The 226,268-nt window shown below is 51.8% G+C and carries 232 protein-coding genes, 7 tRNA genes, 1 other RNA gene and 5 pseudogenes (2 of these 245 only partly in view); 152 read left to right on the top strand and 93 right to left on the bottom strand.

Going from position 1 to position 226,268, the window contains the following annotated elements:
* Positions 1-952, bottom strand: the 5' portion of a protein-coding gene (locus HV037_RS07460; RefSeq protein ID WP_016153936.1) for an anaerobic C4-dicarboxylate transporter family protein. Its footprint begins 365 nt before the window's first position; the window shows 952 of its 1,317 coding nt (coding positions 1-952); its start codon is at positions 950-952; its stop codon lies off the left edge, out of view.
* 144 nt (positions 953-1,096) lie between these two features.
* On the opposite strand from HV037_RS07460, the gene HV037_RS07465 reads away from it, so the two are divergent.
* The 7 genes from HV037_RS07465 to cysM all read left to right on the top strand — a co-directional run bounded on the left by HV037_RS07465 (position 1,097) and on the right by cysM (position 7,718).
* Positions 1,097-1,753, top strand: coding sequence for an FCD domain-containing protein (locus HV037_RS07465; protein WP_094761076.1), 657 nt, complete (start codon positions 1,097-1,099; stop codon positions 1,751-1,753).
* A 174-nt stretch (positions 1,754-1,927) separates the two neighbouring features.
* Positions 1,928-2,719, top strand: a complete 792-nt coding sequence (gene ucpA, locus HV037_RS07470; RefSeq protein WP_016153934.1) for an SDR family oxidoreductase UcpA — start codon at positions 1,928-1,930, stop codon at positions 2,717-2,719.
* A 156-nt stretch (positions 2,720-2,875) separates the two neighbouring features.
* Positions 2,876-3,892 (top strand): sulfate ABC transporter substrate-binding protein, encoded by a 1,017-nt coding sequence (locus HV037_RS07475; protein ID WP_016153933.1) that lies wholly within the window; start codon positions 2,876-2,878, stop codon positions 3,890-3,892.
* Complete coding sequence (gene cysT, locus HV037_RS07480) at positions 3,893-4,726, top strand: sulfate/thiosulfate ABC transporter permease CysT (RefSeq protein WP_003038061.1); 834 nt, start codon at positions 3,893-3,895, stop codon at positions 4,724-4,726. It begins immediately after the preceding gene.
* Positions 4,726-5,601: a sulfate/thiosulfate ABC transporter permease CysW gene (cysW, locus tag HV037_RS07485; RefSeq protein ID WP_016153932.1), complete on the top strand. Its 876-nt coding sequence runs from the start codon at positions 4,726-4,728 to the stop codon at positions 5,599-5,601. Before cysT ends, cysW begins: the two co-directional genes overlap by 1 nt.
* Complete coding sequence (gene cysA / locus HV037_RS07490; protein WP_049282272.1) at positions 5,591-6,688, top strand: sulfate/thiosulfate ABC transporter ATP-binding protein CysA; 1,098 nt, start codon at positions 5,591-5,593, stop codon at positions 6,686-6,688. Before cysW ends, cysA begins: the two co-directional genes overlap by 11 nt.
* Positions 6,689-6,806: 118 nt before the next feature.
* Entirely contained in the window at positions 6,807-7,718 is a 912-nt protein-coding gene (cysM, locus tag HV037_RS07495; protein ID WP_016153930.1) for a cysteine synthase CysM, read from the top strand.
* Positions 7,719-7,809: 91 nt separating this feature from the next.
* Here cysM and HV037_RS07500 read toward each other — a convergent pair whose 3' ends face one another.
* Together HV037_RS07500 and ptsJ are read right to left on the bottom strand one after the other, a co-directional pair.
* Positions 7,810-8,526 carry a GMP synthase gene (locus HV037_RS07500; protein ID WP_016157091.1) on the bottom strand — a complete coding sequence of 239 codons (717 nt, stop codon included), beginning with the start codon at positions 8,524-8,526 and terminating at the stop codon, positions 7,810-7,812.
* Positions 8,527-8,539: 13 nt separating this feature from the next.
* The gene (gene ptsJ, locus HV037_RS07505; RefSeq protein ID WP_103284095.1) at positions 8,540-9,832 is read right to left on the bottom strand and encodes a transcriptional regulator PtsJ; all 1,293 of its coding nucleotides are present in this window, start codon (positions 9,830-9,832) and stop codon (positions 8,540-8,542) included.
* Positions 9,833-9,914: 82 nt separating this feature from the next.
* Between ptsJ and pdxK the strand changes: the two genes are divergently transcribed.
* Positions 9,915-10,781 (top strand): pyridoxine/pyridoxal/pyridoxamine kinase, encoded by an 867-nt coding sequence (gene pdxK / locus HV037_RS07510; RefSeq protein WP_016153927.1) that lies wholly within the window; start codon positions 9,915-9,917, stop codon positions 10,779-10,781.
* A complete protein-coding gene (locus tag HV037_RS07515; protein WP_016153926.1) occupies positions 10,778-11,017 on the top strand; it encodes a hypothetical protein in 240 nt (79 codons plus the stop codon). The genes pdxK and HV037_RS07515 overlap by 4 nt, the downstream gene beginning before the upstream one ends.
* Positions 11,018-11,093: 76 nt before the next feature.
* On the opposite strand, the gene crr is transcribed toward HV037_RS07515, so the two are convergent.
* The 5 genes from crr to cysZ all read right to left on the bottom strand — a co-directional run bounded on the left by crr (position 11,094) and on the right by cysZ (position 15,954).
* Positions 11,094-11,603: a PTS glucose transporter subunit IIA gene (gene crr / locus HV037_RS07520; RefSeq protein ID WP_000522253.1), complete on the bottom strand. Its 510-nt coding sequence runs from the start codon at positions 11,601-11,603 to the stop codon at positions 11,094-11,096.
* 40 nt (positions 11,604-11,643) lie between these two features.
* Entirely contained in the window at positions 11,644-13,371 is a 1,728-nt protein-coding gene (ptsI, locus tag HV037_RS07525) for a phosphoenolpyruvate-protein phosphotransferase PtsI (RefSeq protein ID WP_016153925.1), read from the bottom strand.
* A gap of 45 nt (positions 13,372-13,416) precedes the next feature.
* Entirely contained in the window at positions 13,417-13,674 is a 258-nt protein-coding gene (gene ptsH / locus HV037_RS07530; RefSeq protein ID WP_002913505.1) for a phosphocarrier protein Hpr, read from the bottom strand.
* Between the two features lie 383 nt (positions 13,675-14,057).
* Positions 14,058-15,029, bottom strand: coding sequence for a cysteine synthase A (cysK, locus tag HV037_RS07535; protein ID WP_005121957.1), 972 nt, complete (start codon positions 15,027-15,029; stop codon positions 14,058-14,060).
* A gap of 163 nt (positions 15,030-15,192) precedes the next feature.
* Positions 15,193-15,954, bottom strand: coding sequence for a sulfate transporter CysZ (gene cysZ / locus HV037_RS07540; RefSeq protein WP_103284094.1), 762 nt, complete (start codon positions 15,952-15,954; stop codon positions 15,193-15,195).
* Between the two features lie 230 nt (positions 15,955-16,184).
* On the opposite strand from cysZ, the gene zipA reads away from it, so the two are divergent.
* The 3 genes from zipA to HV037_RS07555 all read left to right on the top strand — a co-directional run bounded on the left by zipA (position 16,185) and on the right by HV037_RS07555 (position 19,484).
* On the top strand, positions 16,185-17,177 hold the full coding sequence (gene zipA, locus HV037_RS07545; protein WP_016157088.1) for a cell division protein ZipA: 993 nt from the start codon (positions 16,185-16,187) through the stop codon (positions 17,175-17,177).
* A gap of 71 nt (positions 17,178-17,248) precedes the next feature.
* Complete coding sequence (ligA, locus tag HV037_RS07550; protein WP_019077345.1) at positions 17,249-19,264, top strand: NAD-dependent DNA ligase LigA; 2,016 nt, start codon at positions 17,249-17,251, stop codon at positions 19,262-19,264.
* Position 19,265: 1 nt separating this feature from the next.
* Positions 19,266-19,484, top strand: a complete 219-nt coding sequence (locus tag HV037_RS07555; protein ID WP_019077344.1) for a DUF3820 family protein — start codon at positions 19,266-19,268, stop codon at positions 19,482-19,484.
* On the opposite strand, the gene HV037_RS07560 is transcribed toward HV037_RS07555, so the two are convergent.
* Positions 19,481-20,479 (bottom strand): bile acid:sodium symporter family protein, encoded by a 999-nt coding sequence (locus tag HV037_RS07560; RefSeq protein WP_016153920.1) that lies wholly within the window; start codon positions 20,477-20,479, stop codon positions 19,481-19,483. The two genes, HV037_RS07555 and HV037_RS07560, sit on opposite strands and share 4 nt — an antisense overlap.
* Positions 20,480-20,568: 89 nt before the next feature.
* Between HV037_RS07560 and HV037_RS07565 the strand changes: the two genes are divergently transcribed.
* Positions 20,569-21,495, top strand: coding sequence for a LysR family transcriptional regulator (locus HV037_RS07565; RefSeq protein WP_016153919.1), 927 nt, complete (start codon positions 20,569-20,571; stop codon positions 21,493-21,495).
* An 80-nt stretch (positions 21,496-21,575) separates the two neighbouring features.
* On the opposite strand, the gene HV037_RS07570 is transcribed toward HV037_RS07565, so the two are convergent.
* The 5 genes from HV037_RS07570 to HV037_RS07590 form a co-directional block, all read right to left on the bottom strand.
* A non-coding RNA gene (locus HV037_RS07570) (RtT sRNA) lies at positions 21,576-21,700 on the bottom strand.
* A gap of 29 nt (positions 21,701-21,729) precedes the next feature.
* A tRNA-Lys gene (locus tag HV037_RS07575) sits at positions 21,730-21,805 on the bottom strand.
* A gap of 4 nt (positions 21,806-21,809) precedes the next feature.
* Positions 21,810-21,885, bottom strand: a tRNA-Val gene (locus HV037_RS07580).
* Positions 21,886-21,931: 46 nt separating this feature from the next.
* Positions 21,932-22,007, bottom strand: a tRNA-Val gene (locus HV037_RS07585).
* A 46-nt stretch (positions 22,008-22,053) separates the two neighbouring features.
* A tRNA-Val gene (locus HV037_RS07590) sits at positions 22,054-22,129 on the bottom strand.
* Positions 22,130-22,387: 258 nt separating this feature from the next.
* Between HV037_RS07590 and gltX the strand changes: the two genes are divergently transcribed.
* Positions 22,388-23,803 (top strand): glutamate--tRNA ligase, encoded by a 1,416-nt coding sequence (gene gltX, locus HV037_RS07595; protein ID WP_005130009.1) that lies wholly within the window; start codon positions 22,388-22,390, stop codon positions 23,801-23,803.
* Positions 23,804-23,858: 55 nt separating this feature from the next.
* Here gltX and HV037_RS07600 read toward each other — a convergent pair whose 3' ends face one another.
* Together HV037_RS07600 and HV037_RS07605 are read right to left on the bottom strand one after the other, a co-directional pair.
* Positions 23,859-24,251 carry a YfeC-like transcriptional regulator gene (locus HV037_RS07600; RefSeq protein WP_016153914.1) on the bottom strand — a complete coding sequence of 131 codons (393 nt, stop codon included), beginning with the start codon at positions 24,249-24,251 and terminating at the stop codon, positions 23,859-23,861.
* A gap of 1 nt (position 24,252) precedes the next feature.
* Positions 24,253-24,615 carry a YfeC-like transcriptional regulator gene (locus tag HV037_RS07605; RefSeq protein WP_103284093.1) on the bottom strand — a complete coding sequence of 121 codons (363 nt, stop codon included), beginning with the start codon at positions 24,613-24,615 and terminating at the stop codon, positions 24,253-24,255.
* A 221-nt stretch (positions 24,616-24,836) separates the two neighbouring features.
* Between HV037_RS07605 and HV037_RS07610 the strand changes: the two genes are divergently transcribed.
* Both HV037_RS07610 and HV037_RS07615 read left to right on the top strand, forming a co-directional pair.
* A tRNA-Ala gene (locus tag HV037_RS07610) sits at positions 24,837-24,912 on the top strand.
* A gap of 42 nt (positions 24,913-24,954) precedes the next feature.
* Positions 24,955-25,030: transfer RNA gene (locus tag HV037_RS07615), tRNA-Ala, on the top strand.
* 153 nt (positions 25,031-25,183) lie between these two features.
* On the opposite strand, the gene nupC is transcribed toward HV037_RS07615, so the two are convergent.
* Entirely contained in the window at positions 25,184-26,386 is a 1,203-nt protein-coding gene (nupC, locus tag HV037_RS07620) for a nucleoside permease NupC (protein WP_016153912.1), read from the bottom strand.
* Between the two features lie 344 nt (positions 26,387-26,730).
* Here nupC and HV037_RS07625 point away from each other — a divergent pair, with 344 nt between their 5' ends.
* The 3 genes from HV037_RS07625 to HV037_RS24530 all read left to right on the top strand — a co-directional run bounded on the left by HV037_RS07625 (position 26,731) and on the right by HV037_RS24530 (position 29,599).
* Entirely contained in the window at positions 26,731-27,969 is a 1,239-nt protein-coding gene (locus tag HV037_RS07625; RefSeq protein WP_103284092.1) for an Nramp family divalent metal transporter, read from the top strand.
* Positions 27,970-28,052: 83 nt separating this feature from the next.
* Positions 28,053-29,243 carry a hypothetical protein gene (locus HV037_RS07630; RefSeq protein WP_233896632.1) on the top strand — a complete coding sequence of 397 codons (1,191 nt, stop codon included), beginning with the start codon at positions 28,053-28,055 and terminating at the stop codon, positions 29,241-29,243.
* Positions 29,240-29,599 (top strand): hypothetical protein, encoded by a 360-nt coding sequence (locus HV037_RS24530; RefSeq protein ID WP_233896630.1) that lies wholly within the window; start codon positions 29,240-29,242, stop codon positions 29,597-29,599. The genes HV037_RS07630 and HV037_RS24530 overlap by 4 nt, the downstream gene beginning before the upstream one ends.
* On the opposite strand, the gene HV037_RS07635 is transcribed toward HV037_RS24530, so the two are convergent.
* The 5 genes from HV037_RS07635 to mgrA form a co-directional block, all read right to left on the bottom strand.
* The gene (locus tag HV037_RS07635) at positions 29,592-30,803 is read right to left on the bottom strand and encodes an amidohydrolase family protein (protein WP_103284091.1); all 1,212 of its coding nucleotides are present in this window, start codon (positions 30,801-30,803) and stop codon (positions 29,592-29,594) included. The genes HV037_RS24530 and HV037_RS07635 overlap by 8 nt on opposite strands.
* Positions 30,796-32,148 carry an adenylosuccinate lyase family protein gene (locus HV037_RS07640; protein ID WP_103284090.1) on the bottom strand — a complete coding sequence of 451 codons (1,353 nt, stop codon included), beginning with the start codon at positions 32,146-32,148 and terminating at the stop codon, positions 30,796-30,798. Before HV037_RS07640 ends, HV037_RS07635 begins: the two co-directional genes overlap by 8 nt.
* Positions 32,149-32,164: 16 nt before the next feature.
* Positions 32,165-33,724, bottom strand: coding sequence for a PTS transporter subunit EIIC (locus tag HV037_RS07645; RefSeq protein WP_103284089.1), 1,560 nt, complete (start codon positions 33,722-33,724; stop codon positions 32,165-32,167).
* A 402-nt stretch (positions 33,725-34,126) separates the two neighbouring features.
* Positions 34,127-34,456: a DUF2502 domain-containing protein YpeC gene (gene ypeC / locus HV037_RS07650; RefSeq protein WP_016153906.1), complete on the bottom strand. Its 330-nt coding sequence runs from the start codon at positions 34,454-34,456 to the stop codon at positions 34,127-34,129.
* 128 nt (positions 34,457-34,584) lie between these two features.
* A complete protein-coding gene (gene mgrA / locus HV037_RS07655) occupies positions 34,585-35,583 on the bottom strand; it encodes an L-glyceraldehyde 3-phosphate reductase (RefSeq protein WP_047416354.1) in 999 nt (332 codons plus the stop codon).
* A gap of 182 nt (positions 35,584-35,765) precedes the next feature.
* Between mgrA and HV037_RS07660 the strand changes: the two genes are divergently transcribed.
* The gene (locus tag HV037_RS07660) at positions 35,766-37,418 is read left to right on the top strand and encodes a thiamine pyrophosphate-binding protein (protein WP_103284088.1); all 1,653 of its coding nucleotides are present in this window, start codon (positions 35,766-35,768) and stop codon (positions 37,416-37,418) included.
* Here the strand turns inward: HV037_RS07660 and HV037_RS07665 are convergent, their stop codons facing one another.
* Complete coding sequence (locus HV037_RS07665; protein ID WP_103284087.1) at positions 37,419-38,654, bottom strand: ion channel protein; 1,236 nt, start codon at positions 38,652-38,654, stop codon at positions 37,419-37,421.
* A 49-nt stretch (positions 38,655-38,703) separates the two neighbouring features.
* Between HV037_RS07665 and HV037_RS07670 the strand changes: the two genes are divergently transcribed.
* The 7 genes from HV037_RS07670 to ptsP all read left to right on the top strand — a co-directional run bounded on the left by HV037_RS07670 (position 38,704) and on the right by ptsP (position 47,078).
* A protein-coding gene (locus HV037_RS07670; RefSeq protein WP_223274117.1) for an IS1 family transposase occupies positions 38,704-39,401 on the top strand; the annotation gives its coding sequence in 2 pieces (ribosomal slippage) (positions 38,704-38,953 and positions 38,953-39,401; 699 coding nt in all).
* Between the two features lie 233 nt (positions 39,402-39,634).
* Positions 39,635-40,600 (top strand): glucokinase, encoded by a 966-nt coding sequence (gene glk, locus HV037_RS07675; protein ID WP_016153902.1) that lies wholly within the window; start codon positions 39,635-39,637, stop codon positions 40,598-40,600.
* Positions 40,601-40,821: 221 nt separating this feature from the next.
* Positions 40,822-41,148 carry a fructose PTS transporter subunit IIB gene (locus tag HV037_RS07680; RefSeq protein WP_003028254.1) on the top strand — a complete coding sequence of 109 codons (327 nt, stop codon included), beginning with the start codon at positions 40,822-40,824 and terminating at the stop codon, positions 41,146-41,148.
* Positions 41,149-41,168: 20 nt separating this feature from the next.
* Positions 41,169-42,416, top strand: coding sequence for a PTS fructose transporter subunit IIC (locus tag HV037_RS07685; protein WP_016157076.1), 1,248 nt, complete (start codon positions 41,169-41,171; stop codon positions 42,414-42,416).
* 17 nt (positions 42,417-42,433) lie between these two features.
* A complete protein-coding gene (gene ypdF, locus HV037_RS07690) occupies positions 42,434-43,519 on the top strand; it encodes an aminopeptidase (RefSeq protein ID WP_103284086.1) in 1,086 nt (361 codons plus the stop codon).
* Positions 43,519-44,559, top strand: coding sequence for an aminopeptidase (gene ypdE, locus HV037_RS07695; RefSeq protein WP_103284085.1), 1,041 nt, complete (start codon positions 43,519-43,521; stop codon positions 44,557-44,559). The genes ypdF and ypdE overlap by 1 nt, the downstream gene beginning before the upstream one ends.
* A 23-nt stretch (positions 44,560-44,582) precedes the next feature.
* A complete protein-coding gene (gene ptsP, locus HV037_RS07700) occupies positions 44,583-47,078 on the top strand; it encodes a phosphoenolpyruvate--protein phosphotransferase (RefSeq protein ID WP_103284084.1) in 2,496 nt (831 codons plus the stop codon).
* A gap of 77 nt (positions 47,079-47,155) precedes the next feature.
* Here the strand turns inward: ptsP and HV037_RS07705 are convergent, their stop codons facing one another.
* The 4 genes from HV037_RS07705 to HV037_RS07720 form a co-directional block, all read right to left on the bottom strand.
* Positions 47,156-47,344 (bottom strand): hypothetical protein, encoded by a 189-nt coding sequence (locus tag HV037_RS07705; protein ID WP_032931709.1) that lies wholly within the window; start codon positions 47,342-47,344, stop codon positions 47,156-47,158.
* Between the two features lie 99 nt (positions 47,345-47,443).
* Entirely contained in the window at positions 47,444-48,307 is an 864-nt protein-coding gene (locus HV037_RS07710; RefSeq protein WP_103284083.1) for an AraC family transcriptional regulator, read from the bottom strand.
* A 15-nt stretch (positions 48,308-48,322) separates the two neighbouring features.
* Complete coding sequence (ypdB, locus tag HV037_RS07715) at positions 48,323-49,057, bottom strand: two-component system response regulator YpdB (protein ID WP_103284082.1); 735 nt, start codon at positions 49,055-49,057, stop codon at positions 48,323-48,325.
* Positions 49,058-49,071: 14 nt separating this feature from the next.
* Complete coding sequence (locus HV037_RS07720; protein ID WP_029139619.1) at positions 49,072-50,769, bottom strand: sensor histidine kinase; 1,698 nt, start codon at positions 50,767-50,769, stop codon at positions 49,072-49,074.
* A gap of 387 nt (positions 50,770-51,156) precedes the next feature.
* On the opposite strand from HV037_RS07720, the gene alaC reads away from it, so the two are divergent.
* A complete protein-coding gene (gene alaC / locus HV037_RS07725; protein WP_016153894.1) occupies positions 51,157-52,395 on the top strand; it encodes an alanine transaminase in 1,239 nt (412 codons plus the stop codon).
* A gap of 66 nt (positions 52,396-52,461) precedes the next feature.
* On the opposite strand, the gene ypdK is transcribed toward alaC, so the two are convergent.
* The gene (gene ypdK / locus HV037_RS07730) at positions 52,462-52,533 is read right to left on the bottom strand and encodes a membrane protein YpdK (RefSeq protein ID WP_010723117.1); all 72 of its coding nucleotides are present in this window, start codon (positions 52,531-52,533) and stop codon (positions 52,462-52,464) included.
* A gap of 343 nt (positions 52,534-52,876) precedes the next feature.
* Between ypdK and HV037_RS07735 the strand changes: the two genes are divergently transcribed.
* Positions 52,877-53,491, top strand: a complete 615-nt coding sequence (locus tag HV037_RS07735) for a lysozyme inhibitor LprI family protein (RefSeq protein ID WP_103284081.1) — start codon at positions 52,877-52,879, stop codon at positions 53,489-53,491.
* 41 nt (positions 53,492-53,532) lie between these two features.
* Here the strand turns inward: HV037_RS07735 and lpxP are convergent, their stop codons facing one another.
* Positions 53,533-54,453: a kdo(2)-lipid IV(A) palmitoleoyltransferase gene (gene lpxP / locus HV037_RS07740; RefSeq protein WP_016157070.1), complete on the bottom strand. Its 921-nt coding sequence runs from the start codon at positions 54,451-54,453 to the stop codon at positions 53,533-53,535.
* Positions 54,454-54,895: 442 nt separating this feature from the next.
* Here lpxP and HV037_RS07745 point away from each other — a divergent pair, with 442 nt between their 5' ends.
* Positions 54,896-55,138, top strand: a complete 243-nt coding sequence (locus HV037_RS07745) for a DUF2545 family protein (RefSeq protein WP_019077325.1) — start codon at positions 54,896-54,898, stop codon at positions 55,136-55,138.
* Between the two features lie 83 nt (positions 55,139-55,221).
* Here HV037_RS07745 and pgtP read toward each other — a convergent pair whose 3' ends face one another.
* Complete coding sequence (gene pgtP / locus HV037_RS07750) at positions 55,222-56,613, bottom strand: phosphoglycerate transporter PgtP (RefSeq protein ID WP_016153890.1); 1,392 nt, start codon at positions 56,611-56,613, stop codon at positions 55,222-55,224.
* Positions 56,614-57,028: 415 nt separating this feature from the next.
* On the opposite strand from pgtP, the gene pgtC reads away from it, so the two are divergent.
* From pgtC to pgtA, 3 genes are read left to right on the top strand one after another with little or no spacing between them, the layout of a single operon-like run.
* A complete protein-coding gene (gene pgtC / locus HV037_RS07755) occupies positions 57,029-58,228 on the top strand; it encodes a phosphoglycerate transport regulator PgtC (RefSeq protein WP_019077323.1) in 1,200 nt (399 codons plus the stop codon).
* Positions 58,229-58,239: 11 nt separating this feature from the next.
* Complete coding sequence (gene pgtB, locus HV037_RS07760) at positions 58,240-60,234, top strand: two-component system sensor histidine kinase PgtB (RefSeq protein WP_172452809.1); 1,995 nt, start codon at positions 58,240-58,242, stop codon at positions 60,232-60,234.
* The gene (gene pgtA, locus HV037_RS07765; protein WP_103284080.1) at positions 60,224-61,471 is read left to right on the top strand and encodes a two-component system response regulator PgtA; all 1,248 of its coding nucleotides are present in this window, start codon (positions 60,224-60,226) and stop codon (positions 61,469-61,471) included. The genes pgtB and pgtA overlap by 11 nt, the downstream gene beginning before the upstream one ends.
* A 104-nt stretch (positions 61,472-61,575) precedes the next feature.
* On the opposite strand, the gene HV037_RS07770 is transcribed toward pgtA, so the two are convergent.
* Positions 61,576-62,115 carry a DUF2058 domain-containing protein gene (locus tag HV037_RS07770; RefSeq protein ID WP_016157066.1) on the bottom strand — a complete coding sequence of 180 codons (540 nt, stop codon included), beginning with the start codon at positions 62,113-62,115 and terminating at the stop codon, positions 61,576-61,578.
* 374 nt (positions 62,116-62,489) lie between these two features.
* Here HV037_RS07770 and HV037_RS07775 point away from each other — a divergent pair, with 374 nt between their 5' ends.
* Positions 62,490-64,388 (top strand): methyl-accepting chemotaxis protein, encoded by a 1,899-nt coding sequence (locus HV037_RS07775; RefSeq protein WP_016153885.1) that lies wholly within the window; start codon positions 62,490-62,492, stop codon positions 64,386-64,388.
* A gap of 66 nt (positions 64,389-64,454) precedes the next feature.
* On the opposite strand, the gene HV037_RS07780 is transcribed toward HV037_RS07775, so the two are convergent.
* Positions 64,455-65,486, bottom strand: a complete 1,032-nt coding sequence (locus tag HV037_RS07780) for an isoaspartyl peptidase/L-asparaginase (protein WP_019077319.1) — start codon at positions 65,484-65,486, stop codon at positions 64,455-64,457.
* A 317-nt stretch (positions 65,487-65,803) separates the two neighbouring features.
* Here HV037_RS07780 and HV037_RS07785 point away from each other — a divergent pair, with 317 nt between their 5' ends.
* The gene (locus tag HV037_RS07785; protein ID WP_019077318.1) at positions 65,804-66,436 is read left to right on the top strand and encodes a DNA-binding protein; all 633 of its coding nucleotides are present in this window, start codon (positions 65,804-65,806) and stop codon (positions 66,434-66,436) included.
* A gap of 200 nt (positions 66,437-66,636) precedes the next feature.
* On the opposite strand, the gene HV037_RS07790 is transcribed toward HV037_RS07785, so the two are convergent.
* Positions 66,637-67,263 (bottom strand): recombinase family protein, encoded by a 627-nt coding sequence (locus HV037_RS07790; protein WP_103284079.1) that lies wholly within the window; start codon positions 67,261-67,263, stop codon positions 66,637-66,639.
* Positions 67,264-67,612: 349 nt separating this feature from the next.
* On the opposite strand from HV037_RS07790, the gene HV037_RS07795 reads away from it, so the two are divergent.
* The gene (locus HV037_RS07795; RefSeq protein WP_103284078.1) at positions 67,613-67,810 is read left to right on the top strand and encodes a hypothetical protein; all 198 of its coding nucleotides are present in this window, start codon (positions 67,613-67,615) and stop codon (positions 67,808-67,810) included.
* A gap of 332 nt (positions 67,811-68,142) precedes the next feature.
* On the opposite strand, the gene HV037_RS07800 is transcribed toward HV037_RS07795, so the two are convergent.
* From HV037_RS07800 to HV037_RS07840, 9 genes are all read right to left on the bottom strand, one after another.
* Positions 68,143-70,734 (bottom strand): DEAD/DEAH box helicase family protein, encoded by a 2,592-nt coding sequence (locus HV037_RS07800; protein ID WP_249414964.1) that lies wholly within the window; start codon positions 70,732-70,734, stop codon positions 68,143-68,145.
* A gap of 715 nt (positions 70,735-71,449) precedes the next feature.
* Positions 71,450-72,097 carry a replication protein gene (locus tag HV037_RS07805; protein ID WP_146053244.1) on the bottom strand — a complete coding sequence of 216 codons (648 nt, stop codon included), beginning with the start codon at positions 72,095-72,097 and terminating at the stop codon, positions 71,450-71,452.
* Between the two features lie 473 nt (positions 72,098-72,570).
* Entirely contained in the window at positions 72,571-72,957 is a 387-nt protein-coding gene (locus HV037_RS07810) for a hypothetical protein (protein WP_048337197.1), read from the bottom strand.
* Positions 72,954-73,148 carry a hypothetical protein gene (locus tag HV037_RS07815; RefSeq protein WP_000611586.1) on the bottom strand — a complete coding sequence of 65 codons (195 nt, stop codon included), beginning with the start codon at positions 73,146-73,148 and terminating at the stop codon, positions 72,954-72,956. The genes HV037_RS07810 and HV037_RS07815 overlap by 4 nt, the downstream gene beginning before the upstream one ends.
* Positions 73,149-73,229: 81 nt before the next feature.
* Complete coding sequence (locus HV037_RS07820) at positions 73,230-73,421, bottom strand: hypothetical protein (RefSeq protein WP_048337196.1); 192 nt, start codon at positions 73,419-73,421, stop codon at positions 73,230-73,232.
* A 48-nt stretch (positions 73,422-73,469) separates the two neighbouring features.
* Positions 73,470-73,661, bottom strand: a complete 192-nt coding sequence (locus HV037_RS07825; protein WP_181500214.1) for an AlpA family transcriptional regulator — start codon at positions 73,659-73,661, stop codon at positions 73,470-73,472.
* 155 nt (positions 73,662-73,816) lie between these two features.
* The gene (locus tag HV037_RS07830; RefSeq protein ID WP_103284077.1) at positions 73,817-74,557 is read right to left on the bottom strand and encodes a hypothetical protein; all 741 of its coding nucleotides are present in this window, start codon (positions 74,555-74,557) and stop codon (positions 73,817-73,819) included.
* On the bottom strand, positions 74,550-75,887 hold the full coding sequence (locus HV037_RS07835; RefSeq protein WP_077260487.1) for an integrase arm-type DNA-binding domain-containing protein: 1,338 nt from the start codon (positions 75,885-75,887) through the stop codon (positions 74,550-74,552). The genes HV037_RS07830 and HV037_RS07835 overlap by 8 nt, the downstream gene beginning before the upstream one ends.
* 113 nt (positions 75,888-76,000) lie before the next feature.
* Positions 76,001-76,075 (bottom strand) — tRNA-Arg (locus HV037_RS07840).
* A gap of 195 nt (positions 76,076-76,270) precedes the next feature.
* On the opposite strand from HV037_RS07840, the gene HV037_RS07845 reads away from it, so the two are divergent.
* From HV037_RS07845 to HV037_RS07860, 4 genes are all read left to right on the top strand, one after another.
* Complete coding sequence (locus tag HV037_RS07845; RefSeq protein WP_181624251.1) at positions 76,271-77,440, top strand: integrase family protein; 1,170 nt, start codon at positions 76,271-76,273, stop codon at positions 77,438-77,440.
* 91 nt (positions 77,441-77,531) lie between these two features.
* Complete coding sequence (locus tag HV037_RS07850; protein ID WP_181500216.1) at positions 77,532-78,407, top strand: hypothetical protein; 876 nt, start codon at positions 77,532-77,534, stop codon at positions 78,405-78,407.
* A 23-nt stretch (positions 78,408-78,430) separates the two neighbouring features.
* Positions 78,431-78,679, top strand: coding sequence for a hypothetical protein (locus HV037_RS07855; RefSeq protein ID WP_061353891.1), 249 nt, complete (start codon positions 78,431-78,433; stop codon positions 78,677-78,679).
* Entirely contained in the window at positions 78,672-79,187 is a 516-nt protein-coding gene (locus tag HV037_RS07860) for a hypothetical protein (RefSeq protein WP_249414965.1), read from the top strand. Before HV037_RS07855 ends, HV037_RS07860 begins: the two co-directional genes overlap by 8 nt.
* Positions 79,188-79,207: 20 nt before the next feature.
* Here HV037_RS07860 and HV037_RS07865 read toward each other — a convergent pair whose 3' ends face one another.
* From HV037_RS07865 to HV037_RS07915, 11 genes and pseudogenes are all read right to left on the bottom strand, one after another.
* Positions 79,208-79,393 carry a hypothetical protein gene (locus tag HV037_RS07865; protein ID WP_061353926.1) on the bottom strand — a complete coding sequence of 62 codons (186 nt, stop codon included), beginning with the start codon at positions 79,391-79,393 and terminating at the stop codon, positions 79,208-79,210.
* A gap of 117 nt (positions 79,394-79,510) precedes the next feature.
* A pseudogene (locus tag HV037_RS24535) lies at positions 79,511-79,795 on the bottom strand (DUF550 domain-containing protein); the annotation flags it as partial.
* Positions 79,796-80,172: 377 nt separating this feature from the next.
* Positions 80,173-80,679: an ead/Ea22-like family protein gene (locus HV037_RS07875; RefSeq protein ID WP_129610042.1), complete on the bottom strand. Its 507-nt coding sequence runs from the start codon at positions 80,677-80,679 to the stop codon at positions 80,173-80,175.
* Positions 80,680-80,886: 207 nt separating this feature from the next.
* On the bottom strand, positions 80,887-81,138 hold the full coding sequence (locus tag HV037_RS07880; protein ID WP_115643041.1) for a hypothetical protein: 252 nt from the start codon (positions 81,136-81,138) through the stop codon (positions 80,887-80,889).
* Positions 81,135-81,359 carry a hypothetical protein gene (locus HV037_RS07885; protein WP_088731857.1) on the bottom strand — a complete coding sequence of 75 codons (225 nt, stop codon included), beginning with the start codon at positions 81,357-81,359 and terminating at the stop codon, positions 81,135-81,137. Before HV037_RS07885 ends, HV037_RS07880 begins: the two co-directional genes overlap by 4 nt.
* A 118-nt stretch (positions 81,360-81,477) precedes the next feature.
* The gene (locus HV037_RS07890; RefSeq protein WP_181624253.1) at positions 81,478-82,287 is read right to left on the bottom strand and encodes a DNA-binding protein; all 810 of its coding nucleotides are present in this window, start codon (positions 82,285-82,287) and stop codon (positions 81,478-81,480) included.
* Between the two features lie 77 nt (positions 82,288-82,364).
* The gene (locus HV037_RS07895) at positions 82,365-83,177 is read right to left on the bottom strand and encodes a DUF2303 family protein (RefSeq protein ID WP_181624254.1); all 813 of its coding nucleotides are present in this window, start codon (positions 83,175-83,177) and stop codon (positions 82,365-82,367) included.
* Positions 83,178-83,220: 43 nt separating this feature from the next.
* Complete coding sequence (locus HV037_RS07900) at positions 83,221-83,580, bottom strand: hypothetical protein (RefSeq protein ID WP_096846331.1); 360 nt, start codon at positions 83,578-83,580, stop codon at positions 83,221-83,223.
* A 12-nt stretch (positions 83,581-83,592) separates the two neighbouring features.
* Positions 83,593-83,745, bottom strand: coding sequence for a hypothetical protein (locus HV037_RS07905; RefSeq protein WP_162875782.1), 153 nt, complete (start codon positions 83,743-83,745; stop codon positions 83,593-83,595).
* Between the two features lie 172 nt (positions 83,746-83,917).
* Positions 83,918-84,277 carry a hypothetical protein gene (locus tag HV037_RS07910; protein ID WP_103284073.1) on the bottom strand — a complete coding sequence of 120 codons (360 nt, stop codon included), beginning with the start codon at positions 84,275-84,277 and terminating at the stop codon, positions 83,918-83,920.
* 785 nt (positions 84,278-85,062) lie between these two features.
* Entirely contained in the window at positions 85,063-85,674 is a 612-nt protein-coding gene (locus HV037_RS07915; protein ID WP_181624255.1) for a ClpX C4-type zinc finger protein, read from the bottom strand.
* A gap of 253 nt (positions 85,675-85,927) precedes the next feature.
* On the opposite strand from HV037_RS07915, the gene HV037_RS07920 reads away from it, so the two are divergent.
* Positions 85,928-86,152, top strand: coding sequence for a hypothetical protein (locus HV037_RS07920; protein WP_249414966.1), 225 nt, complete (start codon positions 85,928-85,930; stop codon positions 86,150-86,152).
* Between the two features lie 21 nt (positions 86,153-86,173).
* On the opposite strand, the gene HV037_RS24540 is transcribed toward HV037_RS07920, so the two are convergent.
* From HV037_RS24540 to HV037_RS07935, 3 genes are read right to left on the bottom strand one after another with little or no spacing between them, the layout of a single operon-like run.
* Complete coding sequence (locus HV037_RS24540; RefSeq protein WP_181624280.1) at positions 86,174-86,542, bottom strand: hypothetical protein; 369 nt, start codon at positions 86,540-86,542, stop codon at positions 86,174-86,176.
* Positions 86,529-87,008, bottom strand: a complete 480-nt coding sequence (locus tag HV037_RS07930) for a hypothetical protein (protein ID WP_181624256.1) — start codon at positions 87,006-87,008, stop codon at positions 86,529-86,531. The genes HV037_RS24540 and HV037_RS07930 overlap by 14 nt, the downstream gene beginning before the upstream one ends.
* Positions 87,009-87,055: 47 nt before the next feature.
* Positions 87,056-87,760 carry a S24 family peptidase gene (locus tag HV037_RS07935; RefSeq protein WP_181624278.1) on the bottom strand — a complete coding sequence of 235 codons (705 nt, stop codon included), beginning with the start codon at positions 87,758-87,760 and terminating at the stop codon, positions 87,056-87,058.
* A 105-nt stretch (positions 87,761-87,865) separates the two neighbouring features.
* Here HV037_RS07935 and HV037_RS07940 point away from each other — a divergent pair, with 105 nt between their 5' ends.
* The 37 genes from HV037_RS07940 (at position 87,866) to HV037_RS08125 (ending at position 114,732) form a co-directional block, all read left to right on the top strand.
* On the top strand, positions 87,866-88,132 hold the full coding sequence (locus tag HV037_RS07940) for a YdaS family helix-turn-helix protein (RefSeq protein WP_181624257.1): 267 nt from the start codon (positions 87,866-87,868) through the stop codon (positions 88,130-88,132).
* Between the two features lie 22 nt (positions 88,133-88,154).
* Positions 88,155-88,658, top strand: coding sequence for a YmfL family putative regulatory protein (locus HV037_RS07945; RefSeq protein WP_181624258.1), 504 nt, complete (start codon positions 88,155-88,157; stop codon positions 88,656-88,658).
* Positions 88,659-89,137: 479 nt separating this feature from the next.
* Entirely contained in the window at positions 89,138-89,413 is a 276-nt protein-coding gene (locus HV037_RS07950) for an NUMOD4 domain-containing protein (protein ID WP_086550258.1), read from the top strand.
* Positions 89,406-90,935, top strand: coding sequence for a DEAD/DEAH box helicase (locus HV037_RS07955; RefSeq protein ID WP_181624259.1), 1,530 nt, complete (start codon positions 89,406-89,408; stop codon positions 90,933-90,935). Before HV037_RS07950 ends, HV037_RS07955 begins: the two co-directional genes overlap by 8 nt.
* Positions 90,932-91,903, top strand: a complete 972-nt coding sequence (locus tag HV037_RS07960; protein ID WP_181624260.1) for a toprim domain-containing protein — start codon at positions 90,932-90,934, stop codon at positions 91,901-91,903. Before HV037_RS07955 ends, HV037_RS07960 begins: the two co-directional genes overlap by 4 nt.
* The gene (locus HV037_RS07965) at positions 91,873-92,517 is read left to right on the top strand and encodes a recombination protein NinG (protein WP_181624261.1); all 645 of its coding nucleotides are present in this window, start codon (positions 91,873-91,875) and stop codon (positions 92,515-92,517) included. Before HV037_RS07960 ends, HV037_RS07965 begins: the two co-directional genes overlap by 31 nt.
* Positions 92,518-92,671: 154 nt before the next feature.
* Complete coding sequence (locus HV037_RS07970) at positions 92,672-93,316, top strand: MT-A70 family methyltransferase (protein ID WP_181624262.1); 645 nt, start codon at positions 92,672-92,674, stop codon at positions 93,314-93,316.
* The gene (locus HV037_RS07975) at positions 93,306-93,713 is read left to right on the top strand and encodes an antiterminator Q family protein (protein ID WP_181624263.1); all 408 of its coding nucleotides are present in this window, start codon (positions 93,306-93,308) and stop codon (positions 93,711-93,713) included. The genes HV037_RS07970 and HV037_RS07975 overlap by 11 nt, the downstream gene beginning before the upstream one ends.
* A gap of 265 nt (positions 93,714-93,978) precedes the next feature.
* Positions 93,979-94,854, top strand: coding sequence for a BRO family protein (locus HV037_RS07985; protein ID WP_181624264.1), 876 nt, complete (start codon positions 93,979-93,981; stop codon positions 94,852-94,854).
* Positions 94,855-95,037: 183 nt separating this feature from the next.
* Positions 95,038-95,349: a DUF4406 domain-containing protein gene (locus HV037_RS07990; protein WP_181624265.1), complete on the top strand. Its 312-nt coding sequence runs from the start codon at positions 95,038-95,040 to the stop codon at positions 95,347-95,349.
* A gap of 88 nt (positions 95,350-95,437) precedes the next feature.
* Complete coding sequence (locus HV037_RS07995; protein WP_181624266.1) at positions 95,438-95,824, top strand: phage holin family protein; 387 nt, start codon at positions 95,438-95,440, stop codon at positions 95,822-95,824.
* The gene (locus HV037_RS08000) at positions 95,811-96,092 is read left to right on the top strand and encodes a phage holin family protein (protein WP_008784468.1); all 282 of its coding nucleotides are present in this window, start codon (positions 95,811-95,813) and stop codon (positions 96,090-96,092) included. The genes HV037_RS07995 and HV037_RS08000 overlap by 14 nt, the downstream gene beginning before the upstream one ends.
* Positions 96,092-96,706: a glycoside hydrolase family 19 protein gene (locus HV037_RS08005; RefSeq protein WP_181624267.1), complete on the top strand. Its 615-nt coding sequence runs from the start codon at positions 96,092-96,094 to the stop codon at positions 96,704-96,706. The genes HV037_RS08000 and HV037_RS08005 overlap by 1 nt, the downstream gene beginning before the upstream one ends.
* Before the next feature lie 7 nt (positions 96,707-96,713).
* Positions 96,714-96,983: a hypothetical protein gene (locus tag HV037_RS08010; protein WP_181500233.1), complete on the top strand. Its 270-nt coding sequence runs from the start codon at positions 96,714-96,716 to the stop codon at positions 96,981-96,983.
* Entirely contained in the window at positions 96,940-97,137 is a 198-nt protein-coding gene (locus HV037_RS24545) for a hypothetical protein (protein ID WP_249414967.1), read from the top strand. Before HV037_RS08010 ends, HV037_RS24545 begins: the two co-directional genes overlap by 44 nt.
* 197 nt (positions 97,138-97,334) lie before the next feature.
* Positions 97,335-97,901, top strand: coding sequence for a phage antirepressor N-terminal domain-containing protein (locus HV037_RS08020; protein ID WP_181624279.1), 567 nt, complete (start codon positions 97,335-97,337; stop codon positions 97,899-97,901).
* Positions 97,902-98,011: 110 nt separating this feature from the next.
* Positions 98,012-98,686, top strand: coding sequence for a Fur-regulated protein (locus HV037_RS08025; RefSeq protein WP_181624268.1), 675 nt, complete (start codon positions 98,012-98,014; stop codon positions 98,684-98,686).
* A gap of 250 nt (positions 98,687-98,936) precedes the next feature.
* Complete coding sequence (locus tag HV037_RS08030) at positions 98,937-99,482, top strand: terminase small subunit (RefSeq protein ID WP_000453624.1); 546 nt, start codon at positions 98,937-98,939, stop codon at positions 99,480-99,482.
* Entirely contained in the window at positions 99,457-101,379 is a 1,923-nt protein-coding gene (locus tag HV037_RS08035) for a phage terminase large subunit family protein (protein WP_048231657.1), read from the top strand. The genes HV037_RS08030 and HV037_RS08035 overlap by 26 nt, the downstream gene beginning before the upstream one ends.
* Entirely contained in the window at positions 101,379-101,585 is a 207-nt protein-coding gene (locus HV037_RS08040; protein WP_003034782.1) for a gpW family protein, read from the top strand. The genes HV037_RS08035 and HV037_RS08040 overlap by 1 nt, the downstream gene beginning before the upstream one ends.
* Entirely contained in the window at positions 101,582-103,174 is a 1,593-nt protein-coding gene (locus HV037_RS08045; protein WP_003826190.1) for a phage portal protein, read from the top strand. Before HV037_RS08040 ends, HV037_RS08045 begins: the two co-directional genes overlap by 4 nt.
* Entirely contained in the window at positions 103,155-104,492 is a 1,338-nt protein-coding gene (locus HV037_RS08050; RefSeq protein WP_181624269.1) for a S49 family peptidase, read from the top strand. Before HV037_RS08045 ends, HV037_RS08050 begins: the two co-directional genes overlap by 20 nt.
* Positions 104,493-104,501: 9 nt before the next feature.
* Positions 104,502-104,834 (top strand): head decoration protein, encoded by a 333-nt coding sequence (locus HV037_RS08055; protein WP_003826193.1) that lies wholly within the window; start codon positions 104,502-104,504, stop codon positions 104,832-104,834.
* A gap of 67 nt (positions 104,835-104,901) precedes the next feature.
* Positions 104,902-105,927: a major capsid protein gene (locus HV037_RS08060; protein ID WP_103284335.1), complete on the top strand. Its 1,026-nt coding sequence runs from the start codon at positions 104,902-104,904 to the stop codon at positions 105,925-105,927.
* Between the two features lie 45 nt (positions 105,928-105,972).
* Positions 105,973-106,377: a DNA-packaging protein FI gene (gene gpFI / locus HV037_RS08065; protein ID WP_048231661.1), complete on the top strand. Its 405-nt coding sequence runs from the start codon at positions 105,973-105,975 to the stop codon at positions 106,375-106,377.
* A gap of 11 nt (positions 106,378-106,388) precedes the next feature.
* Complete coding sequence (locus tag HV037_RS08070; protein ID WP_048231663.1) at positions 106,389-106,742, top strand: head-tail joining protein; 354 nt, start codon at positions 106,389-106,391, stop codon at positions 106,740-106,742.
* A gap of 9 nt (positions 106,743-106,751) precedes the next feature.
* Positions 106,752-107,306 carry a phage tail protein gene (locus HV037_RS08075; RefSeq protein ID WP_048231665.1) on the top strand — a complete coding sequence of 185 codons (555 nt, stop codon included), beginning with the start codon at positions 106,752-106,754 and terminating at the stop codon, positions 107,304-107,306.
* Positions 107,303-107,701, top strand: coding sequence for a phage minor tail U family protein (locus HV037_RS08080; protein WP_003826202.1), 399 nt, complete (start codon positions 107,303-107,305; stop codon positions 107,699-107,701). Before HV037_RS08075 ends, HV037_RS08080 begins: the two co-directional genes overlap by 4 nt.
* Before the next feature lie 7 nt (positions 107,702-107,708).
* A complete protein-coding gene (locus HV037_RS08085) occupies positions 107,709-108,446 on the top strand; it encodes a phage tail tube protein (RefSeq protein ID WP_047722312.1) in 738 nt (245 codons plus the stop codon).
* Positions 108,447-108,482: 36 nt separating this feature from the next.
* Positions 108,483-108,890: a phage minor tail protein G gene (locus HV037_RS08090; protein WP_047722310.1), complete on the top strand. Its 408-nt coding sequence runs from the start codon at positions 108,483-108,485 to the stop codon at positions 108,888-108,890.
* Between the two features lie 50 nt (positions 108,891-108,940).
* Positions 108,941-109,219 (top strand): phage tail assembly protein T, encoded by a 279-nt coding sequence (locus HV037_RS08095; RefSeq protein ID WP_008322441.1) that lies wholly within the window; start codon positions 108,941-108,943, stop codon positions 109,217-109,219.
* Positions 109,197-111,713, top strand: coding sequence for a phage tail tape measure protein (locus tag HV037_RS08100; protein WP_181624270.1), 2,517 nt, complete (start codon positions 109,197-109,199; stop codon positions 111,711-111,713). Before HV037_RS08095 ends, HV037_RS08100 begins: the two co-directional genes overlap by 23 nt.
* A 3-nt stretch (positions 111,714-111,716) precedes the next feature.
* Entirely contained in the window at positions 111,717-112,064 is a 348-nt protein-coding gene (locus HV037_RS08105) for a phage tail protein (RefSeq protein WP_047722308.1), read from the top strand.
* Entirely contained in the window at positions 112,061-112,816 is a 756-nt protein-coding gene (locus HV037_RS08110) for a phage minor tail protein L (protein WP_047722307.1), read from the top strand. Before HV037_RS08105 ends, HV037_RS08110 begins: the two co-directional genes overlap by 4 nt.
* A 1-nt stretch (position 112,817) precedes the next feature.
* Positions 112,818-113,531 carry a C40 family peptidase gene (locus HV037_RS08115; RefSeq protein WP_103284330.1) on the top strand — a complete coding sequence of 238 codons (714 nt, stop codon included), beginning with the start codon at positions 112,818-112,820 and terminating at the stop codon, positions 113,529-113,531.
* 74 nt (positions 113,532-113,605) lie between these two features.
* Positions 113,606-114,046: a hypothetical protein gene (locus HV037_RS24550; protein ID WP_226999333.1), complete on the top strand. Its 441-nt coding sequence runs from the start codon at positions 113,606-113,608 to the stop codon at positions 114,044-114,046.
* 95 nt (positions 114,047-114,141) lie between these two features.
* Positions 114,142-114,732, top strand: coding sequence for a tail assembly protein (locus HV037_RS08125; RefSeq protein ID WP_103284329.1), 591 nt, complete (start codon positions 114,142-114,144; stop codon positions 114,730-114,732).
* Positions 114,733-114,815: 83 nt separating this feature from the next.
* Here the strand turns inward: HV037_RS08125 and HV037_RS08130 are convergent, their stop codons facing one another.
* Positions 114,816-115,448 carry a hypothetical protein gene (locus HV037_RS08130; protein ID WP_057064956.1) on the bottom strand — a complete coding sequence of 211 codons (633 nt, stop codon included), beginning with the start codon at positions 115,446-115,448 and terminating at the stop codon, positions 114,816-114,818.
* A gap of 162 nt (positions 115,449-115,610) precedes the next feature.
* Here HV037_RS08130 and HV037_RS08135 point away from each other — a divergent pair, with 162 nt between their 5' ends.
* From HV037_RS08135 to HV037_RS08150, 5 genes are all read left to right on the top strand, one after another.
* Positions 115,611-118,787, top strand: coding sequence for a host specificity protein J (locus tag HV037_RS08135; RefSeq protein WP_181624271.1), 3,177 nt, complete (start codon positions 115,611-115,613; stop codon positions 118,785-118,787).
* Positions 118,780-119,091: a hypothetical protein gene (locus HV037_RS08140; protein WP_104651396.1), complete on the top strand. Its 312-nt coding sequence runs from the start codon at positions 118,780-118,782 to the stop codon at positions 119,089-119,091. Before HV037_RS08135 ends, HV037_RS08140 begins: the two co-directional genes overlap by 8 nt.
* Positions 119,091-119,783 carry a hypothetical protein gene (locus tag HV037_RS08145; RefSeq protein WP_104651395.1) on the top strand — a complete coding sequence of 231 codons (693 nt, stop codon included), beginning with the start codon at positions 119,091-119,093 and terminating at the stop codon, positions 119,781-119,783. Before HV037_RS08140 ends, HV037_RS08145 begins: the two co-directional genes overlap by 1 nt.
* A gap of 115 nt (positions 119,784-119,898) precedes the next feature.
* Positions 119,899-120,132 carry a cor protein gene (locus HV037_RS24555; protein ID WP_249414968.1) on the top strand — a complete coding sequence of 78 codons (234 nt, stop codon included), beginning with the start codon at positions 119,899-119,901 and terminating at the stop codon, positions 120,130-120,132.
* Between the two features lie 59 nt (positions 120,133-120,191).
* Positions 120,192-121,448 carry a tail fiber domain-containing protein gene (locus HV037_RS08150; protein WP_181624272.1) on the top strand — a complete coding sequence of 419 codons (1,257 nt, stop codon included), beginning with the start codon at positions 120,192-120,194 and terminating at the stop codon, positions 121,446-121,448.
* A 186-nt stretch (positions 121,449-121,634) separates the two neighbouring features.
* On the opposite strand, the gene HV037_RS08155 is transcribed toward HV037_RS08150, so the two are convergent.
* Entirely contained in the window at positions 121,635-121,877 is a 243-nt protein-coding gene (locus HV037_RS08155) for a DinI family protein (protein ID WP_181624273.1), read from the bottom strand.
* A gap of 78 nt (positions 121,878-121,955) precedes the next feature.
* On the opposite strand from HV037_RS08155, the gene HV037_RS08160 reads away from it, so the two are divergent.
* The gene (locus tag HV037_RS08160; protein ID WP_181624274.1) at positions 121,956-122,336 is read left to right on the top strand and encodes a S24 family peptidase; all 381 of its coding nucleotides are present in this window, start codon (positions 121,956-121,958) and stop codon (positions 122,334-122,336) included.
* Between the two features lie 200 nt (positions 122,337-122,536).
* Here HV037_RS08160 and HV037_RS08165 read toward each other — a convergent pair whose 3' ends face one another.
* Positions 122,537-123,478, bottom strand: coding sequence for a formate/nitrite transporter family protein (locus tag HV037_RS08165; protein WP_047416338.1), 942 nt, complete (start codon positions 123,476-123,478; stop codon positions 122,537-122,539).
* Positions 123,479-123,766: 288 nt separating this feature from the next.
* Between HV037_RS08165 and mlaA the strand changes: the two genes are divergently transcribed.
* On the top strand, positions 123,767-124,522 hold the full coding sequence (mlaA, locus tag HV037_RS08170) for a phospholipid-binding lipoprotein MlaA (protein WP_003028190.1): 756 nt from the start codon (positions 123,767-123,769) through the stop codon (positions 124,520-124,522).
* Between the two features lie 59 nt (positions 124,523-124,581).
* On the opposite strand, the gene fadL is transcribed toward mlaA, so the two are convergent.
* A complete protein-coding gene (fadL, locus tag HV037_RS08175) occupies positions 124,582-125,862 on the bottom strand; it encodes a long-chain fatty acid transporter FadL (protein ID WP_016157062.1) in 1,281 nt (426 codons plus the stop codon).
* A gap of 371 nt (positions 125,863-126,233) precedes the next feature.
* Here fadL and HV037_RS08180 point away from each other — a divergent pair, with 371 nt between their 5' ends.
* The 4 genes from HV037_RS08180 (at position 126,234) to sixA (ending at position 130,845) form a co-directional block, all read left to right on the top strand.
* Positions 126,234-126,518, top strand: a complete 285-nt coding sequence (locus HV037_RS08180) for a YfcZ/YiiS family protein (protein ID WP_003834838.1) — start codon at positions 126,234-126,236, stop codon at positions 126,516-126,518.
* 175 nt (positions 126,519-126,693) lie between these two features.
* A complete protein-coding gene (fadI, locus tag HV037_RS08185) occupies positions 126,694-128,004 on the top strand; it encodes an acetyl-CoA C-acyltransferase FadI (protein ID WP_016153879.1) in 1,311 nt (436 codons plus the stop codon).
* The gene (gene fadJ, locus HV037_RS08190; RefSeq protein WP_103284050.1) at positions 128,004-130,151 is read left to right on the top strand and encodes a fatty acid oxidation complex subunit alpha FadJ; all 2,148 of its coding nucleotides are present in this window, start codon (positions 128,004-128,006) and stop codon (positions 130,149-130,151) included. Before fadI ends, fadJ begins: the two co-directional genes overlap by 1 nt.
* 208 nt (positions 130,152-130,359) lie before the next feature.
* Positions 130,360-130,845, top strand: coding sequence for a phosphohistidine phosphatase SixA (sixA, locus tag HV037_RS08195; RefSeq protein ID WP_103284049.1), 486 nt, complete (start codon positions 130,360-130,362; stop codon positions 130,843-130,845).
* Positions 130,846-130,925: 80 nt separating this feature from the next.
* Here the strand turns inward: sixA and smrB are convergent, their stop codons facing one another.
* Positions 130,926-131,477 (bottom strand): endonuclease SmrB, encoded by a 552-nt coding sequence (gene smrB / locus HV037_RS08200; RefSeq protein ID WP_016157059.1) that lies wholly within the window; start codon positions 131,475-131,477, stop codon positions 130,926-130,928.
* A 166-nt stretch (positions 131,478-131,643) separates the two neighbouring features.
* Here smrB and prmB point away from each other — a divergent pair, with 166 nt between their 5' ends.
* The 6 genes from prmB to HV037_RS08230 are packed head-to-tail and all read left to right on the top strand — an operon-like array spanning position 131,644 to position 136,197.
* On the top strand, positions 131,644-132,576 hold the full coding sequence (gene prmB / locus HV037_RS08205) for a 50S ribosomal protein L3 N(5)-glutamine methyltransferase (RefSeq protein ID WP_103284048.1): 933 nt from the start codon (positions 131,644-131,646) through the stop codon (positions 132,574-132,576).
* Positions 132,577-132,615: 39 nt separating this feature from the next.
* A complete protein-coding gene (gene aroC / locus HV037_RS08210) occupies positions 132,616-133,701 on the top strand; it encodes a chorismate synthase (protein WP_003028170.1) in 1,086 nt (361 codons plus the stop codon).
* A 3-nt stretch (positions 133,702-133,704) separates the two neighbouring features.
* The gene (gene mepA, locus HV037_RS08215) at positions 133,705-134,529 is read left to right on the top strand and encodes a penicillin-insensitive murein endopeptidase (RefSeq protein ID WP_016153875.1); all 825 of its coding nucleotides are present in this window, start codon (positions 133,705-133,707) and stop codon (positions 134,527-134,529) included.
* The gene (locus HV037_RS08220) at positions 134,529-135,338 is read left to right on the top strand and encodes a sulfite exporter TauE/SafE family protein (protein WP_016153874.1); all 810 of its coding nucleotides are present in this window, start codon (positions 134,529-134,531) and stop codon (positions 135,336-135,338) included. Before mepA ends, HV037_RS08220 begins: the two co-directional genes overlap by 1 nt.
* Positions 135,338-135,886 (top strand): elongation factor P hydroxylase, encoded by a 549-nt coding sequence (locus HV037_RS08225; RefSeq protein ID WP_016153873.1) that lies wholly within the window; start codon positions 135,338-135,340, stop codon positions 135,884-135,886. Before HV037_RS08220 ends, HV037_RS08225 begins: the two co-directional genes overlap by 1 nt.
* Positions 135,887-135,918: 32 nt before the next feature.
* Complete coding sequence (locus HV037_RS08230; RefSeq protein ID WP_103284047.1) at positions 135,919-136,197, top strand: YfcL family protein; 279 nt, start codon at positions 135,919-135,921, stop codon at positions 136,195-136,197.
* Positions 136,198-136,318: 121 nt separating this feature from the next.
* On the opposite strand, the gene mnmC is transcribed toward HV037_RS08230, so the two are convergent.
* Positions 136,319-138,319 carry a bifunctional tRNA (5-methylaminomethyl-2-thiouridine)(34)-methyltransferase MnmD/FAD-dependent 5-carboxymethylaminomethyl-2-thiouridine(34) oxidoreductase MnmC gene (mnmC, locus tag HV037_RS08235; protein WP_016157056.1) on the bottom strand — a complete coding sequence of 667 codons (2,001 nt, stop codon included), beginning with the start codon at positions 138,317-138,319 and terminating at the stop codon, positions 136,319-136,321.
* A gap of 159 nt (positions 138,320-138,478) precedes the next feature.
* Between mnmC and fabB the strand changes: the two genes are divergently transcribed.
* The gene (gene fabB / locus HV037_RS08240) at positions 138,479-139,699 is read left to right on the top strand and encodes a beta-ketoacyl-ACP synthase I (RefSeq protein WP_016157055.1); all 1,221 of its coding nucleotides are present in this window, start codon (positions 138,479-138,481) and stop codon (positions 139,697-139,699) included.
* A gap of 53 nt (positions 139,700-139,752) precedes the next feature.
* Here the strand turns inward: fabB and HV037_RS08245 are convergent, their stop codons facing one another.
* The 3 genes from HV037_RS08245 to HV037_RS08255 all read right to left on the bottom strand — a co-directional run bounded on the left by HV037_RS08245 (position 139,753) and on the right by HV037_RS08255 (position 141,052).
* Positions 139,753-140,277, bottom strand: coding sequence for a YbjP/YqhG family protein (locus HV037_RS08245; RefSeq protein ID WP_019077303.1), 525 nt, complete (start codon positions 140,275-140,277; stop codon positions 139,753-139,755).
* Complete coding sequence (locus HV037_RS08250) at positions 140,277-140,645, bottom strand: NlpC/P60 family protein (RefSeq protein WP_016153868.1); 369 nt, start codon at positions 140,643-140,645, stop codon at positions 140,277-140,279. Before HV037_RS08250 ends, HV037_RS08245 begins: the two co-directional genes overlap by 1 nt.
* Positions 140,646-140,800: 155 nt before the next feature.
* Positions 140,801-141,052 carry a helix-turn-helix domain-containing protein gene (locus HV037_RS08255; protein WP_016153867.1) on the bottom strand — a complete coding sequence of 84 codons (252 nt, stop codon included), beginning with the start codon at positions 141,050-141,052 and terminating at the stop codon, positions 140,801-140,803.
* A gap of 173 nt (positions 141,053-141,225) precedes the next feature.
* Here HV037_RS08255 and HV037_RS08260 point away from each other — a divergent pair, with 173 nt between their 5' ends.
* Both HV037_RS08260 and HV037_RS08265 read left to right on the top strand, forming a co-directional pair.
* Positions 141,226-141,603 (top strand): hypothetical protein, encoded by a 378-nt coding sequence (locus tag HV037_RS08260; protein ID WP_016157053.1) that lies wholly within the window; start codon positions 141,226-141,228, stop codon positions 141,601-141,603.
* 179 nt (positions 141,604-141,782) lie between these two features.
* Positions 141,783-142,961 carry an MFS transporter gene (locus tag HV037_RS08265; protein WP_088583049.1) on the top strand — a complete coding sequence of 393 codons (1,179 nt, stop codon included), beginning with the start codon at positions 141,783-141,785 and terminating at the stop codon, positions 142,959-142,961.
* On the opposite strand, the gene flk is transcribed toward HV037_RS08265, so the two are convergent.
* A complete protein-coding gene (gene flk / locus HV037_RS08270; RefSeq protein WP_016153864.1) occupies positions 142,958-143,959 on the bottom strand; it encodes a flagella biosynthesis regulator Flk in 1,002 nt (333 codons plus the stop codon). The genes HV037_RS08265 and flk overlap by 4 nt on opposite strands.
* Positions 143,960-144,067: 108 nt before the next feature.
* Between flk and pdxB the strand changes: the two genes are divergently transcribed.
* The 15 genes from pdxB (at position 144,068) to hisP (ending at position 158,349) form a co-directional block, all read left to right on the top strand.
* Positions 144,068-145,204: a 4-phosphoerythronate dehydrogenase PdxB gene (gene pdxB, locus HV037_RS08275; RefSeq protein ID WP_016153863.1), complete on the top strand. Its 1,137-nt coding sequence runs from the start codon at positions 144,068-144,070 to the stop codon at positions 145,202-145,204.
* A 67-nt stretch (positions 145,205-145,271) separates the two neighbouring features.
* Complete coding sequence (locus HV037_RS08280; RefSeq protein ID WP_016157051.1) at positions 145,272-146,285, top strand: aspartate-semialdehyde dehydrogenase; 1,014 nt, start codon at positions 145,272-145,274, stop codon at positions 146,283-146,285.
* The gene (truA, locus tag HV037_RS08285) at positions 146,285-147,097 is read left to right on the top strand and encodes a tRNA pseudouridine(38-40) synthase TruA (RefSeq protein ID WP_016157050.1); all 813 of its coding nucleotides are present in this window, start codon (positions 146,285-146,287) and stop codon (positions 147,095-147,097) included. Before HV037_RS08280 ends, truA begins: the two co-directional genes overlap by 1 nt.
* 24 nt (positions 147,098-147,121) lie before the next feature.
* The gene (locus HV037_RS08290; protein WP_016153860.1) at positions 147,122-147,781 is read left to right on the top strand and encodes a DedA family protein; all 660 of its coding nucleotides are present in this window, start codon (positions 147,122-147,124) and stop codon (positions 147,779-147,781) included.
* 149 nt (positions 147,782-147,930) lie between these two features.
* The gene (accD, locus tag HV037_RS08295; protein WP_016153859.1) at positions 147,931-148,845 is read left to right on the top strand and encodes an acetyl-CoA carboxylase, carboxyltransferase subunit beta; all 915 of its coding nucleotides are present in this window, start codon (positions 147,931-147,933) and stop codon (positions 148,843-148,845) included.
* Positions 148,846-149,037: 192 nt separating this feature from the next.
* Positions 149,038-150,306 carry a bifunctional tetrahydrofolate synthase/dihydrofolate synthase gene (gene folC / locus HV037_RS08300; RefSeq protein WP_103284046.1) on the top strand — a complete coding sequence of 423 codons (1,269 nt, stop codon included), beginning with the start codon at positions 149,038-149,040 and terminating at the stop codon, positions 150,304-150,306.
* The gene (gene dedD, locus HV037_RS08305; protein ID WP_016153857.1) at positions 150,296-150,958 is read left to right on the top strand and encodes a cell division protein DedD; all 663 of its coding nucleotides are present in this window, start codon (positions 150,296-150,298) and stop codon (positions 150,956-150,958) included. Before folC ends, dedD begins: the two co-directional genes overlap by 11 nt.
* Before the next feature lie 221 nt (positions 150,959-151,179).
* Positions 151,180-151,668: a colicin V production protein gene (gene cvpA / locus HV037_RS08310; protein WP_005129678.1), complete on the top strand. Its 489-nt coding sequence runs from the start codon at positions 151,180-151,182 to the stop codon at positions 151,666-151,668.
* 33 nt (positions 151,669-151,701) lie between these two features.
* A complete protein-coding gene (gene purF / locus HV037_RS08315) occupies positions 151,702-153,219 on the top strand; it encodes an amidophosphoribosyltransferase (RefSeq protein WP_005129677.1) in 1,518 nt (505 codons plus the stop codon).
* Between the two features lie 95 nt (positions 153,220-153,314).
* Positions 153,315-153,884 carry a UbiX family flavin prenyltransferase gene (locus tag HV037_RS08320; RefSeq protein ID WP_019077299.1) on the top strand — a complete coding sequence of 190 codons (570 nt, stop codon included), beginning with the start codon at positions 153,315-153,317 and terminating at the stop codon, positions 153,882-153,884.
* Positions 153,885-154,172: 288 nt separating this feature from the next.
* Positions 154,173-154,955 carry a lysine/arginine/ornithine ABC transporter substrate-binding protein ArgT gene (gene argT, locus HV037_RS08325; protein ID WP_006683634.1) on the top strand — a complete coding sequence of 261 codons (783 nt, stop codon included), beginning with the start codon at positions 154,173-154,175 and terminating at the stop codon, positions 154,953-154,955.
* A gap of 247 nt (positions 154,956-155,202) precedes the next feature.
* Complete coding sequence (hisJ, locus tag HV037_RS08330; protein WP_003028120.1) at positions 155,203-155,985, top strand: histidine ABC transporter substrate-binding protein HisJ; 783 nt, start codon at positions 155,203-155,205, stop codon at positions 155,983-155,985.
* 186 nt (positions 155,986-156,171) lie between these two features.
* On the top strand, positions 156,172-156,858 hold the full coding sequence (locus HV037_RS08335) for a histidine ABC transporter permease HisQ (protein WP_016153853.1): 687 nt from the start codon (positions 156,172-156,174) through the stop codon (positions 156,856-156,858).
* Positions 156,855-157,562 carry a histidine ABC transporter permease HisM gene (gene hisM, locus HV037_RS08340; protein WP_003028116.1) on the top strand — a complete coding sequence of 236 codons (708 nt, stop codon included), beginning with the start codon at positions 156,855-156,857 and terminating at the stop codon, positions 157,560-157,562. Before HV037_RS08335 ends, hisM begins: the two co-directional genes overlap by 4 nt.
* Before the next feature lie 13 nt (positions 157,563-157,575).
* On the top strand, positions 157,576-158,349 hold the full coding sequence (gene hisP, locus HV037_RS08345; RefSeq protein ID WP_016157047.1) for a histidine ABC transporter ATP-binding protein HisP: 774 nt from the start codon (positions 157,576-157,578) through the stop codon (positions 158,347-158,349).
* Between the two features lie 18 nt (positions 158,350-158,367).
* Here hisP and HV037_RS08350 read toward each other — a convergent pair whose 3' ends face one another.
* From HV037_RS08350 to yfcG, 4 genes are all read right to left on the bottom strand, one after another.
* Positions 158,368-158,898 carry a GNAT family N-acetyltransferase gene (locus tag HV037_RS08350; protein WP_016157046.1) on the bottom strand — a complete coding sequence of 177 codons (531 nt, stop codon included), beginning with the start codon at positions 158,896-158,898 and terminating at the stop codon, positions 158,368-158,370.
* Positions 158,899-158,969: 71 nt separating this feature from the next.
* Positions 158,970-159,863: a TIGR01777 family oxidoreductase gene (locus HV037_RS08355; RefSeq protein WP_016153850.1), complete on the bottom strand. Its 894-nt coding sequence runs from the start codon at positions 159,861-159,863 to the stop codon at positions 158,970-158,972.
* 20 nt (positions 159,864-159,883) lie between these two features.
* Positions 159,884-160,246 carry a dihydroneopterin triphosphate 2'-epimerase gene (gene folX / locus HV037_RS08360; protein ID WP_016157045.1) on the bottom strand — a complete coding sequence of 121 codons (363 nt, stop codon included), beginning with the start codon at positions 160,244-160,246 and terminating at the stop codon, positions 159,884-159,886.
* A 54-nt stretch (positions 160,247-160,300) separates the two neighbouring features.
* Complete coding sequence (yfcG, locus tag HV037_RS08365) at positions 160,301-160,936, bottom strand: GSH-dependent disulfide bond oxidoreductase (protein ID WP_016153848.1); 636 nt, start codon at positions 160,934-160,936, stop codon at positions 160,301-160,303.
* Positions 160,937-161,070: 134 nt separating this feature from the next.
* Here yfcG and yfcF point away from each other — a divergent pair, with 134 nt between their 5' ends.
* The 3 genes from yfcF to yfcD are packed head-to-tail and all read left to right on the top strand — an operon-like array spanning position 161,071 to position 162,933.
* Positions 161,071-161,715 carry a glutathione transferase gene (yfcF, locus tag HV037_RS08370; protein WP_016153847.1) on the top strand — a complete coding sequence of 215 codons (645 nt, stop codon included), beginning with the start codon at positions 161,071-161,073 and terminating at the stop codon, positions 161,713-161,715.
* A gap of 55 nt (positions 161,716-161,770) precedes the next feature.
* The gene (yfcE, locus tag HV037_RS08375; RefSeq protein ID WP_016153846.1) at positions 161,771-162,322 is read left to right on the top strand and encodes a phosphodiesterase; all 552 of its coding nucleotides are present in this window, start codon (positions 161,771-161,773) and stop codon (positions 162,320-162,322) included.
* A gap of 56 nt (positions 162,323-162,378) precedes the next feature.
* The gene (gene yfcD / locus HV037_RS08380; protein ID WP_006683645.1) at positions 162,379-162,933 is read left to right on the top strand and encodes an NUDIX hydrolase YfcD; all 555 of its coding nucleotides are present in this window, start codon (positions 162,379-162,381) and stop codon (positions 162,931-162,933) included.
* Positions 162,934-162,989: 56 nt separating this feature from the next.
* Here yfcD and yfcC read toward each other — a convergent pair whose 3' ends face one another.
* The 3 genes from yfcC to ackA form a co-directional block, all read right to left on the bottom strand.
* The gene (gene yfcC, locus HV037_RS08385) at positions 162,990-164,510 is read right to left on the bottom strand and encodes a putative basic amino acid antiporter YfcC (RefSeq protein ID WP_016157044.1); all 1,521 of its coding nucleotides are present in this window, start codon (positions 164,508-164,510) and stop codon (positions 162,990-162,992) included.
* Between the two features lie 200 nt (positions 164,511-164,710).
* Positions 164,711-166,855 (bottom strand): phosphate acetyltransferase, encoded by a 2,145-nt coding sequence (gene pta / locus HV037_RS08390; protein ID WP_016153844.1) that lies wholly within the window; start codon positions 166,853-166,855, stop codon positions 164,711-164,713.
* Positions 166,856-166,930: 75 nt separating this feature from the next.
* The gene (gene ackA / locus HV037_RS08395) at positions 166,931-168,133 is read right to left on the bottom strand and encodes an acetate kinase (protein ID WP_016153843.1); all 1,203 of its coding nucleotides are present in this window, start codon (positions 168,131-168,133) and stop codon (positions 166,931-166,933) included.
* A 339-nt stretch (positions 168,134-168,472) separates the two neighbouring features.
* Here ackA and yfbV point away from each other — a divergent pair, with 339 nt between their 5' ends.
* The 4 genes from yfbV (at position 168,473) to HV037_RS08415 (ending at position 172,086) form a co-directional block, all read left to right on the top strand.
* On the top strand, positions 168,473-168,928 hold the full coding sequence (gene yfbV / locus HV037_RS08400) for a terminus macrodomain insulation protein YfbV (RefSeq protein ID WP_016153842.1): 456 nt from the start codon (positions 168,473-168,475) through the stop codon (positions 168,926-168,928).
* 83 nt (positions 168,929-169,011) lie between these two features.
* A complete protein-coding gene (locus HV037_RS08405) occupies positions 169,012-169,506 on the top strand; it encodes a YfbU family protein (protein ID WP_016153841.1) in 495 nt (164 codons plus the stop codon).
* Positions 169,499-170,176 (top strand): sugar phosphatase, encoded by a 678-nt coding sequence (locus HV037_RS08410; protein ID WP_085951065.1) that lies wholly within the window; start codon positions 169,499-169,501, stop codon positions 170,174-170,176. The genes HV037_RS08405 and HV037_RS08410 overlap by 8 nt, the downstream gene beginning before the upstream one ends.
* Positions 170,177-170,253: 77 nt before the next feature.
* The gene (locus tag HV037_RS08415) at positions 170,254-172,086 is read left to right on the top strand and encodes an SLC13 family permease (protein WP_016157043.1); all 1,833 of its coding nucleotides are present in this window, start codon (positions 170,254-170,256) and stop codon (positions 172,084-172,086) included.
* A gap of 52 nt (positions 172,087-172,138) precedes the next feature.
* On the opposite strand, the gene yfbR is transcribed toward HV037_RS08415, so the two are convergent.
* Both yfbR and alaA read right to left on the bottom strand, forming a co-directional pair.
* Complete coding sequence (yfbR, locus tag HV037_RS08420; protein WP_003028083.1) at positions 172,139-172,738, bottom strand: 5'-deoxynucleotidase; 600 nt, start codon at positions 172,736-172,738, stop codon at positions 172,139-172,141.
* Between the two features lie 95 nt (positions 172,739-172,833).
* A complete protein-coding gene (gene alaA / locus HV037_RS08425; RefSeq protein WP_005129483.1) occupies positions 172,834-174,051 on the bottom strand; it encodes an alanine transaminase AlaA in 1,218 nt (405 codons plus the stop codon).
* Between the two features lie 928 nt (positions 174,052-174,979).
* Between alaA and lrhA the strand changes: the two genes are divergently transcribed.
* From lrhA to nuoN, 14 genes are all read left to right on the top strand, one after another.
* Complete coding sequence (gene lrhA / locus HV037_RS08430; protein WP_016153838.1) at positions 174,980-175,918, top strand: transcriptional regulator LrhA; 939 nt, start codon at positions 174,980-174,982, stop codon at positions 175,916-175,918.
* A gap of 627 nt (positions 175,919-176,545) precedes the next feature.
* Positions 176,546-176,989, top strand: a complete 444-nt coding sequence (nuoA, locus tag HV037_RS08435) for an NADH-quinone oxidoreductase subunit NuoA (protein WP_103284045.1) — start codon at positions 176,546-176,548, stop codon at positions 176,987-176,989.
* 15 nt (positions 176,990-177,004) lie between these two features.
* Entirely contained in the window at positions 177,005-177,667 is a 663-nt protein-coding gene (gene nuoB / locus HV037_RS08440; RefSeq protein ID WP_003028075.1) for an NADH-quinone oxidoreductase subunit NuoB, read from the top strand.
* Between the two features lie 85 nt (positions 177,668-177,752).
* Positions 177,753-179,555, top strand: a complete 1,803-nt coding sequence (nuoC, locus tag HV037_RS08445) for an NADH-quinone oxidoreductase subunit C/D (RefSeq protein ID WP_016153837.1) — start codon at positions 177,753-177,755, stop codon at positions 179,553-179,555.
* Positions 179,556-179,557: 2 nt separating this feature from the next.
* Entirely contained in the window at positions 179,558-180,058 is a 501-nt protein-coding gene (gene nuoE, locus HV037_RS08450; protein ID WP_103284044.1) for an NADH-quinone oxidoreductase subunit NuoE, read from the top strand.
* The gene (nuoF, locus tag HV037_RS08455; protein ID WP_016153836.1) at positions 180,055-181,392 is read left to right on the top strand and encodes an NADH-quinone oxidoreductase subunit NuoF; all 1,338 of its coding nucleotides are present in this window, start codon (positions 180,055-180,057) and stop codon (positions 181,390-181,392) included. The genes nuoE and nuoF overlap by 4 nt, the downstream gene beginning before the upstream one ends.
* An 80-nt stretch (positions 181,393-181,472) precedes the next feature.
* Positions 181,473-184,199 (top strand): NADH-quinone oxidoreductase subunit NuoG, encoded by a 2,727-nt coding sequence (nuoG, locus tag HV037_RS08460; RefSeq protein ID WP_103284465.1) that lies wholly within the window; start codon positions 181,473-181,475, stop codon positions 184,197-184,199.
* Positions 184,196-185,173, top strand: coding sequence for an NADH-quinone oxidoreductase subunit NuoH (nuoH, locus tag HV037_RS08465; protein WP_016153834.1), 978 nt, complete (start codon positions 184,196-184,198; stop codon positions 185,171-185,173). The genes nuoG and nuoH overlap by 4 nt, the downstream gene beginning before the upstream one ends.
* Positions 185,174-185,187: 14 nt before the next feature.
* Positions 185,188-185,730, top strand: a complete 543-nt coding sequence (gene nuoI, locus HV037_RS08470; RefSeq protein WP_005129470.1) for an NADH-quinone oxidoreductase subunit NuoI — start codon at positions 185,188-185,190, stop codon at positions 185,728-185,730.
* 11 nt (positions 185,731-185,741) lie between these two features.
* Positions 185,742-186,296 (top strand): NADH-quinone oxidoreductase subunit J, encoded by a 555-nt coding sequence (gene nuoJ / locus HV037_RS08475; RefSeq protein WP_016153833.1) that lies wholly within the window; start codon positions 185,742-185,744, stop codon positions 186,294-186,296.
* A complete protein-coding gene (nuoK, locus tag HV037_RS08480) occupies positions 186,293-186,595 on the top strand; it encodes an NADH-quinone oxidoreductase subunit NuoK (protein ID WP_006683663.1) in 303 nt (100 codons plus the stop codon). The genes nuoJ and nuoK overlap by 4 nt, the downstream gene beginning before the upstream one ends.
* Positions 186,592-188,433: an NADH-quinone oxidoreductase subunit L gene (nuoL, locus tag HV037_RS08485; RefSeq protein ID WP_016153832.1), complete on the top strand. Its 1,842-nt coding sequence runs from the start codon at positions 186,592-186,594 to the stop codon at positions 188,431-188,433. The genes nuoK and nuoL overlap by 4 nt, the downstream gene beginning before the upstream one ends.
* A gap of 76 nt (positions 188,434-188,509) precedes the next feature.
* The gene (gene nuoM / locus HV037_RS08490; protein ID WP_016153831.1) at positions 188,510-190,039 is read left to right on the top strand and encodes an NADH-quinone oxidoreductase subunit M; all 1,530 of its coding nucleotides are present in this window, start codon (positions 188,510-188,512) and stop codon (positions 190,037-190,039) included.
* A 6-nt stretch (positions 190,040-190,045) separates the two neighbouring features.
* Positions 190,046-191,503: an NADH-quinone oxidoreductase subunit NuoN gene (gene nuoN / locus HV037_RS08495; protein WP_016153830.1), complete on the top strand. Its 1,458-nt coding sequence runs from the start codon at positions 190,046-190,048 to the stop codon at positions 191,501-191,503.
* Between the two features lie 92 nt (positions 191,504-191,595).
* Here the strand turns inward: nuoN and HV037_RS08500 are convergent, their stop codons facing one another.
* Both HV037_RS08500 and rbn read right to left on the bottom strand, forming a co-directional pair.
* Positions 191,596-192,600, bottom strand: a complete 1,005-nt coding sequence (locus HV037_RS08500) for a chemotaxis protein (RefSeq protein ID WP_016157041.1) — start codon at positions 192,598-192,600, stop codon at positions 191,596-191,598.
* Between the two features lie 64 nt (positions 192,601-192,664).
* Positions 192,665-193,582, bottom strand: coding sequence for a ribonuclease BN (rbn, locus tag HV037_RS08505; protein ID WP_016157040.1), 918 nt, complete (start codon positions 193,580-193,582; stop codon positions 192,665-192,667).
* 67 nt (positions 193,583-193,649) lie between these two features.
* Here rbn and HV037_RS08510 point away from each other — a divergent pair, with 67 nt between their 5' ends.
* The 9 genes and pseudogenes from HV037_RS08510 to pmrD all read left to right on the top strand — a co-directional run.
* The gene (locus HV037_RS08510) at positions 193,650-194,111 is read left to right on the top strand and encodes a GNAT family N-acetyltransferase (protein WP_016153827.1); all 462 of its coding nucleotides are present in this window, start codon (positions 193,650-193,652) and stop codon (positions 194,109-194,111) included.
* Positions 194,112-194,174: 63 nt separating this feature from the next.
* The gene (gene elaB / locus HV037_RS08515; RefSeq protein WP_003027683.1) at positions 194,175-194,480 is read left to right on the top strand and encodes a stress response protein ElaB; all 306 of its coding nucleotides are present in this window, start codon (positions 194,175-194,177) and stop codon (positions 194,478-194,480) included.
* 104 nt (positions 194,481-194,584) lie between these two features.
* Positions 194,585-195,883 (top strand): isochorismate synthase MenF, encoded by a 1,299-nt coding sequence (gene menF / locus HV037_RS08520; RefSeq protein ID WP_103284043.1) that lies wholly within the window; start codon positions 194,585-194,587, stop codon positions 195,881-195,883.
* An 84-nt stretch (positions 195,884-195,967) separates the two neighbouring features.
* The gene (gene menD, locus HV037_RS08525) at positions 195,968-197,638 is read left to right on the top strand and encodes a 2-succinyl-5-enolpyruvyl-6-hydroxy-3-cyclohexene-1-carboxylic-acid synthase (RefSeq protein WP_103284042.1); all 1,671 of its coding nucleotides are present in this window, start codon (positions 195,968-195,970) and stop codon (positions 197,636-197,638) included.
* Positions 197,635-198,393: a 2-succinyl-6-hydroxy-2,4-cyclohexadiene-1-carboxylate synthase gene (menH, locus tag HV037_RS08530; protein ID WP_016157037.1), complete on the top strand. Its 759-nt coding sequence runs from the start codon at positions 197,635-197,637 to the stop codon at positions 198,391-198,393. Before menD ends, menH begins: the two co-directional genes overlap by 4 nt.
* Before the next feature lie 14 nt (positions 198,394-198,407).
* Positions 198,408-199,265, top strand: a complete 858-nt coding sequence (menB, locus tag HV037_RS08535; protein ID WP_103284041.1) for a 1,4-dihydroxy-2-naphthoyl-CoA synthase — start codon at positions 198,408-198,410, stop codon at positions 199,263-199,265.
* Positions 199,265-200,227: an o-succinylbenzoate synthase gene (gene menC / locus HV037_RS08540; RefSeq protein WP_016157036.1), complete on the top strand. Its 963-nt coding sequence runs from the start codon at positions 199,265-199,267 to the stop codon at positions 200,225-200,227. Before menB ends, menC begins: the two co-directional genes overlap by 1 nt.
* The gene (menE, locus tag HV037_RS08545) at positions 200,224-201,648 is read left to right on the top strand and encodes an o-succinylbenzoate--CoA ligase (protein WP_103284040.1); all 1,425 of its coding nucleotides are present in this window, start codon (positions 200,224-200,226) and stop codon (positions 201,646-201,648) included. Before menC ends, menE begins: the two co-directional genes overlap by 4 nt.
* 95 nt (positions 201,649-201,743) lie before the next feature.
* Positions 201,744-201,989, top strand: a pseudogene (gene pmrD, locus HV037_RS08550) (signal transduction protein PmrD); the annotation flags it as partial.
* Between the two features lie 20 nt (positions 201,990-202,009).
* On the opposite strand, the gene arnF reads toward pmrD, so the two are convergent.
* The 8 genes from arnF to nudI all read right to left on the bottom strand — a co-directional run bounded on the left by arnF (position 202,010) and on the right by nudI (position 210,103).
* Positions 202,010-202,396, bottom strand: a complete 387-nt coding sequence (gene arnF, locus HV037_RS08555) for a 4-amino-4-deoxy-L-arabinose-phosphoundecaprenol flippase subunit ArnF (protein ID WP_016153820.1) — start codon at positions 202,394-202,396, stop codon at positions 202,010-202,012.
* On the bottom strand, positions 202,396-202,731 hold the full coding sequence (gene arnE / locus HV037_RS08560; protein WP_016153819.1) for a 4-amino-4-deoxy-L-arabinose-phosphoundecaprenol flippase subunit ArnE: 336 nt from the start codon (positions 202,729-202,731) through the stop codon (positions 202,396-202,398). The genes arnF and arnE overlap by 1 nt, the downstream gene beginning before the upstream one ends.
* Entirely contained in the window at positions 202,728-204,386 is a 1,659-nt protein-coding gene (gene arnT / locus HV037_RS08565; protein ID WP_103284039.1) for a lipid IV(A) 4-amino-4-deoxy-L-arabinosyltransferase, read from the bottom strand. Before arnT ends, arnE begins: the two co-directional genes overlap by 4 nt.
* On the bottom strand, positions 204,383-205,285 hold the full coding sequence (arnD, locus tag HV037_RS08570) for a 4-deoxy-4-formamido-L-arabinose-phosphoundecaprenol deformylase (RefSeq protein WP_103284038.1): 903 nt from the start codon (positions 205,283-205,285) through the stop codon (positions 204,383-204,385). The genes arnT and arnD overlap by 4 nt, the downstream gene beginning before the upstream one ends.
* Positions 205,282-207,264 (bottom strand): bifunctional UDP-4-amino-4-deoxy-L-arabinose formyltransferase/UDP-glucuronic acid oxidase ArnA, encoded by a 1,983-nt coding sequence (gene arnA / locus HV037_RS08575; protein ID WP_103284037.1) that lies wholly within the window; start codon positions 207,262-207,264, stop codon positions 205,282-205,284. The genes arnD and arnA overlap by 4 nt, the downstream gene beginning before the upstream one ends.
* Entirely contained in the window at positions 207,261-208,244 is a 984-nt protein-coding gene (arnC, locus tag HV037_RS08580; protein WP_016157031.1) for an undecaprenyl-phosphate 4-deoxy-4-formamido-L-arabinose transferase, read from the bottom strand. Before arnC ends, arnA begins: the two co-directional genes overlap by 4 nt.
* Before the next feature lie 2 nt (positions 208,245-208,246).
* Entirely contained in the window at positions 208,247-209,386 is a 1,140-nt protein-coding gene (gene arnB / locus HV037_RS08585; protein ID WP_103284036.1) for a UDP-4-amino-4-deoxy-L-arabinose aminotransferase, read from the bottom strand.
* Positions 209,387-209,677: 291 nt separating this feature from the next.
* Complete coding sequence (gene nudI / locus HV037_RS08590; protein WP_016153813.1) at positions 209,678-210,103, bottom strand: nucleoside triphosphatase NudI; 426 nt, start codon at positions 210,101-210,103, stop codon at positions 209,678-209,680.
* 318 nt (positions 210,104-210,421) lie between these two features.
* Here nudI and HV037_RS08595 point away from each other — a divergent pair, with 318 nt between their 5' ends.
* From HV037_RS08595 to yfaU, 6 genes are all read left to right on the top strand, one after another.
* Positions 210,422-210,964 carry a YfaZ family outer membrane protein gene (locus HV037_RS08595; protein WP_016153812.1) on the top strand — a complete coding sequence of 181 codons (543 nt, stop codon included), beginning with the start codon at positions 210,422-210,424 and terminating at the stop codon, positions 210,962-210,964.
* A gap of 79 nt (positions 210,965-211,043) precedes the next feature.
* Positions 211,044-212,246: a nicotinamide mononucleotide deamidase-related protein YfaY gene (locus HV037_RS08600; RefSeq protein WP_019077276.1), complete on the top strand. Its 1,203-nt coding sequence runs from the start codon at positions 211,044-211,046 to the stop codon at positions 212,244-212,246.
* 218 nt (positions 212,247-212,464) lie between these two features.
* Entirely contained in the window at positions 212,465-213,247 is a 783-nt protein-coding gene (locus HV037_RS08605; RefSeq protein WP_016153810.1) for an IclR family transcriptional regulator, read from the top strand.
* A gap of 13 nt (positions 213,248-213,260) precedes the next feature.
* On the top strand, positions 213,261-214,466 hold the full coding sequence (gene rhmD, locus HV037_RS08610; protein ID WP_016153809.1) for an L-rhamnonate dehydratase: 1,206 nt from the start codon (positions 213,261-213,263) through the stop codon (positions 214,464-214,466).
* Positions 214,467-214,522: 56 nt separating this feature from the next.
* Positions 214,523-215,812, top strand: coding sequence for an MFS transporter (locus HV037_RS08615; protein WP_047359210.1), 1,290 nt, complete (start codon positions 214,523-214,525; stop codon positions 215,810-215,812).
* Positions 215,813-215,837: 25 nt separating this feature from the next.
* Complete coding sequence (gene yfaU / locus HV037_RS08620) at positions 215,838-216,641, top strand: 2-keto-3-deoxy-L-rhamnonate aldolase (RefSeq protein ID WP_075847742.1); 804 nt, start codon at positions 215,838-215,840, stop codon at positions 216,639-216,641.
* A 235-nt stretch (positions 216,642-216,876) separates the two neighbouring features.
* Here yfaU and HV037_RS08625 read toward each other — a convergent pair whose 3' ends face one another.
* The 5 genes from HV037_RS08625 to glpA form a co-directional block, all read right to left on the bottom strand.
* Positions 216,877-217,158 (bottom strand): helix-turn-helix transcriptional regulator, encoded by a 282-nt coding sequence (locus HV037_RS08625; protein WP_019077272.1) that lies wholly within the window; start codon positions 217,156-217,158, stop codon positions 216,877-216,879.
* A complete protein-coding gene (locus HV037_RS08630; RefSeq protein WP_019077271.1) occupies positions 217,139-217,468 on the bottom strand; it encodes a type II toxin-antitoxin system RelE/ParE family toxin in 330 nt (109 codons plus the stop codon). The genes HV037_RS08625 and HV037_RS08630 overlap by 20 nt, the downstream gene beginning before the upstream one ends.
* Before the next feature lie 394 nt (positions 217,469-217,862).
* Complete coding sequence (gene glpC / locus HV037_RS08635) at positions 217,863-219,053, bottom strand: anaerobic glycerol-3-phosphate dehydrogenase subunit GlpC (RefSeq protein ID WP_103284035.1); 1,191 nt, start codon at positions 219,051-219,053, stop codon at positions 217,863-217,865.
* A complete protein-coding gene (gene glpB, locus HV037_RS08640) occupies positions 219,050-220,309 on the bottom strand; it encodes a glycerol-3-phosphate dehydrogenase subunit GlpB (protein WP_103284034.1) in 1,260 nt (419 codons plus the stop codon). The genes glpC and glpB overlap by 4 nt, the downstream gene beginning before the upstream one ends.
* Positions 220,299-221,927 (bottom strand): anaerobic glycerol-3-phosphate dehydrogenase subunit A, encoded by a 1,629-nt coding sequence (gene glpA, locus HV037_RS08645; protein ID WP_016157025.1) that lies wholly within the window; start codon positions 221,925-221,927, stop codon positions 220,299-220,301. Before glpA ends, glpB begins: the two co-directional genes overlap by 11 nt.
* Before the next feature lie 270 nt (positions 221,928-222,197).
* Between glpA and glpT (HV037_RS08650) the strand changes: the two are divergent.
* Positions 222,198-223,175: pseudogene (gene glpT, locus HV037_RS08650) on the top strand (glycerol-3-phosphate transporter); the annotation flags it as partial.
* Positions 223,176-223,178: 3 nt separating this feature from the next.
* Here the strand turns inward: glpT (HV037_RS08650) and HV037_RS08655 are convergent.
* Together HV037_RS08655 and HV037_RS24560 are read right to left on the bottom strand one after the other, a co-directional pair.
* Positions 223,179-224,330 carry an IS30-like element IS30 family transposase gene (locus HV037_RS08655; RefSeq protein ID WP_103284033.1) on the bottom strand — a complete coding sequence of 384 codons (1,152 nt, stop codon included), beginning with the start codon at positions 224,328-224,330 and terminating at the stop codon, positions 223,179-223,181.
* Positions 224,327-224,413: pseudogene (locus HV037_RS24560) on the bottom strand (hypothetical protein); the annotation flags it as partial. The pseudogene HV037_RS24560 and the gene HV037_RS08655, both read right to left, overlap by 4 nt.
* On the opposite strand from HV037_RS24560, the pseudogene glpT (HV037_RS08660) reads away from it, so the two are divergent.
* Positions 224,387-224,779: pseudogene (gene glpT / locus HV037_RS08660) on the top strand (glycerol-3-phosphate transporter); the annotation flags it as partial. The pseudogenes HV037_RS24560 and glpT (HV037_RS08660) overlap by 27 nt on opposite strands.
* 3 nt (positions 224,780-224,782) lie before the next feature.
* The gene (gene glpQ, locus HV037_RS08665) at positions 224,783-225,850 is read left to right on the top strand and encodes a glycerophosphodiester phosphodiesterase (RefSeq protein ID WP_016153801.1); all 1,068 of its coding nucleotides are present in this window, start codon (positions 224,783-224,785) and stop codon (positions 225,848-225,850) included.
* 172 nt (positions 225,851-226,022) lie between these two features.
* On the opposite strand, the gene yfaE is transcribed toward glpQ, so the two are convergent.
* A protein-coding gene (yfaE, locus tag HV037_RS08670) for a ferredoxin-like diferric-tyrosyl radical cofactor maintenance protein YfaE (RefSeq protein ID WP_016153800.1) crosses the window boundary here: on the bottom strand, positions 226,023-226,268 show its 3' portion. It continues 9 nt past the right edge of the window; only the last 246 of its 255 coding nucleotides appear in the window; its start codon lies off the right edge, out of view; its stop codon occupies positions 226,023-226,025.

Genomic DNA, 226,268 nt, shown 5'->3' on the forward strand with positions numbered 1-226,268 from the left:
AGGAGTTCATCATCCATGACAGACCAAATATGGCGACAACACCTACAAGACCTGCTTTAAAGACAGAACCTGAATCGAGTTTTGACGGAGAAATTCGACATACCATCATAATAATACATGCTGTTGTCAGCATAACTATTTGCAGCGTGGTAGGGATACTCATACGCTCCATTCCGGTACCGTTATTCCACTCAGGACGTAATTCAGGAATTGAACCCATAAGTACGACCAGAATGATACCGGTAAGGAAAATCAGCAATCCTCTCTTCGCCTCTTTTGTCACTATATTGGCTGTTCGCTCTTCAGCTTTTACTGATTCAAACTCACCTTCAGCAACCCTGCGTTGGAATTCCGGATCATTTTTAAGCTCATGACCTCTTTTAAAGACGAACAGGCAGCCGACAACGCAGCCAAGGAACGTTCCGGGAACGGTGACTAACAAGATATCTAAAGCAGAGACATGTAATCCAGCAAGGACAGCAATTGTCCCTGTAACGACCGCACTGACCGGGCTGGCAATAAGCCCAAAATTGGCAGCGATTACTGACATCGACATGGCTCTCTCTGGCCGTACCCTGGCATCTGCTGCAATTTCAGCAATGACTGGATAAACCGAAAAGGCAACATATCCTGTTCCGCAGATAGCAGTAAAAAGGTAAGCGACTGCGGGGCCGAGGAAAGTGATAGCGCCCGGCCACTTTCTGAGGATCCGTTCTGCCATCGTAACGAATAAATCAAGCCCGCCAGCCGCCTGGAGGATTGTGATGCAAGTGATAACCGCAAGGATAATAGAAATAACAGTGAAAGGAGGTGAGTCGGGAGGGAGTCCAAAACCAAAAGTCAGGATAGCGAGTCCTAACCCGCCAGCAGCCCCCAGGCCAATCCCACCAAAACGCCCACCTATACCGATACATATAAGTACTATCGCAAACTGAGTTACGAATAACACCATAATTAATTCCTTTTTATTAACAAATGGCTTGGTATAATTTGAATAATAGGGGCTATAATCTTACCATAACAGTATATTAAGCAATCTAACTTATTAGATTATTTATACTCATCAGTTTTGCAGCACTTTAATCCGAGAGTGTTTATGGATAACAAAAACGAACTGTTTGAAAGTATTAAAAATTATCTGCTTGATGATGCTAACCGCAATGCTGATGGTCGCATTGAAACTGAAACTGAGCTTGCCGTTCGTTTTAATACATCAAGATATAAAGTTCGTCAGGCGCTCAGCACACTGGTACAGATGGGAATGTTGGAACGATCTCCTCGTCGTGGCAGCGTCTTGAAGAATTTGGAACAGCACAACATCAATCACCAGTTGTTAATGCAGTTTGATTTGTCTGGGTTTGATATCACGGAATTTACAGAGGCAAGGATCCTGATTGAGTGCGCGATTATCCCTCTGGCAACGCGTAGAATTTTTCCGGCGATGCTCTCCAAACTTGAAAATGAGCTAAGGCTTATTGAAGAGAATGCGGATAACCCCCAGGAGGCCGATCGTCACGATAGAGATTTTCATTTGCTCTTGCTACAGGCGAGTGGCAACCGGGTGCTGCAGGTTTTCTCTGATGTCCTCATTACTTATTTTGAGAAAACAAGGGAGTCGTTACCTGCGAACGATCGTCAGTATTTTCTTGATACGGCGGCAAAACAGAGGGAAATACTGCTTCATATTAAAAAAGGGGATGCGCAGATGGCATCGGAGTTGATGAGAGCACATTTGCTGGAAAAACGGCTGTAAGTCTTCTGTTAACCTGGTCAGAGCATGTTTACTATTGGGTCCCCGCAATGCCGGGGACTTTTTTTACCTGAGATTAACCTGATTTAGTGAGCTATTCCTCAGCACTTATTTGTTATTGCTGTATCTTCTGCGTGAATGAAGCGAATGCTTCATATTCAAAAGGAGAATATTGAAATGGGAAAACTCACGGGCAAAACAGCATTGATTACGGGCGCATCTCAGGGTATTGGCGAAGGGATCGCCAGAACATTTGCCCGCCATGGCGCGAACCTAATCCTGCTGGATATCTCCGATGAGATTGAAAAACTGGCGGATGAGTTGGCTGGGCGCGGGCACCGTTGCACCGCCGTACACGCTGACGTCAGAGATTTTGCGTCGGTCACGGAAGCGGTAAAACGCGCGAAGAAGATTGAAGGCAAAATCGATATTCTGGTCAACAATGCGGGCGTATGTCGCCTCGGCAACTTCCTTGATATGAGCGATGAAGATCGCGATTTCCACATTGATATCAACATTAAAGGTGTCTGGAACGTGACGAAAGCCGTTCTGCCGGAGATGATTGCGCGCAAAGACGGGCGCATCGTGATGATGTCATCTGTGACCGGCGATATGGTTGCCGATCCGGGCGAAACGGCCTACGCGTTGTCGAAAGCCGCAATCATCGGTTTGACCAAATCTCTGGCGGTGGAATACGCGCAGTCCGGCATTCGCGTTAATGCTATTTGCCCGGGCTACGTTCGTACGCCGATGGCGGAAAATATCGCTCGTCAGTCTAATCCGGAGGATCCTGAATCCGTATTAGTCGAAATGGCAAAAGCGATCCCGATGCGCCGCTTGGCCTGCCCACTTGAGGTTGGTGAACTGGCGGCATTCCTGGCGTCGGATGAGTCCAGTTACTTAACTGGCACGCAAAACGTGATTGATGGTGGCAGCACCCTGCCGGAAAGCGTTAGCGTCGGCGTCTGATTGATGCCGGTCTCCTCCCCGTGCGCTGGGGAGGAGGTACCCTTATTCTCTTTTCAACTTTCAAATCATCAAACGGTATATAAAACCGTTACTCCTTTAGCACTGGTTATAAATATGATGACCATAAGAAAGTCATTAAATTTATAAGGGTGCGCAATGGCCGTTAACTTACTGAAAAAAAGAACCCTGACGCTGGCAGCAATGCTGTTGCTGGTGGGTCAGGCGCAGGCAACGGAGCTGCTGAACAGTTCATACGATGTCTCTCGCGAGCTGTTTGCCGCCCTTAACCCGCCGTTTGAACAGCAATGGGCGAAGGATAACGGCGGTGACAAACTGACGATTAAACAATCTCATGCCGGGTCATCAAAACAGGCGCTGGCGATTCTGCAGGGGCTGAAAGCCGATGTGGTGACCTATAACCAGGTGACCGATGTGCAGATCCTGCATGACAAAGGCAAGCTGATCCCGGCCGACTGGCAAAGTCGTCTGCCGAATAACAGTTCGCCATTCTATTCCACCATGGCGTTTTTGGTGCGTAAGGGTAACCCGAAAAATATCCACGAATGGAACGACCTGGTTCGCCCGGACGTGAAACTGATTTTCCCGAATCCGAAAACCTCCGGTAACGCGCGTTATACCTATCTGGCTGCGTGGGGCGCGGCAGATAAAGCGGATGGTGGGGATAAAGCCAAAACTGAACAGTTCATGACCCAGTTTCTGAAAAACGTGGAAGTGTTTGATACCGGCGGTCGCGGGGCAACCACCACATTCGTGGAACGCGGCCTGGGCGATGTGCTGATCACCTTTGAATCAGAAGTGAACAACATCCGTAAACAGTATGAAGACCAGGGCTTCGAAGTGGTGGTGCCGAAGGTCAACATTCTGGCGGAGTTCCCGGTGGCCTGGGTAGATAAAAATGTGCAGGCTAACGGTACTGAAAAAGCGGCAAAAGCTTACCTGAACTGGCTGTATAGCCCGCAGGCGCAAACCATCATTACCGATTTCTACTACCGCGTGAATAACCCGCAGGTGATGGACAAACTGCAGGATAAATTCCCGCAGACCGAACTTTTCCGCGTGGAAGACAGGTTTGGCTCGTGGCCTGAGGTAATGAAAACGCACTTTGTCAGCGGCGGTGAGTTGGACAAACTGTTGGCGGCGGGGCGTAAGTAAATGTTTGCTGTTTCTTCCCGACGCGTACTGCCCGGCTTCACCTTGAGCCTGGGCACCAGCTTACTGTTTGTCTGCCTGATTTTGCTGCTGCCGCTTAGCGCGCTGGTGATGCAATTGGCGCAAATGAGCTGGGCGCAATACTGGGATGTGATTACCAACCCGCAGGTGGTGGCGGCTTATAAAGTGACGCTGCTGTCGGCGTTTGTGGCGTCGATTTTTAACGGCGTGTTTGGTTTGCTGATGGCGTGGATCTTAACCCGCTATCGCTTTCCGGGCCGTACGCTGCTGGATGCGCTGATGGATCTGCCGTTTGCGCTGCCTACGGCGGTAGCAGGTCTGACGCTGGCATCGCTTTTTTCGGTCAATGGTTTCTACGGCGAGTGGCTGGCGAAGCTGGATATTAAAGTGACTTACACCTGGCTTGGCATTGCGGTGGCGATGGCTTTTACCAGCATTCCATTCGTGGTGCGTACCGTGCAGCCGGTGCTGGAAGAGTTAGGTCCGGAGTATGAAGAAGCGGCGGAAACGCTCGGCGCTACGCGCTGGCAGAGCTTTCGTAAAGTGGTACTGCCGGAGCTGTCTCCCGCGCTAGTCGCGGGCGTTGCGCTCTCGTTTACCCGCAGCCTCGGTGAGTTTGGCGCGGTTATCTTTATCGCCGGAAACATCGCATGGAAAACGGAAGTGACCTCGCTGATGATTTTTGTTCGTTTGCAGGAGTTTGACTACCCGGCCGCCAGCGCGATTGCATCTGTGATCCTCGGGGCTTCGTTGCTGCTGCTGTTTTCAATTAACACCCTGCAAAGTCGCTTTGGTCGACGCGTGGTAGGTCACTGATGGCAGACATTACCCAATTGAAACGTTATGGCGCACCCCGCATCAACTGGGGGAAATGGTTTCTGATCGGCACGGGCATGCTGGTATCCGCCTTTATTTTGCTGGTGCCGATGGTTTACATCTTCGTGCAGGCGTTCAGCAAGGGGTTGATGCCGGTATTACACAACCTGGCTGATCCGGACATGCTGCACGCCATCTGGCTGACGGTGCTGATTGCGCTGATTGCGGTGCCGGTGAACCTGGTGTTTGGCGTGTTACTGGCCTGGCTGGTGACCCGCTTTAACTTCCCTGGACGCCAGTTGTTGCTCACGTTACTGGATATTCCGTTTGCCGTTTCACCAGTGGTCGCTGGCCTGGTCTATCTGCTGTTTTACGGCTCTAACGGCCCGCTTGGCGGATGGCTGGATGAACACAACCTGCAAATTATGTTTGCCTGGCCGGGAATGGTGCTGGTGACGGTGTTCGTGACCTGTCCGTTTGTGGTGCGCGAACTGGTGCCGGTGATGTTAAGCCAGGGCAGCCATGAAGATGAGGCGGCGGTTCTGCTTGGCGCATCCGGCTGGCAAATGTTCCGTCGCGTTACGCTGCCGAATATCCGTTGGGCATTGCTGTACGGTGTAGTGCTGACCAACGCCCGTGCGATTGGCGAGTTCGGCGCGGTATCGGTGGTTTCTGGCTCGATTCGCGGTGAAACCTTGTCTTTGCCGTTACAGATTGAATTACTGGAGCAGGACTACAACACAGTCGGCTCCTTTACCGCCGCGGCGCTATTAACGCTGATGGCGATTATTACCCTGTTTTTGAAGAGCATGTTGCAATGGCGCCTGGAAAACCAGGAGAAACGCGCGCAGCAGGAGGAAAATCATGAGCATTGAGATTGCCAATATTAAGAAGTCTTTTGGTCGCACACAGGTGCTGAACGATATCTCGCTGGATATTCCTTCAGGTCAGATGGTCGCCCTGTTGGGGCCTTCTGGATCGGGCAAAACCACGCTGCTACGCATCATCGCCGGGCTGGAGCATCAGTCCAGCGGGCATATCCGTTTCCATGGCACTGACGTCAGCCGTTTGCACGCCCGCGACCGTAAGGTGGGGTTCGTGTTTCAGCACTATGCGCTGTTTCGTCATATGACCGTTTTCGACAATATCGCTTTTGGTCTGACTGTTCTGCCACGGCGGGAGCGCCCGAATGCGGCGACGATCAAAGCAAAGGTGATCAAACTGCTGGAGATGGTTCAACTGGCTCATCTGGCGGACCGTTTCCCGGCACAGCTTTCCGGTGGGCAAAAGCAGCGCGTGGCGTTGGCGCGTGCGCTGGCGGTAGAGCCGCAGATCTTGTTGCTCGACGAGCCGTTTGGCGCGCTCGATGCTCAGGTGCGTAAAGAACTGCGTCGCTGGCTGCGTCAGTTGCATGAAGAGCTGAAGTTCACCAGCGTGTTTGTTACCCACGATCAGGAAGAAGCGACGGAAGTCGCAGACCGCGTGGTGGTGATGAGCCAGGGTCATATCGAGCAGGCCGATGCGCCCGATCAGGTATGGCGCGAACCGGCTACCCGTTTTGTCCTGGAATTTATGGGTGAAGTTAACCGCCTGCAAGGGACGATTCGCGGTGGACAATTCCACGTGGGCGCACATCGCTGGCCGTTGGGCTATACACCGGGCTATCAGGGTCCGGTGGATCTGTTCTTGCGTCCGTGGGAAGTGGACGTCAGCCGTCGTACCAGTCTGGATTCGCCGTTGCCGGTACAGGTGCTGGAAGCCAGCCCGAAAGGACACTACACCCAATTAGTTGTGCAACCCTTGGGGTGGTATAACGAACCGCTGACGGTGATTATGCAGGGCGATGATTCCCCGAACCGCGGCGAACGTCTGTTTGTTGGGCTGCAAAATGCGCGTTTGTATAATGGCGACCAGCGTATTGAAACGCGTGAAGAGGAACTTGCCCTGGCGCAAAGTGCCTGATAGGTTAATTCGTATAGTTATCATCCGGTGGCGCTGCGCTTACCGGGCTTAACGGGTGGTGCATGACCTGTAAGCCGGGTAAGCGCAGCGCCACCCGGCATTTTATTGAGCTGAAAACGTGAACACATTAGAACAAACAATTGGCAATACGCCTCTGGTGAAATTACAACGTCTGACGGCGGATAACGGCAGTGAAATTTGGGTCAAGCTGGAAGGCAATAATCCCGCAGGTTCGGTGAAAGACCGCGCGGCGTTGTCGATGATCGTTGAAGCGGAAAAGCGCGGGGAAATTCAGCCTGGCGACGTGCTGATTGAGGCCACCAGCGGTAATACGGGTATTGCGCTGGCGATGATTGCCGCGCTGAAAGGCTACCGCATGAAGCTCCTGATGCCAGACAACATGAGCCAGGAGCGACGTGCGGCGATGCGTGCTTACGGGGCTGAACTGGTTCTGGTGACCAAAGAGCAGGGGATGGAAGGGGCGCGTGATTTAGCCCTTGAGATGGCGCAGCGCGGAGAAGGTAAACTTCTCGATCAGTTTAATAATCCTGATAACCCGTATGCGCACTACACGACTACCGGACCCGAAATCTGGCAGCAGACGTCAGGCCGTATTACCCATTTCGTCTCCAGCATGGGGACGACAGGCACCATTACCGGCGTATCGCGTTTTCTGCGTGAACAGGACAAACCCGTCACCATCGTTGGCCTGCAGCCGGAAGAAGGCAGTAGTATTCCGGGCATTCGTCGCTGGCCAGCGGAATATATGCCGGGCATTTTCAACGCCTCGCTGGTGGATGAGGTGCTGGATATTCATCAGAACGATGCGGAAAACACCATGCGTGAACTTGCCGTTCGCGAAGGGATTTTTTGCGGAGTGAGTTCTGGCGGCGCGGTTGCGGGCGCGTTACGCGTGGCGCGCGCGACACCGGGGGCGGTGGTGGTGGCGATCATCTGCGATCGCGGCGATCGCTACCTTTCCACCGGGGTCTTTGGCGAAGAGCATTTCAGCCAGGGATTAGGTATTTAATTTGTCGGCCTGATAAGCGTAGCGCTAGCAGGCAACCGTACGGCAGGATCGCCGGATGACGACGCAAAGCGTCTTCTCCGGCCCGCACTGTTCAATCGTTACGTTTTTCTACCAACTTATCAAGGAATTGCCACAGCGTCTCATTCATCTGCTGGTAATCCCAGGTGCGCATCTCTTCAACAGCGCGAATAAAGCGCTTCCCTTTCGCTTCGGCGAGTTCTTGCTCAGAGTGCTGAATTAATCCTTCGACCGCTTCGGCGGTAAACTCCATATGGCACTGAAAACCATAGACGAAATTACCGTATTGTACGATTTGTCGCGGACATCCCTCGCTTGTGGCAAGAATTGTCGCCTGGTCGGTCAATCCCGGCATGTCATTGTGCCAGTGACCCACGTTGAGCGGTGAGCCGAAATGGCTGAACAACGGATGCTGTTGGCCTGCCTCGGTCAGGGCGATCGGATAGTGACCAATCTCTTTTTCCGGGCTTTGGCACACCTTCGCGCCCAGTGCTTCGCCGATTAACTGCGACCCCAAACAGATCCCCACCACGATTTTTCGTGCCGCAATCGCCTGATTTATCAGATGCTGCTCTGCCTGAGAGTCAAAGTATGGGCACTCTGCGAGCGTGGTGCGGGGTGACTGCGGCCCACCAAATACCACCAGCATATCGAAGCCATCGGCATTAGCGGGAACAGTTTCTCCGGCGTAAACGCGCGACCAACTGATGGTATAGCCGCGTGATTCGGCCCACGGCAGGTACGCGCCAGCAGATTCGAAAGACTCATGAATAACAAAATGAACTCGCACTTTTCCTCTCCTGTTAGCGCTTTAGCGCCTGATGGATATCAGTCGCCAGCTTATCAATGTCGCTGTCTGCTAATGTTGACAGCGTAATGCGCAGGCCATGCGCAGGCGTATTGACGCCAAACACTTCGCCTTCACGTACCAGCCAGCCGGACTTTGCCAGCGCAAAAGCGATCGCCTGGCTGTTATCTTCTAGCGGCAGCCACAGATTAAGACCGTCGCAGTCGGGCAGCGTAATGCCATGAAGCCGCAGAGCCGCTGTCAGCTTTTGCTGCTGGGCGGCGTAAAACTGCTGAGTTTGCGCCAGCGTGTGTTGATAAGTCTTGTCACTCAGACAGGCGCAGGCCAGATCCTGCAGCAGATGGCTGACCCACTGACTGCCGGCGTTGAGCCGTAAACGCAGTTTCGCGGAAGTGAGTGGATCGCTGGCGACGATGGCCAGGCGTAAATCCGGGCCTAAAGTTTTCGACATTGAGCGGACAATCGCCCAGTGCGTGGTTTCCTTCGCAATCACCGGATACCAACGGCATGCGGACAGCAGCGCAAAGTGGTCGTCGACGATCACCAGCGTCTGCGGATAGCGGGCCAGGATTTCCTGCAATTGCGCCGCGCGGGATGCACTCAGACTGCATCCTGTCGGATTATGGGCGCGCGGCGTCAGAATCACCGCCCGCGCACCTTTCTGTAGCGCGATTTCCAGCATGTCTGGCTGCATGCCTTCGCTGTCAACGTTGACCGGACTGGCGGAGAATCCGGCATAACGCAGCATGTTGATGCTGCTCAAAAAGCATGGATCTTCTACCACAACGCTGTCGCCAGGCAGTAAATGGGCGCACAGTAGGCGCTCAATGGCATCAATGGCGCCGCTGGTGATATCAATTTCTCCCGTGGCTGGCATCGCATCTTGCATCCATTGCGCGGCCCACGCCTCAAGGCCGGGTGATACAGCGGCATCACCGTACAAACGAGGATTCTTATTTATTTGCGCGAAATAACGGCTGAGATCGGGAAGACGCGCGGGGGCTGGATTACCGCCGGAAAGATCGATAAGCGCGGTATCCGGATTGCCGCCTTCCAGCGCAACGGGGGCTGAAATCCCCTTGATTACCGTGCCGTTACGTCCCTGGCTTTGTGCCAGCCCGGAGGTGACCAGGCGTTTATAAGCCGCCGCGACAGTATTACGGTTAACGTTCAATGCTGTTGCCAGTTCACGCACCGGCGGCAACGTTTCTCCTGCTGCCAACGTGCCTGTAGCGACATGTTGACGAATACTGTCAAAAATTTCGTTAGCGGTTTTTCCGTCGATCATTATTGACCTATGACAAAATGAATTTTAGCATATGACGATAATAGTGAGGCGTAAGCCCGCTGTCCAGCGAGAGGAGAAATTTATGGAGCAGGGGAGTGATATTCAGTCAGTGCTCTTCGGCGACAAGCATCGGGCGTTACAGACCGATATCGTCGCCGTCCAGTCACAGGTGGTTTATGGCAGCGTAGGCAACAGCATTGCCGTTCCGGCCATTAAAGCGCAGGGATTACGCGTGACGGCAGTGCCTACGGTGCTGTTCAGTAATACCCCGCATTATGAAACATTTTACGGCGGCGTTATTCCGGCCGACTGGTTTAGCGGGTATCTCCGCGCCTTGAATGAGCGTGATGCTTTACGCGAGCTGAAGGCGGTGACTACAGGCTATATGGGCAGTGCAGAGCAAATCGCTCTGTTAGCACAGTGGCTGGAAACGGTACGGGCTACGCATCCGACAGTGTGCATTTTGGTCGACCCGGTGATTGGCGATACGGACAGCGGTATGTATGTAAAAGCTGAAATTCCGCAGGCCTACCGTCAGCACCTGCTACCGCTGGCTCAGGGACTGACGCCAAACGTGTTTGAACTGCAAATGCTGAGCGGAAAGCCGTGTCGTACGCTTGATGAAGCCATCACGGCGGCGCAATCGCTGCTTACCGAAACGCTGAAATGGGTGGTGATCACCAGCGCGCCGGGGGATAGCGAAGATATTATTAACGTGGCGGTAGTGACGGCTGAAACGGTTGAGGTGTTCGCTCATCCACGGGTTAAAACGGACCTGAAGGGAACTGGCGATCTGTTTTGTGCTGAGCTGGTGAGCGGTATTGTGCTGGGTAAAGCGCTGACAACCGCGACGCACGATGCAGCACAGCGCGTACTGGAAGTGATGAAATGGACCAATCTGTGCGGTTGTGATGAGTTAATTCTGCCACCGGCAGGGGAGGCGCGATGAAGAGTTACCGGCTGGTGGTTCGCCAGAATGGGCGTATGGTTGGACATTTTGACACCAGCGGGGCAACGGCGCTGGAAGATATCTGTGTGGCGCGGGCCATGTTTGGCATCGCGGGTGGCTACAATTGTGAACTGTTAGTGGCGGATTCGGAGCGACGGATGCTGGAAAGCGGGCCGGAAGGGATGAAAATCCTGATGCGCGAGGCGTGTTACCGACCGGTCACCTCACAAATTTAGCGTTATCCGGCAGATTTTGAGGTCTGCCAGATAAAAAAATGGCGCCATCAGGCGCCATTCTTCTCTGCAGCAAGAATTACTTCTTGATGCGGATAACCGGAGTTTCACCCACTGTCACGCTACCGGACAGTTTGATCAGCTCTTTGATTTCGTCCATGTTGGAGATAACAACCGGAGTCAGGGTAGACTTGGCTTTTTCTTCCAGCAGCGGCAGATCGAATTCAATAACCGGGTCGCCCACTTTAACGCGCTGACCTTCTTCAGCGATGCGCTTAAAGCCTTCGCCTTTCAGTTCAACGGTATCAATACCGAAGTGAACAAACAGCTCAATGCCGCTGTCGGATTCGATAGAGAAAGCGTGGTTGGTTTCAAAGATTTTGCCGATGGTGCCATCAACAGGGGCGACCATTTTGTTACCGGTTGGTTTGATAGCGATGCCATCACCAACGATTTTTTCAGCAAAAACTACATCCGGCACGTCTTCGATGTTGACGATCTCGCCAGAGAGCGGAGCAACAATCTCAATAGTTCCGGTGTCTTTCTTATCATCAGAAACCAGAGATTTCAGTTTATCGAACAAACCCATGATCTTCTCCTAAGCAGTAAATTGGGCCGCATCTCGTGGATTAGCAGATTGTTTTTTCTTCAATGAACTTGTTAACCAGCGTCATTAACTCGTCCGTTGTCGGTTGAGCAAGAGCCTGCTCTGCTAACACCTTCGCATCTTCGAAGTTCGTGTTACGGATAATCTTCTTAATGCGCGGGATAGAAATGGCGCTCATAGAGAATTCGTCCAGACCCATCCCCAGCAACAGAAGTGTAGCACGTTCGTCGCCTGCAAGCTCACCACACATGCCAGTCCATTTGCCTTCCGCATGAGAAGCATCAATAACTTGCTTGATCAGCGTCAGCACAGATGGCGACATCGGTTGGTAAAGGTGTGAAATCATATCATTACCACGGTCAACTGCCAGGGTGTACTGCGTTAAATCATTGGTGCCGATACTAAAGAAATCAACTTCTTTGGCTAAATGACGCGCAATTGTTGCCGCTGCCGGTGTTTCCACCATCACGCCAATCTCAATGCTTTCGTCAAATGCTTTACCTTCGTCGCGCAGTTCCTGTTTGTAGATTTCGATCTCTTTGCGTAGTGCGCGCACTTCTTCAACAGAGATGATCATTGGGAACATGATGCGCAGTTTGCCGAAAGCAGAGGCGCGCAGGATTGCGCGAACCTGATCCCGCAGGATCTCTTTACGATCCATGGCGATACGTACGGCACGCCAGCCCAGGAACGGGTTCTCTTCTTTCGGGAAGTTCATGTACGGCAGCTCTTTATCGCCGCCGATGTCCATGGTACGGACGATGACCGCCTGAGAGCCACAGGCTTCAGCAACGGCTTTATACGCAGCAAACTGTTCTTCTTCAGTCGGCAGCGATTCACGGTCCATGAACAGGAATTCGGTGCGGTACAGACCAACACCTTCGGCGCCATTACGCTCAGCGCCTTCAACGTCACGAACGGTACCGATGTTGGCGCAAACTTCTACCTGATGTCCGTCCAGCGTGATAGCCGGGAGATCTTTCAGCTTAGCAAGTTCCGCTTTCTCGGTAGCAACCTGCTCCTGAACGGCGCGCAGTTGCTCAATAACTTCGTTGGTCGGATTGACGTAAACCTGGTTGTTTACGGCATCCAGAATCAGATAGTCGTCGTTTTTAACCTGAGAGGTGACGCTACCCGTACCTACGATGGCTGGCAGTTCCAGAGAACGCGCCATGATAGAAGTATGGGAAGTCCGTCCGCCCGCGTCGGTGATGAAACCCAGCACCTTGTTCAGGTTCAGCTGTGCGGTTTCTGACGGGGTCAGGTCTGCGGCTACCAGGATAACTTCTTCCTGAATAGCGCTCAGGTCGATAATAGCCAGACCCAGGATGTTACGCAGCAGGCGTTTACCGATGTCACGTACGTCAGCCGCACGTTCTTTCAGGTATTCATCATCCAGCTCTTCAAGGGCTGTGGCCTGACCTTCGATAACTTCATGCGCAGCTGCATCAGCCGTCATGTGCTTATCTTTAATCAGGGCTATGATTTCCTGCTCCAGCTCCTCATCTTCGAGCAGCATGATATGCCCTTCAAAGATGGCTTCTTTTTCTTCACCGAACGTTTCACCAGCTTTGGTTTTGATCGCTTCCAGTTGCGCAGATGCCTTGGCACGACCGCTCAGAAAACGTTCAACTTCCTGATCAACCTTGTCGGCAGAAATTTTTTTCCGGTCAATGACGATCTCGTCTTCTTTCAGCAGCAATGCTTTACCGAAAGCGATACCCGGGGATGCTAAAATGCCTGAAATCATAACCCTACCTTACTTGTGACTGATATTTAAAAGAACTCGTTGAACTTACTCGAGTTCAGCCATCAGTTTAACCAGATGCTCAACTGCTTTCTGCTCGTCTTCACCTTCCGCGGACAGGGTGACAACGGTACCCTGAGTCAGGCCCAGAGTCTGCAGTTTAAACAGGCTTTTGGCGCTAGCGCTTTTGCCGTTGGAAGTCACAGTAATTTCAGAAGTAAAGCCTTTTGCTTCTTTAACAAACTGAGCAGCAGGGCGAGTATGCAGACCGTTCGGAGCGGTAATGGTAACTTCTTGCTGGAACATTATATTTCCCCAACTTATAGGTTTAGTGTTGTGGAACTAAAGTCTAGCCTGGCGGTTCAACTTTAGCCTGTATTGTTAGCATCGGCGTAAACTGGACGCGACACAAAAGGAGTTCGGTGCAATCCGTTGCTGGCAACTTCTTGCCGCTGACGTTTCGTTCGTCATTAAACATTATGCCGCGAAAGGAAGAGTTGAACCAAATCATAAAATCGATTCAGCTAGTGCTTTTCCTGTAACGATTAATTTCGCGCATCAAAATAATTAGTTTGGTTAAATACCAGTTCCGGCGGGTTGAATCAATGCCAGGAGAGTTGAAAATTTGAAGCAGGCCACAAAAAAGCACCCCAAAGGGTGCTTTTTTACGCGTTTTTAACATGCTGGCATTACTGTTGCAGTTCTTTCTCTGTGAAGAGATCGGCAAACAGTGCAGTGCTCAGATAACGCTCACCCGATGACGGTAGGATAACCACAATATTCTTATTGGTAAAGGATTCATCTTCCTGGAGCTTAAGCGCGGCAGCCACGGCTGCGCCAGAAGAGATCCCTGCCAGAATACCTTCTTCTTCCATCAGGCGGCGCGCGGTAGAAATAGCTTCATCATTGGTGATGGCAACGACTTTATCGATAAGCTTCAGATCAAGGTTGCCAGGAATGAAGCCCGCGCCAATACCCTGAATTTTATGCGGGCCAGGTTTGAGTTCTTCACCCGCCAATGCCTGGGCGATAACAGGGGAGTCAGTAGGTTCTACCGCGACGGTGATCAGGTCGGTTTTGCCTTTAGTGCCTTTAATGTAACGGGTCACGCCAGTTAGCGTACCGCCGGTGCCGACGCCGGAAATAAAGACATCAACCTGGCCATCGGTATCTTCCCAGATTTCCGGGCCGGTGGTTTTTTCGTGAATTTCCGGGTTCGCCGGGTTGCTGAACTGCTGCAGCAGCAGGAATTTTTCCGGATCGCTGGCTACGATTTCTTCCGCTTTCTGAATTGCGCCCTTCATACCTTTTGCGCCTTCAGTCAGCACCAGGTTCGCGCCCAGCGCTTTTAAGAGCTTGCGGCGCTCAATGCTCATGGTTTCCGGCATGGTCAGAGTCAGTTTGTAACCACGGGCGGCGGCGACGTAGGCCAGCGCAATCCCCGTGTTGCCGCTGGTCGGTTCTACCAGCTCAACGCCCGGTTTCAGTACACCACGTTTTTCGGCATCCCAAATCATATTGGCACCGATACGGCATTTGACGCTAAAGCTTGGGTTGCGTGATTCCACCTTCGCCAGAATGCGTCCGTTACCGATACGGTTCAGTCTAACCAGCGGCGTATGACCGATAGTCAGCGAGTTATCTTCAAAAATCTTACTCATGGCCTGTCCTTAACTGTATGAAATTGGGATACCGCTTCAGCATACCTGTTGAGAAAGTATGGGGAAGTAAGGAATTCGCATATCTATATGCTGATGAGAAATAATGCGTAGCAGTATGGAATAAGAGCGGGCATAAGCCAGCCCGCTTTTACACATTTTTGCATTACTTCCATAACGCATGCTTAGCACGATAGCAGTCTACCCACATCGCCGTGGCACCACAAACCGCTACCGGCATGATGAACAGATTGAGCACCGGAATCATGGTGAACAGGCTGGTCAACGCGCCAAACTGCATATTGGTCACCTTGCGCGTGCGCAGCGCGACGCGCATCTCCTTAAAAGGCACCTTATGGTTATCAAAAGGATAATCGCAGTACTGAATAGCCAGCATCCACGCGCTGAACAGGAACCACAGGACCGGGGCGACGGTCTGCCCAATGCCTGGAATAAAATAGAGGATCAGCAACACGAAGGCGCGCGGGAGATACCACGCCAGCTTTTGCCATTCGCGTTTCATAATGCGCGGAACGTCTTTCATAATGCCGAGAATGCCGGTGTCGGGCGGTGTTGCGCCCGTTAAGCGCGCTTCCAGCTGTTCAGACAGCAGACCGTTAAACGGTGCGGCGATCCAGTTGGCGATAGTGGAGAACAGGTAGCCGAACACCAACAGCACGGAAATAGTCACAATCGGCCACAGTAAATAGCTGAGCCACTGAAGCCAGTCAGGGACGTGACTCATCAGCGCGGGAACCCAGTTACCGAGCTGCGTAAATAACCACCAGAATGCGCCGCCCATCAGCAGGATATTCACCAGCAAAGGCAGAATAACAAAACGACGAATGCCCGGTTGGGTGATGAGCTTCCATCCCTGAGAAAAGTAATAAAGGCCGCTGCGAGGTACAACTGCAGATGATGAAACCATGGTCAGGACGTACTCCTTGTTATATAAGCTCTGGTAAACTGTGCGTATCTTACCGGGTTGTTGAGCGTTAAGCTGTTCGGAAATGTTCGAAAAAACAGCAAAAAGCACAATTTTGTTCATCTTTATGCCGTGAAAGCCAACAGTACACTTGCACTTGGCGTAATCGACAAATACTCTTAGTGAGTAAATGTTTGCCGTGGTGGCAAGGTGTTAGAACAACAGAGAATATAATGATGCAGGATTTGCGTCTGATATTAATCATTGTTGGCGCGATCGCCATAATCGCTTTACTGGTACATGGTTTTTGGACTAGCCGTAAAGAGCGGTCTTCTATATTCCGCGATCGCCCACTGAAACGCATGAAGTCTAAACGTGAAGACGAGGATTCGTTCGACGACAACGTCGAGGAAGACGAAGGCGTGGGTGAAGTTCGCGTTCATCGTGTGAATCATGCTCCCGGTAATGCGCAGGAACATGGTGTTCCTCCTCAGTCGCCGCAACACCAGTACCAGCCGCCTTATGCGTCTGCTCAGCCGCGTCAGCCTGCGCAGCAGCCTGCACAAGCGCCGGTACCGCCGCCGCATGTTCAGCAGCAGCCTGTACAACCGCAGCAGCCGGTGCAACATCAGCCTGTTCAGCAGCCACCTGTGCAGCAACCTGTTGCCCCGCAGGTTCAGCAACCTGCTCAGCAAGCACCGCAACCTGCGCCGCAGACCTTCCAGCCAGCAGAGCCTGTTGTTGAACATCAACCGCAGCCCGAGCCGGTAGTAGAAGAAGCGCCTGTTGCTGAAAAACCGCAGCGTAAAGAAGCGGTCATCATTATGAACGTTGCGGCTCATCATGGTAGCGAGCTCAACGGGGAAGTGCTGCTCAACAGCATTCAGCAGGCCGGTTTCAAATTTGGCGATATGAATATTTTCCATCGTCATTTGAGCCCGGATGGCAGCGGTCCGTCGCTGTTCAGCCTCGCTAATATGGTTAATCCGGGAACGTTTGACCCAGAAATGACGGGCGACTTCAGCACCCCTGGTGTGACTATTTTTATGCAGGTTCCGTCCTACGGGGACGAGCTGCAAAACTTTAAGCTGATGCTGCAGTCCGCACAGCACATTGCCGATGAAGTGGGTGGTGTGGTGCTCGACGATCAACGTCGCATGATGACGCCGCAGAAACTGCGCGAGTATCAGGACCGCATCCGCGAAGTTAAAGAATCTCGCGCCTGATTTTCCTCTGGCGTGACATTTCCTTTCTAAACCCCCGCCTGTCGGGGGTTTTTTATCATTGATGGTGCGATATGGAATCAATCGAACAACAACTGACAGAACTGCGAACCACGCTTCGCCATCATGAGTATCTCTACCATGTGATGGACGCGCCGGAAATTCCCGATGCGGAATACGATCGCCTGATGCGCGAACTGCGCGAGCTGGAAGCGCAGCATCCGGACCTTGTTACCCCCGACTCGCCAACCCAACGCGTTGGCGCCGCGCCGTTAACCGCGTTCAGCCAGATTCGTCATGAAGTGCCGATGCTGTCGCTGGATAACGTGTTTGATGAAGAGAGTTTTCTCGCCTTCAACAAGCGCGTGCAGGATAGGTTAAAGAGTACCGATAAACTGACCTGGTGCTGTGAACTGAAACTGGACGGCCTGGCAGTCAGTATCCTGTATGAAAACGGTGTGCTGGTCAGCGCCGCAACGCGTGGTGATGGCACCACGGGTGAGGATATTACCTCTAACGTGCGCACCATTCGCGCAATCCCGTTAAAACTGCGTGGCGAAAACATCCCTTCACGTCTGGAAGTGCGCGGTGAAGTGTTCCTGCCGCAGGCCGGATTTGAAAAAATTAACGAAGAGGCCCGCCGCACTGGCAACAAAGTGTTTGCTAACCCGCGTAACGCAGCGGCCGGTTCATTGCGCCAGCTCGATCCGCGTATCACAGCGAAGCGACCGCTTACTTTCTTCTGCTATGGCGTTGGTGTGTTGGAAGGCGGCGTGCTGCCAGATACCCATCTGGGCCGCCTGCTGCAATTTAAAGAGTGGGGCCTGCCGGTAAGCGACAGAGTGGCGCTTTGCGACTCCCCGGAGGAAGTACTTGCTTACTATCACAAGGTTGAAGAAGACCGACCAACGCTGGGATTTGATATCGATGGCGTGGTGATCAAAGTCAACTCTATGGCGTTGCAGGAGCAACTGGGCTTTGTTGCCCGCGCGCCGCGCTGGGCTGTGGCCTTTAAGTTCCCGGCGCAGGAGCAGATGACTTTCGTACGCGATGTTGAGTTTCAGGTTGGACGTACCGGGGCGATTACGCCCGTCGCCCGCCTTGAGCCGGTCCAGGTTGCCGGGGTGCTGGTCAGTAACGCAACGCTGCATAACGCTGATGAAATCGAGCGTCTGGGGTTGCGTATTGGCGATAAAGTCGTCATTCGCCGTGCGGGCGATGTCATCCCGCAGGTGGTGAACGTCGTGCTTTCTGAACGCCCGGACGATACCCGCGAAATTGTGTTTCCAGCGCATTGTCCGGTTTGTAACTCTGATGTTGAACGTGTGGAAGGCGAAGCGGTCACTCGCTGCACCGGCGGTTTAATCTGTGGGGCACAGCGTAAGGAATCGCTGAAACACTTTGTTTCCCGCCGCGCGCTCGATGTTGACGGTATGGGCGACAAAATTATCGATCAACTGGTCGAGAAAGAGTATGTCCACACGCCGGCGGATCTTTTCACCCTGACCGCCGGTAAACTGACGGGGCTTGATCGTATGGGGCCGAAGTCGGCGCAAAACGTGGTCAATGCGTTGGAAAAAGCGAAAGAAACCACGTTTGCCCGTTTCCTCTATGCGCTAGGCATTCGTGAAGTCGGCGAAGCCACGGCTGCAGGTCTGGCGGCGTATTTTGGCACGCTCGACGCGCTGGAAGCCGCTTCTATTGAAGAGCTGCAAAAAGTGCCGGATGTCGGCATTGTGGTGGCGACGCACGTGTTTAATTTCTTCGCCGAAGAGAGCAACCGCGAGGTAATTGTTCAACTGCTGGCGCAGGGGATCCACTGGCCAGCGCCGGTGGTCATTAACGCTGAAGAAATCGACAGCCCCTTCGCAGGTAAAACGGTGGTGCTGACCGGGAGCCTGAGCCTGATGTCGCGCGATGACGCCAAAGCGAGACTGACCGAGTTAGGTGCAAAAGTGGCCGGTAGCGTGTCGAAGAAAACCGATCTGGTGATTGCCGGTGAAGCGGCGGGTTCGAAACTGGCAAAAGCACAGGAACTGGGTATTGCCGTGATCGATGAAGCTGAAATGATCCGCTTATTGGGTGCCTGAGATGGAAAAACAGCAGCTGGTTGACATCGCCAATACCGTGATGCCCTTTGGCAAATATAAAGGGCGTCGGTTGATTGATGTCCCGGAAGAGTATCTGCTGTGGTTTGCCCGTAAGGATGAATTCCCGCCGGGCAAGCTTGGCGAGCTGATGCAAATCACGCTGCTGATTAAAACTGAGGGGCTGACGCAACTGGTGCAGCCCCTGAAACGTCCTCTTTAAGCCTTCGCGGCGCGGCTTTTCTGTTGCGCCTGCAATGCGTCCGTCTGTTGCTTGTAGCGACGCGCCAGCACGGCGCACACCATTAGCTGTATTTGATGGAAGATCATCAACGGCAGCACCATCATCCCAATCACCGAAGTCGGGAACAAAATATTTGCCATTGGGATCCCGTTCGCCAGGCTCTTTTTCGAACCGCAGAATACAATCGTGATTTCATCAGCTTTGTTAAAGCCGCATTTGCGCGCAACAAAGACATTTATGCCAATCACGATTGCCAGCAGAATGATGCTGACCACCACGATAAACAGCAGTGAACCCACCCCCACTTTGTGCCAGATCCCGTTAACGACGGCTTCACTGAAGGCGGAGTACACCACCAGCAAAATAGAGGATTGATCCGTTTTCGCGATCCATTTTTTATGTCGAGAAACCCAGTTTCCAATCCACGGGCGTGAAAGGTGACCCAGCACGAACGGCAGCAGCAGCTGCAACATGATTTTTCCCACCTGCTCCAGGCTGCCTTCTGCGCCGTGCATATTCATCACCAGCCCTACCAGCAGCGGCGAGAGAAAAATACCCAGCAGGCTGGAGGCCGAAGCAGAACAAACGGCGGCGGCAACGTTACCGCCCGCCAGCGACGTAAAAGCGATGGCCGACTGCACAGTGGCAGGCAAAATACACAGGTACAGGAAACCGGTGTACAGCATCGGGTCTACGTTGACCGGCGCCCACCAGGCGAACAGAACGCCCAAAACCGGGAAGACAACAAACGTGCTGCACATCACCCACAGATGCAAACGCCAGTGGCTACCACCGGCAATAATGGCTTCACGCGAGAGTTTCGCCCCGTGCATAAAAAACAGCAGGGCAATGGCGGCGGTGGTTAAGCCTTCAAAGAAAGGCACAAAACCACCTTCGGCCGGGAAAAAGGACGCCAGCAAAACAACGGTAATCAGCGTTATCGTGAACGGATCAAGAATACGAAAAAGTTTCATAAAGACTCCTGAAATTCGGTAGCAACATTTTGCTTTTTTCCGTTTGAGAAATAAAATTGATTTATTGCATCCATATATGAATCGAATAGATGAATTACTCTCTGCGTCAGTTGCGTATCTTTGTCACCGTCGCTCAAGCCAAAAGCTTTAGCCGGGCGGGGGATATCATCGGCTTAAGCCAGTCGGCGGTCAGCCATAGTGTAAAAGAGCTGGAAGGGCAGACGGGTGTGCGGTTATTGGACAGAACGACGCGGGAAGTGGTGCTGACGGAGGCCGGACACCAGTTGGCGGCGCGGCTGGAACGTATTCTGGATGAATTGCACAGCACGCTGCGCGAAGCCGGACAGGTAGGAACGCAGTTAACCGGCACGGTGCGGGTTGCCGCCAGCCAGACGATCTCTGCTCATCTTATTCCGCAGTGTATTGCCCAGAGTAATCAGCTTTATCCGGCTATCGATTTTGTGCTGCACGACCGGCCACAGCAGTGGGTGCTGGAGAGTATTCGCCAGGGAGAAGTGGATTTTGGCATTGTGATTGATCCCGGCGCAGTCACCGATTTGCAGTGTGAAGCCGTGCTGTCCGAACCGTTCCTGCTGCTGTGTCGCCAGGATCATCCGTTAGCCCAACGAGAGTGGGTGAACTGGCAGGATTTGTACCACGAACGCCTGGTGCTACAGGATTATGCTTCCGGTAGTCGACCGCTGATCGATGCTGCGCTGGCCCATTTTTCCATTGATGCCAATATCGTTCAGGAGATTGGCCATCCCGCCACGCTGTTTCCGATGGTTGAGGCGGGGATTGGCATCAGCGTGCTGCCCGCGCTGGCGCTCCCCTTACCGCAGGGCAGTCACTTGCAGGTTAAGCGCCTGACGCCGGTTGTTGAACGGCAACTGATGCTGGCCCGACGTAAAAACCGCTCTTTATCAACCGCTGCTCAGGCGCTGTGGGATGTGGTGCGTATGCAGGCCAGTGAATTAACCGCAGCCCGCGCCCGCGATCCGTTGTATCAGTTATAACGCTCACGCTGATGGTTATCAGAGGGGAAATGGTTCTTCTCTGCATAGCAAAAAGGCGCCTTTAGGGCGCCTTTTTACATTGGTGGGTCGTGCAGGATGACTCGCTTCGCTCGCCCTTCGGGCCGTCGCCGTAAACGGCTCCGTTGTCTCACTGCGTTCGACTCGACCTGCTGCAGGTTCGAATCTTATAAATTGCAGATAGCAAAAAGGCGCCTTTAGGGCGCCTTTTTACATTGGTGGGTCGTGCAGGATTCGAACCTGCGACCAATTGATTAAAAGTCAACTGCTCTACCAACTGAGCTAACGACCCGAAGTGGTGGGTGATGACGGGATCGAACCGCCGACCCCCTCCTTGTAAGGGAGGTGCTCTCCCAGCTGAGCTAATCACCCACTTCGGTACTTCACATTTTAACAAGAAATCCAGCTGGCGAGAAAGTGGTGGGTGATGACGGGATCGAACCGCCGACCCCCTCCTTGTAAGGGAGGTGCTCTCCCAGCTGAGCTAATCACCCACTTCTCAATTTCTTGTTTTACACGGCGGAGACTACATAAAGTAGTTGGTGGGTGATGACGGGTTCGAACCGCCGACCCCCTCCTTGTAAGGGAGGTGCTCTCCCAGCTGAGCTAATCACCCCCGCTGTGTGGAGTCGCATTATAGGGAGAGTTGAAAATGAGTCAACGCATTTTCTAAAGAAATTGTTCGTTCGTCGTAAATTTAAACAAAACGATCGCAAAACAATCCGTGCGGCATGATTTGTATACGAAAATGGCAAAGCGTAATGTTCCAACCTGAACAACATTGAGGAATCAGACCACGGTGATAGAATACGAGCCTGATAATCTTCCCTGGATTTGCCGGTTGTCGGCATCTTTATAAACGTAAGGCCATTTCATGAAAATCAAAACTCGCTTCGCGCCAAGCCCGACAGGCTACCTGCACGTCGGCGGTGCGCGTACTGCTCTTTATTCCTGGCTTTTTGCACGCAACCATGGCGGTGAGTTTGTGCTGCGTATTGAAGACACCGATCTCGAACGCTCCACTCCGGAAGCTATTGAAGCCATTATGGATGGCATGAACTGGCTGAATCTGGAATGGGATGAAGGCCCGTACTTCCAGACCAAACGTTTTGATCGCTACAACGCGGTGATTGATGAAATGCTGGAAGCAGGCACCGCATATAAATGCTACTGCTCTAAAGAGCGTCTGGACGCGCTGCGAGAAGAGCAGATGGCGAACGGTGAGAAGCCGCGTTACGACGGCCGATGCCGCCACGGCCACGAGCATCATGCCGCTGATGAACCTTGCGTGGTACGTTTTGCCAACCCGCAGGACGGTTCCGTTATTTTTGACGACCAGATCCGTGGGCCGATCGAATTCAGCAACCAGGAGCTGGATGATTTGATCATTCGCCGTACCGACGGTTCCCCGACCTACAACTTCTGCGTTGTTGTCGACGACTGGGATATGGAAATCACCCACGTTATTCGTGGTGAAGACCATATCAACAACACTCCGCGTCAGATCAATATCCTGAAAGCGCTGAACGCGCCGGTGCCAGTTTACGCACACGTTTCAATGATCAACGGTGACGATGGTAAAAAACTCTCCAAACGTCACGGTGCGGTCAGCGTTATGCAATACCGCGACGACGGTTACCTGCCGGAAGCGCTGCTGAACTATCTGGTGCGTCTGGGTTGGTCCAGTGGCGATCAGGAAATTTTCACCCGTGAAGAGATGATCAAACTGTTCTCCCTCGGTGCGGTGAGCAAGTCTGCGAGTGCGTTTAACACTGAAAAACTGCAGTGGCTGAACCATCACTATATTAATGCGCTGGCGCCGGAATATGTAGCAACCCATCTGCAATGGCACATTGAGCAGGAAAATATCGATACCCGCGTAGGCCCGCAGCTGTCAGAGCTGGTTAAACTGCTCGGTGAGCGCTGCAAAACGCTGAAAGAGATGGCACAGAGCTGCCGCTATTTCTACGAAGACTTTGCCGAGTTCGACGCTGATGCAGCGAAGAAACACCTGCGCCCGGTTGCGCGTCAGCCGCTGGAAGTGGTTCGCGACAAGCTGGCTGCGATTAGCGAGTGGACGGCAGAAAATGTGCACCATGCGATTCAGGCAACGGCTGATGAGCTGGAAGTTGGTATGGGTAAAGTCGGGATGCCGCTGCGCGTAGCCGTTACCGGCGCGGGTCAGTCCCCGGCGTTAGACGTTACGGTGCATGCGATTGGTAAATCCCGCAGCATTGAGCGTATTAATAAAGCGCTGGCGTTTATTGCTGAGCGTGAAAGCCAGCAATAAGACTGATTGACCGATGAAATAACGGCAGGAGCGTATCCTGCCGTTTTTTTGCCTGTTATTCAGACTCATCAATACCCAAACGAGTAAGAAAAGTGCGAATACCTTCGCGCGAAATATACATCGCCAGCTTTTCTTGTTCCGTTGGGGACATGTTGTCCAGTGCGCTAATTATCTGGCGGCACGCGTGGCTGCGTACTACGTGGGTGTATTCTGCCAGCGGTTCTTCAGCCTGATAAACTTCAGGAACTTTGCGAAAAGCGGGAATATTGAGCAGAAACGCGCGGACGCTGGAGTCAATATGAATCAGTCTGGCACGACCACCTTTAACGCCGGGAAACTTTTCGGTAGTCCAGTTTTGTTCTCTGATCCAACGATTGACGGTTTGTTTGGCAACCCCGAGACATTCCGCCAGCTCTTCGGTCGTCATTTTGCTGCGTAATTTTTTCATATTATTTGTTTTCGCGGATCCCTAAACGCTGTAATAAACCCGTAATGCCTTCACGCAGGATCAGTGAGGTAAACATTTTCTGTTCTGTCGGCGTCATTTCTTTAGCGAGCCTAATCAGCAGCGCTTCAACGGAGGTATCGCCGGATAACGATAAGTTATCTGATAAACCTTCGGCTGAACGCTCAGTGCTGCGAATGTATTCACGAACTTGTTCGGTGACGTGAACCAGCCGGGCTTTACCGCCCTGAACGCCTGGTTTTGGTGATGTCGCCCAACCTTCTTTGCGTACCCATTTATTGATGGTCTGTCGGCTGTATCCGGTCAGATTAGCAAGTTCTTCTGGCGTCATCCGTTCCTTGAACATAACGATTCCCTGAATAGTCGTGGGGTTAATTAGTGGTTCATTTTATAGCACCATTTTAGTAGAAACCGTGACGCGTTTAACTACTGAATGCGAGTTGTTACGCAATGTTCTTCATTTGACTGCTTTTTCAGCGATTGAATTCTATGAGTTAATTTTGCCGTTGACACACGCGAAGGGAATTCATATGATGCCGCCCGTCAACTCGACAAGCTTTACGTAATGGGGCTATAGCTCAGCTGGGAGAGCGCTTGCATGGCATGCAAGAGGTCAGCGGTTCGATCCCGCTTAGCTCCACCAAATTTAATCCCAATGAATTTGGTACGTACGTAAAAGCATCGTGGGGCTATAGCTCAGCTGGGAGAGCGCTTGCATGGCATGCAAGAGGTCAGCGGTTCGATCCCGCTTAGCTCCACCAAAATTTAAACCCTCGCTGAAAAGCGGGGGTTTTTTGTTTCTGCATCCTGCCAGTTCTTACTCTTTATCTCTTTGGTTTGCTGAATCGCAGGCATAAAAAAACCGGGGAGAATATGAATCTCCCCGGTCTTATCACTGCGATGTTGTCTTACGCTTACAGCACCAGTGCGGCGATAGATGCAGACAGTACGCTCACCAGCGTAGAGCCGTACACCAGCTTCAGACCAAAGCGAGAAACCACGTTACCTTGCTCTTCGTTCAGGCCTTTAATCGCACCGGCGATAATACCGATGGAAGAGAAGTTAGCGAAGGAAACCAGGAACACGGACAGGATGCCTTCTGCGCGCGGGGAGAGCGTAGCGGCGATTTTCTGCAGATCCATCATCGCAACGAACTCGTTGGAAACCAGTTTAGTCGCCATGATACTGCCCACCTGCAGCGCTTCGCTGGACGGCACACCCATTACCCATGCAACCGGGTAGAAGATGTAACCCAGGATGCCCTGGAAGGAGATGCTGTAGCCAAACCAACCGGTCACGGTGGCGAACAGGGCGTTCAGGGCAGCGATCAGTGCGATGAAACCAATCAGCATCGCCGCAACGATAATTGCCACTTTGAAACCAGCCAGAATGTATTCACCCAGCATTTCGAAGAAACTCTGGCCTTCGTGCAGGTTAGACATCTGGATATTTTCTTCGCTGGCATCAACGCGGTAAGGGTTGATCAGCGACAGCACGATAAAGGTGCTGAACATGTTCAGAACCAGCGCCGCAACCACGTACTTCGGCTCAAGCATGGTCATGTACGCGCCGACGATAGACATGGAAACGGTCGACATCGCCGTTGCTGCCATGGTGTACATACGGTTGCGAGACATTTTGCCGAGAATATCTTTATAGGCGATAAAGTTCTCAGACTGACCCAGGATCAGAGAGCTGACGGCGTTGAAGGATTCCAGTTTGCCCATACCGTTTACTTTGGATAACAGGAAACCAATCGCGCGGATGATTACCGGCAGTACGCGGATATGCTGCAAAATACCGATCAGGGCGGAGATGAAGACGATCGGGCAAAGCACTTTCAGGAAGAAGAATGCCAGGCCTTTATCGTTCATGCTACCAAAGACAAAGTTTGTCCCTTCATTAGCAAACCCGAGCAGTTTCTCAAACATCTCGGAGAAGCCTCTCACGAAGCCCAGACCGACATCAGAGTTCAGGAAGAACCATGCCAGTAACACTTCGATAACAAGCAATTGAATAACATAACGAATGCGGATTTTTTTACGGTCACTGCTTACCAGCAGTGCGAGTACCGCAACCACGGCAAGGGCCAGGACAAAATGAAGAACGCGGTCCATATTTGCTCCAAATATGAGGCAGGTTTAGTTTTCGTGCACATTCTATGTAACAACCATAAAGAAAACGAGATCAAACACACACTATAATAAGGACCTGTGACGAGATTCAAAATTAGTGATCGGTGATACACTTCCGTTATGTTTAGTATGGAAGTGAAAAGTTATGTCATTGTGCTATTCTCATAACAATAATTAAACATCTCGCCAGTATTTCCAGAATCCTTATCGATCCATAGACAAACGCTATCAGAGAAATCAACGTCACCCATTAAAATGAATTTGATAATCATTCTCAGTAGGCGTAGCTTGAAACATAGCAAAGGCTATGTTTCTGAGGCACTAAAATGACTAACGATCGCGTTGAGAGTAGCAGTGGGCGGGCAGCGCGCAAGTTGAAGCTCGCATTAATGGGACCTGCGTTCATTGCGGCGATCGGCTATATCGATCCGGGTAATTTCGCCACCAATATCCAGGCAGGGGCCAGCTTTGGTTATCAATTGCTGTGGGTGGTGGTCTGGGCAAACCTGATGGCGATGCTGATTCAGGTGCTGTCGGCAAAACTCGGCATTGCTACGGGTAAAAACCTGGCGGAGCAAATTCGCGATCATTATCCTCGCCCGGTGGTGTGGTTCTACTGGGTGCAGGCAGAAATTATCGCTATGGCAACAGACCTTGCTGAGTTTATTGGCGCTGCGATTGGCTTCAAACTGATCCTCGGTGTTTCCTTATTGCAAGGGGCCGTACTCACCGGTATCGCGACGTTCTTAATTCTGATGCTGCAGCGTCGCGGTCAAAAACCGCTGGAAAAGGTGATTGGCGGCCTGCTGCTGTTTGTGGCCGCGGCTTACATTGTGGAGCTGGTTTTTTCCCAACCGAACTTCGCGCAGCTTAGTAAGGGAATGGTGATCCCAAGCCTGCCTAATTCCGAAGCGGTGTTCCTGGCCGCTGGGGTGCTCGGTGCGACTATCATGCCGCACGTTATTTATCTGCACTCTTCCTTAACTCAGCATTTGCACGGCGGAACACGCCAACAGCGCTATGCGGCCACTAAATGGGATGTGGCTATCGCCATGACGATTGCCGGATTTGTCAATCTGGCGATGATGGCGACGGCTGCCGCCGCATTTCATTTTAGCGGGCATACCGGTATTGCCGATCTCGATCAGGCGTATCTGACCCTTGAACCGTTGTTGAGTCACGCTGCAGCGATGGTGTTTGGTTTAAGCCTGGTGGCTGCGGGACTCTCTTCTACCGTGGTCGGTACGCTGGCGGGGCAGGTGGTGATGCAAGGGTTTATCCGTTTTCACATTCCGCTATGGGTACGCCGTACCGTCACTATGATGCCATCATTTATTGTGATTCTAATGGGATTGGATCCGACCCGTATTCTGGTGATGAGTCAGGTGTTGCTCAGTTTTGGTATCGCGCTGGCGCTGGTGCCGCTGCTGATCTTCACCAGCGACAGTAAGCTGATGGGGGATCTGGTCAATCGTCGTTGCGTTAAACAGATTGGCTGGGTCATTGTGATACTGGTCGTGGCGCTCAATCTCTGGCTACTGGCCGGCACGGCGATGGGGCTATAATCAACCGTGACTCGCGACGGGTCACGGTTTTAATTGAGGTTTTCCTCTATTATGTGCCCTGCATAATTAACTGGCAGGCGTTCATGAATCACTTTGATCTCTCTTTCCTGAAATATCTCCAGGACAACAGTCCGCTCCCCGTTGAAGAGGCCGTCGAGCGTTTCGGTAAAACGCTCTCCACGCTAAAACGGACAATGAAAGAGCTCAATGAACTTCTGCCAGAAAATGTCCAGCTACATCAGGATAATCAGTTTATTACCACCCGGATTGGCTACAGCGAATACCGACAGTTTTTAGCGCGCGTCCAGTTTAATCGCTATATCACTACGGCAGAAGAGAGGGTGAAGGATCTCTTTGTGGCGCTCTGTTTGCACGATGTGGTGAATAAAAATGATTATTACAAAAAATTTTATGTCAGTGCGGGAACGGTAAAAAATGATAATCCCGTCATGATGAGCCTGGTGCAGGAACGCGATCTGATTGTGCAAAGTATCCCGCGTAAGGGCTCCCGGCTTGCGGGGGATGAGTTCCAGCTGCGGCTGGCGGCGTGCATGACGATACTAAAAACGGTTGAAATTGGTGAGGATCACCGACTTATCGCCCACCAGGCCAATGAGCCGACAGGCCGTTCGATTGCCGAACAGTTTCTTCATGAGTGTGCTGCACAGATAAACCAGGCGGTAGACTATTACGAAGAGAAAATCAGTCCGGTCATCGCCCTGGGATATAACGGCAGAAAATACTTACTGGTCTATCTTAGCCTTGCTCTGCACCGTATCCGCAGGGGACACAGAATTACGGAGAGTTCGGCGGCTGAGTTTTTGACAACCTTTCCTTATGGCGTATTGCCTGATGCGGATGAAAATATCTGTCTGGATCTGCTGATTGCTTCACTGACGTTTACTCATCGCCCCTTCACATTATACGACGCCCGGCTGGTCTCTTACGTTAAGCGCACCTGTCACGCTTTAGCCGGATGTCTGGAGAACACCATTCACAATCAGCACGCCTGGTTTGCAGAGATTTATAATTTTATCTATGCCGCCATCATCCAGAATAAATTTCATCTCTGGTTCGATGATAAAAAGCTCCATGATGTCCAGCGACGCTATCCTGAGCTATGGGAACATGTCCAGTATGCGGTGAAAGAGATTGAACATCACTGGCAAACGACCTTTTCTGCTATTCATCTGGCAACCCTGGTGCTGATTATCAAAAAGTATGCGCTCAAAAATCGGGTGTTGGCGATAAGAAAAAGCGGGTCATTATTGTGACGAACTCGTCAGAGAGTAAGGTCGGCTATTTTAAAGAGATGCTTTTCTCCCGCTTCCATATTGAAATCCCCGCCTGCATCAACATCAATGAGATTGCGCGGCTTCAGCAGCTCGAATTCGACCTGCTGATTACCTTTACAAACAAGATATCGAGTCATCTCCGCTACGCCGGGCTGGATTATGTCAAAGTGAATTTCTGGCTCACGCAGGACGATCTCCTGTTATTACGCGAAAATGGACTTCCCTCCGCGCGCAAAAAAATACCTGCTGAGGACTTTATTCAGCAGGTTCAGGGAATGAGCCAGGAGGCGTTAAAAATTTTTCTTGATACGCATTACAGTGATATTTTTATTTAGCCAGAGGTTGCGAAACGCCGCGACACCAGACGGCTTCCAGGTTTAACTCTGCACCCAACACGAGAATATCGGCATCTTTTCCTGACGTCAGGCTGCCTTTTCTCGCGTCAACACCCGCCAGGATTGCCGGATTAAGGCAGGCAATCTGCGCGGCTGAAACCCAGCCTTTTTCCAGCCTGTCGACCACATTTTTCACGGAGTCCAGAAAGCTCATCTCCAGTTTGCACACTTCGGACCACTCCGTGGGTGAAACCGTTCGGGTCTTTCCGCTGTGGTCGGTGATTTCAAGACAATGATTGTGAATGCGAAACGTCTCCTGGCGCAGGTAATGGTGGAATTCAGATCCTTCGGGAAAATCCACATATCCCAGACAATCGCTGACCATGACCAACCGGCGATCTTTTTTCAACCGATAGAGAATGTCGAACACTTCTGGTCGCAACGTAATCCCGCTCTGCTTTGCCACCTCGGCATACGTATTCTGATGGTACATCAGCGCCCCCACCACGCCAGGCTCCCGGTGATGCAGCCCGCGCATGGCGCTAAAGGCATGGGTAAAGTGGGTTAAACCGGCTTCAATGGCGAGGGTGGTTTCATCAAAGGTGGCGTCGGTATGACCGGCTGACACGGTGACGCCTGACTGGCGTAAATAGCGGATTAGCGCCAGGGCGCCCGGCAGTTCGGGTGCGAGCGTCATCAGACGGATATTTCCCCTCGCGGCGTGCTGATAGCGTTTGAACCCTTCGATATCGGGTGGTTGGATTGCGTCCTTGCTCTGCATTCCGCTGTATGCAGGGTTAATAAAGGGGCCTTCCATATGAATACCCACCGCTTCGGCACCATCTTCCGCTTTTGCGTCTGCAATCCAGTCCGCGGCGGTGGAAAGACTCTCCAGCAAGAACGTTTCCGGCTGGGTGGCTGATGTTGCAAGCCACGCGGTAACCCCGGCGTTAACCAGATCCCGGCTCATCGCCTGCAAAGAACGGCGTTCACCTCTCCAGGCAAACGACCCTCTCCCCCAGCCGTGAACGTGAATATCCACAAAACCGGGCATCAGGATGGCATGGCGATAATCGACGATTTTCCCTCGTGGCGTACTGTCGAGGCCAGAAATACGCCCGCTTTCAATATGCAGATAGCCGCTTTCGATTCCATTCGGGGTGACAATGCGTTCACTTGCCAGAGAAAGCAGGGGATCAGCCATTGTCTTTCTCCCATACGCGAGCGGCCGTTTCCTCGGCGATTTCTGCGCAAAGGCCGATGTAGTGAGCAGGATCCAGCAGCGTATTAATTTCTGAGTCGCTAAAGTGCTGGCGAATAAGAGGGTCATCACGCAGCACATCAGCGTAGGGGATGCCTTCATGCGTGCTGCGCATTGCCAGTTGGTAGACGCGTTCATGTGCGGCATCTTTGCCCAGCCTTTCCACCAGCTGCATCATGATTTTTTCGCTATTAATAAGACCATGCGTTAACTGCACATTCTGGCGCATACGCCCAGGATTGATGACCAGCGTTCGCGTCAACTCTTCGGCTCGCATCACAATCTCAGCCATTAGCTCCATACTCTCCTGGATATTACCGTCAAAGATAAAGTAAGCGGAGCTGTCTGCTTCGAAGGGACGTGGGCTGACATACAGGCAGGAGGTCATTACTGAGTACAATTTCTGCGCGTTAGCGATGATCCCCTTCGCCAGTTTAGGATTCACTTTTTGCGGCATGGTGCTGCTGCCAACGGTGCCTTTAGTGAAGGCTTCTGAAACTTCGGCAAACTCTTCGCTTGAGGTCTGATAAACCTCTTCGGCTATTTTGTGTAACGTCGTCGCCAGCAGGCACAAATTACTAATGTATTCAGTGCGGTAAATGCGCGAGTTGCGGGAGGGAATCGCCATTGAATGCATTCCCAGCTTTTGGGCAACGCTATCCTGAACCCGGCGGCCGGTTTCACCGGTTGCGTGGAAGGCGCCCACGGCTCCCCCCATCATCACGGTAAAGACGCGTTTTTCCGCTTCCTGCATGCGCTGCCGGGCGCTCAGTAACTCATCAATCCACACGGCGGCTTTATAGCCCCAGGTGATGGGCAGCGCGTGCTTACCGTGGGTACGTCCGGCCATAATCGTTGCTTTATGGTCAGATGCCATCTTTGCCAGGTTACGCAGAATATCGTCCACAAAACCCTGCATGATGGTATCGAACTGCTTTGCCAGATAAAGCTGTGCTGTTTGCTGAATATTCTGCGTGGTGACGCCGTAATGCACGTATTTTCCGCTTTCACTGTCACAGGCTTTGACCAGCACTTTGATGACCGGAACGAAGCCGTGACCAATCTCGCGCAGCAGGCGTTCCATTTCCGTCAGGTCAATCTTATCCACGTGGCAGTTAGCGGTAATATTGACTGCGGCGCTGGCGGGGATCATGCCGTGTCCGGCCTGTGCCTGAGCCAGGGCGGCTTCAACATCGAGCCATGACTGTATCCGCGCTGGCTGCGCGAGCAGAGATTTCATTCCTCGATCGTCGATCGTTTTGCTTTTTGAATCATACAGTGCACGCATTACTATCTCCTTGAATTTATTTCGCACCGACGAGGCGGTCGTCTACCGCGTTACGGACAAATTCTACGTGTGGGCCGAATACCACATGAACATGGTTGCTGGAGGGGATAAAGGTCCCCAGCGAGCCAGATTCTTTAAGAATGGCCATGTCCATTTTTTTCTGATCTTTCAAATCAATACGTAACCGTGAAACGCAGTTTTCAACGCGCTTGATATTTTCTGTCCCGCCCAGCCCCTGAATCACCAGTTCGGCGACTTTGTCGTACTCTTTATTGTTCAGTAAGGTGCTGTCAGCGATTTCACTCTCTCGGCCTGGGGTCTTAATATCAAATTTACCGATCGCGAAGCGGAAGACGAAATAGAAGACAACAAAGTTAATCACGCCGAGGATAATTAAATTAATCCATTGGGTGTGTTCATACATCAAACCGAAAATACCAAAATCAAAAATGGTGCCGCGAATATAGCCGATGGAGACTTCCAGTAATTGCAGTGGAATGGTCAATAAGCCACAGAGTACCGCATAGACAATAAAGAGTTTTGGCGCGATAAACAGGAAGGAGAACTCCAGCGGTTCGGTAATATTCCCCAGCATGGCGGTCAGCACCACGGTCAGGATCATCCCTTTGGCAAATTTCTTATTCTTGAAATAGGCCATGTGGTACATCGCCAGACCAATCGCCGGAACGCGGAACAGCGTCGTGAGCATTTGTGATGAGGCAAGATAGCTGGTGAGCGTCGGCATATACTCTTTCCAGGCCGGATGGGTGGGACCAAGCTCAAACAGGATTTTATTGATAGCGGGTAAAATACCGACATAGGTCTGCCCGTCAATCAGGTACGTACCGCCTGCCGCGGTGAAACGCACGGTGGAACTGAGGACGTGATGCAGGCCAAACGGGATTAGCAGGCGATTGAGCGTCATATAGATACCTGCACCAATGTTGGGTGCCATCATTATGGTTGATATGGCGCGCATACCTGCGGTAAACAGATCCCAGATAAAAGGAATGATCAAGCCGACGGGAATGGAAAAAGCAATGGCTAAGATCGCGACGGATTTTTTACCGCTGAAAAAGGCGAAAGCGAGAGGTAATTGCAGCCGGTAAAAACGGTCGGTTATTTTAGCTGCCAGCAGCCCGGCAATAATGCCGCCCAGCGCTTCGATTTTCAGCGTCTGAATACCTAATACCATTCCCTGTCCGACCAAAGCCATATCCTCTTTCGCCAGCGTACCCGCCAGCTTAAGATGCACATGCATGGCGATAAGCAGAGTCAGGTAAGCCACGACGGACGCAAATACAGCAATCCCTTTTTCTTTTTTAGACATACCGTAGGCGACACCCATCGCGAACAGTAAAGGAATATTATTAAAAACGACGCTGCTGATTAATCCCAGAGAAGAGAGAATTGCTCTGAAAATTTCATTGCCCAGAAAGGGGAGTTTATCAATCATATAGCTCTGCCCTAACGCAGCGCTAATTCCCATGACCATCCCCACAGGCGCCAGTACGGCGATCGGTAATAATAGCGATCGACCGAATGTCTGAATTTCATTCTTAAAATTAGCATTCATAAGTTAATCCTGACGTGAATTCTCTTGAGGATAAGATACGTTCAGGAGATTTTTGCTCAAGGGCAAATAGTGAAAAATAAAAAGCGCAGGATTTGACCATAAAAAAGCAGCCTGCAGGTTAATGCTGGTCACTTAAGGATTGATTAGCTGCAAAGGTATTTTTTATTAAAGCGAAACGGATTGAACTGAAAGTCAGCGTACTGAAGCGATCCGAAGGAAGACGACATAAGGCGAATGGATCACGAAGTGACGATTTTTCCTGCCGGAAGCCTGGGTGGCAAGGGAGACGGTGAGCCTCCCTTGCCCGTTACGGGAATGAGGGGTTCAGAGAAACAATGAACATACGGTGAACGGAACCCTTTGCCATTGTTAAAAATTCTCTGTTACCACAGGTTCCTTTTCTTAATGACGATGCCCGTGACCGCCGCGCCCACGACCGCGATGGTCGTCACGGTCATTCCAGCCTTCTCGATAGCCGCGTTCATAAGCTTTGCGTTTATCCCAGCCACGATGGTAGCCGTTGTCATGACGCCACCAGCGATTTTTGCGCCACTCATAGTTATGGTGCCAGTAATCCCGGTCGCGCCAGCGGCCGCCATCCCAGTAGTTACCGTAATTATCGCGATCGCCAATTTGCAATTTTATTGATGGCAGCAGGGTGATTTCGCCAGCGTTCGCGGCCAGCGGTGTAAAAGCCATTAAGACTGCCGCCAGAATCAGTGACCTGAACATGTTTTCTCTCCTTCACGATCGAGCCGTAGCCGGCCTGTTAACGTAATATTACGGGGCAGTAAAGCCCCGTTTCATCGCCACAACTCTTAAATCGCAAGTGAGAGCACTTTTTGTTAATAAATGTGTCTTTATTTCAACCGACTCAGAATGGCATCAATCTCCGCGCACTCTTCAGGCGTAAAGTGACGGTTTGCCAGCATGCCGACGGCATCTTCAATTTGCGCCGGTTTACTGGCGCCAATCAGCACAGACGTAACTTTATCTTCCCGAAGAACCCACGCGAGCGCCATCTGAGACAGCTTTTGTCCACGTCGCTCTGCCAGTGCGTTCAGCGCTCGAACTTTTTCCAGTTTTTGTGGGGTGATCTGGTCCGGATTCAGAAAACGGCTGGTGCTTGCGGCGCGAGAATCCGCCGGAATACCGTTCAGATAACGGTCGGTTAACTGCCCGCCAGCCAGCGGTGAGAAGGCGATACTACCGACGCCTTTTTCCTGTAAAAGCGACAGCAGGCTCTCTTCGACCCAACGCTCAAACATAGAATATTTGGGCTGATGAATAAGGCATGGCGTACCTAAATCGTCGAGTATTTCAATCGCTTGTCTGGCAAGTTCAGCCGGATAGTTAGAGAGGCCTACGTACAGCGCTTTGCCATGACGGACGATATGATCCAGTGCGCGCATGGTTTCTCTGAGCGGTGTTTCAGGGTCGGGGCGATGGTGGTAGAAGATATCGACATACTCCAGCCCCAGGCGCTTCAGGCTTTGATCGAGGCTGGCAATCAGGTATTTGCGTGAGCCCCAGTCCCCGTAAGGGCCTTCCCACATGGTGTAACCTGCTTTGGTGGAGATGATCAGCTCATCTCGCCACGGTAAAAAATCTTCCTGCAGGATGCGACCAAAATTTCGCTCCGCTGAACCCGGCGGTGGACCATAGTTATTCGCCAGATCAAAATGGGTGATCCCCAGATCGAATGCACGCTGTAACAGCGCCCGACTGTTCTCGACCTGCGTGGTATCACCAAAATTGTGCCACAACCCCAGTGATACAATCGGGAGCTTGAGGCCGCTCTGACCGCAGCGGCGGTACTCCATTGTCTGATAACGATTTTCAGCAGCCTGATAAGCCATATAGCCTCCTGTCAGATAAGGTGTGACTTTGAGTGTATACGTTTACACAAGGCCAGCTGCAATTAAATTTAGGGATGAAAACTGTACATCTTGCTTTCCACCCCCTTCACAGCGACTTTCCTGGACAGTCATCACAGTTCTTCGATACTCAACATGAGGTTACCGTCAGAAGGAAAGCTGTCATGCAAACCCCGTATTCCGTTGCTGATTATCTGCTGGACAGGCTGGCAGGCTGTGGTGTTGGCCATCTCTTTGGTGTGCCTGGCGATTATAATTTGCAGTTTCTTGATCACGTGATTGAACATCCCAGCGTACGTTGGGTCGGGTGTGCGAACGAGTTGAATGCGGCTTATGCTGCGGATGGCTATGCCCGGGTATCCGGAGTGGGGGCGCTGCTCACCACGTTTGGCGTAGGTGAGTTAAGCGCGATTAACGGTATCGCGGGAAGCTATGCGGAATATGTTCCTGTTTTGCATATTGTTGGCGCGCCCTGTCGTGGTGCCCAACGTCGCGGGGAGTTGATGCATCACACCCTTGGGGACGGTGATTTTCAGCATTTTTATCGTATGCAGCAGGCGGTGACGACGGCCAGCGCAGTGCTGGATGAACAAAACGCCTGTTATGAAATTGACCGCGTGCTGCGAACAATGCTCATCGAACGCAGACCGGGCTATCTGATGTTACCTGCTGATGTGGCAAAACAGCGGACCACGCCGCCGAATGACATCCTGATTGTTCCTCTGAGCGAGCCAGAAAGCAGCGTGGCAGAAGCGTTTCGCTACCATGCCCGCGAGCGGTTACTGGACAGCCCGCGCGTAGCGCTTCTGGCAGACGTTCTCGCGCAACGCTTTGGCCTGCAGCCGGTATTGCAACGCTGGATGGCGGAAACGCCGATGGCCCACGCCACGTTGTTGATGGGCAAAGGGCTATTCGATGAGCGTCATCCGGCGTTTGTCGGCACCTACAGCGCTGGAGCCAGCAGCGACTATGTACGTCAGGCGATAGAAGATGCCGACACGATAGTATGTGTTGGCACACAATTTGTTGACACTCTGACCGCCGGGTTTACGCAACAGCTACCACAGGAGCGCACGATTGAGGTGCAGCCACATGCCTCACGGATTGGAAACCGTTGGTTTAACGTTCCGATGGAGCAGGCGGTAACCACCTTGCGGGAGCTGTGTCTGGAGATGTCTTTTTCACTGCCGCCAGAACGCCCGCCAGTTAGACGTATTCAGGTTGAAAAGGGACCTCTGACGCAGGAAAATTTCTGGTATACGGTGCAGCAATATCTGGCGCCCAATGACATTATCCTCGTCGACCAGGGGACCGCTGCATTTGGCGCGGCTGCGCTCATGCTACCCGGTGGAGCGGAGGTGCTGGTTCAGCCGCTGTGGGGGTCTATCGGCTACGCGCTCCCGGCTGCATTTGGCGCGCAAACCGCCTGCCCGGACCGCCGGGTGATCCTGATTATTGGCGATGGTGCGGCGCAGCTCACCATTCAGGAACTGGGCTCTATGCTCAGAGACGGGCAATCTCCCGTTATTTTGCTGCTAAATAATGACGGCTATACCGTGGAGCGGGCTATACATGGGGCAAATCAGCGCTATAACGATATCGCTGCCTGGAACTGGACGCAGGTGCCGCAGGCGTTTCGTCGTGAATGTCAGGCGGAGTGCTGGCGTGTGGAGCAGGCGGTACAACTGGAAGAAGTGCTGGCCCGTTTGTCCCATCCGCAACGATTGTCGTTAATTGAGGTGGTGCTACCGAAAGCCGATCTTCCTGAGCTATTGCGCACGGTGACCCGTGCGCTGGAAACGCGTAACGGAGGCTAACTACTTATCGGTACGCTCGGCGATCATCATCGGTTTGCCCGCCAGCAGCAGCCAGGCGGGCAGCATGACGATGCACAGCAGCGGCAGCAGGGTGGAATCTGGCACCACCACTGCTGCCATAAACAGGCTCAGCCAGGCGTCACGGGTGACGACCAGCACCAGTCCAAGAATCGCGCAGGAGACGGTAATGGCCGCTGGCACCGCTTCAACGTGGGCGTGCAGCATCAGGCCAAGCGCGACCCCAACGAATACTGCCGGGAAAATTCGCCCGCCGCGAAAACCACTCGCAGCTGCAACCACTAATGCCGCCAATTTGATCACGGCGAGCATGAAATAATCCGATGCTCCCAGCGTCTGGCTAAATGCCATTTGCTGCATTTCGTCCAGCCCTTTAAACAAGGTAAGCGGTCCGCCGATAACGCCTAAAATGCCGAGGATTAAGCCGCCAGCCCCAAGAATCAGGACCGGGTGTTTCAATCGATGCATTAAATGGTGTAAACGCGGCAGACACCAGACAGCCACCATCCCGGCGGCAATGGCGATGGCGGCAACGACCGCACCGCTGAGGATATCGATCACGTGCATCTGCGTGTAGTGCGCGATGGGCAGTGAAAAATGGGGGTGAAAAAACAGACTGGTGGTCAGCGAGCCCGCGGCGGCGGCCATTAACGGTGCAAACAGGCGATCCCATAAGGGAACATTGTCCGAGCTATTCAGCGTTTGTGAAAAGACCAGCGCGGCGGCAACGGGGGTGCCAAATAGCGCGCCGATGGTGCCGGCAGAGGCGAGGATGGTCCAGTCCAGCTTAGCAATGCGGGGAAACATACGGCTGCCGAGTGCCACAGCCAGTGCGATATTCACGGTCATGATCGGGTGTTCCGGACCCAAACTGACGCCACCCGCCAGGCCGAGGATGAGCGCTGCCAGCAAGCCCGGAATTGCTGAGGTGGGGACCGGCATTCCAATTAACGGCTCACAGGCAGGATCCGGTCCCGCGTGACCCTGGCTGTAGCGAATAACTAACCCGACCATGATCCCCGTGAGCGTCAGCATGCCGATAATCCACAGCGGAGAGTCCTGGGCAATACCAATGCTAACGGGCAGGCGTTCCCACAAAAATTGCTGTAAAACCGACGCCACTTTCATCACAACGATCAACACCAGGCTGGAGGCAATACCAATAATTAGCGCAGGAGTTGATAGCAAGAGCATCGTTCTGGCTCGTGGATGGGTAATGGTGCCAACTTACTGATTTAGTGTATGATGGTGTTTTTGAGGTGCTCCAGTGGCTTCTGTTTCTATCAGCTGTCCCTCCTGTTCAGCTACTGAAGGCGTGGTGCGTAACGGTAAAAGCACTGCCGGACATCAGCGCTATCTCTGCTCTCACTGCCGTAAAACATGGCAGCTACAGTTCACTTACACCGCCTCTCAGCCCGGTACACACCAGAAAATTATTGATATGGCCATGAATGGCGTCGGATGTCGCGCCAGTGCACGCATTATGGGCGTTGGCCTCAACACGATTTTACGACACTTAAAAAACTCAGGCCGCAGTCGGTAAACTCACGCATACAACCGGGCAGTGACGTCATTGTTTGCGCGGAAATGGACGAACAGTGGGGTTACGTCGGCGCTAAATCACGCCAGCGCTGGTTGTTTTACGCGTATGACAGGATACGGAGGACGGTTGTGGCGCACGTATTCGGTGAACGCACGTTGGCCACGCTGGAGCGTCTTCTTGGCCTGCTGTCGGCCTTTGAGGTCGTGGTATGGATGACGGATGGCTGGCCGCTTTATGAATCACGCCTGAAGGGAGAACTGCACGTTATCAGCAAGCGATATACGCAGCGCATTGAGCGGCATAACCTGAATCTGAGGCAGCATCTGGCAAGGCTGGGCAGGAAGTCACTGTCGTTCTCAAAATCGGTGGAGCTGCATGACAAAGTCATCGGGCATTATCTGAACATAAAACACTATCAGTAAGTTGGAGTCATTACCCGTGGATGAAGCATATTCTATTCCTTAAAACAGAGTCATAGACATAGTTTGCACAGCCTGCGCAACCGCATCGCTGCAAATGGTGCTGAAACGATAAAGTAATTATGTGATCTGGATCGATTTTCCACGGGCATCAGCCTTCAGGGCGTTGTTGTTATGCCCCCATGAATTTACAGTGTGGCAAAGATTTATTCTGACTTTAGCGGAGCAGTGGAAGAATGACAAAATATGCTTTAGTAGGTGATGTTGGCGGCACCAACGCGCGTCTTGCTCTGTGCGACATTGCCAGCGGCGAGATTTCGCAGGCAAAAACCTATTCCGGGCTGGATTACCCAAGCCTCGAGGCGGTAGTACGCGTATACCTGGATGAGCATAGCGTCAGCGTTGAGGATGGTTGTATTGCCATTGCCTGTCCGATTACCGGTGACTGGGTGGCAATGACCAACCATACCTGGGCATTCTCTATTGCTGAGATGAAAAAAAATCTGGGCTTCAGTCATCTGGAAATCATCAATGATTTCACCGCCGTGTCGATGGCGATCCCGATGCTGAAGAAAGAGCATTTGATCCAGTTTGGCGGTGCGGAACCTGTTGAAGGCAAGCCTATTGCTGTCTATGGCGCAGGTACCGGACTCGGCGTGGCGCATTTGGTGCATGTAGATAAACGCTGGGTGAGCTTGCCTGGTGAAGGCGGTCACGTGGATTTTGCGCCTAACAGCGAAGAAGAAGGGATTATCCTTGAGGTCCTGCGTGCGGAAATTGGTCACGTTTCCGCAGAGCGCGTACTGTCAGGTCCGGGGCTGGTTAATCTGTATCGCGCTATCGTCAAATCAGACGGGCGCCTGCCGGAAAATCTGCAGCCGAAGGATATCACCGGGCGTGCGCTGGCTGATTCCTGTATCGACTGTCGTCGCGCGCTGTCGCTGTTCTGCGTCATCATGGGGCGTTTTGGCGGCGATCTGGCGTTAACGCTGGGCACGTTTGGCGGTGTGTACATCGCTGGCGGCATCGTACCGCGCTTCCTCGACTTCTTTAAAGCTTCGGGTTTCCGTGGTGGTTTTGAAGATAAGGGGCGTTTTAAAGCCTACGTACAGGATATTCCGGTATATCTGATCGTGCATGATAACCCGGGCCTGCTTGGTTCCGGTGCGCATCTGCGCCAGACGCTGGGCCATATTTTGTAAGACCAACGCCGGACGGTGCACAGCGCTTATCCGGCTTACATATATCCCGCAAAACCGCGTTTATTACGCGGTTTTTTTATGCCTGCCGCCCGCCTTTCCGACCTTCGTCACATTTCCGAATGGCGGGATTATTTGTCCAGTAAAAGCATTATTTGTCTGATAACGGTCGTTACTTTCCCCGGACCATAATTTCACTCGTTAACTATTACGAGGAAATGATTATGAGCAAAAAACTGATTGCCGTTTGCGCGTGCCCAATGGGGCTGGCCCATACCTTTATGGCGGCCCAGGCGCTGGAAGAAGCCGCGGTTGAAGCGGGTTATGAAGTGAAAATTGAAACCCAGGGTGCGGACGGAATTCAAAATCGCCTGACGGCGCAGGATATCGCAGAGGCAACGTTGATCATCCATTCTGTTGCCGTTACTCCGGAAGATAACGAGCGTTTTGAGTCGCGTGACGTCTACGAAATTACGTTACAGGACGCGATAAAAAATGCAGCCGGCATCATCAAAGAGATCGAAGAGATGGTTGCCGCTGAACAACAATAATCATCGACAGGGAATTACGTATGGCCATTAAAAAACGCAGTGCAACCGTTGTGCCTGGCGCATCTGGTGCGGCAGCGGCAATAAAAAATCCACCGGCCTCCCACAATAGCTTCTGGGGCGAACTTCCGCAGCATGTGATGTCGGGTATTTCGCGCATGGTACCGACGTTAATTATGGGCGGGGTAATTCTCGCCTTCTCGCAACTGATCGCCTATAGCTGGCTCGATATACCTGCTGACACCGGCATCATGGATGCGCTGAACAGCGGAAAATTCAGCGGTTTTAATCTCTCATTACTGAAGTTTGCCTGGCTGTCGCAATCTTTTGGCGGCGTGCTGTTTGGTTTTGCTATTCCGATGTTTGCCGCGTTTGTCGCCAACTCTATCGGCGGTAAGCTTGCGTTTCCGGCGGGGTTCATTGGTGGACTGATGTCCACTCAGCCCACGCAGATACTGAATTTTGACCCAGCGACGCTGCAATGGGCAACCAGTGCCCCCGTCCCGTCAACCTTTATTGGCGCGCTGATTATCTCGATTGTCGCCGGGTATCTGGTTAAGTGGATGAACCAAAAAATCCAGTTGCCTGATTTCCTGCTGGCATTCAAAACCACCTTTTTACTGCCCATTCTTTCCGCGATCTTCGTCATGTTGGCGATGTATTACGTGATAACGCCGTTTGGCGGGTGGATCAACGGCGGAATTCGTTCTCTGCTTACGGCGGCTGGAGAGAAAGGCACGCTGATGTACGCGATGGGGATTTCTGCGGCAACGGCGATTGACCTCGGCGGTCCGATTAATAAAGCTGCAGGATTTGTCGCCTTCAGCTTTACTACCGATCACGTTCTGCCGGTAACCGCACGCTCTATTGCCATCGTGATTCCTCCAATTGGCCTCGGGTTGGCTACGCTTCTCGACCGGCGCTTAACCGGCAAACGCCTGTTCAACGCACAGCTCTACCCGCAAGGGAAAACGGCAATGTTCCTCGCGTTTATGGGCATCAGCGAAGGGGCGATCCCGTTTGCACTGGAAAGCCCCATCACGGCAATTCCATCCTATATGGTTGGCGCTATTGTCGGATCGACAGCTGCCGTCTGGCTGGGGGCGGTGCAGTGGTTCCCGGAATCGGCTATCTGGGCATGGCCGCTGGTCACTAACCTCGGCGTCTATATGGCGGGGATCCTGTTAGGTGCGGTGATTACGGCGCTGATGGTGGTGTTCCTGCGCAACATGATGTACCGCAAAGGCAAATTGCTGATTGAAAGCCTCTGATTAAAAGGATTGTGACCATGAGCTTACTTGCCTCGCTGCGTGACTGGCTAACGGCGCAACATCTCGATGCGGTGCTGCTGTCATCGCGGCAGAATAAACAGCCGCATATGGGGATCTCCAGCGGTTCAGGGTTTGTGTTTATCAGCCATCAAAGCGCGCATATCCTGGTCGACGCCCGTTACTACACCGATGTCGCTACGCGTACTCAGGGCTATCAGATCCATCTACTTGATGGCGCGCAGACGCTGTATTCACGGGTGAATCACATTATTGCTGACGAAAAGCTGCAGACGGTGGGATTTGAAGGCGAGCAGGTAAGCTGGAATACGGTGAATGGATGGTCGGGCAAACTGCTTGCGCGACTAGTGAGTGCCGTGCCGGATGTGCTCCGGCAGGTAAAAACGGCGCAGGAGATAGCCTGCATTCGCGAAGCCTGCCGGATAGCTGACCTTAGTGCTGAACATATTCGCCGCTTTATTCAACCCGGCTTCAGTGAGCGCGAAATCGCCGCTGAACTGGAGTGGTACATGCGTACGCTCGGTGCAGACAAACCCTCTTTTGACACCATTGTCGCCAGCGGCTGGCGCGGCGCGCTGCCGCACGGTAAAGCCAGCGACAAGCGTGTCGAGGCGGGTGAGTTCATCACGCTGGATTTTGGCGCGCAGTATCAGGGCTATTGTTCGGATATGACGAGAACCTTTCGCATCCCAGACGCAAACCAGCCAGCGCAAGAAAGCCCGCTGTTTTCCGTGTATCAGATTGTTCTGGCGGCGCAGCGTGCGGCGGTGGCGGCAATTCGACCTGGTCGGCGTTGCCATGAGGTTGACGCCGCAGCCAGGCGGGTCATTACGCTGGCGGGTTATGGCGATGAGTTTGGTCACAATACCGGACACGCTATCGGCATTGAGGTGCATGAAAATCCCCGTTTTTCCCCCACCGACGCGACGCCTCTGGCGGCTGGCATGCTGCTCACCGTTGAGCCAGGTATTTATCTGCCGGGGCAGGGAGGCGTGCGTATTGAGGATGTGGTGCTGGTTACGCCAGACGGCGGCGAGGTGCTCTACACCATGGCGAAAACATTGTTACACACGGGAGAGGCGTAATGGACTTATCGCTACTGAAGGCGCTGAGCGAGGCGGACGCGATCGCCTCTTCAGAACAGGAAGTGCGGCAGATCCTGCTTGAAGAGGCGGATCGTCTGCATAAAGAGGTGCGCTTTGACGGCCTGGGATCGGTGCTGATCCGTCTGAATGAATCAACCGGTCCGAAGGTAATGATCTGCGCACATATGGATGAAGTGGGATTTATCGTGCGCAGTATTTCCAGCGAAGGAGCGATCGATGTATTGCCGGTGGGAAATGTGCGTATGGCGGCCAGGCAATTGCAGCCGGTGCGGATCACTACCCGTGAAGAGAGCAAAATTCCCGGTCTGCTCGACGGAGTGCGCAGCGGTAATGACGTCAGTGCGCTGCAGGTGGACATTGGCGCGCGGTCTTATGACGAGGTACTTCAGGCCGGCGTACGCCCTGGCGATCGCGTCACCTTTGACACGACGTTTCAGGTTTTGCCGCACCAGCGAGTCATGGGCAAAGCCTTTGATGATCGACTTGGATGTTATTTGCTGGTGGCGCTGCTGCGCGAATGGCATAACGCCATTCTCCCATGCGAGGTCTGGCTGGTAGCCAGTTCCAGTGAAGAAGTGGGACTGCGCGGAGGACAAACGGCAGCACGCGCGGTCGCCCCGGATGTGGCGATCGTGCTGGATACCGCCTGCTGGGCCAAAAACTTTGATCATGGTGCGGCCAACCATCGGCAGATTGGTAATGGCCCGATGCTGGTGTTAAGCGATAAATCGCTGATTGCCTCGCCAAAGCTGACGGCGTGGGTTGAAAGCGTGGCCACTGATGCGGGTATTACCCTGCAGATTGACATGTTCAGTAACGGCGGCACTGACGGCGGGGCGGTGCACGTAAGCGGTACGGGGAGCCCCACGGTTGTCATGGGGCCAGCTACGCGGCATGGACACTGCGCGGCGTCGATTGCCGACTGCCGTGACATCATCCAGACGCAGCAGTTGTTGTCGGCTCTTCTTTCACATCTTACGTGCGAAACCGTGGTTCATCTGACGGATTTCAGGTGCTGATTTCGCGCTAATCAGGAGTTGTTATGCTAACGATTCAATTTCTTTGCCCGCTACCCAATGGCCTGCATGCGCGTCCGGCGTGGGAGCTGAAAGAGCAGTGCAGCCAGTGGCAAAGTGAGGTGATATTTCTTAACCATCGCCAGAACGCCAGGGCTGATGCGAAAAGTTCGCTGGCGCTGATTGGCACCGGGACGCTGTTTAATGACAGTTGTAGCTTAACCATCACCGGTCGCGATGAAGAACAGGCCCGACGAGCGCTGGAGGAGTACCTCCTGCACCGGTTTATTGACAGCGACAGCGTTCAGCCGACGCCAGCGGAACTGGCGGCACATCCGTTGCCACGTTCGCTGATTCGCCTCAACCCAGACCTTCTTTATGGCACCGTGCTGGCAGGAGGCGTGGGGGCAGGTTCGCTCACGCTTTGGCAGAGCGATAATCTGGAAAGTTATCGCGCGATTGCGCCGAGTGCGGAAGACAATACCCGGCTGGAGCATAGTCTGGCGACGCTTGCCGAACAGCTCAATCAGCAACTGCGCGAGCGTGAGGGTGAGAGTAAAACCATCCTCAGCGCCCATCTGTCTCTGATTCAGGACGACGAGTTTGCCGGGAATATTCGTCGCTTAATGCGGGAGCAGCATCTGGGGTTAGGGGCGGCGATTATCGCCAATATGGAGCAGGTGTGCGACAAGCTGTCGGCCTCCGGTAGCGATTACCTGCGCGAGCGCGTTAGCGATATCCGTGATATCAGCGAACAACTGCTGCACATCACCTGGCCTGAAAGACGTCCGCGCAATGCGCTGGTGCTGAATAAGCCGACGATTCTGGTCGCTGAGGATTTGACGCCCAGCCAGTTTTTAAGCCTCAATTTGCAGCATCTGTCAGGCATGATCCTGGAGAAAACAGGGCGCACATCGCACACCCTGATCCTTGCTCGCGCGTCGGCTATTCCGGTGCTTAGCGGCTTGCCGCTGGAGGCCATTAGCCGCTATGCAGGCCAGCATGCGGTACTGGATGCCCGCTGTGGGGTACTGGCCATCAATCCAGACGATGCGGTTCGCGGTTATTACGCGATTGCGCAGAAGCTGGCCGATGAATGCCAGCGGCGGCAGGCGCTGGATGCCGCCCAGCCCGCGCTGACCAAAGATAATCAGCGTATTGACGTTGCAGCGAATATCGGTACCGCGCTGGAAGCGCCGGGGGCGTTTGCCAATGGCGCGGAAGGGATTGGGCTGTTTCGTACTGAAATGCTGTTTATGGACCGCGACAGCGCTCCCGACGAGCAGGAACAGTTTGAAGCCTACCAGCAGGTCTTATTGGCCGCGGGCGACAAGCCGGTTATCTTTCGCACCATGGATATTGGTGGGGATAAAAATATCCGTTACCTTAATATTCCGCAGGAAGAGAATCCGTTCCTGGGCTACCGCGCGGTGCGAATTTATCCAGAGTTTGCCGGACTGTTTCGCACGCAGCTGCGCGCCATCTTACGTGCGGCAACCTTCGGCAATGCGCAACTGATGATCCCAATGGTGCACAGCCTTGACCAGATTTTGTGGGTAAAAAGCGAACTGCAAAAAGCGCTGGTGGCACTGAAAGCCGACGGTTTACGCCATGCTCCGACAATTTCATTGGGGATTATGGTTGAAGTGCCGTCGGTGTGTTACATCATCGACCATTTCTGCGATGAGGTGGATTTCTTCAGTATTGGTTCAAACGACATGACCCAGTACCTGTACGCCGTCGATCGTAATAACCCGCGCGTTTCGCCGTTGTACAACCCGATTACGCCGTCGTTCCTGCGAATGTTGCAGCAGATTGTCCGCGTGGCGCACGAACGCAGTAAATGGGTGGGCATTTGCGGCGAACTGGGGGGCGAAGGACGCTATTTACCGCTGCTACTGGGCTTAGGACTCGACGAGCTGAGCATGAGCAGTCCACGTATTCCGGCGGTGAAAAGTCAGCTTCGTCAACTGGAGGGCCAGGCATGCCGTGAACTCGCCATACGGGCCTGTGAGTGCCGTAGCGCTCAAGAGATAGAAGATCTGCTCAACCAGTTTGCACCGCAGAAAGACGTGCGTCCGCTGCTGGCGCGGGAGAACATCTTTGTTGGTGAATCTCTGAGTAACAAAGAGCAGGTGATTCAGTTTCTGTGCGGCAATCTTGGTGTTAATGGGCGAACTGAACATCCGTTTGAGCTGGAGGAAGATATCTGGCAGCGCGAAGAGATAGTCACCACTGCTGTCGGTTTTGGTGTGGCTATTCCGCACACTAAGTCCCAGTGGATCCGCCATTCCAGCATCAGTATTGCCCGGCTTGCTTATCCCGTTGACTGGCAGTCAGAGATGGGCGAAGTGGAACTGGTTATCATGCTGACGCTGGGGGCTGATGAAGGCATTAACCACGTGAAGGTCTTCTCGCAGCTGGCGCGTAAGCTGGTGAACAAGCCGTTCCGCCAGTCGTTGTTTGCCGCTGAAAATGCCGACAGTATTCTCGCGTTGCTGGAGGCGGAACTGACGTTTTAAGCTTCACTGAAAGAGCGCTCTCCAGCCTGCGACGATCTGGTTGCAGGCTGGATGAACGCGACCGGAAAGCGACATCATCAATGTGGCGCGTTTGGCACCGGCAGTTTCCCGGCTCTTAAGAGCGTCATTTCTTGCTTACAGAGCAGAACCACCGCCTGGCGAGCTTTAACACGGCGGGAGGTAAGGGCTCTTTTCACGGTCTGACGATCCGCACCTGATTCCAGCATCTGAAAACACATCAGGGAGAGTGCACGTCTGTTTTTCATCGCATATTCACTTTATTGAGTAAGCCTGCAGGGGGAGCTACATGCCGTTATTTTACAACGATGCAAACGGATATTACTAACCTGTTGGTGTTGTCTCACTTAACGTGCTGACTGAAAACGTACGCTGTACTCTCCCGGTGTCAGGCCAAACTGACGCCGGAACAGGCGGCAGAAATAATTACTGTCCTGATACCCGCACCGCTGTGCGACTTCGCTAATCGACAGATGGTATTTCTGTAAGATGATGCGCGCCTTCGCCATTCTGACCCACCGCAGGTACTCGACGAACCCCATGGTGCTGTGCTGGGCAAACACTTTTGACAGGTGGTTGGGCGTGATATTAAAAAACTGCGCTACGCTTTCCCGGGTCAGCGGTTGGGCATAGTTATCCTGCACCCAGTTACACATACTGTGATAGAGAAATTCAGCGCGCGGACGCTCTGTGTCAGGGCGGGTATTCACCACGCTACGACACAGATGCAGCAGGCTAAGCACCAGCGGCTGAATAATATCCTGGGCCTGAGGAGAGCGGCTTAAATGGGTTAATGCGGTGAGCATCGCCTCACCTTCGCCGCGCTGCGGATGTGGTAACTCAATACGGCGGGTCGGACGTAACAGCGATGCCGTTCGATTATCGTAAAAAGAGAGCCCCAGCCAGGCCGGGGAAAACACCAGACTCAGTAGCATCACGGGTTTATCGCTGCCGGGCAAATTCGCCGCTTTCGCCGGGATAAACAGCATGTCGCCTTCTGGCAGGCTATGCTGCTGTTTTTCCAGTTGATTACTGTATTCGCCACGCAGCACGATATCGAGGCGCGGAAGGTCAATACACAAACTGCCGGACGGTAACGTGGTGGGCTGGGTCGCGAACCACACGCGGCCAAGACGCTGTGGGTTCAATACCAGTCCGCTGAACAGATCGGCGAAAAACTGTTGGTCTGCGGGGAGGCCTGGCTCTTTCATCGCTCTTTCTCTGCGCTATAAGTGCATTAACTGCCTGAACTCTTTCACTTTACTCCGACTCACCGGGATTTCAAATTCCAGATCTTTTAAGCGCAAAATGTAGGTGTTGTTAAACCAGGGTTCGATCTCGCGGATTTTATTCAGATTCACACAGAACGAGCGGTGGCAGCGGAAGAAATGCGAAGCAGGCAATTTGCTGCAAAATTCAGTGATGTTCATTGGCATCACGTACGATTCGCGCCGGGTGTAGACAAACGTCATCTTTTCATGGGCTTCTGCGTAGTAGATGTCGTTGATCGGGGTCACGATGATCCGCTCATCTTTAATCAGATTGATCGTATCGTTTTCGCGAGCCACCGGACTGGCGGGCGAGGTTCCCGTTTGCTGTTGCTGCCAGGCGGCTTCCAGCTTTTGCAGCATGCCGACGATGCGTGATTCCTGATACGGCTTCAGGATGTAGTCAAAGGCCTCCAGTTCAAAGGCTTCAACAGCGTGCTCTTTCCACGCGGTAATAAAGACAATAAAGGGCTTGTGCGCGAACTGGCTGATGTTTTGCGCCAACAGGACGCCATCCAGCGAGGGAATATTGATATCCAGAAAAATGGCGTCAACGCGGTTGTGCTGGAGATATTTCAGCACGTCCAGACCGTCGTCAAATGTGCCGACAATCTCCATCTGGCTGTGCTCTTTTATCAGCCAGCTAAGTTCCTGTTGGGCCAGGAATTCATCTTCAACAATGATGACTTTCACGACTTCACTCCTGGTTAAAGCAACAATGTGGCCGGTGCGGCTGCGGGCGAGTGCTGATTAGGCACATAAAAGGCAATCTCAGTGCCTGGCTCCAGACGGCGGATATGGAGGCCCTCGCCGTAGAGCAGCTTAACGCGATGATGCACATTCAACAGACCAATTTTATTGCCCGGCATTTCATTGGATTCGACCCGTTCAATCACTTTTGGATCGATGCCGTGGCCCGTATCCCGCACGGCAATCCGTACCCGATTACCGCACTCCGCAACGCTGATGGTGACCACCCCTTTTCCTTTGCAGGGCTGAATCCCATGGACGATAGCGTTCTCTACCAGCGGCTGAATCAGCAGGCTGGGAATATAACAGCTTACCTCTTCATCGATATCATAAATAACCGTCAGCTTGTCGCCAAAACGGGCCTGTTCGATGGCGATGTAATCCTTGATTTGATACAGCTCTTTTTTGATGTCGATCTGCTCATCGTCTTTTAATTCAATATTATAGCGAAGATAGCGCGATAAATTAAAAATCAGCTGGCGCGCTGTGTCTGGATTCAGTCGTACCGACGATGAAATTGCGTTCAGGGCGTTAAACAGGAAATGGGGATTTATTTTACTTTGTAGCGCACGTAGCTCTGCCTTATTTGCCATTTCGCGTAGCTGCTCCGCCCGGGAGACTTCCAGCTGAGTCGAGATAATTTGCGACAGGCCGATGGCCATTTCTTGTAGTGAGGAGGTTATCTGATGGGCGTGACAGTAGTAGATTTTTAGCGTACCGGTGACAACACCTTTCTCCCAAAGCGGAATCACCAGCATGGAGTGTATTTCCGGCGTACGGTGCGCTTCATCATTGTTTTTAATGATGATTTTTCCGTAATTGATCGCCTGTTGCGTAGTCGGACTGACGAAATCATCATTATCGCGGTAGTTAAGTTCACCCACGCCAACGTAGGCCAGCACGTGCTGGGTGTTGGTAATAGCGACGGCATCAGCATGGATATCATGGCGAATAATTTCGCACACCTGGCGAAGCGATTCGCTATTGACCTGGCGAAAAAGCGGCAGAGTTTTGTTGGCGATATCCAGAGCCAGCTTAGCCTGCTTCGCGGCGCTGGCTTCTTTCTCGCCTTCCACGCTTTGCACCAGCATGACGATAAAACCAATGCAGACACTACCCAGAATCATTGGGATGCCGATTTTCGAGACGATATCCAGCCCCAGTTCGGTGGTGGGTGCCCAGGCGACGACGAGGATCATGGTCAGAGATTCGCACAGCATTCCGCCTAAAATACCCGCACGCCAGTGCTGCGCTTTGGGGATCCTACGGTTGATCCAGCCGGCAATGCAGCCTGCCAGAATGCTGGTGATAAAGCAGGGCAGGGCGGTTACGCCGCCGATGTCGATCAGGTAGCGGTGGGTGCCCGCGATCAGGCCTGTAATGATACCGACCCAGGGACCGAACAGAATTCCCCCTGACATGACGGCGATAATACGTACGTTAACCAGTGAGCCTTCTACCGGTACGCCGGACCAGGTACTGAACAGGGCAAACATTGAGAAAATCGCGGTAACGGCGAGCAGCTCTTTCGGGGAGTGGGCTGACTTGTGCAACAGTTCGCGAAACAGGCGGATACGAATCAGGAAAAACAGACAGAACAGCATCAGCGCTGCCCGGTCGAATACCGCCAGCAGCATATTGAATATTTCGTGCACGGGTGACTCTTGCGCAAGGGTTAAACCTCTATGATAGGTAACCTGAGGCTGGATGACCAGCACCCGCGCAGCCTGTGGCTAATGGGGAAAAACCTTAATATTAAAAGGGGATTGTTGCATGATTGTTGTATTTACAATGCCTGTCCTATCAACGGAGCGCGCAAAGTAATATGTTTAACAATAAAATGTTAAATAGTGGTAATTTTAAGCGGAGTGTGAAAAATTTTATTTCCTCATTTTTTCTGGCTATTCCTCTTTTATCTCAATAAAAAATATTTTGTTTTGCCTCTCGACAGAAGGAAATTATTCAGGCTATTTTCTAAACGTGCCACCATCGTGGCAGCGTCGCTCGGACGGTCCGGGCGCTAACGTTAATCTGAGGATATTATGGCTGACTCCCGCCCTGAACGTCGCTTTACGCGTATTGATCGCCTTCCCCCTTACGTTTTTAACATTACTGCTGAACTGAAGATGGCTGCGCGTCGGCGCGGCGAAGATATTATCGATTTCAGCATGGGGAACCCGGATGGGGCCACGCCTCCTCACATTGTCGAAAAACTCTGTACCGTGGCGCAGCGCCCGGATACGCACGGTTACTCCACCTCGCGCGGCATTCCGCGTCTGCGTCGGGCGATTTCCCGTTGGTACCAGGAACGCTATGACGTTGAGATCGATCCGGAATCCGAAGCGATTGTGACGATTGGCTCGAAAGAAGGATTGGCGCACCTGATGCTGGCCACGCTGGATCACGGCGATACGGTCCTCGTACCGAACCCGAGTTATCCGATCCATATTTATGGCGCGGTGATTGCCGGCGCGCAGGTACGCTCAGTGCCGCTGGTCGAAGGCGTCGATTTCTTTAATGAGCTGGAGCGCGCGATTCGCGAAAGCTACCCGAAACCGAAGATGATGATCTTAGGTTTTCCTTCCAACCCGACTGCGCAGTGCGTCGAGCTGGAGTTCTTCGAAAAAGTTGTGGCCCTGGCTAAACGCTATGACGTGCTGGTGGTTCATGACCTGGCCTATGCCGATATCGTCTACGATGGCTGGAAAGCGCCGTCGATTATGGAGGTACCGGGCGCTCGTGATGTCGCGGTGGAGTTTTTCACCCTATCGAAAAGCTACAACATGGCGGGCTGGCGTATCGGTTTTATGGTAGGTAACAAAACGCTGGTGAACGCGCTGGCTCGAATTAAGAGCTATCACGATTACGGAACCTTTACTCCGTTGCAGGTTGCAGCAATCGCCGCGCTGGAAGGCGATCAGCAGTGCGTGCGGGATATTGCTGAGCAATATAAACGTCGTCGAGATGTGCTGGTTAAGGGGCTGCATGAAGCCGGGTGGATGGTCGAGATGCCCAAGGCCTCGATGTACGTTTGGGCGAAAATCCCAGAGCAATACGCCGCGATGGGATCACTTGAATTTGCCAAGAAACTGCTGAACGAGGCGAAGGTATGCGTTTCGCCGGGGATTGGTTTTGGTGATTATGGTGATACGCACGTGCGCTTTGCGTTAATTGAAAACCGCGACCGTACCCGCCAGGCGATCCGTGGCATCAAAGCAATGTTCCGCGCCGATGGCTTACTGCCTGCCAGTGCAAAATCGGCCACTGAAAGTACCGACTAACAACACGTTTCCCCAAAAGCAAACAGGAGCCATCAGGCTCCTGTTTTTTTTGCTGCGTCTTTTAATTTAGATCATCAGGGCGAAAGTACCGGCCCAAACGATGACCATAAAAGAAATGCCCATAAAGAAATATTTCACTTTTCATCTCTCCGCGTACCTGAGGTACGTCTAAATGAACATATGCTAACCTGACAGAGAGCTGATGCACGCGTAAACGAAATGGAGAATTCCCTTCGTTTGCTTGTCTGCATCACCTCAGAATTCTGAGCTTTTATGCTCCAGACGGCGCTAATGTACGCCTAAAAATGAGGTGAGACAAGAGGCATTTTTTTATTTAATTTTAATAACTTACAAGTGTCGTGATTCGGCGACAGTTTAATTTCTGTCGGTAATAAATTGCTATTGAGCGACGAAATGTTTACTCGGAGAATTCTCATATCTCCATGATGTTAATGCGGTTAATTTTTCGCGGAATGAGATTATGAAAAGGTTAAAAATGACCAGATTAATGATGTTAGCACTCGTTCTTACGCCAGTGACGTCGATGGCGGCCTCGCCGATGGCATTCAATTTCAGCTGCGCAAGTATTGGTGGTGTGAATAGTGATGGTAAAGGCAATATCTGGATTGATGGCACTAAGGCGACGGTAAAGGCCTTCAATGAAAATTACTGGGAAGCAAAAAGCGGTAACAATACCGTGTCTATCTCCCGTAAAGATGACGGGAATCCGGACGTTTCCTGGACCGGGCCTAATCGTAAGCACGGGATTTGCCTGCCTGAAGACAATATCGACTTTTCAGGGGCAAAGAAATCGACCAGCAACGGGCCTTCTTTTTCCTGTTCTGCGGTAGCAAAGGGCAGTATCGAAGAGGTTATCTGTCATAGTCCTTCGCTCTCAGCCATGGATTTGGCATTGTACGGGGCCTACAAGCAGGCGCTGGTGAAATCGAGTAATAACCCGACGCTTAAAGCAGAGCAACGCGGCTGGGTGAAAGGGCGTAACGAATGCTGGAAAGAGCAGGATAAGCCAGCGTGTATAGCCCGTAACTACAATGAGCGAATGGCTGAATTACAGAACAAGTGGGGCGTGAAGTAATTCAGGCGCAGAAAAAAAGAAAGGCCTTTCGGCCTTTCTTTTTAGATATATAACGAGGCTTCACCCATCGGGCGAGTTTTGAAGCGACGGTGGATCCAGAGATACTGCTCGGGCGCGCGCATGATCTCTTTTTCGATAATTTTGTTCATATACGCCGCTGCCTGGCTTTCATCTGTTGGATAACCTTCCATTTCTGGCGTGATGAACAGGCGGTAACCGGAGTTATCTGCTTTTCTCACCATGGTTACGGTCAGCATCGCTGCGCCCGATAACCGTGACAGCACGTAAGTACCGTTGGTGGTCGCGACGTTTTTGACTGCGAAGAAGGGGGCGAATGAACTCCCTTTACGACCGTAGTCCTGATCGGGGGCAAACCATACCGCTTCCCCTTTTTTCAGGGCGCCGACAATACCGCGCAGATTATTTCTGCCGATCATGGCCTTGTTGGAGCGCATACGACCGCGGGTTTGGATCCACTCCATCAACTTATTGTTGTGCGGGCGATAGGTTGCCATCATCGGTTGGCAAAGTCCCATTACGCGACCACCCAATTCGAGTGACATAAAGTGTACGCCTACCACCATCACGCCACGGTTTTGCATCTGTGCGCGTTTCAGGTTGTCCAGCCCTTCTACATCAAACCATTTGCGTACCCGGCGATCCGGCCAGAACCAGGCCATACCCGTTTCAAGCAGCGCCATGCCGAGTGAACGGAAGTTCTCATCGACCAGTTTGTCTCTTTCTTCTTGCGACAGATTTGGGAAACAGAGTTCGAGATTTTTATGAGCAATAGATTCACGGCGCTTTAAAAATGGACGAGCCAGCGTTCCTGTACGGGTACCAAGAAAACACAATACCGGATAGGGAAGTTGTACCAGTAACCAGAGCACACCGACGCCAAACCATGTGAGCCAGTAGCGCGGATGCAAAAACGCGCGTGAAAATTTACATTGGGGGAACATAATCACCTGTTGTTGATACGAAATAGGTGTATCGCGAAGATTCTTTAGTCTGCCGCTTTACAGTCTGTACTGATCGTTAGGCCGCCATGAACGACATTGGTTCCTGTAAAGAGTGTAAAACTGAGTCAGGACAAAACCAGGAAGGGGCATGAATGATCGGACGCTCAATGTACACCCGAATATTAATGTCAGCCAGAAATAATTACTCAAGATGCGTAAATGTTTTTACGGCGATTAAGGTCAAAAATGAGTCGATATATAATGCGTTGTTTTTATGACGATTAAATAAACGGCAGTCGAATAAATTATTAGTCAGCGATTGAGTGATTATTGTAACGAAAATGTTGCTTAAATTGCGAACTATTGGGAATTGTCTTAGAATATAAACTCAAGGGAGTGTAAGGACTTACGTAAATTTTTACGGCAAACAGGAGGTATCGCTATGTTCTATTTTTGGATCTTTCTCGCGTTGAGCATTCTGAGCGTCAGTTGCTATATCTGGCAGGTTATGGGGACTGCGGCGTCAATAAGTGCTTTTATCGGCATGGCCATACTCACGGCATTAATTTACGTTTTTACTATGCAGTTGACCAATGGTAACGAGATGGTTACCGGATTATTCCTTTTTCTTGCCCCAGCATGCGGTTTGATCATCCGCTTTATGGTAGGTTACGGTAAGCAATAAATTATCACGTTGAGCTATTTATTCTTTATCTGAATGTATTGAAGTGCCAGCATCGCTGGCACTTTTTGCGAGACTCAAATCGGTTACCGGGCATCAGCCAACTGGAGTGACGCTTCCTCTTGCTGAGCGTTTTTCCGTTGTTGTTCGAGTTCCAGCGCGCCGCGATGGGAGAGGTAGCAGAACAGGATGCAGCAGACAATCCCGCCCATCAACAGATAGAAGCCGCCATGCCATCCCATTTTATCGACCATCACGCCAAACAGGCTGGTTCCCAGCGATGCGCCAAAAATGTAGCTCATGAATCCGCGTAACCCTACCGCAGAACCTACTGCGAAGCTGGGGACGATTTCCATGGTCTGAACGGAGGCCAGGAACTGCGGAACATAAATCAGGCAACCCACGATGGCGGCAAAAATAGTGACCATCAGCAGCGATTCACTTTTCCAGTAACCGATCAGGCAGACGAAAATCAGCGCCATACAGATCATGGCCAGCGGCATGCGACGGCCTTTAAACAGTTTATCGGTGAGCCAACCCGCCAGTAATGTGGAAGGAATTGCCGCCCATTCGAAAAACAGAAAAGCTATGCTCATTTGCTCTTTCGAGAAATGTTTTTCGGTTAATAAATAAATTGGCAGCCAGCTAATCATACCAAAACGCACCATATAGACAAAAACGTCTACCAGTGAAACATACCAGGCATTTTTATTACGCAATACATAGGTGCAGAAGATCTGGAAGGCACTCATATTTTCTGGCGCCTGGACAGCGTGTCGGGAATTTAATACGACTTTTTCTTCCGGCATCATTTGTTCCAGAGCCGGTAAACCCTCCTGGCGTGGTGAACCTTTCCCTAGCATCAGCACAATAAAAGCAAACAGTACGGCAACACAGGCCGGAACAATATAGCTGGCGCTTTGCCAGTGTTCGCTCCCCAAAATGGCAAACGCGGCGCCAACAATCGGGGCGACAATACCACCGCCAACGTTGTGTGAGATATTCCAGAATGCGCCAACGCGTCCACGTTCTTTACGTGGAAACCAGTTAGCGATGGTAATAAATGAAGGGCCAACGCCCATCCCCTGAAACAAACCGTTGAAAACGACCAGCGCGGCAAATATCCAGAATCCGGTACTGAACCCCAGGCCTACGTTGACGATAGCGCACAGGATCAGGCCGCATGCCATGAAGACTTTCGGGCTGGCCTTGTCTGCCAGACTGCTCATAATGCCTTTACTGATCCCATAGGCAATAAGCATGCAGCTGCTGAGTAAACCAATCTGCGTAGCGCTGAGATCCAGATGCTCCTTCAGGTATGGAGTCGAGAGCGTGAAGTTATTGCGCACAATATAGTACGCAAGATAGCCAAGAAATACGCTGAGTAATGCCTGAATGCGGTAGCGGCCATAAGTTGCCTGGACTTTCTCCGCCGGGACTTTATTCGCCGCTGGTCCTGCCTTAAATATTGATAACATATCATCACCTAATTTTTTATTGATGTGAATATCAGGATTTTTCGCAGTGAAGAGTGAAATAGACGGCAAAGAAACTCAAGTTGATGAAATGTGTCACTATTGACTCAATTTGCGGGCGGCGTGGCAGATTTTGACTCTTTTTTAATAATGGATTTTCAATTCTATTCTTTCACGGGCATTTTTATCATCGGCGTGTGCGGGTATTAACAAATTCAGGCTGTATTTTCGGGTATTCTTTACTGATGTCGTCACTTTCCGTTTGGTTATTCTACGAATAACCTTATTCTTCCCCCCAGCGGTGATAAACGGGTAAGTTTTGTCTCAATATTATTTTTTGTACATGTTGGTATTTATGAACGGGATCACAAACAGACTGTTGGGCCGGGGGCGTTTTTGGGCATTCTTGCTCTGTTTTATGTCGCTGTCGGCGAGCTGCCAGGTCCTGGGTAAAGAGCTGGTGATGGCGACCACCTTTTCCCCAGGGGCCACGGCCTGGATTATCCAGCGCTGGCAGACGGAGCCAGGGTCAGTGATGATTCGCACGTTAAACCGGACCAGCGGTTCGCTGGAACAGTTGCTGGATACTGCGAATGCGGAAAACGTCGATCTGATTTTGACCTCATCACCCATGCTGTTGCAGCATCTTCAGGAGCACCAGAAGCTGGCACCTTTCGATAATGCGCTGCCTGAAAGCCAGCGGCTGGTGCCAGACTCGATTCGCTCGACCTCCGTGGCTGTGGCGATATCAGGGTTTGGCCTGTTGATTAATCGTTCTGCGCTGGCGGCGCGGCATCTTCCGCCGCCTGCCGACTGGGGGGATTTAACGCAGCCTAAATATCAGAACGCGCTGTTGATGAGTAGCCCGTCGCGTTCCGATACCAACCACCTGATGGTTGAGTCGCTGCTGCAACAGAAAGGGTGGGAAGAGGGCTGGGCGACGCTGTTGGCCAGCGCCGGTAATCTGGTAACGATTTCATCACGCAGTTTTGGCGTGGCCGACAAAATTAAGAGCGGTCTGGGCGTGGCGGGGCCGGTTATTGATAACTATGCCAACCTGTTGCTTAACGATCCGCACCTTACTTTTACCTATTTCCCTCGCTCGGCGGTGTCACCCACCTATGTTGCCGTACTCAAGAATAGCCAGCACCCCAACGAAGCGCGTCGCTTTATCCGCTATCTGTTAAGCCCGGAAGGACAGCGGATCCTTGCGGATGCGAACACGGGGAAATATCCGGTCACGCAGCTCGCGCCTGATAACCCACGCGCCGCTCAGCAGGCTATTTTGATGAGCCAGCCCGCGCTTAATTATCGGCTGATCCTTAAGCGGCAACAGTTGGTGCAGCGGATGTTTGATACCGCCATCAGTTTTCGACTCGCGCAGCTGAAAGATGCCTGGCGGGCGCTATACAGTGCGGAAGCGCGCCTGAAACGCCCGCTACCCGAAATCAGAGCATTACTGACCAGCGTCCCGATAGACGCCAGAAGTAGTGAGGATGAGGCCTGGCTTGCGCAATTTGAGAATAAAAGCGTAGCCGAACAGCAGATGATGGAGTGGCAGCTCTGGTTTCTTAAAAATCAGCGTCAGGCGATATCCAAACTGGAAGAGTTAAAATGAAAGGTGGTTCGATACTGCAACGCCTGCGCCAGCTCAGCATCAGCAGCAGCCTGCGGGGAGCGTTTCTGACGGGCGCATTACTGACGTTGAGCGTAAGCTGCGTCAGTTTGTACTCCTGGCATGAGCAGAGCTCGCAGATACGCTATTCACTTGATGATTACTTCCCGCGCGTACATTCCGCTTTTTTGATAGAAGGAAATCTCAACCTGGTTGTGGATCAGCTTAATGAATTCCTGTTGGCCCCCAACACCACGGTGAGGCTGCAACTGCGCAATCAAATTATTTCTCATCTGGACAAAATTGAGGTGCTGAGCCGGGGATTACAATCGGCAGAACAACAGCAGTTGGCGGTGATTTTGCAAGACAGTCGGGCGCTGATGGCGGAGCTGGACCGGGTGCTCTACAACATGTTCCTCGTGCGCGAAAAGGTGAGTGAACTCTCCGCGCGCATCGACTGGCTACATGATGATTTTACTACTGAGCTGAATTCGCTGGTGCAGGATTTTACCTGGCAGCAGGGGACGTTGCTGGATCAAATTGAGGCCAAAAACGGCGATGCAGCGCAGTATCTCAAACGTGCCAGAGAGGTACAAAACGAGCAGCAGCAGGTTTACACCCTGGCAAGAATTGAAAATCAGATCGTGGATGATTTACGCGACAGGCTCAATGAACTGAAGTCGGGTAGCGACGACGGAATGCTGGTGGAGAATCATATCCGCTATCTGGAGAACCTGAAGAAAACGGCGGATGAAAATATCCGTACCCTCGATGACTGGCCCAGTACTATCACCCTGCGGCAAACCATTGATGAGTTACTGGAAATCGGGATGATGAAAAATAAAATGCCCGATACCATGCGCGATTATGTCGCCGCGCAAAAAGCGCTCGTTGATGCTAACCATGCCAGAGAGGCAACGCTCGGGCGCTTTCGAACACTGCTTGAGGCGCAGTTGGGGAGTAGCCATCAGCAAATGCAGATGTTTAACCAGCGGCTGGAACAAATTGTTCGCGTCAGCGGTGGACTTATTCTGCTGGCGACGCTGCTGGCGCTACTTCTCGCCTGGGGGCTCAACCATTACTTTATTCGTTCGCGTCTGGTGAAGCGTTTTACCGCACTCAACCAGGCCGTGGTGCAAATTGGTCTTGGCAGAACGGATGCCACCATCCCGGTTTATGGGCGCGATGAGCTCGGGCGCATCGCAGGATTGCTGCGCCATACTCTGGGCCAGTTGAGTGCGCAAAAAAATCAGCTGGAGCAGGAAGTGACAGAGCGCAAGGAGATAGAATCCGATCTCCGGGCAACGCAGGATGAACTGATCCAGACGGCAAAACTGGCAGTGGTTGGACAGACCATGACCACGCTGGCGCACGAGATTAACCAACCGCTGAATGCGCTGTCGATGTACCTGTTTACGGCGGGAAGGGCAATTGAACAAGGACAATCCGCTCAGGCCAGAAGTACGTTAACCAAAGCGGAGGGGCTGATTATCCGTATTGATGCCATTATCCGTTCGCTGCGTCAGTTTGCACGTCGGGCCGAGCCGGGCGCGCCTTTGCATCCGGTCGATCTGCGACAAACATTCAGCGCCGCCTGGGAACTGTTGGCCATGCGGCATAAGCCTCAGCAGGGTACGCTGACGCTTCCAGCCCAGAGTGTATGGGTGACAGGTGATGAAGTGCGTATTCAGCAGGTGCTGGTAAACGTACTGGCAAATGCGCTGGATGCCAGTCCGACTGGCGCGCAAATAGAGGTTCACTGGCAGGCTGAGGGCAGCCGATTGTGCGTCTTTGTCTGCGATAACGGCCCCGGCTGGCCGGAGGCGTTATTGCCATCACTATTAAAGCCGTTTACCACCAGTAAGGATGTGGGGCTCGGTATTGGCTTATCGATTTGTGTATCGTTAATGGGGCAAATGAACGGCGAGCTGCGCCTGGCGTCGACACCGGGGCGTAATGCCTGCGTCGTTCTGCAATTTAATCTGACGGATGTAAACGATGTTGTGTGATGACTATTCTGTTCTGCTGATTGATGATGATGCCGATGTTCTCGACGCTTACACTCTGTTGCTTGAACAAGAGGGGTACCGTGTCTATGCATGCAATAACCCTTTTGATGCCCGAAACTGGCTGCAAGCCGACTGGCCGGGGATTGTTCTGAGCGATGTGTGTATGCCTGGCTGCAATGGAATAGACCTGATGACGTTGTTTCATCAGGATGATAATCAGTTGCCAATCCTGCTTATCACCGGGCATGGCGATGTCCCGATGGCGGTGGAGGCAGTAAAGAAAGGCGCATGGGACTTTCTGCAAAAACCGGTCGACCCCGGCAAACTGCTGTCGCTGGTAGAGGATGCGCTGCGTCAGAGACAATCCGTGATTGCCCGTCGCCATTATTGCCAGCAAAAGCTTCAGGTTGAACTGCTCGGCTACAGTGACTGGGTCAATCAGTATCGTCAACGTCTGCAACACCTGGCGGAAACGGATATTGCCGTCTGGTTTTATGGCGAGCCGGGAACGGGACGTATGACCGGAGCCCGGTATTTGCATCAGCTTGGGCGCAGCGCTGATGGGCCGTTTATCCGCGGTGAACTAACGCCCAGGAACGCGGGACTACTCAATGACCTTATTGCACAGGCGCAAGGAGGAACGCTGGTCCTGAGCCATCTTGAGTGCCTGACACGTGAACAGCAGCACCATCTGGTGCATCTGCAAAGCCAGGAGCGGCGTCCGTTTCGTCTGATAGGCATTGGTGACACATCGTTAGTGGAACTGGCGGCAACCAACCAGATTGTGGCCGAACTCTACTACTGTTTTGCGATGACGCAAATCGGTTGTCAGCCGCTGTCACAGCGTCCGGATGATATTGAGCCGCTGTTTCGTCATTACCTGCAGAAAGCCTGTCTGCGCCTGAACCATCCCGTGCCCGAGGTTGAAGGGGAGTTACTGAAAGGCATGCGGCGTCGCGTGTGGTTAAGTAATGTTCGAGAACTGGCGAATGCCGCCGAGCTTTTTGCCGTTGGGCTACTCCCGCTGGCTGAAACCGCGAATCCGCAGCTGCATCTGCCTGAACCAACACCGCTCGATCGGCGGGTTGAAGAGTACGAGCGACAGATCATTACTGAAGCGCTAAATATTCATCAGGGGCGCATTAATGAAGTGGCGGAGTATTTACAAATCCCGCGTAAAAAATTGTATTTACGCATGAGAAAATACGGGCTGAGCAAAGAACACTATAAGTTTTAGTCGCCAGGATTGGGGGTGAAGGGACGTCGAGAGTATTTCGGTGGCGGCGTTGGCGTTCACCGAAATAGGCAACGGAAGTCCGGGTGATTATCTGGTTGTTTTTCTTACCACATCAAATCATCAGGGATGACAAAATCAGCATACGGATCGTCTTCGTCCTTCGCTTCCTGGCTCAGCTCGCAATTTAAAACAATATAACTTGCATCGCGCTGCGCAATCTTGTCGGCGACGACAGCCGGGATAATGGCGTATTCGCTATCGTTGCCGCTTTCAGCCGTCAGTCGGGCAATGGCCAGACGGCCCTTGATCAGCTGAGACTGAGTCACCTTATCAACATAGACTTTTTTGATCAGGTTATTATCAGTAAAGTTGTAACCAATATCGCCACGGGTAATGGTGATTTTATTCATTTCAATCAGTTGCTTGATCTGGGCTTTATATTCTTTAGACAGCGCGGCCTGTTTCTGCTGTTCGCTGAGCTGCTTGTCGCGCTCAATTTGCGCTTTTTTATTCTCTTCAACCGCTTCTCTGGCTTCGCGAGCCTGAACGCGCGATTTCTTCGCCGTTCTTTGCACTTTGGCCACTTTTTTGCTGCTGACCAGACCTGCCTTAAGCATCTGTTCTTGTAGGGTAAGTTTTGTCATCGTCGCTTCTAATCCAATAAAATCGTTGTCAGGATTATAACCTTAACGTTCGGCGGGATGCCAGAAAATGGCCGTGCCACGACGGTTATCTCCAGTAGGCGTCACCGTTCTGTGTCTTACTCCCTTTCCGAATCGTGTTGATAGTTAACCCGTTTTTTAATAAGAAATAATATGCTGAATGATTTAACTAACTTGAGAATAGATATCATAAATATAAATATTCCAGTGATTTATCCTGATTGTCGTAATCAAATAGAGTTATTTTGGCAGGTATTTAATCTAAAAAACAATCAGTTGTCTCTTGATCAAATTTAAAGTGCAGCCTCATTGCGCCGATAACCATAATGAAAATATGGACAATGGAGGAAAGTGGCATGTGGTGGGTTTATCGAATGCCGATGAAAATGAAGTTAATAATCGCGCTACAACCACTATTATTGGCGTTATGTTGGTTTGCTGGTTCAGGAATATTGACGCGCATTGAGACAGAACGGCAGATGGAGAATATTGCTCAACTGACAGCGCTCGCGCGTAGTGCCGGAAATGTGGTGCATGAGCTGCAAAAAGAACGGGGAATGAGCGTCGGATTTCTGGGGGCTGAAGGGAAGACGTTCAAAGATGAGTTAACCGCACAGCGGGCTTTAACCGATCGCGAGATCGAGGTCTTTGTGCGTTCACTGTCCGATACTGCATTACCAGAAGGGGATGCCGCCAATTCTGTCACCACGTTTAAGAAAAACATTCTGTCGCTTGCCACCATCCGGGAAAACGTCACGCGATTGGGGCTTCCGGCCTCAGATGTCGTTAAGTTTTATACTAATGTCATTGCTGATGTGCTGAGTTTTGTGGGCAGGTTGGGACAGTTGACGGATTCAGGCGAGATGGCGAACGCATTCGCCGCCTACTACAACTTGCTGAATTTGAAAGAACAAGCAGGTATTGAACGCGCGCTGCTGTCAAATATCTTTTCCTCCGGTCATTTCGCCGAGGGGCAGTTACATCAACTCAGTGATGTCGTCAGTAAACAGAACGTCTGGCTGGCACAATCGTTGCGTCTGAGCCCACCGGAACAGGCGGCCATGCTGGAAAGCCGCTTACAGTCCACAGAAGCGTCAAAAGCCCTCTCATTACGCGAAACCGCGTTTAGTCATGCCGCGAACGGTGGATTTGATGTCGATCCTACTGTCTGGTTCAAGGTTCAAACCCAGCGTATTGAAGTGATGCGGCAGATAGAAGATGTGACGGCGAATCTTCTGTTAGCGAATGCGGAAAAACTCGCGCAGGATGCACGAAAAAACTGGCAGATATATATGATTGTCAGCTTGTTAGCGCTCCTGGCATCATTGGCGTTCGCAGGGGCAATCGCTATCAATATGCATCGTCAATTTAGCGACACGCTCCGCAAGATTGCGGGTATGAACGGCGATCTGACTCAACGACTGGCGACCCCGGGGAAAGATGAGCTTTCCTCACTTAATCGCGCCTATAACACGATGCTGGAAAGTATTCAGCATATCGTCCAGGAGATTAAACAAGGCTCCGTGGTTTTATCCGATGCCAGCAGCAGTATTACGGCGGGTAATCAGGACCTGGCCCAACGCACGGATGAACAGGCAGCATCAATAGTACAAGCGGTGGCCAGTATGGAACAGCTCTCCACGACGATTACGCAAACGGCGGACAATGCCCGCGAAGCGGAGCATCTGACAATAAGGCTGGAAAAAGAGGTCCGCCAGGCCAGTAACGTCGCCAGTGCGGCAAATCAAAGCATGGGGGATATTCGCTCTTCCAGTGAGAAAATCTCGAATATTGTGACCTCGATAGACGATATTTCGTTTCAGACTAACTTGCTGGCGCTGAATGCGGCAGTGGAAGCTGCACGGGCCGGAGAGATGGGCAGGGGGTTTGCGGTTGTCGCCAGTGAAGTGCGGAATCTTTCGCAGCGTTGTGCCAAAGAAGCTAATCAGATCCGCGAGCTGGTCGCGCAGAATATGGTAAAAATTAGTGAGGGTGTTGAGCGGGTTACGGCGTCCGCTACCGCGCTAGAAGCTGCGGCGGACAATACCACCAGCATGAAGCAATATATTGCGGATATCGCTCGTGTAGCGACGGAACAATCGCAAGGGGTAACTCAGATTAACCTGGCACTGCGACCTATGGAGCAGGTTACGCAGCAAAACGCGGCGTTGGTTTCTCAGGCCGCGAGCGACAGCCAGCGCCTGGACAATCTGTCAGTCACCATGAAGGATCTGGTCAATCGTTTTGTTGTCTGACCTGACGCCGTTTAACCGACCCGGACAACATACCGGGTCGGTTCATCCCCTGGCGGGGAAATAGTATTAACGATAAATGGCTACAACGGGTTTTCCGTCATCGCCTATGGTTCCCCGGTACATACCTTCAGAGTTGAAGGACATGGTGTAATTACCGGCTTTATCAAGCACAATTACTCCACCGCTGCCATTCAGCGCCTTAACTTCATCCAGAGCATTCTGCGCTGCGTCTTTTAAAGGGGTATTGCGGTATTTCACCTGGGCTGCAATGTTATACGCGGTCAGCGTGCGGATAAACATTTCTCCTGAGCCGGTTGCGGATACCGCCACGGTTTCATTGTCGGCATAATTTCCTGCGCCAATGATAGGTGAATCCCCCACACGTCCGTAACGTTTGTTGGTCATTCCGCCTGTAGACGTTCCGGCAGCGAGATTACCGTCTTTATCCAGAGCAACAGCGCCGACAGTGCCATATTTATAGTCATACATCATTGGATCAGCGAACAGGGCAGCGCTCTTTCCATCGTGATCAAGGAGCACTTTTTCTTTTTTGATTGCATTCTGTAATTGCTGCCAGCGAAAATCTGTTTTGAAATAAGCAGGATCAACGGTTGCGAGTCCCTGTTCTTTTGCAAAGGTATCCGCGCCTGTCGAGACCATGAGAACGTGCGGGCTTTGAGTCATAACGGCATACGCCGCATTAATTGGGTTTTTAACCGTGGTTACACCGGCAACGGCACCGGCTTTTCGGGTTTTCCCATCCATAATGGACGCATCCAGTTCATTGCGGCCATCGTGGGTAAACACGGCACCTTTACCTGCATTGAAGAGAGGAGAATCTTCCATCACATTAATCGCTTTCTGAACGGCTTCCAGGCTGCTACCGCCTTTATTCAGAACCGCATAACCTGCATTCAGAGCTTCAGTGAGTTTTTCTGTATACTGCTTTTCCTGTTCTGGTGTGATGGTATCTTTTGTAATGGTACCGGCACCACCATGGATCACCAGCCTTATCGGCGATTGCGCGTCTCCCCATGCGGGAGCTGTCAGTAAGGTACAAAGGGTCAAAGTAGCGATACTGGTCTTGATTCTGATCATATGAATAAATTCCTTTTTTCTGAGTGATGAATCATTTCCGATAATGTTTCTCATTACCGGTATTAATCAGCCTGTTTATGGAGAACTTATTCCTGACAAACTGGCTAAAGATTAATCATGGCTATACTTCAATAACCATAATTTTGGTTAATTGATTTTAGTCAAAATATATTTTTAATGATTGATTTATCAAAAAATGAAGCGTTTCCGCAGAAGTTTCTATCATTCCACTGACCATACTCGCAGGCTTCCGGTTGCAGTCTGTCGCTGGTAAAGTGAGCAACCAATACCGAGATGTGACCAGAAGGGAATTCCGAGTGACCGAACGTATTGATTATCAGACTGAAAAATACAGCTTTACTGAGGCGACTGAAAGTTCCCGTCTGGCTGGCCAGTGGGCTGATGTTATTGCTGAATGTCGGGAAATGAAGGCGGGTCCGCAAGAGCGTCTGCGTATTGCGTTATTGAATGTGGACTATGTGACCAGCTTTGAGCTGCCTTTCCGTTTGTTATTACTCCGTACCCCGCAACTGATTGCCAGTGTTCGTGAAGAGCTGCAGCTTAGTCAGAAAAACGTAATCTTTAACGGCAAACGCTTTGGTTGTGTTTACAGCCTGAAAGCGAGTCTCGGCGGGATACCGGATGAATTTCAGTACCGCCTGTCGCATCGTATTCGACGCATTAATCGTGCAGGTTCAAGCGAAGCGCCGTATCAGCAAATTGCTAAAACGGTAAAAGCACCGCGTGAGCGTCTGAAGCTGGCACTGGAATCAGGCCTTGATGTCACTGCTTTGGACGGGCTTTTCTGGTTTGGCAGCCAACGTATTGCTGCTGACGTACTGAGGCTGAGAAAATCAGGGATGCGGATAGCTACTGAGCAGACAATGGTGTCCGACAATCTTACTGCAACGGTGAGGAATGTGCCGTTTTATCGCCTGGCTCAGGGATGAACTGACAGGTAAATGAAAGGATTTAGCCGGATGCATTAAATTAAAAGTGTCCCCTGCAGGAATCGAAAAATCAATTAACAATTTGAATTCTAATTAATTTTGTTTTCGATTTTGGTGGGTGCCCCAATGGGTGCCCCCAGGCGTTGTGGTCAGAAAAGCTGATTTTAGCTGATGAAACAAGCCTGACTACCTTTCAAATGTTATTCTGATTTTACGACTGACAGCTCACTTTTTATACGGTAGTAAGTCGCTCGGCTGATTCCTGCTGCCTTCATGATGAGTTCAGGTTTTACTCCTTGCTCCAACATCTCTTGAACGATCTCTCGGGCTTCCTGATTTTTCTCCCTGCCAATGTATATGCCTTCGCTTTTAGCCCGCTCTATGCCTTGCTGTTGGCGTTTACGGCGTGTTTCGTAATCCTGTCGCGCCATTGTGGCAAGGATATCTATCAACATGGCATTTACAGCTCTCAGGATGCCGCTGGTTAGGTCATTGCCTGCCATCTCGACCATCTGCCAGCTCGTTGGCAAATCCATTGATACGATGATTAACCCTTTTCGGTTGAGTGTATCTTTCAGTTCAACCCATGCGCTATGTTCCAGACGACTCAGACGATCTATAGCTTCCACTAGCAACAGATCGCCGGGTTGGGCTTCAGACAATAGCCGCATAAGCTCAATGCGTTCCAGCTTCGCTCCGCTAGCATTTTCGATGTACTCTCCAGCTATCTGCCAGCCTTTTGAATTTGAGAATTCACGTAGGCTGGTAAGTGCTCGATCAGCGTGTTGTCCCTCAGTTGATGCTCGGCAGTAAATTCTAACGTTCATTGCATTGTCTCAATAGGGTTATGAATATAAGAGCAAATGATACAAAAGGTATTTTGTGTAGTCAAAATGTTCCTAGGAAACCCTATTGAGACTTTTTATCACCTTGTCATTACGGTATACCCAAGTGAGATAAGCATGATGACTGGTTGTTACGGTTTACTGTTAATCAGGCATAACGCAATTTTGCGTTATGCCTCAAAATCGATGATAGCACTTGCACTTGCAGCTATCTTGCGGGTTCTTGTTAAACCTTCTCATTGGGGGATAGTTGGAAGAAATAGTACCAGTATGGGATAATCATTGACTGTGGCTGGTGGTCAGCCAATCTAAAACAAGGAAGTTATTGATTATGGAAAAGACACTGAAAGAGCTGCGTGAATGGTTGTCACTATCCCCTGATTACCCTGAAATCAATTTCGATCTGGAAAGCTGGGGATATGATGGCTACGCCATTATCGGTGATGCTGGGGCTATGCTGGGTTTGCCTACAGATTGCCTAGAGATGGATAAGCCGCAAATTGTTACCGAAATTGGCGGTCTTGAATAGCATTAACCATAAATATGCCCCTCTGCGGTGCTCTTATATGGTCGGATAAGAAGAGTTACGGGTATTCGCATCCAATATACTATTCATGTGCATTTTACTCGACCAATTCCTGCAACACATGCAGAAGGTAGGGCTGTTTTAGCGATGAATGTACTAAATAATTTTATCTACCCAAAAGATATCAGGTCTCTATTAAGGGATTAAAAGTATGAGTGTGTTTGTGATAAATTAAAAACAAAAAATTAAAAAACATGTAAGTAATATTTTGGCTGTGTTTTTATTTATTGATTTATACATATCAGGAAGGAGCTATCCTTCCTGATATGAAAATTTTAAATTTTATTGAAGTTATCAAGATAATTCTGAGCTAATACTTTCATGTGCACTTTAGATGTCATCAATAATTGAGAAGCTAAATTGGGTAATTCATCTTTTTGAAGTTGGCTTTGACTGATTTCTTTAATTATTTTGGCAATGTCAGTTTTTAACTCTTTTATCTTTGCCATTGTGAGAACAAAACTGTCTTCGGCGTAAGCATTATGAGTTGCCTTATAGTCATGATGGACGGAAATACGTAAAATATTATACTCCTTACCATAGTTAGCAATGAACCACTGTTCAGCGACTAATAATTGACCATGTTCCGTTTTATTTAGAGGGTTTTTTTCCTTTTTACCACTCTTGGCTTCGATAAGATAGGCTGTTTTATCATGGGTAATCCAGAGAACATCAGGTCCATCTCCATTATTATCGAATCTTTCTGAGCTAAAGCCCAAATATTTTCCTAGACTGCATAAAGACTCTTCGAATTGATTGGATGACGAGTTTTCGTGTAAAAATGAAGTGCTACTTTCGAATTCTCTATACACGCCAAGCCTTGCCCTATACCCTTCAAATAGAGCGGATATAGATTGGCTCTGCTCATCTGGAATATGCATTTTTATATAAGGTGGTTTAACCTGAGGTCGTTGCAAGTGAATATTATATGCAAAAGCTTCTTTTTGTAAGTCAGCAGATAACTCTTCTTGTCCCCAGTGATGAGCTATTTTAGCTGCTAGTTGTAATAACCACCCTTTAGATTTTTGGTCAACTACTTTATTAGTTGTAAATTCTCTTATCTTAGAAATTGCTTTCTCAGAGTGACCATTTAACCATAATTCTATAGATTTCCTTTCAGTCAGTGAGTGCTCTAAATTTGCATTATCTGTAGAAGTTTCATCGACACTTTCTGCTAAAGTCTCTGCATGATATTCAACCCAATCTTCATCACGATTCAGGCTTTTTATCATCGTTTCCGCTAATTCTTTTAATGATGATATTTCTCTGCTGACAGTATTTCCCATATCTATCTGCGCGCGAGTTGCATTTGTCAACAGACTAAAGTTGCTTTCTCTCGCTATCCATGATGATAATGATTTACCTGCCATAATAATAATACAGTAATCGCCACTGCCTCTAGCCCCTCTACCGATACCTTGCTCGATTCTTTGGGCAAGTAATTGATTTATAGCAGCACCGCCGGCTAAAGCCATTGCTCTGAAATTGTCGTAATCTGAAGTGCCTTTAGGTAACTCATCCATTACAACTAGTCGACATGCCTCTCCTGGTAAATCAATGCCATCATATCTATTAATCAAAGTTAATGGAGTATCGCTGGTTCCATTTATTAATTCTTTGATAAATGTATCAACTTCACTATTATTTTTGGGTATTTTTGATACATCTCTCCATTTTTCTGATTGAAGAGTTGATGGTGTTAATATTAAAACCTTTTTCTTATTTTCTGAAAGCCAATTTACTACCTTTTTAATTGTATCATCAATATTAAATTGGAATGGCATTAATTCAGGTATTAATATCATCCTTTCGCTAATCCCTGCTAAGGAGTTTGATTTTAATTGATTTTTTAGGGAGTCAATTGAAATATTAAAGCTTCGAACTAGTTCACTATCATCTGCTATAGTCGCAGACATATAGATTCTTCGTTGTGCATTTTGGAAGGAAGGGAAAAGATGTATTAAAGGTAGAACTGGTGTAATGGTAAAACCTTTCTTCGTTAATATTGCATGGCAGTATGAAAGGTAATCACTTATAAGGGGCCAGGATATTGAATTTCCAGTTAAATTTCGAAGTATTTGCCTTACTTCTTCTTTTCTTTGGTTCCAAGCCCAATATGGAATCTCTAATATACTATTGCTTTCACCTGACATTATTGAGTCAAATGTGCCTTCTTTTTCAAGGGCAACAAAATCTGATCTAAACAGAGAGCTTATCTCTTCAAAGATAATTCTATCGGTTTTTGATGATACTTCAAAAGTAAAACTCTCTCTTAAAACAGAGAATGATGAGTGAGCATCGTCTAATATTATAGTGCCTGTTTCAATTAACTCTTTTCCGTCCCCAAGGACTCCAAACTTACTTCTCCCATTGAATAAAGCACTGTATGTTGCGACCATTATAGCCTTGCCATTTATAAAATCCTCATGCAATGCTACTCCGGGAACATAACTAACAGTCTGTATCCCTATATCCTTGGCTTTTTCTCTGGTCTGGGATACAAGATTTTTGTTAGGGGCAAGATACAACACGGGGCCTTTCTTCTCGTTCAAAGAAGACTGAGCCATTAGAAGCCCGACTAAAGTTTTTCCCCCGCCCGTGTGTAGCTTAAATATTATATCTTTTTGATTTCTAATATTAAACCATTTTTCAAGCACATCAGACTGACTTGAATAAAGATCGTTCATACCTGCCGGTTTAGGAAGCCTTCTGAAAATCTCTAACGGCTCTATAGGTGCGGGTTTTCTTTGATTTTCTCTTAATTTTCCAAAATCGACCATCATGCGTTCCTTACATAGATAAATTTCAACAATGTTACCTAACACCATGTTATGCCTAACAAAACAATAAATGAAACTAATTTTCATTCTTTGTCTTGTCTCCACAGATCTAATCGTGGTGATTATCTGCCCATATGCAAACGGGCATTAGGAATACCGTTGCATTGAATCAGTTGAACTCGCAGCACGTATCGGAAGGTCAGATAAGCGGCAGTCTGATCTGAGGATTATTATTGGATTTATGCTGGAGATGGTCAAATAAAATGTTAAGGGGTACTAAGTCAGATGCAATTACGCAAAAAGACGCTGAAAATCTCTCCTATGCGGTTTAAACCATGGCTGGGATTTCTAAGTGAGTTCAACCCAAAAAACACCGAAAAAACCGCTTATAAAGTTGATGTTATGTTGATGGCTTTCCCTGTGTTTCTTTGATTGCGATATGTTTTTATCTCATTGTTTTTTAAGGTAATTAATGATAAATTTGAACGGTAACTACTAACATCAACTTATCCTTACATAGTGATTAATTTCTATAAGTACTTTTTCTCAAAATTTGATTTTTACGGATGGAAGCCCATCAAAGAAACGTCATTTTTTTCTAAGACTTTGATCTTTCGTTGACGGTGTTAGTGGGGACTTCGGTCGTCGAGCGCGATGCGCTCTTCTGACCGTTTCAATGGATAGGTTCGCCTTCTTGCGCCTCTCGCGGCGTTTGCCGCGCTCCGCGCTTTTGGCGGTTTGGCAGGCATATCTCTCTTATTATTGGTCGTTTTTTGCACTGCCTTGTCACGATCTGTCACTACTAGTAGTAATGGTCATAACCTCCGCTTTCTCTTCTGGCTCTGGATGCTCTCACTCGCGCTTTTCTTAACATCCTTAACAGCGGGTGGGTTTGTACTTTGTTCGAGTTTATTATCTGTGAGGATAGTAACTCCCTGCGCTCTGTCTTTGCCTCTTTGGTGACTGCTATCACTGATAAATCCCAATCGTGTTTGCTAATTAACGGTGCTTGGAACGGGGTGATTGGTGAGCGATTTATGTCTTGTCGTTTCAATGTACGCTGTATCTGTCGCTTAGCTTTGTAGTTGTCTTTCCTTGATGCCTGAACGGCTTTTAGTATGCGTCTTACAGCATGAAAGCCAGTGATAGAAAGTGTTTCTTTTTTTATCTCATGCCGCGCCCAGCCATTCGAATAACCCCAAACGTTGGCATCTGACCAATCATATAGGCTCTTGCTCGCCTCTCTATTAAAGTCATTTAACTTAGTTTCGGGCTTTGCCATGTAATCAATCTGTTTACCTATACACTTTGTAGGCTCTGAATATTGCTGACCTTTCAAATCTAGATCCCACTGGGGAGGAACATTTGATGGGATTGCATTGTTTGCCAGTGTTACCCATTTGCTGATAATTTTGCCAGTTTGTCCATTAATGCTTCTTTCGTTCATCATGATTATTGCGTGTACATGCGGCTCTGACTGGTGTCGAGCCCACTCCATGACGTAAACCCACTGATTGCCTTTCGAAGTCAACCATCTGGTAAGTGCCTTTAACGCTTTGTTGAATTTCTCTGGCGTTGTTCCCTTAACGGGTCTGAAGGTAAAGGAGTAGGGGATACCACTAGTTGATTCGACATCCAGAGTAAACAAAACTCGCCTCATTGTACGCCATTTCTTCTTTGTCCAGGCTGGTGGTATGCAGTGGTTAGCCTTTGATGATTGGCGTTTATTCTCCGCCTTTAATTCATTACGTTTGTACGTAACTGATTTCACATAAGCTAATGTGCGACCATTGATGCGATTGATTACGGCTTGTGATTTTGTGGATAGACTCGCGTCTTTATCGTATAATTCCATGTGTAAAGTTCATATATTTCAATTGCTTCAAAGCCGACTCTCGCAAAGTCGGCTTTCTGATTTGTCAATCACAGGTATTTGGTTTCAATACCCTTGTAAACAGTTCTAAGCGTGTCTTCAGGCACTTTGCCCACCAGCCCACGCAACAACGACAACGTTATGTTTACCTTACGCAATGTCTTTACATATCTGGCGTTCGTCCTCCAGATCTTCAATGTTTCGTCTTTATCGCTGTGGTATGCTTCTAAATTGCGTTCTGTGACGTGATACGCCCCTGTTTTAAACTGCTCAACAGGAATTCCCCAATCGTTGCGTAACAGCGTTAAAACGCGACTACGTTCGTGATTTCCGGCTTTCCTTAATATGTCGTCAAACTCCTTTGGGGTAAGCTTCCTGCCACTTAGTAGGCTATCGCGTATATTTGCGGCGACCTGAGTACGTGTCAGAGTGCTCATTTTCGTCCCCCCAGAAATCTGTCGGCAAATTGATCAAGGCTGGAGGCAAGCCACACCCGGCGCTTGCGTCCATTGATGGTCTGATTTATATAGGGAGGAAAGCTGGGGATATATCGCTTTAACTGATAGAAGCGTGACAGACAGACGCCAAGATATTCTGCTGCGTCTTTAGCGGTCAGGTAATTAATCATTTTATTCCCTTACTGTTGTACCAAAATGCAATACGGGGGAGACTTCCTGTCTCCCCAAATTACTCTACAAATTTTGTGCGATTAAATCAGATCGATTACTAAGTAAGTATCGCCAGAGGCAATGCCGATAGCTTTTCCACCGCTGGTGGATTTCACATCATAAACCCAGGTGCTGGTGCTTACCTTTTGTGGCACTGATCTAATCAGTTCCGCGAAGGTTTCAAAATCAACATGGGTTACGTTCAGTTTTTGATTGGTGGGGTTCAACTGCATTCTTAATACCTAATAACGTATTGTTTGTATCCTGTTTGTTTCTGTTCTTTAGTTGCTACGCGATTCGGCTATACGTTGATCGATCCAGTCATCGATCTCGCTTTCAATAAAAGCTATTGCGCGAGCACCAATCTTGACTGATTGGGGAAATTGTCCACGACTCATCAGGGCATATACCCATGCCTTGTTATAACCTGTGCGTTTCAAAACCTCAGATAGCCGAATCAGCGACTTTTTCATATCTACCTCGTAATACGTTTCTTGACTATGTGAGATAGTAAATCATTGTTTTTTTAAGTTTTCTGTGAATTTGGAGAAAAAGTTTTCGGGAAACGAATTGTCCCAAATTGGGCGTTTGTTTTCGTCTCTCCAGCCAATTTGGGAACATCATTATCTTACTTTGTTATCTTTCCCAAAAAATTGGGTGCGTGCCGCTGCAAAGTCTTTTTTAGAAGCGTTCTTAGATTATCCATGGTCATGCCAGCATCATTGTATTCTTCACTGTACTTTGCGATGTTATTTGCTGCTTTCTCGCACACCGCGGATTGGTTGAGCTTTCCATTCTTTCTAACGTCCTCGCTGGATTCATATAAAGCAATCGCCAGCCCAGCAATCATTTTCCAGGCGGTGTTTTTGCCGCGCCAGTCACTGTGGAGCGACCCACTTTCTGTTTCCTCTGCTATCGGTTCATCAATGTTGTCATCTTCCAGTTCGGGGAAGAAGTTCACCAACTCGGAGCGCCTGAAATAAAACGAATCGTAAGACCCATACCAATCATCCTCATCATCGTGATATAAAAAGTTTTCTCCTTTCCTAACGTTGAAAGTCCCTTCTTCCCCCGGTATCGGGCTCTCCCTGTATTCATGCCCCATAGCCAGAAGACCTAAAAACTCCACACACTGCTTTTCAAAGTCTTCATTAGTTGTAAAACCTGATACCCAATCGAACTGATAAAAGCCCAGCCCCCCTAAAGTATCTGGTTTAGCCTTGCTGAATCTGTAGTTACTTAAGATAGCGGCAGCTATCATTCTTTCATTTTCATTGTTTAGCCTTGCCAGTTCGCTGATCAGATTACCAAACCAGATTTTATCTTCTGACTCGTTATAAAACGCATCTAGTCCTGTCATCTTAGTCACGGCGTGTTCTCCTTCCGAACTCGTAAGGGCTTATATGTATTTCTCGATTGGCGTCCAGATAATCTGCCCACCATTGAAGCATTAGTTTGCGTTCTTCTAAGTAATCAGCCTTGTGCTTGTAGGCTCTTTTAACGTCTTTATATTCTTTGTGGCTCATCTGGCGCTCTACTGCGTCCTCCTGCCACAAACCGGACTCCATCAGGGAACTACAGGCTGTGGCACGGAATCCATGTCCAGTTACGTCCTCTTGCGTGTTATAGCCCATTAAGCGTAATGCCTTGTTTACCGTGTTTTCACTCATCACGCCTTTTGTGTTTCTTTCATTCGGAAACACAACATCGTAGCTTCCGCTTAGTTCTCTCAACTGCTCGACAATAGAAACAGCCTGACGGCTAAGAAGCACGATATGTTCGTCTTTTCCCGTCTTTGTGCCACGGGTGGAAAACCTCACACCATCGATAGGCTCTCGTTTTTTAGGGATAATCCACTCAGCCCGATCAAGGTCAAACTCTTTCCAACGGGCAAACCTTAACTCGCTTGAACGAACAAAGGTCAACATGGTTAGCTCAATGGCAAGGCGGGTAAGAGGATTACCTTTAAAGCTGCTCAATCGAGTGAAAAAGTCTGGTAAATCTCTGGGATGCAGTGCGGCATGATGCTTAGTTTCATATTGCATTAACCGGACATCGAGATCATTCGTGATGATTTCTGTCTTAATACCCCTCAGACGGGCGCTATGTATGATGTCCTTAACTCGTTGTTTAAGTCGGTTGGCTGTATCGTGTTTCCCAGCGTCATCTACCTTCTTAAACAAAGGTAAAATTGTCATCGCCTCCAGTTTGCGAATATCCGAAGTGCCAATGTGAGGGAAAATATACATTTCAAGGCTTCTAAGTACGCGTTTTCGGTGGTCTTCGTTCCACATCTGGTGGCTTTCAACCCATTGACGTCCTATCGTCTCAAAAGTGAATGCGCCTTTTTCTTCTGCCTTTGCTGCTCTTTGTTCGGCTTTGGGATCTATTCCTCTGGATAGCAGCTTCCTGGCGTCGTCTCGTTTTTCTCTGGCGTCTTGTAAGCTGATGGTTGGATATACCCCAAAAGCAAGTCTGTCTTCTTTCTTGTCTGATGGGCGGCGATACTTCATACGCCAATACTTCGAACCGGTCTGGGATAATTCAAGATAAAGACCACCGCCATCAGACAGCTTATAAGCTTTGTCTCGTGGCTTGGCTGTTTTGCACTGACGATCTGTCAATTTGTTGAGGGTGTTTCTGGTCATATTGGGGGCACATATACAATCGAACCAACAATGCCCCAAATTATGCCCCATAGACTTACTTGATTTCAATAGACGGTAATGGACGTCAAGAGAGGAAAATATCTTTGTTTTTAGATGGTTGCAGGGGATTTGTGGACGATGGTAGACGTTGGTGTACGGCGGGATGGTGTCCCCTGCAGGAATCGAACCTGCAACTAGCCCTTAGGAGGGGCTCGTTATATCCATTTAACTAAGGGGACATATATCTAACTGATTTTCAAGCATTCAGCTTGAGTCGCATGTTATCCTATCATTCCCCGTATCATCAAGCATTTCATTCCTTTTATTTCCTATCCTTTCTCATTCTTCCGCTTAGAAAATCACTTCGTTCACTTGCCATTGCGTACAGATTGAGTACAGAATGCTGAAATTCAGTGTGTACAGGATACAGAGCCGTGGCCCTCAGTGATACCAAACTTCGCAGCATCAATGCTAAGCCCTACAACGGCGCACCCGAAGTGACAGATGGTGACGGTCTAAGTGTACGCATAACCCCGACAGGAACGATTACGTTTCAACATCGCTACCGTTGGAACGGTAAGCCAGTGCGCCTTACTATAGGGCGCTATCCGGCAATGTCTCTGAAAGATGCTCGTGTCATCGTGGGTGAGATGCGCGAATTGTACCTCAAGGGACTAAACCCTAAAAATTATTTTGCTAAAGAAGATGGTGAGCTAACACTTAAAGAGTGTCTGGATCAGTGGTGGAGCAAGTATGTTGAAACGCTGAAACCAAATACGCAAACGTTGTACAAGTCTGTTGTGTACAACACCATGTACACAGAATTCCCGGATGCACCGGTTGTAAATATTCCTGTTTCAGCCTGGGTAAGGTTCTTCGACAAGCAGGAAAAGAAAAACGGAAAAAAGGCCAGAGTGCTGCTTCTCCAGCTCCGATCTGTAATGAACTGGTGTATAAGCCGACAGTTGATCGCTTCATGCGAAGTCTTGAAGCTCAGTGTTAAGAACATAGGAAAGAAACCTGATGTTGGTAGCCGGGTTCTCACCTATACCGAGTTGGCAAAAATATGGTTAGCGCTGGAAAACAACAAGATCGTTACCTCTAACAAGGTACTTCATCAGCTTCTGTTGCTTTGGGGGGCAAGGTTGTCGGAACTTCGCCTTGCTACCGCCAGCGAGTTCAATATGGATGATTTGATTTGGACAACTCCATCAGAGCACTCCAAGATGGGAAATGTGATTCGCAGGCCTGTTTTCGACCAAGTAAAGCCATTCGTGGAAAGGCTGCTTAATTCAGGTAACGATGTTCTCATCCCCGGGCAGGAACTGGACAAGGCCATAGATCGTTCGTCAGCAAATCTCTACATGAAAAAGTTAAGGGATAAAATTGATATACCAGAATGGCGAACGCACGACTTCAGGCGGTCGTTGGTAACCAATTTGTCAGGAGAAGGGGTTATGCCCCATGTCACCGAAAAGATGCTGGGGCATGAACTGGGAGGGGTGATGGCGGTTTATAACAAACACGATTGGCTGGTGGAGCAGAAAGAGGCATATGAGTTGTATGCAGACAAAATCTTCTGGCATATTAAGCAAATATGTTAATTTTTTAGCTGTATGTTAGTGTATATTTTTAGAACGAAAATGTTTAGAGTCAACAGAAGTCATATTTATTTCTTAAATAGGAATTGTTATTATGAAAAATAAAAGAAATGTAACGGATGAAGGCGAAGTAGTTGATAAGTTGGTAGTTAAATATGATGGTGAAGCTCTAAAGAATCATAAGATAGACCTTGATGTTTTAACTGAATCTCTTAACGGATTAAATAATTTACTTAAAGAGGTCAACTTAATTGTCAATGGTACCAGTGAGAACCTCAATGTTGATGTTGAGCCATTTCGCGAAGGGTCATTTGAATATTTAATTGATGTAATACAAAACCCAACACAATATTTAGATATTTTAAGCATCATAGGAATAGGAGGAACTGGCGTAGTCGCAGCTGGAAGTACTTTAATTGAAATAATCCGTTCTATTAGTGGGCGGCAAATTCAAAAAATAGCTTTAACAGCAGATGGCGATTGCAAAATTATTCTTGAAGATGGGCAAGAGATTGTCGCTCCGTCGTACTTTAGGCCATTACTGTCATCACCTAGTATACGGAAGGCGTTATCTAAAATAATACACAACCCATTACAAAAAGAGGGGTATGAAACATTCAAAATTTCTAACTCTCAAGGTAAGGACTTTGTGGTAGTTAACGAAAAAGAAGCTGAGCCGTTTAGATATCGCAGAGTTCCTGTGGAACAGTCATATTCTGAACAAAAATTCGACGATGTACCAATTACCTTCCTTACTATTCACAAGGACAAAAATACCGGATGGCGCGCGAATTATGAAGACGAAACTGTAACAGTTACAATAGAAGATGAAGACTTCTTGCAACGGGTTCGTACAGGCCGAGAATCAAGGATTTTTAGCGATGTTTACTACGTTGACCTGCTTGTTCGGGAAAACTTGAATTCTCTGGACAAAACCTACATAGTTGATAGAGTGAACGAACTTTTATAACCAAGTTAAATTAGGGGGGGATCATGACAGCTTTTGCTTTCTGGCTGGCCTTTTTCAGCGTCCTCCCCGTGCTATACTGGGCCTTCAAGATTCTCTTTGATCGTATACGCTACATGTGCACTCCACAGCATAGGTTGTTGTTAGAATACGTTGATGATGAGGGTGTTAGCCATGAACAGTTTGTTGATGTTTCAACTGATGATGAGTTCTATGAAGTAGCTATGGCTGCAATCCGTGACGGAAAAGCAGTCAAAGGAGGTGCAGGTGACTGAAAAATCAACACCTGAAAGTTACGAAAAAGTACCTCTTATTTCGAATGCTGTTGCTAGTGGCTTGACTGGGGCTGTTACCTTAGTTGTAGCATCTTGGGATGGTCATTTATCGTTTATAGATTCAGATTTATCATCGCTTAAGTCATGGATATTACTTGCACTCCCATGCTTGGCAATGTTTTTGTCTCATTGGATTAAAACGCTTGGGTTCAAATGGTCACTAGGCAGTGTAAATAGACAATTATTAAGTATTAATAAAAGAAAAGAAAAACTCCTTAGAAAAAATATTGAAAAGTATAAAGACATTATCTCTAAAGAGAAGATTGCCGATTTCTGTAAGCAACTTGAACAGGTGTTACAAGATCGCCACGATATTATAAGCAATACCTACACTCAAAAATTAAAAGAACGTAATGAAACTCTTGAAGAGTACAATTCACACAGAGCAACTCAAGCGAACGACAACCCAGAGTTGCAAAAAATGCTTGAAGATCAAAAAAACACCTAGTTGATGTGAACTTTACTAACTTAGCTAGATTTATTAATTCCCCCATCTTCTAACCAACGCGTTACGGCCTTACGACTGTAGCGTGTTGGATATGTCAAAACAGGCATAGGGAAACCATGGTCTTTACGTAAACGCCATACCGCGGTTTTCTTTTTTCCAAGCAGGTTAAATACTTCCTGTTCTTCCATAAAATCGGTAGTAGTCATGAGCACCTCATCAAAAATTACCGTTAAAAATACATGTTCCACATCCGCCGCGAGCGCCTTCAGTACAGGTATCGCAGCGCTCTACTTTTTTCGTTCTGTCTCTGGCTGATGATCAGATTTAATGTGCAAACGCGGCTCACCATCTTTCGGCTCAGGCCATTCGCGCTGTTTGTTAACCGCCAACTTCTCTACCATCGCTAGGGTAATCTGCTCATCACTGATACCGGCACGACGTTGCGCATCCCATAACAGGAATTGCATGTCAGCCCATTCGCTAAGGTCGCCAGGTTCAGCAGCGGCCTCGATCGCTTCTTTGGATAAGTGCTTTAGCGGACCGACTGGGCCGACATTACCGAAAGTAGCCTGTGACCATACTGCATGCTCACGGCGTACCTGCTCGCGGGCAATCGATGCCAACACCCCATCAATCACCTTCACAGCATCAGCCATTGCGTAGCCGAGATTACCGCCGTCGCTTTGTGCTGCTGCTTTGCTGAGTGTTTCGCGTATCTGGTGCAGGCGCTCGAGTGATACAGGACCGTGCGCCGTGTGGTTGTTAGTTGTCATGGGTTAGTCCTCAGTACACGAAGTCGCACGTAAATTCATGCCCACATTCCGGGCATGCCGTTTCATAATCACGAGTTGATACGGTGTCCGTTTCGCAAATCTGGATAGACGAGCAGCATTCAGAAAGCTCATGCCGTAAATCAAAAACGTGTTTACACTGCGGACACTGGGTGTCAAGTGACAAACTCCACTCTGCGGTTGTATCAGCCATCTCACTCCCCCTTCACGCCAATGCCAGCGGCGCGGTCAATACGTTCGATTTCAGCAATGATTAACGCACCAGCTTTTACCAGGTCTCGGCGTGGATCGGTTGGCTTCCACCAGTCTGGTTCCCACGGCCAGTTTTTCGGCACCGGATGGCTGTCATAAGGAACGCCACCATCTTCCAAATCCCATGACGCGGCGGCGGCGTGAAATGCGTAGCAGGCTGCCGCGAACGCCATATCATTGTTTCGGTGCTGGTCATCATGCGCTGGCGTCCAGCCTTCTGCGCTGACCTGCCGCTGGCGCTCGGCTACTACGTCCAGAATTGCGGGATTGAATGCGCGCGCCTCCAGTTCTGATATGCGCTTCTCTGCGGCTTCCAGCTCATCCAGCAGCGCCAGAACAGCTTCCGGGCTTGCCTCATCCTGCCAAGCGTCAGAGGTGTCACTGACAGAGCGGAGCATGATTTCTTCCTGCGCCGCTTCACGCAGCGCCTGTTTGTTGAGTGCTGTCATTGGGCTGCCTCCTTGGTAACTTTTTCGACTAACTCAATCCACTTCGGTGCCAGTGTATTTTCTGCTTTTTCGCGGCTACTGGCAGGTCCGTTGAGCTTCACGCTGTAATGGTCATACGGGCATCTGATACCACCCCAAACCCAGCCAAGATGATTGGGTTTCAGCGAGTACTCGGGCATATTTCCGCACGTAGGGCATCTTGGTAAATCAGACTGCTTCACGGCGACACTCCATCAGTAGTTGATTGAATTGAATTAGCATTGCGTTACCACACCCATAAGGGAGATCGTTAACGCGGTAAGTAGGGACACCGTTGCACATCCCTGATTTCACAACGCGACCAGTGGTATAAAGCTGGGATATTGCGCCTGATACAGCGGGTGTCTTCTTATTCAGCCCTCTGGCGACGCCACCGCTGGTGGTGTTTGGATGAGCCTGGATGTATTCAAAAACCGTCATCGCGCCGCCTCCCGCCTCGCCGTCTTATTGGCTCGAAGCATTTCTTTAGAGCGACCTGAGATCACAGTCTTCATCAGGAAGAAGCCGCAACGCTCGGCAATAACACCCTGCGTACACATCAGCACCGTATCAACGACGCGAACATGACGACGAAACTCAAAAACGGTACTGGTGATGATGATGTTTGCCGCAGCACCCTTATCCTGGTATTCGATATTCATGAAATAACCCTCGCTATAAGTCGTGCCGTGGCGATGAAACAATAGAACCCCGCGGTTAAACCAATTCCGGTAAGAGAAGAAAAGAGCAGGGTCCACATCACCAGTTCAGAAACTTTTTTCATGAGGTCACCCCATCAGCCTCGTGACGAAATTCGCGAAGAATTGAGATTATTTCAGCCTGCATTGCTGGTGGCACTTCAATGGTCAACGTTTCGCCAGAGTCCTCAGCACATGAAGAAATAAGCTCAAGAAACTTTCTTGCTTTTCCGGCATTAAATTGGGGATTGGCGATGCTCTTGGTTATTTTTTTCTTTCCTGCCGCTTCTGCTTTCTTCATCAGACGTGAAGCTTCGCGATCGGCATACACACCATGCTCGCGGGAGATACCGATGGCGATGGCATAATTCATGGAACCATCACGAACGAGTTTTTTGATATATGGAGTACATTCGTGAAGTTGAAGGTGTTGCAGAATATCGGACTCAGAACGTTTAACTTTTGCCGCTATTTCTGAAGGACTCCAGCCCTGATTTTGAAGGCGATGATATGCCGCGCCACGTTCAAGAGGAGTAAGCGCCAATCCTTGCGAGCTGGTTACCATGAAGGCGATCTTGTCGGCTTCACTACCGACGAAATCTTTGCATTCCAGGCGCACGATGTCGTGGCCCATTTCGATAGCAGCCAGCGCACCATGATAGCGGTGATGGCCGTCGATAACCTTCACGCCACGCTCGGTAACTTCTACGGCCAGCGGCGGGATATATTCACCGGCAATAAACGCATCGCGGAATTCTTCAACATGCGCCCGATTGAGTTCACGAACGTTGTAGCCTTCTTCGGCGTAAATTTTATCCAGCGGAACATTGTAGGTTTTGCGGGTAGTTAACCCGGCGTCTTTATCATTATAGAGCTGGCCTAAACTGGGCATGGTTACTCCTTCATGTAGTGGGAGAGTGCTTTGCTATGCGCCCGCAGGGCAGGCGCATAAAACAACACACGGTGGGATTAAACAGAGCCTTCGTAGATAGGCAGGTCTTCGCCGAGTTGGCTTTCCATATCGGTGACGATTTCCTGGAATGCGTGCTCAACAACTTTCTTCGGTTCGATCAGCTCATACCAGAGGACCAGTTGACCATCACGCAGGCGGTAGCGGATACGTGCATCGACCTGGTAAGGAGAGCCGTTGTGGAATGGTGAAATTGCCAGGCTGATTTTTTCCGGCATTTTGGTATTACCAGAACCTGATTTTTCATCGCTGAACTGGAACTGGCAGGTACCATCAGAAAGGCGTTTAACAGACTTAAACTCAGATTTGCGAGTCTCCTGGAATGCCAGAACCATTTCGAGTAGTTCAGTACCGGACGGGCCCTGGTATGAATCACTAACCGGCGCAACATTCTGAATATTGTTTTCCAGGAATTCAGCGAAGTTGATCTGGTCCATTTTGCTGCCATCGTTGGCAGTCCATGATTTCCATTCGTCGGAGAACGGGCAGTCATAAACAGCTTTGTGTGCAGCCCAGCTCGGATTGTCTGCGTTCTGGTGGAAATCCAGCACGGCGACAATGCGTGTTTTGGTTTTATCCGCAAAAACTACAGTACGTTCATCACGGAATCGCTGGATGTAAGCGATCAGAGAACCCGGAGAAATCAGGTTAGCGCTCTGACGAATGCGCGACGGAGCCAGTTGCAGAGATTCAAGAGATTTGACTTCAAATCCATCAGGTACAACAACTGATGGAATGTCCGTCCAGGTCTTCAGAGTTGCAGAGACCAGATCACGGATGTCGAGTACGGCAGAGCCTTCAATTTGAGACATTGAATATTTCCTTATCAGATTGGAATGGTTTGTTTGGAGGGGATTACTGGGCCAGCTTGATAGGTGCTGTTTGTGGTGCAGGTTCGATAACCTTTAAATCAAGCTGTGTCTGCGCAGGATCGTCACGCAGTAGATCGCCATCGGCGGTTGCGAACATGATGGTATCGGCGCGGTCAAGTTCAGGAATGGTACGGGAGACCTTTGGCGTTACCTTCATGGTGTTTTCGTCACGGGTATTCAGCATGGCGCAATTGAGCGTCAGCGTAACCGCACCTTTCTTGCCAGTCTCACGGACTGCTTTAATCACTTCGGCCAGCGCTTCGGTTAGCTCTGCATCCAGAGTGCCTTTATTGATATAAGCCAGTTGCTGGCTGAATGGTGTGGTGTTCTTTGTTTCTGACATAGTTATCTCCAGTTATAAACGAGGATCGCCTTTCTGAGTGAGTAACCTGCATAACCAGCTACGCCGCCAGAAATTAGCGATTGTTTTTGGATTACGAACAGCCTGCACACCACGAGTGACGCGCATCAGGTCGCCGTAGTAAAAATTAACGTTACGGAAGGTCATATAAGTCACCATATGATTAGGTATCCGGCAGGAGTTGAACCCGCGCTGGGTAGGGAGTCCCAGCCGACACCGGAAGCGGACACATTGAATAAAAAGGGCGGCTATCTGTCAGAACATTATCTTCTTCCTCCTGTAGGTTGGTAGAAGACCAGATAGCCACCAAAAGAAACTGTTATGCGATGTAATCAATAATTTCAGCACTGTCCAAGTCCCAGTTACCGCAATGGGCAAGACCGCGATTGAACCCGAATGCGCAAAGGTGATAATCCAGATCGGCGCAGACTGGCGGGTTGATGTCTACATCATCGAGGTCACATTCCACCACTGCTCCGGATGGAAGCTGAAAAACGATCTTTGGGCGAACTACGCGCAGGTGGAAACGGCTACTTTCTTCCGAGCCAATAGTGTCAATCGCGTCATAGCGCCACTGATCAGCCATCGCTTCAGCATTTTCCGCGCTACGTGAATCATGGAAGGGGAAATATTTAACTTCAGTGTTTCCGTTCAGGACTACAGCAAAGCATGCTGACATGGTTCACCCTCATTAATCAGCGGCATATTGCCGCGAGTTTGTTGAAATACTTTGTAGTGCAGTGCCGGGTGCTTATCTTCCGGTTGCTGTCGGAGCAGCTGCAATTCACCGCACTACAAAGTACTTCGCCACACTTTCGCAGTGGCCTGCGCCGGTTTCCCAGTCATCTTTGAAGCTACTTATGCGTTAACCGGGCGCTAACCGGTTACTCAGTGATGCTTCACGCTTCCTTTCCCTCACTACGCCGCCGTGGGAACCCGACCGTGTTAACGCCGTCGTCACGCTGCCAGATAAGGCATCAAGATGCGGTCTATCCGCTTTACTGCTTCATAATCATTACTCCTCTCAGTTGAAATCAGCGCCAACTACCCATCAGTGTTGCCCGTTCTCACGCCGTTCTCGCTCTCGCGCGGGGATAACCTCACACCAACCGGATCGCGCCTGGTGCTACGCCACGTTTACGTGTAGGGGTCTAAACAGGTCATTGACGCTGTAAGTGTTCAAATTGTTAAAGAGCGGTATTTCAGAACTTAGCCAGCTCGCAAACTGACTCAGGTCTGACGCCTGATTGTTTTCCCACCTCAGGCGGCGGTGGTATCCTCTGTTCACCACAAACAGAGAGGAAATCTGAATGCCTTCTAAAGAAATTATTGAAAGCCACACTATTGATTTGGGAACACTTCTTAAGCAGCTAAAAGGTTACCCAGAAGAAACTCGCGTCTCGTTTAGCGGGCTGGACTTTAGCCGGGTTAAGCCCCGAGGTCCGAACATGCTCCAGATTGAATTCAGTCAGTCGGTTTATCGCACGGACGAAGATATTTTGGTGGTTCAAGACCATTCACAATAGCGGCGGCGTATACTGCGGCTTTTGCTGGTGGTACTGGGGCATATCCTTCTAGCGTTATGCCGTCTCCAAACCGCTCGAAGCAAACCTGGTCCTCGTAAACCACCACTATCCACTTCGATAAAGGGTCGTTGTCTTTGTGTGCTTCGACCTCTGAAGTAACGAATAAGAACTGAAGCGCGTCTTCGGCCTGCTTTTTGACTCTTGTCCACATCTCGTAAACGTTTTTCTCTGAGAGTCGATATGGCGGGACTTTAACGGCAGTTTCTTCACCGTAATGAGCCCCATCCTTTTGCACATCCACGCCACGAACGGTGGTTGTTACTTCATCTTTCTCTTCAGCAGTGGCCTCTTTCCCTGACTCTTTTTCGAAAATAGCCTTAGCTTTCTGCAATTCATCAGGCATCACCGGCACAACCAGTTTTTTGTTTACGACTTCCATGCATGCAGAGGTGCAGTCAGAGCAGATCGCAGCGTTTCTTACTGCGTGGTGAATCATTAAAGGCACCTCGCCCTTAGTCTTTCCGCAGAATGCACACTTAATGAGTTCCATAATGTTGTCCTGTAGTTGCTGGTTTTACGCATTGCTTGCGAATCATCCGGTCATTCATACGCCACCGGCGGCTACTTCGTGGGCGTCCTGCCTGTTCGCTGTTGGTAGAAATATATTCCTACTTAAAGTAGAAAAATACAACAACAAAAAGTAGAAAATAAACAAATTTATACTATGTTACTGATTTAAAATTTAATTTATTTCCATCCTGGTGTCGTGGTATGTTTAAAAAACCAACAGAAAGGGGGCTTGTATGAGTCTAAGAATGGATATGGGGCGAGATGAATTACTGGAGGATCGGGCGGCTTTCATAGCTGGTGAGATTGGTGGGGCGGTTGTTGAGTTGATAATCGGTGGGCTGGCGATAGAACGCGATGCCATTGTCGAGAGACTGGAAGCGAAGCGAAAAACCGTGGGCAATATGATTCACAAGGGGGTTTTGAGGGATGCGGCGGAGTTCGTGAGGAAGGGGCAGTAAAAACCCGGCGCGGTGGCCAGGTTATTTTGTTAGAAGCGCCACAAGTAGCGGGACGATAATTGATGAAATTATCAGCCCCATAACCCACTTGTGATTTTCGTCCATTCTATCAATAAGTCTGCGCTCAAGTTCTTTTGAATCACCCCTTGAGCTTCGCTCAAAACTGATCACGTCGTTACGCATGCTGCGGAGGTCATCCCTGATTTCCATCAAGGTTTTTTGCTGTTGCTCATAGACTGTTTCAAGTCGAGTAACCCGATTATCCATGCTTCCACCGCCACTACCGCCATCACCATGATTAAATAATGCATCATCAGGTTTATTTTGTCCATCGCGCACAAATGATTCCGGTCCAGCACTAAAAGCCAAATGAATTTTATTTTGAGGCATCGTCATCAACCATGTGAATGTTAAAATAAATGACTTTTTCATCCACTTTAGTTGTCATCATTTCCCAAAGCTCACATGCAAAACTGTAGGTTCCGTATTCTTTTACTTCAAAGAACATGTCAGCCGACAAAAACGTAGTTCCGTACTCTGGATGAATATGAGCGGGTGGGATTCCGTCCATGTTATGCGTTGTTATGACTTCTTCACCGGTAGGAGAGCTAAGGTTCATGCGTATCATATATGCGCTCCCCTGATTTAAGTCAGCGAAAGCCGTACCTATTACCAGGCCAACACGCCCATCCAGTGCAACAAAGTTAAGTGCTGGGGAAGGAAATCCATCATGCTGCCTTTTGGCGGGGTAAATGAACGCAATTTTACCTTTATGGTTGGCTGGATCCATAAGACGTGCGTCCGCAAGGTACGTATCTTCGCCAAGAGTTGCACGTGATTTATCTAATTGGCTCATTATTTAATTTACCCATGCTTCCTGTAGCCAGGTTGCGTGCTGCTGACTCAAAGCTTGTTATAAGCTATCGACTCGTGGATCAACGCTTTGCCCATGATATACAGCTGATCCTGTGTCTCTTCTGTCACATACCAATCTTTATACGCAGGGTTATCTGATAACACCGCCAGCTGCAAACCCTGCATCTGCAAACGCTTCACATGGAAGTGCTGTCCGAATACGAACGCATAAACACCATCTACCTTGAAGTTTCTTACCGAAACATCAAAAAACAACCTGTCTCCAGACTGTATAGTTGGGCACATGCTGTCGCCATCGACTGTCATCACTTTTACATCTTCCTGAGAACGATTTCCAAAAAGTGAACGAGCGTGCTCGGTTGTGAACTCAATGGCGTGTAGAACCTCAACAAACTCAGAGATCATAAAACATCCGGGACCAGCACTCACAGTAAGGTCGAGAACCTCTACACGATAAGTGTTGCGATCAATCGATAGACTGGCGCTTTCCTCTCTCTTCTCTTTGGTTTTTTCACCAACCCCATATTCAAGGTATGGCGCATCCGTACCCAGGGCATGGGCTAATTTTTGCATAACTGCCACGCGAGGTTTTGCCGCGCCGATAGTGTATCGACGAACCATCTCGTATGTAACGCCAGTTAGCCTGGTTAGATCCATGACAGATACATTTCTATCAGTCATCAGGTCATTCAGTCTTTTGGCAAAATCTGGGTGTTTTTGTTCTTCTACCATAGGTAGAAGATTACGCAATCCATCGTTATTCGTCATTTCTATTTTAAGTTGTTGCCTTTTCTACTTTAGGTAGTATTATTCATCTATCAACTAGAGGAGTTACTCATGTCAATTTCACCAACCGAAGCTGCCATCAAGGCTGCTGGACGGTCGCTATCAGAAGTAGCGCGTAGTTTTGGGTTCAAATCTACGCAATCTGTTGCCAACTGGATCATCAACAACCAGGTGCCATCTGAGCGCGTATTGCAGCTCTGTGAGTTTGGTGGATGGCTGGTAACCCCTCATCAGTTAAGACCTGACATTTATCCAAACCCAAGCGATGGACTACCTGACAACAAGCCTCAGGTTACAACGTCAGTTGCTGAAGCATAACCACAGAATCAAGAGGTTAACCGTGGGTAACGAACCTGAGTGGAAAGTAGAGCGTCAACCAGCATGGCTGGTGGCAGCAATCAGAAAAACTATTGCTGCATTGCCTGGTGGCTACGCTGAGGCGGCTGAAATCATTGATACATCACAAGACGCCCTTTTTAACCGCTTACGCGCTGGTGGTGATCAAATCTTCCCTATGGGGTGGGCGATGGTGCTGCAAAAGGCTGCAGGTGTGAGCTATGTAGCTGATGCGTTCTCACGTCAAACAGATAACGGGATTCATATCCCTGGCGCAGCACCAGAAACAGAGAACCAGGAGATCGGATTAAAACTTGCTGAGCTGGTGGGTCATTTGGGTGACTTGGTAAATGCGTACCGACACTACATCGACGATGGAGTGGTTGATAAGAACGAGTGGACCAGCCTGAACGACATAGCCTACGAGTTCAGGGTGACGCTGATGACATTTCTAAACCTGATTTCTCGCGTCTATTGCATTCCAGAGCTGGATGACGATGCGGACTGATTAGGTATTGCCCAATGCGCTAATCGCGCCGGAGGGCTAATGCACCAAAACGAATATTTTCACGTGACCATGCCCACGGTTTTTTCTCGTGAGGACGCCCCGTGGATTAAACAGCAGTTAGCAACACTCCCGGCTGGTATGCGGGAAAAAATCGCGATGGCGTATGCGCAGGCGTACCAGGAGGCGTTCGACGCAGAACCGGTGTCTTTCCGGCAGCAGAACGCAGCACGACGAACGGCAAACCGCCGATTGCGAGAGTTTTGCACGAGATATACCCCAGCGGTCAGGGGATATACCTCGCTCCCACCCAGGGTATGAATTTTTGAAACCGGGTTGGGGGAAAGGGGGCGGTGTTGGGTTTTAGCCCGAAGGGCTGGAACAGCTTTACCAGAAGAGAACGATCTAACAGATAGATCACTGTATGGGGTTAAAAACGTCGACTGGAAGTTCAGACGTTTAGCCATCCAAAAGGAGATAAAATGATTTATTCAGACGCTAACGAAAAATGGGCTCCGGTTCCAGTTGAGCTTTATTCAAAAGCTTATGAAGTCAGCAATCTTGGCCGTGTTCGCAGCATTCCACGTCTGGCTAACTCTGAATATTTTATTCGTCACATTCACGGCGGTTTTCTCAAAGGCCGCATGCGTAAAGACGGCACCAAAACGGTTACGTTGTCCGTTCAGCGTCAGCGCGAAAAGTTTGTCATTGCCGATCTGGTTGCTAAAGCATTCGGGGAGGTATCAACCAATGCTTAACATCCAGCCTCGCGAGAAACAGATCGTCGCACTCAACATGTTGCGCGGCGCATGGAAGCAGAATAATTCGTTCATGCTCTATGCTCCGGTTGGTTTTGGCAAAACGGCTATTGCCGCGCTGATCACTGATGGCTTTGTCAGCCGCGAAATGCGCGTAATGTTCGTGGCCCCGTATACGGTACTGCTTGACCAGACCGCCACCCGATTCATGGAATATGGTCTTCCTGGCGAAGAGATCAGTTATGTCTGGCGTGATCACCCGTCATATAACCCGACAGCGCTTATTCAGATTGCCAGCGCCGATACACTCATTCGCCGTGAGTTCCCGGATAACATCGACCTGCTGATCGTCGATGAAGCCCACCTGAAGCGCAAAAAGCTGCTGGAGGTCATCGACAACCTGACGCGCAACACCGCCACGAAAGTGATCGGTCTTTCCGGTACACCTTTCGCGAAGTTCCTGGGCAATTACTACCAGCGCCTGATTAAGCCAACAACGATGAAGGAACTGATCGCGATTGGCGCACTGAGCAAATACGAATTTTACGCGCCATCACACCCCGATCTCTCTGAGGTGGAAACGTCGTACGTTGCAGGTTATGGCAGCGACTACAAGGAAGGCCAGCTCAGTAAGGTTATGAGTGAAGCCAAACTGGTTGGCGACATAGTGAAAAACTGGCTGGAGAACGGGCAGGATCGCCCAACAATCTGTTTCTGCGTTGATGTGGCCCATGCGAACTACGTCACGATGGAGTTTTCCCGCGCCGGGGTGACCGTTGAAGTCATGACGGCAAGCACACCCCATGATGAACGTCAGTTGACTATTCGTCGCTTCGAGCAGGGCATTACCAAAATCATCATCAACGTTGGTGTACTGGTAGCCGGGTTCGACAGTGATGTTCGCTGCATCATCTTTGCCCGACCGACTAAAAGTGAAATTCGCTGGATTCAGACGCTCGGGCGTGGATTACGTGCGGCCCCTGGCAAAGATCACTGCCTCATCTTCGACCACAGCGGCACAGTCAACAAGTTGGGTTACCCCGATGACATTGAATACGACTATCTCCCTTCGTCGTCTGATGGCATGGAAGAAGCGCCGCAGCGCGTTACCAAGACCGACGAACCGGAGAAACTGCCGAAAGAGTGCAGCCAGTGCCATTACGTGAAACCTGCCGGAATTTATATCTGTCCGAAATGTGGTTTTAAACCGCTGGCCGGGGAAGACGTTGAAACAGACAAATCCCGTGGACTGACAAAAGTCAGCAAAGCGGAAGTTAAGTACACCACTGAGCAGAAGCAATCATGGTGGTCACAAATTCTTTTCTATCAGCGCACCCGCGCAGCGCAGGGACGCCCTGTCAGTGACGGATGGTGTGCGCATACCTATCGCCAAAAATTCGGCGTCTGGCCTCGTGGGTTACATCACACCCCGCAGCAAATCACACCTGAAGTGACGAATTTCATCAAATCAAAACTGATCGCCTTCGCGAAGCGTAAAGAGAAACAAGGGGAAGCCGCATGAATACCAAACAAGCCGCAATTGGTCGCTGGGCTGAGATATACAAACACTACGGCCTTCCTGGAATTACCGGGAAAAACCATCTTAAAGGGGAATGTCCTCTGTGTGGTCGTAAGGGGAAATTCCGGTGTGACAATAAAAACGGTACCGGGTCATACATCTGCGTGTGTGGTTCAGGTGATGGCTGGGCGCTGCTGACAGCAAAAACATGGAAAGAATTTAAGGTTCTGGCTTCTGAGATAGACAGGCTGATCGGCAATGAATACACCTCAGATCGCACCAGTGTAAACCCGGTACGCACATCTCTGGCGCAGCAGCGTGAGAAGGTAAGCCGTAAATTTGCAAAGCTCATCCCGCTGCGTGGGACCAGTGCAGACAGTTACCTGAAGGGGCGAGGGCTTAATTCCCTTCCAACCGAAAGCGTCAGATTCTGTGACAAACAGCCGGTAGATGGTAAAAACCTCCAGGCTATTTACGCGCTGGCAACGGACGATAAAGGCGAGCTTTGCTACCTGCACCGTACTCTGCTTGACGGGGACAAGAAAGCGAAAATAGAAGGTTCAGCCAAGAAGATGATGAAGCTGCAGGAGGATAGTTATCTGGAGTTTGCCAAATCTGTCGCCATCCGCATGTTCCCCACATCCTCCACACTGGGTATTGCTGAAGGTATCGAAACTGCACTTGCCTGCCATCAAATCACCAAGTGCAATACCTGGGCAACGATGAACACTGCGTTCATGAAGAAGTTCCGCGTACCTGCCGGGGTAAAGAACCTGATTATCTTTGCTGATGCTGACCCTAACGGTGCCGGGCATGCTGCCGCATTTGAATGTGCTGCTGCCAACCTGCATGCGAATAACGATCTGGAGACTGTATCCGTCCGCTGGCCTGCGCAGGGTGACTTCAACGATCTACTGCTAAATGGCTCCGAAGTATTCGAATGGGTATTCCACAGGGGGGCGAAGCAGTGAAGAATCCAGCCAGACAAAAGCTAAAGGTGTACAAACCCAAGGTATGCGCTCAGTGCGGAAAGACTTTCACCCCTGATCGTAACCTGCAGAAAGTATGCTGCCCTCGCTGTGCGATTGACTACAACCGTACGCTGAAGGCCAGGAAGGCGGAAGCAGAGAGAAAGGTAAGCCTGAAGATTCGCAAGAAGGCACTCCAGCCTCGTGGGTACTTTGTCAGTAAGGCCCAAACGGCGTTTAACGCTTTCATTCGCGAACGTGATGAGGGTAAACCTTGCCCGTCTTGCGGAACATATCACCCCCCGATGATTTTCGGTGGGCAGTGGGACTGTGGTCACTTCCTCAGCGTTGGATCACGTCCTGAACTACGTTTTGAAGAAAAGAACGCCTACCGCCAGTGCAAAGCCTGCAACGGTGGCGCTGGTCGCTTTACCGCTAAAAACAAAACTGTACACGAACGCTACAGAGCAACGCTGATCGAATGGTTTGGTCTTGAGCTGGTGGAATGGTTGGAAGGTCCACACGAGGCGAAACACTACTCACGAGAAGAGCTTGAAGAGATTGCGGCTACTTATCGCCGTAAAACCCGCGAACTGAAAAAGCAGAGGGCAGCATGATTACAGTGTTTCTGATCATCTATGCGTTTATGTCTGGTGCATTCGCTGAATATACACACACAAGACTAAAACAATCACAATCATCAGGAAATATTGCTCTGAGTGCAATCATGCTCGGAATTTTATGGCCTTGCGTAATCATAGGGTGGCTGAAATGAAATATGACCTCATTTATTGCGATCCACCGTGGGAATACGGAAACAGAATCAGCAACGGTGCGGCCTGTAATCATTACAACACCATGAGCATGGAAGAACTTAAACGCCTCCCTGTCTGGTCACTTACTGCTGAAAACGCTGTTCTTGCGATGTGGTACACCGGGACCCATAACCGCGAGGCTGTAGAACTGGCTGAATCATGGGGATTCCGGGTAAGAACGATGAAGGGCTTTACGTGGGTGAAGTTGAATCAGAACGCTGCTGATCGCTTCAATAAGGCATTGAGCGCTGGAGAGCTGGTGGACTTTAACGATCTGCTGGAAATGCTGGACCGTGAAACCCGAATGAACGGTGGCAACCATACCCGCAGCAACACCGAGGATGTATTGATTGCTACCAGAGGAACGGGCTTACCACGCGCCAGCGCAGCGGTAAAACAGGTTGTGCATACCTGCCTGGGCGAACACAGCGCAAAGCCGTGGGAAGTAAGGAACCGACTGGAACAATTATACGGTGATGTGAAAAGAATCGAAATATTCGCTCGGGAAGAGTGGAACGGATGGGACCGCTGGGGAAACGAATGCAACAACAGTATTGAAATGATTACTGGTCAGATAAAAGAGGTGAACCATGCAGCGTAATATCCAAATGGTAATGGAGCGCTGGGGCGCTTGGGCAGCAGACAATCGTGAAGATGTTTACTGGCCTTCGACGGCTGCGGGCTTCTCTGGTCTTATTCCTTCGAAGGTTCGTTCTCGTATTCAGTGTTGCGACGATGACGGTTTAATCCTTTCCAACCTGATGGCTGGTTTGAACTCAAAGCACCAAGCTGCACATGACCTGCTATTTGATCACTATGTTTTTGGCAAAACATTTATGCAACTGGCTCGTGAACATCAGTGTTCTGACGGGCATATCGGTAAGAAACTTTCCAATGCTGAGGGGATCATTGATGGTCTTCTGATGGCACTGGAAATCCGCTTAGAGATGGATCGTGATGTACAGCGTTGCCCAGTAGCCCGAGAGGTGGCGGCTTGACGTTAAATGGTATCCGGGGCTATATTCCCTGTACAGCCGCAAAATCGGCTGTCGGGATTGGCGTCCCGGACATCATCATGACGCATAGCCGCGTTAGCGGTTTTTTTATGCGTTAAGCATAGTTACATCCAGATTATGGTGGGCTGTGTGGGGGCGGAGCAATCCGCGCCGGGTGTCATGATGACCGGTTACGCCAACCCTGCACAGTTCACCACCCTACGATTGGCGTCGCTGGTGGTGATTATCCTTCTTAAAGGAGTTCATCATGAATAAGCATTCCGTAGTTCCATTCACTTTCGAATCTCACAGCATCAGGGCTATTAACCGTGATGGCGAACCTTGGTTCATTGCTCAGGACGTATGCTCGGTTCTTGGCATTCAGAACGTCACACAGGCTATTGAAAAATTAGATGATGATGAAAGGTCTATGTTCAACATAGGGCTCGAACAACGACCTATGTTCGATAACCGAGTAAAAGAGATTGGCATTATTTCTGAATCAGGCATGTATACGTTAGTTCTCCGCTGCCGTGATGCAGTGAAGAAAGGCTCAATTCCCCATCGTTTCCGGAAATGGGTTACCGCTGAGGTTTTACCATCGATCCGCAAAACTGGCACATATGCCAAACCGAAGACCCGCCAATGCACAGCAAAGCAGCTCACTCCGCTGCGCCAAAAAGCTGAACACCTGATCACAACCGGACTCGGCAAAATCTATCCTGACATCTGGAAGCTGGTTCATCAGCGCTTCGATGTTGATCATATTCACCAGTTGCAGCCTGAGCAGGTCGGGGAAGCCATTGAGTACCTGAACGTACTGGAAGGCGAATACCTAGGTAAGCAGTCTTATCTGCCCGCAATATCATTCAAAAACGATTACAGCATGGAATTTTTCAAAGGCTACTTATGGATGATTGGTGAAAAATCAATTATAGCGCCGTGGACTTACCCAGCTGATTTACTGATCGGAAATGGGGATTATCCCAATCCATGCGGAAAGTTATTCGCTGAACTTAAACAGCAGGGATATAACGTTGAGGCTGCGCAATTCCAGTTAATGGCCCTACAGCACCACCTTGAAATCCATAGAAGTAAAATAGAAGCAATTCAGCGAGAGATTGGAGGGTTGGGCTATCGATAAAAGAAAGGTATTTTATAAAAAAAACAGTTTACGTACGTAAAAATATGAATAAGCTGTTAAGAGTGGTCACTTAGACGCGAACTTAAATATTTCAGAACCTCGCCAATCGGCGGGGTTTTTGCGTTTATTGGCAGTAATAAATGCCTTTATCATCAAAACCCTTTCCAAATGGCGGTGAGTTTCATGAAAGTCTATATAGCTGGACCTATGAGCGGATTGCCTGCGTTTAATCGCCCTGCATTCTTTCAGGCCGCAAAGGAAATTATTGCCGCGGGTGATATCGCAATTAATCCTGCGGTGCTCCCTGATGGGTTGAGTGAGGCAGATTACATGTCTATTTCGCTATCCATGCTTCAGTGCGCAGATGCTATTTATCTTCTTTCCGAATGGCGAGCTAGTGCGGGGGCGCGAGCTGAATATGCTCTTGCTGAAAAGCTCGGGATAGAGGTTCTCTTCCAGGAGTTAAGCCCAGAGCAATGTTTAAAGTGTAAATAAGAACACCACACAAGTTACATGACCACGCAGAAACGTATTTTTATTCCCCTCATTCTGAGAGGACTCACAGCAATAAAGAGGGGGCTAAATGTCCGATCCGATTTCCGGTACTGGGCTGGCTGGTGGTGTCCTGACGGGAGCCAGTGTCTATGGATTTCTGTCCGGAACCGATTACGGCGTGGTGTTTGGCGCATTCGCCGGGGCTGTATTTTACATTGCAACCGCAGCAGACCTGAGTGCAGCACGTCGGCTGGCGTATTTTGTCGTGTCCTACATCGCCGGGATCATCTGCTCAGGGCTGGTTGGTTCAAAGCTGGCTGACTGGACTGGTTACAGTGATAAACCTCTGGATGCCATTGGTGCCGTAATCGCTTCTGCTTTAGCCGTCAAAATCCTGACGCTCCTGAATAATCAGGATGTCGGCTCGCTGGTGGCGCTGATAACGCGCCGGGGAGGTTCAGGTGGTACAAAATGACCCATCGGCAACTTTTAATGCATTGCTTTGTGCTGGGGTAGTGTTGACCCTGATGTTTTACCGTCGCGGTGACTCCCGACATCGACCGTGGATATCCCGCTTAGCGTGGCTGCTTACGGTCATCTACAGCGCCGTTCCACTGGCGTATCTGTGCGGTATTTACCCGTACTCATCATGGGCCACTATCGGGGCCAACATTATTTTTCTGTCCGTGCTGGTCGCCGTCAGAGGCAACGTAGCGCGGCTGGTTGATCATCTGAGGCAATAATGAACCAATCACAATTTCAGCAGGCGGCTGGTATCAGCGCCGGGGTTTCTGCGAGCTGGTTTCCGCACATTGATGCGGCAATGAAAGAGTTTGGTATTACAGCAGTTAATGATCAGGCCATGTTCATTGCACAAGTCGGGCATGAGTCTGCTGGCTTTACTTCGCTGGCAGAGAGTTTTAACTACTCGGTTGAAGGACTGAAGAAAACCTTCGGTAAGCGCCTGACGCCGTATCAGTGTGAAATGCTGGGGCGTATCGATGGTAAGCAGGTTGCTCACCAGCCGCAAATAGCCAATCTGGTTTACGGTGACCGCATGGGTAATAACAGCCAGGGTGACGGCTGGAAATATCGCGGTCGCGGCCTGCTGCAAATCACAGGTCGTGAGAACTACACCAAATGTGGTGCAGCGCTGAAGCTTGACCTTGTCAGTACTCCGGAGCTGTTGACGCAAGAGCGACATGCGGCCCGTTCGGCAGCATGGTACTTCACGTTACGCGGTTGTCTCCTCTATTCGGGGGATGTGGAACGCGTCACGCAGATTATTAACGGCGGGCAGAACGGCATTAAAGACCGCCGTGAACGTTACGCCAAAGCTAAAGCCGCACTGGTTTGAGGTCACTATGGGACTTGAAATGATTATCGGCCTGATTGTTGCCGCGCTGGCAGCAATTGCAGGTGCCTTTGGTCTGGGTAAATCTCGCGGTACCAGTATCGCAGAAACAAAAGCGGACCAGCAACGCACTGAAGAGCGTGCAGCAGCTACTGAAGCCGTCGCAGAACGCCGGGTAGAAACAACAAAAGGAGTCAGGGATGTACAGCAAACTGTTAGTCATCTTCCTGATGACGATGTTGACCGCGAGTTGCGCGAAAAATTTACCCGCAAAACCTGAAGTAACGGACACGGCCTGTGACTGGGTGAACATCATCTACCTCACAGAGCATGATATTGCCGTGCTGGATAAGCAGACGAAGCGGGACATTCTGGTGCATAACCGGTCTGTTCAGCGCAACTGCCCAAATAAAATCATCACAGCCTCGCAATAGCGGGGCTTTTTTATACCTGTTCCCTCTGGCGAGTTTTCTGTGATTCGCCACCTGGTTTGCTAATACTGCGCGTCGCAGCGCATGAACAATCCCGAGCTTTTCAGAAAGCTGAGCCTGAGAACTGCCGTATATGGTGGCGACCATCTCGGGGCGGCGTTTCTGTGCGAACAGGCTCATCTTTCTAAAAGGTAAACGCTATGAATACTATTACCGTACCTTTCCACGGTAGCGCCCTCTATGTTGTGAATCACAATGGCGAGCCGTATACCCCAATGAAGCCGATTGTTGAAGGGATGGGGATGGACTGGAAAACGCAGTTCCGAAAGATTTCTCAGCGCTTCAAATCAACTGTGGTGGAAATGACCATGGTTGCAGCAGACGGGAAATCACGGCAAATGGTTTGCCTTCCGCTACGTAAGCTTGCTGGGTGGCTTCATACCATTAGCCCCAACAAGGTAAAGCCAGAAATCCGCGATAAGGTTATCCAGTATCAGGAAGAATGCGACGATGTTCTGTACGAATACTGGACGAAAGGCGTAGTGGTTAATCCGCGCAAGTCTAACGTGATGGAAGAACTGAATCAGGCGTGCATGGAAATGAGGCGCGATAAAGGGATCGCCAGTCTGTTTGGTACAGGCTTGAATGAGTGGAAGGGCGTTAAGGCTGCACATATCTCAAAAATAAAAGCTCTTGTTGATGATGCTAACGGGCTAATTAGTTATGTGCTAGCGGAAACCGGGAAAGGGAAAATTACCCGAACATAATACGCGCGTTGCCGAAAGCTACTTTCACAACGGCTTTTGATCTATCCGGCCTCGCAATAGCGGGGCTTTTTTATGCGTATCACACATCCACATGTAAAAGGAAAAATACCATGAGTAACAAAATCATTACGCTATCTGGCGCTGCTAATGAAGTGCTTTATGCGCTGTTTTTCCGTGGCGCGTTGCTGTCTGGTGATCTGCCTTCTAAATCTGGCACAGCCGAATTGCGCGAGCTTGGTTTTGCTGAAACCAGACACACAGCAACCGAATACCAGAAAGAAAATCACTTTACCTTTCTGACGTCAGAAGGTCAGAAATTTGCCGTTGAACATCTGGTCAATACGCGTTTTGGTAAGCAGCAATATTGCACTTCGATGACGCTTGGCGTTGAGATTGATACCTCACCATTTGTTGTGAAGAACGGTGAGGTATTCATCAAGGAAGCCAATATCGCTGGTGGTTCTACCCGCGCTGCCGAATTAGAAAAGCCTCAGCCGGTGACCAATATCTACAACATCAATTTTGGTGCTCGCAGTGATGAACCGGCACAGAACCAGGTAACCATCAGCGCCGACAAATTCGAAGTTAACTCTGGCGTCGATACCAATCTCGAAGCGGTGCTTGGTAACTCGCTGAAAAATGCTGCTGAATGTGCGGCGCTGGATGTCGCAAAGCAAATGGCAGCAGACAAGAAAGCAATGGATGAATTAACTTCCCATGTCCGCAAGGCCATTATGATGGAATGTTTCCCCGGTGGTGTTATCTGGCGGCAGTGCCGTCGATGATGATATGCAAATGATAATCAGTATCGTTTGCGGGTCCTTTCCGGCGATCCGGCCTGTTACGGGGCGGCGACCTCGCAGATTCTCGCTATTTATGAAAATTTTCAGGCATTTGCCGTTTCCGTTCTTCTTCTCGCTAATCCATTGTTTTAACTGAAAACAACCCCTGAAAAGAAAGGAAACGATAAGCCTTAAAAACGGCTAAATAGCCAGAGGGCGTTTCCTTTCTCTGTTTTTGTGCATGGAGTGAGCTATGGAGGTCAACAAAAAGCGGCTTTCTGAAATATTTGGTGTCAGCGTGCGAACCATTCAGAACTGGCAGGATCAGGGAATGCCTGTAGCACGTGGCGGTGGAAAAGGTAATGAGGTCCTCTATGAATCTTCCGCGGCTATCGAATGGTATTCCGCACGCGACGCGGCGATTGAGAATGAGAAATTACGCAAGGAGGTGGAAGACCTTCGTCTTGCATCGGAATCCGATCTCCAGCCAGGTACGATTGACTATGAGCGTCACCGCCTTACCCGGGCGCAGGCAGACGCCCAGGAACTAAAAAATGCAAAAGATTCCGCTGAGGTGGTGGAAACCGCATTCTGCACGTTCGTGCTGTCGCGGATGGCCGGAGAAGTAGCCAGCATTCTTGATGGAGTTCCTCTGTCGGTTCAGCGGCGCTTCCCGGAGCTGGAAAACCGACATATTGATTTCCTGAAGAAGGACATCATTAAAGCCATGAACAAAGCAGCTGCGCTGGATGAAATAATACCGGGGTTGCTGAGTGAATATATCGAACAGTCAGGTTAAGGGGCTGCAGCACTCTGCGCGCGCGGGTCTACTTTCGCTGTACCGACCTGAGCCGCAAACGGCGGTTGAATGGGCAGACGATAATTACTATCTCCCCAAAGAGTCGGCCTACCAGGAAGGGCGCTGGGAAACGTTGCCGTTTCAACGCGCGATCATGAATGCGATGGGTAACGATTACATACGTGAGGTCAACGTTGTTAAGTCTGCCCGTGTTGGCTATTCAAAAATGTTGCTGGGTGTTTATGCGTATTTTATTCAGCACAAGCAGCGAAATTCCCTTATCTGGCTGCCTACTGATGGTGACGCCGAAAACTTTATGAAGTCGCATGTTGAGCCGACGATTCGCGATATTCCGTCACTTCTGGCGCTGGCCCCCTGGTATGGAAAAAAGCACCGGGACAATACGCTCAGTATGAAACGCTTCTCCAACGGTCGCGGGTTCTGGTGTCTGGGTGGTAAAGCGGCGAAAAACTATCGTGAGAAATCGGTCGATGTCGCCGGTTACGATGAACTGGCGGCATTCGATGAAGATATTGAGAAAGAGGGATCCCCGACGTTCCTGGGTGATAAACGTATTGAGGGGTCTGTCTGGCCCAAATCTATTCGCGGCTCAACGCCAAAAACAAAGGGGACCTGCCAGATTGAGCGTGCTGCCAGCGAGTCCGGGCATTTCATGCGTTTTCATGTTGCCTGTCCGCACTGTGGTGAAGAGCAGTACCTTAAATTCGGCGACAAAGAGACCCCGTTCGGGCTGAAATGGACACCGGGCGAACCCTCCAGCGTCTTTTACCTGTGTGAACATAATGCCTGCGTCATTAAGCAGCAGGAGCTGGATTTCACTGAAGCTCGTTACATCTGCGACACCACCGGGATCTGGACGCGCGACGGTTTATCCTGGTTTTCATCAACAGGCACCGAAATCGACCCGCCAGACAGCGTGACGTTTCACATCTGGACGGCATACAGCCCGTTTACCACCTGGGTTCAGATCGTTAAAGACTGGCTAAAAACGAAAGGGGATACAGGAAAGCGTAAAACCTTCGTGAACACCACTCTGGGCGAAACATGGGAGCCTAAAATTGGTGAACGGCCTGACGCGGAGCTCATGGCCGAACGCAAAGAGTTCTTCGGGGCATCCGTACCGGAGCGTGTTGCTTATCTGACAGCCGGGATCGACTCCCAACTGGATCGATATGAAATGCGCGTCTGGGGATGGGGACCCGGAGAGGAAAGCTGGCTGATTGACCGGCAAATCATTATGGGCCGTCATGATGATGAAGCGACCCTCGTCAGGGTGGACGAGGCGATTAACAAAACCTACCCCCGAAAGAATGGCGTGGAAATGTCGGTATCCCGTATCTGCTGGGATATCGGCGGTATTGACCCCACCATTGTCTACAATCGCTCAAAAAAGCATGGCCTGTTTCGCGTGATCCCGATTAAAGGGGCTTCCGTTTACGGCAAGCCCGTCGCGAATATGCCGCGTAAACGCAACAAGAACGGCGTTTATCTTACGGAAGTGGGTACTGATACCGCAAAGGAGCAGATTTATAACCGCTTCACACTTCAGCCGGAAGGGAGTGATCCTCTTGCCGGTGCCGTGCATTTCCCCAATAACCCCGAAATTTACGATCTGGCTGAGGCACAGCAGCTTACTGCTGAGGAGCAGGTTGAAAAATGGGTGGACGGGCGTAAGAAAATCGTCTGGGACAGCAAAAAGCGACGAAATGAGGCGCTGGACTGCTTCGTGTATGCGCTGGCGGCCCTGCGGATCAGTATTTCGCGATGGCAACTGAATCTTGATTCACTGCTCGCGAGCCTGCTGGAGGAAGAGGGGGGGCGGACCAATAACAAAACCCTGGCTGATTATGCCCGGGCATTATCTGGAGATGAATAATGGCGACACAGACTGATCTGGATGCCGCCCGTGCTGCGTTGCATGACCTCATGATGGGAAAGCGGGTGGCAACGGTGCAAAAAGACGGCCGGCGGGTTGAGTTCACTGCGACTTCAGTCAGTGACCTGAAGAAATACATTGCCGAACTTGAGTCACAGGTTGGCACCACTCCACGACGCCGGGGACCGGCAGGATTTTACGCATGAAAACACCTGCTTTGTTAGGACCGGACGGTAAAACCGCTCTGCGGGATTATGCCGGATACCATGGCGGTGCTGGTGGCTTTGGCGGTCAGCTCCGCGCCTGGAACCCACCGAGTGAAAGCGCAGATGCTGCGTTATTGCCTAATTTTTCCCGTGGTAACGCGCGCGCTGACGACCTGGTCCGCAATAACGGCTATGCGGCAAACGCGGTACAGCTCCATCAGGATCACATTGTCGGGTCATTTTTCCGGCTCAGTTATCGCCCCAGCTGGCGTTTTCTGGGCATTGGAGAGGAAGAGGCCCGGGCGTTCTCCCGTGAAGTTGAGGCGGCCTGGAAAGAATTTGCGGAGGATGATTGCTGCTGCATTGATGCGGAACGTAAGCGTACATTCACCATGATGATCCGCGAGGGTGTTTCCATGCATGCGTTTAACGGTGAGTTATGTGCACAGGCCACCTGGGACAGTGATTCCACGCGTCTTTTCCGCACACAGTTCAAAATGGTGAGCCCAAAACGCATCAGCAACCCCAATAATGCCGGAGACACGCGAAACTGCCGGGCAGGTGTCAGAACAAATGACAGTGGCGCCGCGCTGGGATATTACGTCAGCGAGGATGGCTATCCGGGGTGGATGGCGCAGAAGTGGACCTACATCCCGCGTGAACTGCCCGGCGGGCGGCCTTCCTTTATCCACGTGTTTGAACCCCTGGAAGATGGGCAGACACGCGGTGCCAACGTGTTTTACAGCGTCATGGAGCAAATGAAAATGCTCGATACGCTGCAGAATACGCAGCTCCAGAGCGCGATTGTCAAGGCGATGTATGCCGCCACGATTGAAAGTGAGCTGGATACGCAAACCGCGATGGACTTTATTCTCGGCTCAGACAGTAAAGAGCAGCAAAGCAAGATGACCGGCTGGCTGGGGGAGATGGCCTCGTACTATACCGCGGCGCCGGTTCGTCTCGGGGGCGCGAAGGTGCCGCATCTGATGCCGGGCGACTCCCTGAATCTTCAGTCAGCGCAGGACACTGACAACGGCTATTCGACGTTTGAACAATCTCTGCTGCGCTACATTGCTGCAGGGCTGGGGGTGTCGTATGAGCAACTCTCTCGCAACTATTCGCAGATGAGTTATTCCACCGCCCGCGCCAGTGCTAACGAGTCCTGGGCGTACTTTATGGGGCGTCGAAAATTTGTTGCCTCCCGCCAGGCCTGTCAGATGTTTTTATGCTGGCTGGAAGAGGCCATTGTTCGCCGCGTGGTGACATTACCGTCTAAAGCCCGGTTCAGTTTTCAGGAGGCGAGAAGCGCCTGGGGAAATGCTGACTGGATCGGCTCCGGGCGAATGGCCATTGACGGACTGAAGGAGGTGCAGGAGGCCGTCATGCTCATTGAGGCGGGGCTGAGCACCTATGAGAAGGAATGCGCCAAACGCGGGGAAGACTATCAGGAAATCTTTGCCCAGCAGGTTCGTGAAACGATGGAGCGCCGCGCTGCGGGACTTAAACCGCCAGCGTGGGCGGCTTCGGCCTTTGAGTCTGGACTGAAAAAATCGAATGAGGAGGGGACCGATGACGCCAGAGCTGCGTAATCTCCCGCACATTGCCAGTATGGCTTTCAATGAGCCGCTTTTACTTGAACCCGCCTATGCGCGGGTTTTCTTTTGCGCGCTCGCTGGTCAGTTAGGTATCACCCGTCTGACCGACACCGTGTCGGGCGTTACGCTTGGCGCAGAGCAGATGGCTGAACCGCTGGAACTCTTTGGTGATGATGAGGAAATGGGGCCAAAGCCGGCGCGAAGCTACCAGATCACTGATGGTATCGCGGTGCTGCCTGTTTCCGGGACGCTGGTCAGTAAAACCCGCTCACTCCAGCCGTATTCGGGGATGACGGGGTACAACGGCATCATCGCGCGCCTCCAGCAGGCCATAAGTGACCCGGGTGTAGACGGCATTCTTCTGGATATGGATACGCCAGGTGGAATGGTGGCGGGTGCTTTTGACTGTGCGGACATCATCGCCCGCATGCGGGATATCAAACCCATATGGGCGTTAGCCAACGATATGAACTGCAGCGCTGGCCAGCTGATTGCCAGTGCGGCATCGCGTCGGCTTGTGACGCAGACGGCCAGAACGGGATCCATCGGGGTCATGATGGCCCACAGCAATTACGGCGCCGCCCTTAAAACCAGCGGCGTTGAGGTCACGTTGATTTACAGCGGCGATCACAAGGTGGACGGGAACCCCTACGAGAAATTACCCAAAGAGGTACGTGCAGATTTTCAGGCGCGTATCGACGCTACCCGGCAGATGTTCGCTGAAAAGGTGGCGGGTTATACCGGCATGTCGGTTCAGGCCGTTCTTGATACTGAAGCAGCTGTGTTTTCAGGCCAGGAATCAGTAGACAACGGCCTGGCGGAGCAACTGGTCAACAACATGGATGCGCTGAACGTTATGCGCGATGCAATTAACAAACGAACGATGATTTCCCGAGGAGGAAGCATGAAAGGTACTACTGCATCCGCAGATACCACTCAACCAGCAGCATCTGCTGACCAGACTGTGACCACCGTTGACGTGCCTGCTGCGGTCGTTACTGACCCTGCAGCGGGTGCAACTGTTGATATCAGCAGCCAGCTGGCAGCGGCGGTCGCAGCCGAAAACGGTCGCATTATGGGGATCCTGAACTGTGAAGAGGCGAAAGGGCGTGAATCACAGGCGCGCGCGCTGGCGGAAACGCCAGGGATGACGGTGGAAAGTGCCCAGCGCATCCTTGCCGCGGCTCCTCAGAGTGCCCAGGCGCGTACGGATACCGCGCTGGATCGTCTGATGGAAACCGCACCCGGCACCGTAACGGCAGGTAGCGCTTCTGCCGAAGCGGGTGACGATTTGTTAAATACGCCTGTATAAGAGGTCAATATGTCTAACACTGAACAATTTACGCACAATCAGCCCCTCGGGAACAGTGATCCGGCGCATACCGGTTTTGCACCTGGTGAACTGACGAAAGCAGTACCGGCGATGACACCCCTGATGCTGGATGCCACTTCCGGCAAGCTGACCGTCTGGGATGGCCAGCATGCTGGGGCTGCCTGTGGCGTTCTGGCGGTGTCTGCCGACCAGAGCAGCACTGAGCTGGCATTCTATAAGTCCGGCTCTTTCCGTATTGAAGATGTGCTCTGGCCGGATGCGGTGACGGATGAACACATCAAACGCAACGCATTCGCAGGTACAGCCATCAGTATCGTCTGACATCCGACTTAACACTAACCATCATCCACAGAAGCCGCCATCGCGGCTTTTTTTACGGGAAACATCTATGTCAATTTACACAACGGCCCAACTGCTGGCGGTCAATGAGAAGAAATTCAAATTCGATCCGCTTTTCCTGCGTATCTTCTTCCGTGAAAGCTACCCCTTCAGCACCGAGAAGGTGTATCTGTCGCAAATCCCGGGCATGGTCAACATGGCGCTGTACGTCTCTCCTGTTATTTCCGGCAAGGTTATCCGCTCCCGCGGCGGCGCAACGTCAGAGTTTACGCCGGGTTACGTCAAACCCAAGCACGAGGTAAACCCACAGATGACGCTGCGTCGCCTGCCGGATGAAGATCCGCAAAATCTGGCTGACCCGGCCTACCGCCGCCGTCGCATTATCCTGCAGAACATGAAGGATGAGGAGCTGGCGATTGCCCAGGTGGAAGAGAAACAGGCGGTGGCTGCTGTCCTCAACGGTAAATACACCATGACCGGCGAAGCGTTTGAACCGGTTGAGGTGGATATGGGACGCAGTGCCGGAAACAACATAATCCAGGCAGGTGCTGCGGCATGGAGCACCCGCGACAAAGAAACCTATGACCCCACTGACGATATTGAAACCTATGCGCTGAACGCCAGCGGCGTGGTCAATATTATCGTCTTTGATCCGAAGGGCTGGGCGTTGTTCCGTTCATTCAAATCGGTAAAAGAGAAGCTCGACACCCGTCGCGGTTCTAACTCTGAACTGGAAACGGCCCTGAAGGATCTGGGTGAAGCGGTCTCCTATAAGGGAATGTATGGCGATGTGGCCATTGTCGTCTACTCCGGGCAATACATTGAAGACGACACCAAAAAGAACTACCTGCCGGATTTGAGCATGGTGCTGGGTAATACCCAGGCCCGCGGCTTGCGCACCTACGGCTGCATTCAGGATGTGGATGCCCAGCGTGAAGGCATTAACGCTTCCACGCGTTATCCGAAAAACTGGGTACAGACAGGCGATCCGGCGCGTGAGTTCACCATGATCCAGTCTGCACCACTGATGCTGCTGGCTGACCCGGATGCGTTCGTGTCTGTCAAACTCGCCTGATGTCCATTCTGTGGCCCTGCGGGGCCCTGTTCCGGAGTTGTTCTTATGACAGAAAAAGAAAAGTTGATTGCGCGGCTTAATGAGCTTGGCGCGCAGCTTGGTCGGGAAGTGAATACCAGTGGCACCATTCAGGAGCTCTCTATGCGCATTGCAGAGCTGGAGGAAGAACTGAATGACGGCACTGATACCGATAGTGTTGAAAATGGTGGCGTAAGTGATGGTAGTGCATCCACCGGCGCCGCAGAACCCGTGCCGCCAGTGGATACTGTGTTAAGCGGCAGAACAGATAGCGCGCTGATGGCCGTCGAAACGCTGGCCACGCTGCACATTGAGGCGCTGCACGCGACCCGCGATGAACGGGTATCTATTGTGGAAGCGGGTACCGTGATCCGCGTGACACAAGCGGATGCGGACAGCCTGGTTGCACTCGGACTGGTCCGCGAGTACTAGCAGGGGGCTGTGTGGCTGATTTCGATAACCTTTTTGATGCTGCAATAACACAGGCCGATGACACTATTCGGCAGGTTATGGGGACTTCTGCAACGGTAACGTCCGGCGCGATTTCTGGCGTCACGTTGAGTGGTGTTTTCGATGATCCGGAAAATATCGGTTACGCCACACCCGGCATCCGTGTCGAGGGGACCAGCCCGTCGTTGTTTGTGAAATCAGCAACGATTGGGCAGCTGGCGCGGCTGGACACGCTGGATATTAACGGAAAACCTTTCTGGGTTGATCGTATTGGTCCTGATGACTGTGGCTCCTGCCATATCTGGCTTGGTACGGGTTCTCCTCCCGCAGCGACCCGGCGCCGTTAAGGGAAAACTATGTCTTTAAAAGGGCTTGAACAGGCTATAGCAAACCTGAACAGCATCAGCAATACGGCGGTTCCGCGGGCCTCGGCGCAGGCTGTTAACCGTGTCGCCACCCGGGCAGTCAGCCGAAGCGTTGCAGTTGTCTCGAAAGATACGCGGGTGCCACGCAAGCTGGTAAAACAACGCGCGAGGATAAAACGCGCCACGGCGAAAAAGCCGATGGCAATGATCCGCGTGAACCGGGGCAACCTGCCCGCGATAAAGCTCGGTACCGCCAGCGTACGGTTATCCCGCAGAAAACGGGACAAAAACGGGGCCAATAGTGTGTTGCGTATTGGCCCTTTTCGTTTCCCCGGGGCCTTTATTCAACAACTGGAAAATGGTCGCTGGCATGTGATGCGACGGACATCCAGACCCCGCTATCCGATCGAAGTGGTCAGCATTCCACTGGCAGCGCCACTGACGACCGCATTTAAAGATGAGCTGCCGAAGCTCATGGAATCGGATATGCCTAAAGAACTTCGGGCATCCCTTAAAAACCAACTCAGGCTGATTCTGAAACGATGAAACACACTGATATTAGAAAGGCGATTATTGATGCGCTGGAGAGCCATATTGGTAAAGACGCACTCTATTTTGACGGACGTCCAGCGGTACTGGAGGAGGGGGATTTTCCGGCGGTCGCTGTCTTCCTGACGGATGCCGGGTATACCGGCGAAGAACTGGATGCTGATATCTGGCAGGCCACGCTGCATATCGAAATCTTTTTACCGGCGCAGGTACCCGATTCCGAGCTCGATGACTGGATGGAGTCACGTATTTATCCGGTGCTTGGCAATGTGCCAGGACTTTCCCTCCTGATCAATAACATGGTGCAGCAGGGATATGACTACCAGCGCGATGACGATCTTGGGCTCTGGAGTTCGGCTGATCTGAAATATTCCATTACTTACGAAATGTGAGGACGTAATGACAACACCAAACCCACTGGCGCCGGTAAAGGGTGCCACCACCACGCTCTGGATTTATTCCGGATCGGGCAACCCATTTGCCAACCCATTATCGGATGTTGACTGGACGCGCCTGGCGAAGATTAAAGACCTGCAGCCCGGCGAACTGACTGCCGAATCAAACGATGATACTTACCTGGATGACGAAGACGCCGACTGGACTGCTACCGCACAGGGGCAGAAATCGGCGGGGGAGGCCAGTTTTACGCTGGCCTGGAAACCTGCCGAGAGCGGGCAGCAGGATCTGGTTCGCTGGTTTGATGACGGTACCGTGCTGGCGTACAAAATCAAATACCCGAATGGCGCCGTCGATGTGTTCCGTGGCTGGGTAAGCAGCCTGGGTAAAACGGTGACGGCAAAAGACACCATTACCCGTTCTGTCAAAATCAGCAACAACGGCAAGCCAGGCCTTGCTGAAGACAGCGCTGCTGCAGCGATTGCCGTAACCGGCGTCAGCCTGGATAAATCGACCGCCACCGTTGCAGTTGCTGCCACCACCACGCTGACTGTCACCGTGGCACCAGCCAGCGCAAGCGATCAATCTTTCCGGGCCACCACCACGGATGCGGGTAAAGCCACGGTGACTGTCGCCGGTACGGTGCTGACGGTAACCGGCATTGCCGCCGGAATCGCCGACATAATCGTGATGACCAACGACGGGCTTTTTGTCGCGACCTGTAAAGTCACCGTTTCATAACTTCCGGGGCAGTGGCCCCGCTTTCCGGAGTAACCCATGTTTTTAAAAAGTGAACCGTTCGAACGTAACGGTAATACAGTCACGCTCTACGAGCTGTCGGCACTGCAGCGTATTGAGCATCTTGAACACCTGAAGGCGCTGGAAAGTATCACCGATGCCGACATGCAGGCGGCGATGGATATGACGATTAAATCCGGCGCACTGCTGGTGGCCATGTCTTTATGGCATGGCCACCCTCTGAAAGGGACGCACCAAACGCCGAAAGAAGACGTTGAGCAGATCCAGAATGAAGTGCTGATGACCTGGCCGCTGGAGATTGTTTCCGCTGCAGAGTACAGCGTGAAGCTGCTGTCCGGCATGGTGCCGCAGCAGGAAGCGAATGATCCGGAGGATGTAGCTGTAACTGAGCCGGTCAGTCTGGAAAAGTCCTCGCCAGTGAGCTGACATTCGTCCTGAAACTGGCGCGTGAATTTCGCCGCCCGGACTGGCGCGCCATGCTTGCTGGTATGTCGTCAACGGAATACGCCGACTGGCGAACGTTCTACCAGGACAATTTTTTTAATGATGTGCAACTGGATGCGCATTTTTCCTCGCTGATGCATATCGTCATTACCGCGCTTGACCCCAAAACTACATCAACCCCTGCCAGCTTCAGCCTTCTTTCACCTTCTGCGGAGGATATTGCCGACGATGAACCCGGTGATGCTGTGCTGATGGCAAAGGCCGAGGGCATTTCAGGAGGTGTTCGCTATGGCCCAGACGGCAGTGGGTGACCTGGTCGTTAACCTTGACGTTAATTCGTCAAAGTTCAACGAGCAGATGGAGTACGTAAAAAGGCAGTTTAAGCAGACGGGTGACGCAGCGAATGACTCTGCTCTGAAGGTGCAGCAGTCATTTACCCGCCAGGAGAGCGCGGCGAAGAAGGCCGGTATTTCAGTCGGCCAGTACAACGCGGCGATGCGTATGCTGCCTGCGCAGTTTGCGGATATCGCCACCCAGCTGGCCGGTGGGCAGAGTCCGTGGCTTATCCTGCTGCAGCAGGGTGGTCAGGTGAAAGACTCCTTCGGCGGTATTATTCCGACCTTTCGGGCGTTGCTGGGCACCATATCGCCGGTGATGGTAGGTGTTGGCGCGCTGGCTGCCGCCACTGGAGCGGTGGTTTACGCCTGGTATCAGGGCTCGTCCACGCTGTCTGATTTCAACAAAACGCTGGTCCTGTCCGGTAACACTGCCGGGCTGACCTCAAACCGCATGCTGGTGCTGGCGAAATCCGGCGAGCAGGCGGGACTCACGTTTAACCAGACCAGCAGCGCGCTGACGGAGCTGGTCAACGCCGGAGTGCGTGCCGGTGCCCGGTTCGATGAGATGAGTCAGGCGGTAGCGAAATTTACCGATGCGTCGGGTGTGCCGGTCGATAAGGTGGCGGCGGCATTCGGCAAACTGACGAACGATCCGACCTCTGGTCTGATTGCCATGGCGCAGCAGTTCCACAACGTTACCGCGGAACAGATTGCTTATGTGGCGCAACTGCAACGCGCCGGTGATGAAGCAGGGGCGCTGCAGGCAGCTAATGATGCGGCGACGAACGGTTTTCGTGAGCAGACAAAGAGCCTGCGCGACAATATGGGGTCGATTGAGTCTGCTGCTGACAGCCTGAAGCGTGCCTTTAAATCGATGTGGGATGCGGCGCTCGATATCGGGCGGCCTGATACCACGCAGGAGATGGTTGCCAAAGCGGAAGAGGCCTTTAAGCGGGCGGATGAAATCTGGAATCTGCGTAAAGGTGATGGTTATGTCAATGATGATGCGCGCGCCAGCTACTGGAACGATCGGGAGTCTGCCCGCATTGCACTGGAAATGGCTCAGCAGCAGGCCAGTGTGGCAAAGGCAACTGAGGATAACGCCGCCCGCGAGGCAGTGATTGAATCTGACCGCCAGAAGTATGCCGCGCAGGCGCAGGCTGCATATTCAAAGACCGAATCAGCTTTGGATAAATTTACGGCAAAACAGAAAGAATATAATCAGGCCATCAAAGACGGACGTATCCTCCAGGCTGATTACAACATTCTGATGGCAGCCGCTAAGAAGGAATACGACGACTCGCTGAAGAAGCCTAAAAAACCGTCAGCAGTGAAAACGCCAGCAGGCGTGAAAAGTGTCGATACTGCCAGCGCGCAGACGCTGGAGCTGGAGGCGCAGTTACGCACTCTGCAGGAGCATAAGAGCATCACTGATACCATCAGCCAGCAGCGGCAGGAATTGTGGAAACAACAATCCCGCTTTTCGGTGCTGGAAGAGGCCGCCAAAAAGCGCGCGCTGACCGCCGATGAAAAATCGGTGCTGGCGAACAAAGACGAGGTACTGGCGCGGGCCGAAGTGAATGCCCGGCTGGGCGATCAGATTGTTGCCCAGGAACGGTTAAACCGCCTGCAGGACAGCTCGCAGAAGTACGTTACCCAGATTGGGGAGAAGACCCGAGCGCTGGTGGCCGGTGGCAGCATGAGTAGCCGCGGCGCGCAGCGGCAAAACGAAGAGGCACAGCTGCGGCAGGGCTGGATGAATGCCGGTGGTACGGACACCGATCAGGGTTATCAGAACGAACTGGATGCACTGAAGAAATATTATGCCGCACAGGACGAGCTCCGCGGCAACTGGAAGGCTGGGGCGAAATCAGCGTGGGCTGACTATGCCGATTCAGCAGCTGATGCCTATGGTTCGATGAAGTCCGCTGCTTCAGCCACATTCGATGGTATCAGCCAGAATATGGCCGATATGCTGACGACAGGGAAAGCAAACTGGGCAGATTTCACCCGTTCCACGTTGTCGATGCTGACGCAAATCCTGATGAAGCAGGCCATGGTTGGACTTGTCGATTCGGCAACCTCCTGGCTCGGCTATGCCACAGGCGGATACACCGGCTCTGGTGGTAAGTATGAGCCAGCGGGTGTGGTTCACCGCGGCGAGTTTGTCTTTACGCAGGAAGCCACCAACCGAATCGGTGTCGGCAACCTTTATCGCATGATGCGCGGTTATGCGACTGGTGGCCTAGTCGGGGGGAGTGGCGCTGGCGTTGCTTCTCCTTTTGGTGTCAGCGTGTATGCGCCGGTTTCGGTTACAACAGGCCAGGGGGATTCCGGTCAACAGAAAGGAAGCGGCGATGCGCTGGGGAAAGCCTATCAGCAGGTGATCAACAGCTCCATCAGGGAAGGTATCACCAGAGAAGTCCGGCCAGGTGGCATCATCTGGAATGCAACAAAACAGAGGTAAGCAATGGCGATCGAGCATTTTGCATGGCGGATTAAAGCATCCAGCCAGCCGACCCTGAAAAGTAAGGATGCCGTCCGCACGGCACAGTTTGGTGATGGCTATAAGCAGGTGTCAGGTGCCGGGATGAATGATGAAACGTTCAGTTATGAGTTTTCATTTACCGGCAAACCGCAAACCGTCCGGGATATTTATGCTTTCCTGCGGCGCCATAAGACGAAATCCTTTTCGTTTACCCCGCCAGGCGGTGATCTTGCGCTGTGGCGTGTTGAGGCAGACAGCCTGCAGCGCGTCACCAAAAGTAAAACGGTGGAAACCGTATCAGCCACCTTTGAACAGGCGTTTGCACCATGAGCTTAAACAGTGATTATCAGAAACTTGAGCCGGGCAATGTTGTCCGGCTTTTTGATGTCGATGGCACCGCATTTGGTGTTTCCGACGTTCTCCGCTTCCACGCCTACAACATTGCCCACACTCCCGATGAAATTGCCGCTGCTGGTGGAGATGACAATAAGCTACCGGCGAAATCGATCTGGTGGCAGGGGCAGGAATATAAAGCCTGGCCCTGCCAGATCGAGGGTATTGAGACGGCGACCGACGGGACCAGCGCGCAGCCGACGCTGTCGGTCGCTAACCTGGATAGTTCCATTACGGCGCTGTGTCTTGCTTATGATGACCTGCTGCAGGCAAAGGTCACGATTCATGACACGCTGGCGCAGTATCTGGATGCGAAAAACTATCCGGATGGCAACCCGTCTGCGGATCCGCAGCAGGAAAAGCTGAAGGTGTTTTACATTGATGCCAAGAGCACTGAAACCAACGAAGTGGTGGCGTTTACGTTGTCCAGTCCAATGGACCTGCAGGGGCTGATGATCCCGACGCGCCAGCTACATTCGCTTTGTACCTGGTGCATCTGTAACAAATACCGCTCCGGTGATGGATGTGACTATGCCGGAACGCGTTATTTCGACAAACACAACAACCCGGTTAACGATCCATCGCTCGATGAATGCCCCGGTACACTCACTGCGTGCAAGTTGAGACATGGCGAGGGGAATGAGTTGCCGTTCGGTGGTTTCCCTGGCACATCCCTGATCAGGAGCTGATATGCGTCAGAAAATTATCGACGCCATTATGGCGCATGCTGCTGCTGAATATCCGCGCGAATGCTGCGGCGTAGTGGTGCAAAAAAGCAGGGTGCAGCGGTACATTCCCTGCCGTAATCTGGCAACCGATCCGACAGAGCATTTCCACCTGTCGCCGGAAGATTACGCCGCTGCCGAAGACTGGGGAACAGTGATTGCCATTGTCCACAGCCACCCGGATGCCACGACGCAGGCGAGCGAACTGGATAAGGCTCAGTGCGACGCTACACTGCTTCCGTGGCATATCGTCAGTTGGCCAGAAGGGGATTTACGCACCATTCAGCCGCGGGGCGAGCTGCCGCTACTGGAGCGCCCGTTTGTGCTCGGTCACTTCGATTGTTGGGGGCTGGTGATGAGCTATTTCCGGCAAACGCACGGCATTGAGCTGACGGATTACCGCGTGGATTATCCCTGGTGGGAAGACAGTTATCCCGAAAACTTCTACCACGATTGCTGGTATGAATGCGGATTCCGTGAATTCAGTGGCGTACCGCAGCCAGGTGATATGGTTATCATGCAGGTCCAGGCTAATAAGTGGAACCATGCAGGGATCCTGCTGGAAGGCAATATGCTGCTACACCATCTTTACGGGCACCTAAGTCAGCGTGTACCCTACGGAGGTTATTGGCGGGAGAGAACGATGAAAATCTTGCGTTTTAAAACTCTTCTAGGTTGATGAGTTGTTAATGATTTTTGCAATTCCTGCCTGCTTATTACTCTTGAATTTAATGATAAACATAGGGAATATTAATGTTTAAAGGTATGGCAGTATCTCTGTTAGCTTTATTTACTTTGAGCGGTTGCGCAAATCAAGAGGCCATCAAAAAACACACTGCATCTGGTAAACCTGAAGCAGAATATCCGGGGAAAACAAAAGAACAGGTCAAAGACGCATTAATTTCTTATTGCAATCAAAAAGGACTGTCAGTATTTGAATCTACCGACTCTTTGGTAATCTGTGGTAAACCTGCTGATAGTGTATTAGCACAAATGCTTGTGGGGAATTCATACTCGACCCCAGCAATGGCGAAAATTAGATTTACTATTGCTTCAGTTAATAACGCACCGAAAGTATGGAGTGATATGTGGATTGAAAGCCAAATGCCTGGTGGGCAAGTGAATCAAGTTCCGTCGAAAAATAATACTGACATTAACTCAGTGCAAAATATGCTTGACAACCTAAATCCTTAAGAATCACCACCCATTCGAAACCCACTATACGGTGGGTTTTTAATTGGCTTTGGCTGAGTTGCTTTGAGGTAGGTTTATGCTTGATAGGAGAATTCATGCAAGAGGTCATGTCTCAAATAGAACTTGGTGGCGCACTTGGTAAAGTGTTCGGAAGAACGCATTACAGGCTTATAAGCAAAATCTGTGAAGTTGGTACCGCTTTATCTAAAACCATACCTGGTTTTGAAAGTTATATGATTAGTAGCCAACGGCGAGGGTTAACATTTGCGATATTTAAAGGTAAAAAGAATATTGGAAAGGATGATCTTGGTTTTCCCGTGACTGGCGAGGTTATCCGAATAGTCCCAGTTATAATCGGAAGCAAAAAGGCAGGAGTATTGCAAACAATACTGGGTGCAGTTTTGGTTGCTGTAGGCGTTGTTCTTAGTTTTACCCCCTGGGCCGCAGCGTCGCCATTTTTATATAAATTTGGTGCAGCAATGATGCTTGGTGGCGTTGTTCAGATGCTCTCACCTCAACCGTCAGGTCTTGCCAGTAAGCAAAGTGCAGATAACCACGCTTCATATGCTTTCGGTGGGGTGACAAATACTGCCGCACAAGGTTATCCGGTACCGCTGCTTTATGGTCGCAGGCGTATTGGTGGGGCGATCATCTCTGCTGGTATATACGTCGAAGACCAGCAATAAACTGTGAATGTAGCATGAAAGGCTGACGAATCAGCCTTACGAGGGGTCGTATGCATTTGTTAAAATTATTGGAAACATTTCCCTTAAGGAAATGTGGGGCTAGCTCCTTCAGAGAGAGCGTTGTTCAACCTTTTTGCGGATTCAAAGATGCTGTTGAGCGTAGTGTTAAGCGCCTCCCATACTTCAATATCACCATTCCCATAAGCATTGAAGACCAACCTGATTCTGTAGCCATCACCTTGGTCAGTAGGCAATGTGATGAAGTCTGTCGGCGCGAGTTGGATGTCGATAAGTGCATTGAAGAAATCGGGCCTTTCTACCTGCAAATAAAGCGATGACATTCTCATCAGCCAGGTAGGGATATCCTTGCGACAGTTATATTGATGTTCTCTAAGAAAGAACTCTACACGACCATCAATTTTGTGTGTGAATTTAAATAATGAGTCTGTGTTAGCTATGACGTTTTCTCTTAATGCACAATCATTGGTTTCAAAAGCTGATTCAGAACCATTTATCCATTTTAGAAAAGTATAGAATGTTTGAACGGCTTCTTTATCCTCATGGGGCTTAAAGTCTTCAAGGACTTCAGTTATAAGCTCTGGGTGTTCAATAAAGTTTGAGTAAAACCCAGCTCTTTCATTGTAAGCAGTTTTCCCCCACGGATGAGATCGCCTGTCTTTTTCCGAGTCTCGTAAGGGATCAAAGTTTATAAGCATTTCGTTTCCTTAAGTGAGGTATTCAGCCATCCCTCTTAATCCGAAAACACCAACGACCCACCGCTGATGGGCTGAATACCTAACATAACCAGGTATGTAAATCAGTAACATCCTGACAAATGAACAGTAGCCACCTTCGGGTGGCTTTTTTACGGGCATCATATGGTTACAGCAACCCAGATTAAAGGCCGCAAGGGCGGCAGTTCCAGTTCCCGAACCCCTACCGAACAGCCTGATGATCTGCAATCTGTAGCGAAGGCCAAAATCCTCGTTGCGCTTGGGGAAGGGGAATTTGCAGGGCAATTAACCGGAAAAAATATCTACCTGGACGGCACGGCGCTGGAAAACTCTGATGGCTCCCAAAACTTTAGCGGCGTGACGTGGGAGTTTCGCGCGGGAACTCAGGCACAAAATTACATTCAGGGCATTCCCGGTACCGAAAACGAAATCAACGTTGGAACAGAAGTATCAAGCGCAACAGCCTGGACGCGTACCTTCACCAACACCCAACTATCAGCCGTTCGCCTGCGACTGAAATGGCCTTCACTGTTTAAGCAGGAGGACAACGGCGATCTGGTAGGGTATTCCATCAATTATGCAATAGACCTGCAAACTGATGGTGGGACCTGGCAAACCGTGCTTAATACCAGCGCAACCGGCAAAACGACGTCTGGTTATGAGCGCAGCCACCGTATTGATTTACCGCAGGCTGGCAGTACCTGGACAATCCGACTGCGTAAGATTACCGCTGACGCAAACAGCGCCAAGATCGGCGACACGATGACGCTGCAAAGCTTCACGGAAGTGATTGATGCCAAGCTGCGCTATCCGAACACCGCGCTGCTGTACATAGAATTCGATTCAAGTCAGTTCAACGGTTCGATTCCACAGATATCCTGTGAACCACGTGGCCGAGTGATCCGAGTGCCTGATAACTATGACCCCGATACGCGGACTTATAGTGGTACATGGCAGGGCGCGTTTAAGTGGGCCTGGACCGATAACCCGGCGTGGATATTTTACGATCTGGTTATTACCGATCGCTTTGGTCTGGGTAATCGCCTGAGTGCAGCCAACATCGATAAATGGACGTTGTACCAGGTATCGCAATATTGCGATCAGCCGGTACCGGATGGAAAGGGTGGAAGCGGGACAGAGCCACGCTATACCTGTAACGTCTATGTTCAGGACAGGAATGACGCTTACACTGTGCTGCGTGACTTTGCGGCTATATTCCGGGGTATGACGTACTGGGGCGGCGATCAGATTGTTGCGCTTGCCGATATGCCGAGAGATGTGGATTACGCTTACACCCGCGCTAACGTTATCGACGGACGCTTTACCTATTCCAGCAGCACGACAAAAACGCGGTATACCACGGCGTTGGTTTCCTGGTCTGATCCGGATAACGCCTATGCGGATGCGATGGAGCCGGTATTTGAGCAGCCTCTGGTGGCCCGGTACGGATTTAATCAGCTGGAAATGACAGCCATCGGTTGTACCCGTCAATCAGAAGCGAACCGAAAGGGGCGCTGGGGTATTCTCACCAACAATAAGGATCGTGTTGTTTCGTTTGATGTTGGTCTGGACGGAAACATCCCGCAGCCGGGATACATCATCGCCGTGTCAGACGAGCTTCTGTCCGGCAAAGTTATGGGCGGCCGCATCAGTGCTGTTAACGGTCGCGTGATTAAACTTGACCGCGCAGCTGATGCAGCAGCAGGCGATCGCCTTATTCTCAATCTTCCCTCCGGTGCGTCACAGAGCAGGACTATTCAGGCGATTAATGGGGAATCAGTCACAGTCACCACGGCATACAGTGAGACACCACAGGCCGAAGCTGTATGGGTGGTTGAGTCAGATGAACTCTACGCCCAGCAGTATCGAGTTGTCAGCGTCTCCGATAATGATGATGGCACTTTCTCTATTACCGGCGCATGGCATGACCCGGATAAATATGCCCGTATCGATACCGGAGCCATCATTGACCAGCGGCCCGTGAGTGTAATCCCGCCGGGTAACCAGTCGCCGCCAGCTAACATTGTGATTAGCTCGTTTTCAGTGGTGCAGCAGAATATCAGCGTCGAAACCATGCGTGTGAGCTGGGACCAGGCGCAGAATGCTATCGCCTACGAGGCACAGTGGCGCCGCAATGATGGTAACTGGGTAAACGTGCCGCGCAGCTCCACCACGTCATTCGATGTTTCTGGTATTTATGCAGGACGCTACCTCGTGCGTGTACGTGCCATTAACGCCGCTGAAATATCCTCTGGCTGGGGCTACTCCGAAGAGAAAACGCTGACGGGCAAGGTGGGAAATCCACCGAAACCTGTCGGCTTTGCGACAACGCCGATCAACTGGGGGATTCGCCTGAACTGGGGATTCCCGGCTAACACCGGGGATACGCTAAAAACGGAAATTCAGTACACCGCGAACAGTGATTTCTCTAATCCTCTTTTGCTGTCGGATGTGCCTTATCCGTCAGCCGAATACACCCAACTGGGACTGAAGGCGGGACAGGAGTTCTGGTACCGTGCGCAGCTGGTTGACAGAACGGGTAATGAATCAGGCTGGACCGACTGGGTTCGTGGTGTATCCAACGCGAATGCTGATGATTACCTGGGTGATATTGCTGATGACTTCCTGACGTCTGCAGACGGTGACCGCCTGACAAGCGACATTGATACCGACCTCGAAGCCGCATTACAGAACGCGCTGGCCAACCACGCAACGGCTGAACATCAGTGGGCGCAGTATGGTGAAGTCCGCGCGGATATTCTGGTGGTCAAAACGACCATTGCTGATGTTGATAAAGCGATGGCTGAAATGACCACCCAGGTACAGGCGCAGATTAAAGATGTGACAGCCTCTCTCGAGGACAAACTGACTGCTACTGTCGATGCTTCGGGTGCGACGGCTATTCATACCCTGAAAGCCGGAGTGCGCATCAACGGTATTTTTTACAGTGCCGGGATATCAATTGCGGTACTGGCCGAAGCGGGTAAGCCGGTGGTCACTCGCGTCGGATTTAACGCCAACCAGTTCGTCCTGATGAGTGGCAGCGGTGATACGCAGTATTCACCCTTTGCTGTTGTTAATGGTCAGGTGTTTATCAGTTCTGCGTTTATTCAGAACGCCAGTATCACCAGTGCGAAAATTGCGGATGCTGCGATTACTAACGGCAAAATCTCAGGCGCATTCTGGTCTACGGGCTATAAAATTGCAAATCAGGGCGGTTGGTGTCTGTCTAAGGCTGATAACAACCTGTCATTTACTGGGCCCAGCGGGCGACTGCTGGTACAGCTGGGGCATATTACCGGAGTAGCGCCTAATGTCTGATTTTGGTTTTGATTGCTGGCATGAGGACGGATCATCAGCAAACTTTGGTATTAAACCAATATCAATCATTGGAACGATAAAGCTGAGTGCCGGCCAGACGTCAGGTGCATATTCGTTCAACGTGCCGGCAGGGAAGAGGCTCGGATATATGCTGGGTCTGGCAAAAACTATAGCGTATGTAGAGGGGCGCCGAACAATAGCCGTTTCAGGCAATAGTATTGTAATTGGCGCAGGAACTGATAACTCTCTGAACCAGCCTCAGGCAAATGAGAGCTATGTTTTTGTTTTTCTGGAAAATGCATAATGGCTAACAGATATGGTGCGTTATTATCGTTGAAAAGCGGCGAAACATTTATCACCCCCCAGTCAGTACCTGTTTGTCTGTATTCAAAGCAGACGTTTTCGTCAGTATCGAATGGTGCTCTACATTATATTGAGCAACTGGTTAATATACCTGATGCAACACAACCTGTTATCCCGTTTGTTCTGACATCCCGTCAGGCCGCGTGTGCTGTCTGGATTGAATCAAACGGACAACTGGCTGTACGGGCCTATGAGATACTAAATACCGCATTTACCCTGACAGTCTATTTATTCACTATATTCCCTCAGCCCATGCCAAATCCTCCGTATGGGCTGGCTGTCTGGGACGACCAGACGGGGAATCTGGTTATTACTCATGAATCGAAAATCCTGACGGACGTGGTAACTGTCGGAACAATCGGGGCAAATGGAGGCATTTATATTGACGAGAGCAGAGCGGGTAAATGGGCAATTATCCCGGATGTTGCAGGTCAGCAGGTATGGCGAATATCTGGCGGTGGACCGGGCGGTCAGCTCTGGCCTGTTCCGGTTACTTTTACAGCTGTATATAACGGGGCCAGCACCCGAATTTATACCGCTGCCACTCAGGCAATTCCATCTGGTAGCGCGCAGCCAATGGCCCCTGTAAATGCAGGTAATACAGTTATTGCAGTTGAAGTGTCAAAATATTGAATGCCTGTACGATCGTTTTAAACGATCAATGTATTTTAAATGATCTGTTAAATCTATTATCTATTGTTGTCCGCTATTGATATTTTGAATATGAATAACTACAGCGAGTAACAATATGAAAATTATATTAATCGTTCTTGCATTTTTATCATTAACTGCATGTTCCGGCACTCTCGAAAATAAATTACCCTTATGTACAGCAACGGCGATGATCGGCAATCAGGGAACAGACGTGCTCATTTACGGGATACGTAAAATTGTAAACCAGACACAATATCAGGCCGGTTATCCATTTAACTGGCGATGGGTGAATAAGAATAATTTCACCAGTTCGAACTGTTCGAATTAAACCTACAAAAAATAACCCGCTCCGGTGGGTTTTTTATTATCTGAATTCAGGAGATATCCATGTCAGCAGGAACCTTAACCCTGACGAATAACTCTGCTCTGGTATCAGGGACAGGGACTACATTTAGCACTGAACTTTCGGCTGGTGATTTTATTGTTGTTACTGTCGGCGGTGTTCCCTATACGCTCCCGGTTAAATCCGTCGAAAGTGGCACGGCTCTGACGCTGGTCAGTAACTTTACCGGGCCAACACAGGCTGGTGCAGCATGGTCAGCCGTTCCCCGTGTGGCACTGAATATGGTCACCGCGGCGCTGGTGGCCCAGAGTGCTGAGGCGCTTAGGGGCCTGAACTACGACAAGCAGAACTGGCAGCAGTTTTTTACAGCCGAAGGTGATGTAACGATTAAATTACCGGATACCAGTCAGACTACTGGACCGTCAGCAAAGAAACTCATCAATAGCGTTGACGGTAAGGCAGATAAGACAGCGCTTGACGGTAAGGCAGACCTGGTCAGCGGCGTGGTGTCAAAAGCGCAGGGCGGGACAGGGTTATCCAGTCCCTTCGGTACAAGGGCAGGTTCATTCTGTGAGGGGAATGATAACCGCCTTAACACTATCGGCGGCAAATCCGGAGGCCAGATAACCAGCCCGTTTGGCAAGGTCAACGCATTGCCGGGGAGCTTTGACTCCCTCTATGCCGGAAACCGCAACTACGGTCTCTACCAGGAGCAGATGAATGTTCTCGGTGCAGGCTATCTGTATCCGCACATGAGTTTCAAGATGTTCTGGCCTGGCAAATATGCTGGGGTGTTTACGTGGTCTGCATGGGCAAACGACATGAACCCCGAGTATGCCCTCTCCTGGACAACGGAGGCGGGAACCACGCCGCACATGTGGCGGTTTAATGCCAGAAACGGAAACGCCACCGCTACCGGAAACTGGGTTAACGGCGGCTCGACCGTCAAAATTAAGGAGAAAGTCGAGGACATCCAGAATCCACGCGAAACGATGCGGATAATCCGCGCATGTACCTGGCGACTGAAAACAAAAAATGCTGACGGACGTTTTGGCATCGGTGTTCTGGCTGAAGGACTGTATGAGGCATACCCGGAGGCGAAAGTCACTGCCGGTGATATCGAACTGCGGGACGGAACTGTTGTTAAGGATGCCTTATCTGTACAGGCTGGCGATTCCGGCGTACTGGCCGCTGTTCACCACGCAACCATTATTTCTCTGATGGATGAAAACGAAGCGCAGCAGAAAGAAATCAATCAACTGAAAGCAGACGTGGAGGCGCTGAAGAAAATTGTTGAATAGCTCACCGCCAGATAATTCTGCTCTGGACCATCAACGTGCAATGTCATAAAGCGAAATAACAGTGCCGCAACCATACCATGTGCATGAGCATGGCTGCGGCCAACTGGCGAACGTCCGATAGTGCGAGTATTGAATGATTGCCAGTCACGGCGGATTGTACTTAAGCAATATGACGGTTCAAGGTGTTTAATCTGAAACCAGCCACATATCAGCTTCTTCAAACATTTCCTGAACAGTACGGCTTATCTGTTCCTTCTCATGCTTGCTGGCGTCAGTGTTGATCGCCGGCAACGTCATCATAGGTTTCACCCTCACATCAGCATCAGGGAAGATGCGCTGCACCCTTTTGCTCAACTCCCCCAGAATGATGTCTTTCGCACCGGGCAAACCATCAAAATTCCTTTTGTCATAAACGAGTTCCACAAACATTACGCGTCACCTCTTTACTGGTTGGATATACAGTATTTATATTGTGTTTATATCCAGTAATCAAGAGAGGGTTTAACCATGGCCTTTCCATCCCCAGCGGCAGATTATGCGGAAACACGAATTTCGCTTGATGAGAAACTGATCAGCCGACAAAATTCGACATATTTTATGAGGGCAGGTTGTTCACATTACAGAGAGGGCATTGTCCAGGGAGCGCTGCTCGTCGTCGATATGGCGTTATCACCATGTGATGGCTCACTCCTGGTATGCGCGCTGGATGGGGAATTCAAGATCAAGCGGTACCGGAAACACCCGAAGCCTCATCTCGAAAATCTGGAAAACGGGAGGAAGGAGGCGTTACCTGATGAGGACGACACTATCCGCCCTATCTTTGGTGTGCTTACATACATTATCAACGATGCCAGGCAGGCGGAGTTTGATGATTGCCCTGTTATGTAGGGGCGCTGAGTGGACAAATAATGTGTACATATATGAGTACAAATTATTTGTTTAATATTCACTAAATGTCATTAAATACAATTGGTTGTGAATTTTAATTACTATATCCATTTAACTAAGGGGACGAAGCGGCACGAGTATAGCGTTTTTTACTCACAACAGTAAGCCTCAGGCCGCCCAACTGCTCAAACCGTCACCATTCAAGCCTGTTTTTTCTGGTTTTTCTGCTTTTGCTCATCCCGCCTGGCTTGCAACCTGGCTTCTTCTTTGCGTTTATTGCTCATATCATTGCGGATCTGCGCGTGGCTCATCAGCGCGAAGATAAACGTTCCGCCACAGATATTCCCGGCGAGCGTTGGTAGCGCAAAGGGCCAGAAAAAATCACTCCAGTGCAGCGTGCCATTAAAGACCAGATAGAGAATTTCCACCGAACCGACGACGATGTGCGTGGTATCGCCCAGCGCAATCAGCCAGGTCATCAGAATAATGACCACAATTTTTGCTGCCCCAGCGGCGGGAAACATCCATACCATTGTGGCAATTAACCAGCCAGAAATGATGGCGTTGGAAAACATCTCCGTTGGCGTGTTTTTCATCACATCCATGCCGATTTTGACAAAAGCATCGCGGGTTTCTTCATCAAAAATCGGCATATGCTCAAACGCCCATGCGGCAACCCCGGTGCCAATAATATTACCTAGCAGAACCACACTCCACAGGCGCATCAGCAGGCCAAAATTGCCGAGCGTAGGGTTTTGCATTACCGGCAGGACGGCGGTGACGGTATTTTCGGTAAACAGTTGCTGGCGAGCCATAATGACAATTATAAAGCCGAAGGTATAACCGAGGTTCTCCAGCAAAAATCCTCCAGGCACACCTTCCAGTTGCACATGAAAAATTCCTTTAGCCAGTAGCGAGGCGCCCATCGAGAGTCCCGCAGCGATGGCTGACCACAGTAGCGCCATCGCGTCGCGCTCCATTTCTTTCTCCCCATCCTGGCGGATATGTTCATGGATCGCCATGGCGCGGGAGGGGAGTCTGTCCTCATCGACCTCAATCTTTTTACCCTCTAGCTTTTCGTCACTGTCGACCTGGAGTTCGTCGCTGTGCCGATCAATCTTTTCGTTCTCAATGTCATTCATAGCCGAATCCTGAATTAGCACGTATTGCTAAAGCGTAGCGGCTTTTGCCCGAAAATCAGCGGGAGAAAGTCTGAGATAGCAAAAATGGTAACGTTTGTTTTTATTGGGGTAGCTAGAATAGAGCCGCCGCGGAGTACGCATTACCAGGCTATGATCAAATCAGTAACACAGGGTATATAGACATCATTTGACGTGCTGTTACAATCGCTCACATCTAAACAGGCGGATACGTCATCGTTCCGTCATGGATGGCAATCAGCGATAGCCATAATACACAGGGAGACACTTATGAAGCTTCGCCTGTCGGCGCTTGCGCTGGGAACCACACTTTTGGTGGGGTGTGCGAGCTCTGGTACTGAACAGCAGGGGCGTTCGGACCCATTTGAAGGGTTCAACCGCACCATGTACAACTTCAACTTTAATGTTTTAGATCCATACGTTGTTCGACCGGTGGCAGTTGCCTGGCGTGATTATGTCCCGCAGCCGGCGCGTAACGGTTTGAGCAATTTTACCGGCAACCTTGAAGAGCCGGCCGTTATGGTCAACTATTTCCTGCAAGGCGACCCCTATCAGGGGATGGTGCACTTCACCCGTTTCTTCCTGAACACCCTGTTAGGTATGGGCGGATTTATCGACGTGGCGGGTATGGCTAATCCGAAGTTACAGCGTGTTGAACCACACCGTTTTGGTAGTACGTTAGGCCACTATGACGTTGGTTACGGACCGTATATGCAGCTTCCATTCTACGGCAGCTTCACGCTGCGTGATGATGGCGGCGACATGGTGGATACGCTGTATCCGGTACTGTCCTGGCTGACCTGGCCGTTGTCGATAGGTAAATGGACGGTTGAAGGGATTGAAACCCGCGCGCAACTGCTTGATTCCGACGGTCTGCTGCGTCAATCTTCCGACCCTTACATCATGGTGCGAGAAGCTTACTTCCAGCGTCATGACTTTATTGCGAACGGTGGCAAACTCAAACCAGAAGAAAACCCGAACGCGAAAGATATTCAGGACGATTTAAAAGAGATCGATTCCGAGTAAGGAAGGTTGAAAATAAAAAGGTGAGCTAAAAAGCTCACCTTTTTTATATCTGAAGAAAATCAGAATGCGTAGTTGAAGTTGGTACCGAACAGCCAGGCTTTACCTTCAGAATCGAAAGTATACGGGCCTTCTTTGACGGTCACTTTCTGGCCGTGCATATAAGAAACGCCTACGTCAATGGACGCGTCATCATTGAAGGCGTAAGTGGTACCCGCACTCAGCCACAGACGGTCCTGGTCCGGAATGGAGATGGAACGCTTGCTCGCAGGAACCGGGCTATCGTCATAGGCGATACCGGTACGGAAGGTCCAGCTTTTATCCATGTAATAAGTCGTACCCAGCGCGATGCGGTAAGAATCTTTGAACCCTTCTTCTTTATAGAACAGCGTCTGCCCGTTGGTGCCGGTTGCTTTCAGTTCCTGGAACTGACTCCAGCTGGTGTAAGCCATGCTGTAGTGAATAGCCCACTGTGGTGCAACGCGGTTGTAACCCGACAGTTCCCACATTTCCGGCAGGTTAAGCGTCAGAGAACCTGGGACGGTGGCGTTGGTGGTTCCCCAAGGGAACGCCGTGCCTGCGCCAGGTAACGCGTTGGCCTGGGTGCGGATGCCGCTCTTGTAATCGCCATCGAAGTCGATTTTGACTTCAGAACGATACGTTAAACCATAGCGGTTATTTTTATCCAGCTCGTACAAAATACCGGCGTTCCAGCCGTAACCCCATTCGTCACCTTTCAGGCTGGCAATTTTCTGGCTGACTTTTGGCAATGCGGCAGTTTGTTCACCGGAATAACGCTCAATTTTTGCATCGGCATAGACGGCATTAAAACCAACGCCAAAGCTCCAGCTATCATTCAGACGGTAGGCACCGCTCAGGTTCAGGTTGACCGTTTTAAGATCGGTCTTCCCGCCGTATTCGCCGACGATGTAGTTGTCGTTAAATTCGGTTGCCAGGCCATAGTTTGACGTGACAGAAGCCCCCCAACCAAACTGTTCGTTGATCGGCATTACGAAGTGAGCATTGGGAACCCACGCCGTAGGCGCGATGTTGTCCGCATCGGTGCTGCGTCCGGTGTATGGCGATTTACCGGAAATATTCACGTCTGGATCGATATACACCGCACCCGCTGAAAAAGTAGGGCGGTCAAACATCATAATCAGCGCCGGGTTACGACTGGCGTTACCTGCATCATCTGCAATAGCGCCTTCACCCGAATATGCCCGGCCAAGGCCAGAGGAAGAAAATTCGTTTAACTGAAAGCCTGCAGACCAGGCCTGTGTGGAGATAATTGCCACTGCGACTGCGAGAGCAGACTTTGTAAACAGGGTTTTCTGGCTCATGACCATAACCTCATTGATTTATTTTTATACAAACAATGTTACATACCGTAACAGGAGCGCGAAGTGTAGGGTCTGAGGTACAACTTAGAAATCAGACCAGTGCCGAGAGTATAGGTCTGACCAGCTGAAATGTTGCAAGTATGTTTATAAATATTTTCAATTCTGATCTCGGAAACGCGATCCAGCTGGCAAAATTGCGGGTATGCACACTCACCTGTTTGGGTGATTTTTGTTTTAGATCATTTTTAAGTGTGATTTCGGTCACTTATCCCATTTCATACAATTAACGACTGGAGAGGCGAATAATGGGAGCGTAAAATATCCCCATCGTTTATCTGGCACCACAGGTGCGAATACAGAGGAAATCTACAATGAGTAAATGCAGTGCTGATGAAACCCCGGTTTGCTGCTGTATGGATGTTGGCACCATCATGGACAACTCCGATTGCACCGCGTCATACAGCCGTGTGTTCGCGAATCGTGCAGAGGCAGAAGAAACGCTGGCCGCTCTGACTGAGAAGGCGCGTGGCGTGGAATCTGAGCCTTGCCAAATCACCTCGACCTTTACTGAAGAGTCTGAAGGTGTGCGTCTGGATATCGACTTTGTTTTTGCCTGTGAAGCTGAAACGCTGATCTTCCAACTGGGTCTGCGTTAATCCCTTCTTTAAAAGCCCTTGTACCCGGTAGCAAGGGCTTTTTCGTCACTGTCAGTGATTATTCACTGTGTCTTAGCTCCCACTTTCTTTTCTCCCTGCTTGGCTAAATGTAAAAAATTGGTTAAGACTGTGATCAGGTCAGACCACTTATTTTTATTTTTTACAGGGGAGTGTTATGAGTCAGGCTTTACCGCTGGTTACCCGCCAGGGCGATCGCATCGCCATCGTAAGCGGATTGCGTACGCCATTTGCCCGCCAGGCAACCGCGTTTCATGGCATTCCCGCCGTAGATTTGGGGAAAATGGTCGTTGGCGAGCTGCTGGCGCGCAGCGAAATTTCTGCTGATGTCATTGAGCAACTGGTCTTTGGCCAGGTGGTGCAAATGCCCGAGGCCCCAAATATTGCTCGTGAAATCGTGCTGGGAACCGGGATGAATGTGCACACCGATGCCTACAGCGTAAGCCGAGCCTGCGCCACCAGCTTCCAGGCGGTGGCGAATGTCGCGGAAAGCCTGATGGCGGGGACTATCCGCGCAGGAATTGCCGGCGGTGCGGACTCCTCGTCAGTTCTGCCTATTGGCGTTAGCAAAAAGCTGGCGCGGGTGCTGGTGGATGTCAATAAGGCCCGGACCACCGGTCAGCGTCTTAAACTTTTCTCCCGACTGCGCTTACGTGACCTGATGCCCGTACCGCCAGCCGTCGCCGAGTATTCCACCGGTTTACGCATGGGGGATACGGCCGAGCAAATGGCCAAAACTTATGGGATTACGCGAGAGCAACAGGATGCCCTGGCGCACCGTTCTCATCAGCGCGCCGCTCAGGCGTGGTCTGAAGGAAAACTGGCAGATGAGGTGATGACCACCTACGCGCCACCTTTCAAAGATCCTTTTTCAGAAGATAACAATATTCGCGGCAACTCTACGCTGGCCGATTACGCCAAACTGCGTCCGGCCTTTGACCGAAAGCACGGCACCGTTACCGCGGCGAACAGTACCCCGCTAACGGACGGCGCAGCCGCCGTGATTATGATGACGGAATCGCGTGCGAAAGAGTTGGGGCTGGTGCCGCTGGGATACCTGCGTAGTTTTGCCTTTACCGCCATCGATGTCTGGCAGGACATGCTGTTGGGGCCGGCGTGGTCAACGCCGCTTGCCCTGGAGAGAGCGGGTCTGACCATGGCTGATTTAACCCTGATCGATATGCATGAAGCATTTGCCGCACAAACGCTGGCGAATCTTCAACTGCTGGGTAGCGAACGTTTTGCCCGCGAAGTGCTCGGCAGGGCGCATGCCACGGGCGAGGTTGATGACAGTAAATTTAACGTGCTGGGCGGATCGATTGCCTATGGACACCCCTTCGCCGCCACCGGTGCTCGCATGATCACCCAAACTCTCCATGAGTTACGACGTCGTGGTGGTGGTTTTGGTTTAGTGACAGCCTGTGCAGCAGGTGGTCTGGGTGCGGCAATGGTTCTGGAGGCGGAATAATGGAAATGACATCGGCTTTTACGCTAAACGTACGTCTGGATAACGTCGCTGTTGTCACCATTGATGTGCCCGGAGAGAAAATGAATACCCTGAAGGCGGAATTTGCCTCCCAGGTTCGGGTCATTCTGAAACAAATTCGCGATAACAAAGCATTACGCGGCGTGGTGTTCATTTCGGCGAAACCCGATAACTTCATTGCCGGGGCGGATATCAACATGATTGGTCGCTGTCGCAGCGCGCAGGAAGCTGAAACGCTGGCACGCCAGGGGCAGCAGATTATGACGGAAATTAATGCCTTGCCGATCCCCGTAATCGCCGCAATTCATGGCGCCTGTCTCGGCGGTGGCCTGGAGATGGCGCTGGCGTGCCACAATCGTATTTGTACCGATGATGCTAAAACCGTATTGGGTTTACCGGAAGTGCAGCTTGGTCTGCTGCCCGGCTCTGGCGGTACCCAGCGGTTGCCCCGTCTGATTGGCGTCAGTACCGCGCTGGATATGATCCTCACCGGAAAACAACTACGCGCAAAACAGGCGCTGAAAGTGGGTTTAGTGGATGAAGTTGTACCGCATACCATTTTGCTGGAAGCGGCCGTAGAACTGGCCAAAAAGGATAGTCCCGCACACCGTACTCTGCCGGTGCGAGAGCGTGTGCTAGCGGGGCCGCTGGGGCGGGCGCTGTTATTCCGCATGGCCAGTAAAAAGACGGCGCAAAAAACGCAGGGCAACTACCCTGCAACAGAACGTATCCTTGAGGTCATCGAAACCGGCCTGGCGCAAGGCAGCAGCAGCGGTTACGACGCCGAAGCCCGCGCGTTTGGCGAACTGGCGATGACATCTCAGTCTCAGGCGCTGCGGCACATCTTTTTTGCCAACACCGATGTGAAAAAGGATCCCGGAAGTGATGTGAAGCCCGGCCCGCTAAACAGTGTAGGCATTTTGGGCGGCGGTCTGATGGGGGGCGGTATTGCCTATGTGACGGCCTGTAAAGGCGGCTTGCCAGTGCGTATCAAAGATATAAATGCCAAGGGAATCAACCACGCGCTGAAGTACAGCTGGGATCAGCTTGAAACGAAGGTTCGCCGCCGTCATATCAAAGCCAGCGAGCGTGATAAACAGCTGGCGCTGATTTCGGGATCAACCGATTACCGTGGCTTCGCTCATCGCGACCTGGTTATTGAAGCCGTATTTGAAGATCTGGCGTTAAAACAACAGATGGTGGCAGAAGTTGAGCAAAATTGCGCATCTCATACCATTTTTGCCTCTAACACCTCATCTTTGCCGATTGGCGATATTGCGGCGAACGCTGCCAGGCCTCAACAAGTAATAGGTTTGCACTTCTTTAGCCCGGTGGAAAAAATGCCGCTGGTCGAGGTTATCCCGCATGCCACGACCTCTGAGCAGACAATTGCCACAACCGTTAAACTGGCGAAAAAGCAGGGCAAAACGCCGATAGTGGTCAGAGATAAGGCCGGATTTTATGTTAACCGCATTTTAGCGCCATACATTAACGAAGCTATTCGTATGCTGACCGAAGGCGAGCGGGTTGAAGCCATTGACGCCGCGCTGGTTAAGTTTGGTTTTCCGGTCGGGCCAATCCAACTTTTGGATGAGGTCGGAATTGATACGGGCACTAAAATTATACCAGTGCTTGAGGCTGCATATGGAGAACGTTTTAGCGCGCCTGCAAATGTTGTTGCTTCAATTTTGAATGACGATCGCAAAGGTAGAAAAAATGGTCGGGGTTTCTATCTTTATGGAGCGAAAGGGCGTAAAAGCAAAAAACAGGTCGACCCTGCAATTTATACGCTTATTGGCGTCCAGGGGCTGGGCCGACTCACCGCCGCGCAGATCGCTGAGCGGTGCGTCATGTTAATGCTCAATGAAGCAGCACGCTGTTTCGATGAGAAGATTATCCGCAGCGCGCGTGATGGCGATATCGGCGCTGTATTTGGTATTGGTTTTCCGCCCTTCCTCGGCGGCCCGTTCCGGTATATGGATTCGCTCGGCGCGGGTGAAGTGGTTGCTGCTCTGCAACGACTGACCACGCAATACGGCTCGCGGTTTACGCCGTGTGAGCAGTTATTGCAGATGGCGGAACGCGGTGAAAGATTCTGGAGTAATGGGGAAACTGACCTGAATTCATGAGGTCAAAGGTAGGATGAATCCGCACTGAATGTATGGGTCGCGCTCAAAATGTAAACAGAGATTGACTATACTTACGCCGTTGAGGTAAAAAACAGCGTTTCATTCGGTGAATGGATAAGGCACAATGCCGGCCACCACATCGTTACCACGGTCAATAGGGGCTGTGGATAAAGGTGTCGGTGATTCTGGTTAACAAAAGCGGTGCAATATGCAAGTTTTTATCATGCGTCACGGCGACGCAGCCCTCGATGCCGCCAGTGATTCGGTTCGTCCCTTAACCTCCTGTGGTTGTGACGAATCTCGCCTGATGGCGAACTGGCTGAAAGGTCAAAAAGTGGATATCGAACGTGTTCTGGTGAGCCCGTTCCTACGAGCCGAACAAACGCTGGATGTGGTGGGGGAGTGTATGAACCTGCCAACCGGTGTGGATGTTTTGCCGGAGTTGACTCCCTGCGGCGATGTCGGTCTGGTCAGCGCCTATTTACAGGCTCTGGCCAATGAAGGTATCGCCACGGCGCTGCTCATCTCTCACTTACCTTTAGTGGGGTATCTGGTGTCTGAACTTTGCCCAGGCGAAACACCGCCGATGTTTACCACATCAGCGATTGCCAGCGTAACGCTTGATGAGAGCGGGAAGGGTACTTTTAACTGGCAGATGAGCCCGTGTAACCTAAAAATGGCAAAAGCGATTTAAAAAGCCTGGAATCGGATAAGGCACAGCCGTCATCCGGAAAATCAAAGGGCCGCAAATGCGGCTCTTTCTGTTTTTCTGCATCAGGGAAGTTCGGGCGGTTGCCACTCTTCCACTTCAATCAGCAGCAGCAGCGCGGCGTCGCCACCGTACTCTTTTGGCGCTTGATGAAAGGCCATCACGTGCGGATGCTGCGCCAGCCAGAGCGGCGTTTGCTGCTTAAGAATATGTTTTCCGTGACCATGCATTACGCAAGCGCAAAACACATGCTCACGACGACAGGCGGCAATCAGCGCGCCTAACTCCTGTTTGGCCTGCTGCTGGGTCAGCCCGTGCAGATCGAGAAACAGCTCCGGGGAGTAATCGCCACGGCGCATTTTCTTCAGTTCGAAATGGCTGACGTCGGCACGCAGATATCTTACCGGGCCGTCCGTATTCAGCAGCGGCTGAAACTCGTCCGAGAAATAGTGACTGGCATCAGCTTGTTCCTGCAGCAGCCTTTTAACCGGAACCTCGGTAATTTTTTTACGTAGCGGTCGGTGAACAATGGTGTCCTGTTTAATTTTACGCGTGCCGGTCATCAGCTGGCGAAACAGCGTCTGATCCTCCTCGCTGAGCGATGTTTTCTTTTTCATTCGAGAGTCTCATCTTTTATTTTTCGTTAGTTTAACCCGACTCGGCGGGCATCCGATCGCTTAAAACGCAATTTTCGCGCTCAGGCCCTGTGTGAATGCTGATTTATCGCCGTCTTCGTGGCAAACTAGCCGCCGAAATTAATACGAGCATGCCCTGGAGGAATACGTGGATAAAATTTTCGTCGATGAAGCAGTGAGTGAACTGCATACCATTCAGGACATGTTGCGTTGGGCGGTCAGCCGTTTTAGCGCGGCGAACATCTGGTATGGCCATGGCACGGATAACCCATGGGACGAGGCCGTACAACTGGTGCTGCCGTCACTTTATCTGCCGCTGGATATTCCAGAAGATATGCGTACCGCGCGTCTGACTTCCAGCGAGCGCCATCGCATTGTTGAACGCGTGATTCGCCGCGTCAACGAGCGCATTCCGGTCGCTTATTTGACCAACAAAGCCTGGTTCTGCGGGCATGAGTTTTATGTTGATGAGCGCGTGCTGGTACCACGTTCGCCGATTGGCGAGCTTATTAATAACCGCTTTGCGGGCCTTATTAATGAGCAGCCGCAGCATATCCTGGATATGTGTACCGGCAGCGGCTGTATTGCCATTGCCTGCGCCTATGCTTTCCCGGAGGCCGAAGTGGATGCGGTGGATATTTCCACCGACGCGCTGGCGGTGACCGAACACAATATTGAAGAGCACGGCCTGATCCATCATGTTACGCCGATCCGTTCCGATCTGTTCCGCGATCTGCTGAAAGTCCAGTATGACCTGATTGTGACCAATCCGCCGTATGTCGATGCGGAAGATATGTCCGATCTGCCAAACGAATATCGTCATGAACCTGAGCTGGGTCTGGCGTCCGGCAGCGATGGACTAAAACTTACCCGTCGCATTCTGGGTAACGCTCCGGACTACCTGTTAGATAACGGTATTCTGATTTGTGAAGTCGGAAACAGCATGGTACATCTGATAGAGCAATACCCGGATGTACCGTTCACCTGGCTGGAGTTCGACAACGGCGGTGAAGGTGTATTCATGCTGACCAAAGAGCAGTTAGTTGCTGCTCGCGAGCACTTCAGCATTTATAAAGACTAAATACACGCGCACATACACAACACTCATAACGGAGCCGTGATGGCAGGAAACACAATTGGGCAACTCTTTCGCGTAACCACTTTCGGTGAATCACACGGGCTGGCGCTCGGTTGTATTGTCGATGGTGTTCCGCCGGGCATTTCTCTGACAGAAGCTGACCTGCAGCACGATCTCGACAGACGCCGTCCGGGCACATCGCGCTACACTACGCAGCGTCGTGAGCCGGATCAGGTGAAAATCCTCTCCGGCGTGTTCGAGGGCGTTACCACCGGCACCAGCATTGGCCTGTTGATCGAAAATACCGATCAGCGTTCACAGGATTACGGTGCGATTAAGGACGTTTTTCGTCCAGGACACGCCGACTATACCTATGAGCAGAAGTATGGCCTGCGTGACTACCGTGGCGGCGGACGCTCATCCGCACGTGAAACGGCGATGCGCGTTGCGGCCGGAGCGATTGCCAAAAAATATCTGGCGGAAAAGTTCGGCGTTGAAATTCGCGGCTGTCTGACGCAGATGGGTGATATTCCGCTGGAGATCAAAGACTGGTCCCAGGTGGAACTTAACCCGTTCTTTTGTCCAGATCCGGATAAACTCGAGGCGCTGGACGAACTGATGCGTGGGCTGAAGAAAGAGGGCGACTCCATCGGGGCGAAGGTGACCGTGGTTGCAAGCGGCGTACCAGCGGGTCTAGGCGAACCTGTATTTGACCGCCTGGATGCTGATATCGCTCACGCGCTGATGAGCATTAACGCCGTTAAAGGTGTTGAGATTGGCGACGGTTTTGACGTTGTTGCACTGCGCGGCAGCCAGAACCGTGATGAAATCACCAAAGAAGGTTTCCAGAGTAATCATGCGGGCGGCATTCTTGGTGGGATCAGCAGTGGGCAACAAATCATTGCTCATATGGCGCTGAAACCGACCTCCAGTATTACCGTTCCAGGGCGCACTATTAATCGCTTTGGTGAAGAAGTCGAAATGATCACCAAAGGTCGTCACGATCCGTGTGTTGGGATCCGCGCCGTGCCAATCGCCGAAGCGATGCTGGCGATCGTGTTGATGGATCACCTGCTGCGTCAGCGGGCGCAAAATGCGGACGTGAAGACCGATATTCCACGCTGGTAAGAGATGAAAAAAACGGCACTTGCGGCGCTGGCTCTGTTTGCCAGCACCGCCTGTCTGGCGGCGACGCCCTGGCAGAAAATTACCCATCCGGTTGCAGGCAGCGCGCAGTCTATCGGCGCGTTCTCCAATGGCTGTATTGTTGGCGCAGATACGCTGCCTGTACAGTCAGAACACTATCAGGTGATGCGCACCGATCAGCGCCGTTACTTTGGCCATCCGGATCTGGTGATGTTTATCCAGCGTCTGAGTAATCAGGCCAACAATCTGGGGCTGGGTACGGTGTTAATCGGCGATATGGGCATGCCGGCCGGTGGGCGATTCAATGGCGGTCACGCCAGCCACCAGACGGGACTGGATGTAGATATTTTCCTGCAACTGCCGAAAACCCGCTGGACCCAGTCGCAACTGCTGCGGCCGCAGGCGTTAGATCTGGTCTCACAGGATGGCAAACGTGTCGTGCCGTCACTCTGGAAGCCGGAGATTTTCAGCCTGATCAGGCTGGCGGCAAAAGATAATGAAGTCACGCGTATTTTCGTGAATCCGGCGATTAAGCAGCAACTTTGTCTGGATGCAGGGACCGACCGGGACTGGTTGCGTAAAGTGCGGCCATGGTTCCAGCATCGTGCGCATATGCACGTACGGTTACGTTGTCCTGCCGACAGTCTTGAGTGCGAAGATCAACCGTTACCACCACCGGGTGACGGCTGCGGCGCGGAGCTGCAAAGCTGGTTCGAACCTCCGAAACCTGGAACCACCAAGCCTGAGAAGAAGACACCGCCGCCGTTGCCGCCTTCCTGCCAGGCGCTACTGGACGAGCATGTACTCTAATGGATCATTTTGCCTCTCTGTTTATGGTGTCGCCACTGCTGTTAGGTGTGCTTTTTTTCGTGGCGATGCTGGCAGGTTTTATTGATTCTCTGGCCGGAGGCGGTGGTTTACTCACTATTCCGGCATTGATGGCGGCCGGGATGCCACCCGCGCAAGCGCTGGCCACCAATAAGCTACAGGCCTGTGGAGGATCTATCTCTTCCTCCCTCTATTTTATTCGCCGGGGCGTGGTTAATCTGGCGGATCAGAAGCTCAATATCTTCATGACTTTTATCGGCTCAATGAGCGGCGCGCTGTTGGTTCAGCACGTGCAGTCAGATATTCTGCGCCAGATCCTGCCGGTTCTGGTTATCTGTATTGGCCTTTACTTTCTGTTGATGCCGAAAGTGGGGGAGGAGGACCGACAGCGTCGGTTGCATGGGTTGCCTTTCGCGCTGGTGGCCGGGGGCTGCGTCGGCTTTTACGATGGCTTTTTTGGTCCGGCTGCGGGGTCGTTCTACGCGCTGGCCTTTGTCATGCTGTGCGGCTACAACCTGGCGAAATCGACGGCCCACGCCAAAGTATTAAATGCCACATCGAATATCGGCGGGCTGTTACTGTTTGCCCTCGGCGGCAAAGTGATTTGGGCGACCGGATTTGTGATGCTCATTGGCCAGTTTATTGGCGCACGGATGGGCTCACGGCTGGTGCTCAGTAAAGGACAAAAACTCATTCGGCCAATGATCGTCATTGTCTCCGCCGTGATGAGCGCCAAGCTACTTTATGATAATCATGGACAGGAGATTCTCCACTGGCTGGGGATGAACTAATGAATAATACCCATCACTACGAACAGTTAATTGAGATTTTTAACGGCTGCTTTGCCGATGAATTTAATACCCGTCTGATTAAAGGCGATGACGAACCGATCTATCTTCCTGCGGATGCGGAATTACCGTATCACCGTATCGTTTTTGCGCATGGCTATTACGCCAGCGCGTTACACGAAATTTCACACTGGTGCATCGCCGGTAAGGCGCGGCGTGAACTGGTCGACTTCGGTTACTGGTATTGTCCGGACGGACGCGACGCGAAGACGCAATGCCAGTTTGAAGACGTGGAAGTGAAGCCGCAGGCGTTTGACTGGCTGTTTTGCATGGCGGCGGGCTATCCATTTAACGTCAGTTGCGACAACCTTGAAGGGGACTTTGAACCGGATCGCGTGGTATTCCAGCGCCGTGTTCATGCTCAGGTGATGGAGTACCTGGAAAAGGGGATCCCTGAACGTCCGGCGCGCTTCATTAACGCGTTACAGAATTATTATCACACGCCTGAACTTAAGGCGGAACAATTCCCGTGGCCCGAAGCGCTCAACTGAAGTCGCTGCCACGTTTACAATGAGGAAAGAAGATGATCGCGGAGTTTGAATCACGCATTCTGGCATTAATCGACGATATGGTAGAGCACGCCAGCGATGATGAGTTGTTTGCCAGTGGCTATTTGCGTGGACACCTGACGCTGGCCGTGGCCGAACTGGACGCTGGCGTGGACCATTCCGCTGAGGCATTGTACGCCAATGTGACCAGCAGCCTGGAAAAAGCCATCAGCGCAGGCGAACTATCGCCGCGTGACCAGGCGTTAGTGAAAGAAATGTGGGACACTCTGTTCCAGAAGGCTACTGCACAATAATTGCGGTAAATTGTGCCGGATGGCGACGCTCTGGTGTCTTATCCGGCCTACCTTGTTGGGGTGTTTGTAGGCCTGATAAGCGTAGCGTCATCAGGCCATGACGAGAGGGCACCCCATCCTTTTATTTCACCGCTTTACCCTTCAATAACTTCCTGACCCACAGACGATTTGGATTTAGCGCCGCCAGCGTGCTGGCATCCATGGGAATCGGTTCATTGCTCATTTGCGAAGCCAGAATTTCTGCACACAGCGGGGCAGTACACAGCCCGCGCGATCCCAGCGCGCCCAGCATAAATAAATCGGAATAAACCGGCGCGCTTACGGCGTGCTCTTTGTCTGCAGCAAGTGTAGTGTACTGGCTGAGCGTGGCGTCATAGTCCGCGACGTTGCCGACCATTGGCATGTGATCGCGCGTGGCGCAGCGCACCCCACAGCGGGCGGCATTGTCACTAACGTCTACCTCTTTTGCCCACACAGCGTTCGGGAAGCAGTCGATTAAGCGTTGACGGTTTTGTTGCTGATCGTCCTCGCGATACGCTGTCTCTTCACTCCCTCGATGATAGCTGGCGCCAATGCAGTGCTGCTGATTTTGCGGGTTGTGCGGCGTGAGGTAGCCGTCATAGCACAGCACCTGACGTAACGCTGAAAGTGCAGGTGTGGTGGGAATATGACTCACCTGACCGCCCACGGAGTACACCGGTAGCGGCTGCGTTTGCTCAAAGCTGCTAATGAGATGGCCGTTAGCCAGAACGACTGCTGCGTGAGAGGCGGTTTCTCCACTGGAAAACTGCAATTGCCAGCTTGCTGTCTGGCGAGTCAGTGAGGCCAGCGTATGTTGGTAGCGGGTGCGTAATCCCAGGGTTGTTGCATAGTCCAGTACCGCGGCGGTTAACTGCGCCGGGTACAGCCATCCTCCGGCCGGATACTGAATCCCGCCGCATCCGGTTTCCACACCTGTTGTTTGTAAAACCTGCTGTGCGTCAACCCCGACGGCGAGCGCAGCGGGCAGTTCAAGGGACAGCATCTGGGTGATTTTTTGCTGGCTTTTCTCATCCCACGCGAGTTGCGTCACGCCGCACCAGTCATGCGCGAACTCAACGGGGAGGGTGTCATACAGTCGACGGGCGAAGGTAAACGCAGTGGGGAAAAAGAGATTAATGGCTGCGTCATGTTTGCTAAGTAGGGGGTAGAGCGCCCCCTGGCGATTACCGGATGCGCCCCCGGCAGGTTTATCGTCGGCGCAATACAGCGTGACCTGCCAGCCGCGGCGCAATAACGCCAGTGACAGCAATGCGCTGGCAATTCCTCCACCAATAATGGCGGCTTCGCGCTTATCTGTTCCCGTACGCGCAAACCATGGCGCCGAGGACGTGAGCGCCTGAGTCTGTTCCATCACGCCACAGAGCATTTCGCGTTTGCGCCCAAAGCCTTTGCATTTTTGCATTGTAAACCCGGCTTCCTGCAACCCCCGACGTACAAAGCCTGCCGAGGTAAAGGTTGCCAGCGTCCCGCCGGGACGAGCCAGTCGGGCCATCGCGTTAAACAGCGTTGGCGTCCACATATCCGGGTTTTTTGCCGGTGCGAAACCGTCCAGGAACCAGGCGTCCACCTTTTGATTCAGAGAGTCATCCAGCGTACTGGTCAGTTCGTTAATATCGCCAAACCACAGATCCAGCGTGACGCGCCCATCATCAAGCAGCAGGCGATGACATCCCGCCAGCGGCAGCGGCCATTGTTCTTGCAGTGCCGTGGCCCACGGGGCAAGTTCTGGCCAGTGCTGGTGGGCTAAGGTGAGATCTTCTCGCGTCAGCGGATATTTTTCAAAGCTGATGAAATGTAATCTTTCCAGGGTAGCTTCTGGATGGGTATCGCGAAAATCGGCAAATGCCTGCCAGAGCGTGAGGAAGTTAAGTCCGGTGCCAAACCCGCTTTCTGCCACCACGAAGAGGGGACGTGAATGCGCAGGGAATCGTTGTGCGAGATGGTTACCGCCGAGAAAGACGTAACGTGTCTCTTCCAGCCCGTTATCATTAGAAAAATAGACATCGTCAAAATCTCGGGAAACAGGTGTACCCTCAGCGTTGAATTCAAGGTTGGCAGGTTGTATAGCGTATTGTTTCACGTAAGTTACTCGTCTGACAGGCTGTGCCCCGATCTTAGCGATGAGTGCCTGGCTGCGCAAATTTCCACATAAAATGGCTGATCGGACTTGTTCGGCGTACAAGTGTACGCTATTGTGCCACTCGAAACTTTAAAATAGTGCGACTTACAGAGGTATTGAATGAAACGTGCAGTGATTACTGGCTTGGGCATCGTTTCCAGCATCGGTAATAACCAGCAGGAAGTCCTGGCATCTCTGCGTGAAGGACGTTCAGGGATCACTTTCTCTCAGGAGCTGAAGGACTCCGGCATGCGTAGCCACGTTTGGGGCAACGTAAAACTGGATACCACTGGCCTCATTGACCGCAAAGTAGTGCGCTTCATGAGCGACGCATCCATCTATGCATTCCTATCAATGGAGCAGGCAGTGGCTGATGCCGGCCTGGCTGCAGAAGATTACCAGAACAACCCGCGCGTTGGCCTGATTGCAGGTTCCGGCGGCGGCTCCCCACGTTTTCAGGTGTTCGGCGCTGACGCAATGCGTAGCCCACGTGGTCTGAAAGCGGTTGGCCCGTATGTGGTCACCAAAGCGATGGCGTCCGGCGTTTCTGCCTGCCTCGCAACGCCGTTCAAAATCCACGGCGTAAACTACTCCATCAGTTCTGCCTGTGCGACATCTGCGCACTGCATCGGTAACGCGGTAGAACAAATTCAGTTGGGCAAACAGGATATCGTTTTTGCTGGCGGCGGCGAAGAGCTGTGCTGGGAAATGGCGTGTGAATTCGATGCAATGGGCGCGCTGTCTACCAAATACAACGACGATCCGTCAAAAGCTTCCCGTACCTATGACGCAAACCGCGACGGTTTCGTTATTGCTGGCGGCGGCGGTATGGTCGTGGTTGAAGAACTGGAGCACGCTCTGGCACGTGGCGCGCACATCTATGCGGAAATCGTCGGTTACGGCGCAACGTCCGATGGCGCAGACATGGTTGCTCCGTCTGGCGAAGGCGCAGTACGTTGCATGCAGATGGCGATGCACGGTGTAGACACACCGATCGACTACCTGAACTCTCACGGTACCTCGACTCCGGTAGGCGACGTGAAAGAACTGGGCGCAATCCGCGAAGTGTTTGGCAATAACAGCCCGGCAATCTCCGCAACCAAAGCGATGACCGGTCACTCACTGGGCGCGGCTGGCGTGCAGGAAGCTATCTACTCTCTGCTGATGCTGGAACATGGCTTTATCGCGCCAAGCATCAACATTGAAGAGCTGGATGAGCAGGCGGCAGGTCTGAACATCGTGACCAAACCGACCGAGCAGGCGCTGACCACCGTGATGTCCAACAGCTTCGGCTTTGGCGGCACCAACGCTACGCTGGTTATGCGTAAGCTGAAGGCGTAAGTCTCAGATTGAATACGAAAAAAGGGAGCCAACAGGCTCCCTTTTTACCGTGTTTACTTCGGCATTTTTTCGTATTCCGGCGCGATCTCAGCGGACCATGCTCTGGCTCGCGTAATCTCTCCGGCATTGTAAATGGGCTGCTCGTAATGACGACCCGCGTCCCGGACACGATAAATTTTCCACCGTCCTTCCTCCCAACGGGTATATACCTCCAGTTGAATAGGGGCTGACTCAGTGCCTAACTGCAGGTTCAGTTTTTCACCGCCGAGGAATGGCTGCGCCTGTCCAACCCGCAACAGCGGGATCCATGCCGGTGCGTAATCCTGCACATACATAAAGTAGTCCGCTTGCACGATCTCCTGCTCATAAAGCGTATCAATCAGCGCCAGACGCCCGATAACCTCTTTGGCGACATAGCGTTGCAGTAATGCTGATGTTTCGCGGGGCGTATCCGGATCCTGAGTGTAGTTCTTCATCCACGAAAGATAGAACTGTTTCACATCCTGCGTGCTGTCACGGTGAGAAGGGGTACAGCCACAAATCAGCAGGATGAGAACAATCAGTGGAAAGGCTTTCATTACTTCTTCCTGTAAATGGTGTATGACGGCTTTGCGGTCCGATAACCCGGACCGGCCCACATGTCTCGCTGTTTGAAGTCGGAATACCAGTCATGACCGTCATATATCGCCATGTGACCGCTCGGGTTTCCATTAGCATAAGGTTGAATAATGATGACATCCCCTTCGCGCGGCTCTTCAAGCGCGCCAATGGCGCTGAAACCGGCGTTTTTCAGCATCGGACCATAATCTTTGGCATGGTAAGTGCGCCCAAGAGTAACGCCGCCTGCCTGAACAGCTTTGCGGGTATATTCCGCACAGCGCCCTTGTGAATGTGAACTCGCGTGCGATTTGGCGTAATTGACCGCCACCTTTTTATCCCAACTCATAACGACTCCTGTTAATAACATACGTAATAGCAATTACGTGATGCTTTAACAGTATTTACGCAATTGGAAATGGCAAATAGTGCTATTAATATTCTCAATATATTAAGCTGGGATATTTATTAATTTATATGCTCGATAAATTACGAGTGATCTATTTAATATTCAGTATTACTTGTTTTATCCTCTGGCTGCTGGCGTGGATAGCGTGACGGCCAAATCACGTCTGGCGAGGTTTCGAGCGCCTGCGCAATGATCTGCTCCGCTCTGGGCCAGCTTCGGGTAAATACATTGCGCAGTGAATCGGGCGATAATCCAGCCGCACGAGAAAGATCTCTGAGCGTGATTCCTTTTTTTTCCAGTGCACTTTTAATATCTGCACGATGCCAGTCTTGGCTTTTGTGTTCCATTCTGTAATCCTAAGGAAATGTGTTATCGGCGCCGATATTTTTCAGGGTATAAACCAGAGAAACAAAAGAATGTAACTTTCTTTTTGGTCACTGGAATATTGCCAGAATAAAACTGAAATTTCGCGCAAAAGAAAAAATATTTTTTATTCCACAGGCAGAAAGGAAAGAAACTAATGGCAAAAGAGTGGTTCACGGTAAAGGAATGTCTTGAATTGCCGGGGTTTCCAGGAAGCGCGCCTGCGGTTCGTTCCCGTTTAAACATGTACAGTGAAGGCAAAGAGGGCGTGAAGCGCAAACGTGTTAAATCAAAGGCTGAGGAGTTTCATATCTCCATTTTCCCTTTGTATCTCCGTCCTTACCTGAAAGAAACTGAAAAGGTGCTGGCCTTAGAGAGCCGTTCCGTACAGGAAGCGGAACCGAAAGAGATCTGGGATATGATGTTCAGACTGCTGACGCCGGGGCAGCGCAAGCAGGTGACCGGACTGTTTGGCACAAAAGGAATTGATGCGGTATTTCCTTTTTTATTCGACGAAAAGTCGTCTTTACCGTGAACCGACCTGGTGAGATTTCAGGGTTGACAAATTTAGTGGCTCACAGGCAGACTTCGCACTCAACATTATCTATCTGATAATGCGTAAGCGTTTAACGTTATCCAACGCACCTTAATCCTGAAAGTCAGGTAGAGGGGGCGTGGACATTCCTCGCCTTACTCTGCATTTTGGAGTAACGCATGACAGCTGTAACCCAACAAGAAAAAACACCTTCGGCGAACTTTTCGCTGTTTCGTATCGCTTTTGCAGTTTTCCTGACCTATATGACGGTCGGTCTACCTTTGCCCGTTATTCCTCTGTTTGTGCATCAGGAGCTGGGCTATGGCAACACCATGGTTGGTATCGCCGTAGGCGTACAGTTTCTGGCAACGGTATTAACGCGCGGCTACGCTGGGCGCTTAGCCGATCAATATGGCGCCAAACGTTCGGCGCTACAGGGGATGTTTGCCTGCGGGTTGGCGGGCGCGGCGTGGCTGTTAGCCGCGCTATTGCCTGTCTCTGTCCCTGTAAAATTTGCATTGTTAATCGTCGGGCGTTTGATCCTCGGTTTTGGCGAAAGCCAACTGCTCACCGGAACGCTGACCTGGGGGCTTGGGCTGGTCGGTCCAACACGCTCGGGTAAGGTGATGTCGTGGAACGGGATGGCGATTTACGGTGCGCTGGCCGCCGGTGCACCGCTGGGTTTGCTGATCCATAGCCACTTTGGCTTTGCGGCGCTGGCGGGAACGACAATGGTATTACCGCTGCTGGCATGGGCATTCAACGGCACCGTTCGCAAAGTGCCTGCTCATGCAGGAGAACGCCCTTCGTTATGGAGCGTGGTAGGGCTTATCTGGAAACCGGGCCTGGGCCTGGCGCTGCAGGGCGTTGGCTTTGCGGTGATCGGTACGTTTATTTCACTCTATTTTGTCAGCAACGGCTGGACGATGGCGGGGTTCACCCTGACCGCGTTTGGTGGGGCGTTTGTGCTGATGCGCATTCTGTTTGGCTGGATGCCGGATCGGTTCGGAGGCGTGAAGGTAGCCGTTGTCTCCTTACTGGTTGAAACCGCGGGGCTGATTCTGCTGTGGCAGGCCCCATCAGCATGGATTGCGCTGCTCGGGGCGGCATTAACCGGGGCAGGATGTTCGCTTATCTTCCCGGCATTGGGCGTAGAGGTTGTGAAGCGAGTGCCCGCGCAGGTTCGCGGTACGGCGCTGGGCGGTTACGCCGCGTTTCAGGATATCTCCTACGGCATAAGCGGCCCGGTCGCCGGGGTGCTGGCCACCGCGTACGGTTATCCCTCGGTATTCCTTGCCGGAGCGATATCCGCCGTGGTGGGGATTGTCGTGACGCTGCTTACGCTGAGCAAAGGTTAAGCGACCAGCCAGAAAATGGCTAATGCGATCATTAACGCGACAAACAGCAATCCCGGTCGTGCCGACAGAGATTTAACCGTTTCAATCATCGGCGCGAACGGGCTGTAAATAGGCTGAAGATGGCGCGGATCGTTTAGCTCGCGTTCCCGTTCTACGCGGCGCAGGAAGATTTGATTCAGCAAGTCCTGCACCTGCACCGTGGTCAGAATCGTTTGTGGTTGGATCTGATACGTCTGCTGCGCGTACTCTTTTATTGCCGTCAGCTCATTCGGCTCTAATGGCAGCTTCAGGGCCGCCTGGAGCGTTTGTAGCGTCGGGGCGCTTTGCAGGCTGAGCGTCTGGCGCGCCTGCAGCCAGGTGACCAGATGAGTAAACTGTTTGGCGGGGATCAGCTCACCGCTTTTTACGCCAGACAGCTCTAACATTGACTGCCAGATCATCTTACCTGACTCTCCCGTGGCCGCCGCCAGTTTGGTAACCAACTGGTTCAGCGTATTGTGCTCTGCGGGTAATAACGGACGATCGGTGGCCGGGCGCTGTTGCGGTTGCGGTATAGAAAGCTGCCCTTGTTGCAGCAGCGTGAGCACGTTCTTCAACTGCTCAGGCGTGAGCTGGCTGAGCGCCGTTTGCCCATACTGCTGACGGATAAAATCACTTACCGCCTGGCGGTTATTTCCCTGACTCAGTAATTCAGTGAGCTGTGAGAGAACCTGACGATTAGCATGATTTTGCTGAGCAACACCCAGCCGCTGATTCAGGTTTTGCTCCGCGGCAGGAAAGTGACGTGATTGCAGCGGCGTATCACTTTTGACGCCCAGATCGTGCTTCATTCCGGCCCACACCTCGGCGCTTTGCTGTTGGGTGAGTGAAATCAGACGGGTAATCAGTCGTTCCAGCACGGTACGTTGTTGTGTGGATAACGGTTGTTCACCCGCAGCAGAAGGGGCATTTTGGCCTTCGCCGGGAGGGCGTGCGGGTGTACCTGAAATGGGCTGCATCATCTCTGTTCCTTAAATCTGTGCTGACCAGGTCTCGCAGTATGCCTGGCGGCGAGATTATGGCACACTTGCCCGGTTAACTCTCGTTCTCAAACAGGTGCGAAAGACGTGAAAATCCTCGTTGATGAAAATATGCCCTATGCCCGCGAACTGTTCAGTCGTTTGGGGGAGGTCAAAGCGGTTCCCGGTCGCCCGATTCCCGTTGCCGAACTGGATGATGCGGATGCCTTAATGGTGCGCTCGGTGACGAAAGTAAATGAATCACTGCTTAGCGGAAAACCGGTTCAATTTGTCGGCACGGCAACCGCAGGCACGGACCATGTGGATGAAGCCTGGCTTGCGCAGTCGAAGATCGGCTTTTCCGCAGCGCCCGGCTGTAACGCGATTGCGGTCGTAGAATATGTTTTTTCAGCGTTGCTGATGCTGGCGGAGCGCGACGGGTTTGCGTTACGCGATCGTACTGTAGGCATCGTAGGCGTGGGCAATGTGGGCGGACGTTTGCAGGCACGTCTGGAAGCACTGGGGATCCGCACGCTGCTGTGCGATCCGCCGCGAGCCGATCGCGGTGACGAGGGAGATTTCCGCTCGCTCGACGAATTGGTAGAGCAAGCCGATGTGTTGACTTTCCATACGCCGCTGTTTAAAGACGGACCGTACAAAACGCTGCACCTGGCAGATGATGCGCTGATTAGCCGGCTGAAGCCGGGCACCATTGTGATCAACGCCTGCCGCGGGCCGGTCATCGACAATACGGCATTGCTGAACCGATTGAATGCCGGGCAGTCGCTGAGCGTCGTGCTGGATGTCTGGGAAGGGGAGCCGGATCTCAATGTGGCATTGCTGGAGAAAGCCGATATCGGCACGGCGCACATTGCCGGGTATACCCTGGAAGGAAAAGCGCGCGGCACCACGCAGGTCTTTGAGGCTTTTAGCAAGTTTATTGGTCGCGAACAACACGTTGCGCTCAATACCCTGTTACCTGCGCCGGAATTTGGTCGTATCACTCTGCATGGCCCGTTAGATCAGCCAACGCTGAAAAGGCTGGTGCATTTAGTGTATGATGTGCGCCGCGATGATGCGCCGCTGCGTAAAGTCGCTGGAATTCCGGGTGAGTTTGATAAGCTGCGTAAAAATTATCTTGAGCGCCGTGAATGGTCGTCTTTATACGTGATGTGTGACGACGCAACGGCTGCTGCCTTGCTGTGTAAGCTGGGTTTTAACGCTGTTTATCACCCGGCACATTAATGTCTTCTTAATGCTCCCTGTCGAATAATGCGACAGGGACGCTTACGTATTTCTGGAGTAAATCACCATGTCTGAAGGCTGGAATATTGCCATTCTGGGCGCAACGGGCGCCGTAGGCGAAGCCCTGCTCGATACGCTGGCTGAACGCCAGTTCCCGGTCGGTGAAATTTATGCGCTGGCGCGTAATGAAAGCGCGGGTGAGCATCTGCGTTTTAACGGTAAATCGGTCCTTGTTCAGGACGTTGTAGACTTTGACTGGACGCAGGCGCAACTGGCATTTTTTGTTGCGGGCGCTGAAGCCACCGCCGCATGGGTGGAAGAAGCGACCAATGCCGGTTGCCTGGTTATCGATAGTAGTGGCCTGTTCGCGCTTGAGCCGGACGTTCCGCTGGTGGTTCCGGACGTTAACCCGTTCGTACTGGCGGATTACCGCAACCGCAATGTGATTGCGGTCCCTTCCAGCCTGACCAGCCAACTGCTGTCTGCGCTGAAGCCGCTAATTGATGACGGCGGGCTGTCACGTATTACGGTGACCAATATTATTTCCGCTTCCGCCCACGGTAAAAAAGCCGTAGATGCGCTTGCCGGACAGAGCGCGAAACTACTGAACGGCATCCCGATTGACGATGACGATTTCTTTGGTCGTCAGCTGGCGTTCAACATGCTGCCGCTGCTGCCGGATCGCGAAGGTAGCGTGCGCGAAGAGCGTCGTATCGTCGATGAAGTGCGCAAAATTATGCAGGACGACGGGCTACTTATCTCCGCCAGCATCGTGCAGTCGCCGGTATTTTATGGCCACGCACAGATGGTGAATTTTGAAGCCCTGCGTCCGTTGGCGGCGGAAGAAGCACGCGATGCGTTTTCACGCGGTGAGGACGTAGTGCTGTCAGAAGAGACCTATATCCCGACGCAGGTTGGCGATGCGTCAGGTACTCCGCACCTTTCAGTTGGCTGTGTGCATAACGATTACGGGATGCCGGAACAGGTTCAGTTCTGGTCTGTGGCAGACAACGTACGCTTTGGCGGCGCGTTGATGGCAGTAAAAATTGCGGAAAAACTGGTGCAGGAGTACCTGTACTAATGTCTGACCTGCAACAGCCGTCAACCCATAAAATTGCGCTGGGCATAGAGTATGACGGCAGCAAATATTATGGCTGGCAGCGCCAGAACGAAGTGCGTAGCGTTCAGGAAAAACTGGAAAAAGCGCTCTCTCAGGTGGCGAATGAACGCATCACTGTCTTTTGTGCGGGACGCACGGATGCGGGCGTTCATGGCACAGGGCAGGTCGTGCACTTTGAAACGACTGCCCAGCGTAAAGATGCAGCCTGGACACTGGGGGTAAATGCGAATTTACCTGGTGACATTGCTGTGCGCTGGGTGAAAGCTGTACCCGATGATTTCCATGCCCGATTTAGCGCCACGGCTCGCCGTTATCGCTACATCATCTACAATCATCGGTTGCGCCCTGCGGTTTTAGGTAAAGGGGTAACCCATTACTATGAACCGCTGGACGCTGAGCGTATGCATCGTGCGGCCCAGTGTTTGATTGGCGAAAATGATTTTACTTCGTTTCGGGCGGTGCAGTGTCAGTCGCGCACACCGTGGCGTAACGTGATGCACATTAACGTTGAACGTTTTGGTGCATATGTGGTGGTGGATATTAAAGCGAATGCCTTTGTACATCATATGGTCAGGAATATTGTCGGCAGCCTGATGGAAGTAGGCGCCAACAACCAGCCGGAGAGCTGGATAGCAGAACTGCTAGCGGCGAAGGACAGAACGCTGGCAGCGGCAACGGCGAAAGCGGAAGGACTGTATCTGGTTGCAGTAGATTACCCGGAACGGTTCGACCTGCCAAAACCGCCTATGGGCCCGCTATTTCTGGCGGACTAATTTGAGTCGTATAAAGGCAAAACTATGGACCTGATTTACTTTCTTATCGATTTTATCCTGCACATTGATGTGCATCTGGCGGAGCTGGTTGCGGAATACGGTATCTGGGTATACGCGATTCTGTTTCTGATCCTGTTCTGCGAAACCGGGCTGGTGGTGACGCCGTTCCTGCCGGGAGACTCGCTGCTGTTTGTCGCTGGCGCGCTTTCTGCGCTGCCAACTAACGATCTCAATGTTCATCTGATGGTGATGTTGATGATTGTGGCGGCGATTATCGGCGATGCGGTGAACTACACGATTGGTCGTTTGTTCGGTGAAAAACTCTTCAGTAACCCGAACTCTAAAATTTTCCGTCGCAGTTACCTGGATAAAACCCATGCGTTCTACGAGCGTCATGGCGGCAAAACGATTATCCTCGCGCGTTTCGTACCTATCGTGCGTACATTTGCACCGTTTGTTGCCGGTATGGGACACATGTCCTACCGTCATTTTGCGATGTATAACGTCGCAGGCGCGCTGCTGTGGGTATTGCTGTTCACCTATGCAGGCTATCTGTTCGGCGATCTGCCGATCGTTCAGGAAAACCTGAAATTACTGATTGTGGCGATCATCGTCCTTTCCGTATTGCCGGGCATAATTGAAGTGATTCGCCATAAACGCGCTGCGTCACGGGCTGCAAAATAGAAAGTAACTCAGCGGTTCGACCACTTTTTTATCCAAAGTTTCGGGCTGTTATGTTTTAATGTGCAACATTCATGGTCTGTTAGGGGCAAAAATGGCATTATGCGCCCCTTATAACAAAGCTGACTAGGGTTCAGGCAGAAAGGTCACCAATGAGCTGGATTGAACGAATTAAAAGCAACATTACTCCCACCCGCAAGGCAAGCATTCCTGAAGGGGTGTGGACCAAGTGTGATAGCTGCGGTCAGGTTTTATACCGTGCTGAGCTGGAACGTAATCTTGAGGTCTGTCCGAAGTGTGACCATCATATGCGCATGTCGGCGCGCAATCGCCTGCATAGCCTGTTAGATGAAGGTTCTCTTGTGGAACTGGGTAGCGAGCTTGAGCCGAAAGATGTGCTGAAGTTTCGTGACTCCAAAAAGTACAAAGACAGACTGGCTTCTGCGCAGAAAGAAACTGGCGAGAAAGATGCGCTGGTGGTAATGAAAGGCACGCTGCACGGTATGCCGGTCGTTGCTGCTGCATTCGAGTTCGCGTTTATGGGCGGCTCCATGGGCTCTGTGGTCGGCGCGCGTTTTGTCCGTGCCGTTGAGCAGGCGCTGGAAGATAACTGTCCGCTGATCTGCTTCTCCGCTTCTGGCGGGGCGCGTATGCAGGAAGCGCTGATGTCTCTGATGCAGATGGCGAAAACCTCTGCTGCGCTGGCGAAAATGCAGGAACGCGGTTTACCGTATATTTCTGTACTGACCGACCCAACAATGGGCGGTGTTTCTGCTAGCTTCGCGATGCTGGGCGATCTCAACATTGCAGAACCGAAAGCACTGATCGGCTTTGCTGGTCCGCGTGTTATCGAGCAAACCGTACGTGAGAAACTGCCGCCGGGATTCCAGCGTAGCGAGTTCCTGATTGAAAAAGGCGCTATCGATATGATCGTCCGTCGTCCGGAAATGCGCCTGAAACTGGCAAGCATTCTGGCGAAGCTGATGAATCTTCCTACGCCGAATCCGGATGAGCCGCGTGAAGGCGAGGTGGTACCTCCGGTTCCCGATCAGGAATCAGAGGCCTGATAGTTTACTCTATGGGTTTCGGGTTGCAGGCAGGCGATAAGAGAGTTGATCCCGATGAGCTTACACAGGTAAGTGATTCGGGTGAGCGAGCACAGCCAACGCATCTGCAACGTGAAAAACAACGTGTAAAAAAGGGCAGGCCGGTTGGTGCTGCCCTTTTGCTTTTCTCAACGTAAAGAATCTACAGCCATCATGGACAATAAACGTATTCCTCAAGCCGCGTCGCCCCTGGCATCGTGGCTTTCTTATCTGGAAAACCTGCACAGTAAAACCATCGATCTCGGCCTGGAACGCGTAAGTCAGGTGGCGCGCAAACTGGGTGTGTTGAAACCCGCGCCATTTGTTTTTACGGTGGCGGGAACCAACGGGAAAGGCACAACCTGCCGTACGCTGGAATCTGTGCTGACCGCAGCAGGTTATAAAGTTGGCGTTTACAGTTCGCCGCATCTGGTGCGCTACACGGAACGCGTACGCGTGCAGGGGCGTGAACTGCCGGAATCAGCGCATACCGCCTCGTTTGCTGAGATTGAAGACGCGCGTGGCGACATTTCCCTGACCTACTTTGAATACGGTACCTTATCGGCGCTCTGGTTGTTTAAACAGGCCCAACTGGATGTCGTCATCCTGGAAGTTGGGTTAGGCGGTCGCCTTGACGCGACCAATATCGTGGATGCCGATGTTGCGGTGGTCACCAGCATTGCGCTTGACCATACTGACTGGCTGGGCCCGGATCGCGAAAGCATTGGTCGTGAGAAGGCGGGAATTTTCCGTGCAGAGAAACCGGCTATCGTCGGCGAGCCGGAAATGCCTTACACCATTGCCGATGTTGCGCAAGAGAGCGGGGCGATTTTGCAACGCTGCGGCGTGGACTGGCGCTATGCGGTCACGGAGAACGACTGGTCCTTTACGGACGATCACGGTACGTTGGCGCACCTGCCGTTGCCGCAGGTCCCACAACCTAACGCCGCGACCGCACTGGCAGCACTGCGCGCAAGCGGGCTTAACGTCAGCGAGCAGGCCATTCGTGACGGTATTGAACAGGCGATTTTACCGGGGCGCTTCCAGATTGTGAGCGAGTCGCCGTGGGTGATTTTTGATGTTGCCCATAACCCGCATGCGGCGGAGTATCTGACCGGCCGTCTGAAAAAATTAGTGAAAAGCGGGCGTGTACTTGCGGTTATCGGTATGCTACATGATAAAGATATTGCCGGTACGTTAGCCTGGTTAAAAAGCGTGGTTGACGCCTGGTACTGTGCGCCCCTGGAAGGGCCGCGTGGTGCTACTGCAGAACAACTGCTGGAGCATCTGGGCAAAGGCTACGCCTATGACAGCGTGGCGCAGGCATGGTCTGCGGCGCTAGCTGAGGCGAAGCCAGAAGATACCGTGTTGGTGTGTGGATCGTTTCACACTGTCGCACATGTCATGGAAGTGATAGACGTGGGGAGAAGCGGTGGCGAGTAAGTTTCAGAATCGACTAGTTGGCACAATTGTGCTGGTCGCGCTGGGGGTGATTGTGCTCCCCGGGCTGCTTGACGGGCAGAAAAAGCATTATCAGGATGAGTTTGCGGCGATCCCGCTGGTGCCGAAACCCGGCGATCGCGATGAACCAGACATGATGCCTGCAGCCACGCAGGCGCTGCCGACGCAGCCGCCGGAAGGGGCGGCTGAAGAGGTGCGCGCGGGCGATGCTGCCGCGCCATCGTTGGATCCGTCACGTTTGACGACGGCAAACAGCGCGGAGTTAGATCCTGTCCCCGCGCCTGTAGAACAGCCGAAACCCAAACCGAAGCCGCAGCCGGTTGCCGTCGCTCCGACGCCAGCACCGGCTCCAGCGCCGAAACCGGCCGCGGTGGAACCGCCAGCGCCAACCGGCAAAGCGTACGTTGTACAGCTCGGTGCGCTGAAAAATGCGGATAAGGTCAATGAGATCGTGGGTAAACTTCGTGGCGCGGGCTTCCGGGTATATACTTCCCCGTCAACGCCGGTGCAGGGTAAAATAACCCGTATTCTCGTAGGACCTGACGCCTCCAAAGATAAGCTGAAGAACTCGCTGGGCGAGCTGCAGAAGATCTCCGGTCTGAGTGGCGTAGTGATGGGGTACACCCCTAATTAAGGGATTGCGCTGTTCACGGCGCTGCTCTTAATTCAGGCCGGATAGGGTGTTTTTACCGCTATCCGGCAGTGCCCGAAGAGGCATAAAACGGTATGGCGTTGAAGATTTTTTCAGCGCCATTTTTATTTACGCGTGGAAAGGAAATCCCTACGCAAACGTTTTCTTTTTCTGTTAGAATGCGCCCCGAACAGGACGACAGGGCGTTAAATCGTGGGACACTTATGGTCTGGATTGATTACGCCATTATCGCGGTGATTGGTTTTTCCTGTCTGGTTAGCCTGATCCGTGGCTTTGTTCGTGAAGCATTATCGTTGGTGACTTGGGGTTGTGCTTTCTTTGTCGCCAGCCATTACTACACTTACCTGTCTGTCTGGTTTACGGGCTTTGAAGACGAACTCGTTCGAAATGGGATTGCTATCGCGATACTGTTTATCGCGACACTTATCGTCGGCGCTATCGTTAACTTTGTGATAGGCCAACTGGTAGAGAAAACAGGCCTGTCGGGCACTGACAGGGTGTTGGGGATCTGCTTTGGTGCTCTGCGAGGAGCGCTGATCGTCGCCGCCATACTGTTCTTTCTCGATACCTTTACCGGTCTGTCGAAAAGTGAAGACTGGAGCAAGTCGCAGCTGATCCCGCAGTTCAGTTTCATCATCAGATGGTTCTTTGACTATCTGCAAAGCTCGTCAAGTTTCTTGCCCAAAGTATAAACTTTGGGTTGTTGCTGAACGAGGAAAAGACGTATGTGCGGTATTGTCGGTATCGCCGGTGTTATGCCGGTAAACCAGTCGATTTATGACGCGTTAACGGTGCTCCAGCATCGTGGTCAGGATGCCGCAGGCATCATCACCATTGATGCCAACAACTGCTTCCGCTTGCGTAAAGCAAACGGAATGGTGAGCGATATTTTTGAAGCGCGCCATATGCAGCGTTTGCAGGGCAATATGGGCATCGGTCATGTGCGTTACCCAACGGCTGGCAGCTCCAGCGCCTCCGAAGCTCAACCTTTTTACGTCAACTCACCGTATGGCATCACGCTTGCCCATAATGGCAACCTGACCAATGCGCATGAGCTGCGTAAAAAGCTGTTTGAAGAAAAGCGCCGCCACATCAATACCACTTCAGACTCTGAAATTTTGCTGAATATTTTCGCCAGCGAGCTGGATAACTTCCGCCATTATCCGCTGGAAGCCGATAATATTTTTGCTGCTATTGCGGCAACCAACCGCCAGATCCGCGGCGCCTATGCCTGCGTGGCGATGATTATCGGCCACGGTATGGTTGCTTTCCGCGATCCTAACGGTATCCGTCCGCTGGTACTGGGTAAACGCGATATCGGGGATGGTCGTACCGAGTATATGGTGGCCTCCGAGAGCGTGGCGCTGGATACGCTGGGCTTTGAATTCCTGCGCGATGTTGCACCTGGCGAAGCGGTGTATATCACCGAAAAAGGTCAGCTGTTTACTCGCCAGTGTGCCGATAACCCGGTCAGCAATCCGTGCCTGTTTGAATACGTTTACTTCGCACGTCCTGACTCCTTTATCGACAAGATTTCCGTCTACAGCGCCCGTGTAAATATGGGGACCAAGCTTGGCGAAAAAATTGCTCGCGAGTGGGAAGATCTGGACATTGACGTGGTGATCCCGATTCCGGAAACCTCCTGCGATATCGCGCTGGAAATTGCCCGTATTCTCGGTAAGCCGTACCGTCAGGGTTTTGTGAAAAACCGCTACGTGGGCCGTACCTTTATCATGCCCGGCCAGCAGCTGCGCCGTAAATCCGTGCGCCGTAAGCTGAACGCCAACCGTGCGGAATTCCGTGATAAAAACGTGCTGCTGGTGGATGACTCCATCGTGCGCGGTACCACCTCGGAACAGATTATCGAGATGGCGCGTGAAGCCGGAGCGAAGAAAGTGTATCTGGCCTCTGCGGCCCCGGAAATTCGCTTCCCGAACGTTTATGGTATCGATATGCCTACGGCGACGGAGCTGATTGCTCATGGTCGCGAAGTGGACGAGATTCGCCAGATAATCGGTGCAGACGGTCTTATCTTCCAGGATCTGAACGATCTGATTGAAGCGGTCCGCGCTGAGAACCCGGATATTCAGCAGTTTGAATGTTCAGTGTTTAACGGCGTGTACGTCACCAAAGACGTCGACCAGCAATATCTCGATTTCCTTGACTCCCTGCGTAATGACGATGCCAAAGCAATTTTGCGTCAGAACGAAGCGGAAAACCTCGAGATGCATAACGAAGGGTAATGTTCTGTTGCAGGTCAGGACACATAGAGTGGACTGACTTGCAACTGCGCATAAAAACCTGCAAAGTCAGCCCTGAAGCAAGTAAGGGCGAAAAAATGAAACGACTCATTGTAGGGATTAGCGGTGCCAGTGGCGCGATTTATGGCGTGCGCCTGCTGCAGGTTTTGCGTGACGTTACTGATGTGGAAACCCATCTGGTGATGAGTGCTGCTGCCCGACAGACGCTGGCGCTGGAAACAGACCTCTCTGTACGCGACGTGCAGGCACTGGCGAATGTAAATCACGATACGCGCGATATCGCCGCCAGTATCTCTTCCGGCTCTTTTCAGACCGCCGGAATGGTAATATTACCTTGTTCAATCAAAACGCTTTCAGGCATCGTCCACAGTTACACCGATGGGCTGCTTACCCGTGCGGCAGACGTGGTGTTGAAAGAACGCCGCCCGCTGGTGCTGTGCGTGCGTGAAACGCCCCTGCATCTGGGGCATCTGCGACTGATGACGCAGGCGGCAGAAATTGGCGCGGTGATTATGCCGCCAGTCCCGGCATTCTATCATCGCCCGCAAACGCTAGATGATGTGATTAATCAAACGGTTAACCGCGTACTCGACCAGTTTGATATCTCCCTTCCACAGGATCTGTTCACCCGCTGGCAAGGGGCGTAAAACCGTTCCATCAGCGTGCAAAGAAACATCCGTTGCCCTGTTTCAGGGCAATTTTGTAACCGCGATCATATCCTCAACATTTAATTCGTTAAAACTCAACGAAACGCTGCGGTTCAACCGTCAGACCTGCTATCTTCAAAATCAGGACATTATTGCAACGTTTTATTAACATATTTAACGTCGAATATCCTCATCGACGCGAAAATGGCATAAGACCTGCATGAAAAAGTCTGCAAACACACAACACAACGTAAAACATAATAAAATTACGCCACTTGAGGGTTATGTATGAAGAAGACGGTTCTTGCTTTGTCTTTGCTGGTAGGACTCTCCGCCACCGCGGCCAGCTACGCAGCACTTCCGCAGACGGTTCGTATTGGTACAGATACAACGTACGCACCTTTTTCCTCTAAAGATGCCAAAGGCGACTTTGTCGGCTTTGATATCGATCTGGGAAATGAGATGTGTAAGCGCATGCAGATCAAATGTACCTGGGTAGCCAGCGACTTTGATGCGCTGATCCCGTCGCTGAAAGCGAAAAAAATTGATGCCATCATCTCCTCGCTTTCAATCACTGAGAAGCGTCAGCAAGAGATTGCGTTCTCAGACAAGCTTTACGCAGCAGACTCACGTCTGATCGCCGCGAAAGGTTCCCCAATTCAACCGACTCTTGATTCCCTCAAAGGTAAACATGTTGGCGTACTGCAAGGCTCGACTCAGGAAGCCTATGCTAATGACAACTGGCGCAGCAAAGGCGTAGATGTGGTGGCCTATGCGAACCAGGACCTTATCTATTCTGACCTGACAGCGGGTCGTCTGGACGCGGCGTTGCAGGATGAAGTCGCGGCCAGCGAAGGCTTCCTGAAGCAGCCTGCCGGTAAGGACTACGCTTTTGCTGGTCCGTCGGTGAAAGATAAAAAATACTTTGGTGACGGCACCGGGATTGGCTTGCGCAAAGATGATGCAGAGCTGAAAGCTGCTTTCGATAAAGCGCTGGGCGAACTGCGCAAAGACGGCACCTACGACAAAATGGCGAGCAAGTATTTTAACTTCAATGTCTACGGCGATTAATACGCCGCAACGGGGAATGGACTGCACCATTGCGGGTAACCATTACGGTGCATAATAAATTCAGTGCACTGTTTTGGTGCTTTTGTCGCTGTCTTAATAAGCATGAGTGCATACTTAAGCGCTTTTCATGCAAATAAATACCGCCGACAGGGTAGAATGCTTTGCCTTGTCGGCCCGATTAATGGCACGATAACTGCACCTGGTCCTGTAAAGATCCCCTATAAAAGACAGTCTGTTGAGGATAATTATGAAAAAACTGGTGTTGTCTCTTTCTCTGGTCCTGGCTTTCTCCAGTGCTACCGCAGCATTTGCAGCCATTCCGCAAAAAATTCGTATCGGTACCGATCCTACTTATGCGCCGTTCGAATCGAAAAATGCACAGGGTGAATTAGTCGGTTTTGATATCGATCTGGCTAAAGAGCTGTGCAAACGTATCAATACACAATGTACCTTCGTGGAAAACCCGCTGGACGCGCTTATCCCTTCGTTAAAAGCGAAGAAAATCGATGCGATTATGTCCTCGCTTTCCATCACTGAAAAACGTCAGCAGGAAATCGCCTTTACCGACAAGCTTTATGCAGCCGACTCGCGTCTGGTTGTCGCTAAAGATTCTGCTATTCAGCCAACCATTGAGTCGCTGAAAGGTAAACGTGTTGGCGTGCTGCAGGGCACGACTCAGGAAACCTTCGGCAACGAGCACTGGGCGCCAAAAGGCATTGAAATTGTCTCTTATCAGGGGCAAGACAATATCTATTCTGACCTGACTGCCGGGCGTATTGATGCTGCATTCCAGGATGAAGTCGCGGCCAGCGAAGGCTTCCTGAAACAGCCGGTCGGTAAAGATTACAAATTCGGCGGCCCATCTGTAAAAGATGAGAAGTTATTCGGCGTAGGTACCGGTATGGGGCTGCGCAAAGATGATAACGAACTGCGCGAAGCACTGAACAAAGCCTTTGCCGAGATGCGAGCTGATGGTACTTACGAGAAGCTGGCGAAAAAGTACTTCGATTTTGATGTTTACGGCGGTTAATCACCGCAGGTGCTGATAAAGCCCGTAGATTTTTGACGTGTTGAATTTATGCCTGATGGCGCTGTGCGTATCCGGTCTACAGCGATTTTGTAGGCCGGATAAGGCAAAGTCGCCATCTCGCATTTAACAGTTTGTCTGAAATCAAAAGAGGCTTATTACTCCACCACACACGACAGGACAGGCAGCATGTTGTATGGCTTTTCAGGTGTTATTTTACAGGGCGCAATTGTTACGCTGGAGCTGGCACTTAGCTCGGTGGTACTGGCGGTTCTGATAGGCCTTGTCGGCGCGGCAGCTAAGCTGTCGCAAAGCCGGGCGCTGGCGCTTATTTTCGAAGGGTACACAACGCTTATCCGCGGCGTGCCCGATCTGGTCTTAATGCTGCTCATCTTTTACGGATTACAAATCGCGCTGAATACCCTTACCGATGCAATCGGTATCAGCCAGATTGATATCGATCCGATGGTCGCGGGTATTATTACGCTCGGGTTTATCTACGGAGCCTATTTTACCGAAACATTTCGTGGCGCATTTATGGCCGTGCCCAAAGGACATATTGAAGCCGCGACGGCATTCGGTTTTACCAGTTCACAAATATTTCGCCGCATTATGTTCCCGGCGATGATGCGCTATGCCTTACCGGGAATTGGCAACAACTGGCAGGTCATTCTTAAGGCCACGGCGCTGGTATCGTTGCTCGGCCTGGAAGACGTGGTGAAAGCCACTCAGCTTGCCGGAAAAAGTACCTGGGAGCCGTTCTATTTTGCCGTAGTGTGCGGGGTCATCTATCTGGTGTTTACCACTGTTTCTAATGGTGTGCTGCTGTACCTTGAGCGCCGCTATTCCGTGGGTGTGAAGAGGGCTGACCTGTGATTGAGATTATTCAGGAATACTGGAAGTCCCTGCTGTGGACCGACGGATATCGCTACACCGGCGTGGCTATCACCCTGTGGCTTCTGATTTCGTCGGTGGTGATGGGCGGGATACTGGCGCTGTTTTTGGCAATTGGTCGTGTTTCCAGTAATAAATTTATCCAGTTTCCCATCTGGCTGTTCACCTATATTTTTCGTGGGACGCCGCTGTACGTCCAGTTGCTGGTGTTTTATTCCGGGATGTATACGCTGGAGATAGTCAAAGGCACGGACTTCCTCAACGCGTTTTTCCGCAGTGGGCTAAATTGCACCGTGCTGGCGCTGACGCTGAATACCTGCGCCTATACCACGGAGATTTTCGCCGGGGCTATTCGTTCCGTACCCCATGGTGAGATTGAAGCCGCGCGCGCTTACGGTTTCTCGTCGTTTAAACTGTATCGCTGCATTATTTTGCCTTCCGCGCTGCGTATTGCGCTGCCGGCTTACAGCAATGAAGTTATTTTAATGCTGCACTCCACGGCGCTGGCATTTACCGCAACGGTGCCTGATTTGTTGAAAATCGCCCGCGATATCAACTCGGCAACGTATCAGCCGTTTACCGCCTTCGGTATTGCCGCTGTTCTGTATTTGATTATTTCGTATGTCCTGATCAGTCTGTTCCGTAAAGCGGAAAAACGCTGGTTGCAGCATGTATCCTCTAAATGATTCGAGTAACACGATGTCTGAAAATAAATTAAACGTTATCGATTTACATAAGCACTACGGCGAACATGAAGTGCTGAAAGGGGTATCGCTGCAGGCCAATGCGGGTGATGTTATCAGTATTATTGGCTCGTCAGGTTCCGGTAAAAGTACCTTCCTGCGCTGCATTAACTTTCTCGAGAAACCGAGCGCGGGGTCGATTGTCGTCAGTGGTCAGAACATTGGTCTGGTACGCGACAAAGACGGCCAGCTTAAGGTTGCAGACAAAAATCAGCTGCGCTTGCTGCGCACGCGACTGACGATGGTCTTTCAGCACTTTAATCTGTGGAGCCACATGACGGTGCTGGAAAACGTGATGGAAGCGCCGATCCAGGTATTGGGGCTGAGCAAGCATGAAGCTCGCGAACGTGCGGTGAAGTATCTGGCGAAAGTGGGTATTGATGAGCGCGCTCAGGGCAAATATCCGGTGCATCTGTCCGGTGGTCAGCAGCAGCGTGTCTCCATTGCTCGTGCGCTGGCGATGGAACCGGAAGTGTTACTGTTTGATGAACCCACGTCGGCGCTTGACCCGGAGCTGGTGGGCGAAGTGCTGCGCATTATGCAACAACTGGCCGAAGAGGGAAAAACCATGGTGGTCGTGACCCACGAAATGGGGTTTGCCCGTCATGTCTCCACGCACGTGATTTTCCTGCATCAAGGGAAGATTGAAGAAGAGGGCGATCCGGAGCAGGTATTTGGTAATCCGCAAAGCCCGCGTTTGCAGCAGTTCCTCAAAGGTTCGTTGAAGTAAGTCACCTGCCCGGAGGCGCTACGCTTTCCGGGCCTGGGATTTTAGCGCGTCGCACTCCAGACGATAAACCCAGTCGTCGTAGGCGATACCATCAATCTCATACGCCTTTTCCAGCACCTGCGTACGCACGAACCCCGTTTTTTCCAGAATCCGTATTGAGCCCTTATTATCCGCCAGTGCGTAAGCATTTATCGCCGTGACCGCCGCGTGCTCGAAGGCGTACTGGCACACCGCGCGTACGGCTTCGCTGGCAATACCTTTCCCCTGCGCCTGTGGCATGATGGCGTAGCCGAGGTCGGCTTCGTGCGGGTAGAGATGGCTGATTTGCAGACCAATATCGCCGAGCGGCGTCGGGTTGTTGTGCTCGCGGATGACAAAAGTGTGCTGTGCGGCAAGGCGTCTGGCGAATAACAGACGCGTATCTTTCGCCGGGGCGATGTTGCCCATATAGCGCATGACTTCAGGACATTCACGTAGTTTCTGGAAAAATGACCAGTCAGAAAACTGAAACAAAGAGAGGGTAAGTCGGGGAGTCGAAATTATCGCCATAACGTCGCCATTGCAGAAATCTGGCCTATAACCTTACCACCACAACGGCGACCGTGAATAGCGCTTAGGGGTTATCGGATGACATCCGCCAGCGCTTCTTCTAAATCGTACCAGCGAAACGCGAAACCGGACGCTTCCAGGCGTTTTGGCAACGCTCGCTGTCCGCCGAGAACCAGCACCGAAGATTCGCCCATCAGCAACCGCATTGCGGTGGCGGGAACGCGCAGAATGGCAGGGCGGTTCAGAGCGTGGCCCAGCGCGTGGGCAAACTGCTCATTGTGCACCGGGTACGGTGAAACCATATTGAAGGGACCGCGCAGATCGTTATCCAGCAGCCAGAGAATTCCGTTGACCATATCATCAATATGGATCCAGGCCATATACTGGCGTCCGTTGCCAATTGGTCCGCCTAAGCCAAGACGAAACGGCGGAACCATTTTCGCCAGAATGCCGCCAGCAGAGGCCAGTACCACGCCGGTGCGCAGCATACACACGCGGGTTTTGTCGCTTTGCGCGGTGCTGGCAATCTGCTCCCAGCGGGCGCACAGCTTATGGGTAAATTCGTTATGTGGCGGCTCTTCTTCTGTGACCACTACTTCGCCTAAATCGCCGTAGTAACCGGTAGCGGAACCGGAAATTAGCACTGCGGGCGGTGTCTCGCTGGCATTGATTAAATCGACCAGCTTCTGCGTGATGACCCAGCGGCTCTGACACAGGCGTTCCTTTTGCTGGGCACTCCAGCGCTTGTCCGCAATCGGCTCTCCGGCAAGGTTAATGACGGCATCAATGTCATTGAGATTTTGCCGCTCTTCCAGCCCTTTGGACAGCGTAACCCGGGAGTCGAGAATCTGACGAGCCTTATCAGGAGAACGGGTCACTACGGTTATCTGATGCCCCAGCTCCAGCAAGCGGGGGATCAGATGACGTCCAATCAGGCCAGTACCGCCGGTAATCAGAATCTGCATGTCGCCTCCCGGGTTATGTTTTAGCGCTGCCAGCTCAGCGTCATAGAGACTGAGTCGGCGTAACGTAATGCGTGAAGTTTATCTATCTCTACTTGAGCATAAGTGACCCAGTGATGTTCGCGTGCGATATCGAGCACATCTTGAGTTAATTTTTCTAACAATGAGAAGCGGTTACCCTCCACGTGGGCAATGATGCTCTTGGTGATAGTGCGATAATTCAGCGCGTCGTTGATATCTTCGCTGGTACGGGCTTTGTCTGCCGGATAGTGAATGGCAATGTTGATGACGACATCCTGGCGGTTAAGGATCTCCTCTTCTTTGATGCCGATAAAAGTGCGCAGACGAAGGTTTTTTATACGAATAATTGCGTCAGGTTGTGACATTGCAGGTTTCCTCCATGTATGAACCTTTGCATGATACACGAGAACCGAATCGCGTCACCGCTTCTCACTTTGTGCTTGTTGCATGGCGCGTTCCGTTGCGGGACGTGTACGGATGCGTTCATGCCAGTTGTTGACCGCCGGGTAGTTGTCGAGGTCGATGCGCTGACGCTGATGAGCATGGATCCACGGCCAGCAGGCAATGTCGGCAATGCTGTAGTGATCGCCTCCCAGCCAGGGGGACGTTTCCAGACGTTTATTCATCACGTTGTACAGGCGCTGGGTTTCAACCTGGTATCTTTCAATGGCGTAGGGAATCGTTTGTGGTGCGTAGTGGCTAAAATGATGATTCTGACCGAGCATGGGTCCGAGGCCGCTGACCTGCCAGAACAACCACTGCAGCGTAGTGTGGCGTTCACGTAACTCACCGCTCAGCAGCTTACCGCTCTTTTCTGCCAGATAGAGTAAAATTTCTCCGGACTCAAACAGGCTGATGGGCTTTCCGCCGTCTACCGGGGCACTGTCGATAATGGCCGGGATTTTATTGTTTGGTGAGATTTGCAGAAAATCAGGGTGAAACTGGCTACCTTTGCTGATATCGACATGAATCAGACGGTATTGCAGCTGCGCCTCTTCAAGAAACAGCGTGATTTTGTGACCGTTTGGCGATGGAGTGTAATAGAGATCGATCATTTTCAGCGTCCGTTTTGTCATGAACCGGGTCATAACAAGTATAGAGCCTGTTGGCGTGCGTGAGTTTTCATCAAGTGACAGTGAGAGAAAGACTCTATATTTTGAAGGCAAGCCAATACATTTCAGAGGACATTATGAGCAAATCTGCAATTACGCTGTGGTCAGATGCCAATTTTTTCTCCCCTTACGTGCTGTCTGTTTATGTCGCTCTGCAAGAGAAAGGACTGCCTTTTACGCTGAAAACCGTTGATCTCAACAGCGGCGAACACTTGCAACCTTCATGGCAAGGGTATGCGTTAACGCGGCGCGTACCGGTGCTTGAAATCGACGGTTTCGAGCTGAGCGAATCATCAGCGATAACTGAGTTCCTGGAAGAGAGCTTTGCACCACCGCAGTGGGAGCGTATCTACCCACACGATGTGCAAAAGCGCGCGCGGGCGCGCCAGGTTCAGGCGTGGATCCGCAGCGATCTGATGCCTATCCGTGAAGAACGCTCAACGGACGTAGTTTTTGCTGGCGTGAAGAAAGGTCCGTTAAGCGAAGCGGGAAAAGTCAGTGCGGAGAAATTGTTCGCCACTGCGAGCCATTTATTGAGCCACGGGAAGCAGAATTTATTTGGCGAATGGTGTATTGCCGACTGCGATTTAGCGCTAATGCTGAATCGTCTGGTCCTTAACGGCGATGAGGTTCCCGAAGCGCTTGCAGAATATGCCGCCTTCCAGTGGCAGCGCGCTTCAGTCCAGCGTTTTATCGCGCTTTCAGCGAAGCGTTCCTGCTGAAAAACGGGGCGTAATCCAGTATCATTACAAAGTACTTTTCAACGAGGAGTGAGTGATGAAACTGATGTTCGCATCGGACATTCATGGTTCGTTGCCAGCCACGGAACGCGTACTTGAACGGTTTGCCGCAAGCGGTGCGCAATGGCTGGTGATATTGGGTGATGTTTTAAACCACGGACCGCGTAATGCGCTCCCGGAAGGCTATGCGCCTGCGCAGGTTGCTGAGCGGTTGAATGCGCTGGCAGCGCGGATTATCGCGGTGCGTGGCAATTGTGACAGCGAAGTGGATCAGATGCTTCTGCATTTTCCGATGACCGCGCCGTGGCAGCAAATTCTGACAGAAAACCAGCGACTCTTTTTGACGCACGGGCATCTTTTTGGTCCGCAAAATATGCCGGCACTCAACGTGGGAGATGTGCTGGTTTATGGGCATACACATTTGCCCGTCGCTGAGCGTCAAGGGGATGTTTACCACTTCAATCCCGGCTCGGTAAGCATCCCGAAAGGGGGCTTTGCGGCAAGTTACGGGATTCTGGATGATAATGTTCTCAGCGTAATGGCACTCAATGATCAAAGTGTTATTGCACAGGTCGAGATTAATCCGTAATTTACCCCACAAACATAAACGCGCCGTAAGAGCGCAAGAAAAAAGAAGGTTTCCTGATGGTGGAACAGCGTCGTTTGGCAAGTACGGAATGGGTGGATATTGTGAATGAAGACAACGAAGTCATTGCACAATCCAGCCGGGAACAAATGCGGGCGCAACGCTTACGCCATCGTGCAACGTATATCGTCGTGCATGATGGTATGGGCAAAATTCTGGTTCAGCGTCGTACTGAGACAAAAGATTTTTTGCCCGGCATGCTGGATGCCACCGCTGGCGGTGTTGTGCAGGCTGACGAGCAACTACTGGATTCAGCGCGCCGTGAAGCGGAAGAGGAACTGGGGATTGCGGGCGTGCCGTTTGCCGAGCATGGGCAGTTTTATTTTGAAGACCAGAACTGTCGCGTATGGGGCGGGCTGTTTAGCTGTGTTTCCCACGGACCGTTTGCGCTTCAGGAAGAAGAGGTTAGTGAAGTTTGCTGGCTGACGCCGGAAGAAATTACCGCGCGCTGCGACGAATTTACGCCGGACTCACTGAAAGCCCTGGCGCTGTGGATGACCCGCAACGCTAAGAATGAAGGGGCGAAAGCCGAAAAGCAGGAAGAAGCTGAGTAAAATCTGCTCATCCGGCCTACAGCGTCGAGAAATCGTGTAGGCCGGGCAATCGTTTTTTAATGGTAACCCATTATCTGCGCGCCAATTACCACCACGCTGGACATAATAAACAGCAGTCCCAACAGCGTGGCGCCTACCTTCAGCCAGTTACGAAAATCCACCCGACACACGCCTAACGTTGCCATCAGCGATGCCGATGTAGGATAGATAATATGACTGAATCCGTCGCCAAACTGGAAGGCCAGTACGGTGACCTGACGGTTTACGCCAACCAGATCGCCTAAGGGTGCTAATAACGGCATGGTCAATGCAGCCTGACCAGAGCCGGAAGTAACGAAGAAATTAAACACTGCCTGGAACAGCAGCATAAACCACGCCGCGATGGCGTTATCCAGCCCGCTGATGCCGTTGGCAATGCTGTGCAGCAGCGTGTTCAACACGCTGGCTTCACCCGCCTCTCCATTACCGACCAGCAGTAATATGCCCTTGGCAAAACCGACCAGCAGGGCAGGGGCAATCATCATTCGTGCGCCTTCAGTGAATGAGGAGGCCATGATGTTGACCGTCATGCCGTTGAGACGAAAGACCACGCCGATGATGCCAATTACCAGGCCCATGGTGAAGAACTGACTGGCGATCTCAGGAATAAACCACGCGTTGACGATCACGCCCCAGACAACCCAAATCATTACCGCAGTCAGCACCAGCAGCACCAGCCAGTCGCCCAGCGTGAAGCGTCGTTCCACAACGTCGTCCTGCTGTTCGCGAAAGAAACGGTCGGATTCATGTACCCGGGACAAAAGCGGATTCTTTTTGATGCGCGCCGCATAGGCCAGCGTGAAGGTCAGCCCTATCAGGGTCGCAACCACCCACACAATGATACGCAGACCGGAACCAGAGAGTACCGGCACGCCCGCAATCCCCTGCGCGACGACCACGCAGAACGGGTTCATCCATGAGCTGGCGAATCCAATTTGAGTCGCAATATAGGTGACCAGAACGGTGGTGATACTGTCGTAACCTAACCGTACCATTAACGGTGCGATAATAATGGCAAAGGCGACCGCCTCTTCCCCCATGCCAAACACCGCGCCGCCTAATGAGAAGAGAACAAACAGCACCGGGATAAACAGGACTTCGTTTCCTCGCGTATGGCGGATGAGCGCCAGGATGCCGTTATCGATGGTTCCGGTACGCATAACGATGCCGAATGCGCCGCCAATCACCAGCATAAACATAATAATGCCGACGGCAGTGCCGAATTTAGAGCCGGAGGTTAACCCTTCAAACGGAAAATTCATCAGGCCAGGGCGCTCATCACCGGTGGTGAAAAACTGCACCCGGTGATACTGCTCTTCGCCCGCGTCGTTGGTCAGAATTCGAAAAGAATGGGGGTCGACCACCTTACGGGTTTTGGTTTGTCCATCAACCTGATACTGCACTTCCTGACTGTCGAACATCCCGACGGGCACAACCCATGTCGCCAGACTGGTTAAAATGGCAACGAAAAAAATAATCACCAACGTATCGGGCATCGCCCATTTTTTAGCTGGCTGTGTTTCTGTTACTGCTGACATGAAAGACTATCCCTGTTGCAATGCAAAAGAGGATAAGTATGCAAACAGGAGAATAGTTATTCATTGATGCAGCGCATCCTGGCAAATGTTTCAGAATATGCCAACGGGAAAAACAGGTATAAAAAAACCGGAAATATAAGCTATTTCCGGTTTAATAAGCAGAAGTGTTGCCGGATAAGACATCCGGCACACTCGACAGATTACTGCTGCTGTTGGGAAGACTGGATCGCGGTCAGAGCGATGGTGTAGACGATGTCGTCAACCAGTGCGCCACGAGACAGGTCGTTCACAGGCTTGCGCATACCCTGCAGCATTGGCCCGATGGAGATCAGGTCGGCAGAACGCTGTACCGCTTTGTAGGTGGTGTTACCGGTGTTCAGATCCGGGAAGATGAACACGGTAGCACGACCTGCAACCGGAGAGTTCGGCGCTTTGGATTTTGCTACGTCAGCCATAACCGCGGCGTCATACTGCAGCGGACCGTCGATCATCAGGTCAGGACGTTTTTCCTGCGCCAGACGCGTGGCTTCACGAACTTTTTCTACGTCGCTACCTGCACCAGAAGTACCGGTGGAGTAGGAGAGCATTGCTACACGCGGTTCGATACCGAAAGCAATGGCGGATTCAGCGGACTGAATCGCGATTTCTGCCAGTTGCTCTGCAGTCGGATCCGGGTTGATCGCGCAGTCGCCGTATACGTAAACCTGATCCGGCAGCAGCATGAAGAACACGGAAGACACCAGGGAACTACCCGGTGCAGTTTTGATCAGCTGCAGCGGCGGACGGATGGTGTTCGCGGTGGTATGAACTGCACCAGAAACCAGACCGTCAACGTCGTCCTGTTCCAGCATCAGGGTACCGAGAACCACGTTGTCTTCCAGCTGTTCGCGGGCAACGGTTTCGGTCATACCTTTGTTTTTACGCAGTTCGACCAGGCGAGCAACGTAGCTTTCGCGAACCACATCTGGATCAACGATTTCTACGCCAGCGCCCAGCTCAACGCCCTGAGAGGCCGCAACGCGGGTGATCTCATCCGGGTTGCCCAGCAGTACGCAGGTTGCGATACCGCGTTCAGCACAGATAGCCGCTGCTTTAACGGTACGCGGCTCGTCACCTTCCGGCAGAACAACGCGCTTGCCGGCTTTACGTGCCAGCTCGGTCAGCTGATAACGGAACGCTGGCGGAGACAGACGACGGCTGCGCTCAGAGGTCGCGGTCAGGGATTCAATCCAGTCAGCGTTGATGTAGTTAGCAACGTATTCCTGAACTTTCTCAATACGTTCGTGATCGTCAACCGGAACTTCCAGGTTGAAGCTCTGCAGGCTCAGAGAGGTCTGCCAGGTGTTGGTGTTCACCATGAATACCGGCAGGCCGGTTTCAAATGCACGTTCGCACAGTTTAGTGATACGCGCGTCCATTTCGTAGCCGCCAGTCAGCAGCAGGGCACCGATCTCCACGCCGTTCATGGCTGCCAGGCATGCTGCAACCAGCACGTCAGGACGATCGGCGGAAGTCACCAGCAGAGAACCTGCTCGGAAGTGCTCCAGCATGTGCGGAATGCTGCGTGCGCAGAAAGTCACAGACTTCACGCGACGGGTATTGATATCACCTTCGTTAACGATAGTGGCGTTCAGATGACGCGCCATATCGATTGCACGCGTTGCGATCAGATCGAAGCTCCATGGCACCGCGCCCAGAACCGGCAACGGGCTGGATTCTTGCAGTTTAGCCGGATCAACTTTGATCACTTTCGCTTTGGAAGAGTCGTCGAAAATCTCGGACAGATCCGGGCGAGTACGGCCCTGCTCATCAACCGGTGCGTTCAGTTTGTTAACGATTACGCCGGTGATGTTGGTGTTTTTCGCGCCGCCGAAGCTGCTGCGAGTCAGTTCAATACGCTCGTTCAGCTGTTCCGGGGTATCGGTACCCTGAGACATTACGAAGACGATTTCTGCGTTCAGCGTTTTCGCGATTTCGTAGTTCAGAGACTGCGCGAACTGATGTTTACGGGTTGGGACCAGGCCTTCAACCAGTACAACTTCAGCGTCTTTAGTGTTCGCGTGGTAGTTCGCGATGATCTCTTCCATCAGCACATCTTTCTGATTGCTGGACAACAGAGATTCAACGTGGCTCATCTTCAGCGGCTCAGCGGCTGGCAGAGAAGAGTTAGCACGGACGATGCTGGTAGTCTGGTCTGGCGCATCGCCACCGGCACGCGGTTGAGAGATCGGCTTGAAGACGCTCAGACGAACGCCTTTGCGTTCCATTGCGCGGATCACGCCAAGGCTGACGCTGGTCAGACCGACGCTGGTTCCGGTAGGGATCAGCATAATAATACGGGACACGGTTTATCCTCTTTCGTTACCGTCGATGTAGACGGGTTACAAAACAGCACCGCCAGCTAGGCTGGCGGTGTGAAATCAGGCAGTCAGACGGCTCGCGTCTTGCGCGATAACCAGTTCTTCGTTGGTTGGGATAACCACCGCAGGACGGGTACCTTCTTTGTTGATGAAACCAGATTTGCCGAAACGTGCGGCCAGGTTACGTTCGTGGTCAACTTCAAAGCCCAGAACGCCCAGTTTGCCCAGAGACAGTTCACGAACCATCGCTGCGTTTTCACCAATACCACCGGTGAAGACAACTGCATCCAGACGACCATCCATCAGCGCAGTGTAAGAACCGATGTATTTCGCCAGACGGTGACAGTAAACGTCCATTGCACGTTTAGCGTCTTCTTTAGTCGCGTAGTTATCTTCAACATAACGGCAGTCGCTGGTGACTTCGGTCAGACCCAGCAGGCCGGACTCTTTGGTCAGCATTTTGTTGATCTGGTCAACGCTCATGCCCAGGGTGTCGTGCAGGTGGAAGATGATCGCCGGGTCGATGTCACCGGAACGCGTACCCATCACCAGACCTTCCAGCGGGGTCAGACCCATGGAGGTATCAACACATTTACCGTTACGGATAGCAGATACAGAACCGCCGTTGCCCAGGTGGCAAGTGATGATGTTCAACTCATCAACCGGTTTGTTCAGAATTTTTGCCGCTTCCTGAGTCACGAAGAAGTGGCTGGTACCGTGCGCGCCGTAACGACGAACACCGTGTTCTTTGTACAGGCTGTATGGCAGAGCATAGAGGTAAGACTCTTCCGGCATGGTCTGATGGAACGCGGTGTCGAACACAGCCACGTTTTTGTCTTTCAGATTCGGGAAGGATTTCAGCGCTTCTGCGATACCGATCAGGTGTGCAGGGTTATGCAGCGGTGCAAAAGAGGCTGCGTCTTTGATACCCTGAATAACAGAATCGTCGATAACCACAGAGCCGGTGTATTTCTCGCCGCCGTGAACAACACGGTGACCAATCGCAGTCAGCTGAGCAGACAGTTCTGGTTTTTGTGCCAGAATAGTATTAACGATAAAATTCAGCGCTTCACTGTGAGCGGCGCCTGCACCTAAAGCCGCTTCTTGTTTACCGCCGTCCATTTTCCACTTGATACGTGCTTCTGGGAGATGGAAACATTCGGCTAAACCAGAGAGGTATTCTTCACCGTTTACTGCATCGATGATGGCAAATTTCAGTGAGGAGCTACCGCAGTTCAGAACCAGTACTAACTTACTCGACATGGAAGTACCTATTTATGATACGTGGCTAAAAAAACGTCAGGAAGTCATAGAGCGTAGCGCATGATGACACCGACGTTTATGATTAACATCATGCGCCATAGTCTTTTTGGGCACGATGGAATAAATACCTTTGAGTCTATGTCATTTTGCGTATTTTTCAGCCAATGGCATACTATGTGTCAATTTGACGACTCAATGATTTTGGACTAAAGGCCTTACAGGCCGGCACAGGATACCTGAATGTGGGTATTAAAGACAAAATGTTTTGAACGATGTCCTTTGTAGTTGTTGTTTTGCACAAATTTTTTAATTTTTATATGTGAAGTTGAGGTAACCGCCATGTCGACACCGGATAATCGTTCCGTCAATTTTTTTAGCTTGTTTCGCCGGGGGCAGCACTATGCGAAGACGTGGCCAATGGAAAAGCGCCTCGCACCTGTGTTTGTAGAGAACCGCGTGATCCGCATGACGCGTTACGCGATCCGTTTTATGCCGCCTATCGCCGTCTTCACCTTATGCTGGCAAATTGCGTTAGGGGGGCAGTTGGGACCGGCCGTGGCGACTGCGCTGTTTGCGCTCAGCCTGCCGATGCAGGGCATGTGGTGGCTGGGTAAACGTTCTGTAACGCCGCTGCCGCCTTCAATACTCAACTGGTTCTACGAAGTTCGGGGTAAATTGCAAGAAGCCGGGCAGGCGCTCACTCCGGTAGAAGGAAAGCCTGATTATCAGGCGCTGGCTGACACGCTTAAGCGCGCCTTCAAACAACTGGATAAAACTTTCCTTGATGATTTGTAATTGACCCCTGATTACGCATATAAAAGAAGGCACAAGATGCCTTCTTTTTTTTCATCGCAGTAGTAGTGATACAGGAGTCCCAAATGGAAATGACCAACGCTCAACGTCTGATTTTGTCTAATCAGTACAAAATGATGACTATGCTCGATCCCACTAACGCCGAGCGTTATCGTCGTTTGCAGACGATTATTGAACGCGGTTACGGCTTGCAGATGCGCGAGCTGGATCGTGAGTTTGGTGAGCTGACGGAAGAAACCTGTCGTACGATTATCGATATTATGGAGATGTATCACGCATTACATGTGTCCTGGACTAATCTTAAGGACGCGCAGGCTATTGATGAGCGCCGCGTGACCTTCCTTGGCTTTGACGCCGCAACGGAAGCCCGTTACCTCGGGTACGTACGTTTTATGGTTAATGTGGAAGGTCGTTATACCCACTTTGATGCGGGTACGCATGGCTTCAACGCCCAGACCCCGATGTGGGAAAAATATCAGCGTATGCTGAATGTCTGGCACTCTTGCCCGCGCCAGTATCACCTGAGTGCGAATGAAATTAACCAAATCATTAATGCCTGAGGGGGCGAGCGTGCAGTGCAAAGGTTTTCTGTTTGATCTGGATGGAACGCTGGTCGATTCCTTACCCGCAGTAGAACGCGCGTGGTGCAACTGGGCCGATCGTTTTGGCCTCGATCACGCCGAGGTGCTCGGCTTTATTCATGGCAAGCAGGCCATTACCTCCCTGCGACACTTTATGGTGGGCAAATCTGAGGCTGAGATCGCCGCGGAATTCACCCGCCTGGAGCAGATCGAAGCGACGGAAACCGCGGGGATCACAGCGCTGCCGGGAGCGGTTGATTTACTCAACCACCTCAATAAAGCGGGTATTCCATGGGCGATTGTGACCTCCGGATCCATGCCGGTCGCACGAGCGCGTCATCGTGTCGCGGGGCTGCCTGCTCCTGAAGTGTTTGTCACCGCCGAGCGGGTAAAAAGAGGCAAACCCGAGCCAGACGCCTATCTGTTAGGCGCCCAGCTTCTGGGTCTTGCGCCTCAGGAATGCGCGGTCGTGGAAGATGCGCCCGCTGGGGTGCTTTCAGGACTGGCTGCAGGGTGTCATGTGATAGCGGTCAACGCGCCTGTGGACACGCCGCGTCTGGATGAGGTCGATTTTTCGCTGACCAGTCTGGAACATATTTCTGTGACCAAACAGCCTAACGGAAATGTGGTCGTGGTAAGAAATACCTGAACATGATTTAGCCCCAGATTGTTGGGGCTTTTTTATGGCAGAATCGATCCATCCCTCTCATTTAACAAGGATATGTTGTGAACGGTGAATTGACATGGGTTCTCTCATTGCTGGCGATTGCCGTCGTCTTGTTTGTTACTGGCAGAGTGCGTATGGACGCGGTCGCTTTGCTGGTCATCATTGCCTTTGTTCTGAGCGGAACATTGAGCATCACAGAAGCCTTTTCCGGATTCAGCGATCCTAACGTTATTTTGATAGCGGCATTATTCATTATCGGCGACGGCCTGGTGCGTACTGGGGTGGCGACGGTAATGGGTGCCTGGCTGGTGAAGGTGGCTGGCAGCAGTGAAGTCAAAATGCTGGTGTTGCTGATGATTACCGTTGCCGGACTCGGGGCGTTTATGAGTTCGACCGGCGTGGTCGCCATCTTTATCCCGGTGGTCTTAAGCGTTTCCATGCGCATGGAAATTTCCCCTTCACGCTTGATGATGCCGCTGAGCTTTGCCGGCCTGATAAGCGGCATGATGACGCTGGTGGCGACGCCGCCGAACCTGGTCGTCAACAGTGAACTGTTACGTGAAGGACTTAACGGGTTCAGCTTTTTTAGCGTTACCCCGCTGGGGCTGGTGGTTCTGGTTCTCGGCATAATTTATATGCTGCTGATGCGCTTTATGCTCAAGGGAGAAGATTCCAGACAGCCGGGAGACGGCTGGAAACGCCGGACCTTTCGCGATCTGATTAAAGAATATCGCCTGACCGGGCGCGCGCGTCGGCTGGCGATTCGTCCCGGTTCTCCTATGATTGGCCAGCGTCTGGATGATCTGAAGCTGCGTGAGCGCTACGGAGCAAACGTGATTGGCGTGGAACGCTGGCGTCGCTTTCGTCGCGTAATAGTCGACGTTAACGGGGTTTCTGAGTTTCGCGCCCGTGACGTATTGCTGATTGATATGTCCGCGGCCGATGTCGACCTGCGTGAATTTTGCAGTGAACAGTTTCTGGAACCGATGGTACTACGCGGCGAATACTTCTCGGAGCAGGCGCTTGATGTGGGGATGGCCGAGATCTCTCTGATCCCTGAATCGGAATTGATCGGCAAAACGGTACGGGAAATCGCTTTTCGTACCCGCTACGGGCTGAATGTCGTTGGGCTGAAGCGCGATGGCGCGGCTCTGGCTGGAGCGGTGGTGGATGAGCCATTGCTGATGGGCGATATCATATTAGTGGTGGGCAACTGGAAGCTCATCACACTGTTGGGACAAAAAGGGCGTGATTTTGTCGTGCTGAATATGCCCGAGGAAGTCAGTGAAGCTTCTCCGGCGCACAGCCAGGCACCGCATGCGATTTTCTGTCTGGTGCTGATGGTTGCTCTGATGCTCACTGATGAAATCCCCAATACGGTGGCTGCGATCATCGCCTGTCTACTGATGGGGAAATTTCGCTGTATTGATGCCGAAAGTGCCTATAAAGCGATTCACTGGCCAAGCATTATTTTGATTGTCGGGATGATGCCCTTCGCGCTGGCTTTACAAAAAACCGGCGGTGTCGACTTGGTGGTGAAAGGGCTGATGGATGTCGGCGGCGGGTATGGCCCGTATGTGATGTTGGGCTGCCTGTTCGTGCTGTGTGCGACTATCGGGTTATTTATCTCCAACACCGCGACGGCGGTGCTGATGGCGCCAATCGCGCTTGCGGCTGCAAAGTCGATGGGCGTTTCACCGTATCCTTTTGCGATGGGGATTGCGATGGCGGCATCCGCAGCCTTTATGACTCCTGTCTCTTCCCCGGTAAACACTCTGGTGCTCGGACCTGGCAACTACAGCTTTAGCGATTTCGTGAAGATTGGCGTACCGTTTACCATCATTGTGATGGCGGTGTGCGTGGTGATGATCCCGATGCTGTTTCCGTTTTGATGTTGTTGGCGGATGGCGACGGGGATATCTTCGCCGCCACCGGGTCATGCTTTTATAGCGGAGAATCCTGGCTGATTTCATCTAATGAGAGGTGAAAACTCGGGACAAACACGTCCATAAAGTAGTCCATCTCTTCGCTGCGTCGCGACTCCAGCGTTTTTTCCAGACGCGTCTTGGCAAGCAGAAATTCGTTATTACCGGCAGAGAGTTCCTCCAGACACTTCAGATACGCGCACAGGGCATCGGCCTGTTTAACAATCGATCTCTCTTCTTCACTTAAGGCATGTTCATCAATGAGCGGCGCAAAAATATCGCGCAGTTCATCAGGTACCATATCGACCAGCTTTTGCTGAGCAATTTTCTCTATCGCTTTATATTCCTGCGCAATCTGCGAGTTGAAATATTTCACCGGGGTAGGGAGATCACCGGTCAGCACTTCTGACGCATCGTGATACATCGCCAACAGAGCAATACGCTCAGCATTAACCTGACCACCAAATTTACGGTTTTTGATCGCGGCCAGCGCATGGGCAACCATGGCAACCTGCAGACTGTGTTCAGACACGTTTTCGGTGCGCACGTTGCGCATCAGCGGCCAGCGATTAATGAGCTTCAGACGGGAGAGGTGGGCAAAAAAATGGCTCTGCTTCATAACGACCCTTATATGATGGCAACCTAAGAGTCATTTTGCGCAGAGAAGGCTGTCAGATGCAAATACTCGTCATCCATCCGACAGCCTTTGTTTAATTACAGCTGGTGATACCCTGACAGGAAACGCTCAAATTTACTCAGCGACATTTCAATATCGTCAATACGCGGCAGCGTGACGATGCGGAAATGATCCGGCCACGGCCAGTTGAACGCTGTTCCCTGAACCAGCAGTACTTTTTCCTGCAGCAGGAAGTCGAGCACCATCTTCTGGTCGTCATGAATGTTGAAGCGTTTAGCATCAATTTTCGGGAACATATACAGCGCGCCGCGCGGTTTTACGCAGGAGACACCAGGAATGTCATTGAGCAGTTCCCATGCGCGGTTGCGTTGTTCATACAGACGCCCACCAGGCATGATAAATTCGCTGATGCTCTGGTATCCGCCCAGCGCGGTCTGAATGGCATGTTGCGCCGGAACGTTGGCACACAGGCGCATAGAGGCCAGCATCTCAAGACCTTCAATATACCCTTTAGCATGTTTCTTCGGCCCGTTCAGCACCATCCAGCCCTGACGGAAACCGGCAACGCGATAGGTTTTTGACAGGCCATTGAAGGTGATGGTCAGCAGGTCCGGCGCCATTGCAGCGATGGAGTGGTGCTCAGCGTCGTCGTAGAGAATTTTGTCGTAAATCTCATCCGCAAAGATGATGAGGTTGTTCTGGCGAGCAATCTCAACAATCTCCATCAGCAGCTCTTTAGAGTATACAGCGCCGGTTGGGTTGTTTGGGTTGATGATGACGATCCCACGCGTACGCGGCGTGATTTTGGCGCGGATATCATCCAGGTCCGGGAACCAGTCTGATGATTCGTCACACAGGTAGTGCACGGCATTACCGCCGGAGAGCGATACCGCCGCCGTCCACAGCGGATAATCAGGAGCAGGAACCAGCATTTCGTCCCCACTGTTCAGCAATGCCTGCATAGCCTGCACAATTAATTCAGAAACGCCGTTGCCGATATAAATATCTTCCACGGTTACGTCGCGCATACCACGGGCCTGGTAATGCTGCATAATCGCTTTACGGGCGGAATAAAGGCCTTTGGAGTCGCAATATCCTTGCGCTGTTGGCAAATTGCGGATCACATCCACCAGTATTTCATCTGGCGCTTCAAACCCGAATGGCGCCGGGTTGCCGATGTTCAGTTTCAGAACCTTATTGCCTTCTTCTTCCAGGCGCTTTGCTTCCTTCAGAACCGGGCCGCGAATGTCATAACAGACGTTTTCTAATTTGCTGGATTTTTCAATGGGGGACATGAACGTTGACCTTTTTAGCTGTGAATGCCACTCCCTGCCATGGAAGTCAGCCCAGCACAATGTACTCCCACGGCGGTGAGTTTTGAAGGGTCTTTAGTAGAAGATTTTGAAAAGCTATGAAGTGATAATTAACTGTTAACAACTAAATAATGTAAATATTATGAGATAATAATCTATCTGGATGTGTTTTGTTGGTAGTATATTTTGTTTTATTGGTTTGGTTGTGGTGAATTGTTTGGTCAAAAAAAGTTAAGCCTGTAAAGCGAAATGTCACGGGTGTCTAAGCTGGATGAGGTAATTCGAAAATACTGAGGTTTTAACTGCGGGACCTGTTATCGGCCTGATCCGTACGTGATACGGTGTGAATTCATTGTTAAGCAGAATTAATGAATTGAAGAATTCTTAATTAATTATTATTTAATATTTAAACGACATTAAATTGAATGGGCCAATAATAGCAAAACCGCTGCTCTGACATAACACCTGGTAGCCTGGAATTATTCACGATAACACTTATAAATATAGTGGTTTTAGGTTAAGATAAGTCTCATGAAATGGTAAGTAGTCTGAATTTTAAGATAATTCAAATGTTTGTTGGTTGTTCCTAACACACTGAAAAGTTAGTTTTTAATGTGTAAATTATTGTTCGTTAACTTTTTTTTAAATTTACAAAATTTACATGTTTTCCCTAAGTCAGAATCATCCAGCAGCTAAAAATTCGGCTCTTTCTCGTTGCTATATTCCGATGAATGTCACGGGAATTAAAATAGCCAGGAAAGAGAATTGTTTCGTTTGTTAAACCAAATACATCCTTATTTTCACTTGGTTACACTAAGCGAAACTGCGAGGGAGGCACATTACAAATGGAGTTGTTTGATTCCAAATGCACAGCATTAACCCGGTATGACCCGCGAGTAAGTGAAAAACTATGATAAATGCAAATCGTCCGATAATTAACCTCGACCTCGATCTGCTGAGAACCTTCGTTGCTGTTGCCGACCTGAATACCTTTGCGGCTGCGGCAGCTGCGGTATGTCGAACTCAGTCTGCGGTGAGTCAGCAAATGCAGCGTCTTGAGCAACTCGTGGGGAAAGAGTTGTTCGCGCGCCATGGACGCAACAAACTACTGACCGAACATGGTATACAACTGTTGGGTTACGCCAGAAAAATACTGCGCTTTAATGATGAGGCATGCTCATCATTAATGTTTAATAATCTTCAGGGAGTGTTAACTATCGGTGCTTCTGATGAATCAGCCGATACCATACTGCCTTTCCTGCTCAACCGAATAAGTTCGGTTTATCCGAAGCTTGCGCTGGATGTGAGGGTCAAGCGTAACGCCTACATGGTGGATATGCTGAAGTCGCAAGAAGTGGACTTGGTTGTGACTACCAACCGTCCTGGCGATTTTGAATGTCTGAATCTGCGTACCTCGCCAACGCATTGGTACTGTGCTGCCGAATATATTCTGCAAAAAGGTGAGCCGGTACCGTTGGTTCTGCTGGACGATCCGAGCCCGTTTCGCGATATCGTGCTGGCGACATTAAATGCTGCTCAGATCCCGTGGCGCCTGGCTTATGTTGCTTCAACCTTACCTGCGGTTCGCGCGGCGGTAAAAGCAGGGCTCGGCGTCACTGCGCGGCCTGTTGAAATGATGAGTCCAGATTTACGCGTACTGGGCGCCGCCGACGGATTACCGCCATTGCCTGATACTGAGTATCTGTTGTGCTGCGATCCGTCCACGCAAAATGAGTTGGCAGAAGTTATCTTTAAGTCGATGCAAACGTATCAAAATCCTTGGCAATACAATCAGTTTACCCCTGAAGGGGGAGATGACTCGCTGATTGTTGAAGGCGACTTTGAGTAATCCGTCACATAAAATCGTTTTAAAATGTTAGTGTAAAAAAGAGCCTCTGGTGATGAAAAAACATCCAGCGGCTCTTTTTTTAGGTAAATATTGCCGCTTTATGTCATTTGCTATACTAAAACTTAACAAAATCAGAAGGTAAAAAAACGGCCTGACACCTGGCTGAAAAATAAGCAGCAGCGTTACTAATTGTTTCCATGTTAAAAAACTAGAGAAATTGTTGCTGTTTTTTATGGTGAATTAACAAAAGCGTGTCACAGATCAAGAAAATACTCCCATTTAGGGGGAGGCATCTGGGTGAATTCCTGTCAAAATAGGTGAGTATTATCTTTTTTACTTCACTACGGACACGATTCAACAACATTAAAAATGACCGATGATGCGATCGAAATTGGTCTAAATAGCACTTTATGTTAATGAAGTTGGAGCGGTGTAAAATAATGTGAGGAAACTTTTGTTAAAGTTGACAAAAGGTTATAGAAAGGAGTAAAAAACCCCATCAATTAGCTGTATAAAATGGTTTTTCACAGTGATTGTAAGGTTTTTTTTATTCCTCCCCATGAATCGATGTGGCGTTCATCTGCCGAAAAGAGCAGAGAATTTGGCGCTACTTTTGATGAGTAAGCAATGAGTATGTCAACATCCACTGAAATCATCGCTCATCACTGGGCATTCGCTATCTTTCTTATTGTTGCCATTGGCCTGTGCTGCCTGATGCTCGTCGGCGGCTGGTTTTTAGGTGGTCGCGCGCGCGCGAGATCTAAAAACGTGCCGTTTGAATCAGGTATCGACTCGGTCGGCACAGCCCGCTTGCGCCTGTCTGCCAAGTTTTATCTGGTAGCCATGTTCTTCGTTATCTTCGACGTTGAAGCGCTGTATCTGTTCGCATGGTCAACTTCTATCCGTGAAAGCGGCTGGATTGGCTTTGTGGAAGCTGCAATTTTTATTTTTGTGTTACTGGCAGGTCTGGTTTATCTGGCGCGTATTGGCGCGCTGGACTGGACGCCCGCGCGTTCACGCCGCGAGCGTATGAACCCGGAAACGAACAGTATCGCTAATCGTCAACGCTAACCGCGAGGCATTAAGATGGATTATACGCTCACCCGCATAGATCCTAACGGTGAGAACGACCGTTACCCCCTGCAAAAACAGGAGATCGTAACCGACCCCCTGGAGCAAGAAGTTAACAAAAACGTGTTCATGGGCAAGCTGCATGACATGGTTAACTGGGGCCGTAAAAACTCAATTTGGCCCTATAACTTTGGCCTTTCCTGCTGCTACGTTGAGATGGTGACCTCGTTTACCGCCGTGCACGATGTGGCCCGTTTTGGTGCGGAAGTACTGCGTGCATCGCCGCGTCAGGCTGACCTGATGGTCGTAGCCGGAACCTGCTTTACCAAAATGGCGCCGGTTATTCAGCGTCTCTACGATCAGATGCTGGAACCGAAATGGGTTATTTCCATGGGCGCATGCGCCAACTCCGGCGGTATGTACGACATCTATTCTGTGGTGCAGGGCGTTGATAAATTTATTCCGGTCGATGTGTACATCCCGGGATGCCCGCCGCGTCCGGAAGCGTATATGCAGGCTCTGATGCTGCTGCAAGATTCCATTGGCAAAGAACGCCGTCCGCTCTCCTGGGTGGTTGGCGATCAGGGCGTTTATCGCGCCAATATGCAGTCAGAACGCGAGCGTAAACGCGGCGAACGTATTGCTGTAACGAATCTTCGTACACCAGACGAGATTTAATTTGCGCCTGTCGGCAGCAGCACTTCCTTCGCTTATCACTACATAAATAGCGCGAAGCACTGCCGACCACCACGGACCATTTGCAATGGTGAACAATATGACCGACTTAACCGCGCAAGACGCTGTATGGCAAACACGGGATCACCTTGATGACCCGGTCATTGGCGAACTGCGCAACCGTTTTGGGCCGGATGCCTTTACCGTTCAGGCGACTCGCACCGGGGTACCTGTTGTTTGGGTCAAGCGTGAACAATTACTGGAAGTTGGCGATTTCTTAAAGAGACTGCCGAAACCTTACGTCATGCTGTTTGACTTACACGGCATGGACGAACGTCTGCGTACGCACCGCGAAGGGTTACCTGCCGCGGATTTTTCCGTTTTCTATCACCTGATCTCCATTGAACGCAATCGCGATATCATGCTCAAGGTGGCATTGTCTGAAAACGACCTGCGCGTACCGACGTTCACCAAACTGTTCCCGAACGCCAACTGGTATGAGCGTGAAACCTGGGAAATGTTTGGCATCGACATCGAAGGTCACCCGCACCTGACGCGTCTGCTGATGCCGCATACCTGGGAAGGTCATCCGCTGCGTAAAGACTACCCGGCGCGTGCGACCGAATTCGATCCGTTTGAGCTGACCAAAGCCAAACAGGATCTGGAAATGGAATCACTGACCTTCAAACCAGAAGAATGGGGCATGAAGCGTAGTTCCGAAAACGAGGACTTCATGTTCCTCAACCTCGGTCCTAACCACCCGTCTTCTCACGGTGCGTTCCGTATTGTGCTGCAGCTTGATGGCGAAGAAATCGTCGACTGCGTGCCTGACATCGGCTACCACCACCGTGGCGCTGAAAAGATGGGTGAACGTCAGTCCTGGCACAGCTACATTCCGTACACCGACCGTATCGAGTACCTCGGCGGCTGCGTTAACGAAATGCCTTACGTACTGGCCGTTGAGAAACTGGCTGGCATCACCACGCCGGATCGCGTCAACGTGATTCGCGTTATGTTGTCTGAACTGTTCCGTATCAACAGCCACCTGCTGTACATCTCCACGTTCATCCAGGACGTCGGCGCGATGACCCCGGTCTTCTTCGCCTTTACCGACCGTCAGAAAATCTATGACGTAGTGGAAGCGATCACCGGTTTCCGTATGCACCCGGCCTGGTTCCGTATCGGCGGTGTGGCACACGATCTGCCGCGCGGATGGGACAAACTGCTGCGTGACTTCCTCGACTGGATGCCAAAGCGTCTGGATTCCTACGAGAAAGCCGCACTGCGTAACACCATCCTGAAAGGCCGTTCGCAAGGCGTTGCCGCTTACGGTAAGAAAGAAGCGCTGGACTGGGGTTGTACCGGTGCTGCGCTGCGTGCGACCGGTATTGATTTTGACGTGCGTAAAGCGCGTCCATACTCTGGCTACGAAAACTTTGACTTTGAAGTCCCGGTTGGCGGCGGCGTGTCCGACTGCTATACCCGCGTGATGCTGAAAGTTGAAGAGCTGCGCCAGAGTCTGCGCATCCTTGAGCAGTGCCTCAACAACATGCCGGAAGGCCCGTTTAAAGCGGATCACCCGCTGACTACGCCGCCGCCGAAAGAGCGCACGTTGCAACATATCGAAACCCTGATCACCCACTTCCTGCAGGTTTCGTGGGGACCGGTTATGCCGGCAAACGAGTCCTTCCAGATGGTGGAAGCGACCAAGGGTATTAACAGTTACTACCTGACCAGCGATGGCAGCACCATGAGTTACCGTACCCGTATCCGTACCCCGAGCTATGCGCACCTGCAGCAGATCCCGGTAGCGGTACGTGGCAGCCTGGTGTCCGACCTTATCGTCCACCTGGGTAGTATCGATTTTGTTATGTCAGATGTGGACCGCTAATTATGCACGAGAATCAACAACCACAAACCGAGGCTTTTGAGCTGAGTGCGGCTGAGCGTGAAGCGATTGAGCACGAGAAGCAGCACTACGAAGACCCGCGTGCGGCGTCCATTGAAGCGCTGAAAATCGTTCAGAAACAGCGTGGCTGGGTGCCGGATGGGGCGATCTATGCGATCGCTGATGTGCTGGGGATCCCGGCAAGCGACGTAGAAGGTGTTGCCACGTTCTATAGCCAGATCTTCCGCCAGCCGGTAGGTCGCCACGTGATCCGCTATTGCGACAGCGTGGTGTGCCATATCAACGGCTATCAGGGGATCCAGGCTGCGCTTGAGAAAAAACTCAACATCAAGCCGGGGCAGACGACCTTTGACGGTCGTTTTACGCTGCTCCCGACCTGTTGCCTGGGGAACTGCGATAAAGGGCCGAACATGATGATCGATGAGGATACTCATGCTCACCTGACCCCGGAAGGCATTCCCGAACTGCTGGAGCGGTATAAATGAAAGACATTATCCGTACTCCCGAAACGCATCCGCTGACCTGGCGTCTGCGTGATGACAAACAGCCGGTCTGGCTGGACGAATACCGTAGCAAGAACGGCTACGAAGGTGCACGTAAGGCCCTGACCGGGCTGTCACCGGACGAAATCGTTAATCAGGTAAAAGACGCTGGCCTGAAAGGGCGCGGCGGTGCGGGCTTTTCCACCGGTCTGAAGTGGAGCCTGATGCCGAAAGACGAATCCATGAACATCCGTTACCTGCTGTGTAACGCCGATGAAATGGAGCCGGGTACCTATAAAGACCGTCTGCTGATGGAACAACTGCCGCACCTGCTGGTGGAAGGCATGCTGATCTCCGCGTTTGCGCTGAAAGCGTACCGTGGTTACATCTTCCTGCGTGGTGAATATATCGAAGCGGCTGTGCATCTGCGTCGCGCTATTGCCGAAGCAACCGAAGCCGGCTTGCTTGGCAAAAACATCATGGGCACCGGTTTCGACTTCGAACTGTTTGTCCACACCGGGGCAGGGCGCTATATCTGCGGTGAAGAGACGGCGCTGATTAACTCCCTTGAAGGTCGTCGTGCTAACCCACGTTCCAAGCCGCCGTTCCCGGCAAGCTCTGGCGCTTGGGGTAAGCCGACCTGCGTTAACAACGTCGAAACCCTGTGTAACGTACCGGCTATCCTCGCGAACGGCGTGGAGTGGTACCAGAACATTTCGCAGAGCAAAGACGCGGGCACCAAGCTGATGGGCTTCTCCGGTCGCGTGAAGAACCCTGGCCTGTGGGAACTGCCTTTCGGTACTACCGCGCGCGAGATCCTCGAAGATTACGCGGGCGGCATGCGTGATGGCCTGAAATTCAAAGCCTGGCAGCCGGGCGGCGCGGGTACTGACTTCCTGACTGAAGCGCACCTCGATCTGCCGATGGAATTCGAAAGCATTGGTAAAGCCGGTAGCCGTTTGGGCACCGCGCTGGCAATGGCCGTCGATCACGAGATTGGCATGGTTCCTCTGGTGCGTAACCTGGAAGAGTTCTTTGCCCGCGAGTCCTGCGGCTGGTGTACGCCGTGCCGTGACGGTCTGCCGTGGAGTGTGAAAATTCTGCGCGCGCTGGAGCGTGGCGAAGGCCAGCCTGGGGATATCGAGACGCTTGAGCAACTGTGTCGTTTCCTCGGCCCGGGTAAAACCTTCTGTGCACACGCACCGGGTGCGGTGGAGCCGCTGCAGAGCGCCATTAAATATTTCCGCGAAGAATTCGAAGCTGGCATCAAGCAGTCCTTCAGCAATACCCATCAGATTGGTGGTATTCAGCCGAACCTGCTGAAAGAGCGCTGGTAATAGCAGGGTAACCCTGAATCGCGATCAGAAATTCGATTAACGCTCGGTTTTAGACCGAGCCAACTGGAAGCATGCTGACTATGGCTACGATTCATGTAGACGGCAAAGAATATGAGGTCAACGGAGCGGACAACCTGCTGGAAGCTTGTCTGTCTCTCGGCCTTGATATTCCGTACTTTTGCTGGCACCCGGCGCTGGGAAGCGTCGGTGCTTGCCGCCAGTGTGCGGTGAAGCAATATCAAAACGCGGAAGACACGCGTGGTCGCCTGGTGATGTCTTGTATGACACCGGCCACCGAAGGCACCTTTATTTCAATTGATGACGAAGAAGCGAAGCAGTTCCGCGAAAGCGTAGTGGAGTGGTTGATGACTAACCACCCGCACGACTGTCCGGTCTGTGAAGAGGGCGGTAACTGCCACCTTCAGGATATGACCGTCATGACCGGTCATAGCTTCCGTCGCTACCGCTTCACGAAGCGTACTCACCGCAACCAGGACCTGGGGCCGTTCATCTCTCACGAAATGAACCGCTGCATCGCCTGCTATCGCTGCGTACGTTACTACAAAGATTACGCCGATGGTGCGGATCTGGGCGTCTATGGCGCACATGACAACGTCTACTTTGGTCGTCCGGAAGACGGTACGCTCGAAAGCGAATTCTCCGGTAACCTGGTGGAAATTTGCCCGACCGGCGTCTTCACCGATAAAACGCACTCCGAGCGTTATAACCGTAAATGGGACATGCAGTTTGCGCCGAGCATCTGCCAGCAGTGTTCTATCGGTTGTAACATCAGCCCGGGCGAGCGCTACGGTGAACTGCGTCGTATCGAAAACCGCTACAACGGTACCGTTAACCACTACTTCCTCTGCGACCGTGGTCGTTTTGGCTATGGTTACGTGAACCTGAAAGACCGTCCGCGTCAGCCGGTACAGCGTCGTGGCGATGACCTGATCACGCTGAACGCCGAACAGGCGATGCAGGGCGCGGCAGATATTCTGCGTCAGTCGAAGAAAGTGATTGGTATCGGCTCCCCGCGTGCCAGCGTTGAAAGTAACTTCGCGCTGCGTGAACTGGTCGGTGCGGATAACTTCTATACCGGTATTGCCCAGGGCGAGCAGGAACGTCTGCAACTGGCTCTGAGCGTGTTGCGTGACGGCGGTATTCATACCCCGGCACTGCGCGAAATCGAGTCATACGATGCGGTTCTGGTCCTGGGCGAAGATGTCACCCAAACCGGCGCGCGCGTTGCGCTGGCAGTGCGTCAGGCGGTGAAAGGTAAAGCGCGTGAAATGGCGGCGGCGCAGAAAGTGGCCGACTGGCAGATTGCGGCAATCCTCAACATTGGCCAGCGCGCCAAGCATCCGCTGTTCGTTACCAACGTCGATAACACCCGTCTGGATGATATCGCGGCATGGACCTACCGTGCGCCGGTTGAAGATCAGGCGCGTTTAGGTTTCGCGATCGCCCATGCGCTGGATAACAACGCACCGGCGGTTGACGGTATCGACCGTGACCTGCAGAACAAAATTGACGTCATCGTTCAGGCTCTGGCCGGGGCGAAGAAACCACTGATTATTTCCGGTACCAACGCCGGTAGCGCCGACGTGATTCAGGCTGCTGCCAACGTGGCGAAGGCGCTGAAAGGCCGTGGCGCAGACGTCGGGATCACCATGATTGCTCGCTCTGTCAACAGTATGGGGCTGGGTATGATTGGCGGTGGTTCCCTCGACGACGCGCTGACCGAACTGGAAACAGGTCGTGCTGACGCCGTTGTGGTGTTGGAAAATGACCTGCATCGCCATGCTTCAGCAACGCGTGTGAACGCCGCGCTGGCGAAAGCGCCGCTGGTACTGGTCGTTGACCATCAGCGCACGGCTATTATGGAAAACGCCCATCTGGTGCTTTCCGCCGCTAGCTTCGCTGAAAGCGATGGTACGGTAATTAACAACGAAGGGCGCGCCCAGCGTTTCTTCCAGGTCTATGACCCATCCTACTACGACAGCAACACCGTAATGCTGGAAAGCTGGCGCTGGCTGCACTCGCTGCACAGTACCGTGCAGAGTCGTGAAGTGGACTGGACGCAGCTCGACCATGTTATCGACGCGGTCATTGAGAAGTTACCGCAGTTGGCGGGTATTAAAGATGCCGCGCCGGATGCAAGCTTCCGTATCCGTGGACAGAAACTGGCACGTGAACCGCACCGCTACAGTGGCCGTACCGCAATGCGCGCCAACATCAGCGTCCACGAACCGCGTCAGCCGCAGGACAAAGACACCATGTTCGCTTTCTCCATGGAAGGGAACAACCAGCCGTCTGCGCCGCGTTCACAAATTCCGTTTGCCTGGGCTCCGGGCTGGAACTCCCCACAGGCGTGGAACAAGTTCCAGGATGAAGTGGGCGGTAAACTGCGTCATGGCGATCCGGGCGTGCGTCTGATCGAAGCTTCTGAAGATGGTCTGGATTACTTCACAACCGTTCCGGCGAGCTTCCAGGCTCAGGATGGTCAGTGGCGTGTCGCGCCTTACTATCATCTGTTTGGTAGTGACGAAATGTCCCAGCGTGCGCCTGTCTTCCAGACCCGTATGCCGCAGCCGTACATCAAACTCAACCCGGCTGATGCCGCGAAGTTGGGTGTTAATGCCGGTACGCGCGTATCTTTTAGCTACGATGGCAACACGGTTACGCTGCCGGTTGAAATCGCTGAAGGATTAACGGCAGGGCAGGTTGGTTTGCCAATGGGTATGCCTGGCATCGCGCCGGTTCTGGCTGGTGCACGTCTTGAGGATCTGCAGGAGGCACAACAATGAGTTGGATTACACCCGATCTGATTGAGATCCTGCTGAGCGTTCTCAAAGCGGTCGTGATTCTGCTGGTGGTGGTCACCTGCGGGGCATTCATGAGCTTTGGCGAACGTCGTCTGCTCGGTCTGTTCCAGAACCGTTACGGACCGAACCGTGTTGGCTGGGGCGGTTCGCTCCAGCTGGTTGCGGACATGATCAAGATGTTCTTTAAAGAAGACTGGATCCCGAAATTCTCGGATCGCGTCATCTTTACCCTGGCACCGATGATCGCCTTCACCTCGCTGCTGCTGGCTTTCGCCATCGTGCCGGTGAGCCCGAATTGGGTGGTTGCTGACCTGAACATCGGGATCCTGTTCTTCCTGATGATGGCAGGCCTCGCGGTATACGCGGTGCTGTTCGCAGGGTGGTCCAGTAACAACAAATACTCGCTGCTCGGTGCGATGCGTGCGTCTGCGCAGACGCTGAGCTACGAAGTATTCCTCGGACTTTCCCTGATGGGCGTGGTGGCGCAGGCCGGTTCATTTAACATGACCGACATCGTCAACAACCAGGCTGATATCTGGAACGTTATTCCGCAGTTCTTTGGTTTTGTCACCTTTGCCATCGCGGGCGTGGCGGTGTGTCACCGTCACCCGTTTGACCAGCCAGAAGCCGAGCAGGAACTGGCCGACGGTTACCACATTGAATACTCCGGTATGAAATTCGGTCTGTTCTTCGTGGGTGAGTACATCGGCATCGTCACCATTTCTGCACTGATGGTTACCCTGTTCTTCGGTGGCTGGCATGGTCCGTTCTTACCGCCATTCGTCTGGTTCGCGCTGAAAACCGCGTTCTTCATGATGATGTTCATTTTGATTCGTGCGTCGTTACCGCGTCCTCGTTATGACCAGGTAATGTCCTTCGGCTGGAAAGTCTGTCTGCCGCTGACGCTCGTCAACTTGCTGGTAACGGCGGCTGTCATTCTCTGGCAGGCGCAATAAGGGACACAAAGACCATGACCTTAAAAGAATTGTTAGTAGGTTTCGGCACCCAGGTACGCAGTATCTGGATGATCGGCCTGCATGCGTTCGCGAAACGCGAAACGCAGATGTACCCGGAAGAGCCGGTCTATCTACCGCCCCGTTTTCGTGGTCGTATCGTTCTGACCCGTGACCCGGACGGCGAAGAGCGCTGCGTTGCCTGTAACCTGTGTGCGGTAGCGTGTCCGGTAGGCTGTATCTCTTTGCAAAAAGCAGAGACCAAAGACGGCCGCTGGTATCCGGAGTTTTTCCGCATTAACTTCTCACGCTGCATTTTCTGCGGCCTGTGCGAAGAAGCCTGTCCGACAACGGCTATTCAGCTGACTCCAGATTTCGAGCTGGGTGAGTACAAGCGCCAGGACCTGGTTTACGAGAAAGAGGATCTGCTGATCTCCGGTCCGGGTAAATACCCGGAATATAACTTCTACCGGATGGCAGGTATGGCAATCGACGGCAAAGATAAGGGCGAAGCAGAGAACGAAGCCAAGCCTATCGACGTCAAGAGCCTGTTACCGTAAGGAGAGGGGCAATGGAGTTCGCTTTTTATATCTGTGGCCTGATAGCCATTCTCGCAACCTTGCGGGTGATCACCCACACCAATCCGGTACACGCACTGCTGTACCTGATTATTTCGCTGCTGGCGATTTCCGGGGTGTTCTTCTCGTTAGGTGCTTACTTCGCGGGGGCGCTGGAAATAATCGTCTACGCGGGCGCCATCATGGTGTTGTTCGTGTTCGTGGTTATGATGCTCAACCTCGGTGGTTCTGAAATTGAACAGGAACGCCAGTGGCTGAAACCGCAGGTGTGGATTGGACCGGCGATTCTGTCGGCCATCATGCTGGCGGTTATTGTTTATGCCATTCTGGGTGTTAACGATCAGGGCATCGACGGGACGCCAATTAGCGCTAAAGCTGTCGGTATTTCCCTGTTCGGACCGTATGTACTGGCGGTCGAGCTGGCTTCGATGCTGCTGCTGGCAGGTCTGGTTGTAGCCTTCCACGTAGGGCGCGAAGAGCGTTCTGGTGAAGTGCTGAGCAATCGCACCGATGACCGCGCGAAAAGAAAAACGGAGGAGCACGCATGATCCCCTTACAACATGGACTGATCCTCGCGGCTGTCTTATTCGTACTGGGCTTAACCGGTCTGGTTATCCGCCGCAATCTGCTGTTTATGCTGATCGGGCTGGAAATCATGATTAACGCCTCCGCGCTGGCCTTCGTGGTCGCCGGAAGCTACTGGGGCCAGACCGATGGTCAGGTGATGTATATTCTCGCCATCAGCCTTGCGGCTGCGGAAGCGAGCATTGGACTTGCGCTGTTGCTGCAACTTCATCGCCGTCGCCAGAACCTGAACATCGATTCAGTAAGTGAGATGCGTGGATGAACATGCTTGCCTTAACCATTATTCTGCCATTTATTGGCTTTGTATTACTGGCGTTCTCTCGCGGTCGTTGGTCAGAAAATCTGTCCGCGACCGTGGGCGTCGGGTCGATTGGCCTGGCGGCGCTGGTGACCGCGTTTGTTGGCGTTGACTTCTTTGCTAATGGTCAACAGGCCTACAGCCAGCCGCTGTGGACGTGGATGTCTGTCGGTGACTTCAATATCGGTTTTAACCTGGTGCTGGACGGCCTGTCGCTGACCATGCTCAGTGTGGTGACCGGTGTGGGTTTCCTGATCCACATGTTCGCCTCCTGGTATATGCGCGGTGAAGAGGGATACTCCCGTTTCTTCGCCTACACCAACCTGTTTATCGCCAGCATGGTGGTTCTGGTACTGGCGGATAACCTGCTGCTGATGTACCTCGGCTGGGAAGGCGTGGGCCTGTGCTCCTATCTGCTGATCGGTTTCTATTACACCGATCCGAAGAATGGCGCTGCGGCAATGAAAGCCTTCGTCGTGACCCGTGTGGGTGACGTGTTCCTCGCCTTCGCATTGTTTATCCTCTACAACGAGCTGGGCACGCTGAACTTCCGCGAAATGGTGGAACTGGCACCTGCTCACTTTGCAGATGGTAACAACATGCTGATGTGGGCAACCCTGATGCTGCTGGGCGGTGCGGTGGGTAAATCCGCGCAGCTGCCGTTGCAGACATGGCTTGCTGACGCGATGGCAGGTCCGACGCCTGTCTCCGCGCTGATCCACGCCGCGACGATGGTTACCGCCGGTGTCTACCTGATTGCACGTACTCACGGCTTGTTCCTGATGACGCCGGAAATCCTGCATCTGGTGGGGATTATCGGGGCTATCACTCTGGTACTGGCTGGTTTCGCCGCGCTGGTACAGACCGACATTAAACGCGTTCTCGCGTACTCCACCATGAGCCAGATTGGTTATATGTTCCTGGCTCTCGGGGTTCAGGCGTGGGACGCGGCGATTTTCCACCTGATGACGCACGCCTTCTTTAAAGCGCTGCTGTTCCTGGCATCTGGCTCGGTTATCCTGGCCTGTCACCACGAACAGAACATCTTCAAGATGGGCGGTCTGCGTAAGTCTATTCCGCTGGTGTATCTCTGCTTCCTGATCGGTGGCGCGGCGCTGTCGGCTCTGCCGCTGATTACCGCAGGCTTCTTCAGTAAGGATGAGATTCTGGCCGGTGCGATGGCGAACGGTCATATTAATCTGATGGTTGCAGGTCTGGTCGGTGCGTTCATGACCTCTCTGTACACCTTCCGTATGATTTTCATCGTGTTCCACGGTAAAGAGCAAATTCACGCTCACGCAGGGAAGGGGATTACACATCATCTGCCGCTGATTGTGCTGATGATCCTGTCCACCTTCGTTGGCGCACTGATTGTGCCACCGCTGCAGGGGGTACTGCCTGCGACGACCGAGCTTGAGCATGGTCGCGTGATGACCCTGGAAATTACCTCCGGTATCGTCGCGATTGCAGGCATTCTGATCGCTGCATGGCTGTGGCTGGGTAAACGTACTCTGGTGACGTCGATTGCCAACAGTGCGCCAGGCCGTCTGCTGGGTACCTGGTGGTATAACGCCTGGGGCTTCGACTGGCTGTACGACAAAGTGTTCGTCAAGCCGTTCCTGGGCGTTGCATGGCTGCTGAAACGCGATCCGCTGAACGCAATGATGAACATTCCGGCGATCCTTTCCCGCTTTGCAGGTAAAGGCCTGTTGTTAAGCGAGAACGGCTATCTGCGTTGGTATGTAGCATCAATGAGCATCGGTGCCGTCGTTGTGCTGGCTCTGTTGATGGTACTGCGTTGATCGTAAAGTGAATTTTATCCAAATTCGTTGAAAATCAGGCCTCTATTAGGGGCCTTAAAAAGGAATAAAAATCGCCATGTTACTACCCTGGCTAATATTGATTCCCTTTATCGGTGGCTTCCTGTGCTGGCAGACCGAACGCTTTGGCGTGAAGGTGCCGCGTTGGATCGCGCTGATTACCATGGGACTGACGCTGGCGCTTGGCCTGCAACTTTGGTTGCAGGGCGGCTATTCACTGACGCAATCCACTGGCATTCCGCAGTGGCAGTCTGAGTTTGTCCTGCCGTGGATCCCACGCTTTGGCATCTCGATTCATCTTGCTATCGACGGTCTGTCGCTGCTGATGGTGGTGCTGACCGGCCTGCTCGGTGTTCTGGCGGTACTTTGCTCCTGGAATGAAATCGAAAAATACCAGGGCTTTTTCCACCTGAACCTGATGTGGATCTTAGGCGGCGTAATCGGCGTGTTCCTTGCCATCGACATGTTCCTGTTCTTCTTCTTCTGGGAAATGATGCTGGTGCCGATGTACTTCCTGATCGCGCTATGGGGGCATAAAGCCTCTGACGGTAAAACGCGTATCACGGCAGCAACCAAGTTCTTCATTTATACCCAGGCGAGTGGTCTGGTGATGTTGATTGCCATCCTGGCGCTGGTGTTTGTGCACTACAAAGCGACCGGCGTGTGGACTTTCAACTATGAAGAATTGCTGAATACTCCGATGTCCCACGGCGTGGAATACCTGCTGATGCTGGGCTTCTTCATCGCTTTCGCGGTGAAAATGCCGGTGGTTCCGCTGCACGGCTGGTTGCCGGATGCTCACTCCCAGGCACCGACCGCAGGTTCCGTTGACCTGGCAGGTATCTTGCTGAAAACCGCAGCCTACGGTCTGCTGCGCTTCTCCCTGCCGCTGTTCCCGAATGCGTCAGCGGAGTTTGCACCTATCGCAATGTGGCTTGGCGTCATCGGCATCTTCTACGGCGCGTGGATGGCCTTTAATCAGTACGACATCAAACGTCTGATTGCCTACACCTCCGTATCCCACATGGGCTTCGTTCTGATTGCTATCTACACCGGCAGCCAGCTGGCATACCAGGGTGCGGTGATTCAGATGATCGCGCACGGCCTGTCCGCAGCCGGTCTGTTCATCCTGTGTGGTCAGCTGTACGAACGTCTGCACACGCGTGATATGCGTATGATGGGCGGCCTGTGGGGCAAAATGAAATGGTTGCCTGCGCTGTCAATGTTCTTTGCAGTGTGTACGCTGGGTATGCCGGGTACAGGTAACTTCGTTGGCGAATTTATGATTCTGTTCGGCAGCTACCAGGTGGTTCCGGTTATTACCGTGATCTCGACATTTGGTCTGGTGTTTGCTTCTGTTTACTCGCTGGCGATGCTGCATCGCGCTTACTTTGGTAAGGCGAAGAGCCAGATTGCCAGTGTTGAACTGCCAGGGATGTCGCTGCGTGAGCTGTTTATCATCCTGTTGCTGGTCGTGCTTCTGGTACTGCTTGGCTTCTATCCGCAGCCGATTCTGGATACCTCGCATTCTGCGATGAGCAACATCCAGCAGTGGTTTGTTAATTCCGTTACTACTACAAGGCCGTAAATCGCCATGACAATAACTCCACAACACCTGATTGCGCTGCTACCGCTGCTGATCGTCGGCTTGACGGTGGTGGTTGTGATGCTCTCCATTGCGTGGCGACGCAATCACTTCCTCAATGCCACGCTGTCGGTCATTGGGCTTAACGCCGCACTGGTTTCGCTCTGGTTTGTTGGCCAGGCGGGCGCGATGGACGTCACCCCGCTGATGCGGGTTGACGGTTTCGCCATGCTCTACACCGGGCTGGTGCTGCTGGCGAGTCTTGCCACCTGTACCTTCGCTTACCCGTGGCTGGAAGGCTACGACGACAACCGGGAAGAGTTCTATCTGCTGGTGCTGATTGCCGCGCTCGGCGGTATTCTGCTGGCTAACGCTAACCATCTGGCGGCGCTGTTCCTTGGTATTGAGCTTATCTCTCTGCCGCTGTTTGGTCTGGTTGGCTATGCGTTCCGTCAGAAACGTTCGCTGGAAGCCAGTATCAAATACACCATTCTGTCTGCCGCAGCGTCTTCCTTCCTGCTGTTTGGTATGGCGCTGGTGTACGCGCAGTCTGGCAACCTGTCGTTTGTTGCGCTCGGTAAGAGCCTCGGCGACGGTATGCTGCAAGAACCGCTGCTGCTGGCGGGCTTCGGTCTGATGATTGTTGGCCTCGGCTTTAAACTCTCGCTGGTTCCATTCCACCTGTGGACGCCAGACGTATACCAGGGCGCTCCGGCTCCGGTTTCCACCTTCCTGGCGACGGCGAGCAAAATCGCTATCTTCGGCGTGGTGATGCGTCTGTTCCTGTACGCACCGGTAGGTGATAGCGAAGCGGTACGGATCGTGCTGGGTGTGATTGCCTTTGCTTCCATTATCTTCGGTAACCTGATGGCGCTGAGCCAGACCAACATCAAACGTCTGCTTGGTTACTCATCTATCTCTCACCTCGGTTACCTGCTGGTGGCGCTGATTGCCCTGCAGAGCGGCGAGATGTCGATGGAAGCGGTTGGCGTTTACCTGGCCGGTTATCTGTTCAGCAGCCTCGGTGCGTTCGGTGTGGTCAGCCTGATGTCCAGCCCGTACCGCGGTCCGGATGCAGACTCTCTGTTCTCCTACCGTGGTCTGTTCTGGCATCGTCCAATCCTCGCGGCGGTGATGACGGTGATGATGCTGTCTCTGGCGGGTATTCCGATGACGCTGGGCTTTATCGGTAAGTTCTACGTACTGGCGGTGGGTGTGCAGGCTAATCTGTGGTGGCTGGTTGCCGCCGTGGTGGTGGGTTCCGCGATTGGTTTGTACTACTACCTGCGCGTTGCCGTGAGCCTGTATCTGAGCGCACCGCAGCAGCTGAATCGCGATGCACCGTCCAACTGGCAGTACAGCGCGGGCGGTATCGTGGTGCTGATTTCTGCCCTGCTGGTACTGGTGCTGGGTATCTACCCGCAACCGTTGATCAGCATCGTGCAGTTAGCGGCTCCGCTGATGTAATTCATCATGCTGTGATCGAAAAAGAGTCTGGACAATGTCCAGACTCTTTTTTTTACCTGTCTATACTCGTCATACTTCAAGTTGCTGGAGCGTCAGGCCGAAAGTTGACGGCTCACCAGCGGGCCGCTGATGCCTTTCGCTGTGCGATCCATCACTTCCTGAATTACTGAAGACAGCTCATTGACTTCGAATTTGGCCACGTAACCATCTGCTTTCACTCGGCGTACGTGATCTTCATTGGCGCTACCGGAAAGTGAGGAGTGGATAACGACCGGGATCTTCTTCAGGCGTTCGTCGGTTTTTATCTTACGGGTAAGCGTAAAACCGTCCATCTCCGGCATTTCCAGATCGGTGAGCACCAGCGCAATCTTCTCGCTGATTGGTTTACCTTCCGCTTCTGCTTCTTCAGATAGCTGTTGTATCTTTTCCCATGCATCCTGGCCCGTCACATGCATCAAGTGTGGGATCTCCATGGCGTTAAGCCCTTTTTCCAGCATCGCGCGAGCCACTTTGGAATCATCAGCCACAATCGCCACCGCACCCGGCGTAATGTTGAACTTATTGGTTTTCAGCTCTGTTGCGCGCAGGTCGTGGTTCGACGGTACGATGTCGTACAGGATCTGTTCGACATCGAGCACCAGCGCCAGATTGTTAGTCTCTTTGTTGTCGTCCAGACAGGCGATACTGGTAATGTAGCGACCATTGACGGCTTTCTCGGCGGTATGCACCTGTTGCCAGTCCAGACGCATAATGTTTTCTACCGACTCTACCGCAAACGCCTGAACGCTGCGGGCATATTCCGTGATCAACAGGATGTTGAGTCCGGTCTCTGGCTTACAGCCCGCGACGGCAGGCAGATCAATCACCGGGATCACCTGATCGCGAATGTTAACCATACCCAGCAACGGGGCTTTCATACCTGCGGGACGCGTAAAGGTCGGCATCGGTACGATTTCACGCAGTTTGAATACGTTGATGCCAAACAGTTCTGATTTCTGCTCCTCGACGGATTTGCCAAGGCGAAACAGCAGCAGTTCAAAACGGTTAGACAGGGTTAGGTTTGTCCTGTCATCAATATCTTTCTGGAAATTGTTCATCCTGTCCTCAGTGTGAAAGCCAGCCTTTCCACTGTTATCGGCACTGAGGCGGAAAAATGGAGCATTAAACGGTGAAAATGGCGAAATCGTGAGCCAGTTCAGTGTCTGGAAATATAGCTTTGCACTCTTCGAGTAATCGCTGACAGCCTTTTTCATCGTAGCGTGAACTAACGTGGGTCATGATCAGGCGTCCCACTCCGGCCTCAAGCGCCAACTGGGCGGCTTGTCGGGTCGAGCTGTGACCGCGGCTGTTGGCTTTTTCCTCCATTGAGGAGTCCAGTGTGGTTTCATGTACCATCACATCCACACCGCGTGCCAGTTCAATGGCGGACGCGCAAGGTCCTGTGTCGCCGAAAATAGCCACAGATTTTCCTCTGGTGGCAGGGCCGAGAAAATCGGCGCCGTTAATCGCTCGACCATCCTCCAGCACGATGGTTTTTCCGGCTTTCAAATCCTGGAACCACGGGCCCGCTTTAACACCAGCCGCCTTCAAGGCGCTGGCGTCAAGTGCCCCCGGTTTGTCGTGCTCTTCAACACGAAAACCGTAGCACTCCAGCGGATGCTCCAGCGGGTATGCCGTTACTTTACGCAGGCCGTCATCAACAATTTCACCCGCGGTGATTTCGACAATATCCAGCGGATAATCGGTCCAGGAGCCGCTCAAACGCAAAGCCGTTTCGGTAAACTCTCGCAATCCCTTTGGTCCGTAAAGCGTCAGTGGCTGGACGTTCCCGGCCATTGAGCGACTGCACAGCAGCCCCGGTAAACCAAACAGGTGATCGCCGTGTAGATGGCTGATAAAAATACGTTCGAGTTTTCCAGGGTTAAATGGCGTGGTCAGCATCTGATGCTGCGTTCCTTCACCACAATCGAAAAGCCACAGCCCCGCCTGAGTCGGGTGTTGCAGATTCAGTAAAATTGCCGTTACATTGCGTGAGCGCGTGGGGACTCCCGCAGACGTGCCTAAAAATAGTAATTCCATCTTCGCGTTACACTTTTCGCCATCAATAAGGCAGGGTGTTCAGGTTATCACAACAAAGGGGCAGACTATGATTCACTGGCAAGATCTCCACCATGCAAAGCTCAATACACAGCAGCTGTACGCCATTCTTGAGCTTCGCTGTGCGGTATTTGTTGTTGAGCAACGGTGTCCGTATCAGGATGTGGATGGTGATGACCTGAGTGGTGAAAACCGGCACATTCTGGGTTGGCATAACGATGAACTGGTGGCGTATGCGAGGATTCTGAAAAGCGATGATGAGCTTGAGCCGGTCGTCATTGGGCGGGTGATCGTAAGCGAAGCGCTGCGGGGTGAAAAATTGGGGCAACAGCTAATGACTCAGACGCTGGCCTCCTGTACGCAGCATTGGCCGCACAAGGCGCTGTATCTGGGGGCGCAGGCACATTTGCAATCATTCTATGCGCGCTTTGGCTTTGTGCCGGTCACGGATATTTATGACGAAGACGGTATTCCACACGTCGGAATGGCGCGGGAAGCACATCAGGCGTAAACAGGCGCAAACACGCCTGATTGTCTATAGTTAGCGGGTACGTCAATAGAAAGGGAGAATAAAATGTCTTTTCATTCATATGAATCACGTATCGATGACGATCTGGAATTATTGAGTGAAACGCTGGAGGAGGTGCTGCGTTCTTCCGGCGATCCAGCCGATCAAAAATACCTTGAGTTAAAAGCGCGGGCAGAGCGGGCGTTAGAAGAGGTGAGAAATCGCGTCAGCCACGCCTCTGACAGCTACTATTACCGCGCGAAGAAAGCCGTTTGCCGGGCGGATGATTATGTGCATGAAAAACCCTGGCGCGGAATCGGCGTTGGTGCCACGGTCGGTTTAGTGATGGGATTATTGTTAGCACGGCGATAAATTCCATTCCGTCAGCGCATTTGTACGTACTCCCTAACTGGGGGTACTGCTTTTTCTGCTCAGTACCCCGTATAATGTGAGGTTTTTAACAGGGAGAGGTCCGCGTGCATTCAATCACTACTGCGCTGGAAAGTCTGATGCGTCATTTGTCGCAAGAGATACCAGCAGCACCTGGAATTCGTATTTACGATATCCCTTTCCCACTGAATGATGCGTTTGACGCTTTAGGATGGCTGGCCAGTCAACCTGTCTGGCCCCAGTTTTACTGGCAACAGCGTAATGGCGATGAAGAAGCCGCCGTACTGGGCGCTGTTGCTACATTTTCCTCGCTCGAATTAGCCCAGCATTTTTTACATCAGCATAATGATAATCCTGACCTGCGTATCTGGGGCCTGAATGCCTTTGAGCCTCAGCGCGGCCATTTGTTATTGCCACGGCTGGAGTGGCGACGTTGCGCGGGGGTGGCGAGCTTACGCTTACATCTTTATAGCGACGTGTCGCTGCGTGAAGACGCCGCGCAGGCGGTGGTGTTTATCTCATCGCTCGCCAACGTAAAGCCGCTGCCCGCATTGCGTCTGCGTTTGACGGGAGAACAGAACTGGCCGGATAAAACTGGCTGGACAGACCTGATAAAACTCGCCACGCAAACGATCAATGGGGAACAACTCGATAAGGTCGTGCTGGCGCGGGCGACCGATTTACAGTTTTCTCAGTCGGTTAACGCCGCGGCCGTGATGGCTTCCAGTCGTCGTCTAAACCTGAACTGCTACCATTTCTTTATGGCGTTCTCCGCAAAGTGTGCGTTTCTTGGTTCTTCCCCTGAACGTCTGTATCGGCGGCGTGACACGGCGCTGCGCACCGAGGCGCTGGCGGGAACCGTTGCCAACCACCCTGAGGATCATCGGGCCTGGCAGTTGGGGGAATGGCTAATGAAAGATGATAAAAACCAGCGCGAGAATATGCTGGTGGTCGAAGATATTTGCCAGCGTCTGCAAGGCTGTACGCAAACTCTTGATGTGCTGCCGCCGCAGGTGCTTAGACTGCGCAAAGTGCAGCACCTGCGCCGCTGTATCTGGACGGAACTGAATCAGGCTGATGATACGCTTTGTCTGATGCAGCTCCAGCCCACGGCGGCAGTCGCAGGTATTCCGCGTGAGCTGGCGCGTGAATTTATCCAACATAATGAACCGTTTGAACGCGAGTGGTATGCCGGTTCTGCGGGTTACCTTTCTCTGCGCCAAAGCGAGTTTTGCGTGTCATTACGGTCGGCGAAAATTAGTGAAAATGTGATACGCCTGTATGCCGGGGCAGGGATCGTGCGTGGTTCAGATCCTGAACAGGAATGGCAAGAAATAGACAATAAAGCGGCAGGACTGCGCACTTTATTACAGATGGAAGGGTAATGAGTTGTATATTACCGACTCATATCAAAAATCCATTTATTCGATTCTTTATACTGTGTCGCAATATTGATACCGGACAATCTCATGTCAGTAAGCGCATTTAACCGACGCTGGGCGGCGGTCATTCTGGAAGCACTCACTCGCCACGGCGTCAGGCATGTCTGCATTGCCCCTGGCTCTCGTTCTACACCGTTGACTCTGGCGGCTGCGGAAAACCCGGCTTTTATTCACCATACTCATTTTGATGAGCGTGGCCTTGGGCATCTGGCCTTAGGTCTGGCAAAAGTCAGCCGGCAGCCTGTCGCTGTGATTGTGACGTCCGGTACGGCGGTGGCAAATTTGTATCCCGCGTTGATTGAAGCGGGCCTGACCGGTGAAAAGCTGATTCTACTCACGGCTGACAGACCTCCTGAGCTTATCGACTGCGGCGCTAACCAGGCGATTCGTCAGGCCGGAATGTTTGCCTCGCATCCATCGCAAACGCTCTCTTTACCGCGCCCGACCCAGAACATTCCGGCTAGTTGGCTGGTATCCACCATTGATAACGCCTTAGCTGCGCTGCATAGCGGGGCGGTTCATATCAATTGCCCATTTGCGGAACCGCTGTATGGCGACATGGACGAAACGGGGATTGACTGGCAGCAGCGCCTTGGCGACTGGTGGCAGGATGATAAACCCTGGCTGCGTGAGTCGCGTCGACTGGAAAGCGACAAACAGCGTGACTGGTTTTTCTGGCGACAAAAACGCGGCGTTGTTGTTGCAGGCCGCATGAGCGCGGAAGAGGGCAAAAAGGTTGCGCAGTGGGCGCAGATGCTAGGCTGGCCGCTGATTGGCGATGTTCTGTCGCAAACTGGACAACCTTTGCCGTGCGCCGACCTGTGGCTGGGAAATGCGAAAGCGGTCACTGAATTACAGCAGGCGCAGATTGTGGTGCAGCTTGGCAGTAGCCTGACCGGAAAACGGCTCCTGCAATGGCAGGCCAGCTGTGATCCGCAGGAATACTGGATTGTCGATAATATCGAAGGCCGCCTCGATCCGGCTCACCATCGTGGGCGCAGACTGGTAGCGACGGTTGGCGACTGGCTGGAGTTGCATCCGGCGGAGAAACGTCAGCCCTGGTGCGTGGAGATCCCACGCCTGGCGCAACTGGCCTGGCAGGCGGTAAAAGCCCGTCGCGACGCGTTTGGTGAAGCGCAATTAGCCCACCGTATCCGCGAATACTTGCCGGAGCAGGGGCAACTGTTCGTGGGCAACAGTCTGGTGGTGCGCCTGATTGATGCGCTGTCGCAGCTTCCGGCGGGTTACCCGGTCTATAGCAACCGTGGCGCGAGCGGCATTGACGGCCTGCTGTCAACGGCAGCAGGCGTACAGCGCGCCAGCGCGAAATCGACGCTGGCTATCGTCGGCGATTTATCTGCGCTGTATGACCTCAATGCGCTGGCGTTATTGCGCCAGGTTTCCGCGCCGTTTGTCCTGATAGTGGTCAATAATAACGGCGGGCAAATTTTTTCCCTGTTGCCGACGCCAGCAAGCGAACGCGAACGGTTCTACCTGATGCCGCAGAACGTGCATTTTGAGCATGCTGCCGCCATGTTTAACCTTAAATACCAGCGCCCGGAAAACTGGGAGCAACTGGAGAGCGCGTTGACTAACGCCTGGCGTACTCCAGCGGCAACGGTGATTGAGCTGGTGGTAAACGAAACTGATGGGGCGCAAACCCTGCAGCAACTGCTGGCGCAGGTAAGCCATCTATGATCCTGCACGCGCAGGCGAAACTGGGCCAGACGGGATTTCCCTGGCTGGTTTTCCTGCACGGTTTTTCCGGTGATTGTCGGGAATGGCAGACGGTTGGCGAAGCGTTTAAGAATTATTCGCGGCTATATATCGACCTGCCGGGACACGGTGGCTCCGCTGACATCAGCGTGAGCGGATTCGACGACGTAAGCGCTTTGCTGCGTAACACGCTGCTTAGTTACAACATACTTAAATACTGGTTGGTAGGTTACTCTCTTGGCGGCAGAGTCGCGATGATGGCGGCTTGTCAGGAGATGCCAGGACTGTGCGGTCTGGTGGTTGAAGGTGGACATCCAGGCTTGCAAAGTGAGGAGGCGCGCGTTCAGCGTCGCCTCTCTGATGGTCGCTGGGCTGCGCGTTTTCGCGCTGAGCCGTTGTGCGAGGTGTTTATTGACTGGTATCAACAGCCAGTTTTTTCCTCGCTGAATGCGGCGCAAAGAGAAGCGCTGGTCGCACTGCGTAGCCAGAATAACGGGCATACGCTGGCAGCGATGCTGGAGGCCACCTCGCTAGCCGTACAACCTGATTTACGTGCGCAACTCACTATGCGCACATTTCCGTTTTATTATTTATGTGGTGAACGTGACGATAAATTCCGCGCTCTGGCGGCGGAAATATCCGTACCAAGCCATGTGATTCGTAATGCCGGACACAACGCGCATCGGGACAATCCCGCTGGCGTGGTGGACTGTCTGGCTCAGATTCTGCATCGCTGACTATAGGACATTTTATGATCTATCCTGATGAAACAATGCTTTACGCACCGGTAGAATGGCACGATTGCTCTGAAGGCTACACCGACATTCTCTACGAGAAATCCACCGACGGTATCGCAAAAATCACCATTAATCGTCCGCATGTACGCAATGCCTTCCGTCCGGTCACCGTGAAAGAGATGATCCAGGCGCTGGCGGATGCTCGCTACGATGACAACATTGGCGTGATTATTCTGACCGGTGCTGGCGACAAAGCGTTCTGCGCAGGTGGCGATCAGAAAGTGCGCGGTGACTACGGCGGATACCAGGATGATTCCGGTGTGCATCACCTGAACGTACTGGACTTCCAGCGCCAGATTCGTACCTGTCCGAAGCCGGTAGTGGCGATGGTTGCAGGCTTTTCCATCGGCGGCGGCCATGTGCTGCACATGATGTGTGACCTGACCATTGCGGCTGAAAACGCCATCTTCGGCCAGACCGGTCCGAAAGTCGGTTCCTTCGATGGCGGTTGGGGTGCCTCTTACATGGCGCGTATTGTCGGTCAGAAAAAAGCGCGTGAAATCTGGTTCCTGTGCCGTCAGTACGATGCGAAGCAAGCGCTGGATATGGGCCTGGTAAACACCGTGGTTCCGCTGGCCGATCTGGAAAAAGAGACCGTACGCTGGTGTCGTGAAATGCTGCAAAACAGCCCGATGGCGTTGCGCTGCCTGAAAGCTGCACTGAACGCCGACTGCGATGGTCAGGCTGGTCTGCAAGAGCTGGCGGGTAACGCCACCATGCTGTTCTACATGACGGAAGAAGGTCAGGAAGGCCGTAACGCCTTTAACCAGAAACGTCAGCCGGATTTCAGCAAATTTAAACGGAATCCGTAATGCGTAGCGCGCAGGTATACCGCTGGCAGATCCCCATGGACGCGGGGGTGATTCTGCGCGACAGGCGGTTAAAAACGCGTGACGGGCTGTACGTTCGCCTTTGTGACGGCGAGCGCGAAGGGTGGGGAGAGATCTCCCCGCTGCCGGGCTTCAGTCAGGAGAGCTGGGAAGAGGCGCAAACCGAGCTGCTGGCCTGGGTCAACGGCTGGCTACAGGGGGATTCTTCCTTACCGCAGCAGCCTTCGGTCGCCTTTGGCGCAAGCTGTGCGCTGGCCGAACTGGCTGGCGTATTGCCAGAAGACGCAGACTACCGTGCGGCACCGCTGTGTACGGGCGATCCTGATGATCTGGTACTGCAACTGGCGGACATGCCGGGTGAAAAAGTAGCGAAGATTAAGGTCGGACTGTATGAAGCGGTTCGCGACGGTATGGTCGCCAACCTGCTGCTTGAGGCTATCCCGGAGCTGCATTTGCGACTTGACGCCAACCGAGCCTGGACGCCGTTGAAAGCCCAGCAGTTCGCGAAGTACGTTAATCCAGAGTACCGCGGGCGCATCGCTTTTCTCGAAGAGCCATGCAAAACCCGCGATGACTCTCGTGCTTTTGCGCGTGAAACCGGCATTGCCATTGCCTGGGATGAAAGCTTGCGTGAAGCGGATTTCATCTTCGAAGCCGAAGAGGGCGTCAAGGCAGTGGTTATCAAACCTACGCTGACGGGCAGTCTCGATAAAGTGCGAGAACAGGTGGAGGCGGCGCATGCACTTGGTCTCACCGCTGTTATTAGTTCGTCGATCGAGTCGAGCCTGGGCTTAACCCAACTGGCGCGAATTGCCGCCTGGCTGACGCCGCAGACCATTCCGGGGCTGGATACCCTGAGCCTGATGCAGTGCCAGCAGGTACGCACCTGGCCGGGTAGCGCATTGCCGTGTATCGATGTTGATGCGCTGGAACGCCTGCTATGACCCAGCGGGAAATGCCCGATAGCGTAAGCATATCGGGCCTGGTACAACCCGATGACTGGCCGTGGCGTCACTGGCGACAGGTTCGTGCAGAGGTGCCTGCTCTACGCCTCAACGATGAAGTATTAAGCTGGAGCGAGCTCTGCACGCGCGTTGACCATCTGGCCAGCGGTTTTGCCGCTCAGGGCGTGGAAGAGGGCGATGGCGTCCTGCTTCGCGCCTGGAATCATCCACGTGCTTTGCTGGCCTGGCTGGCATTGCTGCAATGTGGGGCGCGGGTTTTACCTGTGAACCCACAGCTGCCTCAATCGCTGCTTGACGCGCTGGTCCCGGGCTTAACGCTGCGTTTTGCGCTGGATCTTGAGGCAGCTAATGTTCTCGCGGGACTCCATCCTTTGCAGATGCAGGCAGTGCCAGGCAAGCATGCCGCCGCGTGGTTACCCCAGCGTTTGAGCACGATGACGTTAACCTCAGGTTCTACCGGATTGCCAAAGGCAGCGGTGCATACCTGTCAGGCTCATCTGGCAAGCGCGCAGGGCGTGCTGTCATTAATGCCGTTTGACGCTGAAGATGACTGGCTGCTCTCGCTGCCGCTGTTTCATGTTTCCGGCCAGGGTATTTTGTGGCGTTGGTTGTTTGCCGGGGCACGAATGACCGTGCGCGACAAGCAACCATTGGAGCAAATGCTGGCTGGATGCACCCATGCTTCGTTGGTGCCCACGCAGCTGTGGCGCCTGCTGGTCAACAAAACGGCGGTAACGCTCAAAGCAGTGCTCCTGGGTGGCGCGGCAATTCCTGTTGAATTGACGGAACAGGCGCGCGAGCAAAGGATTCGCTGCTGGTGCGGTTACGGTTTAACGGAGTTTGCTTCTACGGTCTGTGCGAAAGAAGCAGATGGCCTGGCGGATGTGGGGTCGCCCCTGGCAGGCAGAGAAGTCAGAATCGTTGATGGTGAAGTCTGGCTGCGTGCCGCCAGCATGGCGCAAGGTTACTGGCGTAACGGGCAGTTGATTCCTTTAGTAAACGCGGAAGGCTGGTTTGCCACCCGCGATCGTGGGGTGTTGGAGGACGGCAAGTTAACCCTTGTCGGTCGGATGGACAATCTGTTCTTTAGCGGCGGGGAAGGCATACAGCCGGAAGAGGTGGAACGCGTGATTGCTGCGCATCCGCATGTTCTGCAAGCCTTCATTGTGCCGATAGAAGACAAAGAGTTTGGTCATCGCCCGGTGGCGGTCGTTGAGTATGACACCAATGCGGGTGACACCAATCTGGCTGAGTGGGTGAAAGATAAGCTGGCCCGCTTTCAGCAACCGGTATGCTGGCTGACATTGCCACCCGAACTAAAATCCGGAGGGATTAAAATCTCTCGTCGTGCGCTGTCAGATTGGGTAAGTGCTTCATTGTTAAAATTAAGCAAACAGTAATTACATTTCTCACTTTCACCATTAAGTCGCTATTGTCATTTTGTTTATCTGCTAAAGTGTAACCTGTTGTGAAATCTTTTAACAAAAGGTGCGCTATGGAATGGCATGTGAAGAAGTCTTGCTGTCACAAAAAAGCAGGCAGGCTCTATATCGTACTTTGTGATAGCGGCGGTTCGCTAAAGATGCTGGCTGAGGCGCAATCTTCCGAGTGGGTTAAGCCCGGAGACCTCCTTTCACCGCTGAAAGATGCACTGTATTGCATTAATCGCGATACCTCACGGTTAATCAAAATAGTTGATGCCAGACAGTACATGTGCGACGAATGGGAACGCCTGTTACGACTGTCTGAAGATAAATATTCTCAGGGTTGGCGCTGGTGTGAAGGTAAAAAAATCGTCAGTAGCCCTGCCATGATGCACAGCACACCGGCGAGCGCTTTCGCTGAAAATATTCCCTGCCAGCCGGGCAGGATCATTGATGCAACCCACACCAGTACATAGCTCAGGCTGAGCAGGGCATACGCTTTGCTCAGTGCGAGCTGGTGCAGCGCTTTATGCCAGCAAATCACCGACAGTAAATACCCTGCCAGTCCGGCATACAGAGCAAACGCGCCAACGCTAAGAGAGAATACGGCAGAAATGAATTGCTGCGGCTGCAGCATTGGCGGCAGATTATCCATCGCAAAGCCGAGACTCAACTGGGCGGCTGAAGTGATAATAACGCTGCATAATCCCCAAAAGATGCCCATTACACCGCACTCCCAAGAATAAAGATGCCGGTGATGATTAACCCCACTCCCAGCCAGTGGCGCGGGGTGACGGGTTCGCGCCAGATTTTCCAGGCAGCCAGAGTCACCCATACAAAATTAAGACTCAGCATGGGGTAGGCGATGCCGACCGGAATGTTCTGCAGCACCGCCAGCCATAGCAGCATGGCCAGACCGAGACTTGCCAGAGCAAGCCCAATCCATAGCGTAATGTGGCGTTTTCGCGCTCGAACGGGAACGGGTCGCGACGCCTGCTTCTGGCATAACTGACCGCAGACGCTGAGCAGGCTGGCGAGAACTAAGGCTATCCAGATCATTTCGGCCGATACTGAATCAGGACCAGACGCCCCTGATTATCGATATAGTCAGCGGGAGGGATAGCAAGTCGATTAATATCTTCATCCTTATCGACTGAAAGCACGAGCGTAATGTTTCCTTGCTGACGATGTTGCGCTAACCACTCGGCAAAGTTCCCCCGACCGACAAAACGCCCCTGGGCATCCGGGTAGTTAAGGCCATATTTTAACTCGCCCGTTTGTCCGTACATTATGATGTCGTCACGCTTCAGGCTCCAGGCCAGCCCCGCGGCGACGCCAACGCTGTCGGTGAGAATATAACGGCTCGACTCCAGCGACTCTTTGGTCATCTCGACAAAAAACTGTGGCTGTTTAGATTCCATCACCCGGTCAGGAATGGAGAAGCCAAACAACAGTGCCAGGCCTAATGGACACAGCGCTGCGAACGTCCAGTTCTTCTCGCGATTATTTAGCGTATACCAGCCAAAGAGCGTCCAGATGATAAAAATGCCCCACGCACAAAACACCTTATAGGTTTCGATATGCGACCAGACCGGCGTCTTTAATGGACCCAGTGTAGAAACAATAAACGTGGCGACAATGCCGGTTACACCGAACAGAACGTTGATCCAGCCATTCACGCGCAGCGCAGTTGCGCCTTTTTCCGCGGCCTGCAGGCCGAAACGCGCCGTCAATATTGCCAGCGGCGCGAAGCAGGAAAGAATATAGGTCGGCAGTTTTCCTTTCGCGATGCTGAAAAACAGGATTGGCATGATAATCCAGCTTAACAGGTACAGTGCGCTGCGCGGAACATCCCGTTCACGCCAGCCCGTACGCAGCGCGCCGGGGAGCAGCCCGAGCCACGGTAATGCGCCAGCCACCAATACCGGAATGTAGTACCAGACGGGGGCCTTATGTTGGGCATCCTCCTGCGCGAAGCGTTGAATATGTTCGACCCAGAAGAAGTAATGCCAGAAATCCGGCTCACGCCGGGCAATCGCTATTCCCCAAGGCAGTACAGTCACGATGCAACCGACTACTGCCAGCAGACCGTAGATAATGAGATCTTTCCAGCGCTTTTGTACGAAAACCCACGGCAGTACGCTGAGCACAGGAATGGCGAGTGCCAGGAAACCCTTGGTCATCACGCCCATGCCGCAGGTTAACCCTAACAGCAGAAAGGCGGTAATTTTGCGCGTTCTGCTGGTGGCTTGCATCCCCTCCCAAAAGCAGCACATGCCCGCCATTAGCCAGAGCGCAATAATGGGATCAAGTACCGCGTAGGTGCCGATGCTGTAAACCGAAAAAAACGTTAAAAAGATAACCGAAGAGAGTACAGCGGTGCGCTTATCCCGCCACAACCGCATGGCAAGCCAGGCTACCATTAGCGCCGTCAGCAAAGTGGCAAAGATGGCTCCTGCTCTGACGCCGAAATTATTGGCGCCAAACAGCCATTGCCCGATGCTGTTTAACCAGTATCCGGCAATCGGTTTTTCAAAATACCGCAGCCCTAAAAAGTGCGGAACGATCCCGTCGCCAGAGGTCAGCATTTCCCGACTGATTTCGGCATAGCGCGTTTCATCAGGCTGCCACAGCAGGCGACTGTTGATGGGGAGAATAAAATACAGCGCAATAAAAGCGATAAATGCCAGGGTGTAGCGGACAGTATGTTTCATCTTGTCACACTCACTGGTTGTTGGCGGCCGATCCATCCCTCTCTGCCGGGTATTTTGCCACGCACGATCTGCCCTGTTGGCAGCGAACTGACATCGTCCGGTAACAGGTCACCGAGCGGGCAAAATGTTATCCCCATGTCTGCGGCGCGAGTAAGCAGCTCGTCAAAATTCTGCTGAAAGGCGATGCCTTCAACTTCCGCATGAATGGTATACACCGGTGTTCCTCTGCTCATCTGGATGTGGGAAAGAATGTAAGCGTTGAAGTCCACCGCCTGGACTTCCTGACCAACCACTTCATCCCAGGTGGGTAGCGTGACGGGAATTTGCGGCGTACCTGTTTTCCCGGACGTCAGCACCGGACGGAATAACGACGTTCCCCGACAGTCGCTGTTATAACGCAGATGGAACGTTTCTTTGGCGTGGACGACTCGATCGTCGGCACGCCATCCGGCAACGGCTGAACAGGTGACAGGTTGTCCGATAAGAGTTTCAAGGGCCGTGATGCCTCGTGAAATATCATCAATCAGCTGTTTATCATTCCAGTTTCCGCTTCGCGCCTGCCAGGCATGGTGATCCCAGGCATGCAAACCGGTTTCATGAATCAGGGCGGTTTGCGCAATGATCGCCGCGTTGGCCTGGCCGATCTCTTTTCCCGGCCAGGCGGTTCCCGCCAGCAATATATCCCATCCGTAAAGTGATGCGGCGTTTGAGCGCAGCATCTTCCACAGAAATTGTGGTTTCACAAGACGCCAGAGGTGGCGTCCCATGTTGTCCGGCCCAACGCTAAAGAAAAAACTTGCACGCACGTTATGTCGGTTCAATGTCTCCAGCAGGCGGGGTACGCCTTCGCGCGTCCCCCTGAAAGTATCGACATCTATGCGCAAGCCGACTTGGGTCATGATGTGTGTTCCGTGATATTCACACTGCGTAAGAAGAAGTCCAGCGTCTCTTCTACCGTTTCCTGCATCTCAATGGTGGGCTCCCAGTTCAGGCAGCGTTTCGCATTGCGGATGTTGGGCTTACGATGTTCAACGTCTTGATAACCTTTACCATAGTAGCTGCTGCTTTCGACGTCACGGAAACCGGCAAACGGCGGGAAGTGGTTACGCAATGGATGTTTTTCAAAGCAGGTAAGCAGCATTTCTGCCAGTTCCTGAATACTCGCTTCGTTCTGCGGATTACCGATGTTGATAATCTCACCGTCGCAGCGTCCGCCTTCGTTTTCAATGATGCGGTACAGGGCTTCGATACCATCCCGAATGTCGGTAAAGCAGCGTTTTTGCTTGCCGCCTTCAATCAGCTTAATCGGTGAACCTTCCACCAGATTGAGGATCAGTTGGGTAATGGCGCGTGAGCTGCCGATACGCGCGGCGTTAAGGCTGTCCAGACGCGGCCCCATCCAGTTAAACGGGCGGAACAGGGTGAAGCGCAATCCCTCTTTTTCGCCGTACGCCCAGATTACGCGGTCCAACAACTGCTTGGAAACGGAGTAGATCCAGCGTGGTTTATTCACCGGACCGACGATCAGATTCGAGCTGTCCTCATCGAAGACTTTGTCGGTACACATGCCGTAGACTTCAGACGTTGACGGGAAAATGATGCGCTTACGGTATTTCACGCAGTAGCGAATGATTTTCAGGTTCTCTTCAAAATCGAGCTCAAATACGCGCAACGGGTTGCGGGTATATTCGATTGGCGTTGCGATCGCCACCAGCGGCAGCACGACGTCGCATTTTTTAACATGGTATTCAATCCATTCGGAGTGAATGCTGATGTCGCCTTCGACGAAGTGGAATCGCGGATGCTGCAGAAAACGTCCAATGGCGTCACTGCCAATATCGAGCCCATACACTTCGTAATGATCTTCTTGCAGCAGGCGTTCGGTCAGATGGTTACCAATGAAGCCATTAACGCCGAGGATCAGCACACGGGTGCGGCATTTGCTGGTGGCAACCGACTGGCTGTTCAGGCGAGAACCTGGTACCAGGCCCAAAACCTGAGCCAGTTGCGAGCCTTGCATTGCAATACCATCGCCAGCTTGTCCGGTAATAATTTCCAGGGCGCCATCGCCACAGGCGATCAGCAAAGGAGAAACGGAGATGACGGTACCCGGTTGGGCCGCTGAGTTATTTACGCAAACGCGCGATGACCAGACGGTGAACTTTTGTGTGCCGACATAGCTATATGCGCCCGGCCACGGATCGCTGACGGCGCGGACCTGGTTATGCAACTCCGCGGCAGATGTGTTCCAGTCGAGGAAGCTATCTTCCGGTGTACGGCGACCAAAACAGGTCGCATCTGCTTCCTGTTGGGGGCGTTCTGCATAATCCCCGGTTTTAATCGCGGGCAGTGCTTGTTCCAGCAGGTGACGCGCAGCCTGGCACAATTTATGGTGCAGCGTTAACGCCACGTCATCCGGCGAAATAGCGACGCGCTGCTGGGCAATAATGGCGCCAGCATCCGCGCTTTTGACCATGCGGTGAAGCGTGACGCCGGTTTCGGTTTCGCCATTGACCAATACCCAGTTCAGCGGCGCGCGACCACGGTATTTCGGCAGCAACGAACCGTGCAGATTAAAAGCTCCCGCAGGTGCAAGACTGAGGATCTCATCACTCAGTAAATGACGATAGTAGAACGAGAAGATAACATCCGGCGCCAGTTGGCTAATGCGTTCAATCCACAAGGGATGATTGACCTCGTCCGGGGCGTAAACCGGAATTCCGGCGCTGGCGGCAAGGCGGGAAACCGAACCAAAAAATGCTTTTTCGCCCGGATTATCGGTGTGCGTAAAAATGGCAGCGATTTCATAACCGGCATCCAACAAAGCCTGGACACCCTGACATCCCATATCGTGATAGGCAAATACGATGGCTTTCATGCGCGGTTTTCCTCGGTTGGCTGCGTGGTTTGTGGGCGGATAACGTGTTGAACAAAATAGCGGGGGCGGGCGCGGACATCGTTATAGATGCGACCGATATATTCGCCGAGTAAACCCATGCCAATAAACTGTGCGCCGATAAAGGTAAACAGGACGGCAAACAGCATGAATACACCTTCCGCGGCCCACTGTGGACCGAGCGTCAGACGCAGAACCACAAGCAGGATAGACAAGGTAAAGCCAGTGGCGGCGATTACGCTGCCCAACAGGCTCAACATACGAAGTGGCGTTGTGGTCAGACAGGTCACCAGGTCATACATCAGGTTGATCAGACGCATAAAGCTGTATTTGGAGTCACCAAATTCTCGCTCTGCATGGTGTACCGGGATTTCCGTAGCGCGCCGGGCAAAAATGTTGGCCAGAATCGGGATAAAGGTACTGCGCTCCTGGCAATGCAGCATGGCATCGACGATGTGGCGGCGATAAGCGCGTAACATGCAACCGTAGTCGCCCATCGCTTTACCGGTGGTGCGCTGAATCAGATGGTTAATCATTCGCGATGCGGTCTTACGAAATACGCTGTCCTGACGGTTCTGACGTACCGTGCCGACCACATCGAAGCCTTCATCTGCGGTGGCGACCAGCCGTGGGATCTCCTCCGGCGGGTTTTGCAAATCGGCATCCAGTGTGATGATCACGTCGCCGGTGACATGACTGAAACCGGCCATAATCGCCGAGTGTTGCCCGTAATTGCGATTCAATAAAATAGAAACAATATGGCTGTTCGGTGCCAGGGAAGCGTCCATCATCAGCTGTGCGGAATGGTCGCTGCTGCCGTCATCAATTAGCAGAATTTCATAGTCTTTGCCCAATTTTTCGCAGGCAGCGCTGGTACGTCTGATTAACTCTGGCAAGCTTTCCTGTTCATTAAAAACGGGAATGACCACAGAGACTTTTTTGATCGGTGCTGCTTCAAACATGGTTATTGTCCTGCAATCTCGCGAAGTGCCGTAATTACCCGCTGGGTGTCATCGGCGGTCATGTCGGGGAATAACGGCAGTGAGCAAATGCGCGCGCTATTCCATTCTGTATTGGGGAGCGAAAGGGTAGTGAAGCGTTCGCGGTAATATTTTTGCGTATGGGCCGCACGAAAATGCAGACCGGTGCCGATATTTTTGGCCTTTAACGCTTCCATTAAGGCATCTCTGCTCAGACCGCAGCGGGCTTCGTCAACGCGAATGATGAACAGGTGCCAGGCGTGAACGTGCGCCCACTGGGGCAGACTCAGTGGTTGAAATGGCGTATCGGCCAGCGCCTGTTGATACTCGCGGGCAATTTGCGCCCGGTGTGAGTTCAGGTGTTCCAGTTTATTTAGCTGTACCAACGCAATGGCGGCATTGATATCCGTGAGGTTGTACTTGTACCCTGGCGCAAGCACTTCGGCCTGCGGCGCCCGGCCATAGGTTTGTCGATCAAAGGCATCAACGCCCAGACCGTGAAACTTCAGGCTGCGAAGCCGTTGGGCAAGCTGGCTGTCGTCGGTAACGATCAACCCGCCTTCGGCGCAGGTAATATTTTTGATGGCGTGAAACGAGAATATTGCCGTGCCGCGCGCGCCGACATGACGACCTTTATACAACGTCCCTACGGCGTGGGCCGCATCTTCTATAATCGGAATGCCATAGCGTTCGCCAATGGCATAAATCGCGTCCAGGTCGGCGGGGGCGCCTGCGTAATGTACTGGAATAATGGCTTTGGTTCGCGGGGTGATGGCGGCCTCAATTTGCTCCGGTGTGACCATGAGCGTATCGCGGTCGACGTCGATCATGACTGGCGTCGCACCCAGCAGGACAATCATGTTGAGGGTAGAAACCCACGTCATTGACGGTGTAATAATCTCATCGCCTGCACCGATGTCCAGCGCCATCAGCGTGATGTGCATTCCTGCCGTAGCGGAGCAGACGGCGACGGCGTGTTGATTTCCCGTGAGCTGGCAGAAGGCTTCTTCCAGCTGTTGATTTTTCGGGCCGGTGGTTATCCATCCAGAGTCCAGAACCGTCTTCACAGCAGCAAGTTCTTCAGCCCCCATTGCCGGGCGAGAGAAAGGCAAAAAGTCAGACATCATTATTCCTTCAAGCCATTTAACGCCACCGACGTTTTATTTTTAGTGATAAACAGGGGCGTCGTTAATTATTTCATCAGGCTTCAAAGAGTAATGACGGAAGGTTAATTTATCCTTAAGAGTTTAAGGTTTGGGAAAGAGAGAGGAATAGCGTGTTTTTTATTTATCTTAATGAAAAAAAGATCATGTAGGTTCTTGAGTAGTTTGGGCGACATTGCTGTTATCTGCAGACTGATGAGCGCAATGCCGCTATTAAGAATGCTAATTATATGCCGTTATTAAAATGATGATTTACAGTAACCCTTTCAAGGTTAACGTTTTACGCGTGGCGATATTTAAATCGTAGGAGCCGAGATCTTCCGCTTTAACCCAGGCGAATGCCTGGAATTCTTCGTTAATCTTCACTTCACGATTAGCCGCCACACAATCGAAGATGAGATAAATCATATAAATCTCTTCCTGACTGCCATCGGCGTACGTTTTGGTGCGAACATCGTCACTGAAGGTCCATGGCGTAATATCTGATAACACCAGTTGTTCGCCCAGCTCTTCTCTTACTTCACGGCGCAAAGCTTCTTCAATACGTTCACCCGGTTCAACGCCGCCGCCAGAAAGCGCCCACTGACCGGGGAACACACCGCGGTCGTCTGCCATTTTGCACAGTAAATAACAGCCATCGTTTTGAATTAATGGGCAAACAATTGTTCTTTGGCGCATAAGTCGAATCCTTGTAGGGGGAGGTATAGAAAATTCCATCGTGCACGCATCTTACCTTTTGCTGGCGGTAGAAAAAACGCTTCATCGACGAATAACGTTGCTTTGGCAGGGAAAACAGGATGTGTGTTGAAAATGGCGTTCTGCTGCCATCAGTGGCGTAATTGCTACAAGAATTTAACCTTATCTAAATCTTGTGAGTAGTATTTGCTTACAATATGTTATTGCATCGCTTTTTTAGTGCATTGATTCCTCGTGATCTGACAGTACAATTCACCGGTTTTGGGGCTATGTTTTGATTCTTGCTGGAAAGGATAGAAAATGAAAAAAAGTTTAATGTTGGGTTTTGCCGGAATGCTGTTTGTTTCCGCGTCGGCGAGCGCGATTAGCATCAGCGGCCAGGCTGGCGAAGACTACACCAACCTGGGGTTCGGTATGGGTACTGAGACCACCGGTCTGGCCGTCAGCGGTAACTGGATGCATAACGATGACGACGGCGATGCGGCTGGTCTGGGACTGGGTCTGAATATTCCTCTCGGTCCGCTGCTGGCAACGGTCGGTGGGAAAGGCATTTATACTAACCCGAATGATGGTGACGAGGGTTACGCGGCGGCGGTCGGTGGCGGTTTGCAGTGGCCGATTGGCGACAGCCTCCGCCTGTTTGGTGAGTATTATTACTCTCCCGATTCTCTTTCCAGCGGTATCGACAGCTATGAAGAAGCGAATGCAGGTGCGCGTCTGACCATTATGCGTCCGCTGAGCATTGAAGCCGGTTATCGCTACCTGAACCTGGCAGGCAAAGACGGTAACCGCGATAACGCGATTGCTGACGGCCCGTACGTTGGGGTTAACGCGAGTTTCTGATTTTTCCGGCGCGGCGTTCAGTCGCGCCTTCCCCCCTCCATGCGTTATAGTGTTTTCATCATAAAAGCAGGAGAACACGATGTTAAACGTGGAGATGCTATCCACCGGGGATGAAGTGTTGCACGGACAAATCGTCGACACGAATGCCGCCTGGCTGGCCGATTTTTTCTTTAATCAGGGGTTACCGCTAACCCGTCGCAACACGGTAGGTGACAATCTTGACGATTTGGTCGCCGTTTTGCGTGAGCGTAGCGAACATGCCGATGTACTGATCGTTAACGGCGGTCTGGGACCAACCAGCGATGACTTGAGCGCGCTGGCGGCGGCCACGGCAAAAGGTGAAGGGCTGGTGCTGCATGAAGCATGGCTCGACGAGATGACGCGTTATTTCCGCGATCGTGGACGCGTGATGGCACCGAGTAACCGCAAACAGGCTGAGCTACCTGCCAGCGCGGAATTCATCAATAATCCGGTAGGAACCGCGTGTGGGTTTGCCCTGAAGCTTAACCGCTGCCTGATGTTCTTTACCCCAGGAGTGCCATCAGAATTTAAAGTTATGGTTGAGCATGAGATCCTGCCGCGTTTACGTGAGCGTTTTTCGCTGTCTCAACCCCCGCTATGCCTGCGATTAACCACCTTTGGTCGTTCTGAAAGCGAGCTGGCGCAGAGCCTGGATCCGCTGCAATTGCCTCCGGGAGTGACAATGGGCTACCGCTCGTCAATGCCGATTATCGAACTGAAGCTGACCGGGCCGGATTCCCAACGGGAAGCGATGCTGGCGCTGTGGCCAGAAGTTAAGCGGGTTGCTGGGCAGAATATGATTTTCGAAGGTACGGAAGGTTTACCCGCGCAAATCGCCCGTACGTTGCAGGAACGGCAATACAGCCTGACGCTAAGCGAACAATTCACCGGTGGTCTGGTGGCGCTGCAGCTTTCGCGCGCGAATGCTCCGCTGTTGGCGAGCGAAGTGGTTCCGCCCCAGGAAGAAACGCTGGCGCAAACGGCACACTGGATAACCGAACGACGCGGCAACCATTATGCCGGGCTGGCGCTGGCGGTATCGGCTTTCGAAAACGAACATATTAACTTTGCGCTGGCAACGCCTGATGGAACGCATGCCTTACGCGTACGGCTGAACGCTAATCGTTATAGTTTGTCGGTGCGTCAGGAAGTGTGCGCAATGATGGCGCTCAATATGCTGCGCCGTTGGCTCAACGGGCAGGATATTGCCACCGAACACGGTTGGATAGAAGTGGTTGAATCCCTGACGCTGCCTTCCTGACTTGCACTCTCTCACGCGCTTGTTATGGGAAGGCATTCTGGCCTTCCCGTTATCAGTCCAACCTGTTGTACTCTCTGTAAAAAAATCCGTGCGTTAGTTCACAATTATGCTCGTTTTTTCTCCAGCCAGCTGGAAGAGCGAGAGGATTTGATGCGCTTCACAATTTTAACCCCCTTAACCTACCACACTGATTCCAGTATCTCAGACTGGAGTCCAGTATGTTGGAATCAAGCAAAGTTCCCGCGCTCACCAGGGCGATCGAAATACTCAATCTCATTGCGCGTATCGGCCCATGTAGCGCCGCCACCATCATAGAGGCGCTGGGTATTCCAAAAAGCACCGCGTACCTGTTACTTAATGAACTGAAGCGTCAGCGCTTTATTAGCATTGATCATCAGGAAAATTACTGCCTGTGGACCAAGCTGGTTGAGTTGTCCGGGCATGCGCTGAGCAAGATGGATTTACGTGAACTGGCGCGTCCCCGGCTGACACAGCTGATGGATGAGACAGGGTTACTTTGCCATCTCGGGATCATCGACCACGAAAGCGCGTATTACATTCTGAAAGTGGAATCGTCATCCACTATCAGCGTGCGCTCCCACGAAGGGAAAAGTCTTTCGCTCTATCGCTCGGGTATTGGCAAATGCCTGCTGGCCTGGCAACCGGCAGCCGCACGAAAAGCCATTATTGAACAGCTGATATGGGAACAGGCAACGCCGACCACTATCACCAGGCCACAGCAGTTGAATGACGAGCTGGAGCGTATTCGACAGCGTGGATGGAGCTTTGATAATGGCGAAGATTATCCCGATGTTCGTTGCGTCGCAGCGCCTGTTTTTAACGCTAACAATGAACTGACCGCCGCGATTTCAGTGGTCGGCACTCGTCTGCAAATTAACGAAGAGAACCGTGATTATCTGGCCGGTAAAGCGATTGCCTGCGCCAGGGATATTTCACGCCTGTTGGGATGGAAAAGTCCCTTCGACTCACTCGCTTCATAAAAAGGAGAACACCATGACCCTACCTAAAATTAAACACGTTCGTGCCTGGTTTACCGGTGGTGCTACGGCGGATAAAGGCGCTGGCGGCGGCGACTATCACGATCAGGGGGCTAACCACTGGATTGACGATCATATCGCCACGCCAATGAGCAAATATCGTGAATATGAGCAATCGCGCCAGTCCTTTGGCATCAACGTATTAGGAACACTGATTGTTGAAGTGGAAGCTGAAAACGGACAGACCGGTTTTGCTGTTTCCACAGCAGGGGAGATGGGGTGCTTTATTGTGGAAAAGCATCTCAATCGTTTTATTGAAGGGAAATGCGTCAGTGATATCAAACTCATTCACGACCAGATGCTGGGCGCAACGATGTACTACTCCGGCTCCGGCGGCCTGGTGATGAACACCATCTCGTGCGTGGATCTGGCGCTGTGGGATCTGTTTGGCAAGGTGGTGGGTTTACCGGTTTACAAACTATTGGGTGGCGCGGTACGCGACGAAATTCAATTCTACGCGACCGGTGCGCGCCCTGATCTGGCGAAAGAAATGGGCTTTATTGGCGGCAAAATGCCGACCCACTGGGGGCCGCATGACGGGGATGCGGGGATCCGCAAAGATGCGGCAATGGTAGCCGACATGCGTGAGAAATGCGGTCCGGATTTCTGGTTGATGCTCGATTGCTGGATGAGTCAGGACGTGAACTATGCCACCAAACTGGCCCATGCCTGCGCACCGTCCAATCTGAAGTGGATCGAAGAGTGCTTGCCGCCGCAGCAGTATGAAGGCTATCGCGAGCTGAAACGTAACGCCCCGGCGGGGATGATGGTCACCAGCGGTGAACACCACGGGACGCTGCAGTCCTTCCGCACACTCTCAGAAACCGGCATCGATATCATGCAGCCGGATGTGGGTTGGTGCGGTGGGTTAACCACGCTGGTGGAAATTGCCGCTATTGCTAAATCGCGCGGACAGCTGGTGGTGCCGCATGGTTCCTCGGTTTACTCGCACCATGCGGTGATCACGTTCACCAATACCCCGTTCAGCGAGTTTTTGATGACCAGCCCGGATTGTTCAACGATGCGTCCTCAGTTTGATCCGATCCTTCTGGACGAGCCGGTACCCGTCAATGGCCGCATTCATAAGTCGGTGCTCGACAAACCAGGATTTGGCGTCGAGCTTAACCGCGACTGCAATCTGAAGCGCCCTTATAGCCACTAATGACCAGTGCGTTGCCAATACCACGGCAACGCCCTCATTTCTTTGAGGATCTTGCTATGAGTACCACGTTACTTGATGGTGTGGTGAAGAAAAACCGCGCCCGTTTGATTCCCTTTATGCTGGCGCTGTATGTGCTGGCGTTTCTTGACCGCTCGAACATCGGTTTTGCCAAAGAGACCTATCAGATTGATACCGGTCTGAGCAACGAAGCTTATGCGTTGGGCGCGGGGATTTTCTTTGTGGTTTACGCCTTTCTGGGGGTTCCTGCCAACCTGTTGATGCGTAAATTTGGTGCCAGAACCTGGATTGGTACCACCACGTTGCTGTGGGGATTCCTCTCTGCGGCGATGGCATGGGCGGATACTGAATCGAAATTCCTGATTATCCGTACTCTGCTGGGGGCGGCAGAGGCGGGCTTCTTCCCCGGTATGATCTACCTGACGTCCCAGTGGTTCCCCCAGCGTAACCGCGCCAGCATCATGGGGCTGTTCTACATGGGGGCGCCGCTGGCGTTAACCCTGGGATCGCCGCTTTCCGGTGCGCTGTTGGAGATGCACGGCTTTATGGGGCATCCAGGGTGGTTCTGGATGTTCGTTATCGAAGGTTTACTGGCGGTAGGCGCGGGCATTTTCACCTTCTTCTGGCTGGATGATACCCCGCAGCAGGCGCGTTTCCTGAGCGCGGAGGAAAAGGCGTTACTTATTAGCCAACTGGCGAGTGAAGAAGAGAAAAAGGTCACTTCACGCCTGTCGGATGCGCTGCGTAATGGCCGTGTCTGGCAACTGGCGATTATCTATCTGACGATCCAGGTGGCGGTGTATGGCCTGATCTTCTTCCTGCCAACTCAGGTTGCTGCGTTGTTAGGGACAAAAGTGGGCTTTACGGCTTCGGTCGTGGCGGCAATACCGTGGGTGGCGGCGCTGTTTGGTACCTGGCTTATTCCCCGCTACTCCGATCGCACCGGCGACCGGCGTAATGTTGCCGCGCTGACGCTGCTGGCGGCAGGAATCGGCATTGGCCTTTCCGGGCTGGTTTCACCGGTACTGGCGATTGTGGCGCTCTGCGTCGCGGCGGTCGGTTTCATTGCGGTACAGCCAGTGTTCTGGACGATGCCAACGCAACTTCTTTCCGGGACTGCTCTGGCGGCGGGGATCGGCTTCGTCAACCTGTTTGGTGCCGTTGGCGGCTTTATTGCTCCCATTCTGCGCGTCAAAGCCGAAACGGTGTTTGCCAGCGATGCGGCGGGCCTGCTGGTCCTCGCGGGCGTCGCGATTATTGGCTCGCTAATCATCTTTACGCTGAGTGTGAACCGTTCAGTTTCACAAGCAGGCGCTGCGCATCATTAATCTTATCTACGTTGTAAGGATCGTTATGAACGCATTGTTATCAAATCCCTTCAAAGAAGGATTACGCAAAGGGGAAGTCCAGGTCGGCCTGTGGCTCAGTTCGACCACCTCCTACATGGCGGAGATTGCCGCGACGTCGGGCTATGACTGGCTGCTGATTGATGGAGAACACGCGCCGAACACGGTGCAGGATCTTTACCATCAGTTGCAGGCGATTGCGCCTTATGCCAGCCAGCCTGTGGTTCGCCCGGTGGAAGGCAGTAAAGCGTTGATCAAGCAGGTGCTGGATATTGGCGCGCAGACGCTGCTTGTCCCGATGGTAGACAGCGCAGAGCAGGCGCTTCAGGTGGTTTCCGCGACTCGTTATCCACCGCTCGGCGAGCGTGGTGTCGGCGCCAGCGTGGCACGGGCGGCGCGCTGGGGGCGTATCGACAATTATATGGCCCAGGCTAATGAATCACTCTGCCTGCTGGTACAGGTCGAAAGCAAAGCGGCACTGGATAATCTGGATGCCATTCTGGACGTTGACGGTATTGACGGTGTCTTTATTGGCCCGGCGGATCTTTCTGCGTCGTTAGGCTACCCGGATAATGCCGGACACCCGGAGGTGCAGCGGATCATTGAGCAAAGCATTCGCCGTATTCGCACAGCCGGAAAAGCAGCCGGCTTCCTCGCTGTTGACCCAGCAATGGCGCAGAAATGTCTGCAATGGGGAGCAAATTTTGTCGCGGTAGGCGTGGATACCATGCTTTATACCGAAGCGTTGGATCGCAGGCTGGCAATGTTTAAGCCAGACCAGAGTACGCAAAAGTTGAAAAGCAGTTATTAATATCGGGCCCGATGGTGTAGCTCCATCGGGCCTGAAATAGCTCCTAATGGTGATGCTCTGTCACGTCGTCAGATACCATCGTGATATCCACCAGCGGAAACTGATATGAAGTTGACAGATGAAGCTTGAGTTCCCGTGCGCCGTCTGATTTTGATTAACTCACATAATATTCTTACCACGAAATATGCACGGAGATGATTTTCTCCAACAGACCGGCTCCGGAGTAACGGGTTAATCAATACAGGGCGATGACTGGTTTTTTGATGCCGCAGGCGTAGGCGTAGCGAGTCAATGTCTCAATACTGGCTTTGGTAATGTTATTTTCAAGGCGGGAAATAACCGGAGGCGTCACCCCCATACGTTCGGCAACCTGAGCTTTTGTCAGGTTGTTATGCCTCCGCCATTCTGCAAGCAGTTCTCTAAGCATCTCTTTACGTTCTTCTTCCCGCCATGCAGCACGAAACTCATCATTCTGCATCCATTCGTTATGCAGTTCTTTATGGCTTACCAGTTTCATTAAGCACCTCCGCTAACCGATTTTTGGCGAGTTCGATTTCTTTTGCTGACGTTTTCTGTGATTTCTTGATGAAAACGCGGAGCATGATGATAGTGTTGCCTTTATGGTATAGCCAGATACCTCTGGCTATATCAGTACCCATCGTGCGGATCTCAAAAAGTCCATCGCCAAGGGGTTTCGTATCCGGCTCCCGCAACAACTGGGCGTTATGTTCCAGCTTACCAATGAGCCGGTCAAACTTAACCCGAATTTTTACGGGTAATGCAGTTGCTTCTGCCCTGGCCTCAGGGTGATAAACAACGCTAAACATATGGCTGCCCACTCCAAATAAATGTTAGCTCATAGGCTAATTCATAACCATTCAAAATTAACCTGAAGGCTAATTTATTTGACGATTGCCGCAGCAATCTGGTTACAGCCTGTCAGTATTGGTTTTGTGTGCTTCACATAATTATTCTCAGGATAAGAAACCATCTTTTAAAAACCACATCGTACGGTGTTGATGTTGCTGATTTAGCCATGGTAGTCCGTCACCAGAGGAAGAAGATGGCGTGACGGTACCTACGGATGACGCGGGCTGCATTTGAGGAATTGATTTTTTGCGTGGAGGAGTCAGAGATAAATACGTCCGGTTGCAACGTATTCAGTTATGTACAACGGCATTCGCAAAAATGCCCGGTAGCAAATGCCACCGGGCAACAGAATTAACCTAACGCTTTGGCAAGCAGGGTGATGGGGTGTTCGCAGCGCTTACTGGTAGACATCTCAATCTGCCATTTACAGGTTTCGCAGTCGGTGACGACGATATCAGCGCCGCTGTCTTCAATCTGGCGGAACAGCGGTGCGCCAATGGACTGCGATGTCGGGTAGTTTTCCTTTTTAAAGCCGTATGTCCCGGCAATCCCGCAACATTGCGAGTCCAGCACCGTTAGCTCCAGCCCTGGAATTTGTCGTAGCAGTTCCAGCGTGTAGAGCGTCCAGCCCATTTTCTCCATGTGGCATGGCGTGTGGTAGACCACTTTCAGTGGCAGCGTTTTCAGCGGCAGCGTTTTGCCTTCATCCAGCTTGCGCCACAGCCAGCGGGTTGCCAGTTCAATGTGTTCGCGTAGACCTGAGTTGTCGACGTCCAGCACTTCCGGATATTCATCACGCAGCGCAAAGGTGCAGGTTGATGAGGTGGCGATCACCGGAATGCCTTTGCCGTCAATTGCTTCTCTGAGCGAGGCCACGTTGCTCACCGCCTGCTTACGCGCTTTATCGGTAAAGCCGTTGGCAATCAGCGGTACGCCGCAGCATTTCTCTTTGCTCAGCAGTTGCACCCCGGTTCCCATCGCATTCAACACTTTGATCAGGTCTCTGCCGAGCTGCGGATGGTTGTAATTCACAAAACAGCCGTGAAAAAAGGCAACCTGATCCTGATATTGCGCTTGCTGAGCGGCAACGCTGCGATACCAGCGGCGGAAGGTACCGAAAGAGTACTTCGGCAGCGTACGGCGATGGTCGATTTTTAGCGCGTAATCCAGCAACTGACGCACCGGTTTGAGTGAGGTGGCGGTATTCACTATCGGGGCGAATGGTGTGGACACGCTACCCATCAAATCGGTATGGCTTAAGACAAAGTTACGCAGCGACGGACGCGTTGTGTCGTATTTGGCGCGCGCGCGTTGGATGATATCGCCAATCTTCACATCTGACGGACAGGCCACTTCGCAGCGCTTACAGTTGATGCAGTATTTCAGCGCATCGTCATATAACGCGCCATCTTTCAGGCGCAGACGCTCACCGTCCGGTCCGGCCTGTTTAGGACCAGGGTAGTTCGGATTGACGCGACTTACCGGGCAGGCCGTGGTGCACACCGTGCATTTGATACAACTTTCAAAACGTGTGTCGCTCATTGCTGGCCTCCTGCACGTTTCGCAATATGATGTGCGGCGTGTAAGGCGCTAACAGCGCACACGCCGCCTCCGCAACCCTGGGCGATAGGGTCGAATCCGCCGAGAACGGAACCGATGGCATACATGTTCTCTATCGTTTGTCCCGCCAGCGACGGGCGCAGCCCGGCATCGGTCGTAACACCAAACTGCTGCCACGGTTGTGGGTCGAAGACGTCACGCTCATACCACTCGGCGCGCGTGGCGGTTTGCTGTACATCCAGCCCCATGATAGGTTCGTAGATGGCCTCACGCGTGGCGACCAGCCCGCTGCTGAAGAAGCTGCCGCTGGCGAGCACGGCGAAACGTGGCCGCAAAGGAATATCGGCATGATTACGGGTCCAGATTTCGCTGACTACGCCATCCTGACAGGTGATTTTCTTCACTTCATCACCCGGCATCCAGACGCCGCCCTGGCGCACAAACTGGCGCTGCAATTTGTTATGCAAACGCATACCCAGTACCGAAGGTGGGAGGGTCGGTAACAGCGTCAGCGAGCAGGGGAGACGCTCGTTAAGCCATTGCCAGAGCTGTTCATCCGCCAGACCGAAGCAGGCCGGCATAATTATCATGTCGCAGGTTTTTGCTACTGGCAGTAAAGCGTCATAGAGCAGCGACCATTTATCTTCGTTATCCAGCAGGCGCGCAATATTGACGGCGCGAAACTCGGTCGGGTTATCACGCAGGACATCCAGCTCAGGCAGATCGATTTCTGCCGTCTCGACGCTGAGATTGCGTTGACGCAGCGACGCCGCGGCGAGATGTGCCTGAAAATCCAGTAAACCGCTAATACCTACAACGCAGATACGCTGCGCGGACAGCGGCCAGACCGGAACTTCCGGGGAACTTAACCAGGTTGAGCGCAGCGTTCCCAGCGGGGTGATGCGTTGATGTGACTGATGTACCTTGCCTTGCAAATGCGTTCCGCATTCTTCCAGCAGATTTTGCGCCTGCTGGGCCAGCTCCAGGACGTTGTGCGTTCCGATGGTGCTATACGGGTGCGCGGGGGCATGAGTGCGCAGCGCATTCAGGCCTGCTTCTATATCCGTCACCGGTTGGCCATCGGGTAAGTTGCTGAGCAAATCCAGTGAACCGGAGGAGAAATGCAGGGCGCTTTGGCCGCGAGTGACAATCGTGCAGCGTAAACCGCTTTTTTGCAGTTGCAGGCCGCACAGTAGTCCGGCCAGGCCGCCGCCGATAATGACGGTATCAAATTTCATCCTGGTGCTCCTTTTCCAGACCGCACAATCCCTGATAAACCCAGCGTGTGAATTCGCTTTCGCGCAGCGCATCTCCCCAGGCGATAGGCTGCACGCCTTTCCAGCGTTCATTGAGAAAATCGGAAAGCTGGGTGATAGATTGCGCGGCGGTGGTGACATTAAAACGTTGCAGCAAACCTGCGGCGCGGCAGGCACACAATTCGCCCTGGCAGGTCCCCATTCCAACACGGGTACGGCGACGCAAATCCAGCAGGCTGTTGACGGTCAAATTCTCGACGGCGTACTGCACTTCACCTGCAGTGACCGCTTCGCATTCACAGACCAGGCTGCGGTGCTGACGACCTTCGCTAAGCCACGCAGGGGTGCGATCGCCGTGACGGTAGACCGCTGAGCCGCGCAGTGGCGCGGGCAATGAGATCACGCGTTTGAGCGTATGCTCGGTCGATTCTTGTGAGCCAGGCAGCGCCGTGTCTGCCGTTGTGCAAGGTTGGGTATTGCCCAGCTTACGGCAAACGGCATCGGTGGCCCACTCTGCCATCAGGCGGTAGGTCATCAATTTGCCGCCGGTAATGGTGATAAACCCGTCCAGTCCGTCACGTTGGGCGTGATCGAACAGTACAATCCCACGACTGACGTTACGGCCACTTGGATCGTCGTCGCTGGCTACCAGAGGACGCACGCCGGAGTAGGCGCGTAAAATGCGCGTTTTCGCCATAATCGGCGCCAGTTTTTCGCCTTCACGCAGTAGTATATCGACCTCTTCTGCGGTGACGCGGTTGCTGTCGATATCATCGTAATCAATGTGCTGTGAGGTGGTGCCAATCAGCGAAATGGTATCACCGGGCACCAGGATATCGGCGTCAGATGGCTTACGACAGCGGTTGATGACATGCTGGTTAATGCGGTGATCCATAATCAGCAGCGAACCTTTGGCCGGGAACATACGGATGCTCAGGTCGGCATATTCCGCAATGCGCTGGCCCCAGATCCCGGCGGCGTTGACGACTACCGGTGCATGCAGAGACTGCATCTCACCCGTCAGATGATTGCGTACGTTCACGCCGCAAACCGTTGCCCCTTCACGAATCAGTCCCGTCACTTCATGCGCCGTTAAAATTACTGCGCCATGCTCACGCGCATCCAGCATGTTGGCGGCGGTTAAGCGGAAAGGATCAACCGTGCCGTCCGGCACTTTTACCGCGCCAATCAGCTGTGGGTTGACGGAAGGTTCGATAATGCGCGCCTGCTTAGGGTCAATGGCTTCTGCGCGAATACCGGCCTCTTCACAGGCGCGAATAAAGGTTGCCTGGAAGGAGAGTTCATCTTCCGGCAGGGTAATAAATAGACCGTCCGTCGGCTCAACGCAATGACGGGCGATACGTTTGAGAATTTGGTTTTCGCTGATGCACTCCCGGGCAGATTCAGCGTCGGTGACGGCGTAGCGTGCACCGCTGTGCAGCAGACCGTGGTTACGTCCGGTCGCCCCTGTGGCGATATCGTGGCGTTCCACTAAGATGACGCGCAACCCGCGCAGCGCACAATCGCGTGCGATCCCTGCACCTGTTGCTCCTCCACCAATGATAATCACGTCACTTGTTTGCGAGTCGCGAATTTTCATTGTTTTTCCTCACAGTTCGTTTTTTATCATTTAGCCACATAAAAAACATGGATTGTTTGATTTCGCGCATAATCGCTCATTATTCGAAAATGAAACGTGATTTCGTGCGCCTTTATGAACATTTGTCATAAATCTGTAACAATATGTGCAGCGTTTCACATTTTTGTTATGTATCTTTCCTTAACATCGCGGCCACACTGGGAGCGGTAGGGTAGTAATGACGAACTGCAGTGTTTACTTCGAATGAAAGACGGCCACGGAGGCTACACTATGTTGAGCATTTTTAAACCAGCGTCACACACGGCGCGTTTGCCTGCAGCGGAGATCGACCCGACATATCGTCGATTACGTTGGCAGATCTTTCTGGGGATATTCTTTGGCTATGCCGCGTACTATCTGGTACGTAAGAACTTTGCCCTTGCGATGCCGTATCTGGTTGAGCAGGGTTTCTCGCGTGGCGATCTGGGTTTTGCGTTATCCGGTATCTCCATTGCTTACGGATTTTCGAAATTCATCATGGGGTCCGTTTCGGATCGCTCGAATCCGCGCGTTTTCCTGCCAGCGGGTCTGATTCTGGCCGCCGCTGTCATGTTGTTCATGGGCTTTGTGCCGTGGGCGACTTCGAGCATTGCGGTTATGTTTGTGCTGCTGTTCCTCTGCGGATGGTTCCAGGGAATGGGGTGGCCGCCGTGTGGTCGTACCATGGTGCACTGGTGGTCGCAGAAAGAGCGTGGGGGCATTGTCTCCGTCTGGAACTGTGCGCACAACGTGGGCGGTGGTCTGCCTCCTCTGTTGTTCCTGCTGGGTATGGCCTGGTTCAATGACTGGAAAGCGGCGCTGTACATGCCTGCTTTCGGTGCGATCGTCGTCGCGCTGTTTGCTTTTGCTCTGATGCGTGATACGCCGCAGTCTTGTGGCCTGCCGCCTATCGAAGAGTACAAGAACGACTACCCGGACGATTACAACGAGAAAGCGGAAGAAGAGCTGACTGCGAAGCAGATCTTCATGCAATACGTACTGCCGAACAAACTGTTGTGGTACATCGCTATCGCCAACGTGTTTGTTTATCTGCTGCGCTACGGTATCCTGGACTGGTCCCCGACCTATCTGAAAGAAGTGAAACATTTCGCGCTGGATAAATCATCCTGGGCCTACTTCCTGTATGAATATGCGGGTATTCCGGGCACGCTGCTGTGCGGCTGGATGTCGGATAAAGTCTTCCGTGGCAACCGTGGTGCGACCGGTGTAGATTCAATCTGTCAATGCAACACCCCTTTCAATTATCTCTTTCGGTGTTTTGAACTTCAGTGTCTTTCTCGGTCTGTTGTTTAGCTGAGCAGCAACCAGATCTAGTTCATGTTGAGTATATTGGGCAAGATATGTCTTTTTAGGAAAGTACTGCCGAATTAGCCCATTTGTATTCTCATTTGTTCCCCGCTGCCAAGGACTCTGAGGATCGCAGAAGTAAACTTTAACGCCAGTGCTGACAGTAAATTCTAGATGTCTGGCCAGTTCCATTCCTCTGTCCCATGTCAGTGATTTTCTGAGTTCTGACGGTAAACTCAGGAATTTGTCGGTAAGAGCCTGATTTACTGAGACAGAATCTTTGCCCCTGAGTCTAAGGATGATCGTATAACGTGATTTTCGGTCTACAAGTGTGGCTATATGAGAGTTTTTTGTACCTGAGACTAAATCGCCCTCCCAATGCCCCAGAGAGCGTCTGTTATCGATATTTCGGGAACGTTCGTGAATTGGTGTTCCGTTCACTATGTTAATCGTACCTCTTTCGCCTTTGCGGGTATGACGCCTGCCATGGCGAAGGCTATGCGACCGTCGCAGATGCTGTATATTCAGGTGGTGTAGCGCTTCACGGCTACGAAAGTACAGCGTTTTATAAATTGTCTCAGGTGATATTCGCAGCGTTTTTTGACGTGGTTTTGTTCGCCTTAACCATCCTGATATTTGCTCTGGAGACCATTTCATCTCCAGCTTTTCCAGAACAAGCTTTCGCAATGGTAAATTTTGATCCAGTAAGCACGGTTTTGGCCTTTTCGCCATTCTGTTGGCTCGGTTATTAGCATCAACAGCTTTGTAATAGCGTCTGCCCCGATTACGCTGAACTTCACGTGAGATCGTCGAAGGACTGCGATTCAGCGCAGTAGCTATCGCACGAATGCTCATTTTGGCTGACAAACCAGCTCGTATCTCCTCGCGCTCAGACAGTGTCAGGTGAGCTACAGCCCGCTTACGCTCATGGGGTTTTATGCCGCCAGTATCCCTTAACATAGTGAAGATCGTTCCGGGTTTTGAACCCAGGATATTCGCTATTTCACTGAAGCCTGTTCCGTTCTTCCATAGTTCAAAAACAGAGGCTTTTTCCTCTGCTGTAAATGTTCGTCTCATTCAAAAAACCTCCGCAACCCCATGTTTTCACATAACTGTTGCGTTGACCAATTGAATCTACAGGCGTGTTCTTTATGACGCTGGTGACTATCGCGACTATCGTCTACTGGATGAACCCGGCAGGCAACCCGAACGTGGATATGGCTTGTATGATCATCATCGGCTTCCTGATCTACGGTCCGGTAATGTTGATTGGTCTGCATGCGCTGGAACTGGCACCGAAAAAAGCGGCGGGTACGGCGGCTGGCTTTACCGGTCTGTTCGGTTATCTCGGCGGTTCCTTAGCGGCGAGCGCTATTGTTGGCTATACCGTTGACTTCTTCGGTTGGGACGGCGGCTTTATGGTGATGATTGGCGGTAGCGTGCTGGCAGTTATTCTGCTGGTGGTCGTCATGATTGGCGAAAAACGCCATCACGAAGAGATCGCACTGAAGCGTAACGGGGGCTAATAGATGAAAACCACATTGAAAAGTCTCAGCGTGGCGCTAATGCTGACAGGTATGGTGATGAGCAGCGCGGCGGTTGCCGCAGAAAAAATCGTGATTGCGCACCGTGGCGCCAGCGGTTATCTACCGGAGCATACGCTGCCAGCAAAAGCGATGGCTTATGCTCAGGGGGCTGATTACCTGGAACAGGATTTGGTGATGACCAAGGACGACCATCTGGTTGTCCTGCATGACCACTACCTTGACCGCGTCACCGATGTTGCCGAGCGTTTCCCGGATCGTGCGCGTAAAGATGGGCGCTACTACGCTATCGACTTTACGCTGGATGAGATTAAATCGCTGAAATTTACCGAAGGCTTTGATATCGAAAATGGCAAAAAGGTCCAGACCTACCCAGGGCGTTTCCCGATGGGTAAATCTGATTTCCGTGTGCACACTTTCGAAGAAGAGATTGAGTTTGTTCAGGGATTAAATCATTCAACCGGTAAAAACATTGGCATTTACCCGGAAATGAAAGCGCCGTGGTTCCATCATCAGGAAGGGAAGGACATTGCGGCTAAGACGCTGGAAGTACTGAAAAAGTACGGGTACACCGACAAGAACGACAAGGTTTATCTACAGTGTTTTGATGTCGCAGAGTTAAAGCGCATTAAGAATGAACTGGAACCGAAGATGGGGATGGATCTCAATCTGGTACAGTTGATTGCGTACACTGACTGGAATGAAACTCAGGAGAAAAAGCCGGACGGTAGTTGGGTTAATTACAATTACGACTGGATGTTTAAACCGGGTGCCATGAAGCAGGTTGCGCAGTATGCGGACGGCATTGGGCCGGACTATCACATGCTGATTGATGAGAAGTCGAAGAAAGGCAATATCTCGTTAACGGGCATGGTACAGGACGCGCATCAGAATAAGATGGTGGTGCATCCTTATACCGTTCGTGCCGATCAACTGCCGGATTACACCACTGACGTAAACCAGCTGTATGACATTCTGTATAACAAGGCGGGCGTTGACGGGCTGTTCACCGACTTCCCCGACAAAGCAGTGACATTCCTGAATAAAGAGTAATGGCACAAGGTCTGTGATGCACCTCCGGTCACAGGCCTGGTTGGATCAAACGTTATTAACGGCTAGATAAGGCCGTCTGCCGTCAACGTGGCCATACCTGCCTCCAGGAGAAATAAAGAGCTGCCGTCCATCGGCGGCTCTTTTTTAGTCGTAATTTTTATCCCGCCACATGTTACAGCTCTATTTCAATATCGCCTTTTGCCCGACAGCAGCAGGGTAAAATTTCACCTGGCTGAATGAAGGCCAGAGGTTCGGCAATCCAGTCGACCTGTCCCGCTACCAGACGGGTACGGCAGGAGCCGCAATAACCTGCGCGGCACTGGTATTCAACTTCAACATTGTGCGATTCGAGCGCGGCAAGCAGGGAAGGGTGTTCATCCTGGCACAGCAGTTGTGTGCCAGAGATGCGCAGAGTAAC

Source organism: Citrobacter sp. RHBSTW-00017 (assembly GCF_013797615.1).
GTDB lineage: Bacteria > Pseudomonadota > Gammaproteobacteria > Enterobacterales > Enterobacteriaceae > Citrobacter > Citrobacter braakii.

Coding starts and splice junctions, on each gene's coding strand:
- HV037_RS07465 (WP_094761076.1), top strand. CDS start 1,097: ATGGATAACAAAAACGAACTGTTTGAAAGTATTAAAAATTATCTGCTT.
- ucpA (WP_016153934.1), top strand. CDS start 1,928: ATGGGAAAACTCACGGGCAAAACAGCATTGATTACGGGCGCATCTCAG.
- HV037_RS07475 (WP_016153933.1), top strand. CDS start 2,876: ATGGCCGTTAACTTACTGAAAAAAAGAACCCTGACGCTGGCAGCAATG.
- cysT (WP_003038061.1), top strand. CDS start 3,893: ATGTTTGCTGTTTCTTCCCGACGCGTACTGCCCGGCTTCACCTTGAGC.
- cysW (WP_016153932.1), top strand. CDS start 4,726: ATGGCAGACATTACCCAATTGAAACGTTATGGCGCACCCCGCATCAAC.
- cysA (WP_049282272.1), top strand. CDS start 5,591: ATGAGCATTGAGATTGCCAATATTAAGAAGTCTTTTGGTCGCACACAG.
- ptsJ (WP_103284095.1), bottom strand. CDS start 9,832: ATGATCGACGGAAAAACCGCTAACGAAATTTTTGACAGTATTCGTCAA.
- pdxK (WP_016153927.1), top strand. CDS start 9,915: ATGGAGCAGGGGAGTGATATTCAGTCAGTGCTCTTCGGCGACAAGCAT.
- HV037_RS07515 (WP_016153926.1), top strand. CDS start 10,778: ATGAAGAGTTACCGGCTGGTGGTTCGCCAGAATGGGCGTATGGTTGGA.
- crr (WP_000522253.1), bottom strand. CDS start 11,603: ATGGGTTTGTTCGATAAACTGAAATCTCTGGTTTCTGATGATAAGAAA.
- ptsI (WP_016153925.1), bottom strand. CDS start 13,371: ATGATTTCAGGCATTTTAGCATCCCCGGGTATCGCTTTCGGTAAAGCA.
- ptsH (WP_002913505.1), bottom strand. CDS start 13,674: ATGTTCCAGCAAGAAGTTACCATTACCGCTCCGAACGGTCTGCATACT.
- cysK (WP_005121957.1), bottom strand. CDS start 15,029: ATGAGTAAGATTTTTGAAGATAACTCGCTGACTATCGGTCATACGCCG.
- cysZ (WP_103284094.1), bottom strand. CDS start 15,954: ATGGTTTCATCATCTGCAGTTGTACCTCGCAGCGGCCTTTATTACTTT.
- zipA (WP_016157088.1), top strand. CDS start 16,185: ATGATGCAGGATTTGCGTCTGATATTAATCATTGTTGGCGCGATCGCC.
- ligA (WP_019077345.1), top strand. CDS start 17,249: ATGGAATCAATCGAACAACAACTGACAGAACTGCGAACCACGCTTCGC.
- HV037_RS07555 (WP_019077344.1), top strand. CDS start 19,266: ATGGAAAAACAGCAGCTGGTTGACATCGCCAATACCGTGATGCCCTTT.
- HV037_RS07560 (WP_016153920.1), bottom strand. CDS start 20,479: ATGAAACTTTTTCGTATTCTTGATCCGTTCACGATAACGCTGATTACC.
- HV037_RS07565 (WP_016153919.1), top strand. CDS start 20,569: ATGAATTACTCTCTGCGTCAGTTGCGTATCTTTGTCACCGTCGCTCAA.
- gltX (WP_005130009.1), top strand. CDS start 22,388: ATGAAAATCAAAACTCGCTTCGCGCCAAGCCCGACAGGCTACCTGCAC.
- HV037_RS07600 (WP_016153914.1), bottom strand. CDS start 24,251: ATGAAAAAATTACGCAGCAAAATGACGACCGAAGAGCTGGCGGAATGT.
- HV037_RS07605 (WP_103284093.1), bottom strand. CDS start 24,615: ATGTTCAAGGAACGGATGACGCCAGAAGAACTTGCTAATCTGACCGGA.
- nupC (WP_016153912.1), bottom strand. CDS start 26,386: ATGGACCGCGTTCTTCATTTTGTCCTGGCCCTTGCCGTGGTTGCGGTA.
- HV037_RS07625 (WP_103284092.1), top strand. CDS start 26,731: ATGACTAACGATCGCGTTGAGAGTAGCAGTGGGCGGGCAGCGCGCAAG.
- HV037_RS07630 (WP_233896632.1), top strand. CDS start 28,053: ATGAATCACTTTGATCTCTCTTTCCTGAAATATCTCCAGGACAACAGT.
- HV037_RS07635 (WP_103284091.1), bottom strand. CDS start 30,803: ATGGCTGATCCCCTGCTTTCTCTGGCAAGTGAACGCATTGTCACCCCG.
- HV037_RS07640 (WP_103284090.1), bottom strand. CDS start 32,148: ATGCGTGCACTGTATGATTCAAAAAGCAAAACGATCGACGATCGAGGA.
- HV037_RS07645 (WP_103284089.1), bottom strand. CDS start 33,724: ATGAATGCTAATTTTAAGAATGAAATTCAGACATTCGGTCGATCGCTA.
- ypeC (WP_016153906.1), bottom strand. CDS start 34,456: ATGTTCAGGTCACTGATTCTGGCGGCAGTCTTAATGGCTTTTACACCG.
- mgrA (WP_047416354.1), bottom strand. CDS start 35,583: ATGGCTTATCAGGCTGCTGAAAATCGTTATCAGACAATGGAGTACCGC.
- HV037_RS07660 (WP_103284088.1), top strand. CDS start 35,766: ATGCAAACCCCGTATTCCGTTGCTGATTATCTGCTGGACAGGCTGGCA.
- glk (WP_016153902.1), top strand. CDS start 39,635: ATGACAAAATATGCTTTAGTAGGTGATGTTGGCGGCACCAACGCGCGT.
- HV037_RS07680 (WP_003028254.1), top strand. CDS start 40,822: ATGAGCAAAAAACTGATTGCCGTTTGCGCGTGCCCAATGGGGCTGGCC.
- HV037_RS07685 (WP_016157076.1), top strand. CDS start 41,169: ATGGCCATTAAAAAACGCAGTGCAACCGTTGTGCCTGGCGCATCTGGT.
- ypdF (WP_103284086.1), top strand. CDS start 42,434: ATGAGCTTACTTGCCTCGCTGCGTGACTGGCTAACGGCGCAACATCTC.
- ypdE (WP_103284085.1), top strand. CDS start 43,519: ATGGACTTATCGCTACTGAAGGCGCTGAGCGAGGCGGACGCGATCGCC.
- ptsP (WP_103284084.1), top strand. CDS start 44,583: ATGCTAACGATTCAATTTCTTTGCCCGCTACCCAATGGCCTGCATGCG.
- HV037_RS07705 (WP_032931709.1), bottom strand. CDS start 47,344: ATGAAAAACAGACGTGCACTCTCCCTGATGTGTTTTCAGATGCTGGAA.
- HV037_RS07710 (WP_103284083.1), bottom strand. CDS start 48,307: ATGAAAGAGCCAGGCCTCCCCGCAGACCAACAGTTTTTCGCCGATCTG.
- alaC (WP_016153894.1), top strand. CDS start 51,157: ATGGCTGACTCCCGCCCTGAACGTCGCTTTACGCGTATTGATCGCCTT.
- HV037_RS07735 (WP_103284081.1), top strand. CDS start 52,877: ATGAAAAGGTTAAAAATGACCAGATTAATGATGTTAGCACTCGTTCTT.
- lpxP (WP_016157070.1), bottom strand. CDS start 54,453: ATGTTCCCCCAATGTAAATTTTCACGCGCGTTTTTGCATCCGCGCTAC.
- HV037_RS07745 (WP_019077325.1), top strand. CDS start 54,896: ATGTTCTATTTTTGGATCTTTCTCGCGTTGAGCATTCTGAGCGTCAGT.
- pgtP (WP_016153890.1), bottom strand. CDS start 56,613: ATGTTATCAATATTTAAGGCAGGACCAGCGGCGAATAAAGTCCCGGCG.
- pgtC (WP_019077323.1), top strand. CDS start 57,029: ATGTCGCTGTCGGCGAGCTGCCAGGTCCTGGGTAAAGAGCTGGTGATG.
- pgtA (WP_103284080.1), top strand. CDS start 60,224: ATGTTGTGTGATGACTATTCTGTTCTGCTGATTGATGATGATGCCGAT.
- HV037_RS07770 (WP_016157066.1), bottom strand. CDS start 62,115: ATGACAAAACTTACCCTACAAGAACAGATGCTTAAGGCAGGTCTGGTC.
- HV037_RS07775 (WP_016153885.1), top strand. CDS start 62,490: ATGTGGTGGGTTTATCGAATGCCGATGAAAATGAAGTTAATAATCGCG.
- HV037_RS07780 (WP_019077319.1), bottom strand. CDS start 65,486: ATGATCAGAATCAAGACCAGTATCGCTACTTTGACCCTTTGTACCTTA.
- HV037_RS07790 (WP_103284079.1), bottom strand. CDS start 67,263: ATGAACGTTAGAATTTACTGCCGAGCATCAACTGAGGGACAACACGCT.
- HV037_RS07795 (WP_103284078.1), top strand. CDS start 67,613: ATGGAAAAGACACTGAAAGAGCTGCGTGAATGGTTGTCACTATCCCCT.
- HV037_RS07800 (WP_249414964.1), bottom strand. CDS start 70,734: ATGAAAATTAGTTTCATTTATTGTTTTGTTAGGCATAACATGGTGTTA.
- HV037_RS07805 (WP_146053244.1), bottom strand. CDS start 72,097: ATGATGAACGAAAGAAGCATTAATGGACAAACTGGCAAAATTATCAGC.
- HV037_RS07810 (WP_048337197.1), bottom strand. CDS start 72,957: ATGAGCACTCTGACACGTACTCAGGTCGCCGCAAATATACGCGATAGC.
- HV037_RS07815 (WP_000611586.1), bottom strand. CDS start 73,148: ATGATTAATTACCTGACCGCTAAAGACGCAGCAGAATATCTTGGCGTC.
- HV037_RS07820 (WP_048337196.1), bottom strand. CDS start 73,421: ATGCAGTTGAACCCCACCAATCAAAAACTGAACGTAACCCATGTTGAT.
- HV037_RS07825 (WP_181500214.1), bottom strand. CDS start 73,661: ATGAAAAAGTCGCTGATTCGGCTATCTGAGGTTTTGAAACGCACAGGT.
- HV037_RS07835 (WP_077260487.1), bottom strand. CDS start 75,887: ATGGGGCATAATTTGGGGCATTGTTGGTTCGATTGTATATGTGCCCCC.
- HV037_RS07850 (WP_181500216.1), top strand. CDS start 77,532: ATGAAAAATAAAAGAAATGTAACGGATGAAGGCGAAGTAGTTGATAAG.
- HV037_RS07855 (WP_061353891.1), top strand. CDS start 78,431: ATGACAGCTTTTGCTTTCTGGCTGGCCTTTTTCAGCGTCCTCCCCGTG.
- HV037_RS07865 (WP_061353926.1), bottom strand. CDS start 79,393: ATGACTACTACCGATTTTATGGAAGAACAGGAAGTATTTAACCTGCTT.
- HV037_RS07875 (WP_129610042.1), bottom strand. CDS start 80,679: ATGACAGCACTCAACAAACAGGCGCTGCGTGAAGCGGCGCAGGAAGAA.
- HV037_RS07880 (WP_115643041.1), bottom strand. CDS start 81,138: ATGACGGTTTTTGAATACATCCAGGCTCATCCAAACACCACCAGCGGT.
- HV037_RS07885 (WP_088731857.1), bottom strand. CDS start 81,359: ATGAATATCGAATACCAGGATAAGGGTGCTGCGGCAAACATCATCATC.
- HV037_RS07890 (WP_181624253.1), bottom strand. CDS start 82,287: ATGCCCAGTTTAGGCCAGCTCTATAATGATAAAGACGCCGGGTTAACT.
- HV037_RS07895 (WP_181624254.1), bottom strand. CDS start 83,177: ATGTCTCAAATTGAAGGCTCTGCCGTACTCGACATCCGTGATCTGGTC.
- HV037_RS07900 (WP_096846331.1), bottom strand. CDS start 83,580: ATGTCAGAAACAAAGAACACCACACCATTCAGCCAGCAACTGGCTTAT.
- HV037_RS07905 (WP_162875782.1), bottom strand. CDS start 83,745: ATGACCTTCCGTAACGTTAATTTTTACTACGGCGACCTGATGCGCGTC.
- HV037_RS07910 (WP_103284073.1), bottom strand. CDS start 84,277: ATGTCAGCATGCTTTGCTGTAGTCCTGAACGGAAACACTGAAGTTAAA.
- HV037_RS07915 (WP_181624255.1), bottom strand. CDS start 85,674: ATGGAACTCATTAAGTGTGCATTCTGCGGAAAGACTAAGGGCGAGGTG.
- HV037_RS07920 (WP_249414966.1), top strand. CDS start 85,928: ATGAGTCTAAGAATGGATATGGGGCGAGATGAATTACTGGAGGATCGG.
- HV037_RS24540 (WP_181624280.1), bottom strand. CDS start 86,542: ATGCCTCAAAATAAAATTCATTTGGCTTTTAGTGCTGGACCGGAATCA.
- HV037_RS07930 (WP_181624256.1), bottom strand. CDS start 87,008: ATGAGCCAATTAGATAAATCACGTGCAACTCTTGGCGAAGATACGTAC.
- HV037_RS07935 (WP_181624278.1), bottom strand. CDS start 87,760: ATGGTAGAAGAACAAAAACACCCAGATTTTGCCAAAAGACTGAATGAC.
- HV037_RS07940 (WP_181624257.1), top strand. CDS start 87,866: ATGTCAATTTCACCAACCGAAGCTGCCATCAAGGCTGCTGGACGGTCG.
- HV037_RS07950 (WP_086550258.1), top strand. CDS start 89,138: ATGATTTATTCAGACGCTAACGAAAAATGGGCTCCGGTTCCAGTTGAG.
- HV037_RS07955 (WP_181624259.1), top strand. CDS start 89,406: ATGCTTAACATCCAGCCTCGCGAGAAACAGATCGTCGCACTCAACATG.
- HV037_RS07960 (WP_181624260.1), top strand. CDS start 90,932: ATGAATACCAAACAAGCCGCAATTGGTCGCTGGGCTGAGATATACAAA.
- HV037_RS07965 (WP_181624261.1), top strand. CDS start 91,873: ATGGGTATTCCACAGGGGGGCGAAGCAGTGAAGAATCCAGCCAGACAA.
- HV037_RS07970 (WP_181624262.1), top strand. CDS start 92,672: ATGAAATATGACCTCATTTATTGCGATCCACCGTGGGAATACGGAAAC.
- HV037_RS07975 (WP_181624263.1), top strand. CDS start 93,306: ATGCAGCGTAATATCCAAATGGTAATGGAGCGCTGGGGCGCTTGGGCA.
- HV037_RS07985 (WP_181624264.1), top strand. CDS start 93,979: ATGAATAAGCATTCCGTAGTTCCATTCACTTTCGAATCTCACAGCATC.
- HV037_RS07990 (WP_181624265.1), top strand. CDS start 95,038: ATGAAAGTCTATATAGCTGGACCTATGAGCGGATTGCCTGCGTTTAAT.
- HV037_RS07995 (WP_181624266.1), top strand. CDS start 95,438: ATGTCCGATCCGATTTCCGGTACTGGGCTGGCTGGTGGTGTCCTGACG.
- HV037_RS08005 (WP_181624267.1), top strand. CDS start 96,092: ATGAACCAATCACAATTTCAGCAGGCGGCTGGTATCAGCGCCGGGGTT.
- HV037_RS08010 (WP_181500233.1), top strand. CDS start 96,714: ATGGGACTTGAAATGATTATCGGCCTGATTGTTGCCGCGCTGGCAGCA.
- HV037_RS24545 (WP_249414967.1), top strand. CDS start 96,940: ATGTTGACCGCGAGTTGCGCGAAAAATTTACCCGCAAAACCTGAAGTA.
- HV037_RS08020 (WP_181624279.1), top strand. CDS start 97,335: ATGAATACTATTACCGTACCTTTCCACGGTAGCGCCCTCTATGTTGTG.
- HV037_RS08025 (WP_181624268.1), top strand. CDS start 98,012: ATGAGTAACAAAATCATTACGCTATCTGGCGCTGCTAATGAAGTGCTT.
- HV037_RS08030 (WP_000453624.1), top strand. CDS start 98,937: ATGGAGGTCAACAAAAAGCGGCTTTCTGAAATATTTGGTGTCAGCGTG.
- HV037_RS08040 (WP_003034782.1), top strand. CDS start 101,379: ATGGCGACACAGACTGATCTGGATGCCGCCCGTGCTGCGTTGCATGAC.
- HV037_RS08045 (WP_003826190.1), top strand. CDS start 101,582: ATGAAAACACCTGCTTTGTTAGGACCGGACGGTAAAACCGCTCTGCGG.
- HV037_RS08050 (WP_181624269.1), top strand. CDS start 103,155: ATGACGCCAGAGCTGCGTAATCTCCCGCACATTGCCAGTATGGCTTTC.
- HV037_RS08055 (WP_003826193.1), top strand. CDS start 104,502: ATGTCTAACACTGAACAATTTACGCACAATCAGCCCCTCGGGAACAGT.
- HV037_RS08060 (WP_103284335.1), top strand. CDS start 104,902: ATGTCAATTTACACAACGGCCCAACTGCTGGCGGTCAATGAGAAGAAA.
- gpFI (WP_048231661.1), top strand. CDS start 105,973: ATGACAGAAAAAGAAAAGTTGATTGCGCGGCTTAATGAGCTTGGCGCG.
- HV037_RS08075 (WP_048231665.1), top strand. CDS start 106,752: ATGTCTTTAAAAGGGCTTGAACAGGCTATAGCAAACCTGAACAGCATC.
- HV037_RS08080 (WP_003826202.1), top strand. CDS start 107,303: ATGAAACACACTGATATTAGAAAGGCGATTATTGATGCGCTGGAGAGC.
- HV037_RS08085 (WP_047722312.1), top strand. CDS start 107,709: ATGACAACACCAAACCCACTGGCGCCGGTAAAGGGTGCCACCACCACG.
- HV037_RS08090 (WP_047722310.1), top strand. CDS start 108,483: ATGTTTTTAAAAAGTGAACCGTTCGAACGTAACGGTAATACAGTCACG.
- HV037_RS08095 (WP_008322441.1), top strand. CDS start 108,941: ATGCTTGCTGGTATGTCGTCAACGGAATACGCCGACTGGCGAACGTTC.
- HV037_RS08100 (WP_181624270.1), top strand. CDS start 109,197: ATGGCCCAGACGGCAGTGGGTGACCTGGTCGTTAACCTTGACGTTAAT.
- HV037_RS08105 (WP_047722308.1), top strand. CDS start 111,717: ATGGCGATCGAGCATTTTGCATGGCGGATTAAAGCATCCAGCCAGCCG.
- HV037_RS08110 (WP_047722307.1), top strand. CDS start 112,061: ATGAGCTTAAACAGTGATTATCAGAAACTTGAGCCGGGCAATGTTGTC.
- HV037_RS08115 (WP_103284330.1), top strand. CDS start 112,818: ATGCGTCAGAAAATTATCGACGCCATTATGGCGCATGCTGCTGCTGAA.
- HV037_RS24550 (WP_226999333.1), top strand. CDS start 113,606: ATGTTTAAAGGTATGGCAGTATCTCTGTTAGCTTTATTTACTTTGAGC.
- HV037_RS08125 (WP_103284329.1), top strand. CDS start 114,142: ATGCAAGAGGTCATGTCTCAAATAGAACTTGGTGGCGCACTTGGTAAA.
- HV037_RS08130 (WP_057064956.1), bottom strand. CDS start 115,448: ATGCTTATAAACTTTGATCCCTTACGAGACTCGGAAAAAGACAGGCGA.
- HV037_RS08135 (WP_181624271.1), top strand. CDS start 115,611: ATGGTTACAGCAACCCAGATTAAAGGCCGCAAGGGCGGCAGTTCCAGT.
- HV037_RS08140 (WP_104651396.1), top strand. CDS start 118,780: ATGTCTGATTTTGGTTTTGATTGCTGGCATGAGGACGGATCATCAGCA.
- HV037_RS08145 (WP_104651395.1), top strand. CDS start 119,091: ATGGCTAACAGATATGGTGCGTTATTATCGTTGAAAAGCGGCGAAACA.
- HV037_RS24555 (WP_249414968.1), top strand. CDS start 119,899: ATGAAAATTATATTAATCGTTCTTGCATTTTTATCATTAACTGCATGT.
- HV037_RS08150 (WP_181624272.1), top strand. CDS start 120,192: ATGTCAGCAGGAACCTTAACCCTGACGAATAACTCTGCTCTGGTATCA.
- HV037_RS08155 (WP_181624273.1), bottom strand. CDS start 121,877: ATGTTTGTGGAACTCGTTTATGACAAAAGGAATTTTGATGGTTTGCCC.
- HV037_RS08160 (WP_181624274.1), top strand. CDS start 121,956: ATGGCCTTTCCATCCCCAGCGGCAGATTATGCGGAAACACGAATTTCG.
- HV037_RS08165 (WP_047416338.1), bottom strand. CDS start 123,478: ATGAATGACATTGAGAACGAAAAGATTGATCGGCACAGCGACGAACTC.
- mlaA (WP_003028190.1), top strand. CDS start 123,767: ATGAAGCTTCGCCTGTCGGCGCTTGCGCTGGGAACCACACTTTTGGTG.
- fadL (WP_016157062.1), bottom strand. CDS start 125,862: ATGAGCCAGAAAACCCTGTTTACAAAGTCTGCTCTCGCAGTCGCAGTG.
- HV037_RS08180 (WP_003834838.1), top strand. CDS start 126,234: ATGAGTAAATGCAGTGCTGATGAAACCCCGGTTTGCTGCTGTATGGAT.
- fadI (WP_016153879.1), top strand. CDS start 126,694: ATGAGTCAGGCTTTACCGCTGGTTACCCGCCAGGGCGATCGCATCGCC.
- fadJ (WP_103284050.1), top strand. CDS start 128,004: ATGGAAATGACATCGGCTTTTACGCTAAACGTACGTCTGGATAACGTC.
- sixA (WP_103284049.1), top strand. CDS start 130,360: ATGCAAGTTTTTATCATGCGTCACGGCGACGCAGCCCTCGATGCCGCC.
- smrB (WP_016157059.1), bottom strand. CDS start 131,477: ATGAAAAAGAAAACATCGCTCAGCGAGGAGGATCAGACGCTGTTTCGC.
- aroC (WP_003028170.1), top strand. CDS start 132,616: ATGGCAGGAAACACAATTGGGCAACTCTTTCGCGTAACCACTTTCGGT.
- mepA (WP_016153875.1), top strand. CDS start 133,705: ATGAAAAAAACGGCACTTGCGGCGCTGGCTCTGTTTGCCAGCACCGCC.
- HV037_RS08220 (WP_016153874.1), top strand. CDS start 134,529: ATGGATCATTTTGCCTCTCTGTTTATGGTGTCGCCACTGCTGTTAGGT.
- HV037_RS08225 (WP_016153873.1), top strand. CDS start 135,338: ATGAATAATACCCATCACTACGAACAGTTAATTGAGATTTTTAACGGC.
- HV037_RS08230 (WP_103284047.1), top strand. CDS start 135,919: ATGATCGCGGAGTTTGAATCACGCATTCTGGCATTAATCGACGATATG.
- fabB (WP_016157055.1), top strand. CDS start 138,479: ATGAAACGTGCAGTGATTACTGGCTTGGGCATCGTTTCCAGCATCGGT.
- HV037_RS08245 (WP_019077303.1), bottom strand. CDS start 140,277: ATGAAAGCCTTTCCACTGATTGTTCTCATCCTGCTGATTTGTGGCTGT.
- HV037_RS08250 (WP_016153868.1), bottom strand. CDS start 140,645: ATGAGTTGGGATAAAAAGGTGGCGGTCAATTACGCCAAATCGCACGCG.
- HV037_RS08255 (WP_016153867.1), bottom strand. CDS start 141,052: ATGGAACACAAAAGCCAAGACTGGCATCGTGCAGATATTAAAAGTGCA.
- HV037_RS08260 (WP_016157053.1), top strand. CDS start 141,226: ATGGCAAAAGAGTGGTTCACGGTAAAGGAATGTCTTGAATTGCCGGGG.
- HV037_RS08265 (WP_088583049.1), top strand. CDS start 141,783: ATGACAGCTGTAACCCAACAAGAAAAAACACCTTCGGCGAACTTTTCG.
- flk (WP_016153864.1), bottom strand. CDS start 143,959: ATGCAGCCCATTTCAGGTACACCCGCACGCCCTCCCGGCGAAGGCCAA.
- HV037_RS08280 (WP_016157051.1), top strand. CDS start 145,272: ATGTCTGAAGGCTGGAATATTGCCATTCTGGGCGCAACGGGCGCCGTA.
- truA (WP_016157050.1), top strand. CDS start 146,285: ATGTCTGACCTGCAACAGCCGTCAACCCATAAAATTGCGCTGGGCATA.
- HV037_RS08290 (WP_016153860.1), top strand. CDS start 147,122: ATGGACCTGATTTACTTTCTTATCGATTTTATCCTGCACATTGATGTG.
- accD (WP_016153859.1), top strand. CDS start 147,931: ATGAGCTGGATTGAACGAATTAAAAGCAACATTACTCCCACCCGCAAG.
- folC (WP_103284046.1), top strand. CDS start 149,038: ATGGACAATAAACGTATTCCTCAAGCCGCGTCGCCCCTGGCATCGTGG.
- cvpA (WP_005129678.1), top strand. CDS start 151,180: ATGGTCTGGATTGATTACGCCATTATCGCGGTGATTGGTTTTTCCTGT.
- purF (WP_005129677.1), top strand. CDS start 151,702: ATGTGCGGTATTGTCGGTATCGCCGGTGTTATGCCGGTAAACCAGTCG.
- HV037_RS08320 (WP_019077299.1), top strand. CDS start 153,315: ATGAAACGACTCATTGTAGGGATTAGCGGTGCCAGTGGCGCGATTTAT.
- argT (WP_006683634.1), top strand. CDS start 154,173: ATGAAGAAGACGGTTCTTGCTTTGTCTTTGCTGGTAGGACTCTCCGCC.
- hisJ (WP_003028120.1), top strand. CDS start 155,203: ATGAAAAAACTGGTGTTGTCTCTTTCTCTGGTCCTGGCTTTCTCCAGT.
- HV037_RS08335 (WP_016153853.1), top strand. CDS start 156,172: ATGTTGTATGGCTTTTCAGGTGTTATTTTACAGGGCGCAATTGTTACG.
- hisP (WP_016157047.1), top strand. CDS start 157,576: ATGTCTGAAAATAAATTAAACGTTATCGATTTACATAAGCACTACGGC.
- HV037_RS08350 (WP_016157046.1), bottom strand. CDS start 158,898: ATGGCGATAATTTCGACTCCCCGACTTACCCTCTCTTTGTTTCAGTTT.
- HV037_RS08355 (WP_016153850.1), bottom strand. CDS start 159,863: ATGCAGATTCTGATTACCGGCGGTACTGGCCTGATTGGACGTCATCTG.
- folX (WP_016157045.1), bottom strand. CDS start 160,246: ATGTCACAACCTGACGCAATTATTCGTATAAAAAACCTTCGTCTGCGC.
- yfcG (WP_016153848.1), bottom strand. CDS start 160,936: ATGATCGATCTCTATTACACTCCATCGCCAAACGGTCACAAAATCACG.
- yfcF (WP_016153847.1), top strand. CDS start 161,071: ATGAGCAAATCTGCAATTACGCTGTGGTCAGATGCCAATTTTTTCTCC.
- yfcE (WP_016153846.1), top strand. CDS start 161,771: ATGAAACTGATGTTCGCATCGGACATTCATGGTTCGTTGCCAGCCACG.
- yfcD (WP_006683645.1), top strand. CDS start 162,379: ATGGTGGAACAGCGTCGTTTGGCAAGTACGGAATGGGTGGATATTGTG.
- yfcC (WP_016157044.1), bottom strand. CDS start 164,510: ATGTCAGCAGTAACAGAAACACAGCCAGCTAAAAAATGGGCGATGCCC.
- ackA (WP_016153843.1), bottom strand. CDS start 168,133: ATGTCGAGTAAGTTAGTACTGGTTCTGAACTGCGGTAGCTCCTCACTG.
- yfbV (WP_016153842.1), top strand. CDS start 168,473: ATGTCGACACCGGATAATCGTTCCGTCAATTTTTTTAGCTTGTTTCGC.
- HV037_RS08405 (WP_016153841.1), top strand. CDS start 169,012: ATGGAAATGACCAACGCTCAACGTCTGATTTTGTCTAATCAGTACAAA.
- HV037_RS08410 (WP_085951065.1), top strand. CDS start 169,499: ATGCCTGAGGGGGCGAGCGTGCAGTGCAAAGGTTTTCTGTTTGATCTG.
- yfbR (WP_003028083.1), bottom strand. CDS start 172,738: ATGAAGCAGAGCCATTTTTTTGCCCACCTCTCCCGTCTGAAGCTCATT.
- alaA (WP_005129483.1), bottom strand. CDS start 174,051: ATGTCCCCCATTGAAAAATCCAGCAAATTAGAAAACGTCTGTTATGAC.
- lrhA (WP_016153838.1), top strand. CDS start 174,980: ATGATAAATGCAAATCGTCCGATAATTAACCTCGACCTCGATCTGCTG.
- nuoA (WP_103284045.1), top strand. CDS start 176,546: ATGAGTATGTCAACATCCACTGAAATCATCGCTCATCACTGGGCATTC.
- nuoB (WP_003028075.1), top strand. CDS start 177,005: ATGGATTATACGCTCACCCGCATAGATCCTAACGGTGAGAACGACCGT.
- nuoC (WP_016153837.1), top strand. CDS start 177,753: ATGGTGAACAATATGACCGACTTAACCGCGCAAGACGCTGTATGGCAA.
- nuoE (WP_103284044.1), top strand. CDS start 179,558: ATGCACGAGAATCAACAACCACAAACCGAGGCTTTTGAGCTGAGTGCG.
- nuoF (WP_016153836.1), top strand. CDS start 180,055: ATGAAAGACATTATCCGTACTCCCGAAACGCATCCGCTGACCTGGCGT.
- nuoG (WP_103284465.1), top strand. CDS start 181,473: ATGGCTACGATTCATGTAGACGGCAAAGAATATGAGGTCAACGGAGCG.
- nuoH (WP_016153834.1), top strand. CDS start 184,196: ATGAGTTGGATTACACCCGATCTGATTGAGATCCTGCTGAGCGTTCTC.
- nuoI (WP_005129470.1), top strand. CDS start 185,188: ATGACCTTAAAAGAATTGTTAGTAGGTTTCGGCACCCAGGTACGCAGT.
- nuoJ (WP_016153833.1), top strand. CDS start 185,742: ATGGAGTTCGCTTTTTATATCTGTGGCCTGATAGCCATTCTCGCAACC.
- nuoK (WP_006683663.1), top strand. CDS start 186,293: ATGATCCCCTTACAACATGGACTGATCCTCGCGGCTGTCTTATTCGTA.
- nuoL (WP_016153832.1), top strand. CDS start 186,592: ATGAACATGCTTGCCTTAACCATTATTCTGCCATTTATTGGCTTTGTA.
- nuoM (WP_016153831.1), top strand. CDS start 188,510: ATGTTACTACCCTGGCTAATATTGATTCCCTTTATCGGTGGCTTCCTG.
- nuoN (WP_016153830.1), top strand. CDS start 190,046: ATGACAATAACTCCACAACACCTGATTGCGCTGCTACCGCTGCTGATC.
- HV037_RS08500 (WP_016157041.1), bottom strand. CDS start 192,600: ATGAACAATTTCCAGAAAGATATTGATGACAGGACAAACCTAACCCTG.
- rbn (WP_016157040.1), bottom strand. CDS start 193,582: ATGGAATTACTATTTTTAGGCACGTCTGCGGGAGTCCCCACGCGCTCA.
- HV037_RS08510 (WP_016153827.1), top strand. CDS start 193,650: ATGATTCACTGGCAAGATCTCCACCATGCAAAGCTCAATACACAGCAG.
- elaB (WP_003027683.1), top strand. CDS start 194,175: ATGTCTTTTCATTCATATGAATCACGTATCGATGACGATCTGGAATTA.
- menD (WP_103284042.1), top strand. CDS start 195,968: ATGTCAGTAAGCGCATTTAACCGACGCTGGGCGGCGGTCATTCTGGAA.
- menH (WP_016157037.1), top strand. CDS start 197,635: ATGATCCTGCACGCGCAGGCGAAACTGGGCCAGACGGGATTTCCCTGG.
- menB (WP_103284041.1), top strand. CDS start 198,408: ATGATCTATCCTGATGAAACAATGCTTTACGCACCGGTAGAATGGCAC.
- menC (WP_016157036.1), top strand. CDS start 199,265: ATGCGTAGCGCGCAGGTATACCGCTGGCAGATCCCCATGGACGCGGGG.
- menE (WP_103284040.1), top strand. CDS start 200,224: ATGACCCAGCGGGAAATGCCCGATAGCGTAAGCATATCGGGCCTGGTA.
- arnF (WP_016153820.1), bottom strand. CDS start 202,396: ATGGGCATCTTTTGGGGATTATGCAGCGTTATTATCACTTCAGCCGCC.
- arnE (WP_016153819.1), bottom strand. CDS start 202,731: ATGATCTGGATAGCCTTAGTTCTCGCCAGCCTGCTCAGCGTCTGCGGT.
- arnT (WP_103284039.1), bottom strand. CDS start 204,386: ATGAAACATACTGTCCGCTACACCCTGGCATTTATCGCTTTTATTGCG.
- arnD (WP_103284038.1), bottom strand. CDS start 205,285: ATGACCCAAGTCGGCTTGCGCATAGATGTCGATACTTTCAGGGGGACG.
- arnA (WP_103284037.1), bottom strand. CDS start 207,264: ATGAAAGCCATCGTATTTGCCTATCACGATATGGGATGTCAGGGTGTC.
- arnC (WP_016157031.1), bottom strand. CDS start 208,244: ATGTTTGAAGCAGCACCGATCAAAAAAGTCTCTGTGGTCATTCCCGTT.
- arnB (WP_103284036.1), bottom strand. CDS start 209,386: ATGTCTGACTTTTTGCCTTTCTCTCGCCCGGCAATGGGGGCTGAAGAA.
- nudI (WP_016153813.1), bottom strand. CDS start 210,103: ATGCGCCAAAGAACAATTGTTTGCCCATTAATTCAAAACGATGGCTGT.
- HV037_RS08595 (WP_016153812.1), top strand. CDS start 210,422: ATGAAAAAAAGTTTAATGTTGGGTTTTGCCGGAATGCTGTTTGTTTCC.
- HV037_RS08600 (WP_019077276.1), top strand. CDS start 211,044: ATGTTAAACGTGGAGATGCTATCCACCGGGGATGAAGTGTTGCACGGA.
- HV037_RS08605 (WP_016153810.1), top strand. CDS start 212,465: ATGTTGGAATCAAGCAAAGTTCCCGCGCTCACCAGGGCGATCGAAATA.
- rhmD (WP_016153809.1), top strand. CDS start 213,261: ATGACCCTACCTAAAATTAAACACGTTCGTGCCTGGTTTACCGGTGGT.
- HV037_RS08615 (WP_047359210.1), top strand. CDS start 214,523: ATGAGTACCACGTTACTTGATGGTGTGGTGAAGAAAAACCGCGCCCGT.
- yfaU (WP_075847742.1), top strand. CDS start 215,838: ATGAACGCATTGTTATCAAATCCCTTCAAAGAAGGATTACGCAAAGGG.
- HV037_RS08625 (WP_019077272.1), bottom strand. CDS start 217,158: ATGAAACTGGTAAGCCATAAAGAACTGCATAACGAATGGATGCAGAAT.
- HV037_RS08630 (WP_019077271.1), bottom strand. CDS start 217,468: ATGTTTAGCGTTGTTTATCACCCTGAGGCCAGGGCAGAAGCAACTGCA.
- glpC (WP_103284035.1), bottom strand. CDS start 219,053: ATGAGCGACACACGTTTTGAAAGTTGTATCAAATGCACGGTGTGCACC.
- glpB (WP_103284034.1), bottom strand. CDS start 220,309: ATGAAATTTGATACCGTCATTATCGGCGGCGGCCTGGCCGGACTACTG.
- glpA (WP_016157025.1), bottom strand. CDS start 221,927: ATGAAAATTCGCGACTCGCAAACAAGTGACGTGATTATCATTGGTGGA.
- HV037_RS08655 (WP_103284033.1), bottom strand. CDS start 224,330: ATGAGACGAACATTTACAGCAGAGGAAAAAGCCTCTGTTTTTGAACTA.
- glpQ (WP_016153801.1), top strand. CDS start 224,783: ATGAAAACCACATTGAAAAGTCTCAGCGTGGCGCTAATGCTGACAGGT.